At 68.0% G+C, this 221,191-nt stretch carries 221 protein-coding genes, 1 tRNA gene, 1 other RNA gene, 1 pseudogene and 1 other annotated feature (2 of these 225 only partly in view); of the genes and pseudogenes, 109 read left to right on the top strand and 115 right to left on the bottom strand.

Annotation, left to right across the window (positions count from 1 at the left end):
* The 7 genes in view from trbJ to JL11_RS00275 are tightly spaced (each overlapping or abutting the next) and all read left to right on the top strand, a layout consistent with a single transcriptional unit that may run on beyond the window.
* On the top strand, positions 1-275 hold the 3' portion of the coding sequence (trbJ, locus tag JL11_RS00245; RefSeq protein ID WP_054763908.1) for a P-type conjugative transfer protein TrbJ. The gene continues 475 nt to the left of window position 1, outside the view; 275 of the gene's 750 nt are visible here — the last part of the coding sequence; the start codon falls outside the window, past its left edge; its stop codon occupies positions 273-275.
* Positions 272-547, top strand: coding sequence for a putative entry exclusion protein TrbK-alt (gene trbK-alt, locus JL11_RS00250; RefSeq protein WP_054763909.1), 276 nt, complete (start codon positions 272-274; stop codon positions 545-547). The genes trbJ and trbK-alt overlap by 4 nt, the downstream gene beginning before the upstream one ends.
* A complete protein-coding gene (trbL, locus tag JL11_RS00255; RefSeq protein ID WP_054763910.1) occupies positions 544-1,845 on the top strand; it encodes a P-type conjugative transfer protein TrbL in 1,302 nt (433 codons plus the stop codon). The genes trbK-alt and trbL overlap by 4 nt, the downstream gene beginning before the upstream one ends.
* Entirely contained in the window at positions 1,845-2,528 is a 684-nt protein-coding gene (trbF, locus tag JL11_RS00260) for a conjugal transfer protein TrbF (protein ID WP_054763911.1), read from the top strand. Before trbL ends, trbF begins: the two co-directional genes overlap by 1 nt.
* On the top strand, positions 2,525-3,544 hold the full coding sequence (gene trbG, locus JL11_RS00265) for a P-type conjugative transfer protein TrbG (RefSeq protein ID WP_054763912.1): 1,020 nt from the start codon (positions 2,525-2,527) through the stop codon (positions 3,542-3,544). The genes trbF and trbG overlap by 4 nt, the downstream gene beginning before the upstream one ends.
* Positions 3,537-4,781, top strand: coding sequence for a TrbI/VirB10 family protein (locus JL11_RS00270; RefSeq protein ID WP_442853662.1), 1,245 nt, complete (start codon positions 3,537-3,539; stop codon positions 4,779-4,781). The genes trbG and JL11_RS00270 overlap by 8 nt, the downstream gene beginning before the upstream one ends.
* Positions 4,778-5,002, top strand: a complete 225-nt coding sequence (locus tag JL11_RS00275; protein ID WP_054763914.1) for a DUF2274 domain-containing protein — start codon at positions 4,778-4,780, stop codon at positions 5,000-5,002. The genes JL11_RS00270 and JL11_RS00275 overlap by 4 nt, the downstream gene beginning before the upstream one ends.
* Here JL11_RS00275 and JL11_RS00280 read toward each other — a convergent pair.
* Positions 4,989-5,882, bottom strand: a complete 894-nt coding sequence (locus JL11_RS00280; protein WP_066572100.1) for a LysR family transcriptional regulator — start codon at positions 5,880-5,882, stop codon at positions 4,989-4,991. The two genes, JL11_RS00275 and JL11_RS00280, sit on opposite strands and share 14 nt — an antisense overlap.
* Positions 5,883-5,929: 47 nt before the next feature.
* Positions 5,930-6,625, bottom strand: a complete 696-nt coding sequence (locus JL11_RS00285; RefSeq protein ID WP_054763916.1) for a CerR family C-terminal domain-containing protein — start codon at positions 6,623-6,625, stop codon at positions 5,930-5,932.
* A 126-nt stretch (positions 6,626-6,751) separates the two neighbouring features.
* Between JL11_RS00285 and JL11_RS00290 the strand changes: the two genes are divergently transcribed.
* The 11 genes from JL11_RS00290 to JL11_RS00340 all read left to right on the top strand — a co-directional run bounded on the left by JL11_RS00290 (position 6,752) and on the right by JL11_RS00340 (position 18,790).
* Positions 6,752-7,435, top strand: a complete 684-nt coding sequence (locus JL11_RS00290; protein WP_054763917.1) for a CerR family C-terminal domain-containing protein — start codon at positions 6,752-6,754, stop codon at positions 7,433-7,435.
* Entirely contained in the window at positions 7,432-7,812 is a 381-nt protein-coding gene (locus JL11_RS00295; RefSeq protein ID WP_054763918.1) for a DoxX family protein, read from the top strand. The genes JL11_RS00290 and JL11_RS00295 overlap by 4 nt, the downstream gene beginning before the upstream one ends.
* Position 7,813: 1 nt before the next feature.
* The gene (locus JL11_RS00300; RefSeq protein WP_082382539.1) at positions 7,814-8,839 is read left to right on the top strand and encodes an efflux RND transporter periplasmic adaptor subunit; all 1,026 of its coding nucleotides are present in this window, start codon (positions 7,814-7,816) and stop codon (positions 8,837-8,839) included.
* Entirely contained in the window at positions 8,836-10,599 is a 1,764-nt protein-coding gene (locus tag JL11_RS00305; protein ID WP_054763919.1) for an ATP-binding cassette domain-containing protein, read from the top strand. Before JL11_RS00300 ends, JL11_RS00305 begins: the two co-directional genes overlap by 4 nt.
* Positions 10,596-11,753 carry an ABC transporter permease gene (locus JL11_RS00310; protein ID WP_054763920.1) on the top strand — a complete coding sequence of 386 codons (1,158 nt, stop codon included), beginning with the start codon at positions 10,596-10,598 and terminating at the stop codon, positions 11,751-11,753. Before JL11_RS00305 ends, JL11_RS00310 begins: the two co-directional genes overlap by 4 nt.
* The gene (locus JL11_RS00315; protein ID WP_054763921.1) at positions 11,753-12,868 is read left to right on the top strand and encodes an ABC transporter permease; all 1,116 of its coding nucleotides are present in this window, start codon (positions 11,753-11,755) and stop codon (positions 12,866-12,868) included. Before JL11_RS00310 ends, JL11_RS00315 begins: the two co-directional genes overlap by 1 nt.
* Positions 12,865-14,328, top strand: a complete 1,464-nt coding sequence (locus JL11_RS00320) for an efflux transporter outer membrane subunit (RefSeq protein ID WP_082382540.1) — start codon at positions 12,865-12,867, stop codon at positions 14,326-14,328. The genes JL11_RS00315 and JL11_RS00320 overlap by 4 nt, the downstream gene beginning before the upstream one ends.
* Positions 14,315-15,238, top strand: coding sequence for a bifunctional enoyl-CoA hydratase/phosphate acetyltransferase (locus JL11_RS00325; RefSeq protein WP_054763923.1), 924 nt, complete (start codon positions 14,315-14,317; stop codon positions 15,236-15,238). Before JL11_RS00320 ends, JL11_RS00325 begins: the two co-directional genes overlap by 14 nt.
* A complete protein-coding gene (locus JL11_RS00330) occupies positions 15,235-16,332 on the top strand; it encodes an acetate/propionate family kinase (RefSeq protein WP_054763924.1) in 1,098 nt (365 codons plus the stop codon). The genes JL11_RS00325 and JL11_RS00330 overlap by 4 nt, the downstream gene beginning before the upstream one ends.
* Before the next feature lie 11 nt (positions 16,333-16,343).
* Positions 16,344-17,627: a polyhydroxyalkanoate depolymerase gene (phaZ, locus tag JL11_RS00335; protein WP_054763925.1), complete on the top strand. Its 1,284-nt coding sequence runs from the start codon at positions 16,344-16,346 to the stop codon at positions 17,625-17,627.
* 89 nt (positions 17,628-17,716) lie between these two features.
* Positions 17,717-18,790: a patatin-like phospholipase family protein gene (locus tag JL11_RS00340; protein ID WP_054763926.1), complete on the top strand. Its 1,074-nt coding sequence runs from the start codon at positions 17,717-17,719 to the stop codon at positions 18,788-18,790.
* 173 nt (positions 18,791-18,963) lie between these two features.
* Here JL11_RS00340 and JL11_RS00345 read toward each other — a convergent pair whose 3' ends face one another.
* The 6 genes from JL11_RS00345 to JL11_RS00370 are packed head-to-tail and all read right to left on the bottom strand — an operon-like array spanning position 18,964 to position 24,887.
* Complete coding sequence (locus tag JL11_RS00345; RefSeq protein ID WP_082382542.1) at positions 18,964-19,854, bottom strand: SphA family protein; 891 nt, start codon at positions 19,852-19,854, stop codon at positions 18,964-18,966.
* A gap of 41 nt (positions 19,855-19,895) precedes the next feature.
* The gene (locus JL11_RS00350; RefSeq protein ID WP_054763928.1) at positions 19,896-20,594 is read right to left on the bottom strand and encodes a fumarylacetoacetate hydrolase family protein; all 699 of its coding nucleotides are present in this window, start codon (positions 20,592-20,594) and stop codon (positions 19,896-19,898) included.
* Complete coding sequence (locus tag JL11_RS00355) at positions 20,594-21,952, bottom strand: MFS transporter (RefSeq protein ID WP_054763929.1); 1,359 nt, start codon at positions 21,950-21,952, stop codon at positions 20,594-20,596. Before JL11_RS00355 ends, JL11_RS00350 begins: the two co-directional genes overlap by 1 nt.
* A 60-nt stretch (positions 21,953-22,012) precedes the next feature.
* Positions 22,013-23,068 (bottom strand): maleylacetate reductase, encoded by a 1,056-nt coding sequence (locus JL11_RS00360; protein ID WP_054763930.1) that lies wholly within the window; start codon positions 23,066-23,068, stop codon positions 22,013-22,015.
* Complete coding sequence (locus JL11_RS00365; protein WP_054763931.1) at positions 23,065-23,799, bottom strand: dienelactone hydrolase family protein; 735 nt, start codon at positions 23,797-23,799, stop codon at positions 23,065-23,067. The genes JL11_RS00360 and JL11_RS00365 overlap by 4 nt, the downstream gene beginning before the upstream one ends.
* Positions 23,799-24,887, bottom strand: coding sequence for a cupin domain-containing protein (locus JL11_RS00370; RefSeq protein WP_054763932.1), 1,089 nt, complete (start codon positions 24,885-24,887; stop codon positions 23,799-23,801). Before JL11_RS00370 ends, JL11_RS00365 begins: the two co-directional genes overlap by 1 nt.
* Positions 24,888-24,994: 107 nt before the next feature.
* On the opposite strand from JL11_RS00370, the gene JL11_RS00375 reads away from it, so the two are divergent.
* The 10 genes from JL11_RS00375 to JL11_RS00420 all read left to right on the top strand — a co-directional run bounded on the left by JL11_RS00375 (position 24,995) and on the right by JL11_RS00420 (position 31,712).
* Entirely contained in the window at positions 24,995-25,771 is a 777-nt protein-coding gene (locus tag JL11_RS00375) for an IclR family transcriptional regulator (RefSeq protein ID WP_054763933.1), read from the top strand.
* 100 nt (positions 25,772-25,871) lie between these two features.
* A protein-coding gene (locus JL11_RS00385; protein ID WP_165906610.1) for an IS3 family transposase occupies positions 25,872-27,061 on the top strand; the annotation gives its coding sequence in 2 pieces (ribosomal slippage) (positions 25,872-26,124 and positions 26,124-27,061; 1,191 coding nt in all).
* Positions 27,062-27,540: 479 nt separating this feature from the next.
* On the top strand, positions 27,541-27,771 hold the full coding sequence (locus tag JL11_RS00390; RefSeq protein WP_054763935.1) for a helix-turn-helix transcriptional regulator: 231 nt from the start codon (positions 27,541-27,543) through the stop codon (positions 27,769-27,771).
* Positions 27,772-27,804: 33 nt separating this feature from the next.
* Complete coding sequence (locus JL11_RS17075; RefSeq protein ID WP_082382543.1) at positions 27,805-28,041, top strand: JAB domain-containing protein; 237 nt, start codon at positions 27,805-27,807, stop codon at positions 28,039-28,041.
* A complete protein-coding gene (locus JL11_RS00395; protein WP_054763936.1) occupies positions 28,041-29,039 on the top strand; it encodes a N(4)-(beta-N-acetylglucosaminyl)-L-asparaginase in 999 nt (332 codons plus the stop codon). Before JL11_RS17075 ends, JL11_RS00395 begins: the two co-directional genes overlap by 1 nt.
* Positions 29,036-29,596, top strand: a complete 561-nt coding sequence (locus JL11_RS00400) for a GNAT family N-acetyltransferase (protein WP_054763937.1) — start codon at positions 29,036-29,038, stop codon at positions 29,594-29,596. Before JL11_RS00395 ends, JL11_RS00400 begins: the two co-directional genes overlap by 4 nt.
* A gap of 74 nt (positions 29,597-29,670) precedes the next feature.
* Complete coding sequence (locus JL11_RS00405; protein WP_054763938.1) at positions 29,671-29,913, top strand: BolA/IbaG family iron-sulfur metabolism protein; 243 nt, start codon at positions 29,671-29,673, stop codon at positions 29,911-29,913.
* A 4-nt stretch (positions 29,914-29,917) separates the two neighbouring features.
* Positions 29,918-30,805 (top strand): oxidoreductase, encoded by an 888-nt coding sequence (locus JL11_RS00410; RefSeq protein WP_054763939.1) that lies wholly within the window; start codon positions 29,918-29,920, stop codon positions 30,803-30,805.
* 89 nt (positions 30,806-30,894) lie between these two features.
* Positions 30,895-31,257 carry a Grx4 family monothiol glutaredoxin gene (gene grxD, locus JL11_RS00415; RefSeq protein WP_054763940.1) on the top strand — a complete coding sequence of 121 codons (363 nt, stop codon included), beginning with the start codon at positions 30,895-30,897 and terminating at the stop codon, positions 31,255-31,257.
* Positions 31,257-31,712, top strand: a complete 456-nt coding sequence (locus JL11_RS00420) for an acyl-CoA thioesterase (protein WP_054763941.1) — start codon at positions 31,257-31,259, stop codon at positions 31,710-31,712. Before grxD ends, JL11_RS00420 begins: the two co-directional genes overlap by 1 nt.
* Here the strand turns inward: JL11_RS00420 and JL11_RS00425 are convergent.
* Positions 31,696-32,076 carry a hypothetical protein gene (locus JL11_RS00425; protein WP_054763942.1) on the bottom strand — a complete coding sequence of 127 codons (381 nt, stop codon included), beginning with the start codon at positions 32,074-32,076 and terminating at the stop codon, positions 31,696-31,698. The genes JL11_RS00420 and JL11_RS00425 overlap by 17 nt on opposite strands.
* A 269-nt stretch (positions 32,077-32,345) precedes the next feature.
* Between JL11_RS00425 and JL11_RS00430 the strand changes: the two genes are divergently transcribed.
* Positions 32,346-33,443 carry an NADH:flavin oxidoreductase/NADH oxidase gene (locus JL11_RS00430; protein WP_054763943.1) on the top strand — a complete coding sequence of 366 codons (1,098 nt, stop codon included), beginning with the start codon at positions 32,346-32,348 and terminating at the stop codon, positions 33,441-33,443.
* A gap of 7 nt (positions 33,444-33,450) precedes the next feature.
* Here JL11_RS00430 and JL11_RS00435 read toward each other — a convergent pair whose 3' ends face one another.
* Positions 33,451-33,819, bottom strand: a complete 369-nt coding sequence (locus JL11_RS00435; protein WP_054766727.1) for a hypothetical protein — start codon at positions 33,817-33,819, stop codon at positions 33,451-33,453.
* A gap of 207 nt (positions 33,820-34,026) precedes the next feature.
* Positions 34,027-34,644, bottom strand: a complete 618-nt coding sequence (rpsD, locus tag JL11_RS00440; RefSeq protein ID WP_054763944.1) for a 30S ribosomal protein S4 — start codon at positions 34,642-34,644, stop codon at positions 34,027-34,029.
* A gap of 247 nt (positions 34,645-34,891) precedes the next feature.
* Here rpsD and JL11_RS00445 point away from each other — a divergent pair, with 247 nt between their 5' ends.
* On the top strand, positions 34,892-35,107 hold the full coding sequence (locus JL11_RS00445; protein WP_054763945.1) for a hypothetical protein: 216 nt from the start codon (positions 34,892-34,894) through the stop codon (positions 35,105-35,107).
* Positions 35,108-35,167: 60 nt separating this feature from the next.
* Here the strand turns inward: JL11_RS00445 and JL11_RS00450 are convergent, their stop codons facing one another.
* The 8 genes from JL11_RS00450 to JL11_RS00480 all read right to left on the bottom strand — a co-directional run bounded on the left by JL11_RS00450 (position 35,168) and on the right by JL11_RS00480 (position 40,239).
* Positions 35,168-35,785 (bottom strand): superoxide dismutase, encoded by a 618-nt coding sequence (locus JL11_RS00450; RefSeq protein WP_054763946.1) that lies wholly within the window; start codon positions 35,783-35,785, stop codon positions 35,168-35,170.
* A 108-nt stretch (positions 35,786-35,893) separates the two neighbouring features.
* Positions 35,894-36,118 carry a hypothetical protein gene (locus JL11_RS00455; RefSeq protein ID WP_054763947.1) on the bottom strand — a complete coding sequence of 75 codons (225 nt, stop codon included), beginning with the start codon at positions 36,116-36,118 and terminating at the stop codon, positions 35,894-35,896.
* Positions 36,119-36,133: 15 nt separating this feature from the next.
* A complete protein-coding gene (locus tag JL11_RS00460; protein WP_082382545.1) occupies positions 36,134-37,099 on the bottom strand; it encodes a DUF4350 domain-containing protein in 966 nt (321 codons plus the stop codon).
* A gap of 4 nt (positions 37,100-37,103) precedes the next feature.
* The gene (gene fghA / locus JL11_RS00465) at positions 37,104-37,943 is read right to left on the bottom strand and encodes an S-formylglutathione hydrolase (RefSeq protein WP_054763949.1); all 840 of its coding nucleotides are present in this window, start codon (positions 37,941-37,943) and stop codon (positions 37,104-37,106) included.
* Positions 37,940-38,101, bottom strand: coding sequence for a hypothetical protein (locus JL11_RS17335; protein WP_156314131.1), 162 nt, complete (start codon positions 38,099-38,101; stop codon positions 37,940-37,942). Before JL11_RS17335 ends, fghA begins: the two co-directional genes overlap by 4 nt.
* Positions 38,102-38,104: 3 nt before the next feature.
* On the bottom strand, positions 38,105-38,488 hold the full coding sequence (locus tag JL11_RS00470; protein WP_054763950.1) for a VOC family protein: 384 nt from the start codon (positions 38,486-38,488) through the stop codon (positions 38,105-38,107).
* 3 nt (positions 38,489-38,491) lie between these two features.
* Positions 38,492-39,133: an immunity protein Imm33 domain-containing protein gene (locus JL11_RS00475; protein WP_054763951.1), complete on the bottom strand. Its 642-nt coding sequence runs from the start codon at positions 39,131-39,133 to the stop codon at positions 38,492-38,494.
* Positions 39,133-40,239: an S-(hydroxymethyl)glutathione dehydrogenase/class III alcohol dehydrogenase gene (locus JL11_RS00480; RefSeq protein ID WP_054763952.1), complete on the bottom strand. Its 1,107-nt coding sequence runs from the start codon at positions 40,237-40,239 to the stop codon at positions 39,133-39,135. Before JL11_RS00480 ends, JL11_RS00475 begins: the two co-directional genes overlap by 1 nt.
* Before the next feature lie 212 nt (positions 40,240-40,451).
* Between JL11_RS00480 and cobB the strand changes: the two genes are divergently transcribed.
* The gene (gene cobB / locus JL11_RS00485; protein WP_054763953.1) at positions 40,452-41,168 is read left to right on the top strand and encodes a Sir2 family NAD+-dependent deacetylase; all 717 of its coding nucleotides are present in this window, start codon (positions 40,452-40,454) and stop codon (positions 41,166-41,168) included.
* Positions 41,169-41,216: 48 nt separating this feature from the next.
* On the opposite strand, the gene JL11_RS00490 is transcribed toward cobB, so the two are convergent.
* Complete coding sequence (locus JL11_RS00490) at positions 41,217-41,774, bottom strand: OmpA family protein (protein ID WP_194166985.1); 558 nt, start codon at positions 41,772-41,774, stop codon at positions 41,217-41,219.
* 372 nt (positions 41,775-42,146) lie between these two features.
* Between JL11_RS00490 and JL11_RS00495 the strand changes: the two genes are divergently transcribed.
* The gene (locus tag JL11_RS00495) at positions 42,147-42,983 is read left to right on the top strand and encodes a hypothetical protein (RefSeq protein WP_054763954.1); all 837 of its coding nucleotides are present in this window, start codon (positions 42,147-42,149) and stop codon (positions 42,981-42,983) included.
* 75 nt (positions 42,984-43,058) lie between these two features.
* Here JL11_RS00495 and JL11_RS00500 read toward each other — a convergent pair whose 3' ends face one another.
* The 3 genes from JL11_RS00500 to JL11_RS00510 all read right to left on the bottom strand — a co-directional run bounded on the left by JL11_RS00500 (position 43,059) and on the right by JL11_RS00510 (position 45,361).
* Positions 43,059-43,382, bottom strand: a complete 324-nt coding sequence (locus JL11_RS00500) for a YnfA family protein (protein WP_054763955.1) — start codon at positions 43,380-43,382, stop codon at positions 43,059-43,061.
* Positions 43,379-44,173, bottom strand: a complete 795-nt coding sequence (locus JL11_RS00505) for an RNA methyltransferase (RefSeq protein WP_054763956.1) — start codon at positions 44,171-44,173, stop codon at positions 43,379-43,381. The genes JL11_RS00500 and JL11_RS00505 overlap by 4 nt, the downstream gene beginning before the upstream one ends.
* 168 nt (positions 44,174-44,341) lie before the next feature.
* Entirely contained in the window at positions 44,342-45,361 is a 1,020-nt protein-coding gene (locus JL11_RS00510; RefSeq protein ID WP_054763957.1) for a hypothetical protein, read from the bottom strand.
* A gap of 214 nt (positions 45,362-45,575) precedes the next feature.
* On the opposite strand from JL11_RS00510, the gene JL11_RS00515 reads away from it, so the two are divergent.
* Entirely contained in the window at positions 45,576-46,214 is a 639-nt protein-coding gene (locus JL11_RS00515) for a DUF4168 domain-containing protein (protein WP_231681356.1), read from the top strand.
* A 3-nt stretch (positions 46,215-46,217) separates the two neighbouring features.
* Here JL11_RS00515 and JL11_RS00520 read toward each other — a convergent pair whose 3' ends face one another.
* The gene (locus tag JL11_RS00520) at positions 46,218-48,080 is read right to left on the bottom strand and encodes a monovalent cation:proton antiporter-2 (CPA2) family protein (protein WP_054763958.1); all 1,863 of its coding nucleotides are present in this window, start codon (positions 48,078-48,080) and stop codon (positions 46,218-46,220) included.
* A 167-nt stretch (positions 48,081-48,247) separates the two neighbouring features.
* Between JL11_RS00520 and JL11_RS00525 the strand changes: the two genes are divergently transcribed.
* The 5 genes from JL11_RS00525 (at position 48,248) to JL11_RS00545 (ending at position 55,287) form a co-directional block, all read left to right on the top strand.
* On the top strand, positions 48,248-50,053 hold the full coding sequence (locus tag JL11_RS00525) for a vWA domain-containing protein (protein WP_054763959.1): 1,806 nt from the start codon (positions 48,248-48,250) through the stop codon (positions 50,051-50,053).
* A 62-nt stretch (positions 50,054-50,115) separates the two neighbouring features.
* A complete protein-coding gene (locus JL11_RS00530) occupies positions 50,116-50,523 on the top strand; it encodes a CBS domain-containing protein (RefSeq protein WP_054763960.1) in 408 nt (135 codons plus the stop codon).
* A 70-nt stretch (positions 50,524-50,593) separates the two neighbouring features.
* Positions 50,594-51,160, top strand: coding sequence for a hypothetical protein (locus JL11_RS00535; RefSeq protein ID WP_054763961.1), 567 nt, complete (start codon positions 50,594-50,596; stop codon positions 51,158-51,160).
* Positions 51,161-51,258: 98 nt separating this feature from the next.
* Positions 51,259-53,640 carry a PAS domain-containing sensor histidine kinase gene (locus tag JL11_RS00540; RefSeq protein WP_231681506.1) on the top strand — a complete coding sequence of 794 codons (2,382 nt, stop codon included), beginning with the start codon at positions 51,259-51,261 and terminating at the stop codon, positions 53,638-53,640.
* A gap of 66 nt (positions 53,641-53,706) precedes the next feature.
* Positions 53,707-53,770 (top strand) — a sequence feature (sul1 is cis-regulatory element that is thought to sense ions involved in sulfur or methionine metabolism; They are found in Alphaproteobacteria).
* 53 nt (positions 53,771-53,823) lie between these two features.
* On the top strand, positions 53,824-55,287 hold the full coding sequence (locus JL11_RS00545; RefSeq protein ID WP_442853663.1) for a SulP family inorganic anion transporter: 1,464 nt from the start codon (positions 53,824-53,826) through the stop codon (positions 55,285-55,287).
* A 46-nt stretch (positions 55,288-55,333) separates the two neighbouring features.
* On the opposite strand, the gene JL11_RS00550 is transcribed toward JL11_RS00545, so the two are convergent.
* The 15 genes from JL11_RS00550 to JL11_RS00620 all read right to left on the bottom strand — a co-directional run bounded on the left by JL11_RS00550 (position 55,334) and on the right by JL11_RS00620 (position 73,419).
* Complete coding sequence (locus JL11_RS00550) at positions 55,334-56,530, bottom strand: acetyl-CoA C-acyltransferase (RefSeq protein ID WP_054763964.1); 1,197 nt, start codon at positions 56,528-56,530, stop codon at positions 55,334-55,336.
* 84 nt (positions 56,531-56,614) lie between these two features.
* Complete coding sequence (locus JL11_RS17805; protein WP_228185258.1) at positions 56,615-57,562, bottom strand: flavin reductase family protein; 948 nt, start codon at positions 57,560-57,562, stop codon at positions 56,615-56,617.
* 250 nt (positions 57,563-57,812) lie between these two features.
* The gene (locus JL11_RS00560) at positions 57,813-59,189 is read right to left on the bottom strand and encodes a sulfite reductase subunit alpha (protein ID WP_054763965.1); all 1,377 of its coding nucleotides are present in this window, start codon (positions 59,187-59,189) and stop codon (positions 57,813-57,815) included.
* Entirely contained in the window at positions 59,186-60,295 is a 1,110-nt protein-coding gene (locus JL11_RS00565; protein WP_082382546.1) for an FAD:protein FMN transferase, read from the bottom strand. The genes JL11_RS00560 and JL11_RS00565 overlap by 4 nt, the downstream gene beginning before the upstream one ends.
* A 9-nt stretch (positions 60,296-60,304) precedes the next feature.
* The gene (locus JL11_RS00570; RefSeq protein ID WP_054763966.1) at positions 60,305-61,105 is read right to left on the bottom strand and encodes a DUF4198 domain-containing protein; all 801 of its coding nucleotides are present in this window, start codon (positions 61,103-61,105) and stop codon (positions 60,305-60,307) included.
* A gap of 11 nt (positions 61,106-61,116) precedes the next feature.
* Entirely contained in the window at positions 61,117-61,629 is a 513-nt protein-coding gene (locus JL11_RS00575; protein ID WP_054763967.1) for a DUF2271 domain-containing protein, read from the bottom strand.
* 11 nt (positions 61,630-61,640) lie between these two features.
* Positions 61,641-62,321 (bottom strand): PepSY-associated TM helix domain-containing protein, encoded by a 681-nt coding sequence (locus JL11_RS00580; protein WP_082382547.1) that lies wholly within the window; start codon positions 62,319-62,321, stop codon positions 61,641-61,643.
* A gap of 72 nt (positions 62,322-62,393) precedes the next feature.
* Entirely contained in the window at positions 62,394-64,451 is a 2,058-nt protein-coding gene (locus tag JL11_RS00585; protein WP_054763968.1) for a TonB-dependent receptor, read from the bottom strand.
* A gap of 94 nt (positions 64,452-64,545) precedes the next feature.
* Entirely contained in the window at positions 64,546-65,232 is a 687-nt protein-coding gene (locus JL11_RS00590) for a Fe2+-dependent dioxygenase (protein ID WP_054763969.1), read from the bottom strand.
* A gap of 76 nt (positions 65,233-65,308) precedes the next feature.
* Positions 65,309-67,672, bottom strand: a complete 2,364-nt coding sequence (locus tag JL11_RS00595) for a TonB-dependent receptor (RefSeq protein WP_054763970.1) — start codon at positions 67,670-67,672, stop codon at positions 65,309-65,311.
* Between the two features lie 91 nt (positions 67,673-67,763).
* The gene (locus JL11_RS00600) at positions 67,764-68,513 is read right to left on the bottom strand and encodes a peptidase (RefSeq protein ID WP_231681358.1); all 750 of its coding nucleotides are present in this window, start codon (positions 68,511-68,513) and stop codon (positions 67,764-67,766) included.
* 106 nt (positions 68,514-68,619) lie between these two features.
* Positions 68,620-69,459 carry a transglutaminase family protein gene (locus tag JL11_RS00605; protein ID WP_054763972.1) on the bottom strand — a complete coding sequence of 280 codons (840 nt, stop codon included), beginning with the start codon at positions 69,457-69,459 and terminating at the stop codon, positions 68,620-68,622.
* A gap of 2 nt (positions 69,460-69,461) precedes the next feature.
* Positions 69,462-70,400 carry an alpha-E domain-containing protein gene (locus JL11_RS00610; protein WP_054763973.1) on the bottom strand — a complete coding sequence of 313 codons (939 nt, stop codon included), beginning with the start codon at positions 70,398-70,400 and terminating at the stop codon, positions 69,462-69,464.
* 136 nt (positions 70,401-70,536) lie between these two features.
* Positions 70,537-71,958: a circularly permuted type 2 ATP-grasp protein gene (locus JL11_RS00615; protein ID WP_054763974.1), complete on the bottom strand. Its 1,422-nt coding sequence runs from the start codon at positions 71,956-71,958 to the stop codon at positions 70,537-70,539.
* A 255-nt stretch (positions 71,959-72,213) separates the two neighbouring features.
* Positions 72,214-73,419 (bottom strand): NAD(P)/FAD-dependent oxidoreductase, encoded by a 1,206-nt coding sequence (locus JL11_RS00620; protein ID WP_054763975.1) that lies wholly within the window; start codon positions 73,417-73,419, stop codon positions 72,214-72,216.
* A 208-nt stretch (positions 73,420-73,627) separates the two neighbouring features.
* On the opposite strand from JL11_RS00620, the gene JL11_RS00625 reads away from it, so the two are divergent.
* From JL11_RS00625 to JL11_RS00685, 13 genes are all read left to right on the top strand, one after another.
* Positions 73,628-73,918: a YerC/YecD family TrpR-related protein gene (locus tag JL11_RS00625; RefSeq protein WP_054763976.1), complete on the top strand. Its 291-nt coding sequence runs from the start codon at positions 73,628-73,630 to the stop codon at positions 73,916-73,918.
* Between the two features lie 10 nt (positions 73,919-73,928).
* Positions 73,929-74,810, top strand: coding sequence for an ATP phosphoribosyltransferase (gene hisG, locus JL11_RS00630; RefSeq protein ID WP_054763977.1), 882 nt, complete (start codon positions 73,929-73,931; stop codon positions 74,808-74,810).
* On the top strand, positions 74,810-76,129 hold the full coding sequence (gene hisD, locus JL11_RS00635; RefSeq protein WP_054763978.1) for a histidinol dehydrogenase: 1,320 nt from the start codon (positions 74,810-74,812) through the stop codon (positions 76,127-76,129). The genes hisG and hisD overlap by 1 nt, the downstream gene beginning before the upstream one ends.
* 184 nt (positions 76,130-76,313) lie before the next feature.
* Positions 76,314-77,738 (top strand): imidazoleglycerol-phosphate dehydratase HisB, encoded by a 1,425-nt coding sequence (gene hisB, locus JL11_RS00640; protein ID WP_054763979.1) that lies wholly within the window; start codon positions 76,314-76,316, stop codon positions 77,736-77,738.
* Positions 77,739-77,886: 148 nt separating this feature from the next.
* Complete coding sequence (gene hisH, locus JL11_RS00645; RefSeq protein ID WP_054763980.1) at positions 77,887-78,489, top strand: imidazole glycerol phosphate synthase subunit HisH; 603 nt, start codon at positions 77,887-77,889, stop codon at positions 78,487-78,489.
* Between the two features lie 145 nt (positions 78,490-78,634).
* Complete coding sequence (gene hisA / locus JL11_RS00650; RefSeq protein WP_054763981.1) at positions 78,635-79,369, top strand: 1-(5-phosphoribosyl)-5-[(5-phosphoribosylamino)methylideneamino]imidazole-4-carboxamide isomerase; 735 nt, start codon at positions 78,635-78,637, stop codon at positions 79,367-79,369.
* The gene (gene hisF, locus JL11_RS00655) at positions 79,366-80,133 is read left to right on the top strand and encodes an imidazole glycerol phosphate synthase subunit HisF (protein ID WP_054763982.1); all 768 of its coding nucleotides are present in this window, start codon (positions 79,366-79,368) and stop codon (positions 80,131-80,133) included. The genes hisA and hisF overlap by 4 nt, the downstream gene beginning before the upstream one ends.
* Positions 80,134-80,305: 172 nt before the next feature.
* Positions 80,306-80,938, top strand: coding sequence for a bifunctional phosphoribosyl-AMP cyclohydrolase/phosphoribosyl-ATP diphosphatase HisIE (hisIE, locus tag JL11_RS00660; protein WP_054763983.1), 633 nt, complete (start codon positions 80,306-80,308; stop codon positions 80,936-80,938).
* Between the two features lie 176 nt (positions 80,939-81,114).
* A complete protein-coding gene (gene zwf, locus JL11_RS00665; protein ID WP_054763984.1) occupies positions 81,115-82,572 on the top strand; it encodes a glucose-6-phosphate dehydrogenase in 1,458 nt (485 codons plus the stop codon).
* A 140-nt stretch (positions 82,573-82,712) separates the two neighbouring features.
* The gene (gene pgl / locus JL11_RS00670) at positions 82,713-83,423 is read left to right on the top strand and encodes a 6-phosphogluconolactonase (RefSeq protein ID WP_054763985.1); all 711 of its coding nucleotides are present in this window, start codon (positions 82,713-82,715) and stop codon (positions 83,421-83,423) included.
* Position 83,424: 1 nt separating this feature from the next.
* The gene (gene edd / locus JL11_RS00675) at positions 83,425-85,314 is read left to right on the top strand and encodes a phosphogluconate dehydratase (protein WP_054763986.1); all 1,890 of its coding nucleotides are present in this window, start codon (positions 83,425-83,427) and stop codon (positions 85,312-85,314) included.
* 30 nt (positions 85,315-85,344) lie between these two features.
* Complete coding sequence (gene glk / locus JL11_RS00680) at positions 85,345-86,316, top strand: glucokinase (protein WP_054763987.1); 972 nt, start codon at positions 85,345-85,347, stop codon at positions 86,314-86,316.
* A 78-nt stretch (positions 86,317-86,394) separates the two neighbouring features.
* The gene (locus JL11_RS00685; RefSeq protein ID WP_054763988.1) at positions 86,395-86,700 is read left to right on the top strand and encodes a hypothetical protein; all 306 of its coding nucleotides are present in this window, start codon (positions 86,395-86,397) and stop codon (positions 86,698-86,700) included.
* 136 nt (positions 86,701-86,836) lie between these two features.
* On the opposite strand, the gene JL11_RS00690 is transcribed toward JL11_RS00685, so the two are convergent.
* From JL11_RS00690 to JL11_RS00730, 9 genes are all read right to left on the bottom strand, one after another.
* Positions 86,837-87,640 (bottom strand): DUF1295 domain-containing protein, encoded by an 804-nt coding sequence (locus JL11_RS00690; RefSeq protein WP_054763989.1) that lies wholly within the window; start codon positions 87,638-87,640, stop codon positions 86,837-86,839.
* A 39-nt stretch (positions 87,641-87,679) separates the two neighbouring features.
* Positions 87,680-88,261, bottom strand: a complete 582-nt coding sequence (locus tag JL11_RS00695) for a nucleotidyltransferase family protein (protein ID WP_054763990.1) — start codon at positions 88,259-88,261, stop codon at positions 87,680-87,682.
* Between the two features lie 632 nt (positions 88,262-88,893).
* Positions 88,894-89,679, bottom strand: a complete 786-nt coding sequence (gene thiD / locus JL11_RS00700; RefSeq protein WP_156314132.1) for a bifunctional hydroxymethylpyrimidine kinase/phosphomethylpyrimidine kinase — start codon at positions 89,677-89,679, stop codon at positions 88,894-88,896.
* Between the two features lie 50 nt (positions 89,680-89,729).
* Positions 89,730-90,074 (bottom strand): DMT family transporter, encoded by a 345-nt coding sequence (locus tag JL11_RS00705; RefSeq protein WP_054763992.1) that lies wholly within the window; start codon positions 90,072-90,074, stop codon positions 89,730-89,732.
* 40 nt (positions 90,075-90,114) lie between these two features.
* Positions 90,115-90,903, bottom strand: coding sequence for a dihydropteroate synthase (gene folP, locus JL11_RS00710; RefSeq protein WP_054766733.1), 789 nt, complete (start codon positions 90,901-90,903; stop codon positions 90,115-90,117).
* 11 nt (positions 90,904-90,914) lie between these two features.
* Positions 90,915-91,217 carry a winged helix-turn-helix domain-containing protein gene (locus JL11_RS00715; RefSeq protein WP_054763993.1) on the bottom strand — a complete coding sequence of 101 codons (303 nt, stop codon included), beginning with the start codon at positions 91,215-91,217 and terminating at the stop codon, positions 90,915-90,917.
* A gap of 3 nt (positions 91,218-91,220) precedes the next feature.
* Complete coding sequence (locus JL11_RS00720) at positions 91,221-91,871, bottom strand: hypothetical protein (protein WP_054763994.1); 651 nt, start codon at positions 91,869-91,871, stop codon at positions 91,221-91,223.
* Positions 91,872-91,931: 60 nt separating this feature from the next.
* Complete coding sequence (locus JL11_RS00725; protein ID WP_054763995.1) at positions 91,932-93,152, bottom strand: acyltransferase family protein; 1,221 nt, start codon at positions 93,150-93,152, stop codon at positions 91,932-91,934.
* A gap of 214 nt (positions 93,153-93,366) precedes the next feature.
* Positions 93,367-94,086: a c-type cytochrome gene (locus JL11_RS00730; protein WP_054763996.1), complete on the bottom strand. Its 720-nt coding sequence runs from the start codon at positions 94,084-94,086 to the stop codon at positions 93,367-93,369.
* A 156-nt stretch (positions 94,087-94,242) separates the two neighbouring features.
* Between JL11_RS00730 and JL11_RS00735 the strand changes: the two genes are divergently transcribed.
* On the top strand, positions 94,243-94,980 hold the full coding sequence (locus JL11_RS00735) for a 3-deoxy-manno-octulosonate cytidylyltransferase (protein WP_082382548.1): 738 nt from the start codon (positions 94,243-94,245) through the stop codon (positions 94,978-94,980).
* A 48-nt stretch (positions 94,981-95,028) separates the two neighbouring features.
* Here the strand turns inward: JL11_RS00735 and nudC are convergent, their stop codons facing one another.
* Positions 95,029-95,949, bottom strand: coding sequence for an NAD(+) diphosphatase (gene nudC, locus JL11_RS00740; protein ID WP_054763998.1), 921 nt, complete (start codon positions 95,947-95,949; stop codon positions 95,029-95,031).
* 47 nt (positions 95,950-95,996) lie between these two features.
* Here nudC and ffs point away from each other — a divergent pair.
* Both ffs and JL11_RS00745 read left to right on the top strand, forming a co-directional pair.
* Positions 95,997-96,092, top strand: an RNA gene (ffs, locus tag JL11_RS17080) — signal recognition particle sRNA small type.
* Positions 96,093-96,401: 309 nt separating this feature from the next.
* A complete protein-coding gene (locus tag JL11_RS00745) occupies positions 96,402-98,246 on the top strand; it encodes a DNA polymerase III subunit gamma/tau (RefSeq protein ID WP_054763999.1) in 1,845 nt (614 codons plus the stop codon).
* An 8-nt stretch (positions 98,247-98,254) separates the two neighbouring features.
* Here JL11_RS00745 and JL11_RS00750 read toward each other — a convergent pair whose 3' ends face one another.
* The 3 genes from JL11_RS00750 to dinD all read right to left on the bottom strand — a co-directional run bounded on the left by JL11_RS00750 (position 98,255) and on the right by dinD (position 101,130).
* Positions 98,255-99,412: an acyltransferase family protein gene (locus JL11_RS00750; RefSeq protein ID WP_054764000.1), complete on the bottom strand. Its 1,158-nt coding sequence runs from the start codon at positions 99,410-99,412 to the stop codon at positions 98,255-98,257.
* Between the two features lie 46 nt (positions 99,413-99,458).
* On the bottom strand, positions 99,459-100,058 hold the full coding sequence (gene folE / locus JL11_RS00755; protein WP_054764001.1) for a GTP cyclohydrolase I FolE: 600 nt from the start codon (positions 100,056-100,058) through the stop codon (positions 99,459-99,461).
* 229 nt (positions 100,059-100,287) lie between these two features.
* Entirely contained in the window at positions 100,288-101,130 is an 843-nt protein-coding gene (gene dinD / locus JL11_RS00760) for a DNA damage-inducible protein D (RefSeq protein WP_054764002.1), read from the bottom strand.
* 152 nt (positions 101,131-101,282) lie between these two features.
* On the opposite strand from dinD, the gene fliQ reads away from it, so the two are divergent.
* From fliQ to cckA, 4 genes are all read left to right on the top strand, one after another.
* Positions 101,283-101,546, top strand: a complete 264-nt coding sequence (fliQ, locus tag JL11_RS00765) for a flagellar biosynthesis protein FliQ (RefSeq protein WP_054764003.1) — start codon at positions 101,283-101,285, stop codon at positions 101,544-101,546.
* A gap of 30 nt (positions 101,547-101,576) precedes the next feature.
* Positions 101,577-102,359 carry a flagellar biosynthetic protein FliR gene (gene fliR / locus JL11_RS00770; RefSeq protein ID WP_054764004.1) on the top strand — a complete coding sequence of 261 codons (783 nt, stop codon included), beginning with the start codon at positions 101,577-101,579 and terminating at the stop codon, positions 102,357-102,359.
* Positions 102,352-103,428 carry a flagellar biosynthesis protein FlhB gene (gene flhB, locus JL11_RS00775; protein WP_054764005.1) on the top strand — a complete coding sequence of 359 codons (1,077 nt, stop codon included), beginning with the start codon at positions 102,352-102,354 and terminating at the stop codon, positions 103,426-103,428. Before fliR ends, flhB begins: the two co-directional genes overlap by 8 nt.
* A 63-nt stretch (positions 103,429-103,491) precedes the next feature.
* Positions 103,492-105,537 (top strand): cell cycle histidine kinase CckA, encoded by a 2,046-nt coding sequence (cckA, locus tag JL11_RS00780; protein ID WP_054764006.1) that lies wholly within the window; start codon positions 103,492-103,494, stop codon positions 105,535-105,537.
* 35 nt (positions 105,538-105,572) lie between these two features.
* Here cckA and JL11_RS00785 read toward each other — a convergent pair whose 3' ends face one another.
* From JL11_RS00785 to chpT, 3 genes are all read right to left on the bottom strand, one after another.
* On the bottom strand, positions 105,573-106,388 hold the full coding sequence (locus JL11_RS00785; protein ID WP_054764007.1) for a CheR family methyltransferase: 816 nt from the start codon (positions 106,386-106,388) through the stop codon (positions 105,573-105,575).
* Positions 106,385-106,762 (bottom strand): response regulator, encoded by a 378-nt coding sequence (locus JL11_RS00790; RefSeq protein ID WP_054764008.1) that lies wholly within the window; start codon positions 106,760-106,762, stop codon positions 106,385-106,387. The genes JL11_RS00785 and JL11_RS00790 overlap by 4 nt, the downstream gene beginning before the upstream one ends.
* 95 nt (positions 106,763-106,857) lie before the next feature.
* Positions 106,858-107,535, bottom strand: coding sequence for a histidine phosphotransferase ChpT (gene chpT, locus JL11_RS00795; protein WP_054764009.1), 678 nt, complete (start codon positions 107,533-107,535; stop codon positions 106,858-106,860).
* 108 nt (positions 107,536-107,643) lie between these two features.
* Here chpT and cysQ point away from each other — a divergent pair, with 108 nt between their 5' ends.
* Positions 107,644-108,486: a 3'(2'),5'-bisphosphate nucleotidase CysQ gene (cysQ, locus tag JL11_RS00800; protein WP_054764010.1), complete on the top strand. Its 843-nt coding sequence runs from the start codon at positions 107,644-107,646 to the stop codon at positions 108,484-108,486.
* 4 nt (positions 108,487-108,490) lie between these two features.
* Here the strand turns inward: cysQ and JL11_RS00805 are convergent, their stop codons facing one another.
* Together JL11_RS00805 and JL11_RS00810 are read right to left on the bottom strand one after the other, a co-directional pair.
* Positions 108,491-109,714 (bottom strand): hypothetical protein, encoded by a 1,224-nt coding sequence (locus tag JL11_RS00805; RefSeq protein ID WP_054764011.1) that lies wholly within the window; start codon positions 109,712-109,714, stop codon positions 108,491-108,493.
* 116 nt (positions 109,715-109,830) lie between these two features.
* The gene (locus JL11_RS00810) at positions 109,831-110,169 is read right to left on the bottom strand and encodes a hypothetical protein (RefSeq protein WP_054764012.1); all 339 of its coding nucleotides are present in this window, start codon (positions 110,167-110,169) and stop codon (positions 109,831-109,833) included.
* 212 nt (positions 110,170-110,381) lie between these two features.
* On the opposite strand from JL11_RS00810, the gene JL11_RS00815 reads away from it, so the two are divergent.
* The gene (locus JL11_RS00815; RefSeq protein ID WP_054766734.1) at positions 110,382-111,662 is read left to right on the top strand and encodes a polyhydroxyalkanoate depolymerase; all 1,281 of its coding nucleotides are present in this window, start codon (positions 110,382-110,384) and stop codon (positions 111,660-111,662) included.
* Complete coding sequence (locus JL11_RS00820) at positions 111,628-112,356, top strand: M48 family metallopeptidase (protein WP_054764013.1); 729 nt, start codon at positions 111,628-111,630, stop codon at positions 112,354-112,356. Before JL11_RS00815 ends, JL11_RS00820 begins: the two co-directional genes overlap by 35 nt.
* Positions 112,357-112,485: 129 nt before the next feature.
* On the opposite strand, the gene JL11_RS00825 is transcribed toward JL11_RS00820, so the two are convergent.
* From JL11_RS00825 to JL11_RS00835, 3 genes are all read right to left on the bottom strand, one after another.
* Entirely contained in the window at positions 112,486-114,579 is a 2,094-nt protein-coding gene (locus JL11_RS00825) for a transglycosylase domain-containing protein (RefSeq protein ID WP_054764014.1), read from the bottom strand.
* Positions 114,580-114,662: 83 nt separating this feature from the next.
* Positions 114,663-115,310 carry a class I SAM-dependent methyltransferase gene (locus JL11_RS00830; protein WP_197273332.1) on the bottom strand — a complete coding sequence of 216 codons (648 nt, stop codon included), beginning with the start codon at positions 115,308-115,310 and terminating at the stop codon, positions 114,663-114,665.
* Positions 115,307-116,278: an alpha/beta fold hydrolase gene (locus JL11_RS00835; RefSeq protein ID WP_054764015.1), complete on the bottom strand. Its 972-nt coding sequence runs from the start codon at positions 116,276-116,278 to the stop codon at positions 115,307-115,309. Before JL11_RS00835 ends, JL11_RS00830 begins: the two co-directional genes overlap by 4 nt.
* Before the next feature lie 109 nt (positions 116,279-116,387).
* Between JL11_RS00835 and JL11_RS00840 the strand changes: the two genes are divergently transcribed.
* Positions 116,388-117,518: an aromatic ring-hydroxylating oxygenase subunit alpha gene (locus JL11_RS00840; protein WP_054764016.1), complete on the top strand. Its 1,131-nt coding sequence runs from the start codon at positions 116,388-116,390 to the stop codon at positions 117,516-117,518.
* 167 nt (positions 117,519-117,685) lie between these two features.
* Here the strand turns inward: JL11_RS00840 and JL11_RS00845 are convergent, their stop codons facing one another.
* Complete coding sequence (locus JL11_RS00845) at positions 117,686-118,702, bottom strand: adenosine kinase (protein ID WP_054764017.1); 1,017 nt, start codon at positions 118,700-118,702, stop codon at positions 117,686-117,688.
* Positions 118,703-118,794: 92 nt separating this feature from the next.
* On the opposite strand from JL11_RS00845, the gene JL11_RS00850 reads away from it, so the two are divergent.
* The gene (locus tag JL11_RS00850; RefSeq protein WP_054764018.1) at positions 118,795-119,661 is read left to right on the top strand and encodes an ATP-grasp domain-containing protein; all 867 of its coding nucleotides are present in this window, start codon (positions 118,795-118,797) and stop codon (positions 119,659-119,661) included.
* Here JL11_RS00850 and JL11_RS00855 read toward each other — a convergent pair.
* On the bottom strand, positions 119,658-121,136 hold the full coding sequence (locus JL11_RS00855; RefSeq protein ID WP_054764019.1) for a methyl-accepting chemotaxis protein: 1,479 nt from the start codon (positions 121,134-121,136) through the stop codon (positions 119,658-119,660). The two genes, JL11_RS00850 and JL11_RS00855, sit on opposite strands and share 4 nt — an antisense overlap.
* Before the next feature lie 154 nt (positions 121,137-121,290).
* On the opposite strand from JL11_RS00855, the gene JL11_RS00860 reads away from it, so the two are divergent.
* The gene (locus tag JL11_RS00860) at positions 121,291-121,770 is read left to right on the top strand and encodes a MarR family winged helix-turn-helix transcriptional regulator (RefSeq protein ID WP_054764020.1); all 480 of its coding nucleotides are present in this window, start codon (positions 121,291-121,293) and stop codon (positions 121,768-121,770) included.
* Between the two features lie 6 nt (positions 121,771-121,776).
* On the opposite strand, the gene nth is transcribed toward JL11_RS00860, so the two are convergent.
* Both nth and JL11_RS00870 read right to left on the bottom strand, forming a co-directional pair.
* The gene (nth, locus tag JL11_RS00865) at positions 121,777-122,535 is read right to left on the bottom strand and encodes an endonuclease III (RefSeq protein ID WP_054764021.1); all 759 of its coding nucleotides are present in this window, start codon (positions 122,533-122,535) and stop codon (positions 121,777-121,779) included.
* A complete protein-coding gene (locus tag JL11_RS00870; protein WP_054764022.1) occupies positions 122,532-123,833 on the bottom strand; it encodes a flavin monoamine oxidase family protein in 1,302 nt (433 codons plus the stop codon). The genes nth and JL11_RS00870 overlap by 4 nt, the downstream gene beginning before the upstream one ends.
* Before the next feature lie 123 nt (positions 123,834-123,956).
* Here JL11_RS00870 and JL11_RS00875 point away from each other — a divergent pair, with 123 nt between their 5' ends.
* From JL11_RS00875 to JL11_RS00895, 5 genes are read left to right on the top strand one after another with little or no spacing between them, the layout of a single operon-like run.
* A complete protein-coding gene (locus JL11_RS00875; protein ID WP_054764023.1) occupies positions 123,957-125,036 on the top strand; it encodes an HlyD family secretion protein in 1,080 nt (359 codons plus the stop codon).
* Positions 125,033-126,643 (top strand): DHA2 family efflux MFS transporter permease subunit, encoded by a 1,611-nt coding sequence (locus JL11_RS00880; RefSeq protein ID WP_054764024.1) that lies wholly within the window; start codon positions 125,033-125,035, stop codon positions 126,641-126,643. Before JL11_RS00875 ends, JL11_RS00880 begins: the two co-directional genes overlap by 4 nt.
* Positions 126,643-127,257, top strand: coding sequence for a TetR/AcrR family transcriptional regulator (locus JL11_RS00885; protein WP_054764025.1), 615 nt, complete (start codon positions 126,643-126,645; stop codon positions 127,255-127,257). The genes JL11_RS00880 and JL11_RS00885 overlap by 1 nt, the downstream gene beginning before the upstream one ends.
* A 25-nt stretch (positions 127,258-127,282) precedes the next feature.
* Positions 127,283-128,068 (top strand): creatininase family protein, encoded by a 786-nt coding sequence (locus JL11_RS00890; RefSeq protein WP_054764026.1) that lies wholly within the window; start codon positions 127,283-127,285, stop codon positions 128,066-128,068.
* 38 nt (positions 128,069-128,106) lie between these two features.
* On the top strand, positions 128,107-128,538 hold the full coding sequence (locus JL11_RS00895) for a phasin (RefSeq protein ID WP_224762259.1): 432 nt from the start codon (positions 128,107-128,109) through the stop codon (positions 128,536-128,538).
* 574 nt (positions 128,539-129,112) lie between these two features.
* On the opposite strand, the gene JL11_RS00900 is transcribed toward JL11_RS00895, so the two are convergent.
* The 3 genes from JL11_RS00900 to ftsY all read right to left on the bottom strand — a co-directional run bounded on the left by JL11_RS00900 (position 129,113) and on the right by ftsY (position 131,432).
* A complete protein-coding gene (locus JL11_RS00900) occupies positions 129,113-129,727 on the bottom strand; it encodes a MarR family winged helix-turn-helix transcriptional regulator (protein WP_054764027.1) in 615 nt (204 codons plus the stop codon).
* Positions 129,728-129,844: 117 nt separating this feature from the next.
* The gene (locus JL11_RS00905) at positions 129,845-130,495 is read right to left on the bottom strand and encodes an inner membrane-spanning protein YciB (RefSeq protein ID WP_054764028.1); all 651 of its coding nucleotides are present in this window, start codon (positions 130,493-130,495) and stop codon (positions 129,845-129,847) included.
* A gap of 1 nt (position 130,496) precedes the next feature.
* Positions 130,497-131,432 (bottom strand): signal recognition particle-docking protein FtsY, encoded by a 936-nt coding sequence (gene ftsY, locus JL11_RS00910; RefSeq protein WP_054764029.1) that lies wholly within the window; start codon positions 131,430-131,432, stop codon positions 130,497-130,499.
* A 317-nt stretch (positions 131,433-131,749) separates the two neighbouring features.
* On the opposite strand from ftsY, the gene JL11_RS00915 reads away from it, so the two are divergent.
* The 7 genes and pseudogenes from JL11_RS00915 (at position 131,750) to JL11_RS00945 (ending at position 139,950) form a co-directional block, all read left to right on the top strand.
* On the top strand, positions 131,750-131,962 hold the full coding sequence (locus tag JL11_RS00915) for a ParD-like family protein (RefSeq protein WP_054764030.1): 213 nt from the start codon (positions 131,750-131,752) through the stop codon (positions 131,960-131,962).
* Entirely contained in the window at positions 131,959-132,720 is a 762-nt protein-coding gene (map, locus tag JL11_RS00920; protein WP_054764031.1) for a type I methionyl aminopeptidase, read from the top strand. Before JL11_RS00915 ends, map begins: the two co-directional genes overlap by 4 nt.
* 231 nt (positions 132,721-132,951) lie before the next feature.
* A pseudogene (locus JL11_RS18165) lies at positions 132,952-135,098 on the top strand (NAD(+) synthase).
* Positions 135,099-135,191: 93 nt separating this feature from the next.
* Positions 135,192-135,416 (top strand): alkylphosphonate utilization protein, encoded by a 225-nt coding sequence (locus tag JL11_RS00930; protein ID WP_054764032.1) that lies wholly within the window; start codon positions 135,192-135,194, stop codon positions 135,414-135,416.
* 43 nt (positions 135,417-135,459) lie between these two features.
* Positions 135,460-136,590, top strand: a complete 1,131-nt coding sequence (locus tag JL11_RS18120) for a CobW family GTP-binding protein (protein ID WP_054764033.1) — start codon at positions 135,460-135,462, stop codon at positions 136,588-136,590.
* 67 nt (positions 136,591-136,657) lie between these two features.
* On the top strand, positions 136,658-137,548 hold the full coding sequence (locus tag JL11_RS00940; protein ID WP_054764034.1) for a hypothetical protein: 891 nt from the start codon (positions 136,658-136,660) through the stop codon (positions 137,546-137,548).
* A complete protein-coding gene (locus JL11_RS00945) occupies positions 137,545-139,950 on the top strand; it encodes a hypothetical protein (protein ID WP_054764035.1) in 2,406 nt (801 codons plus the stop codon). The genes JL11_RS00940 and JL11_RS00945 overlap by 4 nt, the downstream gene beginning before the upstream one ends.
* An 80-nt stretch (positions 139,951-140,030) precedes the next feature.
* Here JL11_RS00945 and JL11_RS00950 read toward each other — a convergent pair whose 3' ends face one another.
* A complete protein-coding gene (locus JL11_RS00950; protein WP_054764036.1) occupies positions 140,031-141,296 on the bottom strand; it encodes a type III PLP-dependent enzyme in 1,266 nt (421 codons plus the stop codon).
* Positions 141,297-141,538: 242 nt separating this feature from the next.
* Here JL11_RS00950 and JL11_RS00955 point away from each other — a divergent pair, with 242 nt between their 5' ends.
* From JL11_RS00955 to JL11_RS00990, 8 genes are all read left to right on the top strand, one after another.
* On the top strand, positions 141,539-142,771 hold the full coding sequence (locus JL11_RS00955) for a DUF2254 domain-containing protein (protein ID WP_054764037.1): 1,233 nt from the start codon (positions 141,539-141,541) through the stop codon (positions 142,769-142,771).
* Between the two features lie 143 nt (positions 142,772-142,914).
* Entirely contained in the window at positions 142,915-143,721 is an 807-nt protein-coding gene (phnC, locus tag JL11_RS00960) for a phosphonate ABC transporter ATP-binding protein (protein ID WP_054764038.1), read from the top strand.
* Positions 143,718-144,734 carry a phosphate/phosphite/phosphonate ABC transporter substrate-binding protein gene (phnD, locus tag JL11_RS00965; RefSeq protein WP_054764039.1) on the top strand — a complete coding sequence of 339 codons (1,017 nt, stop codon included), beginning with the start codon at positions 143,718-143,720 and terminating at the stop codon, positions 144,732-144,734. The genes phnC and phnD overlap by 4 nt, the downstream gene beginning before the upstream one ends.
* Entirely contained in the window at positions 144,731-145,636 is a 906-nt protein-coding gene (gene phnE / locus JL11_RS00970; protein WP_370513365.1) for a phosphonate ABC transporter, permease protein PhnE, read from the top strand. The genes phnD and phnE overlap by 4 nt, the downstream gene beginning before the upstream one ends.
* A gap of 87 nt (positions 145,637-145,723) precedes the next feature.
* Entirely contained in the window at positions 145,724-146,794 is a 1,071-nt protein-coding gene (locus JL11_RS00975) for a substrate-binding domain-containing protein (protein WP_082382549.1), read from the top strand.
* An 82-nt stretch (positions 146,795-146,876) separates the two neighbouring features.
* Positions 146,877-147,755, top strand: a complete 879-nt coding sequence (gene galU / locus JL11_RS00980) for a UTP--glucose-1-phosphate uridylyltransferase GalU (protein WP_054764040.1) — start codon at positions 146,877-146,879, stop codon at positions 147,753-147,755.
* A 101-nt stretch (positions 147,756-147,856) separates the two neighbouring features.
* Positions 147,857-148,654: an enoyl-ACP reductase FabI gene (locus JL11_RS00985; protein ID WP_166622031.1), complete on the top strand. Its 798-nt coding sequence runs from the start codon at positions 147,857-147,859 to the stop codon at positions 148,652-148,654.
* 62 nt (positions 148,655-148,716) lie between these two features.
* Entirely contained in the window at positions 148,717-149,877 is a 1,161-nt protein-coding gene (locus JL11_RS00990) for a benzoate/H(+) symporter BenE family transporter (RefSeq protein ID WP_054766738.1), read from the top strand.
* On the opposite strand, the gene JL11_RS00995 is transcribed toward JL11_RS00990, so the two are convergent.
* The 11 genes from JL11_RS00995 to JL11_RS01045 form a co-directional block, all read right to left on the bottom strand.
* Positions 149,874-150,575: a glutathione binding-like protein gene (locus JL11_RS00995; RefSeq protein ID WP_054764042.1), complete on the bottom strand. Its 702-nt coding sequence runs from the start codon at positions 150,573-150,575 to the stop codon at positions 149,874-149,876. The genes JL11_RS00990 and JL11_RS00995 overlap by 4 nt on opposite strands.
* Before the next feature lie 76 nt (positions 150,576-150,651).
* Positions 150,652-151,179: a ribosome maturation factor RimM gene (gene rimM / locus JL11_RS01000; protein WP_054764043.1), complete on the bottom strand. Its 528-nt coding sequence runs from the start codon at positions 151,177-151,179 to the stop codon at positions 150,652-150,654.
* A gap of 240 nt (positions 151,180-151,419) precedes the next feature.
* Complete coding sequence (gene rpsP, locus JL11_RS01005; RefSeq protein ID WP_054764044.1) at positions 151,420-151,935, bottom strand: 30S ribosomal protein S16; 516 nt, start codon at positions 151,933-151,935, stop codon at positions 151,420-151,422.
* Positions 151,936-151,959: 24 nt separating this feature from the next.
* On the bottom strand, positions 151,960-153,495 hold the full coding sequence (gene ffh, locus JL11_RS01010) for a signal recognition particle protein (protein WP_054764045.1): 1,536 nt from the start codon (positions 153,493-153,495) through the stop codon (positions 151,960-151,962).
* Positions 153,496-153,828: 333 nt separating this feature from the next.
* Positions 153,829-155,199, bottom strand: coding sequence for a S41 family peptidase (locus JL11_RS01015; protein WP_054764046.1), 1,371 nt, complete (start codon positions 155,197-155,199; stop codon positions 153,829-153,831).
* Between the two features lie 157 nt (positions 155,200-155,356).
* Positions 155,357-156,445, bottom strand: a complete 1,089-nt coding sequence (locus JL11_RS01020) for a murein hydrolase activator EnvC family protein (protein ID WP_054764047.1) — start codon at positions 156,443-156,445, stop codon at positions 155,357-155,359.
* Position 156,446: 1 nt separating this feature from the next.
* Positions 156,447-156,911 (bottom strand): 23S rRNA (pseudouridine(1915)-N(3))-methyltransferase RlmH, encoded by a 465-nt coding sequence (gene rlmH / locus JL11_RS01025; RefSeq protein ID WP_054764048.1) that lies wholly within the window; start codon positions 156,909-156,911, stop codon positions 156,447-156,449.
* Between the two features lie 3 nt (positions 156,912-156,914).
* Positions 156,915-157,340, bottom strand: a complete 426-nt coding sequence (gene rsfS / locus JL11_RS01030; RefSeq protein ID WP_082382550.1) for a ribosome silencing factor — start codon at positions 157,338-157,340, stop codon at positions 156,915-156,917.
* 133 nt (positions 157,341-157,473) lie between these two features.
* Positions 157,474-158,172 (bottom strand): nicotinate-nucleotide adenylyltransferase, encoded by a 699-nt coding sequence (locus tag JL11_RS01035; protein ID WP_257720136.1) that lies wholly within the window; start codon positions 158,170-158,172, stop codon positions 157,474-157,476.
* Between the two features lie 52 nt (positions 158,173-158,224).
* Entirely contained in the window at positions 158,225-159,115 is an 891-nt protein-coding gene (locus JL11_RS01040) for an alpha/beta fold hydrolase (RefSeq protein WP_054766740.1), read from the bottom strand.
* 2 nt (positions 159,116-159,117) lie between these two features.
* On the bottom strand, positions 159,118-159,609 hold the full coding sequence (locus JL11_RS01045; RefSeq protein WP_054764050.1) for a Fur family transcriptional regulator: 492 nt from the start codon (positions 159,607-159,609) through the stop codon (positions 159,118-159,120).
* Between the two features lie 108 nt (positions 159,610-159,717).
* Here JL11_RS01045 and JL11_RS01050 point away from each other — a divergent pair, with 108 nt between their 5' ends.
* Together JL11_RS01050 and JL11_RS01055 are read left to right on the top strand one after the other, a co-directional pair.
* Positions 159,718-161,754, top strand: a complete 2,037-nt coding sequence (locus tag JL11_RS01050; protein ID WP_054764051.1) for a TonB-dependent receptor — start codon at positions 159,718-159,720, stop codon at positions 161,752-161,754.
* Between the two features lie 86 nt (positions 161,755-161,840).
* Complete coding sequence (locus JL11_RS01055; protein ID WP_054764052.1) at positions 161,841-162,617, top strand: SapC family protein; 777 nt, start codon at positions 161,841-161,843, stop codon at positions 162,615-162,617.
* A 58-nt stretch (positions 162,618-162,675) separates the two neighbouring features.
* On the opposite strand, the gene JL11_RS01060 is transcribed toward JL11_RS01055, so the two are convergent.
* Both JL11_RS01060 and JL11_RS01065 read right to left on the bottom strand, forming a co-directional pair.
* Positions 162,676-163,083 (bottom strand): hypothetical protein, encoded by a 408-nt coding sequence (locus tag JL11_RS01060; protein ID WP_054764053.1) that lies wholly within the window; start codon positions 163,081-163,083, stop codon positions 162,676-162,678.
* Between the two features lie 9 nt (positions 163,084-163,092).
* Positions 163,093-164,121, bottom strand: coding sequence for an NADP-dependent oxidoreductase (locus tag JL11_RS01065; protein ID WP_054764054.1), 1,029 nt, complete (start codon positions 164,119-164,121; stop codon positions 163,093-163,095).
* Between the two features lie 330 nt (positions 164,122-164,451).
* Here JL11_RS01065 and JL11_RS01070 point away from each other — a divergent pair, with 330 nt between their 5' ends.
* Positions 164,452-164,799, top strand: a complete 348-nt coding sequence (locus JL11_RS01070; protein WP_054764055.1) for a hypothetical protein — start codon at positions 164,452-164,454, stop codon at positions 164,797-164,799.
* A gap of 71 nt (positions 164,800-164,870) precedes the next feature.
* On the opposite strand, the gene phyR is transcribed toward JL11_RS01070, so the two are convergent.
* Positions 164,871-165,677: an anti-anti sigma factor/receiver protein PhyR gene (gene phyR / locus JL11_RS01075; RefSeq protein WP_054764056.1), complete on the bottom strand. Its 807-nt coding sequence runs from the start codon at positions 165,675-165,677 to the stop codon at positions 164,871-164,873.
* Between the two features lie 201 nt (positions 165,678-165,878).
* Here phyR and nepR point away from each other — a divergent pair, with 201 nt between their 5' ends.
* The 5 genes from nepR to JL11_RS01100 all read left to right on the top strand — a co-directional run bounded on the left by nepR (position 165,879) and on the right by JL11_RS01100 (position 170,248).
* Positions 165,879-166,082 carry an anti-sigma T factor NepR gene (gene nepR / locus JL11_RS01080; protein WP_054764057.1) on the top strand — a complete coding sequence of 68 codons (204 nt, stop codon included), beginning with the start codon at positions 165,879-165,881 and terminating at the stop codon, positions 166,080-166,082.
* Entirely contained in the window at positions 166,079-166,690 is a 612-nt protein-coding gene (locus JL11_RS01085) for a sigma-70 family RNA polymerase sigma factor (protein ID WP_054764058.1), read from the top strand. The genes nepR and JL11_RS01085 overlap by 4 nt, the downstream gene beginning before the upstream one ends.
* Before the next feature lie 6 nt (positions 166,691-166,696).
* Entirely contained in the window at positions 166,697-168,469 is a 1,773-nt protein-coding gene (phyK, locus tag JL11_RS01090; RefSeq protein ID WP_335337463.1) for a sensor histidine kinase PhyK, read from the top strand.
* Between the two features lie 83 nt (positions 168,470-168,552).
* Positions 168,553-168,690 carry an entericidin A/B family lipoprotein gene (locus JL11_RS01095; protein ID WP_017505506.1) on the top strand — a complete coding sequence of 46 codons (138 nt, stop codon included), beginning with the start codon at positions 168,553-168,555 and terminating at the stop codon, positions 168,688-168,690.
* A gap of 103 nt (positions 168,691-168,793) precedes the next feature.
* The gene (locus tag JL11_RS01100; RefSeq protein WP_082382750.1) at positions 168,794-170,248 is read left to right on the top strand and encodes an NAD-dependent succinate-semialdehyde dehydrogenase; all 1,455 of its coding nucleotides are present in this window, start codon (positions 168,794-168,796) and stop codon (positions 170,246-170,248) included.
* Positions 170,249-170,251: 3 nt separating this feature from the next.
* On the opposite strand, the gene JL11_RS01105 is transcribed toward JL11_RS01100, so the two are convergent.
* Genes JL11_RS01105 through JL11_RS01115 form a run of 3 tightly spaced genes read right to left on the bottom strand, consistent with a single transcriptional unit; the run spans position 170,252 to position 171,411 of the window.
* Entirely contained in the window at positions 170,252-170,632 is a 381-nt protein-coding gene (locus JL11_RS01105) for a helix-turn-helix domain-containing protein (RefSeq protein ID WP_054764059.1), read from the bottom strand.
* Positions 170,607-170,900: a BrnT family toxin gene (locus JL11_RS01110; protein WP_054764060.1), complete on the bottom strand. Its 294-nt coding sequence runs from the start codon at positions 170,898-170,900 to the stop codon at positions 170,607-170,609. The genes JL11_RS01105 and JL11_RS01110 overlap by 26 nt, the downstream gene beginning before the upstream one ends.
* A 34-nt stretch (positions 170,901-170,934) precedes the next feature.
* Positions 170,935-171,411, bottom strand: coding sequence for an Lrp/AsnC family transcriptional regulator (locus tag JL11_RS01115; protein WP_054764061.1), 477 nt, complete (start codon positions 171,409-171,411; stop codon positions 170,935-170,937).
* 144 nt (positions 171,412-171,555) lie between these two features.
* Between JL11_RS01115 and ald the strand changes: the two genes are divergently transcribed.
* On the top strand, positions 171,556-172,674 hold the full coding sequence (ald, locus tag JL11_RS01120) for an alanine dehydrogenase (protein WP_054764062.1): 1,119 nt from the start codon (positions 171,556-171,558) through the stop codon (positions 172,672-172,674).
* A 1-nt stretch (position 172,675) separates the two neighbouring features.
* Here the strand turns inward: ald and JL11_RS01125 are convergent, their stop codons facing one another.
* Positions 172,676-173,458 carry a hypothetical protein gene (locus JL11_RS01125; protein ID WP_156314134.1) on the bottom strand — a complete coding sequence of 261 codons (783 nt, stop codon included), beginning with the start codon at positions 173,456-173,458 and terminating at the stop codon, positions 172,676-172,678.
* Between the two features lie 111 nt (positions 173,459-173,569).
* Between JL11_RS01125 and obgE the strand changes: the two genes are divergently transcribed.
* Positions 173,570-174,616: a GTPase ObgE gene (obgE, locus tag JL11_RS01130; RefSeq protein ID WP_054764064.1), complete on the top strand. Its 1,047-nt coding sequence runs from the start codon at positions 173,570-173,572 to the stop codon at positions 174,614-174,616.
* Between the two features lie 146 nt (positions 174,617-174,762).
* Positions 174,763-175,680, top strand: a complete 918-nt coding sequence (locus JL11_RS01135; RefSeq protein ID WP_054764065.1) for a hypothetical protein — start codon at positions 174,763-174,765, stop codon at positions 175,678-175,680.
* A 27-nt stretch (positions 175,681-175,707) separates the two neighbouring features.
* On the opposite strand, the gene JL11_RS01140 is transcribed toward JL11_RS01135, so the two are convergent.
* Together JL11_RS01140 and JL11_RS01145 are read right to left on the bottom strand one after the other, a co-directional pair.
* Positions 175,708-176,868 carry a kynureninase/PvdN C-terminal domain-containing protein gene (locus JL11_RS01140; RefSeq protein ID WP_054764066.1) on the bottom strand — a complete coding sequence of 387 codons (1,161 nt, stop codon included), beginning with the start codon at positions 176,866-176,868 and terminating at the stop codon, positions 175,708-175,710.
* Positions 176,869-176,905: 37 nt separating this feature from the next.
* Positions 176,906-178,564: a GNAT family N-acetyltransferase gene (locus JL11_RS01145; RefSeq protein WP_054764067.1), complete on the bottom strand. Its 1,659-nt coding sequence runs from the start codon at positions 178,562-178,564 to the stop codon at positions 176,906-176,908.
* 155 nt (positions 178,565-178,719) lie between these two features.
* Between JL11_RS01145 and JL11_RS01150 the strand changes: the two genes are divergently transcribed.
* A complete protein-coding gene (locus JL11_RS01150; RefSeq protein ID WP_054764068.1) occupies positions 178,720-179,274 on the top strand; it encodes a TonB-dependent receptor plug domain-containing protein in 555 nt (184 codons plus the stop codon).
* A 144-nt stretch (positions 179,275-179,418) separates the two neighbouring features.
* On the opposite strand, the gene JL11_RS01155 is transcribed toward JL11_RS01150, so the two are convergent.
* Positions 179,419-179,661: a GlsB/YeaQ/YmgE family stress response membrane protein gene (locus JL11_RS01155; protein WP_007442559.1), complete on the bottom strand. Its 243-nt coding sequence runs from the start codon at positions 179,659-179,661 to the stop codon at positions 179,419-179,421.
* Between the two features lie 188 nt (positions 179,662-179,849).
* Between JL11_RS01155 and JL11_RS01160 the strand changes: the two genes are divergently transcribed.
* Positions 179,850-180,230 (top strand): helix-turn-helix domain-containing protein, encoded by a 381-nt coding sequence (locus JL11_RS01160; protein WP_054764069.1) that lies wholly within the window; start codon positions 179,850-179,852, stop codon positions 180,228-180,230.
* A gap of 63 nt (positions 180,231-180,293) precedes the next feature.
* A complete protein-coding gene (hisN, locus tag JL11_RS01165; protein ID WP_054764070.1) occupies positions 180,294-181,079 on the top strand; it encodes a histidinol-phosphatase in 786 nt (261 codons plus the stop codon).
* An 814-nt stretch (positions 181,080-181,893) separates the two neighbouring features.
* Here hisN and JL11_RS01170 read toward each other — a convergent pair.
* The 3 genes from JL11_RS01170 to JL11_RS01180 form a co-directional block, all read right to left on the bottom strand.
* Complete coding sequence (locus JL11_RS01170; protein WP_054764071.1) at positions 181,894-182,943, bottom strand: alpha/beta fold hydrolase; 1,050 nt, start codon at positions 182,941-182,943, stop codon at positions 181,894-181,896.
* Positions 182,940-183,851, bottom strand: coding sequence for a class I SAM-dependent methyltransferase (locus JL11_RS01175; protein ID WP_054764072.1), 912 nt, complete (start codon positions 183,849-183,851; stop codon positions 182,940-182,942). Before JL11_RS01175 ends, JL11_RS01170 begins: the two co-directional genes overlap by 4 nt.
* 88 nt (positions 183,852-183,939) lie before the next feature.
* A complete protein-coding gene (locus JL11_RS01180; protein WP_054764073.1) occupies positions 183,940-184,740 on the bottom strand; it encodes a class I SAM-dependent methyltransferase in 801 nt (266 codons plus the stop codon).
* 259 nt (positions 184,741-184,999) lie between these two features.
* Here JL11_RS01180 and JL11_RS01185 point away from each other — a divergent pair, with 259 nt between their 5' ends.
* The gene (locus JL11_RS01185; RefSeq protein ID WP_054766743.1) at positions 185,000-185,473 is read left to right on the top strand and encodes an Hsp20 family protein; all 474 of its coding nucleotides are present in this window, start codon (positions 185,000-185,002) and stop codon (positions 185,471-185,473) included.
* A gap of 46 nt (positions 185,474-185,519) precedes the next feature.
* Here JL11_RS01185 and JL11_RS01190 read toward each other — a convergent pair whose 3' ends face one another.
* Together JL11_RS01190 and JL11_RS01195 are read right to left on the bottom strand one after the other, a co-directional pair.
* Entirely contained in the window at positions 185,520-185,996 is a 477-nt protein-coding gene (locus JL11_RS01190; protein ID WP_054764074.1) for an RNA pyrophosphohydrolase, read from the bottom strand.
* Between the two features lie 146 nt (positions 185,997-186,142).
* Positions 186,143-187,336, bottom strand: a complete 1,194-nt coding sequence (locus tag JL11_RS01195; protein ID WP_082382551.1) for a divergent polysaccharide deacetylase family protein — start codon at positions 187,334-187,336, stop codon at positions 186,143-186,145.
* Positions 187,337-187,508: 172 nt separating this feature from the next.
* Between JL11_RS01195 and ppc the strand changes: the two genes are divergently transcribed.
* Positions 187,509-190,208, top strand: coding sequence for a phosphoenolpyruvate carboxylase (gene ppc, locus JL11_RS01200; protein WP_082382552.1), 2,700 nt, complete (start codon positions 187,509-187,511; stop codon positions 190,206-190,208).
* Positions 190,209-190,346: 138 nt separating this feature from the next.
* Complete coding sequence (locus JL11_RS01205) at positions 190,347-190,679, top strand: UrcA family protein (RefSeq protein WP_054764076.1); 333 nt, start codon at positions 190,347-190,349, stop codon at positions 190,677-190,679.
* A 46-nt stretch (positions 190,680-190,725) separates the two neighbouring features.
* Here JL11_RS01205 and JL11_RS01210 read toward each other — a convergent pair whose 3' ends face one another.
* Together JL11_RS01210 and JL11_RS01215 are read right to left on the bottom strand one after the other, a co-directional pair.
* Positions 190,726-191,691, bottom strand: coding sequence for a magnesium and cobalt transport protein CorA (locus JL11_RS01210; RefSeq protein WP_054764077.1), 966 nt, complete (start codon positions 191,689-191,691; stop codon positions 190,726-190,728).
* Positions 191,692-191,818: 127 nt separating this feature from the next.
* Complete coding sequence (locus JL11_RS01215; protein WP_054764078.1) at positions 191,819-193,993, bottom strand: M3 family metallopeptidase; 2,175 nt, start codon at positions 193,991-193,993, stop codon at positions 191,819-191,821.
* Positions 193,994-194,122: 129 nt separating this feature from the next.
* Here JL11_RS01215 and JL11_RS01220 point away from each other — a divergent pair, with 129 nt between their 5' ends.
* A complete protein-coding gene (locus JL11_RS01220) occupies positions 194,123-194,980 on the top strand; it encodes a glutamate racemase (RefSeq protein WP_054764079.1) in 858 nt (285 codons plus the stop codon).
* Between the two features lie 10 nt (positions 194,981-194,990).
* Here JL11_RS01220 and JL11_RS01225 read toward each other — a convergent pair whose 3' ends face one another.
* From JL11_RS01225 to argH, 5 genes are all read right to left on the bottom strand, one after another.
* Positions 194,991-195,989 (bottom strand): cation diffusion facilitator family transporter, encoded by a 999-nt coding sequence (locus JL11_RS01225; protein ID WP_054764080.1) that lies wholly within the window; start codon positions 195,987-195,989, stop codon positions 194,991-194,993.
* An 80-nt stretch (positions 195,990-196,069) separates the two neighbouring features.
* A complete protein-coding gene (locus JL11_RS01230) occupies positions 196,070-196,726 on the bottom strand; it encodes a hypothetical protein (protein WP_054764081.1) in 657 nt (218 codons plus the stop codon).
* A gap of 49 nt (positions 196,727-196,775) precedes the next feature.
* Positions 196,776-198,050 (bottom strand): diaminopimelate decarboxylase, encoded by a 1,275-nt coding sequence (gene lysA, locus JL11_RS01235; protein ID WP_054764082.1) that lies wholly within the window; start codon positions 198,048-198,050, stop codon positions 196,776-196,778.
* 6 nt (positions 198,051-198,056) lie between these two features.
* A complete protein-coding gene (locus JL11_RS01240) occupies positions 198,057-198,299 on the bottom strand; it encodes a hypothetical protein (protein ID WP_054764083.1) in 243 nt (80 codons plus the stop codon).
* Positions 198,296-199,732, bottom strand: coding sequence for an argininosuccinate lyase (gene argH, locus JL11_RS01245; RefSeq protein WP_191554623.1), 1,437 nt, complete (start codon positions 199,730-199,732; stop codon positions 198,296-198,298). The genes JL11_RS01240 and argH overlap by 4 nt, the downstream gene beginning before the upstream one ends.
* Here argH and JL11_RS01250 point away from each other — a divergent pair.
* Complete coding sequence (locus tag JL11_RS01250; RefSeq protein WP_054764085.1) at positions 199,731-200,378, top strand: TlpA family protein disulfide reductase; 648 nt, start codon at positions 199,731-199,733, stop codon at positions 200,376-200,378. The two genes, argH and JL11_RS01250, sit on opposite strands and share 2 nt — an antisense overlap.
* Positions 200,379-200,391: 13 nt before the next feature.
* Here JL11_RS01250 and JL11_RS01255 read toward each other — a convergent pair whose 3' ends face one another.
* Positions 200,392-200,700 (bottom strand): hypothetical protein, encoded by a 309-nt coding sequence (locus JL11_RS01255; RefSeq protein WP_054764086.1) that lies wholly within the window; start codon positions 200,698-200,700, stop codon positions 200,392-200,394.
* Between the two features lie 98 nt (positions 200,701-200,798).
* Positions 200,799-200,875: transfer RNA gene (locus tag JL11_RS01260), tRNA-Met, on the bottom strand.
* Positions 200,876-201,066: 191 nt separating this feature from the next.
* Here JL11_RS01260 and JL11_RS01265 point away from each other — a divergent pair.
* From JL11_RS01265 to JL11_RS01280, 4 genes are all read left to right on the top strand, one after another.
* Entirely contained in the window at positions 201,067-202,302 is a 1,236-nt protein-coding gene (locus tag JL11_RS01265) for a PQQ-dependent sugar dehydrogenase (protein WP_054764087.1), read from the top strand.
* Positions 202,303-202,356: 54 nt separating this feature from the next.
* On the top strand, positions 202,357-202,590 hold the full coding sequence (locus tag JL11_RS01270; RefSeq protein WP_054764088.1) for a hypothetical protein: 234 nt from the start codon (positions 202,357-202,359) through the stop codon (positions 202,588-202,590).
* Positions 202,591-202,750: 160 nt separating this feature from the next.
* A complete protein-coding gene (locus JL11_RS01275) occupies positions 202,751-203,956 on the top strand; it encodes an acetyl-CoA C-acetyltransferase (RefSeq protein WP_054764089.1) in 1,206 nt (401 codons plus the stop codon).
* Between the two features lie 138 nt (positions 203,957-204,094).
* A complete protein-coding gene (locus JL11_RS01280) occupies positions 204,095-206,287 on the top strand; it encodes a 3-hydroxyacyl-CoA dehydrogenase NAD-binding domain-containing protein (protein ID WP_054764090.1) in 2,193 nt (730 codons plus the stop codon).
* 354 nt (positions 206,288-206,641) lie between these two features.
* Here JL11_RS01280 and recA read toward each other — a convergent pair whose 3' ends face one another.
* The 6 genes from recA to JL11_RS01310 form a co-directional block, all read right to left on the bottom strand.
* The gene (recA, locus tag JL11_RS01285) at positions 206,642-207,721 is read right to left on the bottom strand and encodes a recombinase RecA (RefSeq protein WP_054764091.1); all 1,080 of its coding nucleotides are present in this window, start codon (positions 207,719-207,721) and stop codon (positions 206,642-206,644) included.
* 167 nt (positions 207,722-207,888) lie between these two features.
* Positions 207,889-209,793, bottom strand: a complete 1,905-nt coding sequence (locus tag JL11_RS01290; protein WP_054766745.1) for a M20/M25/M40 family metallo-hydrolase — start codon at positions 209,791-209,793, stop codon at positions 207,889-207,891.
* Positions 209,794-209,873: 80 nt separating this feature from the next.
* Positions 209,874-210,842 (bottom strand): right-handed parallel beta-helix repeat-containing protein, encoded by a 969-nt coding sequence (locus tag JL11_RS01295; protein WP_197273333.1) that lies wholly within the window; start codon positions 210,840-210,842, stop codon positions 209,874-209,876.
* A gap of 1 nt (position 210,843) precedes the next feature.
* On the bottom strand, positions 210,844-211,665 hold the full coding sequence (locus JL11_RS01300) for a PA-phosphatase (protein ID WP_054764092.1): 822 nt from the start codon (positions 211,663-211,665) through the stop codon (positions 210,844-210,846).
* Complete coding sequence (locus JL11_RS01305; protein ID WP_054764093.1) at positions 211,662-212,180, bottom strand: hypothetical protein; 519 nt, start codon at positions 212,178-212,180, stop codon at positions 211,662-211,664. Before JL11_RS01305 ends, JL11_RS01300 begins: the two co-directional genes overlap by 4 nt.
* Positions 212,181-212,250: 70 nt before the next feature.
* On the bottom strand, positions 212,251-212,622 hold the full coding sequence (locus tag JL11_RS01310; protein ID WP_054764094.1) for a hypothetical protein: 372 nt from the start codon (positions 212,620-212,622) through the stop codon (positions 212,251-212,253).
* Between the two features lie 121 nt (positions 212,623-212,743).
* On the opposite strand from JL11_RS01310, the gene JL11_RS01315 reads away from it, so the two are divergent.
* Positions 212,744-213,736 (top strand): LLM class flavin-dependent oxidoreductase, encoded by a 993-nt coding sequence (locus JL11_RS01315; RefSeq protein ID WP_054764095.1) that lies wholly within the window; start codon positions 212,744-212,746, stop codon positions 213,734-213,736.
* Positions 213,737-213,754: 18 nt separating this feature from the next.
* Here JL11_RS01315 and pheT read toward each other — a convergent pair whose 3' ends face one another.
* The 4 genes from pheT to JL11_RS01335 form a co-directional block, all read right to left on the bottom strand.
* Positions 213,755-216,208, bottom strand: a complete 2,454-nt coding sequence (gene pheT / locus JL11_RS01320) for a phenylalanine--tRNA ligase subunit beta (RefSeq protein WP_054764096.1) — start codon at positions 216,206-216,208, stop codon at positions 213,755-213,757.
* Positions 216,205-216,597, bottom strand: a complete 393-nt coding sequence (locus JL11_RS01325) for a hypothetical protein (RefSeq protein ID WP_224761097.1) — start codon at positions 216,595-216,597, stop codon at positions 216,205-216,207. Before JL11_RS01325 ends, pheT begins: the two co-directional genes overlap by 4 nt.
* Before the next feature lie 3 nt (positions 216,598-216,600).
* On the bottom strand, positions 216,601-217,677 hold the full coding sequence (gene pheS / locus JL11_RS01330) for a phenylalanine--tRNA ligase subunit alpha (RefSeq protein ID WP_054764097.1): 1,077 nt from the start codon (positions 217,675-217,677) through the stop codon (positions 216,601-216,603).
* Between the two features lie 176 nt (positions 217,678-217,853).
* The gene (locus JL11_RS01335) at positions 217,854-218,840 is read right to left on the bottom strand and encodes a polysaccharide deacetylase family protein (protein WP_054764098.1); all 987 of its coding nucleotides are present in this window, start codon (positions 218,838-218,840) and stop codon (positions 217,854-217,856) included.
* Between the two features lie 158 nt (positions 218,841-218,998).
* On the opposite strand from JL11_RS01335, the gene JL11_RS01340 reads away from it, so the two are divergent.
* The gene (locus JL11_RS01340; protein ID WP_054764099.1) at positions 218,999-220,618 is read left to right on the top strand and encodes a response regulator; all 1,620 of its coding nucleotides are present in this window, start codon (positions 218,999-219,001) and stop codon (positions 220,616-220,618) included.
* Between the two features lie 69 nt (positions 220,619-220,687).
* Here JL11_RS01340 and rplT read toward each other — a convergent pair whose 3' ends face one another.
* Both rplT and rpmI read right to left on the bottom strand, forming a co-directional pair.
* Positions 220,688-221,041 (bottom strand): 50S ribosomal protein L20, encoded by a 354-nt coding sequence (gene rplT / locus JL11_RS01345; protein WP_054764100.1) that lies wholly within the window; start codon positions 221,039-221,041, stop codon positions 220,688-220,690.
* Between the two features lie 54 nt (positions 221,042-221,095).
* A protein-coding gene (gene rpmI / locus JL11_RS01350) for a 50S ribosomal protein L35 (RefSeq protein WP_054766748.1) crosses the window boundary here: on the bottom strand, positions 221,096-221,191 show its 3' end. The gene runs 102 nt beyond the window's last position; only the last 96 of its 198 coding nucleotides appear in the window; its start codon lies beyond the right edge, outside the window — the gene reads right to left on this strand; its stop codon occupies positions 221,096-221,098.

Consider the following 221,191-nt stretch of genomic DNA (forward strand, 5'->3'; position numbering starts at 1 on the left):
TCGACGACACCCGCGCCGAGATGTCGACGCTGGTGACCGCCAGCCAGTCCGCGACCGGCGCGCTCCAGGCGGCGCAAGCCGGTAATCAGATCCTGGCGCTGCAATCGCAGCAGATCGCAGACCTCACCGCTGTCGTGGCGGCGCAGGGTCGGGCTCAAACGTTGGAAGACGCCCGCGGGGCGGCGTCGTCCGAACAGGCGCGCGAACAGCTCCGCCGTTTCCTCGCACCCGGCCGGGGCTATCAGCCCGGCGACGTGCGGATGTTCCCCCAGTGACCGTTTCCCGCGACAAGCAGCTGTGGGTGCGGCTCGGCGTGGCGGCGTTCGTGACGATCGCCTCTGCCGTCGCCGTGATCGATGCGCGGCGGGCCCCGCCGGAGTCGGCTGCTGTCGCCAAGGCGATCGAGCCGACAGACCCGGTCGCCTCCGAGCTCGTGCGCTGTGCTGCGATCACCGATCCCGCCGCCGTCGATGCCGCGTGCCGCCTAGCGTGGGCCGCTCACCGCGCCCGGTTCTTCGGGGACGGCGAGCAGGGGCAACGCCCGTGAACGACATCGGCGTCATCGACCGGTTCCTCGCGGTCTTCACCCGATACATCGACTCCGGGTTCGGGCTGCTGTCCGGCGAGGTCGCCTTCCTCGCCACCACTCTGATCGTCATCGACGTGACGCTCGCGGCCCTGTTCTGGACCTGGGCGGCCGATGACGATGTGCTCGCGCGTCTGGTCAAAAAGACGCTGTTCGTCGGTATCTTCGCCTACATCATCGGCAACTGGAACGGTCTGGCCCAGATCATCTTCGAGAGCTTCGCCGGGCTCGGCCTGCAAGCCTCCGGCGGCAGCGTCAGCGCCGCCGACTTCGTGCGGCCGGGCCGTATCGCTCAGGTCGGCATCGACGCCGGTCGTCCGATCCTGGACTCCATCTCGGAGTTGATGGGGTTCGTCAGCTTCTTTGAGAATTTCATCCAGATCGCGGTGCTGCTGTTCGCCTGGGTGCTGGTGATCCTCAGCTTCTTCATCCTCGCGATCCAGCTGTTCGTCACCCTGATCGAGTTCAAGCTGACGACGCTCGCAGGGTTCGTGCTCATCCCGTTCGGGCTGTTCGGGAAGACTGCCTTCCTCGCCGAACGGGTGCTCGGCAACGTCATCTCGTCGGGCGTCAAGGTGCTGGTGCTGGCGGTCATCGTGGGCATCGGCTCGACGCTATTCTCCGAGTTCACCGCCGGGTTCGCCGGCGGCCAGCCGACCATCGAGGACGCGCTCGCCATCGTGCTCGCCGCGACTTCGCTCTTGGGTCTGGGCATCTTCGGCCCCGGTATCGCCAACGGCATCGTGTCGGGCGGACCGCAGCTGTCGGCAGGAGCAGCGGTCGGCACGGGCCTCGCGGCCGGTGGCGTGGTCGCCGCAGGCTACGGCGCGGCGCGGCTGGCAGCAGGTGGACTTGCCGGAGCGGCCGGAGCCGTGGGCAGCCGGACGGCTGCAGCCACGACGGTTCCCGCGACCCGCGGTCCGACCGGGACGGGTGGAGGATCGTCGGGTGGAAGCCCGACGCCAGGCGGTCCCGCGCCCGGCGGCGGCGCTTCCGGCGGCGGCGGTGCGGCTGGCGGAGGATCTACGGTACGGCCCGAGCCGTCCGGTGCCGGATCGGCTCCGACTTCGAGCCCGTCATCCGAGCCTTCCAGCGACGCACCGTCCGGCGGGGCAGCGAGCGACGACACTCCCGCCTGGGCCAAGCAGATGCAGCGCGCGCGGATGGTGAACGAAGGCGTCTCGACGCTGACCCACACCGTGCGCTCCGGCGATCGCGGCGGCTCCGGCTCTTCCATCTCAGTTAGTGAGGATCGCTGATGTTCAAACGACCTTCCGTCCGCTACGGGCGCACGCCCGACCCCGTCACTCCCTATCAGCGCGCCCAGCAGGCCTGGGACGACCGCATCGGTTCCGCCCGCGTCCAGGCCCGCAACTGGCGGCTCATGGCATTCGGCGAGCTCTTCCTCGTCGCCGGCCTGTCGGCGGCGCTCGTCTGGCAGGGCGCGCGGGGCTCCATCGTCCCCTGGGTCGTGCAGGTAGACCGCATCGGCCAGGCCCAGGCGGTCGAGCCCGCGGTCGCCGCCTATCAGCCGACCGATCCGCAAATCGCCTGGCATCTGGCGCGCTTCCTCGAACAGGTGCGGTCGGTCCCGGCCGACCCGATCGTGCTGCGTCAGTCGTGGCTGCGCGCCTATGACTATACGACCGATCGCGGCGCGGCGGCGCTCAACGACTATGCCCGGATCAACGATCCGTTTGCCCGCGTCGGCCAGACCCAGATCGCGGTCGAGGTCTCGAGCGTCATCCGCGCTTCCGCCGACAGCTTCCGCATCGCCTGGGTCGAGCGCCGCTACGAGCAGGGCCAGCTCGCCGCCACCGAACGGTGGAGCGCGATCGTCACGCTCGTGATCCAGCCGCCACGCGATGCCGAGCGGCTGCGCAAGAACCCGCTCGGCATCTTCGTCCACGCCATCAACTGGTCCCGGGAGTCCGCGTCATGATCCTCTTCGCCCCAAGGCGCGCATCGCTGGTCGCGCTGCTACTTTCCACCGTTGCGCTCTCGGCCTGCGCCACCCGCGACAGGCCGCCGGTCATCGCGCTGGACACGCCGCCGCCGGAAATGGTGGCCGCAACGCTCGCGCCCGAACCAACGACACCGGTGCAGATCCTGGCCATCCCAGAGCCGTTGCCGCTTCCCGGCCAGCTCCAGCCGGTCGAGGCTGATCGTCGTCCCGCAGAATCCAGCGATCCGGGGGCCCGCGTGACCGCCGCCAATGCGGCGGCTCGGATCGAGCCGGTCCGCGACGCCTTCCTCAATGCCGTTCAACTCTACCCCTTCACGGACGGAGCGCTCTATCAGGTCTACGCCTCGCCCGGCCACGTTACCGACATCGCACTGCAGGAAGGCGAGCAACTCGCCGGGACCGGCCCGGTCGCCGCCGGCGACACCGCGCGCTGGATCATCGGCGACACCACGAGCGGCGCGGGTCCGACGACCCGCGTCCATATCCTCGTCAAGCCGACCCGGCCGGATCTGACGACCAATCTGGTCATCAACACTGATCGTCGGACCTACCTGATCGAGCTGCGTGCGCGGCCAACCACCTATATGGCCTCGGTCTCCTGGACCTATCCAGCCGACCAGCTGATCGCGCTCCGCCGGGGCAATGTCACAGCGGCAGAGGCAGCGCCCGTTGCAACCGGCGTCGATCTCGAGCGGCTGCAGTTCCGCTATCGGATCGAGGGTGACGAGGCCTCGTGGCGGCCCGTTCGCGCCTATGACGACGGCGTGCGCGTCTACATCGAGTTCCCGTCCGGCATCGCCCAGGGCGACATGCCGCCGCTGTTCGTGGTCGCGGCGGACGGGCGGTCCTCGGAGTTGGTCAACTACCGCGTTCGTGGTCGGCACATGATCGTCGACCGGCTGTTCGGCGCGGCCGAGTTGCGGCTCGGTGCCGACCGTCGTCAGCAGCGCGTTCGGATCGAGCGCACCGATGGGAACCGGTCCCGTGACTGACCGCCCGGTAGCCGAACGACCGAACGGCGGTGCGGTCGACCAGGACGCCGACTCCGCGCCCGCCCGTTTCGAGCGCGAGATTGCCGACCAGCTAAGACTCCGCCCGGAGTTGCCTGGCGTCACTCGGTTGTCCCGCAAGGTGCTGATCGGCCTCGGCGCGGTCGCCAGCATCGGCATCGGGGGCGCGCTCGTCGTCGCCTTGCAAGGCTCTGAGGAAGACGAGCGCCCGGCCGAGCTCTATAACACCGACCGGGTCGCCCAAGCCGATGGTTTGGGCACTTTGCCACGTGACTACTCCGGGGTGCCGCAGCTTGGACCGCCGTTGCCGGGCGATCTGGGCCGGCCGATGCTGAGCGCGCAGCAGCGAGGCGAGGCCGTGCCTACTGTGCCTCTGCCCGGAGCGCCGGGTACGCCCACGCCCGCGCCGGTCGATCCCGCCGTCCAACGCGCCGAACAAGAACGCGAGGCCGCCCGGACCAGCCGGCTGTTTAACGCGACGGAAACCGGCGCAGCCGATGCGCCCGGTTCGATCGTGCCTGTGCCGGTTCCGCCACCTGCATTGCCCGCGCCTGTGCCGACGACGTCGTCGGCTCCCGGTCGGGGCGAGGCGTTTCTGGCGCGTGATGCCGATCGGCAGACGCAGAGCAGTGAGCGGCTGCGCGCGCCTCTGAGCCCCTATGTCCTTCAAGCCGGATCGATCATACCGGCGGCACTGCTTACCGGCCTTCGCTCGGACCTGCCGGGCCAGGTGACGGCGCAAGTGACCGCGCCGGTTTACGACAGCCCGACCGGCAGCTTGCTGCTGATCCCGCAGGGGTCGCGGCTGATCGGTCAGTATGATGCCGAGGTCGGCTATGGGCAGGAGCGGGTGCTGCTCGTCTGGAACCGTCTGATCATGTCCGATGGTCGCTCGATCGTGCTGGAGCGCCAGCCAGGGGCCGATGCGCAGGGGCATGCGGGTCTACAGGATCGCGTTGACAACCATTGGGGTCGTCTCATCGGCGCGGGACTGATCTCCACCCTGCTCGGTGTGGGAGCGGAACTCGGGACAGACAGCGACAGCGACATCGCGCGAGCCATCCGCGACGGCGTGCAGGAAAGCGTCGGCGATGCGGGCCAGGAGATCGTCCGCCGCCAACTCGATATCCGACCGACGCTGACCATCCGGCCCGGCTATCCGGTGCGCGTGATCGTCACCCGCGACCTGATCCTAGAACCACAGGGAAACGGCCGATGACCAAGCTGAAGCTGGGACCGCTCGCGGACGACAAGCCGGTAAAACTTACCATTGATCTTCCAGCGGACACGCACCGCGATCTCCGCGCTTACGCAGACGCGTTGGCCCGCGAGACGAAACAGGCGGTGGAGCCTACGAAGTTGATAGCACCGATGTTGGCTCGTTTCATGGCCACAGACCGTGCGTTCGCGAGAGTTCGACGGAGTGTCAGGCCTGATTAGTCTTCGTGAACATCTGACGGGCGAGTGCCAAAAGTCGGGTAAGCGCGGGGTTATCGACTTCAGGACGCCAAAAAGCTTCGACCTGCAAAGTCGCGCCTTCCGAAATGATTGGTAAGATTTTGGTGTTGGCGACGTCGTCTCGTGCCGAGCTTGCCGGCAGAATGCACCAACCGGTTCCGGCTGCAACTAGACCTAGGAGACTATCGAGCGCGACGTTCTGTTCCGAAAAGTCGAGGGTCGGGCCGCCCAACTCCCGAACGTGGTTCACAAAACGGCGCCAGTCGTCCCCTGATCGACAAAGAACGATCCGCCCGGCCAAGTCTTCCCAGGTCACGTACCCAACAGGGAAACTCTCGGGTGTGACCGCCACTAGCTGCTCCAACCACAGTTTCTGTCGCAGAAGCCGATCGATCGCTTTCCATCTCGGATGAAGCGGATCGACAATCGCCGTCATGATGATGTCGAACTCGGACGTCTCCAGCCCGACCATCAGATCGTCGTCACAGCGCTCAAAAGATCGCACTGAAACGCTTGGGTTGGCGCTTTGAAACTGCCGCATGAGGTCTACGATCGGTCCGCTGGCAAATGACCAAACGAAGCCGATGTTCAAGCGGCCGTTGATCCCGGCAGCAGCCAGTCGTGCGTCCATATCGGCGCGCTCCATGCGGTCGAGAATGTCGCGAACCGACGCGACATAGGAGCGTCCCGCATCCGTGAGCCGCACGCCGCGAGCCAGCCTGTCAAACAAAGACACACCGATCCGGTCTTCGAGATACCGAATTCGTCGGCTGACTGCCGAGACTTCGACACCCAGACGATCAGCAGCTGCGCTGAAGCTGCCGGCCTCGGCAGCGGCTACGATGATACGGAGATGCGTCAAGTCACCACGCACAGGGGCAAACCCTGCCGCGCCGCCAGCAGGCGTCGTTAGGTTGACGTGGCCGCTCTGGTGGGACCATCGCCGTCGCCGATCAGGGCGCGTCTCGCGCTGCCCTCGAGAATGGGACCAATGACGGAGAGATCTTCAATCCCCAGCTGCGCGCGCCCTAGCCGACGCGCCAGGGTGTCACGCGCCACGCCAAAGGCGAGCGCTTGGCCGAACATCGCATGGGCTTGGATGATGGCCTCCGGGTCATCCGCCTCCAGCCCTCGTGCTCGGGCGCAGAGAGCAGAAATTGCCCGGTGCACGGCCTCGACATAGCCTTCGTAGATCAGATCGAAGGCGCGACCCGGCTGCATTTGCTCGCGCAACATGAATGCACCGCGTGTTGACGCGTCCGGTGTGCCGAAGATCACCCCGACGACCGAACTCAATATCTTACCGACGCGCCAAGCCGCTTCGTCGGGCTTCAGATTGTCTGCGTCTGCAGCGATTGCCTCGGCGGCCGCCCGGATGGCGGCACCCGTCGACTCGACGATATGACTGGCGACAGCCAGATAGACTTCTTCCTTGCCGCCGAAATGATATTGAATGGCGTTGAGATTGACACCGGCGGCGTCGGCAAGTTGACGCGTCGATACGGCATCGAGCCCTCCACGTCCGAACAGGTCCAGACCCGCTTCCACCAAACGCCTCCGCGTCTCATCGGGGTTGTGCCCCTTGGTCGTCTCAGTTTTGCCCATAGTGCTACTCACTCGAATGAATGGCGCCAGGTTCGGTTCCGAATGGCTCTCACTCGGTCTTGGCGGGGTTCACCGCCATCGTCGAGGGGAGTTGACTCACTCGTTCGAATGAATGAATAGAGGTTCATGGCTGACGCTGAGACCCGGTTCGCCCTGTTGACTGTCGCGATTGATCGATTCGGCATGTGCGGCGTCGACTCAGTCAGCACCCGGGAGATAGCGGCGCTAGCCCAGACGCCGATGTCGTCGATCACCTATCACTTCGGAAGCAAGGAACGGCTGTATCTCGCCGCGGCCCAGCATATCGCAGACATTCTTGGACCGCAGGTGCGCTTCGCCATCCGAGGTGATCAAGAGAGTCTGCTGACAACTTCCGACGACGCGCGCCTAGAGCTTCGTCGTCTCATGTCCACCTTGCTGCGCGTGATGCTCGACGAGCGCTACGCTTCCTTCTCGCGGTTTGTCGCGCGCGAGCAAGCGGGGCCGACCGAAGCGTTCGAGATATTGTTCAGCAATATCATGAATCCAGTGCTCGGAAGGTTGCAAGACCTGCTCATGATCGTCTCGGATCATGGTCTCTCCGCCCAAGAAGCGAGGGTGCGGTCGGTCGCGCTGTTGGGACAAGTCCTGATTTTCCGAATGGGACACGCCGCTGCACTTAGAGCTGCCGCATGGCAGCGGCTCGACGACGGCGCGCTGGGGGTGATCGAACATGTCGCGCTCGCCCACCTCGACGCGATCACCGAGAGTTTAGGGAAAGATCGACGCCCCGCGACCGATAGGCCCTTTGGACGGCAGGCGGCACGATGACCGGAGCCGCTCGAGTTCATCGGACCGGCTGGCGCATCGCGCGCGCTGCGGCGGCCTTGCTGTTCGGCACCGCCGGTGTGCTCAAGCTGGTCGGTATCGAAAGTATGGTCGGTCTCTTCGAGACAATCGGGTGGGGCCAGTGGTTCCGCTATTTCACTGCCGGCGTCGAACTGTTCGGCGCCGCCATGCTGATCAGCCGCCGCACAGCCGTTCCCGGAGCAGTAATGCTCGCTTGCGTGTCTTTGGGGGCGACCATCGTAAATCTTTGGGTCATCGGCAGGACCCCGCTTCCCGCTCTGTTTCTCCTTGCACTGACAGTTGGGATCGCGGGCATGCCGATACGGGCTTCACACCGCTACCTATTGAAGAAGGACTGACATGCCGCGTCCCAGCCGTCGCACCCTCGCAATCGCCGTCATTGCCGCAGTCCTGCTCGTCGTCGGCGCGACACTCTTGATCGTGCGCCCCTGGGGCGACGGCGACGAGCCTTTGGAGCTCTACGGCAATATCGACATCCGCGAGGTCGATCTGTCGTTCCGCGTCGACGGCCGGGTCATCGAGGTACTGGTGGACGAAGGCGATACGGTGCGCGCCGGCCAAGTGGTCGCCAAGCTCGACGCCGAGCCGCTTCAGGCCGATCTGGCCGAAGCAGAAGCCAATACCGCCGCACAGCGCGCGCAACTCGATCTCCTCCGCGAGGGCAGTCGCCGGGAGGACATCGCCCAGGCTGAAGCGACGGTTGCGGAGCGGCGCGCTTCGCTCACGAATGCGCAAGGTGACGTCGACCGCTTGACGACGCTGCGGGGCACCGGCGCAATCGCGGAGAGAAGCTGGCTAGATGCCGTCAGCCGCCGCGATGAGGCGGCGGCGCAGCTGCGCGGCGCCCAACAAGCGCTTTCCGAACAGCGAGCCGGCACCCGACGCCAGGAGATCCAGCAAGCCGCGAGCAACGTCGACCGGGCGCAGGCGGCTGCCGAGCGCATTCGTATTCGGGTTCAGGACACGGTGCTTCTGGCGCCGTCGGATGGAACGATCCTCACCCGTGCGATTGAAAACGGTGCGAATGTTTCGGCGGGTACGACCGCCTTCACCCAAGCCATCGCCCAGCCGGTCTGGGCCCGCATCTTCGTCGATGCCGCCAACCTGGGGCTCGTCGCGCCGGGGGCCATGGTCAACATCACCACCGACGCCGCGCCCGACAAGATCTACAGAGGCCGTGTCGGCTATGTGTCCCCGACCGCGGAATTCACGCCCAAGTCCGTCGAAACCCCGGAACTGCGGACCGATCTCGTCTATCGCGCGCGCGTCATTGTACTGAACCCGGATTCGCGCCTGCGCCAGGGCATGCCCATCACCGTCCAGTTCGCCGACGACGGCGGTCCGGTCAGAGACCAGGCCCGATGACCGATCTCCAGAACGCCATCGTCTTCGAAAATCTCTTCCGCTGCTTCGGCAAGAACGACGAGGTGGTGGCCATCGATGACCTTTCGGCCAGCATCAAGACCGGCATCATCACCGGGCTGGTCGGCCCCGATGGCGCGGGCAAGACCACGCTGATCAGGATGATCGCGGGCCTGCTCACCCCTACGAGGGGCAAGCTCACTGTCAACGACCTCGAACCGGCCTCCCAGGGCGACGCGCTGCGCCAACAACTTGGATACATGCCCCAGCGTTTCGGCCTCTACGAGGACCTCACCGTCCTGGAGAATTTGACGCTCTACTCGGATCTCCGCGGCGTCGACCCGGCCAAGCGCGCCGACATGTTCGAGCGGATGCTGGAGTTCACCGACCTGAAGCGTTTCACCGAGCGCCGTGCGGGCAAGCTTTCGGGCGGCATGAAGCAGAAACTCGGCCTCGCCTGCACGTTGCTGGGCGATCCGCAGGTGCTGCTCCTGGACGAACCGTCCGTCGGCGTCGACCCGATCTCGCGACGCGAGCTGTGGAAGATGGTCGGCGACCTGGCCGGGGAAGGCAAGACCATCATCTGGTCGACCGCCTATCTCGACGAGGCCGAACGTTGTCCCGAAGTTATCCTGCTCGACCACGGCAAGCCGCTCTACTGCGGCAGTCCCGACGAATTGGCCGAGCGCATGCAGGGACGCAGCCGGCTGATCCGCAACATCACAGGCAATCGGCGCCAGGTGCTCAAACATGCGCTCAAGTCCGACAAGGTCCAGGACGGGGTCATCCAGGGCCGCGCGGTCCGGGTGGTCCTCAAGGACAGGAACGACCTCCTCGATCTGGCTGAGGCCGAGGCGGGCGACGGCGCGACGCTGGAAGAGGTCAAGCCCCGGCTCGAGGACGCGGTGATCGATCTTCTGGGTGGCGGTCCCGGCGGCGAGTCCGTCGTGGCGAAGCTGCTGCAGGATGCCGGTCAAAGGGAAGAAGCCGCCGGCGAAGTCGTGATCGAGGCCAAACACCTTACGAAGCGCTTCGGCGACTTTGCGGCCACCGACGACGTCAGCTTCGATGTCAAACGTGGCGAGATCTACGGCCTGCTCGGCCCAAACGGTGCGGGGAAATCGACGACGTTCAAGATGCTCTGCGGGCTTCTCGTGCCCAGCAGCGGGGACGCCAATGTCCTTGGCTACAGCCTCAAGCGGTCGCCGGGCGATGCGCGCCAGCGGTTGGGTTATATGGCGCAGAAGTTCTCGCTCTACGGCACGCTCTCGGTCCGCCAGAACATGGAGTTCTTCGCGGGCATTTACGGGCTCGACGGCGGCGACCGACGCGAACGGATCGACGCGATGATCGACGCCTTCGCGCTCAAACCCTATCTCGCCATGTCGCCCGACGCGCTGCCGCTCGGCTTCAAGCAGCGCCTCGCGCTCGCCTGCGCGATCATGCATGACCCAGCCATATTGTTCCTCGACGAGCCGACCTCGGGCGTCGATCCGCTCACCCGCCGCGAGTTCTGGACCCACATCAACGGGGTCGTCGAGAAGGGGGTGACCGTGATGGTCACGACCCATTTCATGGACGAGGCCGAGTATTGCGATCGTATCGGCCTGATCTACCGCGGCAAGCTGATCGCGAGCGGCGCGCCGGACGACCTTCGCGCCGAGGCTGCCACCGAAGACGATGACGACCCTTCGATGGAGGACGCCTTCATCGAACTCGTCGAGCGCGCCGATCGCGCCGACGACGAGAGACAAGCGGCATGACCGGCGAGACCCAGAGCCCTCGTCCAAAAACGGGCCAGCTGTCCGGCCGACGGCTGTGGGCGCTGGTGCGCAAGGAGACCATCCAAACGCTGCGTGATCCGTCGAGCATCCTGATCGCGGGACTCATGCCGCTCATCATGCTGTTCCTGTTCGGCTACGGGCTGAACCTCGACACAGGCACGACGCGGGTCGCCGTCGTCATCGAGGACTCTGGCTCGCCGGCGCAGGACGTCGCCGCTGCGATCGCGGGATCGCCCTATCTCAGCGTGACCTATAACGGCGACCGCGAAACCGCTGCCCGCTTGCTCGACCGGGGCGAGGTCGGGGGCTTCATCGTCGTGCCGGATGGCTTCTCGCGGGCCGTCGAACGCGGTGGGCGGGGCGAGGTGCAGGCGATCACCGATGGGACCGATCCGAACACCGCCGCCTTCGTCAGCGCCTATGTGTCGGGCGCGGTTTCGGTATGGCGCGCGCAGCGGGGAAGCCGCGAGGCCACATCTCAGGAGGCGGGCGTTTCGACCGTCGCCCGCTACTGGTTCAATCCGTCGACGATCAGCCGCGACTCGCTCGTCCCAGGCTCGATCGCGGTCGTGATGACCGTGGTCGGGGCGCTGCTGACCTCGCTCGTCGTCGCCCGGGAATGGGAGCGCGGCACGATGGAGGCGCTGCTGTCCACCCCGATCACCCGCACCGAACTGCTTCTGACGAAGATCATTCCCTATTTCGGGCTGGGCATGGTCTCCATGGCGATCTGCGTCGTCCTCGCCACCGTCGTCATGGACGTGCCCTTCCGGGGCTCGCTTCTGTTGCTGTTCCTGGCGACCGCGCTGTTTTTGGGCACGGCATTGGGGCTTGGGCTGTTGCTGTCGACGGCGATCCGCACCCAGTTCAACGCTGCTCAGGCCGCGCTCAACGCCGCCTTCCTGCCGGTCATGATGCTCTCGGGCTTCGTCTATGAGATCGGCAGCATGCCCCAGCCGGTGCAGATCATCGCGTCGATCCTCCCGGGCCGCTATTTCGTGACCATTCTCCAGACCTTGTTCCAGTCGGATTACGCCGGCCAACTCTATTGGCTGAATGCGATGGCTCTGGCGCTGATCGCCGCAATCTTTCTGGGCCTCACTGCACTTAAGACAAAGCGGACCCTCGACTGATGTGGAACCGGCTTCGCACCCTCATCGTCAAGGAGCTTCAGGCGCTCGCGCGAGACCCGGCGGCTCTTCGGCTGTTGATCATGCCGGTCATGCTGCAGGTCATGCTTTTTCCGTTCGCCGCAACGCTCGACGTTCGGGACGCGTCGATCGGGATCCTCAACCAAGACGGCGGCAAGGCCTCGACCGAGATCGTGCAGCGCATCGCCGCTGCGGAGGCGTTCGGCGAGGTGCGCATTCTGACCAGCGACGGCGAACTCCGCGACGCCGTCAACCGGCAGCAAGTGCTGCTCGCGGTCCGCTTCCTTCCGTCCTTCTCACGCGACCTCGCGCGGGGCGATGCGGCGTCGGTCCAGGTCATCGGAGACGGGCGCCGGTCGAACAGCGCGCAGCTCGCCCAAGGTTACGTCGACCAGATCGTCCGCGGCTACGGTGCTGAGCTGTCGGGCTCATCTCGCCCCAGCGGAACACTGGGGTCTGCCGAGGTGGTGACCCGCAACTGGTACAATCCCAATCTCGAGGGCAAATGGTCGGTCGTCACCAGCCTGGTGGCGGTGATGACGACCATCGGTGCCCTGATCACGACGGCGCTCTCCGTCGCGCGCGAACGCGAACAGGGCACGCTCGACCAAGTCCTCGTCTCGCCGCTCTCGCCGGCGCTCATCATGCTGGGCAAGACGGTCCCGGCAGTGATGATCGGCCTCCTGCAGGCGACGATCATCGTCGTCGTCGCGGTCGTCGTGTTCAAAGTGCCGTTCACCGGGTCCTTGATCGTCCTCTACACCGGGATGTTGCTCTACGCCCTAGCGCTCTGCGGCTTCGGGCTGTTCATCTCCGCGATCTCGGAGACGCAGCAGCAGGCCTTTCTCGGCGTCTTCACCTTCATGATGCCCGCGATCCTCCTGTCGGGGTTCATCGCCCCGGTCGCGAACATGCCGCTGTGGTTGCAGTGGGTCAGCTGGATAGATCCGCTTCGGCATTTCATCGTGATCGTGAAGGGCGTGTTCCTGAAGGGGAGCGGGTTCGTCGAGATCTGGCCCAGCCTCTGGCCGATCGCGGTGATCGCCGTCGGAACGCTCGGGACCGCATACGTCATCTTTCGGAGAAGGACCGCATGACCAGGAGGTTCGTAACCGCCGCTTTGCCGGCGCTCATGCTCGGGGCCTGCACGGTCGGACCTGATTTCCGCGCGCCGACGCCCGCGATCCCGGCCGCCTTTCGCGAAGCCCCGACCGGGCAGGGTGAGGCGCTCGACCGCTGGTGGACCGGCTATGGCGACCCGACCTTGGTGACCTTGGTCGACCGCGCGCTGGCGGCCAATCCCGATGTCGCGGTGGCCGAAGCGCGTATCCGCCAGGCGCGGGCCCGCACCGACGAAGCGCGGGGCGGGCGATCGCCGCAGCTCGACGCACAGGGCACGACGACGCTCCGCCGGTTGAGCGAGAACGGTGAGCAGTTGGCCAATATCCCGACCGATCTGGTCACACCGGATTTGGACTACACGGTCTATCGAAGCGGATTCGACGCCAGTTGGGAGTTGGATCTGTTCGGCCGAAACCGCCGACAGGTCGAGGCGGCCGAGGCGAGATTGGGCTCTGAAGCCGAAGCCCGCAACGACACCCTGGTCCGGGTCGCGGGCGACGTCGCCCGCGCCTATGCGGATTTCCGCGCGGCCGAGCGCCGCATCACTGTGGCCAACGAAACGCTTTCGGCATCGCGGCAGACGGCGGACCTCACCCAACGTCTGGTCACGGCGGGTGAAGAGGCTCAATCGGAAGTCGATCGGACCGAAAGTCAGGTGGCCGAGAGCGAAGCTGCGATCCCACCGCTTCTGGCCGATCGCAAAGCTGCGCTTTATCGGATCGACGTGCTCTTGGGCGCGCAACCTGGGACGGCCGAGGCGATCGTGTCCGATGCCCCGCAAGCGACCCTTCGGGCGCCGGACCTGCCTGCAGCCCTACCTTCCGACCTGCTGCGGCGGCGGCCCGATATTCGTCGCGCCGAGCGCGAACTGGCGGCTGCGACCGCCGATGTCGGCGTTGCGACTGCCGACCTCTATCCCAGCTTCTCGATCACCGGCGGTCTGGGTTTGGAAGCACTCAGCCTCGGCGACCTGGTCGACAGCGCCAGTCGGTACGGGTCGCTGGCCCCGGGTTTTTCTCTCCCCATCCTGGACGGCGGGCGTCGGCGTGCGGTGGTGCGTCGCCAGCAGGCGGTGTTGGATGAGAAACTGGCGACCTACAACGCCACGATCATGCGCGCCCTCTCCGACGTGGAAACCGCGCTCTTGCGATACAGGGAGGACCGCAACCGGGCCGAGCGCCTCCGCGCCGCCCTGGATCGACTGACGCGCACCCTCGAACTTGCCAGGCTTCGCTATCAGGCCGGCGAAACCGGGCTCACCGACGTCCTGGACGTACAGCGTCAGGTCTCGGCGATCGAAGACCGGCTGGCACAGGCGGAGGCGACCGTGATCGCCGACGCCGTCAGCGTGGACAAGGCCCTCGGCGGGGGGTGGCAGACGGCGACCGACCTCGCTGCCTATACAGCCTCGGATCGACCCAATGCCGGCCGGTGAGCGTTTCGATACGCTGCTGGAGCGCGCGCGCGGTCGCGGCGCGATCAGGATGGCGATCGTCCACCCCACCACGGAAGTCGTCCTGCGTGCCGCGGCGGAGGCACGCGACGCGGGTCTGATCGAGCCGGTTCTCGTTGGACCCGAGAGGAAGATCAATGTCGCCGCAGAGGAAGCTGGCATCGATCTGAACGGCTGGGCGACAGTCCCGACCGAGCATAGCCACGAAGCCGCCGAACGCGCCTGCTTATTGGCGGCAGAGGGCCAGGTGCAAGCCCTGATGAAGGGGGCCCTCCATACCGACGAGTTGCTGCATGCCGTCCTCGCCAATCCGAAGGTTCGCAGCGCTCGGCGCCTCAGCCACGTCTTCATCTTCGACGATCCCGACTATCACAAGCTGTTCATGGTGACGGACGGCGCCATCAACATCGCGCCGACCCTCGCGCAGAAAGCCGATATCGCTCGCAACGCGATCGACTTGTTCGGCTCCCTCGAACTCGGTGGCGATCCTCCCAAGCTCGCGGCCCTGGCCGCCGTCGAAACGGTTTCCCCCGATATGGTGGCGACCGTCGACGCTGCCGCCCTCGCCAAGATGGCCGAGCGCGGACAACTCGGTCGCTGCCTCGTCGACGGCCCACTCGCATTCGATAACGCGATCTCTGCGGCGGCGGCGCAAGAGAAGGGCATCCTCTCGGCCGTGGCCGGGGACCCCGACATCTTGCTCGTCCCTAATCTGGAGGCCGGCAACATGCTGGCCAAGCAGCTGACCTTCCTCGGTGACGCTCAGTCCGCCGGAATCGTTGTCGGGGCTCGCCTGCCCATCGCGCTCACCAGCCGTGCGGACGGAGCGCGGTCGCGCCTTATGTCCTGCGCCCTGGCCGTGCTCGCGAGCAGAACAGGAGGGGCAATGTGACGCCCGCCATCCTGACCCTCAACGCAGGCTCCACCAGCCTCAAAGCCAGCCTTCGCCTGCTGGACGCGCCGACGCAAGTGCTCTGGAGCAGCCAGGCGACCGCCGAGCGCGACGGCTGGCGATTGGACATCGGAGGGCCTGGTGAAACAGTCAATGGTGGGCTGGAGGAAGTGGCCTCGAGGATCCTCGATCAGGCCGCGATCGACATTCCGAGCGTCGAGATTGCTGTCGTCGCCCACAGGATCGTTCACGGCGGTGCCGACTTCAGCGAGCCCACAATACTCGACGACGTGAAGATCTGCCGTCTGCGCGATCTCACCCGGTACGCTCCCCAGCATCAAGGACCGGCGCTCGATATCGCGCAGTCGCTTGGCATCGCACAGCCAGACACCCCCCAAATTGGCTGCTTCGACACCGCATTTCACGCGTCCATATCACCTCTCAACTATGAGCTGCCGCTCTACGAGGGCTTGCGAAAGCTTGGTTACCGCCGATACGGCTTCCACGGCCTCTCGTACCAGTCGATCGCGGCTCGTTTGTCCGCCGAACGGCCGGAGCTCCAACGCGTCGTCGTTGCCCATCTCGGCGGCGGTTCGAGCCTGTGCGCGCTTGACCATGGACGGAGCGTCGCCACAACGATGGGGATGACCGCACTGGATGGCGTACCGATGAAGACCCGGAGCGGCGCGATCGATCCCGGTGTCATCCTCGACCTCGTCAAGGACGCCGGCGTCGAAGTGGTGGAAGACCTTCTTTACCATAAAAGCGGTCTCGCCTCGCTATCCGGCACCGACGGAGACCTCAGGACGATCCGCGCGACCGATACCGAGGCGGCGGCATTCGCCGTCGACTATTGGGTGCTGCGGATCGCCGAGGCGGCGGCAGCGCTCGGCGTCTCGCTCGGCGGAATGCAGGCCTTGGTATTTACGGGTGGCGTCGGCAGCAACGACATCGCGATCGGCGATGCAGTCGCCGCACGGCTCCATCACCTTCCGTCATTCGAGCTGATCCGTCTGCGAACGGACGAGGAATTGGTGCTCGCGCAGGCCGCCCAGACGCTGATCGGACGTCAAGCGAGAGAACCTCAAAAATAGGGATTGCGGATATGGCCTACCCTAACTTCATGAACAGCTATGACTGGGTCGATGGATGGCGGCAGGCCTGGCGTCTTCCGTCCACACAACTCGGTGCAATGGCGCGTGCGCTCGACGATCGCAACGTGAAGCCGCCCTGGATTGCCGCAGCGCAGGCGCTGGGGTTTGAACCGCCTGCTCTGACACTTCGACGCACACAGTCAGCCTCTTTGTCGCTCCTCCGCCGTCTGACCGAGCCCTACAGCAAACCCGTTTTCGGCATCGACAACGTTCAAATCGACGGCGTCGAACACACGGTGAACGAGGAGGTCATTGTCCAGCGTCCTTTCTGTCGACTGCTGCGCTTCGACGTCGCAAACCGCCAGGAGGCCCCACATGTGCTGCTCGTCGCACCGATGGCAGGGCATTATGCGACGCTGCTCAGGGAGACCGTTCGAGATCTCCTACCCGCCTACACCGTGTTCATCACCGATTGGGCGGATGCTCGCGAGGTGCCTATGCACGAGGGTGGCTTCGACCTCGACGACTACATCAATTATCTTGTCGCCTTCGTCCGACAGCTTGGTCCCACCACCCATCTCGTGGCTGTCTGCCAAGCGGGCGTGCCGGCTGCCGCAACGGTGGCGCTCCTCGAAGGCGGATCGATCGGCGATGGCGTGCCGCCGGCGAGCCTCACCGTCATGGGCTCGCCCATCGACGTGTCGCGCTCGCCGACCCAGGTGAATCAGCTCGCTGCAGGCCATGACGACGGCTGGTTCGCCGACACGCTCATCACCACCGTCCCGGCGCGGTTTCCGGGAGCACACCGTGCTGTGTATCCAGGGTATCTGCAGTTGACGGCGTTCGTCGCCATGAACCCGGAACGCCATCAAAAGTCCGCGCGCGCCGCTATCGATCATTTCGCCGACGGCGACTACGAGGCTGCCGATAAGATCGACAGCTTCTACTGGGAGTTCCTCAGCACGATGGATCTCACTGCCGAGTTCTACCTCCAGACGGTCCATCGAGTTTTCAAGCAAAACGCGCTCGCAAACGGGACGTTCGCATTTCGGGGCACGCCTGTCTCTTTGGACTCTATCGAGAAGACCCCGATTTTGGCGATCGAGGGCGGTCGGGATGACATCACCGGCCTGGGCCAAACGCGCGCCCTGCTCGAGCTGACGACCAAGCTTCCGGAGTCGAGCAAACGCCATCTGGTCCTGGAAGAGACGGGTCATTATGGTCTGTTCAGCGGCTCGAAGTTCCGCAGCCAGATCGTGCCGGAGCTCTGTGCCTTCCACGAGAAGATGGATTGAGGGCCGCGCAAGCCTCAGTCGCGGTCGCATTGGTCGCGGCAACGCTCGGCGGCTGTGCGACACCCTCGCGGCTGCCGGCAACCGCAGGCATGCAGGCAGTCGCCGTAGTGCCTGGCTATACCGAGACGATCCGCTTTTGGGCAGATGCTTCGCCGGCCGCGTGGTTGAACTGGCGACAGCGCTGGCTGGCAGATAGGCCGGCAGAAGGGGACCAGTCGTTCGAGATGCTCGCGATATCGAGCGGCTCGGATAAAGGCGCTTTCGCCGCAGGCTATCTCAATGGCTGGAGCGCACGCGGCTCACGACCAACCTTCGCGCTCGTGACGGGGGTCAGCACCGGAGCTTTGATTGCGCCATTTGCGTTTCTTGGCTCGGATGAAGACGCGACCCTTCGTGCGCTCTACACCGGCATCGACGCGAACGACATCTTTCGTCGAACCCCCGTCCGGGGCGCCTTGGGAGGCCCGAGCTTTGCCAGCACCCAGCCGCTTCGTCGGCTGATCGCTCGCCATGTGACTGCGGACATCGTGGACCGTATCGCTGTTCAGCACCGCGCGGGCCGTCGTCTGCTGGTCCTGACAACCAACCTCGATGCTCAGCGCGGCGTCGTCTGGGACGTTGGCGAAATCGCCGCCAGTCGCGCTGCTGACAAGGTCGAGCTCATCCGGAGTATATTGCTCGCGTCCGCCAGCATCCCGGGCGTGTTTCCTCCGGTCGAGTTGGCGGTGCATAGCGGCGCTGAGCCATTCACGGAAATGCACGTCGATGGGGGAACCACCAGCAGCGTTTTCGTCCTACCGGATGCGCTCCTATCCGCAGGTACCGGTACAGATGTCCTGGTAGTTCACCGCGCAAGGATGACCCTGCTCTATAACGGCGTTCTGGCGCCGCGTTATGTGACGGTAGCGCCAAGTGCGTTCACGATTATAGAACGGGCGCTTGAAACGGTGATCGGGGCAAGCGATCGGCGCGCGATAGGAGGCTATCGGGCGTTCGCCGAAGGTTCAAACGTAAACCTATGCATCGAAGCCATTGATCCAGCCTTCGACAGTGCGCCGCACGAGCTGTTTGATCGCCAGTACATGATGCGACTTTTTGACTTGGGCCAAGCTGCTGGTCGAGCCCACACTTGCCAATCGGGGCTACACGAGCCGGATGAATGAATTTTCGGGTGTGAGAAAAACTACCCAGGTAAAAAACGTGCTCAGGTCGTAGACGCTAATCCCGCGCGGTACACTAACTATGTACCCCGCCGGCATGGAGGCGCTAACTTCGAGTGTGCGATATTGATTGTATAGATAGGCCGATCGCGACTGGACTCGTTATCACCTAGTTATCAAAATGGGACAAAGGCCTGAAACCAGAGACGACCGCCTTGAGCACGGTTTTCGGCAAAGGTTTCACCCTGATATTTGATGACGCCCGTGAACCGTCCTCGATTGTACTGAACCATCGGACCGACCGCGAACGTCCGGCCCTGATTGCCGCCCGGAACGGCTTGCCCATCGATCTTGTCGTCCGTAAACTGATCATAGTAGTAGCCATTGATGCCGACCCGCCAGGTCGGATTGATGCGATAGGCGGCGGAATACTCGAGGACCGCAGCAGCACCGGACGTGTAGTTGGTGTCGGGGTTCTCTGCATTGACCCCAATATAGCCCTTGACCCCCACGTCGATCTTGTCGGTCACGAAATGACTGACCCCGCCTTGGAGGGACGCCGCGACATAGTTCCTGCCAACATTGGCCGCGCGGTCCGCATCATAGGCCCCCGTCGGAAAATAGATGTTGGGCCCAACCCACGCGTGCCATTTCGGTGAATGCCAAGCCACGAAGGCACCCACACTGACATCGCCCAAGGTCGTTCTCTCATCGGCGACAGGCCCCGCCGTTACATCGACGGTCGCCCACGGCACGATGACCTGTGTCACCAGCGATCCCCCTGCGATCTTCTGATCCCAGACTCTTAACCAGCGCTCCGCATTACCCGTGATGCTGAGATCGTAGTTGGGAATGGCTCTCGGGTCGCCATTTCGGTCATTGGTCTGATCGGCGTTATAGAGCGCCGTATAGTGGAAGAAATAGTTGCCTGCTCGCGGCGGCAGGATGCCCGGCGCGACCGTGTCCGCACCAATCGGATAAATAAAGCCACCGTTTTCTTCGGCCAAGGCCGAGACCGGATAACCCGCGGCCAACAGAATAGCTCCGCTGATGACACTACGCATCATTTTAACGTCCCCTCTGATTGCGGCATTGGCCGCGGATACGGTCAAGGCCTCGGCGGCAGGATGGTGGTGGACACCAAAGGCAGATCGGCGATGCGGCCCTCAAGCTGGTCCCCAGGGACCACCGCGCCGACGCCTTCCGGGGTTCCCGTGAAGATGAGATCGCCAGCCTGCAGGCTGTAATAGCGACTGAGTTCTGCGATGATTTCTGGAACTGACCAGATCAGTTGATCGAGATCCGAGGACTGACGGGTGTCGTCGTTTACACTGAGCGTGATGGGGCCCGATCGAAGAACCTCGCCTTTCATAGCCCGAATTGGGGCCAGGACAGTCGATTGTTCGAAGGATTTTCCCGTGTCCCAGGGTCGACCCTCGGCGCGGGCCTTCAACTGTAGATCGCGACGGGTCATATCCAGCCCACAGGCAAACCCGAAGATCGCGCTTGTCGCCTCGCTCTCGTCGGCGCGAAAAACGTCCCGGCCCAAGGCGACAACCAGCTCCATCTCGTAATGAAAGTTAGCCGTTTCCGGCGGATAGGTGATCGGCTCGCCCGAAGGTACTAGGGTGTCGATGCTCTTGGTGAAGAAGAAGGGCGGCTCGCGGTCCGGATCCCGGCCCATCTCCCGGGCATGAGCGGCATAGTTCCGCCCAACGCAGAAGATCCTGTGAACAGGGTAGAGCTGGTCCGACGCCTCGACCCGGGTAAGTACAGGAGGGTCTAGGGGATGGGTGAAGGTGACCATCAGGAGGGGGCTTTCTCGAGGTTGGCGATCGTGTTTGTTTTGGTGCGCGAGCGGATGAGGCCGAGCAGCATCATCCCCAGAAGGCAGGCGAGGGTGGGAAGGGCCGCGGTCGTCAGAACGGCCCGGGCATCCGCGCCGAGGGCGATTGCCGCACCACCGACGACCGGGCCGACGATCGATCCAACCCGTCCGATCCCAAGAGCCCAGCCGACCCCTGTGGAGCGGATTTCCGTCGGATAATAGGCGGCCGCCAAGGCGTTCATTCCGAACTGCGCTCCGATAAGGCACGCTCCCGTGAGGAAGATCAGCGCCATGAGAAGCCGGACATCAAAAACGGCGTAGCCGACGGCGACGACGAAGACGGCGGCACCGACATAGGCTGCGAGAAAGACCCGGGTCCCGCCCCATCGATCCATGGTTCTGGCGATGACGAAACCGCCGACTGCCCCTCCAAGATTCAGCAGGACCGTACCCAGGATGGCCCGCTCGATCGGCAGTCCGGCCTGGCTAAGCACAACGGGGAGCCAGTTGATCAGCAGATACATGACCAGCAGATTGCAGAAGAAAATTCCCCACAGCGTCAGGGTGGTCAAGGCGCGATCCGGCGTGAAGAGCTGACCAATCGAGCCGCGCGCGGTACCTTGTCCGGGTGTGGTGAACGTCGTGCCCTCGCCGATCCGAATGTCCGGTGCGATACGGTTAAGGACCGCCGCAATCCGGTCTCTGTGGCGACCGGCCGCCGCCAAGAAGCCGATCGATTCCGGCAGGGCCGCCAGAACGACGGGGATCAATATCAGGGGCAGGATGCCGCCCGCCCAGAACACCGATGTCCAACCGAACTCGGCGATCAATCGCGCAGAGACCAATCCGCCCAGGACCGCTCCGAGGGGAAAGCCTATAAACATGGAGGTAACGAGGGTGGACCTGAGACGAAGCGGTGAATATTCAGCCGTCAGGGCGATCACGCTGGGAATGGCCCCCCCGAGACCAAGGCCGACGCAAAAACGTGCCAGAGTGAGTTCTTCCATGGATCGGGCATAGGCGGCCCAAATGGAAAAGACGCCCATGGCCAGGAGGGACAGGATGATGATGCGCTTTCGCCCAATGCGGTCGCCCAGCGCCCCGAGACTGAGGGCCGCGACGGTCAGACCCAGCAAGCCCGAGGCGAAGACGAGACCAAAATCAGAGACCGGCACCCCCCAGTCGGACGCGATGCTTGGAGCCGCGAAGGCAATGGATAAGGTGTCGAAGCCGTCGCATAGAGCGACAAGCCCGCAAAGTATGAAGACCCGCCATTGCAGGCCGCTGATCTTTCGGGCGTCGATCTCTCGAGCGACGTCGATAATTTGAGTGGTCATCGCTTGTCCTCCCTACGGACATCCACCGGGGGCTTTGCCCTCTCGGCCTTGAGTGAAATGCTAGAGTGGGTCTCCTTGCCAGGCGCGTTCCAGCAGGCTGAGAAGGGCGGCACCGTCGATCGGCCTGGGGTTGAACAAGGGTGCCTTCAGAGTTTCTTCCGCGATCGCCGGAAGTGCTTCGAAGGCGATTCCTTGGGACCGAAGATCGGTCGGGGCGCCGATGGACATGGCCAGCTCGCGCAGGGCGTGCCCGGGACCGCCCCTAAGGCGTTGCGCGAGCTCGGGTGCGGCATCCAGGATCGGACTTGCATTGTAGTCGGCGACGTACGGCAGGATCACGCTGTTGGAGACGCCATGCGCCAAGTCGTGACGCCCGCCGAGAATGTGGCAGATGCGATGATGCAGCCGGATACCGACCCATTGAACCATCAACCCCCCGATGAAACCGCCGTAGAGAGCACGGGATCGACCTGATAGGTCGGATGGTCGGGCACAGCTTGCCGGTAGGCCGTCGAAGAAGGCCTCGACGCCCTGGATCGCGAGGAGGCGAGACACCGGATCTGCGCTTTCGGGATAGAGGGCCTCGATACAGTGGGCGAGCCCGTTCATGCCCGTTTGAGCGGTTTCGACAGCTCCGAGCGTCAAGGTCAGATTGGGATCGTAGATGACCGTTTGCGGTTTTGCCGCCGGATCGCGGCTGGTCTTTTTTTCATGCCCGACCTTGGCCCCATAGATGGGCGTCATCTCGGCCCCTGAGTAGGTCGTGGGAGCAACGACGCTGACCAGTCCGGCGCGCACCCTCAAGTTCTTGGCCACTCCGATCGCGGACCCGCCGCCCAGGGTAAAAATTCCGTCGGCCTGGACCTCACGCGCCGCAGCCAAGGCGGCATCGACGGTCTCGATGGGGCAGTGGGCCACGATGTCCGTGAACTGACCGACCACCTGGTCGCCCATTGCCTCGATCAGCTCCGGAATACGCGCTAGCATTCTCGGGGACGCCACGACCAGACAGCGACGGGCACCCAGGGCCGCCAGCTCGCTTGATGCTCGTTCGATCTGGCCCTGGCCGAACAGGACCCGGTTCGCGAGGCTGTCGAAGGTCCAGGCCGATGTCATGCGCCGGGCTCGGGCAGAACGCTCAAGACCCGCTGAAACGCCTCTTCGGCAGCGCGGTCGTCAAAGACCCCCTCTCTCAGCGGATTGAAGAAACCGTGTCCGGCTCCCGGATAGAGAAAGACCTCGGCGTCGGGTTTGGATGTAACAGCCTCCTGCAGCAGTCGCGTGGTCGCGACCGGTACATGCTCATCCTGATCGCCGACATGGATCTGAAGTGGACAGTCAATCGTCGCGAAAAGATCGAGATCTTGTTCCAGTCGGACGCCGTAGAAGGAAATGATCGCTGCAGCCTCGATCCGAGAACCGAGATGGACGGCGACCTTTCCGCCCAGACAGAAGCCGATGACGGACGCAGGCCCGGTGCTACCGGTAATCGCCTTCAGCGGCTCGACCATGTTGACCAGATCGCTGACCCCCTGGTTGAGATCAAAGGCCTGCATCATCCCAAACGCCCTGGTTCGGTCCTCCGGCGAATAGCCGAGGTCGAGGCGAGCGGTCTGGCGCCAGAACAGGTCGGGAAGGGCGACGCGGTAGCCGGCTTGCGCGAACCGGCGGGCCTTGACCTTCATCGCCTTGTTCACACCGAAGATTTCTTGGAGCATGATGATGAGCGGACGAGGGCCTTGGCCTGTGGGTCCGACGAGGTAGACGCCCAGATTGCCTTCGGGCACCGCTCTGTCGCGCCAGCCTTCGTCTAGCCCGCCGCTCATCGCGATTGGATCGGGCCCCATCAGGATTCCACCCCCTCTTGACGGTAGAGGCCGAGAGCGCGCATCGCGGGCTCGTCCGTCACCGAATAGAGAACCGCATCCTGCGTTCTGGCCGAATGGCTGTGGGTGACCCAATTCGGCACCACAAAAACATCGTTGGGACCCCAGTCGAAGGTTTGGCCGCCGATCTCGGAGCGACCTTGCCCCTCGAGAACGCAATAGACGGTGCTGGCCATCCGACGCTGTGGTCGCGTGGTTTCGCCAGCGCGCAGAAGTTGGCTCCGGAACGACATGGCCGGCATCACCGGGCCTCCCGTGACCGGATCGACATATTCGACGATCACACCGTCATATGGGCTGCCCTCGTAGTCCCGCATGCGATCCAGGGCCCGTCGCGTGTCGGCCCAACGATAGACGAACTGGGGAGAGTGCTGGGTGACGCCGCGATTGTGGTCGACGAACAGGGGTTTTACTCCGCCCGTCGCATAAAGATTGCTTGAGTGGTTCGCAGGTGCCGTAACCGACTGGACCGCCTTGGCCGTCGCGACATCTCCCTCGTCTTCCGTATAGTCGAACTCGAAGACCGTGGCGTCCAGGCTCTCGATGAGCGGGACGTTGAGGACATCGACCCAGATGACGGCGTCCTGACCTTCGTTGCCGTGATCGTGCCACAGCCCTGACGGCGTCAAGATCAGATCCCCGCGCCCCATGGTGAGCTTCTCGCCGCCCACAACCGTATAACCGCCGTCACCCTCCAAGACGAACCGGCTGGCGGAAGGGGTGTGCCGGTGGACGGGAGCAACCTCGCCTGGATTGTAGAGGGAATAGGCCGCGAACAGCGTGTGGCTGATGTAGGGTTTCCCCTCCAGGCCTGGGTTCGCAAAAACCAAGGCGCGCCGTTCGGCTTCCTCGATCGGCACGATGTCTGCAGCCACACGCAGGCGCGGTTCGATATCCGCCCAAGACCATTTGCAGGGCTTCACGCGATTTCTCGGGGCCTTCAGCTCGATATCGCCGCGCTGGGCCCAGAACTCCACGAGGTTGAGCGCGCTGGCGTCGGTGGCGAGCAGCTCCCGCTCTGACGGTCGCGATTTATCCAAAGCCAACATGATCGTTATCTCCTAAACGCGTACCAAGTTACGCATGTCGTAACATGGTACGCAATACGTAATTTATAGGGACTTGGGTTGATCATGAGCGCGACGTACACACGCGCATGACAAACGACTCGAAATCACCGCGGGCCGGCCGCGAGCCCGCAGGGGTCCAATCCGTTGAAATCGCAGGGCAGGTTCTCAAGGCCATCGCGACGGGATCCGCGTCCTTGGCCGATATCGCCCGCCAGGCCGACATACATCCGAGTAAGGTGCATCGGTACCTGGCCAGCCTGATCCGGGCCGAGCTTGTTGAGCCTGATCTGCATCGCGGACGTTATCGCGCGGGACCGTTGGCGCTCAGCCTGGGTCTGGGTCGCCTGCGAGACAATGATTTCGTTTCAATTGCCACGCCGTATCTCTCCGTATTGAGAGACGACACCGAAGAGACCGCCCTTTTGAGCCTCTGGGCGGATAGAGGACCGATCGTCCTGAAACTCGAAGAGAGCGCGCGGCCCGTCTTTCTGAACGTGAGGGTGGGCTCGGTACTACCGCTCCTCAGAACCGCCAGCGGCAGGGTATTCCTCTCATATCTTCCAGATAGCCTCACGCAAGCACTGGTCGACTCTGAGATCGCAATGGGATCGCATTTCGGAATGCAGGACGTCGCTGACATCAAGGCCTCCGTTCGTTCAAACGGGGTGGCGTGCGTGAATGGCAGCCTGGTGTCCGGAGTGAATGCAGTTGCGGCACCTGTCTTCGACTTTAACCGTTCGATCGTCGGCGTGATCGGATTGCTAGGACGAGACATTGATTTAGATGCGACACCGGAAAGCACGGCTAGCCGGCGCGTTATGAGTATCTCGTCAGAGATATCTCAGAAGTTAGGAGCGCTGTGACGTTTCGCTCCCTTCTGCAAAATCCAGCGCCGCCGCATGACGTGACCCCCTGAAACTCCTCCAGGAATAGCTAGAGTCCGCCCAACGAAGGACGGACAGAATGAAGCGATCGAGGTTCACGGAAGAGCAGATCATCGGGATCCTGCGGGAGCAGGAGGCCGGTGTAGCGACGGCGGAGGTGTGCCGACGCCACGGGGTCAGCTCGGCGACCTTTTACAAATGGAAGGCCAAGTTTGGCGGGCTCGACGTGTCGGAGGCTCGGCGGCTCAAGGCGCTCGAGGATGAGAACGCCCGGCTGAAGCGGATGCTGGCGGACGCGATGCTGGACAACGTGGCCCTGAAGGACCTGCTGGGAAAAAAGTGGTGACGCCCGCCGGCTATCGCGAGGCGGCTGGCCATCTGCAGGCCGCCTACGAGATGAGCGAAAGGCGGGCGTGCCGTGTTCTGGGCGTCGATCGGACGAGCGTGCGCTATCAGGCGACGCGCCCGGACGACGGCGCTCTGCGCGACCGGCTGAAGGCCCTGGCCCAGGAACGTCGACGGTTCGGCTATCGTCGCCTGCACGTGCTGCTGCGGCGCGAGGGCCATGCGGTCAACAGGAAACGGGTCCAGCGGATCTATCGCGACGAGCAACTGACGGTGCGCCGGCGCGGCGGCCGGAAGCGAGCGATGGGCACGCGGCGACCGCTGGACCTGCCGCTGGCGCCCAACCAGCGCTGGTCGCTGGACTTCGTCGCAGACCAGCTGACGGACGGGCGGCGCTTCCGCATCCTGACGGTGATCGATAACTGTACGCGCGAGTGCCTGGCGCTGGTGGCCGACACCTCGCTGTCGGGCGCGCGGGTCGTGCGGGAGTTGGACGCCGTCATCCGGCAGCGAGGGCGGCCCGACACCATCGTCAGCGACAACGGCACGGAGTACACCTCGAACGCGGTCCTGGCCTGGGCCGACGACACCGGCGTCGGCTGGCACTACATCGCGCCGGGCAAGCCCCAGCAGAACGGCTTCAACGAAAGCTTCAACGGGCGGCTGCGTGACGAGCTGCTGAACGAGACGCTGTTCCGCTCGCTGCCGCACGCTCGCGCCGTGCTGGAGGCGTGGCGACGCGATTACAACGAGCAGCGTCCGCACTCGAAGCTCGGGTGGCTGACGCCGCAGGCTTATGCAGAAGCGCTCACCGGACACATCGGCCGGCCTGCTGCGCTGGTTGATGGCTGCGCAGACCGGCCTCTTGCCAACCCAGCCGATCACAGCTCAGATCAACCTAGGACTCTCGTTATGGCTGGATGAGAAACGGGGGTCACGTCACGCACATTCGATCGGCGAGCGTAAGGCTGGGCACAGATGGGCCCGAAAACCAACGCGCTGACGTGACGCGCCTTATGGTGCGGGTGGCCGGGGTCGAACCGGCACTCCTCTCGGAACTGGATTTTGAATCAGACGCGTCTACGCCAATCTATCCGGCGGAAGCGGTGGAACTCCCTAATGGTAGGTGGGGGCATAATGGCTGCACACCTAAGAAGCACCTGAACCGCGGGCAATAAATACCGATCATCAATATCTTAGCGTTGGCGAAATACAGGCTTGCTGCACCTATACGGCACCTAGGCGAATCGCTCATGCCGGAAAGGTCTGCAACATCCGAGAACACGCCCGCCTTTTTGCCGCCGCCGCCCTGTCGCTCCGCTCCCCACGGCCCACTACTCTTTCCATGATCGATCGGGACGCCAATGCTCCGTCCACGACCTTACGTGATCGGGAGTGCTACCATGCAGGAGCAAACGTTTCTGACCGCCGACGAGGTGTCGAGGCGCTATCGAGGGGAGATCAGCGTCGGCACGCTGCGGAACTGGAGATCGATGAGGGTCGGTCCAGCGTTCGTGAAGATCGGCAAGGCGGTCTTGTACCCGATTGACCAACTCGAGGCATGGGACCACAAGAACCTCGTGGCCTGTCGTGCCTCACCCAGCGCGATCCAGATGGACCGGGATCAGGCGTGATTGACACGTAGGCGCACGATGTTCAGACCTCAAATGCCGCTCTCAGCACTCAACACGAGCGCTATAAACGACAGCTTTTACAGTATCTTAGCTGAGACCATCTGCATGCTGCACAACCACCCTTCCGGCGACCCGACGCCCAGCCGCGCCGACATCGAGATCACCAAACAGGTTGTGCAGGCCGGCCGCGCCCTTAATGTCGAGGTTCACGACCATCTGGTCGTCGGTCGCGACGGGGTGGCCAGCTTCAAACAATTGGGTCTGATGTGATGATCAATCTGTCGCGCCGCAGCCTGATCGCCGCGTCTGGCCTGGCGGCGGCGTCGGCGGCCAGAGCGAGTTCGGCGGACACGACGTCTGTCGTCATGGCCTCGACCTGGGACTTCGGCGCGGCAGCCAACGCCGAAGGCTGGAGGGTGCGCCAGAGCGGCGGCTCGGCCCTGGACATGGTCGAGGCGGCGGCCCGCGTGCCCGAGGCGGACCCGACCAACGCCTCGGTCGGCCTGGGCGGCTATCCGGACAGGGACGGCCATGTGACCCTGGACGCCGTGATCATGGACGACGCCGGCGGTCTGGGCGCCGTCTGCGCCCTTGAGGACGTGGTTCACGCCGTCTCGGTCGCGCGCCGTGTGATGGAGAAGACCCCGCACGTCATCCTGGTCGGGGCCGGCGCGCGGGATTTCGCCCTGTCAGAAGGGTTTGAGACGACGAATTTGCTGACGCCCCAGGCCGAGGCCGCCTGGCGCGAATGGCTGAAGACCGCCCGCTACGCCCCGCGCGCCAACAGCGAGAACGACGACTGGCGCCGGGCCGGCGCCGGCGGGGTTCTGGATCATGACACGATCGGCGTCCTGGGCCGCGACGCGACCGGCCGCATGGCCGGGGCCTGCACCACCTCCGGCATGGCGTTCAAGATGCGGGGCCGCGTGGGCGACAGTCCGATCGTGGGCGCCGGTCTGTTCGTCGACGGCGAGGTCGGCGCCGCCACGGCGACCGGGGTGGGTGAAGAGGTGCTGCGGGTCTGCGGCGCCCACGCCGTGGTCGAGGCCATGCGTCACGGAATGGACCCGGCGACCGCCTGTCGGCAGACGATCGAACGGATCGCCCGGCTGCGGGGGCGGGCCGTCGCCGAGGCCCAGGTCGGGCTTCTGGCCCTGACCAAGGCGGGGCGCGTCGGGGCCTTCGCCCTTCAGCCCGGCTTCACCTACGCCGTCACACGCGCCGACGGGGCGACCGAAATCTTGAACGCCGAAAGCCTGTTCGGATGAACCGGCCGACCCTGACCACCCAACGTCTGGTGCTGACGCCGGTCGATCTGGCCGACCTTGAGGACCTGCAAGCCCTCTGGGCCGATGCGGACTTTACGCGCCACATCACCGGCCGTCCCATGACCACCGAGGAGGTCTGGTTCCGCCTGCTGCGCGACCTGGGCCAATGGGGCGTAAGGGGCTACGGCAGTTGGACGATCCGCCTGATCGAAGGCGGCGCCTATGTGGGCAATGTCTCGATCCTGGATCATCGACGGCTGATCGATCCGCCGATCGACGATCCGGAACTGGGCTGGGGCCTGGCGCCCGCCTTCCAGGGACGGGGCTTTGCGAAAGAGGCCCTGGAGGCGGCCCTGGCCTGGGCCGACGCCCATCTGAGGGCGGCGCGGACCCTGTGCATGATTTCGCCCGACAATCCGGCCTCCGTTCGCCTGGCCGAGCGGGTCGGCTACCGCCCCTATCGGCGCACCACCTATAGGGACGAGCCGGTTCAGCTGTTCGAACGACCCGGGGGTGCGAACTGGGCGCGAACTGAGCGCGAACCGGGTGCAGGCTGACCGAACCGGCCCCGCCGTAGTCCGTCGTTAAGGTTTATGGGGCAGTCTGACGCGACCAGATCGAAGGCCCGCCCATGCCCATGTCCGTCGAAACCTTGCGTCGGCATCTGATCGACGCCTTTCCCGACGCGGAAATCGCCATCGAAGACCTCGCCGGGGACGGCGATCATTATCGCGCCCGCATCGTTTCCAACGCCTTTGCGGGCCTGGCGCGCGTGCGCCAGCATCAGTTGGTCTACGCCGCCCTGAAGGGACAGATGGGCGGCGCCCTGCACGCCCTGGCCCTGGAAACCTCAGCCCCGTCCGACAAGGGGTGATCGGATGCGCTATCGTCCCTTCGGCGCCTCGGGCGCGGCGATTTCCAATCTGACGCTCAGCTTCGGCCCCGGCTGCCTGGCGCGGGGACGCGAAGCGGCGCTGGACCTGCTCTACTCGGCGCTTGAGGCGGGCATCAACGCCTATCGGCTGGAGACCGCCGATTCCGTTCTGGCCGAGATTCTGGGTGAAGCCCTGTCCCACGTGGACCGCAAACTGGTGTGCGTGGCCCTGACCCTGGGCGCCGACCGCGACTTTTCGGCCGAAGCCATGACCGCCGCCCTGGATCGCGTGCTGCACTTCTCGCGCCTGGGGTGGATCGACATCGCCATCCTGCAGGAACCGGGGGAACACGAACTGTCGCAACAGGCGCTGAACGCTCTGAAGGCGGCGCGGGCGGCCGACCGCGTCAAACTGCTGGGCGTGGCGGGTTCGGGCGACGTCATGGACGCCTATATCTCCACCGGCGCCTTCGACGTCCTGGCGACGCCGTTCGACATCAATGCTGACTGGAAGCGGCGCAACCGCCTGCGCGCCGCACGCGAACAGGACATGGCCGTCATCGCCTATGACTTCTACACCGACCGTCGCGCCAGGCCGCGCGGCCCAGAGACCGTCGCCAAAAAGGGCCTGTTCGGTCTGGGCGCGCCCAAGCCGCCGCAACGTTCTGGCGGACCGGACGCCTTCGGCTTTCTGTATCGCACCCCCGGCTGGTCGGCCGAGTCCATCTGCCTGGGCTATGTGCTGACCGAGACGACGATCTCCAGCGTCATCGTGCGCGCCACCGACCCCGACCATCTGCGGATCTTGGCCGAGACGCCCGAGCGCGATCTGCCGCCGTCCCTGGCCGCCCAGATCGAAATGGGTCGCGTCGCCGCCTCGGCCGCGGCCTGACGGGCCGCGTCAGAACCGCGTCGGTTCGCCGCGCCTTGACCCGGCGGCCCCCTCTCCCTAGCTGACGGTCTTCGCGAAAGGCTTCTCCCGTGACCGACACCGTTTCCGCCGACCCCGTCCACGCCTTCATCAGCGACACCGTGAGCCAGCACGACGTCGTCCTGTTCATGAAGGGCACGCCGGACCAGCCGCGCTGCGGCTTCTCGTCCCTGGCGGTGCAGATTCTCGACCATGTGGGCGCGCCCTTCGTCGGCGTCGACGTCTTGCAGGACGAGGCCCTGCGCGAAGGCGTCAAGACCTTCACCGACTGGCCCACCATTCCGCAGCTTTATGTGAAGGGCGAATTCGTCGGCGGCTCGGACATCGTGCGCGAGATGTTCCAGGCCGGCGAGCTTCAGGCCCTGATGGCCGAAAAGGGCGTGGCCCTGGACGGGGGCGCGGGCGAGGCCTGATGGCGCGTCCCGCCCTGACGCCGCGCGAGGACCGGGAGGTCTTCGTCGTCCCGCTGCAGGTCCGGCCCGACCATATCGACGCCAACGGCCATGTGAACAATGTGGTCTATGTCGGCTGGCTTCAGGACGTCGGCACGGCCCATTGGAACGCCCGGTTCGACGAAGCGACGCGGGCCCGCTGGTCCTGGGTCGCCCTGCGGCACGAGATCGACTATCTGCGCGCCATAGAGCCGAACGCGACCGGCGTCATGGCCCGTACCTGGGTCGGCGATCCCCAGGGGCCGCGGTTCAACCGCTATGTCCGGATCGAGGACGGCCAGGGCCGGCTGTGCGCTCAGGGCGTGTCCGAATGGTGCCTGGTGGACGCCGCCACCTTGAGGCCGCACCGCATCCCCCCGCCGATGGTCGCCGTCTTTTCGACGACGACCGAGGCGACGGCTATTTCAGCGGATTGACGATGCGGGCCGGGGTTCCCGGCTCCAGACCCAGTTCGGCATAGGTCCAGCGCAGTTCGACCCCGTCGGGAACCAGGGCCTTGCACAGGTCCTGTTTGGTCCGGCGCAGGGTGATTTCGGTCGGATCATTGTCGGCGATCGACACTTCGAAATCCGACGCCTGGGTGCAGCCGTTGGAATCGACCCGCGCCACCAGGGCGCCGTCGGCGAAGCGGGCCTCGCGGATGGCCTCCGCCGGAGGCCCGTCCTTGCGCGAGACGTTGACCGAGACATTCTCGCCGGCTTCGCTGTCATAGATGACGCAGCCGGCCAGCAGCGGTGCGGCCAGGGCGCCGACCGCCAGGATGCGCAGCCCCCGCATCATTGGTCGGACGCCGGGGTGGTGATGACCCGGGTGGTCGGCTTTTCGGTCGAAACGATGATGCAGCCCGACAGCAGCGGGGCGGCGATGGCGATGGCGAGAGCGAGGCGAAGCATTGGTGTTCCCCAGTTGAAGCTTGAGCCTTTTGTGACGCGCTCACCGCCGCCACACACGTGAATTTTCGGCAAGCCAGGTGAACAATCGGAAAGGTCGGGCTTGATCCGCTTCGAAACAGACATAGTTGCAGTCGCCGCCCACCGGACCTGCCCGCCATGAGCCGCCTCTTCTCGCCCCACGCCCTCGGCCCCCTGACCCTGCGCAATCGCATCGTCGTGGCGCCCATGTGCCAGTATTCCGCGATCGACGGCGCGCCCCAGCCCTGGCACCACCAGCACATCGGCCGGCTGGCCCTGTCCGGCGCCGGCCTAGTCATCATCGAGGCGACGGGCGTCACGCCCGAGGGCCGCATCACCCCGGACGACGTCGGCCTGTGGAACGACGAACAGGCCCAGGCCTTCGCCGACATCCTTCGCGGCGTGCGGACCTATTGCGACACTCCGATCGGGATTCAGCTGGGCCATGCGGGACGCAAGGCCTCGACCGCCGCGCCGTGGAAGGGGGGCGGCCCTCTGGCGGCCGAGGACGGAGCCTGGACCACCTACGGCCCCTCGGCCCTGCCCTTCCGCGAGGATTGGCATACCCCGTTGGAGATGACCGAGGCCGACATGAACCATGTGGTCGCCGCCTTCGAGGCGGCGGCGCGCCGGGCGGACCAGGCAGGCTTCGACCTGGTCGAACTGCACGCCGCCCATGGCTATCTGCTGAGCGAATTCCTGTCACCCCTGTCGAACCGCCGCACCGACGCCTACGGCGGCTCGGCCGAGAACCGGGCGCGCTTTCCCCTGCGCGTCGCAAAGGCCTTGCGCGAGGCCTGGCCTCGGACCAAGGCCCTGGGCGCGCGCTTCAACGGTTCGGACTGGGTCGAGGGCGGCGTGGCGCTGGAGGAGGCCGTCGCCTTCGGCCAGGCGCTGCACGGCTTGGGTTACGACTATCTGCACCTGTCCTCGGGCGGCAACGTCCCCCGCGCCCCGATCCCCGGCGACCAGCCCGGCTATCAGGTCCGCTTCGCCGAGGCGGTCAAACAGGCGGCGCCCCAGGCCAGCGTCATGGCCGTGGGCATGATCTTCGATCCCCACCAGGCCGAGGCGATCGTCGCCTCAGGACAGGCCGATCTGATCGCGGTGGCCCGCGCCGTGCTCGACGATCCCAACTGGGCCCATCACGCCGCCGTCGCCCTGGGTCAGGACGAAGGTCTGCCGCCCCAGTACGAACGCGCCGGCAAGGCCCACTGGCCCGGATACGGCCGCTGAGGGCCGATCAGGTCTGGGGCAGCTGATAGGGATTGTTGACGCTGACGGGCGAGCCGGGCGCCAGCCCCAACTCTTCGAACGACCATTTCAGCTCGACGCCGCGGATCGAGGGCTTGTCGCACCTGTCTTCGTCGATCCGGCGCAGGGTGATGATCGCGTCCCCGCCCTTGATGCTGACGATGGGGATCAGATCCTCCTTGCGGGTGCAGCCGTTGGAGCTGACCCAGAAGACCGCCTGGTCCTTGGTGAAGGCCGCTGCATGGATCGGCTCCAGGGCGCCGGGCATGCCGACGGTCGAGACGGTCGGCCCGTCCAGACCGCCCGCACAGGCGGCCAAGCTCGCCGATGCGGCGGCGATCAAAGCCAAGCGTTTCATGATGGAGTCGTGCAACGGACGACCTCCCCTGCCTCAAAGCCTGAACCGGCCGAGAATGCGCCTGTTCGCTCCTTGAGGGAACAGCATAAAGACGAAGGGCCCCGGACGAATCCGAGGCCCTCAACTGAACACTTCAAAGGGACGACCAAGGGGCTCAAGTAGCCCGAAGGGCGATAGCCCCCTTGAAGAAAGCTTCGTAAGCTCCGCTTACGAAGCGTAGTATTCGACGACCAGGTTCGGTTCCATCTTGACGGCGTAGGGCACGTCCGACAGTTCCGGCACGCGGACGTAGCGGACGGCGAACGAACGGTCCGACAGTTCCAGATAGTCCGGCACGTCGCGTTCCGACGACTGCTGGGCTTCCAGCACCAGGGCCATGTTGCGCGACTTTTCCTTCACCGAGACGACGTCGTCGGGCTTCACGCGATAGGAGCCGATGTCGACCTTCTTGCCGTTGACCAGGACGTGGCCGTGGCTGACGAACTGGCGGGCGGCCCAGACGGTGGGCACGAACTTGGCGCGATAGACGATGGCGTCCAGGCGCGATTCCAGCAGGCCGATCAGGTTTTCCGAGGTGTTGCCCTTGCGGCGAGCAGCCTCGTCATAGGTCTTGGCGAACTGCTTCTCGGTGATGTTGCCGTAGTAGCCCTTCAGCTTCTGCTTGGCCTTCAGTTGCAGGCCGAAGTCAGAGACCTTGGACTTGCGGCGTTGGCCGTGCTGACCGGGACCGTAGGAACGCTTGTTGACCGGAGACTTGGCGCGACCCCACAGGTTTTCACCCATGGCGCGGTCGATCTTGTATTTGGCGCTGTGGCGCTTGGACATTCTATTCTCTTTTCGACGATGCGGCCCGGCGTCCCCTGAATTGGGGATGCGATCTCAACGGCGGTCCACGCATCTTCCGTCATGAATCCCGCCTGCGGCGAACCGAGGCGTGGAAGGCGGCGCTTATGGCCATGCAGGCTGTCGGAGTCAAGTCAGACAGGCCGTTAAGCACGATGGCGGGGAACCAAGCCGGGCCTCGCTTCTTTCCTGTTCCGACGCAGACCGCCGAGGAGAAGGGAGGATTGAAATGCGAACCGACGCCCCGCGCTTTCAGGCCGGCCTGTCCGACCGCGGGTTCGAGACGCTGAAGCGCCGACTGGTTGATCTGGTCGAGCCGCTCAGCGACCACCAGCTGCTGGATCTGGCCGACGGCATCCACGACCTGCTGCGCCAGCGCCGCACCGTGCGCCGCCATCACGCCGAGCGGATGAACGACCGGCTGCGCGACGGCCTGCCCATCTGACGAAAACACCCGCCGGAGGTCTCTCCGGCGGGTGTTCGTTCGGCTTGCCTAAGCCCGCCGTTATTGGGCGACCGCGGCGGCGTACAGTTCGTTGACCTTGTTCCAGTTCACCACCGTCCAGAACGACTTCAGATAGTCGGCGCGGCGGTTCTGGTACTTCAGATAATAGGCGTGCTCCCAGACGTCGGCGCCCAGGACGACCTCGCCCCGCTCCTCGACCACATCCATCAGCGGATTGTCCTGGTTCGGGGTGGAGGTGATCTTCAGCTTGCCGTTCTGCACGATCAGCCAGGCCCAGCCCGAGCCGAACTGGGCGGCGCCGGCGGCGTTGAAGTCTTCCTTGAACTTGTCCATGCCGCCCAGGTCGCGGTCGATGGCGGCGGCCAGCTCGGCCGAGGGTTCACCCGCCTGACCCGCCGGGGCCAGCAGTTCCCAGAACAGGCTGTGGTTCCAGTGACCGCCGCCGTTGTTGCGCACGGCCTTGGGCGCGGTCGAGATGCTGGTGAAGATCTCTTCCAGAGTCTTGTTCTGAAGCGAGGCGTCGGCGTCGACCGCCTTGTTCAGATTGTCGACATAGGTCTGATGGTGCTTGTCATGGTGGAAGGTCATCGTCTCCTTGTCGATGGCCGGCTCCAGCGCGTCATAGGCATAGGGCAGCGGGGGCAGGGTGAAGGCCATGGGGAGTTTCCTCTCGCGACAGATTTCCGATACGCCTCATCTAGGCGCCCGTTCGTGAAACCCAAGCGACGACGCCCGGATTCGTTCCGACTTATCGACCGGGAACGGTCAAGCTGGCAAGTTGGACTTCAGACAGTCGCGCACGGCCCGTTTCAGATCGCCCGACGCATTGGGCTCGTCCACCCCTTCCGCAGCGAGGACCGCCCGCACGGCGGCGTCCAGCCCGCCCGGCAGGGCCGCGATCACGCGCTTTTGCCCCTTCTCATGCAGGCAAAAGCCCACCTCGCGGCACAGGGCGGAAAACATCGGCTCATAGGGATCGGGGGCGTTCATGCCGTCCCCTTAACATCAGGGGATCAGACGGGACAGCCAGTGCGCCAGGTTCAGCGCAAACTGCTGATCGTCGTGCCCTTCAGTGTTGAGACCGAACCGAACCGGCGCGCGGTCCGGCTGGTCGGGAAAACGAATGATCTGGGCGGTCAACATCGCCGCCTCGCCCAGCACCACCACCCGCCCCCGTCCAAAGGAGAAGGCCAGACCCTGGGCGGGTAACGCCGGTCGCGTGTGCCCGCTGAATAGGGTTTCGGCCCGCTCGCCTCGGGCCAGGCCCTCCCGAACGGCTTGCAAGGCCTCTCTGTCGGTCGCCTCCAGAGCGTCCGCGCTCATCGCCATCAAGATGGTGGAGCCGGCGGGGCCCTCCAGCGACTGGCCCGTAAAGGTCTTCACGACGCGGACGCGCTCGGCTTCATTTCGCCCGGCGATGATGGGATGATCGCCCAGGGCCTGAGACGGAAAGGTCAGGTTGGCGGTCAGATCGTCGCCTATCCGCTGAAAGGCGTAGCCCTTGCCCATTTTGACGCCGAACCGCTCCGCCAGGGCCTCCGCCGCCGAACCGTGGGGCGCATGATCGGCGACCAGCAGCAGCGAGCCGCCCTGGCTGACCCAGTTGGCCGCCGCTTCGATTTCGCCGGGATCGAAGGCTGAAATGCGAGATCCGTCTTCGGGAGCGGCGGGATTGACGACCACCAGCACCGCGACGTCCCGCAGCGCGCCGGCCTCGTCCAGACGCCCGCGCCCCGCCTCCACCCGATAGCCGTCGGCGCGCAGCAGGGCGGCGAAACCCGCATAGCGTCCCTCGATCGTCTGAAGGCTGCCGTGCCCCTGATCAATGCGGATCAACGGCCCCGCCTCGGCATAGGCGGGAACGACGCCCTGGGGCCTCCAATCCAGATCGCCGGACTGCTCTTGCGCCGCCGACGCCCCGGCCGAAAGGCACAAGGCCAAGCCGGCAAACAGCGTCAGCCGAAGGCTCATGATTCTAGCCCCTCAACCGCGCGGCGTGGAAGGCGACGTGGTCGGCGATGAAGCTGGTCATGAAGAAGTAGGAGTGGTCATAGCCGGGCTGCAGCCGCAGGGTCAGGCCCTGGCCTGAGGCCTCGGCGGCCGCGCGCAGCAGTTCGGGCTTCAGCTGGTCGGTCAGGAAGCTGTCGGCGTCGCCCTGGTCCACCAATATGTCGTCATACGCGCCGCGCGCGGCGCCGGCCTCGATCAGCCTGGCGGCGTCGTGACGCGCCCATTCGGCCCGGTCCTCGCCCAGATAGGCGGTGAAGGCCTTTTCGCCCCAGGGGCAGCGCGTCGGCGAACAGATGGGGGCGAAGGCGGAGACCGAACGGAACAGGTCCGGATGGCGCAGCGCCAGGGTCAGGGCGCCGTGGCCGCCCATGGAATGGCCGCTGATCGACCGGACGCCGGTGGTCGGGAACTCCGCGTCGATCAGGGCGATCAGTTCGTCCGTGACATAGGTTTCCATGCGGAAATGCGGCGCCCAGGGGTCCTGGGTCGCATCGACGTAGAAGCCCGCCCCCTGGCCCAGGTCATAGGCCGGATCATCGGCGACGCCGTCTCCGCGCGGGCTGGTGTCGGGCGCGACGATGATGAGGCCGTGCTCGGCGGCGGCGCGGTAGGCTCCGGCCTTGGTGGTGAAATTATCCTCGGTGCAGGTCAGGCCCGACAGCCAGATCAGCACGGGGAACGGCCCCTCCCCGCCCGGAACGAAGACCGACAGGGTCATGGGCGTGCCCGTGGCCGCGCTGTCGTGTTTCAGATAGCGAAGGGTTCCGCCGTGGACGGCGTGGGTCTTGGTGGTTTGGAGGGTCATTCGGCCTTGGCCTTGCTCGCGATCTCTTCATCGCCCAAGCGGCCTTCGGCGATAATGAGATCGCGCAGGTAGTCTTCCAACGTCTGATCCCGCGATCTTGCGATCAAGCGCAGCCGACCAATCAGCCCGTCGTCCAGTTCGAACTCAAGATCCGCCATAGCTCAGCCGACCCGGTGCACGGCGCAGATCTTGTTGCCCGACGGATCGCGCAGATAGGCCAGATACAGTTTGCCGAACGTCCCCTGGCGCAGGCCGGGCGGGTCTTCGATCGCGGTTCCGCCGGCCTCCACGCCCGCGGCGTGGAAGGCGTCGACCGCCGCCGTGTCCTTGGCCGCAAAGCCGATGGTGCCGCCGTTGGCGTGGCAGGCCGGTTCGCCGTCGATCGGCTTGCCCACGGCGAAGGCGCCGTGGGCCGTGCGCCACCAGTAGCGGCCCTTCGGATCAGGCCCCTGAGCGGCGTCGACGCCCAGCGCGCCGAGCGCGGCGTCATAGAAGCGGCGCGAAGCCTCGATGTCGTTCGCGCCGACGGTGACGTGGGTGAACATGGGCTATTCCTTTTCCTCAACCCAGATGTTGTTTTCGAAATCTCGGAGAAACGCCGATCCAGCAGGGGCGTCTATCAGGTGCAGCCAACTATCATCCTTGTTCAAGACAGCACCCAAGGCCACACATTCTACAGTCGCCTGCTCTGCTTCGAGCGCCGAAAGGCCGGAGGTGGTAGCTCGAATACGCCAGCCGCTGTCGTGAAAGGCGCTGTCTGAAGTGTTGTCCGCATCCTCTCGATAGATGAACTCGATACGGCGCGCCCCATTCAAGACCGCCCCGTCGACCAGACATCTCTCCCAATATTCGCGTGGCCCGACCGTTTGCGCCCTGTCATCTGAGAAAATGAGGTCGATGACCGCTGGTCGCGGAATTTGGATGACCCTGCCTTTTTCAAAATTCGGCATATCGCGCGGATCGGCCTCCAACCGCGCTTCGAAGGCTTCATCCGATACGCTCGTGATCACGAACCAAAGACGCTCCGCGTCCCATTGGGCGCTTTCGGGAATCGACTTGACCGTCGCCTTAATGAAGTCACCGTCCTTAAGCGCAGCAACATCCAAAGGATTGGGCAGGAAAAACGTATAAGGCGCGGATGCAGCGATCGGCCTGGGATCTACGATCCGATAGTCCGCGCCCTCCCACATCAGAACACCACCACCGACCGGATGCTCTCTCCGGCGTGCATCAGGTCGAAAGCCTCGTTGATGCGCTCCAGCGGCAGGGTGTGGGTGATCATCGGGTCGATCTCGATTTTGCCGTCCATGTACCAGTCGACGATCTTGGGCGTATCGGTGCGGCCGCGCGCCCCGCCGAAGGCGGAGCCGCGCCAGACCCGGCCGGTGACCAGCTGGAACGGGCGGGTGGCGATCTCCTTGCCCGCCTCGGCCACGCCGATGATGATGCTCTCGCCCCAGCCGCGGTGGCAGGCCTCAAGCGCCTGGCGCATGACCACAGTGTTGCCGGTGCAGTCGAAGGTGTAGTCGGCGCCGCCGCCGGTCAGTTCGACCAGATGGGCGACCACGTCGGAGACCTCTTTCGGATTGACGAAATGGGTCATGCCGAAGCGGCGGCCCCACTCCGCCTTGTCGGGGTTGATGTCCACGCCCACGATCATGTCGGCGCCGACCATCTTCAGCCCCTGGATGACGTTCAGGCCGATGCCGCCCAGGCCGAAGACCACGGCGTTGGCGCCCGGCTCGACCTTGGCCGTATTGACCACGGCGCCCACGCCGGTGGTCACGCCGCAGCCGACGTAGCAGGCCTTGTCGAAGGGTGCGTCCTTGCGGATCTTCGCCACCGCGATCTCGGGCAGGACGGTGTAGTTGGAGAAGGTCGAACAGCCCATATAGTGGGCGATGGCCTGACCCTTGTAGCTGAAGCGGCTGGTGCCGTCGGGCATCAGACCCTTGCCCTGGGTGGCGCGGATCGAGGTGCAGAGATTGGTCTTGCGCGACAGGCACGACTTACACTGGCGGCACTCGGGCGTGTAGAGCGGGATCACGTGGTCGCCGACGGCGACCGAGGTCACGCCCGGCCCCACCTCGACCACCACGCCCGCGCCCTCATGTCCCAGGATCGAGGGGAAGATGCCCTCGGAGTCCAGGCCGTCCAGCGTATAGGCGTCGGTGTGGCAGATCCCCGTCGCCTTGATCTCGATCAGCACCTCGCCGGCGCGCGGCCCCTCCAGATCGACCTCGACGATCTCGAGCGGCTTCTTGGCTTCGAAGGCGACGGCGGCGCGGGTTTTCATGGCGGGGACTCCTCGGTTTGCGCCTGTGTGTCACGAGGGGCGTCGCCGACGCTAGCCCCGCGCCGAAAACGCCACTCAGAATTTTTTAGTGCACTTTCGTGCAGATTTTTGCGATTCGTTCGCAAGTATGCGCCACATTCGATGTCTATCGCGCAACCACGCCAAGATCGGACGCAGGCTGACCGTCGGCGTCGAACGCGCTAATCAGGGTCATGACCCATCGCAACCTCGTCGTCCTGACCGGCGCCGGCATATCGGCCGAGAGCGGCGTGCCCACGTTTCGGGCGTCAGACGGCCTGTGGTGCGGGCACAGGGTGGAAGAGGTGGCGACGCCGGAGGGATATGCGGCGAACCCCGCCCTGGTGCAGGACTTCTACAACCAGCGGCGGCGGCAGTTGGCGGAGGTCCGGCCCAATGCGGCCCATGTCGCCCTGGCGGAGCTGGCCGCGCGGTGGGAGGGGGATTTCCTGCTGGTGACGCAAAACGTCGATGATCTGCACGACCGGGCCCATGCCGAGATCCCGCCGGGGGCGGGGTTCGAGCTGATCCATATGCACGGCGAACTGCTGAAGGCGCGCTGCACCCGCTCGGGCGTGGTGATGGACTGGGCGGGGGACATGGCGGCGGACGAGCCTTCCCGGCACCATCCGCAAGGGCGGATGCGGCCCCATATCGTCTGGTTCGGGGAGATGCCGCTACAGATGGAGCGGATCGAGGCGGCGCTGGCGGCCTGCGACCTGTTCGTTTCGATCGGCACCTCGGGCGCCGTCTATCCGGCGGCGGGGTTCGTGCAGTTGGCCCGATACGCCGGGGCGCGGACCGTCGAGATCAATCTGGAGCCGACGCAAGGGGCGCGCCTGTTCGACGAGGGGGTCTATGGTCCTGCGACCGAGGCCGTGCCGGCCTTCTTCCGCGACCTGCAGACCTGAAAACGACGGCCGCATCGCTGCGGCCGTCGATCTCTGGATCAAGCCTGATCAGGCCAGAACGACGATGGTCACGCGCCGGTTCTGCGCCCGGCCCTCGGGGGTGTCGTTCGAGGCGACCGGTTCTTCCTGGCCGTAGGAGATGGTCGACATCCGGTTCAGGGCCACGCCCTGGCGGTTCAGGAAGCGACGCACGGCCTCGGCCCGCTGCTCGCCCAGCTGGTCGTTATGCTCGGGCGTGCCGGTGGAGTCGGTATAGCCCTGGATCTCCAGATAGACGTTGCGGTTCTCGCTTTGCAGACGCTGGGCGAACTGGGCCAGCCGCTGTTCCGCCTCGGGCGACAGGGCGGCGGCGTCGGTCGGGAACTTCACGGAATCGTCGGACAGGACGACCTGATAGAGGAACTTGCCTTCCGCCAGCTTGTGGGCGTCATTGGCCCGTTGCAGGGCCTGGCCCGCCGTGCCCTCGACCTGGGTCACCCGGTTGTCCACCACCTCGACCTGATCACGCACGAAACGATGGCTGGCGCAGCCGCTGGCCGCAAAGCCCATTGCGATGAGGGCGCCGCCGAGGACCGCCGTCCTGAGTTTCGATCTGCTCAAGTTCATGTCTCCTTCTTGCTGGGGGCGCCACGCCCAGTTCATGCGCCCGATGAAACTGCGGTAGGCGACAAGGCGGAGTAATGACGCGCTTTAGGCGGCAAAATGTCAGCTTAGCCGTTCGGTCTTCGACGAAACCCGCCATTTTCGATGAACAAGTGGAACCAGAAGGCGCGCCGTTACGTTGCGCCGCCAGCAGGCTTCGCCGTATGGCGGACAATCTGGACTATTGCTGATCTTAGACAGCGACCAGTTGTATTCGCGCCTTCGCCACCTTCCTGACGCGACTGAATGTTTTCAACAGACAGTCGTGATTTTTTACAGGGGTTCGTCGCGAATGACCATGCGAACGACGTCTCACATCGCATCACGGATCGGCGATTGAGCCCGGCAGCGATCCGGCGACGGGCCCTGGCGGTCGCGCCGGTGGTCTTCGGCCATGCGGCCCTGGTGCTGATGATGACGGCCGTGCGGCCCGAGCCGCCGGCCCGGCCGACGCCGGAGCCGGCGATCCTGGTCGAACTGGTCGCTCCGCCGCCACAGCCGCCGCCGCCCGCGCGCATCCCCGCGCCCGATCCTTCGCCGACGCCTGACGCCCCGGCTGCGGCGGCCGAGACGCCCGCCCCGGCCAAGCCCGCCCCCCGACGCGCCCCGCCCGCCATCGCGGCGGCGCGGCCGCGCAAGATCGTCGACCGGCTTCCGCCCGATATCGAACCCCTGCCCGCCGCCCCCGCCCCGCCGGGTCCGCCCCTGCCCCTGCTCGGCGCGGCGCAGCTGGCGGGCGCCGCGACGGTCGGCGCCGGTCCGGGCGGCGGGGGCGGGAGTGGAGTCGGCGGCGCGGGCGGGAACGGCGGGACGGGATCAGGCCCAGGCTCCGGCGGCGGGTCCTGCGACATGGTGCGCTGGGTCCAGGACGCCGTGCGCGACGACGCCGCCGTGCGCCGCGCCGTCATCGCCGCCAGCCGGGACATGAACGCGGCCGGTCGGGCCATGCTGGTCTGGAACGGCGACTGGCTGCAAAGCCGCAACCAGGCCGGCAAGGGTCTGGCCGGAGTGCGCCAGGCCATTGCGCTGGAGGTCGCCTTCGCCCCGGCCGAGTGCCGAAACCAGCGGATGACGGGCCTGGCCGTGCTGACCCTGGAGGACGGCGCAGACGGGGCCCGGATCGCCCTGGGCAAGGGCAGCTGGCGCTGGTCGGACCTGCTGGGGGTGGGGTAACGATTTTTCTTTCGTCATCCTCCGGCAAGCCTCGCCTTCGCGGCGCAGACCGGGAGATGACGAAAGAAGAACAGGTTAGCCGCGCGGTCCGAACAGGATGATCCCCGCCCCGACCAGACAGACCGCCGCGCCGATCATATCCCAGCGGTCGGGCGTCGTCTTTTCGACCATCGCCATCCAGACCAGAGAGGCGCAGATATAGACCCCTCCATAGGCGGCGAAGGCCCGGCCCGCCGCATCGCTGGGAACCAGGGTCAGCAGCCAGGCGAAGGCAATCAGACAGACCAGACCCGGCGCCAGCCACAGCGGCGAGCGATCCAGCTTCAGCCAGGCCCAGAAGGCGAAACAGCCGCCGATCTCCGCCAGCGCCGCGAGCGGGTAGATCAGCAACGCCTTCACTCGGGCGCGTCCGGCTTCTCAGCCTTCGCCGCCCGCTCGGCCGCCAGCTTGGCCAGGACCCGGCCCCGGCCCCGGGCCAGGGCGTGGATGGCGCCGCGCATGGTGGCGACCTCCTGTTCGGAGAAGGCGGCGCGGCCCAGCATGACGCGCAGGTTCTGGCTCATCGAGCGCTTCTTCTCGGGCGGATAGAAGAAGCCGCCGTTTTCCAGTTCCTCCTCCAGATGTTCGTACATGCCGATCAACAGGTCGTTCGACGCCGGCGGCTCAGCCTCGCGGAAGCGCGGCGGCGGGGCGTCCAGGATCAGGGTGCGCCACTCATAGGCGTTGATCGCCACCGCCTGGGCCAGGTTCAGCGAATGGTGCTTGGGGTCGATCGGAATGGTGACGATGCCGGCGCACAGGGCGATGTCGGTCGTCTCCAGACCGGCGCGCTCGCCGCCGAACAGCAGACCGGTCTTCAGGCCCGAGGCCGTGTCGTCATAGAGGACGCGGCCGGCCTCGCGCGGGGTGCGGACCGGCTGTCGCGTCTCGCGCGGGCGGGCGGTGGTGGCGAAGACGGTGTTCAGATCGGCGATGGCCTCGGCGACCGTGTCGAACACCCGCACCCCCTCCAACACCCAGTCGGCGCCCGAGGCCGTGGCCCAGGCCCGCTCCTGCGGCCAGCCGTCGCGGGGAGCGACCAGGCGCAGATCGACCAGGCCGAAGTTCGCCATCACCCGCGCCACGGCGCCGATGTTCTCGGCCATCTGAGGCTTGTCGAGGATGACGGCGGGGGGAGTCAGATCGGGCATTCGATGCACATACTCTTTCCGCTCATCCCGGCGAAAGCCGGGACCCAGTGCTTTCGCATCGCCAACGGCGCCTTAATGCGTCGGACGAAAGGTCGAGCGCCGCTTTCAAGATCGAAGCGCCCAAAGGTCTGGATCCCGGCTTTCGCCGGGATGAGCGGATAACCAGGTTCAGTCCTCGCCGACCAGGGCCAGCCAGGGATCGGCGGTTCCGGCCTCGACCTCGGCGACCTTGACGGCGGGCCAGCCGATGGAGGCGTCGGCCGAGGCGGTCCAGGCGGCGGCGATGAAGTCGCGCAGCTCGGCCGCGCCCGCCGCCAGCCGTTCGTTGACGAAGGCCGCGCCGCGCGGATCGCTGTCGCGGAAGGCCCCCGCCTTCTCCAGTCGATAGAAGGGGACGACCGTGCCGAGCGTCGTCGTCAGATAGGCGACGGTGCGCCCCTTGACGTCGAAGCCATTCAGATCGGCGGCGGGCATGGCGGCCTCGACAGCGTCCAGGCGGGCGACGCGGCTGGTGAAGGCGCCTTCGAACAGGGCGTGGGTCTGGCGCGAATTGGTGAAGCCTTCCGGGTTCGGAAAATCGCCCCAGCCGTTGTAGTGGATGCTCGTATGGTGCGGCTGGGAGCCGTCGCCGACATAGTGGCCCATCACCCCGATGTCGCGCAGGATCAGGGCCTCGCGGCGGATACGGTCGGCGCGGTACCAGGCCTGACGCTCCATATTGGTCTCGCGCTTTTCGGCGGCGTTCAGCACGCGCCAATAGGCGAAGTCGCGGCCCAGGTTCTGCCAGGCGTCCATCATGGCGTAGGGCAGATAGCCGGCGTCATCGACGTCCAGACCGGCCTGGGTCAGGGCGGCGTCATACTCTGACTTCAGACGCGGCAGGGCGTTCAGGCTCATGCCGCGCTGGTCGAAGACCCGCCCCTGGTCGTCCAGGTCGATGAAGTGGGCCGTATCCCGTTCGCGGTCGTGCGGCTGGCCCGCGCCCTTCCAGCGGTCGGGCTCGCGCGCCAGTTCGCCGACGTCGGCGACGGCGCCGGGGGTCTTCAGAAAGGCGGGCAGGTCGTCCGGCAGGGCCCGCATCGCCGCCACCCCGATCAGCCGGTGCCCCGTATTGCCCCAGGCGTCGACCTGGACGGCGGGGACGGCGACGGCGAGGACCGCCAGGGCGGCGATGGCGAGACGTTTCATACAGGTGATCCTTGCGCAGATCACGACCGTCTAACGCATCCTTGATCGGCTCTCCAGCCCGACGAGGTGGCGATCGTGGCGCGAACGCCTAGGTTAGGCGGGCTCCCCGCCTTCTTGTCCCCTTCAGGCTCCACAGTCGCGGGCGAGCGACGACGTGATTGCGTCGTCGTCGTCGATGACGGCTTTCGTGGACGCCAGATCGAAAGGACCACGCATGTTGCGCGCGCCCCGCCTCGCCCTTCTCGTCTCCGCCGCCGCCCTTCTGACGGCCGCAGGCGCCCAGGCCCAAACCGCCACGCCCTATCAACCCGCCGGCCAGACGACGCCGACCCAGGCGGCCCCGGCCGATCCGAACGATCCTTCGACCTTCACCGATGAAGAACTGCGCAAATACGACGCCGCCATCACCCGCGTCCGCGCCGTCAGCGACACCCTGAACGGCGCCCAGCCGACGCCGGAACAGCAGGCGGAAATGGCCGCTGCGGTCCAGGATTCTGGGCTTGAGGTCGTGCGCTTCAACGCCATTTCGCGCGCCGCTGCGGACAATCCGGTGATCGACGCCCGGATCAGGGCCATGAAGGCGCCGCCGCCCGTCCCCGGCTCCGTCGCCGCCGGCGTCAGCGAGGCCGAACTGACCCAGTTCGTCCAGGCCATGGAGAAGATTCGCGCCGTGACCGCCACTGTGCAGAACGGCCAGGCCACGCCGGAACAGAGCGCCCAGCTGACCGCCGCCGTCCAGGGCTCGGGCCTGGCCGTGGATCGCTTCAACGCCATCGCCGCCGCCGTGTCCCAGGACCCGGGTCTTCGCGCCCGGGCCGAACTGATCGGCGCCCGCTATCAGGTCGCTCAATAGGGCTCAGGATGCGACGGGTTCGTCCTCGGCCGCCGGGACGGACGGACCCGCCTCCTCCTCGTTCAGCAGCCGGCCCTCGCGGCGCGGCTTGATATAGGGGGCCGGCTGCGGCGTCGGCATGTTTCCGCGCATCAGCTGGCGGCCCGCCGTAATGCCGCCGGTCAGTTGCAGGTCCAGCCGTGCTTCGTCGCGGCGGCGGACATCGCCGATGGTCTCGGCCGCCTCATGCTCGTCCATACCCAGTTCGACCAGGGCGCGTTCGCCGAACTTCAGGGCGGATTCGAAGGTCTCGCGGATCTGATAGTCCACTCCGGCCTGGATCAGCCGCATCGAATGGCCCCGGTCGAAGGCGCGGGCCATGATCTTGGTCGTCGGAAACTCGGACTTGACCAGTTCGACGATGCGGTCGGCGACCTCGGGCTTGTCCACGCAGACCAGGACGATCTCGGCCTCATCGGCGCCGGACGCCCGCAGCGTATGCAGCTGGGCGCCGTCGCCGTAATAGACCTTGAAGCCGAACTGGGAGGCGGCCTGGATCATCTCGACGTCGTTCTCGATGATCGAGACGTCCACGTCGCGGGCCAGAAGGGGCTGGGACACGACCTGGGCGAAACGGCCGAAGCCGATGATCAGCACCTGCCCGCGCAGATCCTTGGCGAATTCCACGCCGTCCGCATCTTCGGCCGACAAGGTCGGCTTGGGCAGGAGACGCTGGGTCAGCAGACTGGTCAGCGGCGTCAGGGCCATAGACAGGATGACGATGGCCGACATCATGGCCCCGACCTGGGCGTCGAACAAACCGGCCGTCACCGCCGCGCCATATAGGACGAAGGCGAACTCGCCGCCCTGGGCGAACAGGGCCGCGCGTTCCACCGCCTCATGGTGCGAAGCCTTGAACAGGCGGGCGACGGCATAGATGCCCAGAGCCTTCACCGCCATGAAGGCGACCACGCCGCCGACGACCAGACGCCAGTCGGCGACCACCACCGACAGGTCCAGCGACATGCCGACGCTGAGGAAGAACAGGCCCAGCAGAATGGCCCGGAACGGCTCCACATCCGCTTCCAGCTGATGGCGGAAGCTGGATTCCGACAGCAGGACCCCCGCCAGGAAGGCGCCCATGGCCATCGACAGACCGCCCAGGGACATGGCCCAGGCGGCGCCGACGACGACCAGCAGGGCCGCAGCCGTCATCACCTCGCGCCCGCCGTAGCGCGCCAGAAGACGGAAGATCGGATTGACCAGATATTTGCCGGCCAGCAGCACCCCGCCGACCGCCGCCACCGCAAAGCCGACGGTCTGCCACAGGGGCGGCGCCTGTTCGTTCGCCACGCCCAGGACCGAGGCCAGGACGGCGACGACGGCCAGAAGCGGCACGATGGCGAGGTCTTCGAGCAGCAGGATGGAGACCGCGCGCTGGCCTGGTCCGCCCGCGATCGCGCCGCGCTCTTCCAGCATCTGCATGATGATGGCGGTGGAGGACAGGACGAACCCCATGGCCCCGACGAAGGCGACGGGGGCGGAGAAGCCCGCCAGCATGGCAGTCAGAGTCAGAATGAAGCCGCAGAACAGCACCTGGGCCGCGCCCAGGCCGAATATCTCTTTCCGCAGCCCCCAAAGACGTTTGGGCCGCATCTCCAGGCCGATGATGAACAGGAAGATGACCACGCCGAACTCGGCGACGTGGAGAATGGTCTCGGGCTCGCGGAACAGCTTCAGGCCGAACGGACCGATGGCCAGGCCCGCCGCCAGATAGCCCAGCACCGAGCCCAGGCCGACCCGTTTGAACACGGGCACGGCGATCACCCCCGCCGCCAGCAGCGCCGCCGCCGCCCCCAAATCCAATCCCGACGCCGGCTCGGCCATGCTGCACCCCTGAAGCTAGGCTCCCATTGTGGGGAGGCTCGGCGCAGATTGCGAGAGGACGCGAAAGACACGCTGGAAGAGGATCGTGCGGCGAGCGGCGTCCGCGGCCACAGTTTCGCCTCAGACCAACCCGCGACTGACATCAAGGAGAACAACCGGAGGAAGCCATGTCACGCATCATCAGGATGGCGGCGCTGTCCGTTCTGAGCCTGTCCTTCGCCACACCGCCGGTCGCCGTGCCGAGCGTCGCCCTGGCCAAGCCGCTGGATGGCGAACCGACGCCGGCGGCGTGCCGACCGCTGGGGTTTGAGCTGCAAGCAGAACCAGACATGGAGGACGTCGTCGTCACGGCGTCGCGTGTTCAGGGCCGGACCCAAATGAATGCACCGCCCGCGCCGCCCGCGCCCCCTCCTCCGCCGCCTCCCCCACCGCCGCCGCCTCCCCCACCGCCGCCGCCTCCCCCCGCGATGGCGGGGAACGTGGTCGTCACCGGATATCGTGTCTCGCCGATCACGCCTGCGCCCACGCCCGCGCGGGCCGACACCGAACGCTATCCCGACGCGACGCCGAATCCGGTGAAGCGGACCAGCGATCAGCCGGTCTCGACCTTCTCCATCGACGTGGACACGGCGTCCTATTCGAACGTGAAGCGCTTCATCGACGAGGGTCGCGCGCCGCCCAAGGACGCGGTGCGGGTCGAGGAGCTGATCAACGCCTTCGACTATGACTACGCCCGGCCGACCAGCCGGAGCCGGCCGTTCGCGATCACCACGGCGGTCGCCGCCTCGCCCTGGGCGGAGGGGCGTCAGATCGTGCATGTCGGCCTGCAAGGCTATGAGCTGCCGGCGGGCGAGCAGCGGCCGCTGAACCTGACCTTCCTGGTTGACGTCTCCGGTTCGATGAACAGCCCCGACAAGCTGGACCTGGCCAAGAAGGCGATGAACCTGGCCATCGACCGACTGCGGCCGCAGGACACTCTGGCCGTCACCTATTACGCGGAAGGCGCCGGCACGACCCTGCAGCCCACCAAGGGCGACGAAAAGCTGAAGATGCGCTGTGCGGTCGCCAGCCTGAAGGCCTCGGGCGGCACGGCGGGGGCGACGGGCATGACCAACGCCTATGATCAGGCCCAGGCGAACTTCGCCCGTGACAAGGTCAACCGCATCCTGATGTTCACCGACGGCGACTTCAACGTGGGCGTCACCGACGACAAGCGGCTGGAGGACTATGTCGCCAACAAGCGCCAGACGGGAATCTATCTGTCGGTCTACGGCTTCGGGCGGGGCAACTATCAGGACGCGCGGATGCAGGCCATCGCCCAGGCGGGCAACGGCGTCGCGGCCTATGTCGACAGTCTGCGCGAGGCCCGGCGTCTGTTCGGGCCCGCCTTCGACAAGGGCGCCTTCCCCATCGCCGACGACGTCAAGATTCAGGTCGAGTTCAACCCCGCCCGCGTCGCCGAATGGCGGCTGATCGGATATGAAACCCGGCTGCTGAACGAGGAAGACTTCGCCAACGACCGGATCGACGCGGGCGAGGTCGGCTCCGGCGCCAGCGTCACCGCCCTCTATGAAATCACACCCGTCGGCGGCGCGACCCAGGTCCCTGAGCGGCGCTATCCCGACAATCGGATCGGGATCGGCGGCGGCGATCCGAACGGCGAGATCGGCTTCATCCAGATCCGCTACAAACAGCCGGGCCAGAGCCGGTCCGAACTGATCCAGCAGCCCCTGACCAACCGGGCGACCGGCCCCGTCGGCGCCCAGGCGCCGGAGTCGACGCGCTGGGCCATGGCCGTCGCGGCCTTCGGTCAGAAACTGAGGGACGATCCCTGGATGGCGGCCGACTACGGCTGGGATCAGATCGTCGAACAGGCCCAGGGCGCGCGGGGCGACGACCCCTACGGCGACCGGGCCGAGTTCGTGCAGCTGGTCCGTGCGGCGAAAGACCTGCCCCCTGCACGGACGCCGTAAGGCCGGAACCGCCGCCCTCGCGACGGGTTTTCAGCGCGACAGTCAGACAAGGAAGACCCGCGATGAAGATCCGCGACGTGATGACCCGCGACGTCCATCTGGCGCGCCCCGGCGATACGATCCAGGCGGTGGCCGAACGGATGGCCCGCGGCGACTTCGGCTTCATACCGGTCGCCGACGGGGACCGTCTGATCGGCGCCGTGACCGACCGCGATCTGGTGGTGCGCGCCTTAGCCGCCGGGGCCGCCCCCACCGCCCCGATCGTCGAATACATCACCCGCGACCCGCACACCGTGCTGGACACCGATGATCTGAAGTCTGTGCTGGACCTGATGGCCTCGCGTCAGATCCGGCGCGCCCCGGTGGTGGACAAGCACGGCCGCATCGTCGGCGTGATCTCCCTGGGCGACCTATCGACGCGGGTGAAGGAGCGGTACGCCGGCGAGGCCCTGGAGAGCATTTCGCGTTAACGCTGTCCGCTCACGCGACGCTAAGGCGAACCGTTCATCCTTACCCGGCTGAAACGGCCGGAGGACAGCCATGGCGCGCGCGCAGTTCCAGAAGGGGCAGAGGGTCTGGGTCGAATGCGTCGGCGCCTGGGCCACGGTCGAAAAGGTCCAGCCGGTCTGGGCCAAGGGGTTCGAAGAGCCCGTCCGCGTCACCTATGACGTCGGCCTGGGGCGGGAGTTCGCCGCCTCCGAACTGATGACTGCGGCCGAGGACGCCGCGAGCCGCGACCTGGGCGTCTGGCGCGTGCTGCGCGCCCGCAACAAGTGGCAGGCCGAGGAAGACTGTCTGCACCACCCTCAGCCCGGCACCTATCCCGTGGTCGTCACCGACACCGCCGACTGGGGCGGCTGGCGCGTGCCCGGCGCCGAATACGACCGCGATCCGCAACGGATCGAGTTTCAGGCGCGCCTGATCACGGCGGCGCCCCAGCTGATGCGGCTGGCCGAAAGCCTGATCGCCCTGGCGGCGGAAGCGCCCGAAGACGCCCCGCCCGCCGTGCTGGACCTGGCGCGACAGGCCCGCAGCGCCCTTCATCCGGTCGTGACCGTGGCGCAGGAGGCGCAGACGTCGCCGCAATCCCCAGCCGTCGCCGCCTGACGGGTCAGAAACCGTTAACCAAGTCTCGACAGGAATCCGCGACGCAGCCTAGATTCGCCTGATCAGCGGCATTTTGGCGGGAGAGCGACTTGCGGGGCATGGAGCGGCGGCAGCAAGGACGGGGACGGCGCGCCTCCGACCACGCCCCCGTCGGCGCCCCGGCCTGGATCCGCATCGGCGTCCTGGTCCTGGCCCTGGGCGCGACCGGCTGTGTGCTGGTGATGTCGCGCCATCTGAGCCAGCCCGGCCGCGAGGCCCATCGCCTGCGTGACGAAAACCTGGCCTTGAACGCCCAACTGGCCGCCAGCCGGATCGCCGTCCAGATCCAGGCCGCCCAGACCGGCTTCGACGCCGCCGCCCCCGTCCTGGGACAGGACGCCGCCCCTCTCGCTGCGGTCGAGGCGGCGCGACGCGCGGCGCCCGATGTCAGCTTTTCCGTCATCGACGCCACAGGCGCCCTGGTGGCGGCGCAAGGGCCGCGCAAGCCCGGCGCCCTGACCCTGGCCGGACCCCAGGCGGGCGGGCGGCGGCTGGAGGCCCATGTGGCCCAGGACCTGCCGGCTGCGCCCCCCTATCGGATCGTCTCGGCCGCCGGCCGTGTCCTGGCCTCGTCCCAGCCGGGCGAGGCGGGGCAATCGGCTGAAGCCCTGATCGGGGTGGAGCCCAAGGACCTGCCGTCCCTGACCGCGCCCCGCGCCGCACCGGAGGGCGGGGCGGTCGCGGCCGCGCCGATCGCGCCGGGCGGCCCCTATGTGACGGTGCTGGATCCCAAGGCCGAGGGCGGCGGGCTGATGGACGAAGCCTGGGTGCTGATCGCCCCCGTGCTGCTGGGTCTGGGCGTGCTGATCCTCTATCTGATCCAGGGCCTGCGACGCGCCAGGGCCAGCCGGGAATGGGCCTCGTCCGAGCGGCGGTTCCGGGTCGCGGTCGAGGCGGCTCGGTGCGGCGTCTGGGAATGGGACCTGGCGGGCGAGGAAGTCACCCTGTCCGACTATATGGCGACCCTGCTCGGCTTCGAACGCGGCGGGGTCGTGCGGGCCGAGGACGTCATGGCCCGCATCCATCCCCGTTTCCGCGACGAAGTCCGCCACGCCCTCGATCAGGCGGCAGCCTACGGCGCCTTCGAAGTCACCTTTCCCGTGGCGGCCGAGGACGGGCGCACCCGCTGGATCGACGCGCGGGGCCAGGCCCGCGGCGCGCGCGGCGAGGTCGGCTTTTCCGCCATATTGGGCGTGGCCCTGGACATCACCGAGGCCCGCCGCGCCAAGGCGGCCGCCCAGGCCGCCGAAAGCCGCCTGCGCGACGGGGTCGAGAGCATTTCCGACGCCTTCGTCCTGTTCGACCGCCACGGCCGCCTGATCCTGTGGAACCAGGGCTTCGAGGACGCCTTCGCCTTCACCCCCGGCGTGGTCCGGCGCGGTGCGCTGAAGGACGAGCTGAACCGGATCGCCGCCCTGGCGATCAAGGCCGAACACGCCCCCTCCGACGGGCGGGCGGGCCTGCGCGAGGTCGAACTGCACGACGGCCGCTGGCTGCAGCTGGCCGAACGCTTCACCTCAGAAGGCGGCTCGGTCGTCACCGCCGCCGACATCACCGCCATCAAGCGCGAAGAGGCCGAACGCCGCCGCGCCGTCGAAGACCTGAGCCGCACCGTCGCCCAGCTGGAATCCAGCCAGCAAATGCTGTCCCAGCTGGCGCGCCAATATGAGATCGCCATGACCCGGGCCGAGGCCGCCAACCAGGCCAAGTCCGAATTCCTGGCCAATATGAGCCATGAGCTGCGCACGCCGCTGAACGCCATCAACGGCTTTTCGGAGATCATGGCCGCCGAGCTGTTCGGTCCCATCGGCGATAAATACAAGGGTTACGCCGCCGACATACTGAAGTCGGGCCAGCATCTGCTCAGCCTGATCAACGACATCCTGGACATGGCCAAGATCGAGGCCGGCAAGATGACCCTGCACTATGAGCCGGTGTCGCTGAAGGGGGTGTGCGAGGACGCGGTTCGGCTGATGCGCGGCAAGGTTCAGGAGGCGGACCTGACCCTGAGCGTCGTGGGCGAGGATTTGCCCGACATCGAGGCGGATCAGCGCGGACTGAAACAGGTGATGCTGAACCTGATCTCCAACGCCGTGAAATTCACCCCCGCCGGCGGACGGATCACCCTGACCCTGGCGGCGACGCAAGGCGAAGACGGTCAGGCGCGGGTCAAGGTCTCCTGCGCCGACACCGGCATCGGCATCGCCCCCGAAGACCTGGCCCGCCTGGCCCGGCCGTTCGAACAGGTGGAAGGCCAGCACTCCAAGACCACCCAGGGCACCGGCCTGGGCCTGGCCCTGACCAAGTCCCTGATCGAAATGCATGGCGGCCGCCTGATGCTGGAAAGCGAACCGGGCGTCGGAACAGTGGTCAGCTTCGACCTGCCGGTGAAACGGCCCGAGGGCACGGTGACGCCGATGAAACAGGCGTTCGCGGCGTAGGGCTCAAGGACGGTCAGCCTTCGCCCTTGCTTCACGCGCGGCTTGAAGGCATGAGGGAGGCCTCACCTTGGACCTGCCCCTAAAACTAGGAGGCGGGTGGCTATCCTGACCGCCGATCCGTCAGGAAACCGACCCGAGCCTTGGGTCATCCCCACTGAAATCTCAATGACAATAGTTGCGTCCGTGCGCCAGCAATGGCTCGCCAACCCACGCCGTGATCTGCTGGCGGGGACCGTCGTCGCCCTGGCTCTGATCCCCGAGGCCATCGCCTTTTCGATCATCGCCGGGGTCGATCCGGCGGTCGGACTGTACGCCAGCTTCGTGATCGCGGTGACCATCGCCTTCGTCGGCGGTCGCCCGGCCATGATCTCGGCGGCGACCGGCGCCATGGCACTCCTGATGGTCGGGCTCGTGCGCGATCACGGGCTTGAATATCTGTTCGCGGCGTCGCTGCTGACCGGCGTGTTTCAGATCCTCATCGGCCTGATGAAGCTGGGCCGCTACATAAGGTTCGTCTCGCGCAGCGTGATGACCGGCTTCGTCAACGCCCTGGCGATCCTGATCTTCCTGGCCCAGATGCCTGAGCTGATCGGCGCCGACTGGCAGACCTTCGCCCTCGTCGGCGCGGCCCTGGCGATCATCTACGGCTTGCCCAGGATCACAAGGGCGGTCCCGTCTCCGCTGGTCGCCATCGTCGCCGTCAGCGCCTTCGTGATCCTGACGGGGCTCGATGTCCGCACTGTCGGCGACATGGGCCAGATGCCCTCGGCCCTGCCGATGTTCCATATTCCAAACGTGCCGCTGACCTGGGAGACGCTGACCGTCATCGGTCCGGCGGCGGCGACCCTGGCCTTTGTGGGCCTGTTGGAAAGCCTGCTGACCGCCAATCTGTTGGACGACATCACCGACACGCCGTCGGACAAGGACCGAGAGACGCGCGGACAGGGCATGGCCAATATCGCCTCGTCCCTGTTCGGCGGCATGGCGGGCTGCGCCATGATCGGCCAGTCGATCATCAATGTGACCAGCGGAGCCCGCGGCCGCCTGTCCACCCTGTGGGCCGGCCTGTTCCTGCTGTTTCTGATCCTGGTGCTTCAGGACTGGGTCGCCCAAATCCCCATGGCGGCCCTGGTGGCGGTGATGATCATGGTCTCGATCGGCGCCTTCGACTGGGGTTCAGTGTTGAAACTGCGCTCCACGCCGTTTCAGTCGTCTGTGGTGATGATCGCCACGACAGCGACGGTGGTCGTCACCCACGACCTGTCGAAGGGGGTGGTCCTGGGCGTGATCCTGTCCGCCGTCTTCTTCATGCGCAAGATCGGCAAGACCGTTCGCGTGGAGGAGATCGAGACGTCGCGAGAGGGCGTGTTGCGATACCGGGTGACCGGCAATCTCTTTTTCGCCTCGGCCGACGTGTTCGCCGCCGCCTTCGAACATCACGGCCGACCGACCCGCGTCGAGATCGACATGACCGACGCCCATCTCTGGGATCTGACCGGCGTGGCCGCCGTGGACAAGGTCGTGTTCCGCTATCGCCGTCAGGGGGCGCAGGTCGACCTCATCGGAATGAATGAGGCCGGGCGAACCCTGATCGACAAGCTGGGCCGGCATGACAAGAGCCACCTGCCCGTCGGCGCCGCCCACTGAGCCTCTTCTCTCCGTCGGCGGGCCATCGGTCGGTCCGCCCCGCCCCTTAAACCAGCTCTACCCCCATCGCCGTCGCCTCGCCGCCGCCGATGCACAGGGCGGCCATGCCCCGGGTCTTGCCGCGGGCCTTCAGGGCCGACAGCAGGGTGGTCAGGACGCGGGCGCCGGATGCGCCCAGCGGATGGCCCAGGGCGCAGGCGCCGCCGTTGACGTTGATCTTGTCGTGGGGGACGCCCAGCTCCTGCATGGCGATCATCGGCACGATGGCGAAGGCCTCGTTGACCTCCCACAGATCGACGTCCTCAGGCGTCCAGCCGGCCTTCTTCAGCGCCTTTTGCAGGGCGAAGACCGGGGCGGTGGTGAACAGGCTGGGCTCATGGGCGTGGGCGGCCTGGGCCACGACGCGGGCGATGGGGGTCAGACCCAGGGCCTGGGCCGTGGATTGGCGCATCATCACCAGGGCGGCCGCGCCGTCCGAGATGGAGGCGGCCGAGGCGGCGGTGATGGTCCCGTCCTTGCCGAAGGCGGGCTTCAGATTGGGGATCTTGGACGGGTCGGACTTGGTCGGCTGTTCGTCGCGGTCCACGACCACCACCCCCTTGCGCGTCTTGACCTCCACCGGGGTGATCTCGGCGTCGAAGTCGCCGTTGTCCTGGGCGCGCTTGGCCCGGCCGGCGCTTTCCACCGCATAGGCGTCCTGCTGTTCGCGGGTGAACTGATAGGCCTTGGCCGTGTCCTCGGCGAACTGGCCCATCAGCTTGCCGGGCTCATAGGCGTCTTCCAGACCGTCCAGATACATGCTGTCGGAGATGACGTCATGGCCGATGCGGGCGCCGCCGCGGTGCTTGTGCATCAGATAGGGGGCGTTGGTCATGGACTCCATGCCGCCCGCCACGATCACCTCGGCCGAGCCGGCCAGCAGGGCGTCATGGGCCATCATGGCCGCCTGCATGCCCGAGCCGCACATCTTGTTGATCGTGGTCGCCTCGGCCGAGATCGGCAGGCCCGCGCCGAGACCCGCCTGACGCGCCGGCGCCTGGCCCAGGCCGGCGGGCAGGACGCAGCCCATGATGATCTGTTCGACCTTGTCCGGCGCCAGGCCCGCCCGCTCCAGCGCCGCCTTCACCGCCGCCGCGCCCAGGTCGGTGGACTTGGCGTCCGACAGCACGCCCTGGAATCCGCCCATCGGGGTTCTGGCGTAGGAGACGATGACGACGGGATCTTGGGCGGGATCGGGGGACATGGCGGGCTTCCTCTTGATTTGGCGCCTGAGATAGCGATCCGACCGCCCGTTGTGAACCGGGATGCGAACCGGGTCGGGCGCGGCTCAGGCGAAATGGAGCCGCCGGTAACGGCCCCGGAAGTAGAGCAGGGGATCGCGGCGCGGCTCGAACCGGGCGCGCGTGACCCGGCCGATGAAGACCAGATGATCCCCCGCCTCCACCACCTGATGGGTGGCGCATTCGAAACTGGCCAGGGAGCCGGACAGTATGGGGGCGCCGGTGTCCCAGCTCTCCCAGGCGACGCCGTCGAACCGTTCGGCCGACGACCGGGCGAAAACGCCCGACATCGGCTGCTGGCCGATGTGCAGGACGTTGATGGCGAAATGCTCGGCCCGCCGGAACCGCTCCAGGTTCGACGAACTGCGCGCCAGGCAGAACAGGATCAGGGGCGGGTCCAGCGACACCGAGGAGAAGGAGTTGGCGGTCAGCCCCACCGGCTGGCCCTGTTCATCCAGGGTGGTGACCACCGTGACCCCGGTGGCGAAACAGCCCAGGGCGTCGCGCAGGGTCCGGGCGTCCGACCCGGCCTGATAATGCAGGGCCTGGCGCGGCGCATGGCGTTCCAGAAAGCCCAGCAGCGCCGCCTCGGTCGCCTCGCCCGCCGGTTCGGCTTCCAGATCGAGCCGCGGCAGGTCTGCGGGCGTCGCCGCATCCGGCGCCGCCCCGACGACGATCAGACAGCTGACCAGGGCCGGACCGGTCACGACCAGGGCCGGATGGACCGCCGCCAGGGTCTGGGCCGAACACAGTACGGCGGGTCGGGACGACAGTTCGGTCAAAAGGGCGCGCAGGGCGACCGCCGCCCCCTCCCCGTCCGCCTCGTCCAGCGGGGCCAGCAACACGTGACGCCCGGCCTCCACCAGGGCCCGCACCCACCGTCGCCCGTCCGCCGACAGCCGCTCGGGCGAACCGATCAGCAGGACGACCGGGTCCTCGGGATCGCCCAAACCTTGGACGTCCAGACCTTGGGCATCCAGACCTTGGACGTCCATGCCTCCGATCCGGGGCGGCGATTCAGTCATGAGGCTAGGCGGTCCAATCGGAAACGAAAGGCGTCTTTTAGGGGAAGTCCGCCCTCGGACGCCACGATTTACGACGCCGTCCCCGATTCGGATCATCCGGCATCCAGCGAGACCGTGGCGAAGGCGAACAGCCGGTCGACGGCCTGGCGGCGGGTGTTCGACGGCGCCGCTTCCGGTTCGGTCGGGCAGACGCAGCAGTCGGGCGGCGCTGATCTCCTTTTCAGTAGACGTCCCGGCGATAGCGGCCGTCTTCCAGCAGGGTCAGCAGGGCCTCCGCGCCCAGCGCCGCCTCCAGGGCTGCATGGACCCCCTGGGACATCCCCTCCAGACTGCCGCAGACATAGAGGGCCGCGCCCCGGTCCACCCAGGCGCGGACGTCCGACGCCGCCGCCGCGACCAGATCCTGCACATAGCGGCCGTCGCCCGGATCGCGCGAGAAACACCGGTCCAGCCGGGTCAGAACGCCGGACGCCAGCCAGGCCTGAAGCTCGGCGGCGAAGAAGGCGTCGTGCGCCTGGGTCCGCTCGCCGAACATCAGCCAGGCGCCGCTCCCCTGGCCCCCGTCTTGGGCCGCGCGGGCCTTCAGATGGGCCCTCAGCCCCGCGATCCCCGTGCCGTTGCCGATCAGGATCATCGGCGTCTGATCCTCCGGGCCGTGGAAGCTGCGGTTGGTCCGCACCCGCATGTCGATGGTTGCGCCCAGAGCCAGGTCCTGGGTCAGCCGCCCCGAGGCCAGGCCGGGCGTCCCGTCCGGCCGGCGCATCAGCCGCACCACCAGTTCGACCCGTCCGTCCGCCTGAATGGAGGCGATCGAATATTCGCGCGCGCCCGGCGTCACGCCGTCGCGTTCGGGCAGCCCCACCTCGGCGATGTCCCCGGCGGACCAGGGCGGCGCCGTCCCGACCGGCTCCAAGACCAGATGATAGGCTTCGCCGCCCGGACTGCCGGGATTGATCAGGGTCCGCTGCGTCAGCCGCCAGGGCTCATAGGCGGGCGGGGTCCAGTCGGGGGCCGTGGCCCGACCGGTGATCTGGTTCAACTGATGCTGCCAGTGGCGCACGGCGCCCGCGTCCCCGGCGTCCACCTCCACCAGATCGAACAGGGGCTCGGCGCCCGAGCGCCTCAGCCAGCCGTCCACCGCATGGCCGAAGCCGCAGAACTGATCATAGCTGCGGTCGCCCAGGGCCATCAGGCCGAACCGAAGCCCGCCCAGGTCGGCCGGCGCCCCCATGGCCTTTCGCACCAGCCGCGCGGCGCTGTCGGGCGGATCGCCTTCACCCGTCGTCGAGACGATCAGCAGGGCCCGGCCCGCCGCCTTCAGCGTCGCCAGGTCCAGGTCCGCAAACGACAGGACCCGCGCCCCCAAGCCGCCGTCCTGCAAGGCTCGGGCGGTCATCCAGGCCAGTTCCTCGGCCAGTCCCGTCTGGCTGGCGAAGGCCACAAGCACCGTCTCCTCCCCGTCTCCGGCCAGGGCCTCGGAGCGGGCGCGCGCCGCCGCCTTCGCCCGGCGCTCGCGCCAGACGATCAGGCCGATCAGGACCAGCCAGAGGCCGACGGCCGCCAGGGCCAGAAGCCAGCGGGACGGATCGTTCGTCACCCCGGCGCCGCCTCCGCCCCATCCTCCATCATGGCCTTGAAGGCCGGGCTCATCCGCTCGACCAGGCCGCGCGGCGTGCGTTCGACGAACAGGGCGGCCAAACCGACCGCTTCGGCGTACTCCGGCCCCTCGAACGGCCCCATGACCGTGAGGGCGCTGGCGTAGGCGTCGGCCTTCATGGCCGAGGCGTGCAGCACGGTGACCGAGGCCAGATTGTTGCTGACCGGCCGCCCCGTCGATCCGTCGATCGTATGGGGATAGAGCCGCCCCTCATGGCGGAAGGCGCGGCGATAGTCGCCGCTGGTCGCCATGGCCAGGTCGAACAGGGCCGCCACCGTGCGGGGCGAGGCGTCGCCCTCCGCCCGCTCGATCTCCACCCACCAGGGCTGGGCGTCAGGCTTGACCCCGCGCCCCTTCAGCTCTCCGCCGATCTCGACCAGGTGCGAGGTCGCGCCCAGGGCCGTCAGGGCGTCCGACACCCGGTCCACCGCATGGCCCTTGGCGATGCCGGACAGGTCCAGCTTCATCCCGCCCGGCTGCATCAGGCCGCGCGCCTCGCGGTTCATCCGCAGCCGTCCCCAGCCGCTGACCTTCAGGGCCGCCTCGACCTCTTCGTCGCTGGGCAGGGGCAGAAGGGCGCCGCGCGGTCCCGGCGGGCCGAAACCCCACAGATCGACCAGGGCGCCCAGGGTCGGATCGACCGCCCCATTGGTCTCGTCGCCCAGGTCCATGGCCGCATCGACCAGGTCCCAGAACGGCTGGGACACCGCCCACATGCCGGGCGGGGCGGCGTTGAACCGGCTGATCTCGCTGGACGGCTCCCACGGGCTGAACAGGGCCACGACCGTCGCCAGCTCCCGCTCGATCGCCTCGCGCAGGGCCGCCTCGGTCAGGCCGCGCGGCCCGATGGCGCGCACGCTCCAGGTCGTGCCCATGGTCCGGCCGTCCAGCGCCTGGATCTCGTCGCTGGGCGGCCGGGGCGGCGGCCCCTCGACCGGCGGGATCAGGACGCGGTTGTCGACCCGGTCCGCAAGCGGAACCGGGTCTCCCAGGGTGAGGACGGGCGGGGCGGCGCGCGAACCGCGCGAAAAGGGCGTGTCGGACATGCCCAGGGTCTAGGGCAGGACTTCCATCACCGCCACATAGTTGGCGTTCGATCCCAGGGTTTCTCCCTGGGCCGGGGTGCGGACCGAGGCGTTCAGCCAGTACAGGCCGGCCTCGGGCCAGGTGACGGTGAAGACGCCGTCGGCGCCGGTCTTGACCATCATCTCCTCGGGATTGTCGCGATAGCGCAGGCCGCCGCGCGCAACGACGACGTCCAGGTCGGCGGCGGGCTGGCCGTCCTTCAACAGTTTGAAGCTGGCGGCCTCGCCGGCGACCAGATCGTTCGGATGGGTCACGGGGACCAGCTCCAGCCCTTCGCCCGTGGTCTTGAACACGGTGTCGGTCGGATTGTTCAGGGTGACGAAGGTTTCGATCCGGCTGGCGGTGCGGGTCGCCTGGACGTCGGTCGCGCCTTCGGGCAGGGCGGCCGGATATTCGGCTGCGGTTCCACGCCAACGCTTCTGTTCGCCGTTCAGGGTGTAGCTGGCCATGACGCCGCCCATGACGTTGGCGACCTTATAGGTGCCGTTCTGCGTCAGATGGACGTCGAAGGTGGTGCGGTACTGGGCCTGCATCAGATGTTCGGGCTGGACGGTCGAGCCGTCGGGCGCCGTCACCACCAGGCCCGTCATCCGCATGGCGGCGTGGTCGGGGATGAAGACCCCGTTGGACATGCCCGCATCGAAACCGACCCAGGCGTCGGCGCCCGACAGGCTGGTCGAGGTCGGCGCCATCCAGGCGCGGTGCGCCTGGGCGGCCAGGGGCGCAGCCAGGGCGGCGGCGAAAGCCAGAAGCGCGACGGTCTTTTTCATGGGTCTGTTCCTCAGCGAGAGACGGTGACGCGCACGGCGCCCAGTTCGGTGGAGCCGGAGGCGTCGGCGGTATTGGCCCCGCCCCAGCGGAAGGGCACGCGCACCACCTCGCGCCCGCCCAGTTCGCGCGCCGCCTCGACCACCAGATTGTACTGGCCGGGCTGAAGGCCGCGCAGGCGGGCGGCGGGGACGTTGACGGTCTGGCGGCCCGGCGCGCGGGTGGCGCCCGAAATCCCGTCGGCGGGCAGGCTCATGGCCCGGCCGCCCTTGCGCCACCAGGTCCGCAGGTCCTTCAGCCAGTCCTTGCCGTCGCCCTCATTGTTGCGGGTCTGCTGGTACCAGACCGCCAGGGTCTGAACCGCCGTCTGATCCGGCTTCTCGATCCAGACCGCCACATAGGGCCGGTGATAGGAGGCGGTGTTCAGCCGCGGCACTTCGACCGTGACCGACAGATCCGCCGCCAGGGCCGGGGCGGCGGCCAGGGTCAGGCCGGCGGTGGTGACGACGATGGGGAGAAGACGCATCCGTTACACTCTCAATGGATGAAGATCAGGGCGATGACGACGGGGATCAGCAGGCCCAGCGCCGCCAGGGGCCAGGTGGAGGGACGGCCGCGCGCATGCAGCCACATCAGCCCCAGCCCCGTCACCGCAAAGATGACGCAGGCGACGGCGAAGACGTCGATGAACCAGAACCAGACCGTCCCCGCATTCCGCCCCTTATGCAGGTCGTTCAGATAGGCGATCCAGCCGCGCGTGGTCTTTTCATGGACCGCCTCGCCCGTCGCCCGGTCGATGGTCAGCCAGCCGTCGCCGCCGGGGATCGGCAGGGCGACGTAGATCTCCTCGGGCGTCGTCTCGGTCGGCCGCCCGGCGATCTGAACCTTCAGGGCCTCGGCCGACCAGCGGGCGACGGCGTCGGGAACCGGTTCGGTCGTCTCCTGCGGATAGGCCGAAAGCCGTTGCAGCAGGGGCGCCGGCAGGGTGGCGGTCTGTTCGACCGTCACCGGCTGGGCCGGAATGGAGGCCGCATGGTTCAGGGTGATGCCCGTGACCGCGAACAGGATCATGCCGACCAGGCTGACAGCCGCCGAAATCCAGTGCCAGGAATGCAGCTGCTTCAGCCAGAAGGACCGCGCGCCGTTCAGCGCCGCCTTCGGCTTTTTCGCGCCCCTTGAGGTCGGCTCGATCTGGTTTTGTGCGGCGAGTTCAGTCACGGAACGGCTGTGCCACTGTTGCGAACCGTTTGCAATAGAAAGCCATGCGGCGAATTCGTCGCGCAGAGACCGTCAGTAGCTGAACCTGACCCCGGCCCGCACCGTGCGCGGGGGGCCGTAGCCCGCGACGTCGGACCCGGTCATAGACACCTCCACATCCGCGTCGAAAGCGTTGTCGACGGCGGCCCAGATCATCACCCCGTCTCCGGCCGCCCATTCCGCGCGGGCGTCCAGGGTGACGGCGGGGTCCAGGGTGCGGCTGTTCAGATCATCGTCGAACCGAGCGGATTCATAGCGCGCAGCCAGGCCCAGGCTCAGCCGATCCGTCGCCCGCCAGTCGACGCCCGCCGTCGCGCTCCATTCCGGCGCCTGGGCCGGACGCAGGCCCGTCAGCTGCGGCGCCGCCGTCCCGCCGTCCACCTCGGCGTCGGTCCAGGACAGGGCGGCGTTCAGCGCCAGGGCCTCGCTCGCCCGGACCGAACCGTTCAGCTCCAGGCCCCAGGCTTTGATCGTGCCGGCGTTCTGGCGTTGGCGCAGCACGCCGCCCGCCGGCACGAAACCTGCGCGCGGGAAGGTTCCCGGTCCTTCGCCGATCGTCACATTGACGATGGCGTCCTCGATCTCGTTCCAGAAGACGGTCGCCCCCCAGGCGACGCCGCTCCGGTCGAAGGCCAGGCCCGTCTCGATCCCGCGCAGGGTCTCGGGCTCCAGCCCCGAATTGGCCTCGGTGATGTCGTTGCCAACCCGGAAAGGCCGGTGCAGTTCGTTCAGGGTCGCGGGCCGAAAGCCGGAATAGGCCGCCGCCCGCCAGGCGTAACCCTCGCCCAGCCAGGCGGCCAGATCGCGCCGCGCCGCCAGTCGCGCGCTGACCACCTCGCCCGACCGGTCCTCGTCGGTCTCGTCCAGGATCGGCGCCCCGGTCGCCAGCGTGTATTCGTAGCGGAAGCCCGCCTCGTTCTTCCACCGGTCGTAGCGGAGACCGCCCGCGACCAGCCAGTCCCCGCCGGTCCACGACCCGTCCACATAGGCCCCGGCCACCGAGGTCTCGCCGCCCGCGCGCCGTCCCCGCGCGAAGCCCGCGCCGGTGGGATTGCTGAAGAACTCATTGGTCTCACCCTCGTTGAAGCGGGCGTCGGCGCCGACCTCCCACTCCAGCCGGCCGCCCGCGATCTCGGCCACGCGACGGCGCAGGGCCGCGTTCAGCCCCCAGCCGGTCGCCGGGGTCTTGTACTGATCATTGGCCGGGGTTGTGGTTGATCGATCCGCCGCCACCGAGGCCGAGCTGTTGGCGAAGTCGCTCTCGATCCGCCAGGCCTGCAGCCGCCAGCCGTAGCCGTCGACGGTAGGCGCCTTGGCGGCCGTGGCGCTGAGGCTGTGGCCGCTGGCGTTTGACCGGGCGTTCAGCAGACCGGAGCCCCGATCCTCCTCCCAGGTCGCCGCGCGCAGGGACAGGTTCGCCCCTTGCAGATTCACCCCGTCCAGCGGCGCATCGACCCGCAGGGCGGCGCTGCGGCTGTCCAGGTCCAGCGGCCTGTCCGCCGCTCCCGCCGCCGCTCCGCGCACGGGCGTATAGCCGTCGCTGATCTCGTACAGGCCCGACAGGGTCACCCCGACGGGGCCCAACATCGTCGATCCCGATCCCGCCGCCCGCGCCCCGCCGCGTTCGGCCACCGAAAGGTCCAGCACCCCGCCGTCGGCCCGCTCCGTCAGGCCGATGACGCCAGTCAAGGCCCCGGCGCCATAGGGCCCCGCGCCCGCGCCGCGCACGACGTCCACCCGCTCCAGCGATTCCGGCGCGACCTGGGACCAGATCACCCAGCCGCCGAACGGATCGTTCAGCGGAACACCGTCCAGGGTCACCAGGGTCCGGCCCGCGCCCGAGGGCGCGATAGCCCGCAGAGAAATCCCCTGGGTCGTCGGATTGGCGGCCAGGCTGGAGGTGCGGCGGAACAGGGACACGGCCGGCACGGTCCGCAGCGCCTCGTCCAGACGGACGGACCGATCCAGCACGGTTTGGTCCAACCGCACCACCGAAAAGGCGGCGTCGGCGGCGGCGGGCGGCAGACGGGCCGCCGTCACCGTGATTTCAGACAGTTGGGCGGGCGGAGCAGGGGGCGCGTCTTGGAACATCCCGGTCACAATAGACCAGCCCCGCCTTGGTTCAGTCCTGCGACCTTATAAAGCGGACTGCGACCCTGGGGTCACAGACGGGGCGGTCGGGACGTCACACCTCGGACCAGCGCCGCAGAAGATTGTGATAGACGCCGGTCAGCTCGATCACCGCCTGATCCTTCGGCCCCTTCTCCAGGGCCACGCGCTGGGTCGCCACGTCCAGGCGGAACAGCATCTCGCGGTCGCCGTCGTCCCGGATCAGGCTCTGCATCCACATGAAGGACGAGACCCGCGCCCCGCGCGTCACCGGCATGACCTTGTGCAGGCTCTTGGACGGATAAAGCACCAGATCCCCGGCCGGCAGCTTGACCGACTGCGGCCCGTACATCTCCTCGATGATCAGTTCGCCGCCGTCATAGTCTTCAGGTTCGGACAGGAACAGGGTCGCCGACAGGTCGCTCCGTATACGGATTGACCCGCCGCCGCGCTGCTGGCGGATGGCGTTGTCCACGTGCAGGCCGAACTCGCCCCCGCCCTCATAGCGGTTGAACAAGGGCGGAAAGATCGTGTGCGGCAGGGCGGCGGCGACGAACATCGGATTGGCGTTCAGGGTCTGGACGATCAGGGCCGAGACCTCTCGGGCCACGTCCGAATCCTCTGGCAGTTGCTGGTTCCGCTTGGCCGTCGCCGACTGGTGGCCGGAGGTCATGTTTCCGTCGGCCCACGGTCCGGCGTCCAGCCGCTCGCGCAGCGCCTTCACTTCGGCCTTGGAGAAGACTTCGGGGATTTGCAGCAGCACGTCGCTCTCGCTGAAAAAGAAAGGCGGCCCCGCCGGAAGGACGGAGCCGCCAGTTATAGGCCGGGGATAGAGGCCTTTAGAAGCGCAGGTTCAAGGCCAGGATGGCCTGACGCGCCGGAGCGGGGTCGGCATGGTGAACCCCGTTGGTCCGCATGATGTATTCCTCGTCCGTGGCGTTCTTGACGTTCAGCTGCAGGCTGGCGCGGTCCGAAAGGTCATAGGTGGCGAAGGCGTCAACGCGGGTCCATTCGGGCGCATAGACGCGGTTGTTCCCGCCGCCGGCCCCGCCCTGGTTTCCGCCCCAGGACTTGGAGGTGTAATAGACGCCGCCGCCGATCGTCAGTTTGGGCAGCAGGCGATAGGTGGTGAACAGGCTCGCGCTGTTCTTGGGCGTATTGGCTAGGGGCAGGCCTTGCAGCGGATTGACGCTTGCGACCGGCGGCGTCCCCGACACGACCACGGCCGCCTTGGTCAGTTCGGAATCCATATAGGTATAGCCGCCGAACACGGTCCATTTCGGCGTGATGCTGCCTGACACGCCCAGTTCGAAGCCGTTGACCTCGACCTCGCCTTCCTGACGGAAGATGTTCGGCTCGACCAGGATCAGGGCGTTCTTGCGGGTCAGATGGAAGGCGGCCGCCGACAGGGCGAGACGGTCGTTCAAGACATTTGCCTTGGCGCCGATCTCGAAGCTCTCGGTGTCTTCCGGATCCAGAACGGTGTTGGCGACGCCATCGACCGTGCCCGTGCCGCCCGAGGCGTTCTGGTCGCCCGCCGAAATGGTCGGCGGCGTCGAGGAGATGGACCAGGACGCATAGACGCTGCTGTTCTGCGTCGGCTTGAACACCAGACCAACCTGATAGTTGGTGAACTCCCAGGTCCGCTCGGGCACGACCGTATAGCCTGCCGTGGTCCAGACGCCGGCCGTCTGGCTCGATGTCGCATTCAGGCCGCGCACCGAATACTGATCCCACCGCACGCCCAGGTTCAGGATCAGCCGCTCGGTCAGGGTGATGCTGTCGTTGGCGTAAAGGCCGATGGTCTCGGTGGTGTTGGAGCTGGTCGGGCCACGGTTGATCACGCCGGTCCAGGCGTCGTCCGGCGTGGGATCATAGACGCGGGTGCAGTCGTCGGCGCCCAGGGCGCTGGCCGCCGTCGGCCGCGATCCGGAGACTGTGGTCAGACCCGTCGGGCAGGCGGCGCCGGAGGTGGTGTAGGTCGAATAGGCCGCATTGCGGTTCCGCTCGCGCGTCAGCTCCAGACCCACGTCATAGCTGTGTTTGAACGCCCCCGTCTCGAACCGGCCGTACAGGTCGGTGACATTGGCCAGGGTGGTGACCGGGTTCCAGCGGGTCTTGGTCCCCCGCTTCATCCAATAGGTCCCGTCGGCTGCGCGGCCGACATAGCCGCCGTCGCCGGGGTTGGTGACGATGTAGTCGTTCAGCGTCTCCGCATAGCGGCTGACGTTGCGGATCGTCAGAAGGTCGCTGAAGCGGTGCTCGGCCTTGAAGGTGAAGCTGTCGACCTCATTGGTCAGATAGTCGCGCGCCGTCAGCCCGTAGAAACTGTCATAGGGCACGTCCAGCACGCCGCTGTCGGTCGTGCGCGACTGGATCTTGGTGAACAGCGGAATGCCGTAGTCGGGCATCTGGTCGCTGGTCAGATGGTAGTAGCTGAAGACCATGGACGAGCCGGTTCCCAAGCCCGCGCCCAGACTGATCCCCAGGCCCCATTTGTCGTAATCGACGCTGTCGCGGCCGGGCACGTCGCCCTGGGCGCCCATCAGATTGATCCGCAGGGCGGCGGTTTCACCCAGCGGCATATTGGCGTCGATCGTGCCGCGGACATAGCCGTCCGTCCCGACGCCGGCGCTGAAGTTGTTGAAGGCGTTCAGTTTAGGCGATTTGGAGCTCAGATTGACGCTGCCCCCGCCCGAGCCCCGGCCGGAATAGACGGCGTCCGGCCCCTTGATCACCTCGACCTGTTCCAGGTTGAACACTTCGCGCTGCTGGCCCCCCGTATCCCGCAGACCGTCGACGAAGATGTTGTTGCCGGACGACTGGCCGCGGATGAAGGGACGGTCCGCCAGGGGCTGACCGCCCTCGCCGGCGCCGAAGGTGATGCCGGGCGAATTCTGCAACAGGTCCTGCAGCGACGAGGCCGCCGTCTGTTCGATGATCGCCTGGGGAATGACGGTCACGGCGCGGGGCGTATCGACCAGGGGAGCGACGAATTCGGGACTGACCGGCGCAGGCTTCTTCAGCTGGCCGTTGACGTCGATCGTGCCCAGGTTGGCGGGCTGTTGCTGGGGATCGGCGGTGACGACCACGCCGTCTTCGGCGGTCGCGTCAGCGGCGATGGCGGGGGCGGCGACCAGCATGCCGGCGGCGCTGGAGGCGAAGAGAAGCGCGCGAAGCGAGGCGGCGCGAGAGTCGGACATGTTTTGGCGACCTTTTGGTCTGATTTTGCGATGCGGTCGCAATAACCAGCTTCATTGGGCCGCACAAGAGCGATTGCGAGTAGGTCGCAACTTAATTCGAGACGACGCTGATCGTGCGAGACGGCGCCGTCTGCGCGCCCAGATCAAGCCAGGTGGGCGCCGGCATGGCCTGATGCGCCGCAGCCAATGCTTCCGACCATCGCCGGCCCAGGTCGCGGAAATAGGGATCGTCCGCCTCCAGCCGACGCTCCATCCCCGACAGACCGTCGCGGCGGATCACGATCAGATCCAGCGGCGGCCCCACGGCGATGTTGGAGCGGATGGTCGAGTCGAACGAGATCAGCCCCAGCTTCACCGCCTCCGACAGGGGGGTGTCCACATGAAGGGCCCGGTCCAGAATGGGCTTGCCGTATTTCAGCTCGCCGATCTGCAGATACGGCGTGTCGGCCCCGCATTCGATGAAATTGCCCTGGCCGTAGATCAGATACAGCCCCATCTTGCCGCCCGCGATCTGGCCGCCCAGCAGCATGGAGGCGTTGACGTTCAAGGCGTCGGCGGCCGGCGAGGCGGGCGTATTGATCGTGGCCCGGACCGTGGCCATCGCATGGCCCAGGATCTGGGCCGCTCGAAACAGGGTCGGCGCGGTCTCCAGCGTCTCCGGCCCGCTAGAATCCGGCAGCTTGACCCCTTCGGCCACCATGGCCAGGGCCGTCTGGGTCACCGACAGATTGCCCGCCGTCGCCACGGCCAGCACCCGCTCGCCCGGCTTTTCGAAGACGTGCAGCTTTCGATAGGACGAGATGTTGTCCACGCCCGCATTGGTGCGGGTGTCGGCGATCATCGCCAACCCCTCCTTCACCAACATGCCTACGCAATAGGTCACTGGCCTCTATCCGCTCCCCGTTCCGCGAATCCGCAGACGCTAACAGATTCCCGCGACATGGCGATCAGGACCATCCCCGGCTCTGATGTTGTTGCCGGCCCTGTTGCACAGGCCGCACATGAAGGGCCACCGTCAGACTGCCGACCCCGCCGCCATAGCTGGTTCCCCGGATCGGCGTCGCCCCCAGCGAATCCAGGCCCACGGCGATGCGGACATAGTTCTCGGTCGGGCAGACGCCGTTGGCCGCATCGAACCCGACCCAGCCCAGGTCCTCGATCCAGGCCTCGGCCCAGGCGTGGGCGGCGTCCTGGTCGTGCTGACCGTCCGACCGGTTCAGATGGCCCGAGACATAACGGGCCGGCACGCCCAGGGTCCGGGCGCAGGCGATGAAGATCTGGGCGTGATCCTGACAGACGCCGCGGCCGATGGCGAAGGCCTCGGACGCCGTATGGGTGGCGGAGGTCGCCCCGACCTCGAAAGCCACGCCGGCGTGGATCGCCCCCATCAGACGGTGCATCCGCTCCAGGGCCGCGCCCTCGGGCACGGACCGGGCGAAGTCGATCAGGGCCGCATCGGCCTGGGTCAGCCGGGTGTCGCGCAGATAGACGCCCGGCTGCAGCCGCTCGTTCTGCCCCCGGATCACCCCGCCGGTGTCCACGGTCGACACCTCGCCCGTCACCCGGATGGTCAGGGCGTCGGTCGGCCGCTCGGTATAGAGGCTGTGCACGATATTGCCGAAGGCGTCGTCGCTGCGGCGCAGCCGGGCGTCGACGTCGGTCTCGATTCGCCATTCCCGCACCTGCTGGGCCTCGCAGGACCGGGGCGTCAGCCGCAGCACCTGGACGATGAACCGCGCCGGTCGGGCGTAGGCGTAGCGGGTGGAGTGGTCGATCCGGATCCGCATGGTCAGACCAGATACTGTTCGTGGATGGCGGCGCCCAGGGCGTTGTTCTCGTTCAGGAAACCCTGGATGTATTCATGCAGGCCCGACTGGAAGATGTCCTCGATCCGGGCCTCGTTGAACTGGGTCAGCCGGTTCGAGGCCAGCCGCTGGGCCGGGCCGCGCCGGCCATAGTCGGCCGCCAGCTTCTCCAGATAGCTGACGATCATCCCCTGACAGCTGGCCAGGGACCGCGGCATCTGCCGGTTCAGCACCAGAAGGTCCGCCACCAGCCAGGGCCGCACCGACTCCCGGTACACCCAGCGATAGGCGGTCAGGGCCGAGACCTCGCGCAGCAGGGTCGTCCACTGGAAATAGTCCAGCTGCCCGCCCACCCGTTCGCCGGGCGGCAGCAGCAGGTGATATTTGACGTCCAGCAGGCGGGCGGTGTTGTCGGCCCGCTCGATCGCCATGCCCAGCCGCAGGAACCAGTAGGCGTCGTTCCTGAGCATCGTCCGCGACGAGGCCCCTTCGACCGCCAGGGAGGTCGACTTCACGAAGTCGAGGAAGTTGGTGAAGTCGTCCCGCTTGGTCGGCTCGCCCAGCTCGTTCAGCCCGTTCCAGGCGCCGTTTATCGCCTCCCACAGCTCGATCGTCAGGGCGGTCCGCACCGAGCGGGCGTTGGTCCGCGCCCGGGTGATGCAGGCCTTGATCGAGGTGGAGTTGTCGGCGCCGAAGGCCAGGAACTCGCGGACCGACTTCTCCGACACGGTGCGGCCGGTGGCGTCGAACGCCGACTTCACTCCCGACGAGGCGATGGCCCCGGCCCAGGCGGTGACGGTCGCCTGATCCTTGGCCGGCAGGGCCGCCAGGCGGATCGCCGCCTCCAGAATGCGCGCCAGAAAATCGGCCCGCTCCATATAGCGGCCGGTCCAGTAGAGACTGTCTGCGGTGCGAGAGAGCATCTATTCCTCCCCCATCGGGGGAGGGGGACCGCCCGAAGGAGGGTGGAGGGGGCCAAACGCAAACAGGGTGTCTGGGGCGAGACCCCTCCACCGCTTCGCGGTCCCCCTCCCCCGACGGGGGAGGATTTTCGTCCGATCAAACATCCAGCACCCAGGTGTCCTTGGTTCCGCCGCCCTGGCTGGAGTTGACCACCAGCGACCCCTCCTTCAGCGCCACCCGCGTCAGCCCGCCCGGCGCGACCCGCACCCCGGCCGGACTGGACAGGACGAAGGGCCGAAGATCGACGTGGCGCGGCGACAGGGCTCCGCCCGCCAGGGTCGGGGCCGTCGACAGGCTCAGCGTCGGCTGGGCGATGAAGTCGTCGGGATCGGCGATCAGCTTGGCGCGGAAGGCCTCGATCTCGGCCTGGGTCGAGGTGGGCCCCACCAGCATGCCGTAGCCGCCCGACCCGCCGACCTCCTTGACCACCAGCTCCGGCAGCCGGTCCAGCACCGCCTTCAGCGCCTCCGGCTCGCGGCAGCGCCAGGTCGGCACATTCTTCAATATGGCGTCCTCGCCGGTGAAGAAGCGGATGATCTCGGGCATGTAGGTATAGACGGCCTTGTCGTCGGCCACCCCGGTCCCGACCGCATTGGCCAGGGTCACACGCCCGGCGAAATAGGCCGACATCAGCCCCGGCGCCCCGACCGCCGAATCCGGCATGAAGGTCAGGGGGTCGATGAAGTCGTCGTCGATGCGGCGATAGATGACGTCGACCCGCTTGGGCCCCTCGGTCGTGCGCATATAGACGGTGTCGTCATTGACGAAGAGATCCCCGCCCTCGACCAGTTCGACCCCCAGCTTGTCGGCCAGGAAGCTGTGCTCGTAATAGGCCGAGTTGAACGGCCCCGGCGTCAGGACCACGATGGTCGGGTCTTCGCCCGCCCCCGACGGCGCCGAGGCCTGGAGCGACCGCAGCAGCATGTCGGTATAGATTTCGACCGGCCGCACCGCATGTTCGGCGAACAGGTCGGGGAACAGCCGCATCATCATCTCGCGGTTCTCCAGCATATAGGAGACCCCGGACGGGGTGCGGACATTGTCCTCCAGCACGTAAAAACCGTCCTCGCCCGTGCGGACCAGATCGACCCCGGCGATATGGCACCAGACGTCGCCGGGCGGACGCCGCCCCTGCATCTCGGGCCGATAATGCGGATTGGTCAGGATCAGGTCGGCGGGCACGATCCCGGCGCGGATACAGTCCTGCGGCCCGTAGATGTCCTTCAGGAAGGCGTTGATGGCGGTGACCCGCTGCTTCAGCCCCTTCTCCAGCCCGCCCCATTCATCAGCGCCGATGATGCGCGGCACGACGTCGAACGGGATCAGCCGCTCGTTGGATTCCTCGTCGCCATAGACGGCGAAGGTCACCCCCATGCGGCGGAAGAACAGCTCCGCCTGGCGCGAGCGCGCCTGCAACAGGTCCGGCGGGGCGTTTTCCAGCCAGGCCGCCAGGGTCTTGTAGCTGTCGCGGATCGCGCCGGATCCGCCGCCGTTCATTTCGTCGAAAGCTCTCGTCATCCGCCCCCGCCGCGTTGAGATCACAGCTTGATCGCGACCCAACGAAAAGCGCAACAGTTTTGTTGCACTGCGGCGAAGCTTCAACAACCAGACCCTCCCCCGCCTGCGGGAGAGGTGGCCCGTCGATCGCGCAGCGATCCAGGGTCGGAGAGTGAATTTCTGCTCAAAGCAAGAAGACTTCCCCCATCGCCAGGCGTCTCGCTTCGCGCCACGGCCTGACACTTCCCCCGCAAGCGGTGGAAGGTCGGGTGAAAATCACACCCCCACCGCCTTCATCGAAACCGAGACGTCCGCCAGCTTGGCCGGATCCACCGGCGTCGCCTTTCCGATCAGCTGTTTGCCCGCCATGAACTCCGGCGGGGCGTTGACCGCCTCGACGCAGACCACCCGGTCGCCGCTCAGGTGGAAGACCGCAAATCCCCCCGCCGACGGATCGCCCCGCACCACCTGACGGTCGGCGTCAAACGGCAGGCCCGCGATCTGAAGCTTGAAGTCGTACTGATCGGACCAGAACCACGGCACCTCCGGCGCCGGCCCCGGCCGCCCGACGATGGCCGCCGCCGCCTGTTTGGCCTGTTCCAGCGCGTTGGGCACGCTCTCCAGCCGGTGCGAGACCCCGCCGTGCACGGGAATCGGCCGCCGCGTCATGTCGCCGACGGCGAAGATGGCCGGATCGCTGGTCCGCGCCTGATCGTCCACCACCACCCCGTCGTCGCAACGCAGGCCCGCCGACCGCGCCAGGCTGTCGCAGGCCAGGGCGCCCACCCCGACCAGAACCGCATCCGCCTGCACCGCCGATCCGTCCGCCAGGGTCACGCCGTCATGGGCGACCGCGACCACCTCGGCGCCCGTGATGATCTCCACCCCCCGCGCCCGGTGCTGGGCGGTGAAGAAGGCTGACAGGGTCTCGGACGCCACCCGCGCCAGGACGCGCAGCGCCCGTTCGATCACCACCGCCTCGGCGCCCAAGGCGCGGGCCGAGGCCGCCGCCTCCAGACCCACATAGCCGCCGCCGACCACCGCCAGCCGTTTGCCCGGCCCCAGCACGGCCTTCAGCCGCTCGGCGTCCTTCAGCGTCCGCAGCTCCAGCAGGTCGGGATGGTCCCCGCCCGGAACCGGCAGTTTGCGCGCCGTCGATCCCGTCGCCAGCACCAGGACGTCATAGGGTTCGCTCGAGCCGTCGTGGAAGGCGACCGTCTTCGCCTCCGGGTCCACCGACACGGCGATAGTCGAGGGTCGAAACGCGATCCCCTGCTCCTGATAGAAGCTCAGCGGCCGCAGCAGCAGCGCCTCCAGATCCGCCTCCCCCTTCAGCCAGGCCTTGGACAGGGGCGGCCGCTGATAGGGCGGCGCATCCTCCTCGCCCACCAGCACGATGGGGCCTTCATGCCCGTACTGCCGCAGAAAGGCCGCGACGGAGCCGCCGGCGTGGCCGGCGCCGATGATCAGGATCTTGGTCATGGGGGTGGTTTAGAGTGGCGAGTGGCGAGTGGCGAGTGGCGAGATAAACGCCCCCGCTTTCAACCATCATCCTTGGGACTGACGAAACCTGGCTGGACCGCACAAGGCGCCGTCTTCAAACTCGCCACTCGCCACTCGCCACTCGCCACTCGCCACTCGCCACTAATCGCCCTTGACCGTTCCACTGTTACAGCATAGTGGAACGCGCATGACGACCCCGCCCGCCCGCGACGCCCTCTACGACGCCCTGCTGTCGATGCAGACGCGCGCCGAGATGGACGCCTTTCTGGCCGACCTGTGCACCCCGGCGGAACTGCGCGCCTTCGCCGAGCGCTGGCAGGTGGCGCGCCTCTTGGACGCCGGCGGCAAATCCTATCGCGAGATCGCGGTCGAGGCCCACGCCAGCCCCACCACCGTCGTCCGCGTCGCCCGTTACCTCAAAGACATGCCGCACCAGGGCTACCGCCTCGCCCTGGATCGCCTGAAGACCCCGAACTGAGTATCCGAACATGAGCACCGTCCAGGGCCGGCTTCGCATCGCCGTCCAGAAATCCGGCCGCCTGGCCGACCGCAGCCTCGACCTGATCCGCGACGCGGGTCTGAAATGGGTCAAGGGCCACAATGATCTGCTCTACCGGGTCGAGAACTATCCGATCGACCTGCTGCGCGTCCGCGACGACGACATTCCCACCTTCGTCGCCGACGGCGTCTGCGACCTGGGGATCGTCGGCGAGAACGTGCTGGAGGAAGGCCGCAACGGCGGTCCCAATGCGTCGGTCGTCATGCCCCTGGGCTTCGGCCGCTGCACCCTGAAGATCGCTGCGCCCCCGACCCTGGCCTATGAAGGCCCGGCCTCGCTGGAGGGCCTGCGGATCGCCACCTCCTATCCCAAGATCCTGCGCCGCTTCCTGGACGAGCGGGGGGTCAAGGCCGACATCGTCGTCATGCGCGGCGCCGTCGAGGTCGCGCCCCGGCTGAAACTGGCCGCCGCCATCTGCGACCTGGTCTCGACCGGCGCGACGCTGGAGGCCAACGGCCTGGGCGCCAAGGATACGGTGCTGGAAAGCCAGGCCGTGCTGATCCAGTCGCCGACCGCGCCCGAGCCCAGCCTCAAGCCCCTGCTGGACAGCATCATCGAGCGCATGGCCGGCGTCGTGTCGTCCCAGGGCGCCAAATACGTCATGCTGAACGCCCCGCGCGCGGCGCTGGACGAAATCACCGCCATCCTGCCCGGCGCCGGCTCGCCCACCGTCATGCCCCTGTCGGGCCGCGACGACGCGGTCGCCGTCCACGCCGTCTGCCAGGAGGCCGTCTTCTGGGAGACGCTGGAGAAGCTGAAGGCGGCCGGCGCCTCGGCCATACTGGTCCTGCCCATCGAGAAGATGATGTGATGACCCCGGCCTTCAAACGTATCGACTGGTCTTCCCTCGACGCCGCCGGCAAGACGGCGGCCCTCGCCCGCCCGGCCCAGCGCACCGCCGGCGACGTCACCGAGGTGGTCCGCACCATTCTGGACGACGTGCGCGCGCGCGGCGGCGCGGCCGTCACCGACTGGTGCCTGAAGCTGGACAAGGCCCCGCCCCGCCGGATCGCCATCACGCCCGAGGCCGTCGCCGAAGCCCGCAACGCCCTGCCCCCCGCCGACGTCCGCGCCCTGCGGATGGCGGCCGACAATATCCGCGTCTTCCACCAGGCGACCCGGCCGGAGGACACCGACTTTATCGAGACCACGCCCGGCGTCCGCTCCAAACTGGCCTGGCGTCCGATCGCCTCGGCCGGTCTCTACATCCCCGGCGGCACCGCCCCCCTCTTCTCGTCGCTTCTGATGCTGGCCATTCCGGCGGGGGTCGCGGGCGTGGGCCGGCGCGTCGCCGTCACCCCGCCGGACAAGTCGGGCGGCGTCCACCCCGCCATGATCCTGGCCGCCGCAGAGGCGGAGCTGGACGCCCTCTGGCTGATGGGCGGCGCCCAGGCCATCGCCGCCCTGACCTTCGGCGTGGAGCTGGAGGACGGGGTCATCCCCGCCTGCGACAAGCTGTTCGGCCCCGGCAACGCCTATGTGGCCGAGGCCAAGAAACAGGCGTCGGCCCTGCCCGGCGGCCCCGCCGTCGACATGCCCGCCGGCCCGTCCGAGCTGATGGTCGTCGTCGACCGCGACGCCGCGCCCGAGATCGCCGCCGCCGATCTGCTCAGCCAGGCCGAGCACGATGCCGACGCGCAAGTTCTCCTGGTCTCCACCAGCCGCGCCACCATCGACTATATTCTGACCGAGGTTGAGGCCCAGGTCGCTGCGCTGCCGCGCGAAGCCGTCGCCCGCGCCTCGCTGAACGAGGCCCGCGCCGTCCTGGTCCGCGACCTGGACGCCGCCTGCGAGGTGATCAACCTCTACGGCCCCGAACACCTGGCGCTTCAGGTCGATGATCCGGAAGCCATGCTTCCCGCCATCAAGGCCGCCGGCGCCGTCTTCGTCGGCCGGTTCGCGGCCGAGACCCTGGGCGACTACGCCGCCGGCCCCAGCCACGTCCTGCCGACCGACGGCGGCGCCCGCACCCTGGGCGGCGTCACCACGTCCAGCTTCATGACCACCATGTCGGTCCAACTGGTCTCCGAGGCCGGCGCCCGCCAGCTGGCCCCCATCGCCGCCCGCCTGGCCCGGATGGAGGGCTTGGAAGCCCACGCCCGCGCGGCGGATCTGAGGAGCGAGGGATGAGGGCCGCCTTTAAAGACCCTCTCCCGCTTGCGGGAGAGGTGGCCCGTCGTTCGCGCAGCGAACCAGGGTCGGAGAGGGGCGTTTCGCCAAGTCGCAGAACTCCCCCCATCGTCAGGCGTGTCGCTTCGCGCCACGACCTGACACTTCCCCCGCAAGCGGGGGAAGATCATAGCGGAGCCGCCCTATGACCCTGCCCGCCCCCTATCCCCCGCTGGTCTCCGGCGGCGAGGGCCTGGACCGCTATCCGGGCGAGGCCGCCGCCCTCCCCGCCCGCATGGCGGCGATCTACGCCGTGCCAGCCGACCAGGTCCTGCCGGTGCGCGGCCTGACCCATGGGCTGGAGCTGGTCTGGCGTCTCGCCGCTCGCGACGGCGGTTCGGTCGAGGCGCCGAAGGCCGAACCCTATGAGCGTCTCGCCGCCATCTATCCGGCCAAAGGAGCCCCCGCTGCGGTCGTCATCCGCGCCCTGGGCTCGCCCGAGGCGGTCGCCGAAATGGCCGCCCGCCTCGCCCCCGCCCTGCTGGTGGTGGACGAGGGCCTGATCGAGTTCTCCGACAGCGTCTCCGCCGCCACCGTCGTCGCCGACCAGCCCAATCTGGTCGTGCTGCGCAGCCTGTCCCTGGCCTATGGCCTGGCCGGCGCCCGCGTCGGCGCCGCCATCGCCCAGGCCCCGACCCTGGCCCGCCTCGCCTCGGTGCTGGAGCCCTACGCCCTGCCGGAGCCCCTGGTGCGGCTGGCGCTTCAGGCCCTGGACCCGTCGCGGATGATCGAGACGACCGAGCGCATCGCCTCGGTCCGGCGCGAGCGCGAGCGATTGGCCCGCGAACTGGGCCGCGACCTGACGGTCGAGCCCGGCGTCGGCCCCATCATCATGGCCCGCCCCGAAGACCCGGCCGCCGCCTTGGCGCGCTTGAAGACCTATGGGATCGAGGCCGACCGGTCCGGCGACCGGTTGCGGCTGCCCGTCTCGATCAAGCCCGAGGTCAACGACCGGCTGCTGGCCGCCTTCGGCCTGACGCCCGCCAAGCGCCGTCCGGCCCGCCTCGGCCAGGCCGTGCGCGATACGAAAGAGACCCGCATCGTCTGCGCCGTCGATCTGGACGCCCCCGGTCCCGTCCGGATCGAGACCGGCGTCGGCTTCTTCGACCATATGCTGGAGCAGATCGCGGCCCACGGCGGCTTCTCCCTGCGCCTCCAGTGCGAGGGCGACCTGCACACCGACCCCCACCACACGATCGAGGACAGCGCCATCGCCCTGGGGCAGGCGCTGAAACAGGCGCTGGGCGAGCGCAAGGGCATCGCCCGCTACGGCTTCGTCCTGCCGATGGACGAGGCCAACGCTGCGGTCTCCATCGACCTGTCCGGCCGACCCTATCCGCTGTTCGAAGGCACGTTCGACACCCCCTTCATCGGCGACTACCGCACCGACCTGACGGCCCACGTCTTCCGCTCCCTGGCCGAGGCCATGGGCGCCGCCGTCCACATCAAGGTCACGGGCCAGGACGACCACCACAAGACCGAGGCCGTCTATAAAGCCTTCGGCCGCGCCCTGCGCCAAGCCATCCGGATCGAGGGCGATGCGGTGCCGTCGACGAAGGGGGTGTTGTGATGAAATCCTCCCCCCATGGGGGAGGGGGACCGCGAAGCGGTGGAGGGGGCCGGCCCGCGCGCCGGCGCCTGACGCTCCACACCTCGTGCGTCCTCTCCCCCTCCACCACGCTACGCGCGGTCCCCCTCCCCCGACGGGGGAGGATCGCATGACCGAGGTCGCCGTCATCGCCTACGGCGCCGGCAACGTCGCCTCGGTCCAGTTCGCCCTGGAACGTCTCGGCGCCACCGTGCGCCTGACCGACGATCCCGCCGTGATCACAGACGCCGAACGGGTCATCCTGCCCGGCGTCGGGGCGGCCGGTTACGCCATGAGCCGCCTGTCGGAGCTGGGCCTGGTCGAACCGATCCGCGCCTTCCCCCGTCCCCTGCTGGGCGTCTGCCTGGGCCAGCAGCTTCTGTTCGAAACCAGCCAGGAGGGCGAGGGCGTCGATCTGCTGGGTTTCATCCCCGGCGCCGTGTCCCGGCTGGAGCCGGCCGGCGGCCTGCCCGTGCCGCATATGGGCTGGAGCCGGCTGACGCGCGACCGTGAGGATCCGCTGCTGGAGGGGGTCGCCGACGGCGCCTACGCCTATTTCGTCCACGGCTATGTCTGTCCCGACGGCCCCGCCACCCTGGCCCGCGCCGACTACGGCGGCCCCGTGCCCGCCATAGTCCGCACCGCCAACCGCTGGGGCTGCCAGTTCCACCCCGAACGCTCGGCCGAGGCCGGGGCGACGATTCTCAGGAACTTCCTGCAGGTCGCCGCATGACCCGCGCCGCCTCCCCCTCCCCGTCATCCTCGGGCTTGACCCGAGGATCGGACCATCCGCCGCTCGTGCGAACGAGGCCCCGCACAAGCCGATCCACGCCCGATCCTCGGGTCAAGCCCGAGGATGACGAACGGAAGCCGACCCCATGCTGATCTACCCCGCCATCGACCTGAAGGACGGCGTCTGCGTGCGCCTGATGCACGGCAAGTTCGACCAGGTGACGCAGTACGACGAACAGCCCGCCGCCCGCCTCAGCGCCTTCGCGGCCGAGGGCGCCGAGTGGATTCACATCGTCGATCTGGACGGGGCTGAGGCGGGCGAGGCGCGCCAGCACGCCCTGATCGGCGAACTGGCCCAGGCCCTCGAGATCAAGATCCAGTCCGGCGGCGGCGTCCGCAGCGCCAATGATGTGGCCAAGCTGCTGGAGGCCGGGGTCTCCCGCGTCGTCGTCGGCTCCCTGGCGGTGACCCGACCCAATGACGTCGCCGCCTGGCTCAAGGGTTTCGGCCCCGAACGCATCACCCTGGCCCTGGACGTCAAGATCGAGGACGGCGTGCCCGTTCCTGCCCTGAAGGGCTGGACCCAGTCGTCCGGCGTCACCCTGTGGGAGGCGCTGGATCGCTATCCCAAGGGCACGGCCAAACACCTGCTGGTCACAGACGTCGGCCGCGACGGGGCCCTGACCGGCCCCAATCTGGAGCTGCTGGCCGAAATCCGCCGCCGTCGCCCCGATGTCGTCCTTCAGGCGTCCGGCGGCATCTCGTCTCTGGACGATCTCGTCGCGGTCAAGGCCCTGGGCTGCAACGGCGCCATCGTCGGCCGCGCCCTGTACGAGAACCGCTTCACCCTGCCGCAAGCCATAGCGGCGGCCACGGCATGACCGCGCGCCGTATCGTCCCCTGTCTGGACGTCAAGGACGGCCGGGTGGTCAAGGGCGTCAAGTTCGTCGGCCACACCGACATGGGCGACGCCGCTGAACTGGCCGCCCGCTACCGCGACGCCGGCGCCGACGAACTGGTCTTCTACGACATCACCGCCAGCCCCGAGGGCCGGACCCTCGACTATGGCTGGATCAAGGACATCGCCCGGCTGCTGGACATCCCCTTCTGCGTCGCCGGCGGCATCCGCAGCGTCGATCAGGCCGCCCGCTGCCTGGATCACGGGGCGGACAAGGTGTCGATCAACTCCCCCGCCCTGGAGCGTCCCGAACTGATCGCCGAAATGGCCGAACGGCTGGGCGGGCAATGCGTCGTCGTCGGCGTCGACAGCCGGTTCGAGGACGGCGACTGGGTGGTCCACAAATACACCGGCGATCCGGACGCCCGCCGCCGCGCCGGCAAACGCACCCTTGACTGGCTGGACGAGGCCCAGAGCCTGGGCGCCGGCGAGATCGTGCTGAACTGCATCGACCAGGACGGGGTTCGCAAAGGCTACGACATCGAACAGCTGTCCGCCGCCCGGGCGCGCCTGACCATCCCCCTGATCGCCTCGGGCGGCGCGGGCGCCCCGGAGCATTTCAAGGCCGTGTTCGAACAGTCGGACGTCTCCGGCGCCCTGGCCGCCAGCGTCTTCCACACCGGCGCCATCGCCATCCCGGACCTGAAGGCCTATCTGGCGGGCGAAGGGCTGGAGATGAGATTGTGACCCGATCCCCGCAATCCTCCCCCTTTGGGGGAGGGGGACCGCGAAGCGGTGGAGGGGGCCCGCCCGCGCGCCGCCGCCCGATGTTCAACACCCCGCAAGCCCTTACCCCCTCCACCACCCTTCGGGCGGTCCCCCTCCCCCAGAGGGGGAGGATTTTTGAGGAGATCACCCCATGATCGACCCCGCTGCCATCGACTTCGAAAAAGGAAACGGCCTGGTCCCCGTGGTGGTCCAGGACGCCGCCACGCTCCAGGTCCTGACCCTGGCCTATATGGACCGCGCCGCCCTGGACGAGACGATCCAGTCGGGCGAGGCCACCTTCTTCTCGCGTTCGCGCGGCGGGCGCTGGCGAAAGGGCGAGACCTCGGGCGACCGTCTGCACGTCGTCTCGATCACCCCCGACTGCGACGGCGACGCCCTGGTCCTGGCGGTGAATCCGGTCGGAAACGCCTGCCACCTGCACCGCACCAGCTGTTTCGGCGCGGCCGACGCGCCGGGCCTGGGCCGCATCGCCCGGCTGGAGCGGACCATCGCCGAACGGGCCGCCGCCGATCCGTCAGAAAGCTGGACCGCCAAACTGGTCGCCCAGGGCGCCAAACGCATCGCCCAGAAGGTCGGCGAAGAGGGCGTCGAGACCGCCCTGGCGGGCGTCGCCGGCCCGGATGAGGAACTCGCCGGCGAGGCGGCGGATTTGATCTATCACCTCTTGGTGCTTCTCCATGTCCGTAACATGGTGTTTCAGGACGTGCTGGACGTGTTGGCCTCGCGGGCGGAAGCGGGCAAAGGCCCAAAGACTAGAGCCTGATCGGTTGAAGTGGAATCGCTTCGCGATTCCGCTGAAGCCGTGAATCAGGCTCCAGATCAAACCGAGAGCATGATTCACGCTTCTGTCGGAACCGCGAAGCGGTTCCGTCCGAAACGATCATGCTCTAGGCCGTAAAGGCGTTCGTCCCGACAAATGGGATATTCGAGGGAATTTCGATGGCGGCTCTCATTCTGTTCGGCGGCGGCGGCGATCTGGCGATGCGGATGCTGTTGCCTTCGCTCTACTTCCTGGAACACGACGGACTCCTGCCCGACGGCCTGAAGATCATCGGCGCCGCCCGCTCCGAGGAGACGGCTGAGGACTATGTCACCAAGGTCCATGAGGCGGTGAAGGCTCGCGCCGAACAGGATCAGGCCTGGGACGACCATTCCTGGACCCGGATGAAGGCCCGGCTCGACTATCTGGCGGTGGACGCCACCTCGGCCGACAGCCTGAAGCCGCTGAAGGACAAGGTCGGGGACGGCGAGGTCACCTCCTTCCTGGCCGTTTCCCCCTCGCTGTACGGCCGCATCGTCACGGCGATGAAGGCGGCGGGTCTGGCCGAGCGCAACTGCCGCATCGTGCTGGAGAAGCCGGTCGGCCGGGACCTCAAGTCCTTCCTCGAGATCGACGACGCCGTGGCCCACGCCTTCCGCGAGGACCAGGTGTTCCGCATCGACCACTATCTGGGCAAGGAGACGGTCCAGAACCTGACGGCCCTGCGCTTCGGCAACACCATCTTCGAGCCCCTGTGGAACAATCTGACGATCGACCACGTCCAGATCACCATCGGCGAAACGGTGGGGGTCGGCGACCGCTGGCCCTACTATGACGAGTACGGCGCATTGCGCGACATGCTCCAGAACCACATGCTCCAGCTGCTGTGCCTGGTCGCCATGGAGCCGCCCAGCGATCTGGACCCGGAGTCCCTCCGCAACGAAAAGGTCAAGGTGCTGCGGTCCCTCCGACCCATCACCCACGAGGAGGCCGAGCGCGTCACCGTGCGCGGCCAGTATGTGGCGGGCGTGTCCGAGGGCAGGCCGGCCAAGGGCTATATCGAGGAGCGCGGCGCCCCGTCCGACACCGAGACCTTCGTCGCCATCCGGGCCGACATCGACAACTGGCGCTGGGCGGGCGTGCCCTTCTTCATGCGCACCGGCAAGCGCCTGCCCGAGAAGCGCACCGAAATCGTCATCCAGTTCAAGCCCGTGCCCCACTCCATCTTCGACGATGAAGAGGGCGAGGCGCTGGCCAACCGCATGATCATCGAGCTTCAGCCCGAGGAGGACATCTCCCTGACGGTGATGAACAAGCGGCCCGGCCTGGACAAGCGGATGCAGCTCCAGCCCATCACCATGAGCCTGTCCTGGGGCGTGGACGGCAAGTCCGCCGCCCCCCCGCGCCGCCGCATCGCCTATGAGCGGCTGCTGCTGGACGCCATGGCGGGCGACTCCACCCTGTTCGTCCGCCGCGACGAGGCCGAACAGGCGTGGAAATGGGTCGATGAGGTCGCCGAGGCCTGGGCTGAATCCGGCCATAAGCCCGACGAATACGTCGCCGGAACCTGGGGCCCCGACAGCGCCGACATGCTGATGATCCGCACCGGCCGCGACTGGAACACGACCGATGTGTGAGTTTTTTGCACCCTCATCCTCGGGCTTGACCCGAGGACCGGACGTTCAGCCCGCTGGTGCGATGACGCGAGACATCTTCCTCGCCGCCACCTCCGATCCTCGGGTCAAGCCCGAGGATGACGGAAGGAAGGACTGTTAGAATGCCCCACCCCATCGAAACCTTCCCCACCGTCGACGCCTGGGCCGAGGCCATCGCCGCCCGCCTGGCCGAGACCCTGGGCGCCGCCGTCCGCGACAAGGACTCCGCCGTCTTCGCCGGCCCCGGCGGAACCACCCCCGCCCCCGTCTATCGCCGCCTCGCTGCGACCGACCTGGACTGGGCCAGGATCGCCGTGACCCTGGTGGACGAACGCTACGTCCCCGAGACCTCGCCTGAGTCCAACGCCCGGCTGATCCGCGACGTCCTGTTGCAGGACAAGGCGGCCGCCGCCCGCTTCATTCCCCTCTATACGCCCGAGGTCACAGTGGACCGGGCCGCCATCGTCGCCGCCCACGCCCTGGTCGATGCGGGCGGGCGTTTCGACGCGGTCCTTCTCGGCATGGGGGAGGACGGCCATATCTGCTCCATGTTCCCTGACAGCCCCACCCTGAAGACGCTTCTGACCCCGACGCTGAAGCCGACGGTGCTGGGCGTGCCCCACGGCCGCGACGGCGCCGCGCCGACGATCGAGCGCCTGTCGATCAACCTGCCCTATCTGATGTCCGCCGGCCGGGTGATCCTGGGCCTGAAGGGCGCCGCCAAACGCCGGGTTTTTGAAGAGCAGGCCAAGGGCGATCCCAAGATCCAGCCCATCGCCGCCCTGATCGCGGCGAACGTTCCCCTTGAAGTTCTGTGGACGGAGGAAGGCTGATATGGCGCTTCATCCCACTGTCGCCGCGGTCACCAACCGCATCATCGAGAAGAGCCGCGCGACCCGCGCCGACTATCTGCGCCGCATTGACGCCGCCCGCGATTCCGGCGCCGGCCGCGCCAAGCTCTCCTGCGCCAACTGGGCCCACGCCTTCGCCGGTCAGACCATAGCCGACAAGTTGACGGCGATGGACGGGTCCAAGCCCAACCTGGGCATCGTCACCGCCTATAACGACATGCTGTCGGCCCACCAGCCGTTCGAGCGCTTCCCCGGCGTGGTCCGCGAAGCGGTGCGTCAGGTCGGCGCCACGGCCCAGGTCGCCGGCGGCACCCCCGCCATGTGCGACGGCGTCACCCAGGGTCGCCCCGGCATGGAGCTGTCCCTGTTCAGCCGCGACGTCATCGCCATGTCGGCGGGCGTGGCCCTGACGCACGACGCCTTCGACGCGGCCCTGATGCTGGGGGTCTGCGACAAGATCGTGCCCGGCCTGTTCATGGGCGCCCTGGCCTTCGGCCATCTGCCCGTCGTCTTCGCCCCCGCCGGCCCCATGCCCTCGGGCATTCCGAACGCGGAGAAATCCCGCGTCCGCGCCGAGTACGCCCAGAACAAGGTGGATCGCCAGACCCTGCTGGAAAGCGAGATCGGCTCCTATCACTCGCCCGGCACCTGCACCTTCTACGGCACGGCCAATTCGAACCAGATGATGATGGAGCTGGCGGGCCTGCACATGCCCTCGACCGCCTTCGTCCATCCGGACACCGGCCTGCGCGACGCCCTGACCGCCGCCGCCGCCCAGCGCGCGGTCGAACTGGCCCGGACCGGCGAGAGCCGCATGGCCGACGTGATCGACGAGAAGTCCATCGTCAACGCCATCGTCGCCCTTCTGGCCACCGGCGGCTCGACCAACCACGCCATCCACCTGGTCGCCATGGCGCGGGCGGCGGGCGTGCTGATCGACTGGACCGACATGGACGAGCTGTCGTCCGTCACCCCCCTGCTGGCCCGCGTCTATCCCAACGGCTCGGCCGATGTGAACGCCTTCCAGGCCGCCGGCGGCGTCGCCTTCGTCGCCCGCGAACTGGCCGAGCACGGCCATATCCACACCGACGTCACGACCATCATGGGTCGCGGCATCGAGGCCTATTTCCAGGAACCGTCGATGGTGGACGGCCAGCTGGTCTGGCGCGACGGGGTCAAGGAAAGCCTCGATCGCGACATCCTGCGCCCCGCCTCCGATCCCTTCGACAAGGAGGGGGGCCTGCGCCTGGTCCAGGGCGACCTCGGCCGCGCCGTCATCAAGGTCTCGGCGGTCAAGCCCGAGAACCGCATCGTCGAGGCCCCCGCCGCCGTCTTCGAAACCCAGGAAGACGCGCTCCAGGCCTTCAAGGACGGCAAGCTGTTCCGCGACGTGGTCGTGGTCCTGCGCTTTCAGGGCCCCAAGGCCAACGGCATGCCCGAGCTGCACAGCCTGTCGCCGGCCCTGTCGGTCATCCAGGACAAGGGGTTCAAGGTCGCCTTCGTCACCGACGGCCGCATGTCGGGCGCCAGCGGCAAGACCCCGGCCGCCATCCACGTCAGCCCTGAGGCCCTCGCCGGCGGCCCCCTGGCCCATGTGAAGGACGGCGACGTCATCCGTCTGGACGCCGAGGCCGGGGTTCTGACCACGGTCGGCGTCGACGGCCTGACCGCCCGGCCCGCCGCGATCCGTTCCAGCGTCCACGCCGAGGGCTCGGCCTGGGGCTACGGCCGTGAGCTGTTCGGCGCCTTCCGCCATGTGGTCACGACGGCCGAAGAGGGCGCCACCGTCTGTTTCGCCTTCCCCTCCGGCGCCCAGGCCCATACGGACACCCCGCCCGACCCCAATCTCGTCGACCGGACCGTCGACGCCTGATCCGACGCACCGACTGCAGGAAACGACCCTATGACTGACAAGACCCTCCTCGTCGGAGACGTCGGCGGCACCAACGCCCGTTTCGCCGTCGCTCGCATGATCGACGGCAAGCCCGTGCTGGACCACCACGAGAGCTTCCCGGCCGAAACCTATCCGACCTTCCTGGAAGGGGTCGCCGCCTTCATCGAGGGCTGCGAGGTCAAGCCGACCGGCGGCGTCATCGCCGTGGCCGGCCCCGTCACCGACGGCGCCATCGACCTGACCAACTCCCCCTGGCAGGTGTCGGAAAGCGAGCTTTCGACCCTGGGTCTTTCGCCGGTCAAGCTGATCAACGACTTCGAGGCCCTGGCCTGGGGCGCCCCCATCGTGCCGCAAGACCAGCTGGAAAGCCTGGGCGGCCCCGTCGACGGCGATCCCCATTCGACCGTCGCCGTCCTGGGCCCCGGCACCGGCTTCGGCGTCTCGGCCCTGGTGCGCGACGCGCACGGCAAGGAGATGGCCATGCCGTCCGAAGGCGGCCACGCCTGTTTCCCCCCCGGCGATCCGGTCGAGGACGAGATCCTGCGCATCCTGCGCCGCCGCTATGACCGCGTCTCGATCGAGCGTCTGATCTGCGGCCCCGGCCTGTTGAACATGCACCGGGCCCTGGCCGAGATCGACGGGCGCGAGACCCATATCGACGACCCCGCCCAGATCACCCAGACCGCCCTGGCCGATCCGAACAGCCCCTGCGGCGCCACCCTGGCCCGCTTCTGCGCCATACTGGGCGCGGTCGCCGGCGACATCGCCCTGACCACGGGCGCGCGCGGCGGCGTCTATATCGCCGGGGGCATCGTCCCGCGCATCCTGCCCTTCATCAAGGCCAGCCCCTTCCGCCAGAGGTTCGAGCGCAAGGGCCGGTTCAAGGAATACATGCAGGAGATCCCGACCAAGGTGATCATGCACAAACACGCCGCCCTCCTGGGCGCCGCGCGGGTCGCCTTCGCCGAGGCCGAGGGCTGAGATCACGAAAAGCTCACGGCGGCGTGAACTGAACCGCCGCCGTGACGTTTCCCTGCCTCCACAACGGAAGGAAACGTCATGAAAAAGATCGCTGTCGCCGCCGCCTCCCTGTTCGTCCTGTCGGGCGTCGCCGCCTGCGGTGAAAGCGCCGCCGACAAGGCCGCCGAGAACCGCGCCGACGCCGTCGAGGCCCAGGGCGAAGCCCGCGCCGACCAGCTGGAAGCCCAGGCCGACGCCGCCCCGACCGACGCTCAGAAGGACGCCCTGAACCGCCAGGCCGACCAGGTCGAGGAAAACGCCGACCGCCGCGCCGACCAGATCGAGCAACAGGGCGGCAACGCCGACGGCGGCATGACCACCCACAACACCCCGACCACCAACTAAGACGCCGTCACGTCTCGGTTCAAAGCCCCCGTCGTTCGCGACGGGGGCTTTTTCGCGCCTCGTCCCGACACGTCCGTCATCCATGCCTTGTCGTCATCCTCGGGCTTGACCCGAGGATGACGGGGAGAAGCGGACCTCACCCCTTCTTCGGCGGCCACGGCACGAAGGCGCTGGTCCGCTTCACATAGTCCGCATAGCCCGGCCGCGACCGGTTGATCGCCTTCTCCGTAATCCCGATCCCCGACCACCGCGTCAGGGTGAAGGTCAGGAAGATCGGTCCGGCGATGGACCACAGGCCCACGCCCGTCTCCGCCGCGATCAGCCACAGCCCCCACCAGACGCAGGCGTCGCCGAAATAGTTCGGATGGCGCGTATAGCGCCACAGGCCGGTGTCCAGCACCCGCCCCTTGTTGGCCGGGTCGCTTCTGAAGGCCGCCAGCTGGGCGTCGCCCGTGCTTTCGATGACGATCCCCGCCAGGGCCAGCCCCGCCCCGATCAGGGCGAGCCCCCCCGCCGCCGGCGCGTCGGCGACCTGGCCCAGCTGCACCGGCAGGGCCGTCAGCCAGGCCAGAACGGCCTGGGGCAGGAAGACGAACAGCAGGGCCGTCTTGGCGAAGGACCAGCCCTTGTTCCGTTCCTGATCCTCGACGATCTGCACATAGCGGCCGTCCGCCCCGCTGGCCCGCCACCGCCCGAACAGATGCAGCCCCAGCCGCAGCGCCCAGACTGCGCAGATCACGACCAGCAGGGTCTTGCGCGTCGGATCGCCGTCGGTCCGCGGCAGGGTGACCAGGGCCAGCAGCAACATGCCCAAGGGCCAAACCGCATCGACGAAACTGACGTCCTTCAGCCTCAGCGCCACGCCCCACAGCCCCAGCATCACGGCGACGATCAGGGCCAGGTTCAGGGCCAGGAGGATGAGGATGTCGATCAGGGTCATACGGCCGATACGTGTCGCCGCGCGCCCTGGATGCGCGCCCTAGACGGATTCAACCACCGTCAACTCCGGCCACCGCCCCCGCGCATTCTCGACAGTCCTGGCCCAGCCCTTGGCCACCGGCCGGTTCGGATTGGGCCGCACGACCATGGCGAACACATCCTCCAGTCCGAACGGCGCCGCCATGGTGATCGCGTCGTCCGCCTCCAGCCGCACCCCGACGGCGAAGGCGGGGGCCACGAACCGGCTCAGGGCCTCGTCGGTCGAATGCAGAGCCTCATAGGGCTCGCCGAACCGGTTTTCGAACCACAGATGCACCCGCGCCTGGTTGCGCACCTCGACCTGGCTGCGGAAGGGTTCGTCAAAGGCGGCGGCGACCTGTTTGATCACCCCGTCCTCGGCCTCATAGGACAGGTCCGATCCGTCGAAATAGGCCAGGTCGTAATCCTTGATCCCATACCCCGCCGGCCGCCCCGTCCTGGCGTTCCACACCGCCTGATAGACGGCGCCCGACACCAGCCGCCAGTCGGGCAGGCCCAGCCCCCGCACCGTCCGCAAAACGTGCATCAGGCCGGGATCGGCGCGGACGATGTCGATCAGCTTCTGGCTCAGGGGGGCGTTCATCCGCCTCCCTTACCCTTCCCATCCGTCCTGCGGGAGAGGCCGTCCGCCTTCATCCCCAGATGCGCGCCCCCGCACGTCCCGTCATCCTGGGGCTTGTCCCCAGGATCCAGACTCCGGGCGCCAAAGACGGCGCGCCTTGCGGAAACACCGGGCGTCTGGATCCTCGCCACAAGGGCGAGGATGACGAACGCAACGGAGGCCCGCCTCGCAACGGCGGACCATGCCCGCCGCCCGTTACGCGCGCGATTGTCGAGGCGAGCCCGAAAAGGTTCAAAGGCTTAGGGCTTCACCCGTCAAAACAGCCGGCGCCCTTCCGCGCGGCCCTATACTGGCGTTCCGGTCTTTGACATCGCAACGCGCGCAGAACGTGGCCCCGCCGGACAGTCCGATCGGAGTTCGCCCATTTTCTTTGTGAAAACAATGGCCGTCGGACAGATCGGACACATCGGACACCTTTTTTCCTGTCCGATCTCGGCCGCTCGCCGATCCGACGCCCCGCTCGCAGGCCGTCGTGGGACTCGATTCTCGGACAGTCCGATCGGCGTCGGACGAATTCCGCTTCAAAAACAAAGGCCGTCGGACAGATCGGACAGATCGGACACCCTTTTTTCCGTGTCCGATGGACCGCCGCCTCAGCCCCGCACCGGCCAGCCGTGATCCAGCGGCCCGTGTCCGCCGCCGAGACCCGGCGCCCGCCGGATCGCCTCGCCGACATAGGCCCAGGCTTCGGCGACCGCGACCTCCAGCGGCCGCCCCAGGGCCAGACCCGCCGCGCACGCGCTGGCCAGGGTGCAGCCGGTGCCGTGGGTGTGGCGGGTGTCGATCCGCTCGGCCTCCAGCACCGTCTCTCCGTCGGCCGTCATCAAGAGGTCGATCACCGTCGGCCCGTCCACATGGCCGCCCTTCATCAGCACGGCCCGGGCGCCCAGGTTCAGCAGGGCCTCGCCCGCCCGTCTCTGACCGTCGATGTCGCGCACCGTCAGCCCGGTCAGGGCCTCGGCCTCGGGCGCATTGGGGGTCAGAAGGGCCGCGCGCGGGATCATCAGGCGCCGCACCGCCTCCACCGCCGCATCGGGCAAAAGAGGATGGCCGCCCTTGGCCACCATGACCGGATCGACCACGGCCGGGGCCTTGGCCTCGTCCAGCAGGGCCGCCACCGTCTCGACCACCTCGACCGAGCCCAGCATGCCGGTCTTGACCGCGTCCGTCCCGATGTCCTCCAGCACCGCCCGCGCCTGGGCCGCGATCAGCTCCAGCGGCAGGGGATGGACGCCGTGAACCCCCAGGGTGTTCTGCACCGTGATGGCTGTGATCGCCGTGGCGGCGAACCCGCCCATCATCGTCACCGCCTTGATGTCGGCCTGGACCCCCGCGCCGCCGCCGCTGTCCGACCCCGCCAGGATCAGGACCCGTCCCATTCTTCTTTCGCTACCGCCGCCCGCGCGGCGGGCGTCTGCTTGAGCGAGGCTCATGCGTGGGCTCCCGAAAACAGCTTTAAGCCCACGATCCCCGCCACGATCAGCAGGATGCACACCGCCCGCACCGCCGTCGCCGGCTCGCCGTATACGACGATCCCCACCAGGGCCGCGCCCACCGCCCCGATCCCGGTCCAGACCGCATAGGCCGTGCCGATCGGCAGCCTCTGGGTCGCCACCCACAGCAGGATCATGCTGGCCGCCAGGGCGATCAGCACCCCCAGCGAGGTCAGCGGCCTTTGCAGGCTGACGGACTTCAGGCCGGACGCCCACAGCACTTCCAGCAGACCGGCGACGACCAGCGTCGCCCACGGATTGATCGACATCACCCAGGACATGGGGACCAGATGGCCCAGGCCGTCGCCGGGGGCAAGCGTGTCACTCCGCCGCCGCCACCGCCGCCTGAAGCTTCAGCGCCTGAACCGTCTCGCGCACGTCATGGACCCGCACCATCCGCGCCCCGCGCCGCGCCCCCTCCAGGGCCAGGGCCAGCGAGCCGCCCAGCCGGTCGGTCGCCTCCACCGCCGTCGGATCGACGGCCTGGATCGTCCGCTTGCGGCTGGCGGCGTAAAGCACCGGAAAGCCCAGGGCGACCAGCTCGCCCAGCCGCGCCGTCAGGGCCATATTGTGCGCCGGGGTCTTGCCGAAGCCGATGCCCGGGTCCAGCCAGATCCGCGCGCGCGCCACCCCCGCCGCCGTCGCCGCCTCGGCCCGGCCCAGCAGATAGGCCCGCACCTCGGCGACCACGTCCTCATAGTGGGGATCGGCCTGCATGGTCCGGGGTTCGCCCCTCATGTGCATCAGCACCACCTCGCACCCCAGCTCGGCCGCGACGGCTGCGCTGTCCGGCGCATGGCCCAGGGCGGTCACGTCGTTCCACATCGTCGCCCCGGCGGCGACGGCGGCCCGAGCCACGGCCGGCTTCATCGTATCGACGCTGATCGGGCCGCCCCAGCGGGCGCGAACGGCCTCGATCACCGGAACGACCCGGTCGATCTCCTCGGCCTCGCTGACCGGCTCGGCGCCCGGCCGGGTGCTCTCGCCCCCGACGTCCAGCACCTCGGCCCCCTGCTCGACCAGCCGCATCGCCTGGCCCGCCGCCGCCTCGGTCGACGCCCAGCGCCCCCCGTCCGAGAAGCTGTCGGGCGTGACGTTGACGATGCCCATGACCTTGACCGTCACGCCTTCCTCCCGATCAGTCCGCCCAGAGCCTCCAGATAGGCGTCGAAGGCCTTGCGCCCTTCAAGCGTGATCGCCGCCCGCGTCAGGGGCTTGTTGTTCACGAAGCTCTTGGAGATGGCGACATAGCCCGCCTCCTCCAGCTTCTTCAGATGCACCGACAGATTGCCCTGGGTCGCCTCCAGCACCGTCTTTAGCTCGGTGAAGTCGGCGGCCTCGACGTCGGCCAGATAGACCATGATCCCCAGCCGCATCCGGCCGTGGATGACCTCGTCGATTCGCCCCAGGTCGTTCAGCCCCATGGGTCAGACGGCGTCCGCAGCGGGGCGGGCCTTCAAGGCTTCGCGGGTGATGATCCAGCCCGGCCCGGCGAACAGCAGGAACAGAGCCGCCGTCGCGACGAGCAGATAGGCCAGGGGCTCGCGGACCAACAGCCCCAGGGCCACCGCCGTCGCCCATCCCCCGATCGACGCCGCCAGCATCCAGCCCTTCTTCTTCAGCGTCCAGGCCACATACCAGGCGGCCGACTGGAGCGCGAAGATCATCGCCGGATAATAGAGCCAGACGGCGAAGTCCTGGTCTCGCGCCGAGCCGAAGCCGAAGACGATGACGATGGCCAGATTGGCCATGCCCGCCCCGCTGAAGGCGGCGTTCAGGGTGCGGGTGACGACGGGGCTGGCCTTGGGCCGCTTGCGGTCCTCCCGGATGGCCCAGGCCATCACCAGCAGGAAGGCGACGGTCACGCCTGTGACGAAGGCCAGGCTGATCGGCCCGGGCCAGCGGATCACCCCCGCCGCCTGTCCGAGGTGAAACAGGCACTGCAGCCCGTACAGCAGGCCGCCGGCCAAATAGAGGACGCCCATGGTCAGTGTGGCTCTCGGATCGCCCCCGCCCTGGACGATCGATCGAAGGAAGGCCAGGTCGGCCTCGGGCGAGCTGCGGGACGTGTCGTTCATCGATGATTCCTCTGCGGCTTGCGCGTCCTTCGGATGGACGCGGCGACGGGGGTTGGCAAGCTATTCGGCGGGCGACGGGGCTGAGGCGGCCGGGCGACGCCGCCACGGAACCCGGCGGCCGTTCAGCCAGCGCCCCATGAAGCTGTGGCGGATCAGCAGCTCATAGCCGGCGATCGACGCCGCCAGCGCTCCGCCGGCGATCAAGGCCAGTTTGACCGGCCAGGCTAGGCTCCAGTCCTGCACCAGCACCTGACCGACCATCACCAGCGGCAGATGGACAATGTAGATCCAATAGGCCGCATCGGCGAGATAGCGCCGCACCGCGCTGTGGCCCGAGCAGAACCGAACGGCCACGGCGACCGCCGCCAGGCTGGAGGCGTAGACGGCGACCCCGAAGGCGCCCGCCGTCGCCGCCTTGATCGCCGGATCGGTGATAGGCTCCAACCTGGGATTGGGACCGCCCGCCAGAGCCAGGGCCGTCGCGCCTGCCGCCAGGGCGAGGCCGAGATGAAGCGGCCACCGCGCCGCGATCCGCTCGAGCAGGTCGCGGCGCCGGTCCAGCAGGGCGCCCAGGCCGAAGGCCAGTCCGAACCCGACCAGGGCCGGGGTGTTGGGGATCAGGCCCGCGTCGGGCGTCGGCACGCCGAAGAAGGCGACCCAGTTCGGATGCAGCCACAGGGCCAGGGCCAGGGGCGCGCCCAGGACGACGGCGCCGCCCGGCTGAACCAGCAACGCCGTCGCGCGATCCACCACCGCCCGCCCCCAGCCGCCCTGCCGGTCCAGGGCCGCGAACGGCGCCCGCACGAAGATCAGGCCGACATAGAAGATCAGCAGGACCCACAGGAACCACAGATGGGTCAACGGCAGATTGGTCCAGTCATAGGTCGGAGGCGGCGGCGCATCGGCCGCCGTCAGGCCATGTAGGCCCGCATTCCAGATCAGGACCGCGACAATGGCCGCCAGCGACGGCCCCCAGAAGACCGCCAGCGGTCCCGCAATCCGCGCCAGCCGGTTGATCCCGAACCGCACCAGCCCCCGCCGCGCCAGCATCATATGGGCGAACAGACCCGCAATCAGAAAGAAGGTCGCCATCCGAAACAGGTGAATGGCGAAGAAAAGGCCGCTGGCCCAGACCGACCGCTGATCGTCGGCCACCACCCAGATCGGCGTCGGAAAGAAGGCCATGGCGCCGTGGAGCACCAAACCCAGGAGCAGGGCGGCGCCCCGTAGGGCGTCCAGGCCGTGAAGGCGCTCGCCCGTCTTGATGTCGTCTGCGGCCATGATCCTCGTCTCCCTGTTCGAGAGACATATTGCACAGACTTGTTTGTTTTTCAAACTTGTTCGCCAAAGGCCACCTCGTGGCGTTTCGACTGGGCGTTCGGGGCGACCGCCCGACCGGCGCCCTTAAGGTCGACCGCTTCGTTAGAAACGAAAAACGCCCGGGATCCTAAGACGCCGGGCGAAGATCGATGAGGGCGGCCCGTCGGGCGCGCGATCAGCTGTTCGGCGGCGCCGGGCTGGTGGCGGCGGGCGGCGCGGCCGGGGTCGCCTGGGTGGTCGCCGGTTCGCCGACGGCGGGGGCCTCGCCCGTCGCCTCGGTGGCGGGGGCGCCCTCGGCGGGGGCGGCTTCACCCTCGGCGGGGGCGGCGGCGCCAGGCTGGCGGGCCGGATCGGGCGCGGGGATGGCGAAGCCGCTCGAGCCCTGGCTGCGCAGCCAGGCGATCAGATTGATCCGGGTCTGGGTGTCGCGGATGCCGGCGAAGGACATCTTGGTGCCGGGCACATAGCGGGCGGGGGCGGTGATGAAGCTGTTCAGCTGGTCATAGCCCCAGGTCGGCGCCTCGGCCTTGTGCTTGGCCATGGCGTCCGAATAGGCGAAGCCGGCGCGGTGCATGACCGGGCCGCCCACCACCCCGTACAGATTCGGGCCGATGCCGTCCGCCCCGCCCTGCGTCGCGTTATGGCAGGCCTGGCAACGGGCGAAGGCGGCCTCGCCGGCGGCCAGGTCGGCGGTCGGCAGGACCGTGCCCCAGTCCGGCGGCAGCTCGGCCTGTTCGGCGCCGGCGACCTCATCCGGCGCATCGACGAAATAGCCCATCTTTTCCGGCGGTTCGGAATGATAGATCAGGCCCGACGCCTGTTGAACGACCAGGATGACGAAGGCCGTCCCCAGAGCCGCGCCGAAAATCTTGTTCCACTTTAGATCGCCGCTCATGCGCGTCGTCTCGCCCGTCCCTAGGTTTCCCAACTTCCCCGTCTTGCGCAGAGAAGCCTTCCTTGCCGGATCACGTCTTGCACGGTAGCGCAGGGTTCGCAACCGGCGCGACGAACGCGACGGCGCCGCTCGACCAGGACAGGCCCCGCCAGACCCATGAATCCTCTGATAATGATACCGGCTCGCATGGCCGCCACCCGCCTGCCGAACAAGCCCCTGGCCGACATCGGCGGCCGGCCGATGATCGTGCGGGCCTATGAACAGGCCGCCGCCTCGGGCCTGCCCGTCGTGGTCGCCGCCGGCGATCCCGAGATCGTGGCCGTGGTCGAGGCGGCGGGCGGCCGGGCGATCCTGACCGACCCCGACCTGCCGTCCGGCTCTGACCGCATCCGGGCCGCCGTGGACGCCATAGACCCCGAGGGCGATTTCGACGCCGTGATCAACGTCCAGGGCGACATGCCCTTCGCCGATCCGGGCCTGGCGACCGCCTGCGCGGCCGTGCTGCACGGCGAGCCGGCCTGCGACATCGCCACCCTGGTCGCCGCAGAGGCCGATCCGTCGGACCGGGCCAATCCCGATGTGGTCAAGGCGGTCCTGGCCCTGAAAAGCAACGAATGGGGCGAGACCGAGCGTCAGGGCCGCGCCCTCTATTTCACCCGTTCGACCCTGTATGGCGATGCGCCGATCTGGCGTCACATCGGCGTCTACGGCTATCGCCGCGCGGCCCTGAACCGCTTCTGCGCCGCGCCCCAGTCGCCGCTGGAGAAGCGCGAGAAGCTGGAACAGCTGCGGGCCCTGGAGATGGGGATGCAGATCTGGGCCGCCGTGATCGACGAAGCGCCCCTGTCGGTCGACAATCCCGCCGACCTGGAGGCGGCGCGGGCGCTGGTCTGAACGCCGACGAACGTCTCTCCCTCCCCTCGGGGGAGGGAGAAGCGTTCCCTACCCCGCCTCCGCCCAGGCCTTGATCAGGCTGTGGGCGATGGCGAAGGGCGGCGGCGCCTGAATGGTTGGGTGGGCGCCGGCCAGAACCGCCCTCGCCTCGGCCCGCGTCAGCCAGGCCACGCTCTCCAGCTCGGTCTGATCCGGCCGGGCCTGGTCGTCCGAGACCTCGGCGATCAGGCCGATCATCAGCTGTGACGGGAAGGGCCAGGGCTGGCTGGAGTGATAGACGGCGTCGATCACCGTCAGGCCCGCCTCTTCCTTGACCTCGCGGGCGCAGGCCTCCTCGATCGACTCGCCGGGCTCCAGGAAGCCCGCCAGGGCCGACATCCGCCCCGCCGGCCAGGCCGCCTGGCGGCCCAGCAGACAGACCGGCTCGGCCCCGCCCTTGTAGACCGGCAGCATGATGGTGACCGGATCGACGCGCGGAAAATGCTCGGTCCCGCAGGCCGGGCAGCGCCGCTTCCACCCGCCCGAGGCCGTCTCGCTCAGCGTGCCGCAATTGGCGCAGAAACCGTGTTTGCGGCGCCAGTCGAACAGGCTCTTGGCCCCGCCCGCCATGGCCGCGTCCTGGGCCGGAAGAATGGCCGCGGCGGCGCGCATCTCGTGAAAGGCGCCCAGCCCCCGAACCGGCCCCTCGGCCGGATCGAGCGAACCTTCGAACTCGACCGCAAAGACCGGCGCTTCCTTCCAGAGCCCGAGAAAGACGTCGCGATCCGGAACCATGTCGCGGGCGTGTTTCGGCGACAGCCAGGCCAGGCGCGGCCCCTCCGCCGTCTCCTCGACCAGGGGCCGCCCTTCCCACAGCACCATGCACAGGGCCTCGGGATTGGCCTCTTGCTCCGCCAGCCAGTCGGGGTCGTTGCGAAGATCGCCCGCGCGGTCGAGCGGATTGCCGGAGAAGACGTTCTGATGAGCCATGCGGCCTTGTAACCCTTGATTCCGTCCGCCGCACCCGTCATATCTCCCCTCGGAGATCGCGGGCGAAGGCTTCGCCAACCTGGTCAGGGCCGGAAGGCAGCAGCCACAACGAATTCCCCTTCGGGTCGCGGTCTCTACTTCCTTTGTTTGTGCGCTAACACTCGCCGCGCGGCGGCTCGCTGCTTGAGCGCGTTTGGTGCGCTAACGCTTGCGACGCGGTCGCTCGCGGCTTGAGCGCGTGTGTTCGCGTCCCTCTCCCGCTTGCGGGAGAGGTGGCCCGGCGTCCGCAGAGCGGACCAGGGTCGGAGAGGGAAGTTTTCTCTCAAGAAACATGACTTCCCCCATCGTCAGGCGTGTCGCGGCGCGCCACGACCTGACACTTCCCCCGCAAGCGGGGGAAGGTCCGAAGGAAGCCCTTCGCCCCGCCGCTCACCCGCTGTAAGACTTCGCCCATGAGCGACAACGACCCGAATCTCGACGGCCCGCCCTGGGAAGAGGACGACGTCGTCGAGCGCGACGAGAACACCGACGACATGTTCGGCGCCCCCGCCCCGGCGGCCGGGCCCGTCCCTGCGCCTGCGCCGGCCGCGCCGCCGCCTGTCGCCGCCGTCAGCGAGGATCAGGCCGACGACGGCGCCGCCTATCAGGTGCTGGCGCGCAAATACCGGCCGCGCACCTTCGAGGATCTGATCGGTCAGGAGGCGATGGTGAGGACGCTCACCAACGCCTTCGCCACCGGGCGGATCGCCCACGCCTTCATGCTGACCGGGGTGCGGGGCGTCGGCAAGACGACCACCGCCCGTCTCTTGGCCCGCGCCCTGAACAATGAGACGGAGACGATCGACCGTCCGTCCCTGACCCTGACCGCCCACGGCCGGCACGACGCCGCCATCATGGCCGGCCAGCATATGGACGTGATGGAGATGGACGCCGCCTCCCACACCGGGGTCAACGACATCCGCGACATCCTGGAGAGCGTGCGGTATGCGCCGGTCGAGGCCCGCTACAAGGTCTATGTGCTGGACGAGGTCCATATGCTGTCGACGCAGGCCTTCAACGCCCTGCTGAAGACGCTGGAGGAGCCGCCGCCCCACGCCAAATTCATCTTCGCCACCACCGAGATCCGCAAGGTGCCGGTGACCATCCTGAGCCGCTGTCAGCGCTTCGACCTGCGCCGGGTCGAGCCCGAGATTCTGGTCGATCACCTGGGCCGGATCGCCGAGCGGGAGGGGATGAAGATCGAGCAGGACGCCCTGGCCCTGATCTCGCGCGCAGCCGAGGGTTCGGTGCGCGACGGCCTGTCCCTGCTGGACCAGGCCCTGGTTCAGGCCGAACGGGGACAGGTGGTCAAGACCGAGACAGTGCGCGACATGCTGGGGTTGGCCGACCGCAGCCAGACCATCGCCCTGTTCGAAAGCGTCATGGCCGGCCGCACGCCCGAAGCCCTGGAAAACTTCCGCACCCTTTACGGCTACGGCGCCGACCCGGTGCAGGTGACCAACGACCTCTTGGAACACTGCCACGCCGCCTCGGTGGCCAAGATGCTGGGGCCGAACGCGACCCGACTGCCCAATGACCAGGCGCAGAAACTGGCCGCCCTGGGCGCCGCCATCCCGGCCGCCACCCTGTCGCGCACCTGGCAGATGCTGCTGAAGGCCCTGGACGAGGTGCGGCGCGCGCCCAATCCCGCCGATGCGGTCGAGATGGCCATCGTCCGCCTGGCCTACGCCGCCGACCTGCCGGGACCGGAGGAGGCGTTAAAGCGGCTTCAGTCGGGCGAGCCCTTCGGGGGCGGATCGGCCCCGCGTGGCGGCGGCTCCGGCGGCGGGGGCGGGACCTCGGCCCAGCTGGCCGCGCGGCCGGTCATGGCCCCCGCCCTGCCCGATCCCCAGACCTTCGAACAGGTCGTGGCCCTGATCGGCGAGAAGCGCGAAGTCGGCCTGCAGATGGACGTGGAGCGGTTCGTCAAACCCGTCTCGTTCAAGCCCGGCGCCATCGTCTATGAGAGCGTTGAGGGCGCGCCGGTCGAACTGGCCCGGCGGCTGGCCGGCCGGCTGAAGGAATGGACCGGCCGCACCTGGCTGATCGCCGCCAACGGCCAGGGCGGCGGCGACACCCTGATCGAACGCCAGAGGAAGGAACGGGCCGCCGAGCGCCAGAAGATCGAGGCCGATCCCTTCATCAAGGCCGTGCTGCTGGCCTTCCCCGGCGCCCAGCTGGGCGAGATCAAGACCATCGCCCCGACGGTGGTCACGCCCGAAATCCCCGACGCCGCCGAGGACGACGACGAGGACTGAGCGAGGGTTCAGCCTTCCAGGGAGATGACCGGCCCGGCCTCGACCGGGGCGGACCGGCGTCCGCCGCGGCGGCGCTTCAGCCAGGCGCGGACGCGCGACTGGATCCGGTCGTCGACGGCGAAGTGGAAGGCGAAGGCGAAGGCCACGGCCGCCAGGACGCCGCAGCCCCACAGAACCCACTGGACCGGCTCGGACAGGGCGAAGCGCGTGTTCGCCGCATTGACCACGCCGAACCAGGCGATGCGAACCACCTCGTTGGAGATGAACATGGAGAAGGAGACCAGGGCCGCGGTCTCCACCAGCCTGGACGGGCGGCGCACGGGCACGGCGCCGGCGGCCAGGATGATCAGCGAGATCATCGCCAGCGAGACCAGGGCGGTCTTGCCGAAGGCCTGGGCCGCGACCAGGCCGCAGAAGGCGGCGACCCCGACCCAGCCGGCGAAGCGCGGATGGATCCACACCGACTGGGCGAACCAGGCCAGGCTCATGCCCAGGACGAACAGGGGCAGGGCCCGGATGAAGCCGTAGCCCATCGGCATCTGATAGACGGGATAGGCCAGAAGGCTCCAGCACAGCTGGTTGGCGACCAGATAGCCGCCGATCCCCAGGGCCAGGGCGCTCCACGGCCCCAGCCGCGTCAGGCCGCGCAGGATCCAGGGGAAGCACAGATAGCAGCCGATCAGGGCCGAGATCGACCAGGTCGGCGCATTCCAGCCCAGGCCGCCGTGCACCCCGTAAGACTGGACCAGCAGCAGTTGGGCCGGCAGCTGGTCCCAGCGGAACCATTCGGGATTGCGGGGCGCGATCCCGACCGAGGCGCTGAGCAGCACCAGGGCGACCAGAGACAGGCCCATGATCAGATGGGCCGGGACGACCCGCAACACCCGCTTCAGGACGAAGTCGCCGTGCGACATCCGCCCCTGGCCGACCGCCGCCCCATAGACCCGCATCAGCACATAGCCGGAATCGATCAGGAAGAAGTTGGTCAGCAGGAAGCCGCCGCGTTCGAACACCGGATGAACCGCCTCAGCCAGCGGGACCGGGCCGGCCGCCTGGAAGTGGTGCAGAATGATCAGGAAGGCCACAATGAAACGCAGGGCGTCCAGCCAGCCGCCCCGAGCGATCGGGGTTGTTTCATTCCGGGTCGAAATCAGGGTCCAGGGCACGGGGAAGGCCTCCTTGGCCCCCTCCCCCGCAAGAGACGGGCCGGGTTCAGCCCCGGACCAGCCTCAGGAACTCTTCGCGGGTGCGCGGATCGTCGCGGACCACGCCGATCAGATGGCTTGTCGACAGGCTGGCGCCCGGCGCATTGACCCCGCGCAGGGTCATGCAGCTGTGCTCGGCCTCGATCACCACCCCGACGCCGTGCGGCTTCAGCACCGTATTGATGGCCTCGGCGATCTCGGCGGTCATCTTCTCCTGGATCTGCAGGCGCCGGGCGAAGCCGCGCACCACCCGCGCCAGTTTGGAGATGCCCACCACCCGGTCGGTCGGCAGATAGGCCACATGGGCCCGGCCCACGACCGGCAGCATATGGTGTTCGCAGAAGCTGACGAAGCGGATGTCCTTCAGCACCACCAGCTGATCATAGCCGCCCGTCTCCTCGAAGGTCTTCTTCAGATAGGACAACGGGTCGGTCTCATAGCCCGAGAACAGCTCGCGATAGCTGCGCGCCACCCGCGCCGGGGTCTCCAGGAGACCCTCGCGGTCGGGATCGTCCCCCGCCCATTCGATCAGGGTGCGCACCGCCGCCTCGGCGTCGGCCTGGGTCAGACGGGAGGCGCGGGCGGTCTTGGGGGGGACGTCGGTCATGACAGGGCCTATAGCGAGCCGAACACGAAAAGCAAAAATCCTACCCCTTACGCTGCGGCGACGCGGTCAGACGCCGGACCGGGAAAAACAGTGTCCGATGTGTCCGATGTGTCCGGAAATCGGCGGCGGGCGCGAAAAAATGTGTCCGATCTGTCCGATGTATCCAAGTTGCGCGCCGCATCTGGTCCATAGGAGCGCCTTCCGCAGAAGGTCAGGAACAGCCGTCCATCTACTCGTCGATTCGATCTGGATTCTGGAGCGACTTGCGATCGTGCGACGCCACTCTGCGCTCAACCTTCTTTATGTCTTCCGCAGCAGGCAGGGCTTCCGGCCGAATGCCGCGGTCCAAAAGGGTTTTTCGGACTGCCTTGTTGTTGGTGACATGTTCGGAAGAAATGGCGCCTTCCGTTCTCATGGTGTGGGCGCGGGCGTTGAAGATGGTGATTTCTGTCGCGAAATCCTTGGCCTTCAAGATGATGGTGGGCGCAAAATCCGCGAGGGGACGGCTGTCCGGCACCTTCCATGTCGCCTTCATCGCCTGCGTTGATCGGCCGAACAACGCGCCGTCGCCCTTGCTACGGATTAGAGCGAAGTTCTGGTTCTCGCCGGTTTGTTCATAGATAATTCCGGACAGCTCTTTCTCCGTCTGCGTCAACTTGCGGCGAGCAAGCAAACGCTCCACTTCGAGCATGCGCTGTTCCACCAACTCGGCTCGACGAGTTTGAATGGCGAAGTAGCTTTGCGCAAAAGCGATCTCAGGTTTCGCAGAATCGCCGTTCTGAGCCACCAGATAACATGCGAACCGTGTGAGCATCACGTCATCGATCTGGCGTCGCCCGCCCGACCCCAGGTCGACCATTTTGTTGACGTCAACAAAATGGTGCCCGATCTCGTGTCCCGAGAGCTCACAGGCCGTCTTGGCCTTTGACAGGACGTTCTGGAAATTCCGCCACTCGGCGTATCCGAGCAGATGTTGAACGTCTCGCCCAAGCCAATAGTCCACGCCCGCGTCCGTCTGTTGTGCGTGACCTTCGAAGGTCTCGGTCAGATGAGCGATCACCTCCCTCTTCATATCGCCCCTCCTCGATGACAGCGCGCCCCAATATCGCAACCCATGATAGAACAGACAAGAGAGGCTGGGGTTCAGGAGATCCGCCACCGTTATCTCCCCGTTAACCATCCTCCCGGCATTTTCTGCCCAGTGTTTTGCGGGAGTCTCGGCCGATGAACGGCGCGGAAGTTCTGGATGTGGGGCGTGACGCCATCTGGCTGACGATCCAGCTGTGCCTGCCGGTGCTGATCGTGGGCCTGGTGGTGGGCGTGGTGATCGGTCTGTTTCAGGCCCTGACGCAGATTCAGGAACAGACCCTGATCTATGCGCCCAAGATCATCGCCATCTTCGTCTCCCTGCTGCTGTTCCTGCCGCTGATGGGCGCCCTGTTGGGCGGCTTCATGCGCCAGATCGCCGCCCGCATCGCGGGCATGTAGGGTGGGCGGGTCCGAGACGCGGGGCGTCTGATGGACAGCTGGGCCACCGCCGACCAAGTCTGGGCCGGCGGGCTGATCTTCGCCCGGATCGGGGCGATCCTGATGGTCATGCCCGGCTTCGGCGAGGCCTATGTGCCGCCGCGCATCCGCCTGTCCCTGGCCCTGCTGATCAGCCTGGTGCTGTGGCCCGTGGTGCGGGCCGACCTGCCCGGTCTGCCCGACGGCCTGGGCGGCATGGTGGGCTGGATCATCCGCGAGGTCGTGACCGGGCTGATGATCGGCCTTTTGCTGCGGCTGTTGATGACGGCCCTGACCACGGCGGGCGAAATCGTCTCCCTGCAGACCACCCTCAGCTTCGCCCAGACGGCCAATCCGCTTCAAGCCCAGCCGGGATCGACCATCGCCTCATTTCTGATGCTGTTCGGGGTGACGCTGATCTTCGCCACCGATACCCACCATCTGTTCATCGCCGGCATGGTCGGCTCCTACAAGCTGATCGCCCCGGCCCAGCCGCTGATGATGAACGACTTCACCGCCATGGCGGTGCGGACCGTGGGGGACAGCTTCCTGTTGGGGGTGCAGCTGTCGGCGCCGGTTCTGGTCTTCGCCCTGATCTTCAACCTGGCCTCGGGCCTGGTGGCGCGGGTCATGCCGTCGTTCCAGGTCTATTTCGCCGCCGCGCCCCTGAGCGTGATCCTGGGTCTTTCGATCTTCGCCCTCAGCCTGGGGGCGCTGGGGACCGTCTTCATCGACCGCTATCGACGCCTGGGCGAGCTGTTCGCGGCCGGGGTGATGGGAGGCGCCGGTGGCTGAAGGCGCCGATCCCGAGTCGAAAACCGAAGAGGCGACACCCCGAAAACTTGAGGAGGCCCGCAAGAAGGGCGACGTCGCCAAGTCCCAGGACGTGGGTCAGGTGCTGGCGCTCGCCGGGGCGGCCTCGGTGATCCTGGGGGCCGGGGGCTGGTTCGCCGGGTCCATGGCCGAACAGCTCCTGCCCTTCATCGCCGCCCCGCACCAGATGCTGGGCATGCTGGATTCCGGAGCGGGGACGCAAGTGTTGGCCCGCGCCCTGTGGGCCATGACCCCGTTTCTGGGGGCCGTCATGCTGGCCACCATCATCGGCGGGGCGGGCGGGCATCTGGCCCAGTCCGGCCTGATCTTCACCGGCGAGAAGCTGAAGCCGCAGTGGTCGGCGGTGAACCCCCTGTCGGGGTTCAAACGCATCTTCGGGCCTGACGGCCTGATGCAGTTCGTCAAGACCCTGATCAAGCTGATCGCCGTATGCGTGGTGTGCTGGATGGTGCTGAAGCCCCACACGCGCGAGTTCGAGAACCTCGTGACGGTGAGCCCCCTGGCCCTGTTGCCCCTGGCGCGGGACATGGCCCTGGCCCTGTTCGTGGCGGCCATCATCCTGTTGGGAGCCACCGCCGGCGCCGACTTCATCTGGCAGAAGATGCGCTTCGCCAAACGGATGCGGATGACCAAGGAAGAGCTGAAGGAAGACTATAAGCAGACCGAGGGCGACCCGCACGTCAAGGCCAAGCTGAAGCAGATCCGCATGCAGCGCAGCCGCCAGCGGATGATGGCCAATGTGCCCAAGGCCACGGTGATCGTGACCAACCCGACCCACTATTCGGTGGCCCTGCGCTATGAGCCGGATCAGGGGGACGGGGCGCCGGTCTGCGTCGCCAAGGGGGTGGACGCCCTGGCCCTGCGCATCCGCGAGGTGGCCAAGGAACACGACGTGCCCATCGTCGAGAACGTGCCTCTGGCGCGCGCGCTCTACGCCACGGTCGAGGTGGACGAGGTGATCCCGAAGGAGCATTTCGAGGCCGCCGCCAAGATCATCGGCTTCGTCTTCCAATCGCGAAAACGTCGGTAACGCCGCCGTAAGGCTTGCCGCCCGATTTCAGCGTATGATCAGCCTACTGATTCGCGAGGCCGCATGACGCCCAAACGCCGTCTTCCGTTCGACCTGCTCTCGGCCGTGATGGCTTTCGGGGCGGTGGCGACGGTCGCCGCCCTGGCCTATCCGGCCTTTCGGGCCAATCCGACCTCGGCCCCGGGCCTGATCCTGATCGTCACCGTGGGGCTGATCGCCCTGATCGCCCTGTTCGGTTTCCGCCGGGCCGAGACGGTCCAGCCGTCCAGCGACGTGGCGGTTGAACTGCTGGACGCCATGGCCGAGCCGGCCGCCCTGGTGTGGGAGACGGGCCAGGTCCTGGCCTTCAACGGCGCCTGGGCCGAGGCCAACGGCGCCACCACCGCCCTGCCCCGCGGCAAGTCGGCCCAGGCCCTCTATATGGCCTTCGCCCAGGCGCGGCGGGGCGAGCCGGGCCACGCCATCGTCCAGATCGGGGCGCGCGAGTTCGAGGTGGTGATCGGCCGGGCCGGCCCCGACCGGTTTCTGATGCGGGCCGCGCCCGAGGCGGTCCTGCCGCTGGCCGCCGTTCCGGCCCAGGCCCAGGGGACGAACGGCGAGGCCCGCGCCATGGCCGCCGGCGCCCCGTTCGGCTCGGCCGTCATCGCGGGTTCGGACCTGTTCGCCGGCCGGGCGGAAGAGGCCAATGCGGCCCTGGCGATCCTGACCGGACCCAACGCCGCGCGCGACGCCGCCTTCGGCCATCTGTTCGATCCGACGGGCGTGGTCGAGGCGCGGGCCAAGCTGGCGGCCGGGTCGTCCGGCCCGATCGAACTGGTGGCGCGGGCCTATCCCGACAAGATGCTGCATCTGTATGTGGCGCCCGAGGGCGAGCGCCAACGCATCTGGCTGTTCGACGTCTCGGCCCAGAAGTCGATGGAGCTGCAGCTCAGCCAGGCCCAGAAGATGCAGGCCGTGGGCCAGCTGGCGGGCGGGGTGGCGCACGACTTCAACAATCTGCTGACGGCCATCCAGCTGCAGCTGTCGGGCCTGCTGGAACGGCACCCGGTCGGCGATCCCTCCTATGAGGGGCTGAACGAGATCCGCCAGACGGCCATCCGGGCGGCGGACCTGGTGAGGAAGCTGCTGGCCTTTTCGCGCAAGTCGACGGTGCGGCGCGAACGGCTGGACCTGGGCGAGCTGGTGGGCGAGTTCGCCATACTGCTGCGCCGGCTGCTGCGCGAGGACGTGCGGCTGGAGACCGACTACGGTCGGGACCTGCCGATCGTTCTGGCCGACAAGAGCCAGCTGGAGACGGCGGTGATGAACCTGGCGGTCAACGCCCGCGACGCCATGCGCGGCGTGGTCGAACCCGGCGACGCCGTCGTGACCATCACCACCCGCCGCCTGACCGCCCAGCAGGCGCGCGAAATGGGCTGGGCCGCCGCCCCGACCGACGAGGTGGCCCTGATCGAGGTGTCCGACACCGGCCCCGGCGTGCCGCCCGAACTGGTGGACAAGATCTTCGAGCCCTTCTTCACCACCAAGGCGGTGAACGAGGGCACCGGCATGGGCCTGGCCACCGTCTACGGCATCGCCCAGCAGGCCGGGGGCCATATCTCGGTCAGCAATATCGAAGGCCCCCACGGCATGAGCATGGGCGCCGCCTTCCGCATCTTCCTGCCCGCCGCGGGCGAGGCGGAACTGGCCGAGGTCCAGCCGGTCGAGGTCAAGGTCAAGGCGCCGCGCGACCTGTCGGGCGCCGGGCGCATCCTGTTCGTCGAGGACGAGGACGCGGTGCGCGGCATCGCCGCCCGCCTGCTGCGCCAGCGCGGCTATGAGGTCATCGAGGCCGCCGACGGCGAGGAGGCCCTGATGCTGGCCGAGGAGCACGCCGGACAGATCGACATGATGATCTCCGACGTCATCATGCCCGGCCTGGACGGCCCGTCCCTGCTGAAGAAGGCGCGCAAATATCTGGGCGACGCCCCGGTCATGTTCATCTCGGGCTATGCCGAGAGCGATTTTTCGGACCTGTTGCAGGACGAGGCGGGGGTCTCCTTCCTGCCCAAGCCGCTGGACATCAAGACCCTGGCGGAGCGGGTCAAGCAGGAGCTGCACGCGGGCTGAGCCTTATCGGCTCGGAATCAGTTCAGGCGATCCGATCAGGCGGCGCGGCGGACGGCGGCGGGGGTCTTCACATAGAGACCCTGACGGCCGCTGACGGGGCGGAAGGCGACCGTCTCGCCTTCCAGCCGCTCATCCAGGCCCAGGAACAGACAGCCGTCGTCGACCAGGCGGCGCTCCAGCCCGTCCAGCAGCCGGGCGCGGCGCGACGGCTCCATATGGGTCAGGACGTTGCGGCAGAAGATGACGTCGAACCGCATCTCGTCCGTCGGCTCGTCCAGCAGATTGGCCCGGCCGAACCGGACGATCTCCGCCAGTTCGGGACGCACCCGCCAGTTCTCCTCGTCCGGTTCGAACCAGCGCAGCATGGCCCGCGCGTTCAGGCCGCGCTGAATCTCGAAACCGGTGTAGAGGCCCGCGCGGGCCTTATCGATCGCACGCTGCGACAGGTCGGTGGCGACGATCTCGGCCGCAGCGCCGGACGCCTTGGCCGCCATGGCGATGGACCAGGCCTCCTGCCCGGTGGAGCAGCCCGCCGACCAGAGGCTGACCCGCCCGCCGGGCCGCGCCTTGGCCAGGGCGGGCAGAAGCTCCTGTTCCAGGACGTCGAAGGGGGCGCGGTCGCGGCGGAACCAGGTCTCGGGGTTCAGCAGGGACTCGATCACCGCCCAGCCCAGGGAGGCGACCGGATGGGCCCACAGATTGGCCAGCAGGGCCTCGACATTGGCGTAGCCTTCGCGCCGCGCGATCGGCCCCAGCCGATGCTCGGCCAAATTCATGCGATCCCGCGTCAGCCTGTAGCCGGCGCGGGTGGCCAAGAGTCCCTGGAGCTTGTCGAAGTCCTCGGGAGTCATGCCGCGATCGCGCCGACCTCCGTCAGCTTGGATTGAAGGATCTCGCCGTCGAACGGCTTCATCACATAGTCATCGGCGCCGGCCGCAAGAGCCTCCGCGATGCGTTCGGGCCGGGTTTCGATGGTGCAGAACAGCACCTTGGGCCGTCCGCCCTCGGGCAGGGCGCGCAGACGCCGCAGAAAGGTCAGCCCGTCCATCACCGGCATGTTCCAATCGACCAGGATCATGTCGGGCGTGACGCCGGTGCAGTAGGACAGGGCCTCGGCCCCGTCCGCCGCCTCATCCACCTCATAGCCGAAGCCTTCGACGATCCGACGCGCCACCTTGCGGATGATGCGGCTGTCGTCGACGATCAGGCAGGTTTTGAAGTTCAAGGCGGGCTCCCAGGCGGAGACGATCGGCCGATGTGCGTCGCTTAATATGGCAGATCGCCAGTTAACGAGTCGTTGGGAAACGCCTGTCGGGCGACCTAAAGGGGCATCCGTGCGACCAGGGCGATCCGCTCTTCCTGCACCGCCACTCGCAGGGTTCCGCCCGCCTCCTTGACCGTCAGCCACAGCCAATAGGGCTGAATCCATTGGCCCGCCAGACCCTCGGTCAGGCGCCGGCCGGTCAGGCCGACGACGGCCTCGGGCTTCAGCCGGGCCCGGGCGCCCTCGGCGAACCCTTCAAGGAAGAGGGCGCCCTGTGCGACCCGCGACTGGATCACCGCATTGCCGCCCAGGGGCAGAGCCCCGACCGTCAGATAGGCCAGGTTGGTGAGAGCCCGCGCCTGGGGCTTGGAGAACTCCTGCTCCTCGATCCGCCAGTCCAGAGAGGCGCGACCGCCCGCCGTCATGCCGACCACCAGATCGCGCAGCTCGCGCGCGGTGAACCGCTCGCTGCTGGTCGCCGCGCCGAAGGCCACCCGCGCGAAATGGACCAGGGCCACCATCTTGTTGGCGCTCTGTTCGATGAGGGCCAGGGCGTCGTCGCGCATGTCCTGGGCCGAAGGGTCCTTCATCAGATCCAGGCCCGAGACGATCGCGCCCGAGGGGCTGATGAAGTCGTGGCACAGTTTGGCGGCCACATAGGTCGCCAGCTCCGTCCCCTCGAACGGCAGGTCCAGGGCGGGCGGGGCGGCGTTTTCGGCGTCGGTCGGGATCATTGAGCCTGCATACTCTCGTCGGCGTTCAGGTCACAGTCAGGAGGCGCAAGAGAAGCTGACGTGATTTGCCGGTTCATGGAACCGGCTCAATGGTCTATCGAGCCCGCAATGACGACCTCCCCCTCCCCCGCGACACCCGACAAGACCCTTTCGCGCGATCTGGCCTCCGGCGCCCTGGCCCTGGCGATCGCCGAGATCGCCGAAGACGCCGCCCGCCTGATCCTGCCCTATTGGCGCAGCGACACCGCCGTCGAGACCAAGTCCGACGACAGCCCCGTGACCCAGGCCGACCGCGCCGCCGAGGCCCTGATCCTGGAACGGCTGGCCGCCCTCTATCCCGGCGTCCAGACGGTGGCGGAAGAGGCCGTCGCCGAAAGCGGCGCCCCGGACCAAGCCGAGGACTGGTTCTGGCTGATCGATCCGCTGGACGGCACCAAGGGGTTCGTGCGCGGCGGCGAAGCCTTCACCGTCAACATCGCCCTGATCCACGCCGGCCGTCCGGTGGCGGGGGTGGTCACGGCGCCCGCGACGGCGACCACCTGGCGCACCGATGCGTCGGGCCAGGGCGCCTTTCGCCGTCAGTTCGGCGAACAGCAGGAGGGCGAGGCCCATTCCGGCGCCGAATGGCGGCCGATCAAGGTGCGCGACCGGCCGGCCGAGGGGATGGCCCTGTTGAGCCACAGCGTCACCGATGAGGAGGCGGCGCGTCTCGCCGCCCGGCACGGCTGCACCCGCTGGCAGGGCACGGACTCCTCGCTGAAGTTCTGCCTGATCGCCGAGGGCCGGTTCGACGCCTATCCGCGCTCGGGTCCGACCTCGGAATGGGACACCGCAGCCGGTCAGGCCGTGCTGGAGGCCGCCGGAGGGCGCGTCCTGGCCGACGACGGCCAGCCTCTGTCCTACGGCAAGCCCCGCTTCCTGAACGGCCCCTTCGTCGCGATGGGCGGCTGAGGCTTCAAAGGCCCGACTGCAACAGCAGCAGGCCCGCGCGTTCGGCCAGGGCGGGGACGCCCATTTCGCGGGCCGTCAGGACGGCCTCGTTCAGGATCAGGTTCAGGCGGCGCGGTTCTGGGCCGCCAAGGCGCCGACGCGCCAGGGCCACACCGGCCAGGCTGATCTGGTCGGCCGCCCAATCGAGCGGGGCGGCGGCGGCCAGACGACGGCGCAGCCGATCCTCCAGCACGTCCAGGCCGGCGCGGTCTTCCATGGCTTCGACCAGGGCGATCTCGCGCGCCAGCCGGCGCTCGCGGACCAGGGCGCCGATGATCAGCCCCTGGCCCTGGGTCAGGACTTCGGCCTGGTTCAGCACCATCAGCGGCAGGGCGTCGCCGCCGGAGCGCAGAACCTGGATCGCCGCCCAGTCCAGAGGGCTGTGATCGGGGGTGAACTGGTCGGCGGCGGCTTCAAACATGGAGCGGCCCTGGTCCTGGGCCTCGGCGTGGTCGGCCAGGGTCGCCAGGGCGGACAGGCCGGCGCCGCACATGGCCAGGGCGCGGGCCCGGGTCAGGGGACGGTGATCGGGCGAGGCGCCTTCGACCAATATGCCCAGGTCGCGCCCGGCGTGGTCCAGCAGGCGGGGGTCGCGCTGAATCACCCCGGCCTCGAGCGCGAAGGCGGCCTGATCCAGACGAAGGTCCACATCCTCGCCGGACAGGTCGTGCTGGGCCGCATCCATCAGGGCGGCGGCGTCCATCAGCGCCTTCGCATCGCCGGACAGGCGGGCCTTGCGGGCCTTCAGCCGGGCGTGGGTCGCCGCCAGGTCGGCGGCGGTCTTGGATCGGCGCGGACGCCCCGCCCCCGCCACAAGGGCCAGGGCGCGGTCCAGATGAGCCGGATCGCCGCACAGGTCGAAGCGCAGCATCAACCCTTGCGCCTTGGCGCCGGCGGCGCGGGCGGCCTGGTCGTCGCCCTGGGCGTTGCGGACCAGACTGTCGGCGCAACGGTCGGCGCGGGTCAGGCTGTCGGCCGCCCCGCTGCGGCGGGCGTGCTCGCGCCACAGGGCGGCGGCGCGGAATTCGGTGTCGAAGGGGCGGGCGCAGGAGACGCGGCCCGCGTCGGTGGCCTCGCGCCGGGCCTCGGCGGCCAGGAGATCGACCCCGATCAGTTCGACCCAGCCCAGATCCTCGCTCTCACGAGCCTGGGCGAAGAGTTTGCGAAGATCACGACCGAACTCGAACATAGGGTTGAACGCCTTAAAATCCCGGATCGGGACGAAGGACGCCCCTTGCCGTCGGTCTCCTGCAAACGCAGCGCCGCCACGAACGTTCAGCCCCGCCCCAAGCCGACATTGCGGCGTCAGTTCAGGTTCGGCGTCTTGCGCCGGCACCGTTGCAGGGCGGCGCGGGCGGCGGGGGCGTCGGCGCTGAGCTGGCGCACCGCCTCGATACGGGCGCGGGTCTGATCCGCCTCGGCCGCGCGGGCGGGCTTGCCGGCCGCCGTCGCCGCCTGCATGGCCGCCAGGGACCAGAACAGGGCCGCGTCATAGAGGCTGCGGCCCTCGGCGCTTTCTCCGCCCTCCAGCTCGGACGCCGCCTGGGTCAGGCCGGCGCAACGCACCGATTCCTCATAGGACACCAGACCCGCGGCGGGGGCCTGTTGCAGCATGAGGCCGGCGATGGTCAGCGAGACCCACATCGAATGCTCCAAGACCTTTCCGATAGACGGTTCCGAAGGGACGGCCCCGAACGTCGGCCCTATCAGATCATGTTCATGCGGCGGCGAGAAGGTCGAACTGCGCCCCATTCACACCCCTTTGCGATTAACTGACGCGAAGGGCGAAACCCTGTATGCTGCCGTGCAGCAAGAGGCCCGCCGACGCCGGTCGCGGCGCGGCCCAACGGATGGTCATGCTCTACGCCCTTCATGAACTCGCCTATCAGTCGGCCCTGCCCTGGCGCTTCGGCGCCCAGATGGCGCGCCGGTTCTGGAGCTCGCCGTTGAATCCGGCGGCGGACACGGCCCTGGCCCGCACCGCCTACGCCTCGGCCGAACTGTTCGAGAGCGTCACCCGCCGCTACGGCAAGCCCGACTGGCGGCTGGAGACACTCGAGATCGGCGGCAAGCCGGTCCGAACGGTCGAACAGGTCATCTGGCAGAGCCCCTGGTGCCGCCTGGTCCGCTTCGCCCGCAACATCGGCGATCTGAAGCGCGCCAAAAAACCCGCGTCCGGTCCCGCCGTCCTGATCGTCGCCCCCCTGTCCGGCCATTACGCCACCCTGCTGCGCGGCACGGTCGAGGCCTTCCTTCAGGACCACGACGTCTATGTGACCGACTGGATCAACGCCCGCCAGGTTCCGGTGCTGGAGGGGCGGTTCGACTTCTTCGACTATATCGACCATGTCCGGCGGATGCTGGCCGAGATCGGCGGCCGGCCCCACGTCGTCGGGGTCTGCCAGCCCGGCCCGCCCGTCATGGCGGCCTGTGCGATCATGGCCGAGGACGGCGACGAGAACCGCCCCGCCTCGATGACCTTCATGGGTTCGCCCATCGACGCCCGCCTGTCGCCGACCGTGACCAACCAGCTGGCGGAGGAGAAGCCCTTCACCTGGTTCAAGTCGAACATGATCCACACCGTGCCCCTGCCCTATCCGGGGTTCGGACGGCGGGTCTATCCGGGCTTCGTCCAGCTCTACAGCTTCATGTCGATGAACCAGGAGCGTCACCGCGACGCCCACTGGGACTATTTCACCAGCCTGATCGCCGGCGACGGCGACGGGGTGGAGAAGCACGAGGAATTCTACGACGAATATCTGTCGGTCCTGGACCTGACCGAGGAGTTCTACCTCCAGACCATCGACATCGTCTTCCAGCAGCATCTGCTGGCGCGCGGCCTCTTGGAGCATCGCGGCCGCAGGGTCGATCTGAGCAAGATCGCCGACATCGGCCTGATGACGGTCGAGGGGGAGAAGGACGACATTTCCGGCGTCGGCCAGACCCAGGCGGCGCACGGCCTGTGCCCGAACATCCCCGAGGATCAGAGGGTGCTGTACGTCCAGCCCGGCGTGGGCCATTACGGGGTCTTCAACGGTCGTCGTTTCCGCGAGGAGATCTATCCCCGCGTTCGCGACTTCATCGCCCGGAACGAGGCCCGACTTGGCGTATCGCAACGGTCAGCGGCTGCCGCTTGACGAAGACCGGCCCGAACCCGGTTCGGGTCCGACGCTGAGACTGTCGGTCAATCCGCGCGCGCGGCGGCTGTCGGTGCGGATCGACGCCCGGGCCGGCGAGGCGGTGGTGATCGCCCCGACCGAGCGCGGCCTGGTCCAGGCCGTGGCCTTCGCCCGTTCGAAAAGCGTCTGGATCGCCGAACGCCTGGCCGTGCGCCCCCGGAGCCGGCCGTTGCAGCCGGGCCAGGTCATCGCCCTGCGCGGCCGGCCCGTGCGGCTGGAGGCGACGCCCGGCGCCGGCGCGGCGCGGCTGGTCGAGGAGGGAACCGTCATCCGCTCGGGCGGCGAGGGCGAGGCCTATGCCCGCCGGGTCGAGAATCTGCTGAAGCGCGAGGCGCGCGCCACCCTGGTCGAACGCACCGAACACCATCTGCGGACCCTGGGTCAGAAGCCGGTCCAGGTGTCGATCGCCGACACCCGCTCGCGCTGGGGCTCATGCAGCCCGCACAACCGCACCATCCGCTATTCCTGGCGGGTCATCATGGCCCCGCCCCCGGTCATCGACTACCTCGCCGCCCACGAGGTCGCCCACCTGGTCCACGCCGACCACAGCCCGGCCTACTGGTCGGTGGTCGAGCGGCTGGTGGGGGATCACCGGCCCTGGCGCAAATGGCTGAAGGACCATGGCGCGGCGCTTCATGCGGTGGGGCGGTAGGCCCCCTCCACCACCGCGCAAAGAGGCGCGGCGGTCCCCCTCCCCCAGCGGGGGAGGAATGCGAACGGTGATGACTGCGATCCTCCCCCTCTGGGGGAGGTGTCGGCGCAGCCGACGGAGGGGGAGGGATCAGAAGAACAGCGGATCGCTGCGGTTTTCGGCCGGTTGGCGGCCTTCCGGCTGCTGGTCTGGCGGATCGCGCGGCGCCGGCTGGGCCTTGGGCCGGTCCAGCGGCTGTTTCGGGTCCGACGGCGCGGCGGCCTCCGGCGGTTCGGCATAGGGGTCGCCTTCGGCCGCCGGGTCGGTCGGCTGGATCGGCAGACCGTCCTCGCCACTGCCCGACATCAGGTCGCCGATCGGGTCCGGCGCGACCCAGCCCTCGGGCATGGCGGGGCCGTCGGGGATGCGGGGCGCATTCAGGCGCGGCAGGGCCGCCTCCATGAAGCCCTTCCAGATGGCGGCGGGCGAGGAGCCGCCGGTCACGCCGCGCATGGCGGTGTTGTCGTCCTTGCCCACCCAGACGGCGGTGACGAAGCCGCCGGTGTAGCCGACGAACCAGGCGTCCTTATAGTCGGAGGTGGTGCCGGTCTTGCCCGCCAGGTCGCGCCCGGCGATGGCCGCGCTGCGCCCGGTGCCCGAGGTCATGACCCCGCGCAGCATCTGGTTCATGTAATAGAGGGGCGGATTGTTGATGGCCTGACCGCTCTGGCCGCTTGCGCGCTGATAGATGACGCGGCCCTGGGGCGTGCGGATGCGGCTGATGCCGTAGGCCTCGACCCGGCGGCCGCCGTTGGCGAAGGCGTCATAGGCGGTGGCCATCTCCAGCGGCGAGACCTCGACGGCGCCCAGAGCCATGGCCGGCTCCAGACCGATCCGGCTTTCGATGCCCAGGCGCCGCGCGGCGCGGGCGACGCTGTCGCGGCCGATCTGGTCGGCGACGGAGGCCGCCACAGTATTGATCGATTGGGCCACCGCCTGAGACAGGGGCATGGGGCCGGCGAAGGTGTTGGAATAGTTCTTCGGCGACCAGTTGCCGATGGTGACCGGCTGATCGACCACCGGGGTCTGGGGCGTATAGCCGGCCTCGACCGCCGCCAGATAGACGAAGGGTTTGAAGGCCGAACCCGCCTGACGCCGCGCCTCGACGGCGCGGTTGAACTGGCTGTCGGCATAGGAGCCGCCGCCGATCATGGCCCGCACCCGGCCGTCGCCGTCCAGGGCCACCAGGGCCGCCTGCTGCACCCCCTTGCCCTCGTCGCGGTCCAGAATGCGGCGCACAGAGCGTTCGGCCGCCGTCTGCAGGGTCAGGTCCAGGGTGGTTTCGACCACCAGATCCTCGGTCGGTTCGCCGACCAGACCCCGGATCGACTGGTCCAGCCAGTCGATGAAATACTGGGCGTGCTGGGTGGCCAGGGTGCGCGACACGATGATGGGCTGGGTCACGGCCTGTTCGCGCTGGGCGGCGGTGATGACCCCGGCCTCCTCCATCTCGTTCAGCACGACGGTGGCGCGGTTGGCGGCCCGCTCGCTCTCTGACACCGGCGAATAGCGCGAGGGCGCCTTCAGCAGGCCGGCCAGAAGCGCGGCCTCGCCGACCGTCAGATCCTTGGCCGACTTGTCGAAATAGCGTTGCGACGCCGCCTCGATCCCATAGGCGCCGGCGCCGAAATAGACCCGGTTCAGATAGAGGGCCAGGATCTCCTTCTTGGAGAATTTCATCTCCAGCCAGACCGCCAGCATCAGTTCCTGCACCTTGCGGCGCAGGTTCTGGTCCGGCGTCAGGAACAGGTTCTTGGCCAGCTGCTGGGTCAGGGTGGAGCCGCCCTGGACCACCCGGCCGGCGCGCATATTGGTGGCCATGGCCCGCATCATGCCGATGGGGTCGAAGCCGGGGTGGTGATAGAAGCGCCGGTCCTCGATGGCGATGAAGGCGGCCGGCACATAGTCGGGCAGGGCGTCCAGATCCGCAGGCGGCGCCATCTGGGTGCCGCGCGTCGCGATCAGGGCGCCGTTGCGGTCCAGATAGGTGATCGAGGGCTGACGATCGACATTATACAGGGTCGAGGTGTCGGGCAGGCCGCGCGCAAACACCGCGAAGAAGACCACCAGGAAGATCAGCCCCCAGACCGCCAGCACGGCGCCCCAGTAGAGCGCCTTCTGCAACGGCGTGCGGGCCGGCTTGTCGCCCCCCTGCTGTCCGCCCCCGAACCCTGGACCCGCCATGACTTTCCTTCAGATGCCGCACTCAGGCGGATTAGCTCATACCGACGTGTACCGCGTATGAACCGCCGCCGAAACGGCTCCGCTCACTTCACGCCAGCGTGAGCGGCTATTTCGCCGAAAGAATGGCGCGGCGAGCCAGCCAGACGCCGGTCTCGGCCCCGTCGCCCTCCACCGACAGCCCCGCCCCCCACCAGCAGGGCGCGATAGGCGGCGGGGTCCAGACTGCCGTGATACAGGGGTTCGCCGCGCCATTCGCCGATGGTCTCGCCATGGGCGGGACCGCTGGTGAACATCAGCCGCCCGCCGGGCCCCACCTGGTTCGCCAGGCCGGGCAGGACGCGCATCTGAGCCTCGGGCGTCAGGTGAAACAGGCTGTGCCAGGCCAGGACGCCGTCGAACATCCCGACAGGCGGCGGATTCCGCATGTCGGCGATCTCCCAGACGCCGGTCGGCAGGGTCTCGCGCGCATGGGCGATCAGGGCCGGCGAGGAATCCCGCCCCACGACCCTGAACCCCCGCTCCAGCAGGGCCGCGCCCATCGGCCAGCCCGAGCCGCATCCGACGTCGAGAATGGATGCGCCGGGCGGCAGGCCGGCGACGAACCGGTCCAGCCATTCGGGTTCGTTCGGACCGTTCGGTCCCGCATAGAGGGACGGGCCGCGGTCGGCGATCCAGCCCTCGGCGCCATCCTGATAGAGACCGACCACTCGGTCCGCCGCCGGATGGCTCATCGCGCCAGGAAGGCGTCCAGTTCGCCGTAGAAGGCCTGGGGCTGGTCGAACATGATGAAGTGGGCGCTGTCGTCGATCCGCTTCAGGGTCACGCCCGGCAGGCCGGCGTAAGACATCTGGTAGACGGCGTCGGTGATCTGGGGCGTCATGCGCGGGTCGTTGAACTTGACGTACAGCACCTCGGTCGGGGCGGTGATCTTCGCCAGTTCGGGCCGCAGATCGGTCGCCACCAGTTCGCGGAAGGCGGCGGCCGAGACCTTCTGATCGCTGGTCCGCATGTCTTCCAGCGCCTCTTCGCGGCGGCTTTCGGTATTGATCATGCCGTTGATGGAGGCGGTCGCCTGGGCGACATAGGCCTCGCGCGGGCTGTTCGCCTGGGCGGCCCAGATTTGGTCCGCCACTGGTTTGACGCTGTCGGCCGTGGTTCCGGGCGGGCCGAACATGGCGCCCATGAAGGGGATCATGTCGACCACCATCAGACGGCCGACGCTGTCGGGATGGCGCGCGGCCAGCATCAGGCCGATGGTTCCGCCCATCGAATGGCCGACGACGGCGGGCTTGGGCAGATTGTTCTCGCGGATATAGCGGGCGATTTCGTCGGCGACCGGTGCGGCGACGGGGGTCGGGGCGCCCCCGGTCTGGGCGTTGCCTTCGGCCGGGGCGCCGGCGAAGCCCTGGACATGGATGCGGTGAACGCGCCAGCCGACCCCGTCCTGGGCCGTCAGATGATCCACCGTCCCCTGCCAGATTTCCGGCGAAGAGCTGAGGCCGGGGATCAGGATGATGTCGCGCCCGTCCATGTCGCCGTCGATGCGGACGTGGATGCGGTCGGAGGCGAAGTCCGCATGGTGGTGACCGTGCGCCGAGCCGTGCTCGGAATGGGTCCCGTGCCTGTTCTGGGCCTCGGCCTGGGCCTGAACCGTGGTGGCGGCGAAGAGGGCCGCAGCGAAACTCAAGGCGCGAAACATGGCGAAACTCCCCTGTGAAGCCACCCTTATGACGTCTTTACTTTGTATTGTAAAGTTCTCTGAGGACTTCGTGAGGACAGACCCCGCGTCCCTCTGTTATGAGGCGCGCATGAAGCCCGCAGACGCCGCTCCCGTCCAGCCCCCTCAAGCCGAAGCCGCCCCGTCCAAGAGCGGCGCCCAGCCGTTCGGCAAGGGATTCGTCGCCGACGCCTGGTATTTCGTCGCCCTGTCGCGCGACGTCGCCCCGGCCGGGCTGAAACGCTATGAGATCATGAGCGAACCCGTCCTGATCGGCCGCACCCGCGCGGGGGCCGTCTATGGGATGCGCGACATCTGCCCCCACCGCGCCGCCCCCCTGTCGGCCGGGAAGCTGGTGGAGAAGCCCGGCGAGGGCGAGACGATCGAATGCCCCTATCACGGCTGGCGCTTCCGGCCCGACGGGGTCTGCGCCGCCATTCCGTCCCTGGTCGAGGATCAGGCGTTCGAGGCGAACCGCATCAAGGTGCGGTCCTATCCGGTGCGCGAGAGCCAGGGCATGGTCTTCGTCTGGATGGCCTCGGACGCCCGCAATCCGTCAGAACCGGACCATGAGCCCCCCGTCTTCCCCGGCGTCGTCGGATCCGGCCCGAAACTGGTCGAATGGATGGAGTTCGACAGCCATATCGACCATGCCGTCGTCGGCCTGATGGACCCGGCCCACGGCCCCTATGTCCACCAGCAATGGTGGTGGCGGTCCGAACATTCGATGCACGAAAAGGCCAAGGCCTTCGCACCCGTAGACTTCGGCTGGGCCATGGTGCGCCATGCCCCCTCGTCCAACAGCCGCCTCTACAAGATCCTGGGCGGCGCCCCGGCGACCGAGATCACCTTCCGCCTGCCCGGCTATCGCTGGGAGCATATCCAGGTGGGCGAGAAACAGGTCCTGGCCCTGACCTGCCTGACCCCGATCAGCGACACCAAGACCCGCATCACCCAGATCTTCTGGTCCGACCACTGGGTCTTCGACCTGGCCAAGCCCTTCCTGCGCCTGGGGGTGGTCGCCTTCCTGAAACAGGACGGCGGCATGGTGAACCTGCAGAACGAGGGCCTGCGCTACGACCCCGCCCTGATCTGGATCGACGACGCCGACAAACAGGCCAAATGGTACCAGCAGCTCAAGCGCGAATGGACCAGGAGCCGCGCCGAAGGGCGGCCGTTCGTCAATCCGATCCAGCCCACGACCCTGAGGTGGAAGAGCTGACACAAACGACCCTCTCCCGCTTGCGGGAGAGGTGGCCCGGCGTCCGCGCAGCGGACCAGGGTCGGAGAGGGAAGTCTTGCTTAAAGCAAGAGGACTTCCCCCATCGTCAGCCGTCTCGCTGCGCTCGACGAGCTGACACTTCCCCCGCGAGCGGGGGAAGGTCCGGATTACACCCTCAGCCCATACTCCCCGGCCAGGTCCGCCAGTTTCACCATCGGGCGCGGGCCCCAGTGGGCGATGACTTCGGACGCGGCCAGGGAGCCCAGTTTCCCGGCCTCCTCCAGCGACAGACCGCGCGCCAGACCCAAGAGAAAGCCGGCGGCGTACTGGTCGCCGGCGCCCGTGGTGTCGATCACCTTGGCGACCGGATAGGCGGCGACCGCGACGCGCTCCTCGCCCTTGATCACGACCGAGCCGTGTTCGCCGCGCGTCACGGCGGCGACCTCGACGAGGGCGGCCAGTTTCGCCGCAGCGGCGTCAAAATCATCTGTCTCGAACAGGGCGCCCAGTTCGGCCTCATTGGCCAGGACGATGTCGGCCGACTGTTCGATGAAGCTCAGCAGTTCGGCGCGCCAGCGGGCGACGACGAAGGTGTCCGACAGGGTGATGGCCACCTTGCGACCGGCCTTGTGCGCGGCGGCGGCGGCCCGTTCGAAGGCGGCCCGCGCCGGGGCCGGGTCGAACAGATAGCCTTCCAGATAGACGATCTGGCTGGCGCCGATCAGGGCCTCGTCGATGTCGTCGGCGAACAGCTGATTGGCGGCGCCCAGGAAGGTCGCCATGGTCCGCGCCCCATCGGGCAGGACGTTGATCAGGCAGCGGCCGGTGCCGAAACCCTGGTCGGCCCCGCCGGTCAGGACCGGGGTGTCGAAATGGACGCCGGCGGCGCGGATGTCGTGGGTGAAGACCTGACCCAGGACGTCGTCGGCCACCTTGCCGATATAGGCCGCCCGGCCGCCGAAGGAGCCGACGCCCGCCACGGTGTTGCCGGCCGATCCGCCAGAGGCCTCGACGCCCGGCGCCATGGCGTCATACAGGGCGGCGCTGCGTTCGGCGTCGACCAGCTGCATCGAGTTGGGGGCCAGGTCCTGGGCCGTCAGAAAGGCGGCGTCGCAGGGGCTGAGCACGTCGACGATGGCGTTGCCGACGGCGCAGACGTCATATTGGGCGGTGTTCTGGGTCATGGGCGCGCCTTAGCGGTTGAAGACCGGCACGTCACCCGAAAACCTATAAGGAAGCCCTTATATGTATCGGCCGGTTGCGATAGGCAGGGCGCATGACCCGGATCGCCGTCCTGACCCCCGACCCCGCCGACAAATCCTACATCGGCCGCTGGCCCGAGGTGTTGGCGCGTCTGAAGGCCACGCTGGAGACGACCGGCGCAGAGATCACGCCCACGCCCTGGACCGACCATGTCGAGGACGCCTCGGGGCTGGAGGGCCATGACCTGATCCTGCCGGTCATCGCCTGGGGCTATCACCGCGACCACGCCCGCTGGCTGAAGGCCTGCGCGACCTGGGCGACGGCCGGCCTGCCGATCGCCAATCCGGCCTCGGTCCTGGGTTGGAATTCGGACAAGACCTATCTGGCCCGGTTGGCGGACAAGGGCGTGCCCATTCCCCCGACCCGCTGGAGCGAGGCGATCACCCAGGACCAGGTGGACGCCGCCTTCGCCGAAACCGGCGCCCCGACCCTCATCATAAAACCGACGGTGTCCGCTGGCGCCTTCCGCACCCTGCGCCTGACGCCGGGACAGCCCCTGACCGAGGCGCCGGAAGGTCCGGCCATGATCCAGCCCTATCTGAAGTCGATCGAGACCGAGGGAGAGACCTCCCTGCTCTTCTTCGGCGGCCGGTTCAGCCATGCAGTCAACAAGCGGCCGGTCCCCGGCGACTTCCGCATCCAGATCCAGTTCGGCGGCCTCTACACGACCGTGACGCCCGACGCGGCCGCATTCGCCCTGGCCGAACAGGTGCTGGCGGCGGTCGAGGAGCCCCTGCTCTACGCCCGCATCGACCTGGCGCGCGACGACGCCGGCGCCTGGGTGCTGATGGAGGCCGAGCTGATCGAGCCCGACTTCTATCTGGACCATGACTCGGCGAACGGCGCCGGATTCGCCGAAGCGGTTCGAAACCGCCTTTAGAAGGCTTGCCACTCGCCTGCCGCAGCGACCAGACGCGGGCGAGGGCGCAGGGTCTCGGCGGCGAAGGCTTCGATCCGGGCCTGGGCTTGGCGGATCGGCGCGGGTGCCGCCTCGCCTTGCCCCTCGGACAGTCGGAACCGGCCGACCAGTTCGGCCAGGTCGGTCGCCTCGCGGTCGAGGCTCAGGCTGGCGGCCGTCGATTCCTCGACCATCGCAGCATTTTGCTGAGTGACCTGGTCCATGTCATTGACGGCGTTGTTGACCTCGGCCAGGGCCACGGCCTGTTCCTGGGTCGAGGCGCGGATTTCGGCCATCAGGTGCGTGACGTCGTGGATGCGCGTGGCGATGCCCGAAAGCGCCTCGCCCGATTCCCGCACCAGTTTGACGCCGGACTCGACCTGAGCGCTGGAGGTGGAGATCAAGGCCTTGATCTCGCGGGCCGAGTCGGCGGACCGCTGGGCCAGGGCGCGGACCTCGGAGGCCACGACCGCAAAGCCGCGACCAGCCTCGCCCGCCCGGGCCGCCTCGACCCCGGCATTGAGCGCCAAAAGATTGGTCTGGAAGGCGATCTCGTCGATGACGCCGATGATCTGGCCGATCTGGGCGGAGGAGGCCTCGATCTGCTCCATGGCGGAAACGGCGCGCTGAACCACTGCTCCGCCGGTCTCGGCCTGGGTGCGGGTCTGGCCCACGACCGCATCGGCGGACTGGGCGTTCTCGGCTGTCCGGCGCACGGTGGCGGTGATCTGGTCCAGGGCGGCGGCGGTCTCTTCCAGTCCGGCGGCCTGACGCTCGGTGCGGCGCGACAGGTCTTCGGCGGCGCTGCTGATCTCATTGGCGCCGGACTGCATGGAGGCCGCATTGACGCGAATGACCGCCACCGCCTGATCCAGGGCGGCGATCGCTCGATTGAAGTCTTCGCGCAGAACCGCATAGTCGCCGGGGAAGGCGTCGGTGATCCTGTAGGACAGATCGCCGGCCGCCAGGGCGGACAGGGCGCGCCCGGTCGATTGGACCACCGAGGCCTGAACCTGGGCGGCGAGACGGTCCGCCTCCAGACGCCGCTCGCGCTCGGCCTCGACGGCGGTGATGTCGGTGGCGAACTTGACCACCTTGCACGGCTTTCCGTCGATGTCGAAGATCGGATTGTAGCTGGCCTCGATGACCACGCGCGCGCCGTTCTTGGCGTAGCGGACGAACTTGTCGGCGATGAATTCGCCCGCATTCAGCCGGCGCCACAGGTCGGCGTAGGCGGGCGTATTGGCGTCTTGCGGATCGACGAAGATGCGGTGGTGGGCGCCCTGCACCTCATCCAGGCGGTAGCCCATCACGGATAAGAAGTTCTCGTTCGCCTCCAGGATCGTCCCGTCCAGGGCGAATTCGATGACCGCCTGCGACCGCTTCAGCGCCGCGACCATGCCGGTCAGTTCCTGAAGCTCTTGTTGCTGGCGACGCTTCTGCGCTGTGCCGAACATTCCACACTCCTGTGTCTTCGTCGGAGGGTTATCGGCGAGATTGCCTAATGATTGATTATATCACGTTTGATATTTTTGATTTTTTCAGGTTTTGTGCTTAACAACCTGTGTTTGGGTGCAAACTCGCGCCCCCTGGCGGCTCGAGGAGGGCGAAATGGCGAAGGCGCAGATTGGTTCCGACGGGTTCCGCGATCTGGAGATCGACGCCCAGCTGTGCCTGGCGCTTCAGACCGGAGCCAGTCTGGTGACGCGCATCTATCGACGTCTGCTCGACCCCCTGGGTCTGACCCACCCCCAGTATCTGATCCTGCTGGCCCTGTGGGAGAGCGGGCGTCCCCTGACCATGGGCGAGATTGGTCGGCGCACGCACATGGAGACCGGCGCCCTGACGCCTCAGGTCAAGCGGATGGAGGCGTCCGGCCTTCTGACCCGGCGACGCGACGCCGAGGACGAGCGTCGGGTCTGGGTCGAGCCCACCGAAGCGGGCTGGTCCCTGCGTGAGAAGGTGCTGGGCGTGCGTTGCCAGGTGGTGGAGCGCCTCCCCTTGTCCGGCGCCCAGATCGCCGAACTGCGCGCCATCCTGCAGACGATGAATGCGGATATGGAAGCCGCAGAGGCGGCGAACGCCGCCTGAAGCCCCTCAGGGCGCCGCCTCGCCCAGAGCCGCCAGCCCCGCCCGCGACGGACACAGGTCGGCGATGACGCAGGCCAGGCATTTGGGCCTGCGCGCCGTGCAGGTGTAGCGGCCGTGCAGGATCAGCCAGTGGTGGGCCTTGGGCAGCCACGGCTCCGGCACGACCTGGAACAGCTGGGCCTCCACCTTGTCCGGCGTATTGGCGTTGGCCAGCCCCAGCCGGTGCGAGACGCGGAAGACATGGGTGTCCACGGCGATGGCGGCCTCGATCCCCAGTTCGTTCAGCACCACCGAGGCGGTCTTTCGCCCCACGCCCGGCAGGGCCTGGAGATCGGTTCGGTTCAGCGGAACCTCGCCGCCATGTTTCTCCAGCACGATCCGGCTTAGGGCGATGACGTTCCGCGCCTTGCCGCGATAGAGGCCGATGGAGGCGATGTAGGGAACCAGTCCCTCCTCCCCGAGAGCCAGCATCTTTTCCGGCGTGTCCGCGACCTGGAACAGCCGGTCGGTGGCCTTGTTGACCGCGACGTCCGTGGTCTGGGCCGACAGGGCGACGGCGACGACCAGGGTGAAGGGGTTGGAGAAGTTCAGCTCGGTCTTCGGCTCGGGCATGACGCCGGACAGGCGTTCGAATACGGCCTGGACCCGGTCCTCGTCAGGCGGCCAGCGCAGCACGGGAACCGAGGCGCCGGTCATAACCGCCGGGCGTTTCGGGCCGGGCTTCAGCGGCTTGGCGACAGATTTTCGGGCCTTGGGCGGCGTCATGCCTCGCTGTCGCCGTCGTCGCGGCGCGGGTCAAGACCCAGGCCGGCCAGGGCGGCCTCCGCCGCCCGCTCGCCTTCCATCCAGGCGCCGTGGGCCGTGCCGTAATAGACCGGCGCCGTCGCTTCGCCCGCCAGGAAGATTCGGTCCTCGACCGCCGTTCGCAGCCTGGCCCGATCCCCCGCATGACCCGGCAGGGCGTGGGAATAGGCGCCGCGCGACCAGGGATCGGCGCCCCAGTTCGACACGGCTGCGACCTGCAGCCGCCGCCGCATGTCCGAGCCCAGGGCCGCGACCAGTTCGGACACGGCGAAGTCGACCAGGGCGGCGGGCCCCTGCGCCTCCAGTCCCCAGGCCAGGTCGGCGCCGAAATAGGCCTCGATCATCGGCCGCCCGAACGGCCGCAGATGATAGCCGCCGGTCTCGGCCGTGTCGGTGCGGGTCCAAAGCTGGGTGTCGGGCTGGAAGTCGCCTGCGCCCCGCACCGTCATATGCACCTTGGACGCCAGGCCCAGGGGCACGCCCGCCGTCGCCTCCAGCCAGGCGGGAACCGGCGGATCGATCCGCACAGCCTCGCTGGCGATCAGGCTGTTGGGGACCGTCAGGATCACGGCCCGCGCCGTCAGCTCGCCCCGGCTGGTCTCCAGCCGCAAAAGGGGGCCGGAGCGGTCGATGCGCCGCACGGCGCAGTCGCGCACCACGGCGTCCGACACGGCCTCGCCCAGACGGGCGATCAGCCGGCCATAGCCCTCGCGCACCCGCCAGTTCACCCCGGTGTCGCCATAGGCGTCGTAGTCCAGGCTGGACACCTCGGCGAACCGCGCCCCGTTCAGGGCGCCCGAGATGGCGTCCATCCGGGCGTTCCAGCGGCAGTCGGGATCGAAGAAGTCAGAGGCTGGCCGGTCTTCACCCCGCGCCGCCGCTTCGCTCAGGCGCTGATCGAAGGCGGCGAAGGCCTCGCCGAACTCGGCCAGGTCGGCGCGCGTGATCTCGTGATCGAAGGCCTGGGTCCGCCACGGCGGCGGGGTCCGGTCCAGGGTCAGGCCCTCGGCCTCCACCCGCCGGGCCAGGACATTGTCGTCGGCCGAGTGCAGCCAGCCGCAGCCCATGTCCAGGCCCTCGCCTTCGACCTGGGCCGTCCAGGCGCGCCCGCCGATCCGGTCGCGCGCCTCCAGCACCAGAACCGACAGGCCGGGCCGCACCAGCCGCCGCGCGGCGGCGATCCCCGCCGCCCCTGCCCCGACGACCGCCACATCGACTTCGGACGGCAGGGGATTCGAAGCTCGGGCGCGGTCGGTCATGAGGCGAGGACATACACGAAAACCAGGCGTGATCGGGCTTCTGGCGATTGGAGATTGATTTTTGGACGGCGACGTCCATTTTAGCGCCGCTTCAAAACGCCGCACCCTCCCCCGGATGTCCCCATGTCCCCTGAACTGAAGAAACGCCTGCCGCTGTTCGCCGCGATCCTCGTCGGTCTCGCCCTGATCGCGGGCGGGATCGTCTGGTGGCTGAACGGCCAGAGGTGGGAGAGCACCGACAACGCCTTCGTCCAGGCCGACACCACCCTGGTCAGCCCCCAGCTGGCCGGCCGGGTGACCGAGGTCCTGGTCGGCGACAACCAGCGGGTCGAGGCCGGTCAGGTCCTGGTCAAGCTGGACGACAGCGACCAGCGCGCCGAACTGATCCGCGCCGAAGCCAATCTTCAGGCGGCCATCGCCGCCGTCGGCAATGTCGACGCCCAGGCCGAGCAGGAGAAGGCGACCGTCGCCGCCCGCGCCGCCGCCGTAGCCCAGGCCCGCGCCCAGGCCGGCCTGGCCCGCGCCGAGGTCGACCGCTACGGCAAGCTGGCCCAGCAGGGCTGGGTCTCGCAGCAGCGGATCCAGACCGAACGCGCCACCGCCGTCACCGCCGACGCCGCCGTGGCCCAGGCCCAGGCCGCCCTGGTCGCCGAACAGCGCACCGCCGGGGTGCTGGGCTCGACCCGCGAACAGAGCGTCGCCGCCGTCGAACAGGCCCGCGCCCAGGTCGAAAAGGCCCGCATCGCCCTGGAACGCACGGTGATCCGCGCGCCCATCGCCGGCGTCGTCGGGGCCCGCAGCGTCCGCCCCGGCCAGTTCGTCAACGCCGGAACCCAGCTGCTGTCGATCGTGCCCCTGACCCGGACCTATATCGTCGCCAACTTCAAGGAGACCCAGTTGGACCGGATGCGGCTGGGCCAGACGGTCGAGATTTCCGCCGACGCCTTCCCCGGCCGCAAGATCGAAGGCCGGATCGACAGCTTCGCCCCCGCCACCGGTTCCGAATTCGCCCTGATCCCGGTCGAGAACGCCACCGGCAACTTCACCAAGATCACCCAGCGCGTTCCCGTTCGGATCGTCGTCAGCGGCGCCGACCGGAACCTGGCCCTGCGCCCCGGCCTGTCGGTGGACGTCAAGGTGGATCTGAAGAGCCAGGGCGGCGCGAGCTTCGCCGAAGCCTCCATCGCGGCCCCCCGCCCGTGACCGCCGCCGCCCCCGCCGCCGCCGGCGGGGCCCCGTCCGACGCCAGGGCCCCCGTCGCCGGCCATCCCGAGATCAACTGGACCATGCTGCTGCTGGGCTTCGCCGGCATGGTGGTGGGCCAGTTCATGGCCATCCTCGACATCCAGATCGTCGCCGCCTCCCTGCCCCAGATCCAGGCGGGCGTCGGCGCCTCGGCCGACGAGATCAGCTGGATCCAGACCGCCTATCTGATCCCCGAGGTCGTCATGATCCCCCTGTCCGGCTTCCTGTCGCGGCTGTGGGGCACCCAGCGGCTGTTCCTGGCCTCCTGCGCCGGCTTCGTCCTGATGAGCGTGGCCACCGGCCTGTCGACGTCCATCGACATGATGATCCTGTTCCGGGCCATCCAGGGCTTCGTCGGCGGGGCCATGATCCCGACCGTCTTCGCCGTGGCCTTCACCGCCTTTCCGCCGGACAAGCGGGTCACGGCCAGCGTGGTCATGGGCCTGATCGTCACCCTGGCCCCCACCGTCGGCCCGACGCTCGGCGGCCACCTGACCGAGTGGCTCAGCTGGCGCTGGCTGTTCTTCATCAATGTGGGGCCGGGCCTGCTGGTCCTCTTCCTGGTCGGACGGTACGGGAACTTCGACAAGGGCGACCCGTCCCTGGCCAAGGGGTTCGACTGGTGGGGCCTGGGCCTGATGGCCGCCTTCCTGATGTCGATGCAATATGTGCTCGAGGAGGGCGCCAAGAACGACTGGTTCGACGACACCCATATCCTGATGCTGACGGTCGTCGCCGCCGTGGCCGGGCCGATCTTCGTCTGGCGCTCCCTGACCTATCGCCAGCCGATCGTCGAGCTGCGCGCCTTCGGCAACCGCAACTTCCTGGTCGGCTTCGTCATGACCTTCACGGTCGGCTTCGCCCTGTTCGGCGGCACCTTCCTGTTGCCCCTCTTCCTGGGGCGGGTGCGGGAGTATTCGTCGTCGGAAGTGGGCACGACCATGGTCGTCTCGGGTCTTGCGATGTTCGCCACCGCCCCCTTCGCCGGGCGCCTGGTGCGCCGGATGGACGCGCGGATCCTGATGTTCGGCGGCTTCATGCTGTGCGCCTGGGGCATGTGGGAGGCGCGGATCGTCACCGACGACTGGGGCTTTTGGGAATTCGCCTCGGTCCAGGCCTTCCGCGGGGTCGGCGTCATGCTGGCCATGATCGCCTCGCAGCAGGTGACCATGGCCACCCTGCCGCCGCACATGGTCAAGAACGCCTCGGGCCTGGTCAACCTGTCGCGCAATGTCGGCGGCGCCTTCGGCCTGGCGATCCTGAACACCGGCCTGACCACCAATACGGCCATCCATATGGGCGAACTGACCAGCGGCATCACCCAGGGCGACCAGGCCATGCGCAACATGATGGCCGGCATGGCCCAGCGCTTCGCCGGCACCATCGACCCGGCCGCTTCGGCGATGAAGGCCGTCTATGGCATCCTGCAGAAACAGGCCACGACCATGGCCTTCGGCGACGCCTTCGCCTTGCTGGGCATCATGTGCGCCGGCGCCGCCTTCGTCACCCTGCTGGCCCAGCCGGTCAAGGCCCAGCCGGGCGCGCCCCCTTCGGACGCCCACTGATGGCGCGCCGCCGGGGCCAGGTCGACGAGAAGAAGAGCGAGGCCATACTGGAGGCGGCCGCCGCCCTGTTCGCCGAGAAGGGCCTGTCGGCTTCGATGGAGGAGATCGCCCGTCTCGCCGGGGTGTCGAAACAGACGGTCTACAACCGGTTCGCCTCCAAGCTGGAGATCGCCCGGGCCATGGCGAACCAGAAGGCCGAGGCGATCGTGGCCCCGCTGCGATCCAGCGGCTCGCCCCTGGTCGTGCTCGAAGCCTTCGCCCAGGGCCTGCTGACGCTGGTCTGCCACCCGGACAAGGTCAGTTCGATGCGCGGCGTGGTGCTGCTGTCGGCCGATGCGCCCGAACTGGCCCAGACGGTCTATGAGGCCGGGCCGCGCCGCAGCCTGAGCCTGCTGTCGGCCTGGCTGGCCGAACAGACCCGCGCCGGTCGGCTGAACACGCCTAACCCCGACGAGGCGGCCGAGATGTTCACCGGCCTGGTCCTGGGTCACGCCCATCTGCGGTCTATGCTGAACGTGCCCCAGATCGACGATGAGCGCCGCGCCCATCGCGCCCGAGAAGCCGCGAGGATCTTCGTCACGGCCTATGCGCCGACGCTGGATCAAGCTAGGTGAGACGGTCGCGTAAAGGAGTTCGCCCATGCTGATCCACCTGTCGTCCTGGCCCGAGATCGACGCCCGCATCGCCTCGGACCAGCCCCTGTCGAAGACGGTCGTGGTTCCCATCGGCTCCAACGAGCAGCACGGCCCGACGGGTCTGCTCGGCACCGACTGGCTGTGCCCCGAGATCATCGCCCATGAGGCCGAGCGCGCCGACGCCGCCCTGACGGTGGCTCCGACCTTCAACATCGGCATGGCCCAGCATCACCTGGCCTTCGCCGGGACCATCTCCCTGCGGCCTTCCACCTTCATGGCCGCCATCACCGACTGGGTCTCGTCGCTGAGCCGCCACGGGTTCGAGCGGATCTATTTCCTCAACGGCCACGGCGGGAACGTCGCCACCATCGAGGCGACCTTCTCGGAAATCTACGCCGAATGGAGCTTCATGGAGGAGGAGCCTCCGTTTGTTCTGAAGCTGAAGAACTGGTGGGACCTTCCGGGCGTCCAGGGCCTGTGCAACCAGATCTTCCCCACCGGCCACGGCATGCACGCCACCCCGTCCGAGATCGCCGTGACCCAGGCCGCCTATCCCGACCGGATCAAGACGGCCGACTACAGCCCCCAGATCGCGCCCAGCGGCCCGATCCGCGACGCCCTGGATTACCGCGCCCGCTTCCCCGACGGCCGCATCGGCTCCGACCCGGCCCAGGCCAGCCCCGAAAAGGGCCGCCGCATCATCGACCTGGCCGTCCCCGCCCTCTTGTCCGACGTCGCGGCCTTCGCCGCCGAGACGCGGCCCCAGGCCGTGTCGGGAGCCGGGTTCTGAGCCGCAGGGCCCGCGTCCCCGCCGCCGTCGCGCCGGCGGTGCTGGGCGCCGAACTGCTGAACGCCTCGGCCCAGGTGATCGCCGCCCGCACCGGGCGAATGGTTCAGGGGCTGACCGATCCGGCCGGCCAGGACCTGGCCGAGCTGTCGCTGATGACGACCGAGAAGACCGAGGCCCTGGCCGCCTCCGCCGCCGCCCTGTCGGTTCGCGCGGGCGCCGTGGGCGAACGCCTGGGCCAGGCGGCCCTGGACGAAGGGGCGCGGGCGATGCAGGCCGCGACCGAGATCGCCTGCGCCCTGACCCCCGCTGCGGCCGCCCAGGCCCAGTTCCGCTACGCCCTGGGCTGGTGGAGCCGCGCCGCCGGCCAGGCCCAGGCCCTGAGCGCCGAACTGACCCAGGCCCAGACCGCCGCCCTGACCCCCATCCACAAGACCGCCGTCGCCAACGCCAAACGGCTGAGGAAGCGGTAGGACCGCCGCACCGGCTCCTCCCCCTGCAGTGGGGAGGGGAAGCGCGCGCAGCGGGGTGGAGGGGCTCTCAACGCCTCACCGACGCCGGCCCGAGCCCCATCCCCGTCATCCAGGACCGGGCGCTGATCGGGCGCCGCGCCAGAACCTCACACTCGCAGCGGCCCGCGCGATCCCAAGTTAAAGCGCGATAATATCGGCGTGGTCGGCCGACAAAGCACTGTATATTGGCGCGCTCGAGCTATCCGTATTATTTGGCGGACTTTTCACGCGCCTCGACAAGGAGGCCGACTACATAGTCGATTATAAAAATGACTATAAAACCGATACTAAGCTGACCCGAATCCACAGGGATCAACTTAAATAAACTTAGCAGCACGGCGCCCGCGTACACGAAACATGCGATGCTGAACGTTTTTCTGAAAGCGCTCACTTCCCACCCCCGATCACCCGGCGGAGAGTCGACCCCTCCGCCCACTGACGCCAAGACCACCTCCCACCCCCGTCATGCTCGGGCCTGACCCGAAGACCGGGCGTCGGTCGGGCGGATGACGGGAGGAATGACGAGCGGCCGCCGTCAGGCGACCTCGACCACCTTCAGCCTGGGCTTTTTGGCCTTGCCGGGCTTGGCGGGGCGGACGGCCTTCTTGGCGGCCTTTTCGGCCTTCTTGGCTTCCTTCTCGGCCAGTTTCGCGGCCTTCTTGGCGGCCTTGGCCTCAGCCTTGGCGGCGTCGGGGGCGGCGTCGGCGGCGGCGGCCAGTTCGGCCAACTGGGTCAGGAAGGCGTCGCGCTGGCCCTTGGGCAGCAGGGCCATGATCCGTTTGTCGGCGGTCTCGACCAGGGGACGGGCGGCCTCCAGTCGGGCGGCGCCCTCCGGCGACAGACGAACCGCCTTGGCGCGGGCGTCCAGGGTCGAGCGTTCGCGCTCCAGGAGGCCCTTGGCGGTCATCCGCGTGACCAGATCGGCCAGGGTGGAGCGGTCGATGCCGGTCATCCGCACCAGCTCGGTCTGGGTCAGGCCCGCCTTCAGCGAGGCGGCCTCCAGGACCGCGAACTGACGCTGGGTCAGGCCGTCGGGGCCCATTTCCTCGGAATAGATGTCCAGCGCCAGCTGCAGCGCCCGGTGCATCAGATGGCTGGGCGAGGTTCCCAGCGGCCCGACCTTCCGCGCCGCCTTGCCAGACTTGACCATATCGACCGTCCCCCGAGTGTCTTTCGTCCGCATGCGTATCAGCGGGGCTTTACGATTTGACGCGAGAAGTATGTCGGTTACGCGACATTTTGTCTGTGAGCTCCCGTCATTCAGCCATCAGAGGCCCGTGTCCGGCGAGATCGGACCCGGCTCTTCGTCCTTGATCATATTCTTCATGATCAGCGGCACCTGGGACAGGCCGAACAGGGAGGCGGCGATCCACAGAACGCCCCGGAAACTGGTCCAGACGTCGTTGGGATTGGGCGTCTCACGCCCCAGGGCATGCCAGACGGCCGTGACGGCCTCAGGGCTGCGGAACACCTCGTTCAACAGGGCGACGGCCAGGAAATAGAGGCCGTAGCGCAGGGTCAAGGTGCGCCAGGCGGCGTCATTGACCCGGATGGCCGAGCCCAGCAGGGCCTTGAACGGATATTTCTTCAGCGGGATGGAGCCCAGCAGCACCACGGCCAGAAGCCCGTTCTGAACCGTCAGCTTCAGCTTCACGAACAGGTCGTCGTGGGTGAAGACGGTCAGGAGGCCGAACACCAGGGCGAAGAGGCCGGTGATCAGCGGCAGGGGGGCGAAGCGCCGCTCGACCGCATAGCCGACCCCCAGGGCCAGGGCCGAGGCGCCGACCAGGACCCAGGTCGCGAAGATCATGTCCCGCGTGGCGAAATAGCTGATCATGAAGGCGGCGAGCGCCCCGAAATCGACCAGCTGGCGTATCCACTGGCGGTTCTTCGTCTCGGGGGCGGGAGCGTCGGTCATTTCAGTCCTCCAGCCCCACCAGGGAGCGGGCGAAGGCGCGGGCGTCGAAGGGCTGTAGATCCTCCACCCCCTCCCCCACGCCGATCAGCATCAGGGGGGCGTCGGACGCCTGGGCCACGGGCACCAGCACCCCGCCGCGCGCCGTTCCGTCCAGCTTGGTCATCACCACCCCGGTGACGAAGGCGGTGCGGCCGAAGATCTGTTCCTGGGCCAGGGCGTTGCGGCCCACGGTGGCGTCCAGCACCAGAAGGGTGTCATGCGGGGCGTCCGGATCGACCTTCTTCAGCACCCGCACGATCTTCAGCAGTTCGTCCATCAGGGCCGACTTGTTCTGCAGCCGCCCGGCCGTGTCGATCAGGACCACGTCGAACCCCTCGGCCCGCGCCCTGGCATAGGCGTCGAAGGCCAGGCCCGCCGCATCGGCCCCGTCGCGGCGGCTTTCGAAATGGGCGCCGGCCCGTTCGGCCCAGACCTTCAGCTGTTCGCGGGCCGCGGCGCGGAAGGTGTCGCCGGCGACGATCATCACCTTGGCGCCCTTGGCCGTCAGATCGGCGGCGATCTTGCCCAGGGTCGTGGTCTTGCCCGAGCCGTTCACCCCGACGAACAGGACCACATAGGGTTTGGGGCCGGACAGGGGATCGAAGGTCGCCTGACGCGGCGCCAGTTCGGCGGCGACCGCCTCGGCCAGGGCCTCCTTGACCTCGCGTTCGGGGGCGTCCTTGCCGAACTTCAGGGAACGGAACCGCTCGACGATGCGGGCGGCGGCGGCGGGGCCCAGGTCGCTTTCCAGCAGATGCTCTTCCAGCTGCTCCAGCGAAGCCTCGGACAGGGGCTCCTTGACGAAGGCGGAGACGACCTGGTCGGTCATCTGTTTGGAGGAGCGGGAGAGCCCTTGCGACAGGCGCTGGAACCAGCCCTTTTTCGGCGTATCGGTCATGACAGGGCTTTAGCTCCCGCAAGCCCCGGCGTCACCCGCATTCGCGACGTCGGACGATCCGCCGCCTTGCCGAAGGGGCGGACGTCGGAAAAACAGTGTCCGATGTGTCCGATGTGTCCGATTGCCTCTCCCCTCCGTCGCTATTCGCATTATGCGCCGGTGGGGCGGGGCGAACGGTCGATTGGCTCCAGCAGCTGCAACCGATTGATATTGCAGAGGCGACGTCGCATCGGACCTGGGGATCTCCCGCGCCGGCTTGCGCCGCGCCGAGAGGGAGAGATATACGAAACATATTCGAATCATATCAGGGCCATCCCATGGGCATCGTCAATATCGAGGATGAGCTGCACGAACAGCTGCGGCGGGCCAGCAAGGCCTCCTATCGGTCGATCAACGCCCAGGCCGCCTTCTGGATCAGGCTGGGCATGTTGTGCGAAACCCATCCGGGGATGAGCTTTCAGGAACTGATGGCGCGCGAGCTGCGGGCGGCGGGGGTGGAGACGCCGGACCTGACGGACGCGGCGGCGTGACCAAGACCCCGGCCGAGATCGCCCTGATGGCCGAGGCGGGGCGGCGGCTGGCCCAGGTCTTCACCCATCTGGACGGCCTGCCCCTGGAGGGGATGAGCACCCTGGAGATCAACGACCGGGTCGAGGCCTTCATCGTCGATGAGCTGAAGGCGCGACCGGCCAGCAAGGGTCAGTACGGCTACGGCTTCGTGCTGAACAGTTCGCGAAACGCCGTGGTCTGCCACGGCGTGCCCTCGGCGGACGAGGTGCTGAAGGACGGGGACATCGTCAATCTGGACATAACGCTTGAGAAGGACGGCTTCATCGCCGATTCGTCTAAGACCTATCTGATCGGCTCGGTCGGGCCCCAGGCGCGCAGGCTGGTGCGCACCACCTATGAGGCCCTGTGGAAGGGGATCAGGGCCGTGCGGCCAGGCGCCCGGCTGGGCGACATCGGCTTCGCCATCGAACGCCACGCCAAGGCGGCCGGCTATTCGGTCGTGCGCGACTACTGCGGCCACGGCATCGGGCGCGAGATGCATGAAGAGCCCCAGGTGCTGCATTTCGGCCGGGCCGGGACCGGCCTGCCCCTGAAGGAAGGCATGGTCTTCACCATAGAGCCGATGCTGAACCAGGGCGTGCGCACGGTGCGGACCGAGGACGACGGCTGGACGGTGACGACGGCCGACGGCAAGCTGTCGGCCCAGTTCGAACATACGGTGGCGGTGACGGCGGACGGGGTGCGGGTGCTGACCCTGAGGCCGGACGAGGCGCGGTGAAGCCGTCTGAAATCCTCCCCCTCTGGGGGGAGGTGGATCGACGCGAAGCGGCGAGACGGAGGGGGCGTGAAGCGTCTGGCAGCGGTGCGGCGTCGCCCCCTCCACCGCCTACGGCGGTCCCCCTCCCCCAAGGGGGGGGGGGGGGAATGGGGCCGCCGAACCATTCCCGCCGTACGTCATTCCCCGCTATAGAGGTTCGGCCGGCGCGGGCCGGGTGATGCGGACGATGCGATGACCGAGAGCCACCCCTTTTTCTCGCCCAAGACCCACGGCTTCGTGCGGGTGGCGGCGGCGACGCCGGTCAGCCATGTGGGCGATCCGGTCGCGAACGCTCAGGCGCATCTGGCGCTGATCCGGCAGGCGGCGGACCAGGGCGTGGACCTGATGGTGTTTCCGGAGCTGTCGCTGTCGGCCTATGCGATCGACGACCTGCATATGCAGGCGGCCCTGCTGGACGAGGTGGAGCGGCAGGTCGCCGTCCTGGCCCAGGCGACCGGGGGGGCGACGGCCGAGCATGAGCTGATCGCCGTGGTCGGGGCGCCGCTGCGCCACGGGGACGCCCTGTTCAACTGCGCCGTGGTGATGGGCGGGGGCGAGGTGCTGGCCGTGGTCCCCAAGACCTATCTGCCCAACTATCGCGAATATTATGAGAAGCGCTGGTTCGCCCCGGCGACGGCGCGGACCGAGGATGTGATCCGGCTGAACGGCGAGACGGTGGATTTCGCGCCGGGCCTGGTCTTCGAGGCGACGAACCGGCCGGGCTTCGTCTTTGCGGTCGAGATCTGCGAGGACTATTGGGCGCCCCTGCCCCCCTCGACCCGGGCGGCCCTGGCGGGGGCGCGCATCCTGCTGAACCTGTCAGCCTCCAACATCGTCATCGGCAAGGCGGACGAGCGGGCCATGCTGAGCGCCAGCCATTCGGCCCGGACCCTGTCGGCCTATGTCTTCGCCGCCTCGGGCTGGGGCGAATCGACCACCGACCTGGCCTGGGACGGTCAGGCGACCATCCACGAGCTGGGGTCCAAACTGGCCGAGGGCGAACGGTTCGCCCTGGAGAACCATCTGACGATCGCCGATATCGACGTGGACCGGATCGGCCTGGACCGGCTGAGAAACGGCACCTTCGCCGACTGCGCCCGCAACGAGGGGGAGGCCGCGACCGTCGTCCCCTTCATGGCGCGCAATTCTCCCCCCTTGGGGGAGGGGGACCGCGAAGCGGTGGAGGGGGTTGGGGCGCCCCCCTCCGTCACGGCGCTGCGCGCCGCGCCACCTCCCCCAGGGGGGGAGGATTCGCGTTGATCCGGCCGCTGGACCGTTTCCCCTTCGTGCCGGACGATGCGGGGCGGCTGGATCAGGACTGCTACGAAGCCTTCAACATCCAGGTTCAGGGCCTGATGCGCCGAATGGCGGCGACCAAGGGCGAACGTCTGGTGATCGGCGTCTCGGGCGGGCTGGATTCGACCCAGGCCCTGCTGGTCGCCTGCCGCGCCTTCGACCGGCTGAACCTGCCGCGGTCGAACATACTGGGCTTCACCATGCCGGGTTTCGCGACCTCGGACGGGACCAAGTCCAATGCCTGGGCCCTGATGAAGGCGCTTGGGGTCACGGGGGCCGAGATCGACATCCGCCCGGCGGCCGAACAGATGTTCCGTGACATCGGCCACCCCTATGCGGCGGGCGAGCCGGTGCACGACATCACCTTCGAGAATGTTCAGGCGGGCTTGAGGACCGACTATCTGTTCCGCCTGGCCAACCAGAACCGGGCCTTTGTGCTGGGGACCGGCGACCTGTCGGAACTGGCCCTGGGCTGGGCCACCTATGGCGTCGGCGACCATATGAGCCACTATAACGTCAACGGCGGGGTGGCGAAGACCCTGATCCGCCATCTGATCCGCTGGGTCGCGGACCGCGAACTGGTCGGCGCCGAGGCGAGCCCGACGCTGCACGCCATTCTGAACACCGAGATCTCGCCCGAACTGGTTCCGGCCAAGGACGGGGCGATCCAGTCCACCGAGGGGACGGTCGGCCCCTATGCGCTGAACGACTTCTTCCTGTTCTACATCAGCCGCTTCGGCATGGCGCCGTCCAAGGTCGCCTTCCTGGCGCATCAGGCCTGGGGCGAGGCCGGCGCCGGACAGTGGCCCGCCAATACGCCCGACGATGAAAAGGTCGAGTACGACCTGGCCGCCATCAAGGCCTGGCTGCGGAAGTTCCTGATCCGTTTCTTCCAGACCGCCCAGTTCAAACGCTCGGCCCTGCCGAACGGGCCCAAGGTGGTGACGGGCGGCTCCTTGTCCCCGCGCGGCGACTGGCGCGCCCCGTCGGACGGCAATGCGCGGGTCTGGCTGGACGAGCTGGAGGCCAATGTGCCGGACTAACTGTTTCCTCCCCTCGATGTGGGGAGGAGGCATTGTGCAATAGCCATATCTTTAGCGTGGATATTTGGCGATCCCCTCGCTAGAAGCTTCGCCATGACCGAAGACGTGACCAAAGACTCCAACGGCAACATCCTGGCCGACGGCGACAACGTGACCCTGATCAAGGATTTGAAGGTCAAGGGCTCGGGCGGGGTGACGCTGAAGCGCGGCGCCCTGGTCAAGAACATCCGCCTGACCGGCGACCCCGACGAGATCGAGGCCAATGTCGAGAAGGTGCGCGGCCTGGTCCTGCGCACCGAGTTCGTGAAGAAGGCTTAAGGCCCCTCTTCCCAAACGGAACCTCAGCCGCCATCTAGCGGCCATGACCGACACCCTCGACGCCCCCGTCTCGACCGCCGCCCCCCAGGGTTCGGGCGGCAAGATTCCCGTCACCGTCCTGACCGGCTATCTCGGCGCGGGCAAGACCACCCTCTTGAACCGAATCCTGACCGAGGATCACGGCAAGCGTTACGCCGTCATCGTCAATGAATTCGGCGAGATCGGCATCGACAATGATCTGGTGGTCGGCGCTGACGAGGACGTGTTCGAGATGAACAACGGCTGCGTCTGCTGCACGGTGCGCGGCGACCTGATCCGGGTGGTCTCGGGCCTGATGAAGCGCCAGCGTCCCGGCAAGCCGGCCTTCGACGCCATCATCGTCGAGACCACGGGCCTGGCCGACCCCGGCCCGGTGGCCCAGACCTTCTTCGTCGACGAGGACGTCAAGGCCAAGACCCAGCTGGACAGCGTCACCACCCTGGTCGACGCCAAGCACGTGATGGCGCGGCTGGACGACTCCAAGGAGGCGCGCGAACAGGTGGCCTTCGCCGACCGGATCATCCTGAACAAGGTCGATCTGGCGACCCCGGAAGAGATGGAGGCGGTCGAGGCCCGTCTGCGGGCGCTGAACCCCCTGGCGCCCATCGTCCGGGCCGAACGGTCGAACGTGCCGCTGGATCAGGTGCTGGGCCTGGGCGCCTTCGACCTGGACCGGATCCTGGAGGTCAAGCCGGACTTCGTGAACCCGCCGCACGGCGCCGATGGCCATGTGCATGACGAACACTGCGGCCATGACCACCATCATCATGACCATGACCATGACCATGATCATCATGATCATGACCACAGCCACGGGGCGCGCGGTCACGCCCACCAGGACGACATCAAGGGGATTTCCCTGTCGCTGGACCGGCCGCTGGACGGCGCGAAGTTCACCGCCTGGCTGGACCGTCTGCTGGGCGAACAGGGCCAGAACATCCTGCGCGCCAAGGGCATCATCGACCTGAAGGGCGAAGACCGCCGCCTGGTCTTCCAGGCCGTCCACATGATCCTGGAGGGCGACCTGCAGCGCGAATGGGGCGAGGGCGAACGCCGCTGGAGCCGCGCCGTCTTCATCGGCCGCGATCTGGACGAGGCGGAGCTGAAGGCCGGGTTCGAGGCCTGCGCGGCCTGAACCGTCCGGCGGGCTTGCGTCGCCCGCGCGCCCCATGCCAACTGGCCGTTGTTTGGGGGCGGGACCGTTGGAACAGCACAGTCAGCCGAATCTGGCGATCGACCTGGGTTCGGGCGTGCGCGCCCTCGCCTCGGCCGATCCGGAGTCGTCGATCCTGACCCGCTTCTTCGAAGGCTATGACCGGGCCTTCGTCCTGCCGGACGAGCGCGAGGATTTGGCGGGTTTTCGCAAATGCCTGGCCCTGAACCGGACGCATCGCCGGGCGTTCGGCCGCACCCACTGCGAACTGGTTGCGGTGCTGGAGGACGAAGGCGGCGCGCGTCTGGGCGGGATCAACTTCCTGGCCACCGCCGTAAACCGGCCCTCGGCGCCGGACATCGCGGTCGCATTGAACTATGTCTATGTCGAGGAGGCGGCGCGGGGGCGCGGCCTGCTGCGCCTGGCGCTTTCGGCGGTTCGCCGACTGGCGACCCAGGCCCTGGACGCCGGTGCGAACGCCCAGACCGCCGTCTTCATCGAACAGAACGATCCCTTGCGCCTGACGCCGCAGGAGGCCGCCGCCGACACCCTGCGTTCGGGCCTGGATCAGGTGGATCGACTGGCGATCTGGGCGCGGATGGGAGCCGAGGTGGTGGACTTTCCCTATGTCCAGCCGGCCCTGTCGCCGGATCAGGACGATGAGGACGGGCTGATCTACGCCGCCGTCGACTATCCGGGCGAGGCGGTGGATGCGGGTCTGCTGCACGACCATCTGGAGAGCTTCTTCCGGATTTCGGTGCTGAAGGGCGAGGCCCCACCGCCGGGCGGAGCGGCCGAGCGCCAGATCGCCGACCTGGCCGCGCGCCGGGAGCCGGCGGCCCTGTTGCCGATGACCCCGGCCCTGGCGCGGCTGCGGTCCGGCCGGGGGACGGGGTTCGACAGTTTCCGGGACTTGGCGAGGGAGGCCGCAGGTCAATGACGGTGCGAGGCGGGCGGCCGGAGACGGACGACTATGAAGAGGCGCGCTCGGGCGCCCTGTATTGGACCCTGTCGCTCTATATCGGGCCGGATCGGGTGGCCGAGGCCCTGAATCTGGCGCCCGGAGAGCGGATCGAGCCGCCCGTCTTTCGCCGGACCCAGAGGAACCATCTGCCGTCCCTCGCCCTGGGCCACGCCATCGACCCCCTGATGAACGACATCGCCGATCGCGAAATCCGGGGCGAGTTGCAGGAGTTCCTGCTGTCCACGGCGGACGATGCGGGAATCAAGAACCTGGACGAGGCTGCGCTGGCCATCCGAAGCCATGAAGACCTGATCTTCAGCCTGCCCAAGTCCGTCTCCTGGACCACCGAGGGGGTGCGGTTTCACGCCCATCCGCCCGGAATGGACGATGACCGGCTGGTGCGGCTGCGCCGGTTCTGGCTGTCCCACAACGACGGCTCCCTGAGCTACCACCTCAGCTTCAGCCACTATTACGGCGGCGGCTATGTGGATGCGGAGGGTCGCCGGCGCTCGGGCTACGACCCCTCGACCTATTATTTCCTGTCCCTGCTGCAGAAGCTGGCCGCGCCCAAGGAATATGTGCTGGACCCGCAGCGCCTGAAGCCTGCCGAGGCCGATCCCCACCCCTTCCTGGACGTCTTCAGCGAGACCAAGCTGGACATCGGTCCTTTGGACGACATCAGGGTAAGGCGAGCGACCGGCCCTGAGGGCCAGGCCCCGACCCAGGCTGAGCCCCAGCGGTTCTGGCCGTTCGTCAGGACGGTGTTCGAGCGCGACGCCGTCCGCCTGTTCCCCCGTCTGGCGGCGGAACTCGATCCCTCCAAGCCGCCCAGGCCCGGTTTCGAAACCCGTCTGCTGGAACTGGCGCCCGTCATGGAGACGCCGGGGCTGAAGGCGCCCAAGTCGCGCTTCATGTTCATGCTGCACGACGAACGCTTCTTCGACCGGCTGATGCCGGTGGACGAGGCGACGAAGATCCCGGCACCGCGCAAGCGGATGGTGCAGCCGCTCTGTTACGACCCGTATCAGGACCGCATCCGCGCCCTGACCAAGCCCGTGAACGGCCGACCGCCCAAGGCGGTGCATCTGGGCGCCCCGCCCGCAGGGACCAAGGCCGGCGAAAGGGCTGATCCTGAGTTCTGGAACTGGGTCGAGCGCCGGGCGGACTATGAGGCCGCCTTGGAAGACGGGGTCTTCGTGCGTCGCAATCCGACGCCGGACCCGGCGCGCGGCGACGAAGGCCGGTGGCTGCCGATCTCGGACAGGGCGACGCCGCAGGCGCGGATGGCGGATTTCGTCGAGGCGATGCGGACCGGCCAGGCCGTCCAGATCAAGGCTTTTCGCAAGCCGGACGAAGCCGAGGCGCGCCCCCGGCTGGAGACGCCGATCGAGCATCACCTTCCCGCTTTCGAAATCGCGCGGGCGGACTGTCTGGACTATCTGTTCCTGGCGGGATTCAACCAGAACATCATAGACTTCATGAACCAGGACACCTCGGAGATCCTGGACAGCATCGACCCCATCTATCCCGACAGTTCCGAACAGAGCGACGAGCGGTTCTTCGTCCGCTACGCCAACCACCGGGCCATGATCACCTATGTGCCCAAGAGCCGCAGCCTGGAGATCGGCAACGACTATATCGGCGCCTGCCCCTACGCCTTCCTGATCCACGCCCTGGCCCTGCACAACGAGTTCCTGGCGCGGGAGCATGAGCAGAAGACCATGGCACGGATCGATCGGATCGAGGCCCTGGTGGACGAGCGCGCGCCCGCCGACGATCCCCGCATCCGCGCCCTGGCGGATCGGGAGCCGCTGGACGGCGAGGACCGGCTGAGCCAGGCGGAGTTCGCCATCAACCAGGCCAAGCTGGCCGAGTTCGCCCAGTACGAAAGGTTCAGACACGCCAATCCCTTCCGCTACGACACCGAGCGGGACGTGTTCAAAAAGCTGGAGGAGCTGCGGGGCGTCAGCCGCAAGAACAAGGCCCTGTCCCTGGCGATCCAGAGCCTGGAGGACCACGCCAGCGACCTGGCCCGCCGCCAGCAGAAGCGGGCGGATGCAGCCCAGGCGGCGGCCGAGCGCAAGCAGAAGGATGCGGAAGAGGCGGCGGCCAAACGCGGCCGTCATCTGAACTTCCTGCTCAGCATGACCGGCGTGTTCGGCGCGGGGCAGATGTTCTACTGGATCGGCGAGAAGGCGGCCGGCGGAGAAGGCAAGGACTCGGAGCCGGCGCGTCAGTTGTTCGGGCTTCTGCCCTCGGCCCCCTGGGCGGGAAACTTGATCCTGTCTTTAACAGAAGGGCTGATGACCGTCGCGCTCATCCTGTTCTTCGTTCACCTGGGACGATGGGGCTACGCCGTTTTCGCCAAAAAGGGCTGATCCCGGCAGCCTGAAACCCCCAGGCCTTGCGGAGCCGCCGATCCATCGACCGGTTCAGCGCCGCAAGGCTGTTGGAAGGCTCAGCGCCGGGCCTTCTTGCGCTGGCCCGCCTTGCCCTTGGGTCGCGACAGGCGCACGACCTTGCGCGCGTTCTCTTCCGCCGTGGTGCGCACGGTGGGGATGGAACGCGGGGCCAGGCCGTAGAGGGAGGCCATGGGGGCGTCCTCGACCGCGGCGATCTCATGCTCGCCATAGCCGTTGAAGCCGGTGGTCATGGCCACCCCATAGGCGCCCAGCATGCCGATCTCGATGAAGTCGCCTTCGCGGATGTCGGCCGGCAGCCAGAAGGGGCCGGGCATATGGTCGATCGAATCGCAGGTCGGGCCGTAGAACTGGAAGGCCTTCAGCTCGCCCGAGGCTTCGCCGTCCCGGACCAGCTTGGTCGGGAAGGGCCAGCGCGAGTGGGTGGCGTCGAACAGGGAGCCGTAGGAGCCGTCGTTCAGATACAGGGCGTCGCCCTTGCGCAGATCGACGCGGGCCAGGATCGATGAGGATTCGGCGACCAGGGCCCGGCCGGGCTCGCACCACAGTTCGGTGGTTTCCGACACCGGCATTTCGTTGAAGCCGCGATGGATGGCGTCGGCGTATTCGCTCATGTCCGGCGGGACCATGCCCGGATAAACCGAGGGGAAGCCGCCGCCGACATCGACGATGTCCACGATCACGCCCGCGCGGCTGATCGACCGGCCGACCTGGGCCATGGCGGCCTGATAGGCGGTCGGGCGCATGCATTGGCTGCCGACATGGAAGCTGACGCCCATCAGCCCGTTCTTGACCGCCTGGCGCGTGGCCAGGAGCAGGGCCGGGGCCTGATCGACCGGCACGCCGAACTTGCCCGACAGGGTGTAGGCGGCCCCGTCGGCCGAGACGGCCATGCGCACGATCAGATTCAGGTCGTCGGCGCCGCCGGTGGCGTCGAGGATCTTGTTCAACTCGTCCACGCAGTCGAGCGAGAAGGTCCGCACGCCGTGGTCGAAATAGGCCTTGGTGATGGCCGAGCGGCTCTTGACCGGGTGCATGAAGGCCAGGCGCGCGTCGGGGCTGACCGAACGGACCAGTTCGATCTCGGCGAGAGAGGCGACGTCGAAGCTGCGAACGCCGGATTCAACCAGGGTCTGGATGACCCAGGCGGACGGGTTCGCCTTCACCGCATAGAAGACGTCGGCTTTCAGATTATCCTGGAACCAGAGCGCCGCTACGGAAACCGAGCGCGGCCGCACGAGGGCGACGGGACGCTCAGGGGACCGCTCACGGACCAGGTCCAGGGGAAGTTGGTACGTGCGCAATTCACGTAACCCCCTGCTAATTGTTAAACCCAGACCGGCGTTAGCGGCGCAGCATCAGACCTACGGGGTCCGCCGGAAGGCGCGATATGGGGGCATTGGACTGTCATGTAAAGGGGTTTTTTCGTGACAGGACCTGGGTTCGAGGCCGAATTGACTGTCACAATTCCCTTTGACGGCGGTCAGCTGAACGGCGGTCAGGCAACCGCAGCGGTTCTGCGCCGTTGCCTCGGCTGGAGGGCGCAATGAATCGGTGGCTGTTCCTGTGGCGCAAATGGACGCGCCAACTGTGGGTCAAGGCGACCGTCTACGCCGGGGTGGGGGTGGCCGCCGCCCTGCTGGCCGCCGCCCTGGCCCCCTGGGTGCCCGACGACATGGCCGAACGGCTGGGCGGCGAGTCGGTCGAATCCATCCTGACCATCTTGGCCTCCAGCCTGCTGGGCGTGGCGACCTTCTCCGTCGGCGCCATGGTGACGGCCTATACGTCGGTCTCCACAGCCGCCAGCCCCCGGGTCGCCGCCCTGGTGACCTCCGACGACGAGACCCAGAAGGCTCTGGCCACCTTCGTCGGCGCCTTCCTCTACGCCATCGTCTCGGTGACGGCGATCAACGCCCATTATTACGGCCAGAACGGGCGGGCCATTCTGTTCCTGGTCAGCCTGGCCATGGTCGGGCTGGTGGCCTTTCGGCTGCTGGCCTGGATCAACCGTCTGTCCAGCCTGGCGCGGGTCGGCCATACGATCGACCTGGTGGAGGCGCGCGCGCTGAAGGCCCTGGAAACGCGGCGCGACGCCCCCTTCTTCGGCGGCCGGGAGGGCCGGCTAACCACGGGCGCCGAGATCGTCGCCCCCTGCACCGGCTACGTCCAGAACGTCGATCCCTCTCGGCTTCAGGCCATGGCCGAGGCGCGCGACTGTCAGGTGGAGATCGTCGCCCCTCCCGGCGCCTTCGTACGACGCGGCGCGGTGCTGGCGCGCATCAGCCTGGCGGCCTGCGACGAAGAGGCCCAGGCCGATTTCCGTTCGGCCTTCGCCCTGGGAGATTCGCGCTCCTTCGACCAGGATCCGCGGTTCGGACTGATCGTCCTGGGCGAGATCGCCGCCAAGGCCCTGTCGCCCGGCGTCAACGACCCCGGCACGGCCATTCAGGTGATCGGGACGGGGGTGCGGCTGCTGGACGTCTGGGTTCAGACGCCCGAAGACGACGGGCCCAGGCCGCCGCGCTGCGACCGACTGCTGGGGCCGGGGGTCGCGGCCGAAGAGCTGCTGGAAGACCTGTTCGGTCCGATCGCCCGTTATGGGGCGGGCGATCTGGCCGTGGCCGTGCGGCTGCAGAAAGGGCTGGCCGCGCTGGCGGCCACGCCGCGACTGGCCGGGCCGGTCGCCGTCCTGGCCCAGACGGCCGTGGAGCGATCGCGCGCCGCCCTGCCGATCGAGGCGGACATCCGACGGCTGGAGGCGGTCGCCCTGGCGCGCTGACAGGGCCGCTGCGACACCAGGTTGCAAGGCGGCGCGGACGACGGGGTCTGGACGAGATTGCGCCGGACGTGCGATTAAGACTTGCCCAAACGCCCCGGTCGCGTCATGCGGCGCCCGTTCGCCACAGCCTTCCCAGCGAGTTCATGAGTTCATCCGCAGCCGCCGCCCCAGGCCTGGTCCTGGCGCGTGACGTGTCGAAGACCTTCGGATCGCGAAAGGCGCTGGACGGCGTCTCGATCTCCGTCGCCTCGGGCGAGATGGTGGCCCTGATCGGTCCGTCGGGATCGGGCAAGTCCACGCTTCTGCGCTCCATCACCGGCCTTCAGTCCATCGACCCCGGCAAGGGGACGATCAGCGTCTTCGGCGAGACGGTGCAGAAGGACGGCCGCGTCACCGGCGCCGTGCGCCAGGCGCGCGCGCGGCTGGGCATGATCTTCCAGCAATTCAACCTGGTCGGCCGACTGACCCTGTTCTCCAACGTCATGCTGGGGGCGCTGGGCCGCCTGCCGACCTGGCAGGGCCTCTTGGGCCTGTGGCCCCAGGCCGACAAGGACCGGGCCATGGCCGCCCTGCACCGGGTCGGGGTCAGCGACTACGCCGGCCAGCGCGCCAACACGCTGTCGGGCGGTCAGCAGCAGCGCGGCGCCATCGCCCGCGCCATCGTCCAGGGCGCCAAGGCCATCCTGGCCGACGAGCCGGTCGCCTCGCTGGACCCGGTGTCGGCCCGCAAGGTGATGGAGCTGCTGGTCGAGCTGAATCGGCGCGACGGCATGGGGGTGATCGTCACCCTGCACCAGGTCGACTACGCCATCCGCTACTGCGACCGCGTCATCGCGTTGCAGGGCGGCAAGATCGTCTATGACGGTCCCGCCACGGGCCTGGACCACCAGCGCCTCATCGACATCTACGGTCCCGAATTCGAGGACGCGTTCTGGGAGACCAAGGCATGAGCCTGTCCCGCACATCTCTTTCCCGTCGTCTGTTCGCAGCGGCCGGCGCCGCGGTCCTGCTGCTGGGCGTCGCCTCGTGCGGCGGCGGCGAGGACAAGAAGGCGTCCGGCGCCATGCCGTCGGAACTGACCTTCTCCATCCTGTCGGCCGAAGGCCAGGCCTCGTCCGGCCCGCTGTGGCAGCCCCTGCTGGACGACATGTCCAAGGCGATCGGCGTTCCGGTGAAGCCCTTCTTCGCCGGCAACTACAATGTCCTGATCGAGGCCATGCGCTTCAACCAGACCCAGGTGGCCTGGTTCTCGGCCAAGCCGGCCCTGGAGGCCGTGGACCGCGCCCAGGGCGAGGTCATCGCCCGGATCGTCGATCCGGAAGGCCGCGACAGCTACACCTCGACCCTGATCGTGCGTAAGGGTTCGGGCATTACGCTGGACAAGGTTCTGGCCTGCGGCAAGCAGTACGACTTCGGCATCGGCGACGCCCAGTCGACCTCGGGCACCCTGGCCCCCCTGACCTTCCTGTTCAATCCGCGCGGCATCGTGCCGAACCAGTGTTTCAAGACCGTGCGCTCGGCCAGCCACCAGGCCAACGCCTTCGCCGTGGCCACGGGCGTGGTCGATGTCGCCACCTCCAACTCGGTCAACACCGTCTTCATGCGCCGCGAGAACCCGCAGCTGGCGTCGCAGATCGAGGACATCTGGGTCTCTCCGCCGATCCCGGAATCGGGCATCGTCATCCGCGAAGACCTGGACCCGGTGCTGAAGGAGAAGCTGCGCAGCTTCTTCCTGACCTACGGCCAGGGCCAGGGGCCTGAAGCCGACCGTCAACGTCAGGTGCTGGCGGGGCTGAACTATTCGATGTTCCGCGCCGCAGACGATTCCTATCTGGACCCGGTGCGGGAAATGGTCGCCGACCAGAAGCTGGCCGAGGCCAAGGCCAAGAACGACCAGGCCGCCGTAGCCGCCGCCGAACGCGAACTGGCCGCCCTGCGCGCCAAGCGCGAGGTCCAGCCTTGACCGACGCCGCCGCCGAGATTGCCGCCGCCGACAAGGCCGCCCGCGGCGGCCTGGCCCCGGACGCCGTTCCCGCCGCGCCGAAGAAGCCCCTGTCCTCAACCCTGTTCGACCTGATGCTGTGGGGCGGTCTGGCGATCATCCTGATCGCCAGCTTCGGCAAGGTGGACATGCAGAACATCGGCCGGCTCTTCTCGGGCTCGTCGAACATCTCGACCTATGGGGCGGATCTGCTGCGGCCCGACTGGGGCGCCATTTTTCCGCCCGGGGACTTCTGGACCGCCTTCACCCATGTCTTCACCCAGCCGACCGCCAGCCTGGCGGGTCAGATGTGGCTGACGGTGCAGATCGCCCTGTGGGGCACCTTCCTGGCCGTCTTCCTGGCCCTGCCGCTCAGCCTGATGGCGTCGCGCAACATAGCGCCCGGCTGGATGGTCTTCATCGTGCGCCGGGTCATGGACCTGCTGCGCTCGATCCCCGACCTGGTGATCGCCACCCTGTTCATCGTCGCCGTCGGCCTGGGCCCGCTGGCGGGGGTGCTGGCGCTTGCGCTGAACACCGGCGGCGTCCTGGCCAAGCTGTTTTCCGAAGCGGTCGAGTCGATCGACAAGGGGCCCGTCGAGGGGGTGCGCGCCACCGGCGCCGGCAAGCTGCATGAGATCGTCTGGGGCGTCTTCCCCCAGGTGGCGCCCCTGTGGACCTCCTTCGCCCTGTACCGGTTCGAATCCAACAGCCGGGCGGCCACGGTGCTGGGCCTGATCGGCGCGGGCGGCATCGGCCAGACCCTGTTCGAAAGCATCCAGGCCTTCGACTACAGCCGCGTCGCCGCCATCGCCATCGTCATCGTGGTCGCCGTGACCCTGATCGACACCCTGTCCCAGGTGATGCGCAAGCGCCTGCTGTAAGGCCCCGACCTCACGCTCATTGCCGGAAAAACCTTCACAATCCTCTGGTCTAACCGTCGCCAAACCGATGCTCAGGGAGAGCGCACGATGATCCGCACACTGAAACTGACGACGGCGGCCGCCGCCCTTCTGGCCCTGGCGGCCTGCGGCGACGGCGGAACCGGCGGCGGCGCCTCCAGCGCCCGCTCCGGCATCTGGGCGGCCGGTTCCTCGACCGTCTTCCCCTTCGCCACCCGCGTGGCTGAGAACTTCGCCCGCACCTCCGGCGGCGCCGCGCCCCGCGTTGAATCCCTGGGCACCGGCGGCGGCATTCAGGCCTTCTGCCAGGGCGTCGGCCCGACCACGCCCGACATCGCCAACGCCTCGCGCCCGATGAAGGCGTCCGAGTTCGACCTGTGCCAGAAGAACGGCGTGACCGACATCATCGAGCTGAAGATCGGCTTCGACGGCATCGTCATCGCCACCGCCCGCAACGGAAACAGCTTCAACTTCGAACTGAACGACCTGTATGAAGGCCTGGCCAAGGAAGTGCCGGGCGCCGACGGTCAGTTCGTCGCCAACCCGGCCAAGACCTGGAACGAGGTCAACAAGGGCCTGCCGAACCAGCGCATCCAGGTCTATGGCCCGCCGCCCACCTCGGGCACGCGCGACGCCTTCCTGGAGCTGGGCATGACCCCCGGCGCCAAGCTGGTTCCTGCGACCGCCGCCGTGGAAAAGGCCGACAAGAACCGGTTCGAAGCCCTGGCCCACACCCTGCGTGAAGACGGCGCCTGGATCGACTCGGGCGAGAACGACAACGCCATCGTCCAGACCCTGAGCCGCACCCCCGGATCGCTGGGCGTTTTCGGCTATTCCTTCCTGGAACAGAACCTGGACACGGTGAAGCCCGAGACCATCGACGGCGTCACGCCCAATGCCGAAACCATCGCCAGCGGCGAATATCCGCTGTCGCGCAGCCTCTACATCTATGTGAAGAAGGCCCACATCGGCGTCATCCCCGGCCTGCAGCAGTTCATTCAGGAGTTCCTGTCGGAAGGCGCGGCGGGCAAGGGCGGCTATCTGGCCGACCGCGGCCTGATCCCGCTGCCGGAAGACCAGCTCCAGGCCCAGCGCGCTGCGGCTAAGGCCCTGACCCCGATGCAGCGTCCCGCCGGCTGAGGCGGAACCGACCGCCGTCCCGCCCCTTCTTTCGCCGGCCCGCACCGGCTAAGAGGGGCGGGATAGCTGTCAGGATTCATTGATGACCACCACGCCCGCGCGTCTGCGCAAGGCCGTTCTGCCCGTCGCGGGCCTCGGCACCCGGGTTCTGCCCGGCACCAAGACGACCCCCAAGGAACTGCTGAACGTCGTCGATCGGCCGATCCTCTCCTACATCGTCGAAGAGGCGCGAGAGGCGGGGATCGAACACATCGTCTTCGTCACCGGCCGCTCCAAGGGCGCCATCGAGGACTACTTCGATCACCAGATCGAGCTTGAGGCCCAACTGCTGGCCAAGGGCAAGACCGACATCCTGGAAATGATGAACGCCGAACTGGCCTCGGCGGGCGAGATGAGCTTCACCCGCCAGATGCAGCCCAAGGGGCTGGGCCACGCGGTCTGGTGCGCCCGCGACATCATCGGACATGAGCCTTTCGCCGTCATCCTGCCCGACGTGATCGTGGATTCGCAGCCCGGCGCCCTGAAGCAGTTGGCCGAGGTCTATGCCGAGACCGGCGGCAACATCATCGGCGTGGAATCGGTCCCGGAGGACCAGACCCACAAATACGGCATCGTCGATCCGGTCAGCCGCGACGGGTCGCGCATCGTCATGAAGGGCATGGTCGAAAAGCCCGCCAAGGGCACGGCGCCGTCGAACCTGTCGATCTCGGGCCGCTACATCTTGCAGCCGGAAATCTTCGACCTGTTGGCGACGCAGGAAAAGGGCGCGGGCGGCGAGATCCAGCTGACCGACGCCATGGCGCGGCTGATGGCGACCCAGAGCTTCACCGCCGTCGAATATGCGGGCGTGACCCACGACTGCGGCGACAAGATCGGCCTGTTGCGCGCAAACGTCGCCCTGGCCTTGAAGCGCCCGGACCTGGGCGAGGCCGCCCGCGCGGCGGTTTCGGCCCTGCTGTGACGCCAGGGAAGGCGGCGGGGGTTCCGGTTCGCGCCGACCCCTGCTAACCCTCCCGGCAAATCATCAGGAGACGAACCATGGCCACATCCGAAGGCTGGGACATGCCGACCGGCGACCTCATGAAGGGCAAGAAGGGCCTGATCATGGGGGTGGCCAATTCGAGTTCGATCGCCTGGGGCATCGCCTCGCAGCTGGCGGCCCAGGGCGCCGAACTGGCCTTCACCTATCTGGGCGAGAGCCTGGAGCGGCGTGTGCGCCCTCTGGCCGAGAGCGTCGGCGCCAAGCTGCTGATCCCGGCCGACGTCACCGACGACGCCTCGATGGACGCCGCCTTCGCCGAGCTGGAAAAGACCTTCGGCACGATCGACTTCGTCGTCCATTCGGTGGCCTTCGCCAACAAGGACGAGTTGAAGGGCAGTTTCGTCGACAACACCACCCGCGACAGCTTCCTGCTGGCCCTGAACATCTCGGCCTTCAGCTTCGTGGACGTGTCGCGTCGCGCCGCCAAGCTGATGCCGAACGGCGGCAGCCTGATCACCCTGACCTATCTGGGGTCCGAACGGGTCATTCCGAACTACAACACCATGGGCGTGGCCAAGGCGGCGCTGGAGGCGGCGACCCGCTATATCGCGCGCGACCTGGGGCCCAAGAACATCCGCGTCAACGCCATCTCGGCCGGGGCCATGCGCACCCTGTCGCTGGCCGGAATCTCGGGCGGGCGCGGCCTGCACTCCAAGAGCGCCCAGTTCTCGCTGATCAAGGAAGAGACCTCGATGGAGGGCGTCGCCGGCGCCGCCCTGTGGCTGTGCTCGGACCTGGGGCGTTCGACCACGGGCGAGGTCGTCCACGTCGACGCCGGCTTCCACGCCGTGGGCCTGCCGGAAGACATCGAGGGCTGAACCCGCTTCCGCCATCTGCGGTGAAGGTTTAAGGCCGGGGCATGACTGCTCCGGCCTTTTCCATGCGCCCTCCGCCCGCCTCAGCCTTTTCGTCGGCCGCCGTGGCCACGGTGATCGGCTTCGGCGGGACCGTGGCCTTGGTGGTGCAGGCGGGACAGGCCCTGGGCGCGGACGCCGGCCAGATCGGCTCCATGGTCACGGCGCTGTGCCTGGCCATCGGCGTTCCCGGCGCCCTCTTGAGCTGGCGGCTGAGGATTCCCGTCGTCCTGGCCTGGTCGACGCCGGGCGCAGCCCTGCTGGCCGCTTCGACGCTGGGGCTGTCGTGGGGGACGGCGGTCGGCGCCTTCGTCATTTCCGCCGCCCTGATGATCCTGACCGGCCTGATCCCGGCCCTGGGACGGCTGGCGGGGCGGATCCCGTCAGCGATCGCCTCGGCCATGCTGGCGGGGGTTCTGCTGCCCTTTGTGCTGCGGCTGTTCAAGATCGTGCCCGACGAGACGGCGTTGACGGTGGGTCTGATTGCGATCTTTCTGGTCTTGCGGCGGCTTTGGCCGACCTGGGCCCTGCCCGCCGTTCTGGGCGCGGCCTTTGCGGTTCTGGCGATGCGGGGACAGTTGGGCCTGCCCGCTGGAACCGGCCTGTTCGGACATCTGGAGCCCGTCGCCCCCGCCTTTGACTGGAAGGCGGCGGTCAGTCTGGGCTTTCCGCTGTTTCTGGTGACCCTGGCGGCGCAGAATCTGCCGGGGCTGGTCGTGTTGCAGAGCGCGGGCTATCCGCCGCCGGCCAATCGGCTGATCCTGTCGACCGGGATCGCCAGCCTGATCGCGGCGCCCTTTGGAGCCCATGGGGTCAATCTGGCGGCCATCACGGCGGCGATCTGCACCGGGCCGGACGCCCATCCGGATGCGGGTCGGCGCTGGATCGTCGGGGTGATCTACGGCGGCTTCTACCTCATCGTGGCCCTGTTCGCCGCGCCGCTGGCGGGCCTGTTCATCGCCATGCCCCCGGCAGTGCTGGCGGCTGTGACGGGCCTGGCCCTGATCGCCCCCCTGACCGGCGCCTTGCAGAGCCTGACGGCCGAGGCGCCCTCGCGCGAGGCCGCCGTCCTGACCTTTGCGGCGACGGCCTCGGGCCTGGCCCTGTTCGGGGTGGGATCGGCCTTCTGGGGGCTGGTCGTCGGATTTGCGGCCCTGGGCGCGGGCCGCCTGCTCCGTCGCGCCTAGTTCCGCGCTGGGATGTTCAGACCGCGCTGCACCGCAGGACGGGCCAGGCCGCGCTCCAGCCAGGCTGCGACGCGGGGGAAGTCCGCAAAGCCCACGATCTCGCCCGCCTCATAGAAGCCGATCAGATTGCGAACCCAGCCGAGGGTGGCGACATCGGCGATGGAATAGTCGCCCACCAGCCAGTCCCGACCTTCCAGCCGCGTCTCCAGCACGCCCAGCAGGCGGCGGCTCTCGGCGACGTAGCGGTCGCGCGGACGCTTGTCCTCATAGTCCTTGCCCGCGAACTTGTGGAAGAAGCCCAGCTGGCCGAACATGGGGCCGATCGCCCCCATCTGGAACATGATCCCCTGGATCGTCTCGTACCGTGTGGCGGGATCGCTCGAGAGCAGTTTGCCTGTCTTTTCCGCCAGATAGATCAGGATGGCGCCGGATTCGAACAGGGCCAAGGGCTGACCGTTCGGGCCGTTCGGATCAAGGATGGCCGGGATCTTGCCGTTGGGGTTCAGCGACAGATACTCCGGCCCCCAGGTCTCATTGGCCATGATGTCGATCAGGTGCGGCTCATAGGCCAGGCCGATCTCCTCCAGCATGATGGAGACCTTCACCCCATTGGGCGTGGGCAGGGAATAGAGCTGCAGCCGATCGGGATGCTGGGCCGGCCAGCGGGTGGTGATCGGGAAGGCGGACAGGTCGGTCATGGCGAGGCCTCGGCTTTGCGATAGGCCTATGTCGGCGCCCGCCGCGCCATTCGCAACACCCTTGGGCGCGAATACCTCAGTCCGGCTCGCGCTCGCCGACTTCGGTCGGGGGCACGGCGGTCAGCCAGCCTTCGGAAAGCCGCAGCTCGGGCGTCGCTTCCTTGGTGAAGGGCAGATACCAGGTCGGGCCGCCGGTCGCGGGGGCGATCTCCAGCATGTCGTCGGCGCCGAAATTCTGAACCGACTTGACCGAGCCCATGACGGCGCCGGCGATGTCGCGGACCTCCAGGCCGATCAGGTCGGCGAGATAGAATTCGTCCTCCTCCGGCTCGGGGAAGCGGTCGCGGGGGACGTAGAGTTTCAGGCCGCGCAGGGCGTCGGCCTGTTCCTTGGTGGCGACCTCCTTGGCCCGGCCGACGACGCCGTTCTTGTCGGGCCGGGTCGAGGTCAGGGTCAGGGCCACCGTGCCGTCTGCGCGCAGCAGCGGACCATAGGCGGTCAGGGCCAGGGGATCGGCGGTGAAGGCGGTCACCCGCACCTCGCCCCGCACCCCGAAACCGCCGCCGATCTGGCCGACGAGGATCAATCTGCTTTCCGTGGTCATGGTCTGGGTCCGTCGTCCTAGATCTTCCCCCGCTTGCGGGGGAAGTGTCAGGTCGTGACGCGAAGCGGCACGCCTGACGATGGGGGAAGTCCTCTTCCTTGGAAGAACACTCCCCTCTCCGACCCTGGATCGGCTGCGCCGATCGCCGGCCACCTCTCCCGCAAGCGGGAGAGGGTTTGATAGCGCATGAAAAAGGCGGCGTCGCAGGACGCCGCCTTGATCGTGTCGAGACCGAAGGCCTTAGGCCTCGGTGGTCTCTTCGGCAGCCGGGGCTTCTTCAGCGGCGGCTTCGGCGGCCGGAGCCTCTTCAGCAGCCGGAGCGTTCTTGGCGGCTTCGGCCTCTTCCTTGGCGCGGGCGGCGGCTTCGGCGGCCTCGGCCTTGGCGGCGGCTTCGGCTTCCAGGCGGTCGGCTTCGCGCTGGGCGCGTTCGGCGGCGCGCTCCTGCGCCTTCTTGCCGGGGGCGCCCTTGTTCGGGTTGTTGCCCTGCGACCACTTCACCTTGGCGCCCAGGGTCTCGTCCTGCGACAGGAAGCGGGCGACGCGGTCGGTCGGCTGGGCGCCCTTGCCGAGCCATTCGGCGATCCGCTCGACCTTCAGGGCGACGCGCGGCTGGGCGCCGTCCTTGGGCAGCATCGGGTTGTAGGAGCCGACCTTCTCGATGAACTTGCCGTCGCGCGGGGCGTGCGAATCGGCGACGACGATGTGGTAGTAGGGGCGCTTCTTGGCGCCGCCGCGGGCCAGACGAATCTTCAGCATTTCAAGTCTCTTTCTAGGAAGTCGTTATTTCTTGGGAAGGCCAGGCAGGCCCGGAAGCCCCCCCGGCAGTTGTCCGCCGCCCAGACCCGCCAGGCGGTCCTGAATGGCTTTCAATTCGTCGGCCGAGGGCTCGGCCATCTTGCCGCCGCCCAGGGCCTTCAGTCGGTTCAGATCGGGGCCGCCGCCCATGCCGGGGATGCCCCCGCCGCCGCCGAGACCGCCCAGCATGGCGGCCATCTGCTGCATCTTCTTGGGACCGCCGCGCGCCATCTGTTTGACCATGTCGGCCATCTGGCGGTGCTGTTTCAGGACGCGGTTGACGTCCTGGACCTCGACCCCGGCGCCGGCGGCGATGCGTTTCTTGCGGCTGGCGTTCAGGAGGTCCGGCTTCTTGCGCTCGGCCTTGGTCATCGAGGAGATGATGGCTTCCTGGCGCAGGATCATTTTGTCGTCGACGCCGCTGTCGGCCATCTGGGCCTTCATCTTGGCCACGCCGGGCAGCATGCCCATGATGCCCTGAAGCCCGCCCATCCGCTTCATCTGCTGAAGCTGACCGGCGAGATCATCCAGGTCGAACTGGCCCTTGGCCAGCTTCCTGGCCATCTTTTCGGCCTTGGCCTGGTCCAGGTCCTGGGCGGCCTTTTCGACCAGGGCGACGATGTCCCCCTGGCCCAGGATGCGGCCGGCGACGCGGCGGGCGTCGAAGACGTCCAGCGCATCGACCTTTTCGCCGGCGCCCAGATATTTGATCGGCAGGCCGGTGACGGCGCGCATCGACAGCATGGCGCCGCCGCGGCCGTCGCCGTCGGCCCGGGTCAGGACCAGGCCGGTCAGGGGCAGACGTTCATGGAAGGCCTTGGCGGTGCGGACGGCGTCCTGGCCGGTCAGGCTGTCGGCGACCAGCAGGGTCTCGACCGGCTTGGCGATGTCGGCGACCTCGGCCACCTCGTTCATCAGCCCCTCGTCCAGGGTGATGCGGCCGGCGGTGTCGAGGATCAGGACGTCGAAGCCCTGAAGCTTGGCGGATTGCAGGGCGCGCCGGGTGATCTGGACCGCGCTCTCGCCCGCCACGATGGGCAGGGTCGCGACCTCGATCTGTTTGCCCAGCTGGGCCAGCTGTTCCATCGCGGCCGGACGGCGGGTGTCCAGCGAGGCCATCATGACCTTCTTGCGATCGAACTTGGTCAGGCGCAGCGCCAGCTTGGCCGAGGTCGTGGTCTTGCCCGAGCCCTGAAGGCCGGCCATCAGCACGACGGCGGGCGGGTTGGCGTTGGTGTTCAGCGGGACCGGCTCTTCGCCGCCCAGCATTTCGATCAGACCGTCATAGACGATCTTGACCACCTGATCGGCCGGCTTGACCGAACGGATCACCTCTTCGCCCGTCGCGCGCTCGGTGGCGAAGGCGATGAATTCCTTGACGACCGGCAGGGCGACGTCGGCCTCGAGCAGGGCCACGCGCACTTCGCGCATCGCCTCGGCGACATCCTTTTCGGACAGGGCGCCGCGGCCGGTGATCCGGTCGAAAACGCCTGTCAGCCGCTCGTTCAGAGCCTCGAACATTCACTACCTCATGTGGCGCAGGTGAAACGGCTCCATACGACAACGACCCCCGGCGACGATCACGTCGGCGGAGGGTTCTCGCCCACCTCGTCCCGACGGAGCGGGGGTCGTGTGGGTGGAGACGCGAGGTTCACTTGCGTCGGAAGCGGCGGCTTATGAAGGAAAACGGGGGGAAAGGCAACCGATGCGAGTCACGTCCCCGCCCGCTTTGCGTCATCCTCGGGCTTGACCCGAGGATCGAATGCGCCGCCGCTCTGCGCGGACGTCAGGCGCACGTCTCGCTCCTCGCCCGATCCTCGGGTCAAGCCCGAGGATGACGGAGAAGACTAGACATCAGTCCTCAGGCGTCTCTTCCGACCCCTCGTCCGCCTTCGGTTCCGAACCCGGCTCGGTCACGACAATCCCCTCCGGCGGGGGGGATAGTTTCGACAGATCGCCGCCGGCGCGCAGGACGTCCAGGGCGCGTTGCAGCTGGTAGTCTTTTTCCTTGTCATAGGCCTCGCCCGGCGCTTCGCGGGGCGTGTGCGGCCCCTTGCGCTCGGCGCCGATGGAGGAGTCCAGGGCCGTCGCATAGGCGGCCTCGGAATAGATGAAGCTGGAGCGCGAGACGATCCGGGCCTCGGCCTCGGACCGGGCGACCTCCAGGTCCGGCTCGATGCCGATCTTCTGGATCGAGGCGCCGGACGGGGTGTAGTAGCGGGCCGTGGTGATCGACAGGGCGCCGTCGCGGCCCTGGCGCAGCGGGATGACCGTCTGGACCGATCCCTTGCCGAAGCTGGTCAGGCCGACGATGGTCGCCCGCTCGTGATCCTTGAGGGCGCCGGCGACGATCTCGGAGGCGGAGGCCGAGCCGTAGTTGACCAGGACCACCAGGGGCAGGCCGCCGGTCAGGTCGCCGGGCTTAGCTGAATAGCGCTGGATCTGCTCGGGCTTCCTGCCGCGCTGGCTGACGATCTCGCCGCGCTCCAGGAAGGCGTCGGACACGTCGATGGCGGCGTTCAGCAGGCCGCCGCCGTTGTTGCGCAGGTCCAGGACATAGCCCTTCACGCCGGGCTTCTGAGCCTTGATCTTGGCGATGGCCTCGGACAGTTCGCGGCCGGTGTTCTCATTGAAGGTCGAGACGCGCAGATAGCCGAAATCGCCCTCGACCCGACCCGTGACCGACTGGACCTTGATGATCTCGCGGGTCAGGGTCACCTCGCGCGGCTCTTCGCCGTCGCGCAGGAAGGTGACGCGCACGCTGGTGCCGGCCGCGCCGCGCAGCTTCTCCGACACCTGGCTGACGGTCAGGCCCGCCGCGTTCTGGCCCTCGATGGCGCTGATGACGTCCCCGGCCTGGACCCCGGCCCGGGCGGCGGGGCTTTCGTCCATCGGAGAAATGACCTTCACCAGGCCGCCTTCGGAGGTGATGGTCAGGCCGACGCCCGAATACTGGCCCTCGGTCCGCTCGCGCAGTTCGTCATAGTTGGACGGCGGCAGATAGTTGGAGTGGGGGTCCAGCGCCGTCATCATGCCGGCGAGGGCGGCCTCGATCAGCTTCTTGTTGTCGACCGGGACCACATAGGCCTGCTCGACGATGCCGACCACGTCGCCGAACAGCTCCAGCATGCGGAAGGTTTCGTTGCGGGGCGTCTGGCTGGTGGCGACGGCGGCCGAGCCGCCGAGAACCAGGGCGGCGCAGCCGACGAGGAGCAGTTTACGCATTCGGTCTCTTTCGGTCGGGCCGATCATGGAAGGCGCCCGTTGGGAGGGTAGGGCCGCACAGACACGACGAAATCGTGGCTGGGCGGCGTCGGCCCGATAAAATCAGCGTCAGGCGGGAAAGCAAGGCCAATCGTCGTCCGAAGGCGCATCCGGCCGCTCATCTCAGCCAGGGACCGGGGTCGATCGGGCGCTCGTCCCGGCGCAGTTCGAAATAGACGTCGCCGTCCGGCCCGCTGCGGCCCAGGGTCTGGCCGTCGGAGACCCGGGCGTCCGCCTGGACGTCCAACTGCTCCAGCCCGGCGATCACCGCCCGCCAGCCGGGGCCGAGATCAAGAATCACCACCTGGCCCCAGCCCGTCAGGGGACCGGCGTAGGCCACCTTGGCGTCAGCCGGGGCGGCGACGGGGGCGCGGTCGGCGCGCCAGCGCCAGCCCGAGGTTCCCGCCCCCCAGGTCTGGGTCGGCGCGCCGCGCACGGGCGGACTGAGCCGGTTGCGGCCGGCCGGCAGGCGCGCGGTCTCGGCCTCGGCGGCCTCGGCCTCCTGGGCGGAGGGGACGGCGCCGCCCAGGTCGCGGATTCGGGCCTCCAGCGCCCGCGCCGCCCGTTCGGCGCTACGCGCCTCGGCGTTCAGCACGGCGGTGAGGGCGGTCTTGCGCGCGGTCAATCCCTCGATCCGGGCGCGGCGATCGCCCTGGGCGCTTTCGGTGGTCAAGAGCCGTTCCGAGGACAGGACCGCCAGGCGGCGAATGCGCATGATCTCGGCCTGACGCTCGGCCAGCGCCTTGGCGCGGCGCTCCAGCTCGGGCGTCATGGCCTTCAACAGGATGGAGGCGCGCACCGTGTCGATCGCCTTGTCGGCGGGAACCAGAAGCGGCGGCGGCGGGCGGCGGCTCATCATCTGAAGCGCGCTGAGCAGACGCCCTTGGGCGCCGCGCTCGCGGGCCAGGTCCGTGACCAGGTCCGCCTCCCGTTCGCTCAGCTGCTTCAGCCGGGCCCTCTGGTCCTCGATCTGGCGGTCGTCGGTCCGTTCGTCGGCGCGCAGGGCGGCGAGCCGACGCTCCAGCTGGGCCAGTTCGGCCTTGGCGGCCTCGGCGTCGGCGCGCAGGCGCCGCGCCCGCACCGCCTCGTCGCGATACTCAGCCTGGATCCGCGCCAGTTCGCTCTCAGACGCTTGCCGCCCCGCCGCAGGGGCGGCGAGGACCAGCCCCGTCATCAAGGCGAGAGAAAGTGCTGAGGCGCGGCCCATGTCAGTCGCGATGATAAGGCGATCCGGCCAGAATGGTCACGGCCCGATAGAGCTGTTCGGCCAACATGGCGCGGGCCAGGGCGTGGGGCCAGGTCTGGGGACCGAAGGCCAGGGTCGAGGCGGCGGCGGCGCGCACGCTTTCGTCCAGCCCGTCCGCCCCGCCGATGGCGAAGACCAGCCGCCGCTCGCCCTGATCGCGCAGCTTGGCGACATGGTCGGCGAAGGCGCGCGACGAATAGGTCTTGCCCCGTTCGTCGCAGGCGATCAGGTGCGCCCCTTCCGCGGCCGCAAGGATCAGCTCGGCCTCCGGCGCCTTGCCGGGTTTACGGGCTTCCAGATCGATCAATTCGAGGGGACCGAGGCCCAGCGCGCGTCCCGCAAGGGTGGCGCGCCGGGCGTAGTCGTCGGCGAGCATCGCCTCAGGCCCCCGGCCCGGTCGGCCGATGGCGACGATGCTCAGCTTCATCCTCTAGTCGCGGACCATGCGGTGGGCCGAGTCCACGGCCCAGATCTTCTCGATATTGTAGAAGGTCCGCACTTCCGGGCGGAACAGGTGGACGATCACATCGCCCGCGTCGATCAGGACCCAGTCGCAGTGCGGCAGGCCCTCGACCTTGGCCTTGCCCAGGCCCTGGTCCTTCAGGGTGCGCAGCAGGTGGTCGGCGATGGCGCCGACGTGGCGGTGCGAGCGGCCGGAGGCGACGATCATGGTGTCGGCCATGGCGCTTTTGCCCTTCAGGTCGATCAGGACCATGTCCTGAGCCTTGTCCTCGTCGAGGCGGCTCAGCAGGGCTTCTTCAAGCGGAGTCGATCCGACCGGGCGGGGGACGGAATCCCCGAATGCGGCGGTCGTTTCAGATCCGTCTTCGGAATGGAGAGGTTCGATAGGGTCCATCTCGTGCGCCGTGTTCGAAACGGCGGCGTCTTGCGCGTCATACGCGGGCGAGGGGGTCAGCGGAGGGCTCCAGGAGCATTGACTAAAGCAGCCCCTTAGCACGGATGGGGGCGAACGTGAACCGGCGCCGGGATCACGAGCCCGCGTCCGGCCTCTTCGAGGCCCGGATGGCGGTCGAGGACAGGGGATTCAGGGGCGCCGTCAGATAGGTCCAGGCCGGGGCCGCCAGGGTCGGCAGAAGGCCCGCCTGCTCCGCCGGGATGCGGAAGGCGGCGAAGCGGGCGGCCGCCGGCGCCGTGCGGCTGTCCAGTTGCGATCCCGGCCGGGCGATCACCGCCACGGGCATCAGCCGCATGATGTCGGTCCAGCCCCGCCAGCGATGGAAGCCGGCCAGATTGTCCGATCCCATGACCCAGACGAAATGGACGCCCGGATGGCGGGCGACCAGCAGGCGCAGGGTCTCGACCGTCCAGACCACCCCGGCCCGGCTTTCGAAATCCGAGACGATCATGGACGGGCCCCCAACCCTGGCCTGGGCCTGGGCCGAGGCCATCCGTTCGGCCAGGGGGGCGCTGTCGCGCGCGTCCTTCAAAGGGTTCTGGGGGGAGACCAGCCAGACCACCCGATCCAGGCCCAGCCGCCGCATGGCCGTCTCGGCCACATGGGCGTGGCCTTCATGGGCCGGATTGAACGATCCGCCGAACAGGCCGACCTTCATCCCCGGCGTCAGGATCAGCCCGTCGCGAAGGGCCCCCGGTCGGGGGCCGGCGCCTTGGGGCGCGGGACCGGCGTGAAAGAAGGGCAAGCGAGGCGTCTCGGGGGTTATGCTCAAGGCGGCCTTATCATGGGGGCGACCGCCCTGTCCCCCGATTATTCGTCCGACCTCAGACGGCGGCTTCGAACAGGGCCTCGCGCGTCACGTCGGCGTGGGTCATGGGGAACATGTGACCGCCGCCGCGCACCACCTCGACCGAGACGTGCGGCAGGCCGCGCGGCGACGAGGGCACGTGGGTCAAGGCGCCGTGTTCCGCCTTTAGAATGCGGATTGGACCGCGATAGAGGCGAAGCGCCCGCCAGGGATCGTGCGCCTGGGCGGCGTAGTTGGCCGCCTCCCAGGCCGGGGTGGCGGCCAGGGTGAAGCCGTCGGGGCCTTCCACCAGACCTTCGGCCAGATAGTCGGCCAGCACCATGTCGGGCCAGCCCTTGAACGCCCCCCGACCGCGGTAGGCGGCCATGGCCTCCTCGCGGCTGGCGAACAGGGCGCGGCGGCGAAGCGTGGCGCGTGCGATCGGAATGCGGGACAGAAACCGGTGGGCGAAGGGCAGGTTGAACACCAGCATGGCGGACCGCCGCCAGATCACTGCGTCCAGCAGAACCAGGCTGGCGACCCGGTCCGGCCGCTCCGCCGCCGCCAGCAGGGAGGCGGTCCCGCCCATGGAATGGCCCGCCAGGACCGGCGGCGGACCGTCGATCGTCTCCATCAGGGCCAGAAGATCGTCGCGGTGATCCCGCCAGCTGGTCTTGGGCCGGGCGAACACCGGCAGGTCAGAGGCCCCATGGCCGCGAAGGTCCGGGGCCCAGATCCGCAGCGACGTCGACAGGGGCGATAACAGCCTGCGATAGGCGCCGGCGTTGAAACCGTTGGCGTGGGAGAAGATCAGATCGACCGGACGCTTCGGATCCCCGAAGTCCAAGACCGACATCCGCCCCCCGCCCCATCGATTGTCGATCGGGACGCTGAGCCGGCGCGGCGGCGACATCAGGGCCGCATCCATGATCAGGCCGCATCCCGGCAGGCGGCGCACAGGCCGTGCGCCTCGATCGTGGTGCGGGCGATCGCATAGCCGGCGGCGGCGCCGGCGGCGGCGATGACGTCCTGGCCCGGCCCGTCGATCTCGCGCGTCACCCCGCAGCAGTCGCAGATCAGAAAGGCGGCCGCATGGCTGCCCCCGACCTCCTGGCCGGCGCAGGCGACATAGGCGCTGATCGAAGCGATCCGATGGGCCATGCCGTGGCGTTCCAGGAATTCGAGCGCGCGATAGACGGTGGGCGGCTTGGCGGCCTGTCCGTCCTCGCCGAACCGGGCGATCAGATCATAGGCCTTCACCGGCTCGCCGCTCTCGAGCAGCAGCGACAGCACCCGGCGGCGCGGCGGGGTCATGCGCTCGCCGGCCGAGACCACCCGCGCCTCCGCCTCGGACAGGGCGCGGTCCAGGCGTGCGCCGTCCAGGCCGGAATGAAGATGATCATGGTCGCAGACGGCGTTCATGAGCCACAGCTAATCCTTGATAAGCCCGGCCGCAACAGAACACGGCTTGCAGTCCGTGATGTTATCTCATAACAGAAACGCTTCCTCTCCTGAACCCCAGTTACGTCCATGCGTCAGACCGTCACCCGCTCGCTTCTGCTTTCCGCCGTCGCCTGGAGCGCCCTGGGCGGCGCCGCCCTCGCCCAGACCCTGGCCCAGACCGGCCCCGGCCATCCGGCCCAGGTGGATGACGTCATCGTCACCGCCACCCCCTACGGCGTCACCCAGCGCGCCACCACCATCGCCACCGACGTGCTGGACGACCAGGCCCTGGCCATCGCCCCGGCGACGTCTCTGGGCGATCTGGTCAACGGCCTGCCGGGCGTGCGCTCGACCGACTTCGCCCCCGGCGCCAGCCGCCCGGTGATCCGGGGCCTGTCCGGCCCCCGCGTCCAGGTGCTGACCAACGGCCTGGGCCAGATCGACGCCTCCTCCGTCTCGCCCGACCACGCCGTGGCCACCGATCCCGGCGAAGCCCATCGGATCGAGGTCGTGCGCGGCCCGGCCACCCTGGTCTATGGCGGCTCGGCCATCGGCGGGGTGGTCAACATCATCGACGACCGCATCCCTGAAGCCCTGCCTGACGGCGGGGTCGAGGGTCGGGTCTCGACCCAATATTCCAGCGTGGATGACGGCCGCGGCGCCTCGGGCCATGTCACCGTCGGCGCCGGCCGGTTCGCCTTCAACCTGAGCGGCGTGACCCGCAAGACGGACGATTATGACATCCCCTCCCCCGCCCGGTCCCAGGTTCTGGCCGACAGCGACGGCGAGCCGCGCGGCGCGGGCGACAAGCAACCGAATTCCTGGTCCGAGCTGAACGCCTGGGGCGTCGGCGGCTCCTACATCGCCGACAAGGGCTTCGTCGGCCTGTCCTACAAAAAGACCGAAAACGAATACGGCACGGTCGCCGAGCCGGAGGTCTTCATCAATCTGGAGCAGGAGCGCTGGGACGGCCGCGGCGAATACCGGTTCGACGCCGGTCCGTTCGCCAAGGTCCGCGCCTCCTACGGCCATGCCGACTACACCCACACCGAGTTCGAAGGCCCCGGCGAGCCCGGCACCGTCTTCAACTCCGACGGCTGGGAGACGCGGGGCGAGCTGGTCCAGCGCGAGCGGAACGGCTGGAACGGCGCGGTCGGCGTCCAGGCCCTGGAACGCAATTTCGAGGCGATCGGCGAGGAGGCCTTTGTCCCGACCGTCAAGATCGAGGAACAGGGCCTGTACACCGTCCAGCGCTACGACCTGGGCCGCTACGGCTTCGAGGGCGGGCTGCGCTATGACCGCCGCACCCTGAGCGCCACGCCCCTAGGCGAGACGGCCGAGGTGGAGCGTCAGTTCGACAACTGGTCCGCCAGCGGCGCCGCCTTCCTGCGCCCCCAGGCCGGCCTGTTCCTGGGGCTGAGCCTGTCGCGGACGGAACGCGCCCCCAGCGAGGTCGAACTGTTCGCCGACGGCGTCCACGTCGCCACCGCCGCCTATGAGACCGGCGACCTGGGCCTGGACACCGAGAAGGTGACGACGCTGGAGGGCACGGTCCATTTCGACCGTGACCGGTTCTCCGGGGATCTGCACCTCTACAAGGCCTGGTACGACGGCTTCATCGACGAACGCCGCACCGGCGCAGACTTCACCACCGACGAGGGCGAGACCTTCCCCGTCTATCGCTTCGTCCAGACCGACGCGGACTTCTACGGCTTCGAAGCCGAGGCCGCCTACGCCCTGTGGCAGGACGGGGATCGCAAACTGTCGCTGGAGGGGGCGGCCGACTATGTCCGCGCCGACACCGACCTGGGGCCGGCCGCGCGCATTCCGCCCTGGTCGGCGACCGCCCGCCTGGCCTGGACCTCGACGCTTTGGGACCTGACCGGCGAAGTGCGCCACGTCGGCGAACAGGACCGGCTGGCGGAAGGCGAACTGCGCACGGACGCCTATACGCTGGTCAATCTGCGCGGGGCGGTTCGGCCGTTCGCCGACAAGGACGTCACCGTCTTCGCCGAGGCGCACAATCTGACGGACGAGGAGGCGCGCGAGCATACCTCCTTCCTGAAGGACATCGCGCCCCTGCCCGGGCGCAACCTGCGGATCGGCGTCAGCTACGCCTTCTGACCGGTTCCTGATCGGGCGGTTTGCCGCTGAGGCGGGCTTGGGCTAGAAGGCCCGCCTCATTCCACTCCAAGAGCGCCTGGCTCCTCATGACCGATACGAACAACTCGCCGCTCGAAGGCAACGTCCTCTTCTATACGAAGCCGGAACCGCTGGACCCGACCCTGCACGGCGCGCTGGGCGTCAACGCCGCCGACAAGCCCTACGCCTTCGTCGGCCAGACCAACATCGTGCCGCTGACGGTGACCGAGTTCGCCGCCGCCGCCCTGTCCTATCCGGTGATCTTCACCGGTGAGAACCGCCAGCCGGTCGTGGTCATGGGGCTGCGCCAGGGCGAGAACCTGTTCGTGGCGGACGACGGCGACTTCCGCCCCGACGCCTACATCCCCGCCTATGTGCGCCGCTATCCGTTCGTCTTCGCCGACGACAAGCAGAATCAGCGCCTGATCCTGTGCATCGACCGCGGCGCCTCGATCGTGGCCGAGGGCGGCCAGAACCCGCTGTTCGTCGAGGGCAAGCCCAGCGACTACACCAATATGGCGATGGAGTTCTGCAACAACTTCGAACAGGAGCGTCAGCGCACCGAAGCCTTCGTCAAGCTGATCCAGGACCTGGACCTGCTGGACGTGCGTGAAGCCGTCTTCACCCCGCGCAACCCGGACGGCACGCCCGGCGCGCCCCAGAAGCTGGCCGAATATTACGCCGTGTCGGAAGACAAGCTGAGGGCCCTGCCGGCCGAGAAGCTGGCCGAGCTGCGCGACAACGGCGCCCTGGGCCAGATCTACGCCCATCTGGTGTCGCTGCTGGGCTGGGACCGCCTGATCGCCCTGGCCTTCCTTCGCCAGGCCCCGGCCAGCGTCAACTGAGCCTCGGCCTGACGTCAAGGAGAACGCCCGCCGGTCGCACCGGCGGGCGTTTTCAATTTCAGCGGCGGGAGAACAGGGCGCGGGTCAGGCAGGAGAAGACCAGCCGCCCGGCCTCGTCCAGCAGATCGTGCTGGGCGATGACGATGCCCTTTCCGTCCCCGACCGGATCCTTGCCCATGACGGTCATCCGGCCCCGCAGCAGCTCGCCCGGCGGCGGATTGCGCAGATAACGCAGCCCGTCGACGGCCAGGATCTTGGTCTGGGCCCAGGCGCCCGACTTCTCGGCCGCCAATCGGCTCCACAGGGCGTAGATCATCGCATCGGGCGCCCCATAGGCGGCGTCCCAGCCGGGCGCGAACCGCTCGACGAAGAGGTCGAGCGCTCCCGGATCGACCGCACAGGCCCCCAGGGGCACGACCTGCCCCGTCTCCAGATCCTCGAAATGGACGAGCAGGGGGTCGCTCATGGAAATCCTTCAGCCTGGTTCTTCGGAAACACGGACCAGCAGCTTGCCGTCGTGGTCGCCGGTGAACAAGCGGTTCAACGAGTCCACCGCGCCTTCCAGGCCGTCATCGACGTGGACCTTCCACTTCACCTTGCCCTCGGCCAGCCACGGACCCATCTCCGCGACCATTTCGCGGGCGCGAGGCGCATAGTCCAGAACCAGGAAGCCCTGGACATGGAGCCGATGGGTGATGATCCGGGCGAAGTTCGGCGACGGCGGCGCCTTGGTGGCGTTGTAGGATGAGACGAGGCCGCACACCGCCATCCGGCCGTGGACCTTGAGCCGGTTGAAGACGGCGATCATGATGTCGCCGCCGACGTTTTCGAAGTTGAGATCGATTCCGTCGGGCGCCAGCCGGTCCAGCGCGTCGCCGACGTCCTCGTTCTTATAGTCGATCGCCGCGTCGAACCCGAGTTCGTCGGTCAGCCAGGCGCATTTCTCAGGGCCGCCGGCGACGCCGATGACGCGACAGCCGCGCTGTTTGGCGATCTGGCCGGCGATCGAACCCACCGCCCCCGCCGCCGCAGAGATCACCATCGTCTCGCCAGCCTTGGCTTTCAGCACGTCGGTGACGCCGAAATAGGCCGTCAGCCCGGTCATGCCCAGGACCGACATATTGGCCGTCAGCGGCAGGCCGGGCGCCCGGTGCACGGGCCGAAGCCCGGCTTCGGGCACGACGGCGTAGTCCGCCCACCCACCGGCGGCGGGCATGACGACGTCGCCGACCTTGAACCGGTCCGACCGGCTGTGCTCCACCACCCCCAGGGTCAGGCCGCGCATGACCTCTCCCAGCCCCACAGGCGGCAGATAGCCTTCGGAATCGTTCATCCAGGTCCTGTTGGTGGGGTCCAGCGACAGATAGACGGTGCGGACCAGCACCTCGGATTCCTTCACCTCCGGCACGGGCGTCTCGACCAGTTCCAGGTCGCCCGGCTGAACCAGGCCCTTGGGGCGCTGGCGCAGCACCCACTGACGATTGATTTTGGCGTTGGCGACCATGCGTCTCTCTCCGTGCGTTTTCTTTGAGGATGATCTTGGCCCTGCGCGCGGCGCGGGTCGAGGGCCGGGTTGAAAAGAAAAAGGCGGTCCAAGCGGACCGCCTTTGAAGTGGCATCATCGAGAATGAGGTGCGGAGGCGGCAGATTGGCTGTCGCCAATCTCAAGTCGGGGGGGCGTCGCCGCCTCCGCAGTCTCCTAACGGCGTGGGTGAACCCCGGTTCCCGACGACGGGCGGCTTTTTTTCGTGCCTGGCGCGAAAGATCGCGGATCGGAACGCCGTTACCGAGGCGGCGTTGTGTCTGGTCATAAGCAACAGCCGGGACGCCGACCATGACGCACCAAGAACCGCAATCGAACAACGATCGTCTGGTCGATCGCCAGGGCGTAGATGCGCGCTCGGCTCGCCAGGGCCGATCCGGCAGCCGAATCCTGCTGATCCTTATCGCCTCCCTGGGCGGCGCGGCGCTTTTGCTGGGTCTGCTTTGGATGTTCAGCCAGGGCGGCCTGTCCCAGACCAACGCCAACGACGGGGACCAGGCGGTCGATGCGCGCGCCTTCAGCGGCGATGCTGCGACGCCGCCGGCCGCCGACGCGCCGACCGGCCCGAACGGCGAGCCGCAGCCCGTGCCGACCGGAGAGGCGGCGAACGTCAACGCCCCGACCCAGCCGTCCAGCTGATGTGAAAAAGCCCCGGCGCCGAGGCGGCCGGGGCTTCATCCGCGCCCTGGGCGGGCGCAGGGCGTCCGAGATTAAGCCGCTTCCTTGTGGCGCGACGGATGGAAGAACAGGGCTTGGCTGATCGCCGCCTTCACCGTCTCGGGCTGGAAGGGCTTGGTGACCAGGAAGGTCGGCTCAGGCCGTTCGCCGGTCAGAAGGCGTTCGGGGAAGGCGGTGATGAAGATCACCGGCACGTCGATGTCCTTCAGGATGTCCTTGACCGCATCAATGCCGGAAGAGCCGTCGGCCAGCTGGATGTCGGCAAGAACCAGGCCGGGCTTGTGGCGAGCCACCGCCTCGACGGCCTCGTCATGGGTGGTCGCAGCCCCGGTGACGCGGTGGCCCAGTTCCTTCACCAGGCTCTGAATGTCGGCGGAGATGATGGCCTCGTCCTCGATCACCAGGACGTCGGTGGCCAGTTCGGCGTCGATGTCCGACTGGGCGTCGGCGATCAGCCGCTCGACGTCGCGGGGATCGGCCGAAAGGATCTGGGCCGCTTCCGAAGGCGTGAAGCCTTCCAGGGCCGTCAGCAGAAAGGCCTGGCGCGAGCGCGGCGCGATCCGCATCAGGCGACGCGAAGCCTCGTCGCGGCCGTCGCCCAAGGCGCCGATCTGAGAGCCGCTTTCCAACTGGGCGCCGGTCGAGGACCAGATGGCGTGGAAGACGTGATAGAGGGCGACGCGCGGCGTCATGTCCGGCGAGAGCTGCTGCTCTCCCGCAGCCAGCGCTTCGAGTGCGACCCGCACATAGTTGTCGCCGGTCGATTGATCGCCGGTGAGGGCCCGCGCATAGCGGCGGACATAGGGCAGATGCGGCGCAAGTCTGGCCAGAAGGCTCATGCTGGATAGTCCCCGACAGAGGCTGCGCGCCCGAGGATGGACGACAGCGATACAGAGGCTGAAAACGCCAAAGCCCCGATGCGGTTCCGCAGCGCTTGCGCTCTGTCGATTTTTATTACCGCATCTGAGGAACCCGGAGCCAGAGGGACCGTTAATGGACCTGCATTTCTGCACTGCAGTTGGGTGGGCGGTGTTCTGTCTATGATTGACTCTTCCGATTCCTCGCGGCGCAAGGGCGCCGGCAACACGGGGGAGGCGGGGCTCGAAGAAGCTCGCCTTCGTCAACAGGCCATCGGCGTCAAGCTGCGGCACATGTTCGACGAGGTGGTCAACGAGCCCGTGCCTGACGAATTCCTGGATATTCTGAAGCGCGCCGACGCCAAGGCGTCGGACGGTGGCGCATGAGCACGTCCCGATTGGGCGCCGCGCCCAAACCCGCCTCTGCGGATGATGAGGGCTTCAAGCGGGAACTGGTCCTGCTGATTCCGCATCTGCGCGCCTTCGCCCGCACCTTGACGGGCGATGCGACGGCCGCTGACGATCTGGCCCAGGATGCGATGATGAAGGCCTGGGACGCGCGCGCCAGCTACCAGATGGGCACCAATATGAAGGCCTGGACCTTCATGATCCTGCGCAACCAGTTCTATTCCGAGAAACGCCGGTCCTGGCGTCAGTCGCAGCTGGACCAGGAGGCCGCCGAGCGGACCCTGGTGGCGGTGGACGACCCCGAGGCCCCGGTGGCCCTGGACGAACTGCGTCAGGCGCTGAAGACCCTGCCCGAAGAGCAGCGCGAGGCCCTGATCCTGGTCGGCGCCGGAGGCTTCGCCTATGAGGAGGCGGCCGAAATCTGCGGCTGCGCCGTCGGCACGGTCAAGAGCCGCGTCAGCCGGGCGCGCCGCGCGCTTCTGACCACCTTGGAAAAGGGCGGATACAGCCGCGACGGCAAGGCCGCCGGGGACGCCATGCGCACCATTCTCGGCGAGGCCGACAGGCTGGCCGGCGCGCGGTCCTGAGCCTCGGTGAACCAGGCCGCCCAATCCGACGCCCCCGCGCCGAGGCCTCGCCTGGGACGACGCTGGAATTCGGCCCGGTTCCAAGGCATTCGCTTCCGGCTGGGCACGGCCATGGCCTTGGCCCTGCTGCCCATCCTGATCCTGATCATCATCCAGACCCAGGCGGACTTCCGCCGGCAGGCGGATGATCGCCGCACCGATCTGCAACTCGCCGCCGAACGCAGCGCCGGCAGCGCCAAGGCGCGGCTGGACAGCGCCCAGGTTCTGCTGCGCGCGCTCAGCCCCGACGCCCTGGGCCCCTATTGCGCGCCACGCCTGACCGCCCTGGTCGATCGGCTGGAGGGTTATGAGGGCCTTTATCGCCTGAGCCCGACGGGCGAGGCGGTCTGTTCCTCCGGACGTCCCGAGGGATTGCGGTCGGGCGTGACGCCGGCGGCGGGCTCGACCTGGTTCCAACGGCTTCGCCGCGGCGAGGATCTGGTGGTGGTTCGCGCCCCCGTCTACGCCGGCTATCCCGCCGCCCTGATCGTCGCCATCCGGGCCGAACGGCCGATGGGCCGGTTCGACGGCGCCATGGCGGCCGTCATCCCCCTGTCGGCGCTTCAGCCGGACACTCGCGATCCGGCCCTGCCCGACCAGTCCGAAGCGGCCCTGACGGACGCCGCAGGGCGGGTGCTGCTCGCCAGCGACCCCGCCGCCTTCCGCCTGTCGGACGGGGGGGACGTCACCGGCTGGGTGGAGCGGGCGCGAGACCAGGGCTCGGCCGTCTTTGCGGGCAAGGACAGCCAGGGCCAGCGCCGCGACTACGCCGGAGCGGTTCTGGCCGGGGGCGATCTCTACGCCCTGCTCTCGGCGCCGGCGCCGGGACTGTTGTCCTGGGCGCGGCTCAACCCGATCGGCACGCTTCTGCTGCCCCTGGGCGCCTGGCTGACGGCCTTCGCCGCCGTCATGCTGCTGTCCGAGCGGATCTTCATCCGCTGGCTGGACTATCTGGAACGGATCGCCGCCCTCTATGCGCGCGGTCGCTTTTCGGTGCGGCCGCTCCAGGCCATGAACGCCCCGTCGGAAATCCGCGTCATGGCTCGGACCCTGGACGAAATGGCCGAGGCCATCACCCAGCGCGACCGGGAGCTGAACGCCTCCCTGGCCGAAAAGGACGCGCTGATGCGCGAAATCCACCACAGGGTGAAGAACAATCTGCAGATCATCTCCTCGCTTCTGTCGATGCAGCAGCGGGCCCTGACCGACGCCCCGGCCAAGGCGGCGCTGGGCGACACGCGCCAGCGGATTTCGGCCCTGGCCCTGATCTATCGCACCCTGTACCAGAGCGAGGACATCCGCCACGCCGACGCCCGCGACTTCCTGAACGAGCTGGTGGGCCAGCTCATCGCCGGCGAGGCGGTGCGCGGCCATGTGGTGGTCAGTTCGGTGGACGCCGATTCCCTCTATGTCGATCCTGACAAGCTGGCGCCCCTGGCCCTGTGGCTGGTCGAGGCCGTCAACAATGCGCAGAAGCACGCCTTCGCCGGTCGCGGCGGCGCGCTGAAGGTCCGCTTCCGGGTCTATGGCGAGACGTCCATTCTGGAAGTCGAGGACGACGGTCCGGGGGGCTCCGCCGCCGCCGAGGCTGGCGTGGGTCAGACCCTGATGGGCGCCTTCGCCAAACAGCTGCGGGGCGAGACCGAGTTCGTGGAGGCGCCGGGCGGCGGCTCCATCGCCCGCATGACCTTCGCCACGCCCGAAGCCCTGTCGCCCGCCGACCCGGCCGACAAGGCCTGAAGCCGGAGGGAACCGCCGCCGTGGCGTCGCGTTCCTAGGGCAAGACCGACAGACTCCCATGTCGGCTGAACCGGAGCCTTCTCATGCGTAAGATCTTTGTCCTGGTCGCCGCCGCCGCCGCCCTGACCACCGCCGCCTGCAACACCGTCGAAGGCGTGGGCCGCGACACCCAGGCCGCCGGCCAAGCCGTGACCGGCGCCGCCCAAGACGCCAAGAACTAAGCCGCCGCCGCCTCGCCTTCCCGACAGGCGAGCCGCATCGGACTTGCAAGGCCCCGCTTCGTCGGGGCCTTGTTCGTTTCGGGACAGCCTCAGGAGATTGATCGTGAACCAGACCGCCAAGAACGCCGGCCTCGCCCTGATGCGCCAGCACGCCCTGATCGCCGGCAAGCCGATCCCGGCGAACGGGTCAGGCATTGCGGTGGACGACCCCGCGACCGGCGAGGTGATCGGCCATGTCCCCGAGCTGGGCGCCGCAGAGACGGACGCCGCGATCCAGGCTGCCGCCGAGGCCTTTCCCGACTGGTCGCGCGGCGATCCGCACAGGCGTGCGGCCTTTCTGCGCCAGTGGGCCGCCTTGATTGATCAGAACCTCGAAGGCCTGGGCGCCCTGATGGCCTTAGAGAACGGCAAGCCGTTCGAGGAGGCCAAGGGCGAAGTGACCTACGCCAACGGCTTCATCAAATGGTTCGCCGGCGAGGCCGAGCGGCTGATCGGCGAGACCCAGGACAGCCCGCTGGGCCATCTGCTGCTGACCTATCGCGAGGCGGTGGGGCCCTGCGCCCTGATCACCCCGTGGAACTTCCCGGCGGCCATGCTGACGCGCAAACTGGGACCGGCTTTCGCAGCGGGGTGCACCGCCGTGGTCAAGCCGGCCAGCCAGACCCCGTTCACGGCCATCGCCCTGGCCGAGCTCGCCTATCAGGCCGGCCTGCCGGTCGGCGCCCTGTCGATCGTGACGGGCGAGGCCTCCGTGATCGGCAAGGTGCTGACGGACAGCCCCCTGATCCGCAAACTGTCCTTCACCGGCTCGACCGGCGTGGGCCGCAAGCTGGCCGAACAGTGCGCCCCGACCTTGAAACGGGTGTCGATGGAACTGGGCGGGGCCGCCCCCCTGATCGTCTTCGCCGACGCCGATCTGGACCTGGCCGTCGCCGAGACCATCAAGGGCAAGTTCAGGAACTCGGGCCAGACCTGCGTCTGCCCCAACCGGGTCTATGTCGAGCGGTCCGTCGCCGAGGCCTATGCCGAGAAGCTGGCGGCCGAGGTGGCGAAGATCAAGGTGGGCGCAGCCTTCGAAGAGGGGGTCAAGGTCGGTCCCCTGATCGAGGACAAGGCGATCGAGAAGGTCGAGAAACATGTGACGGCGGTGAGGGCCGACGGCGGGCGGGTTCTGACAGGCGGATCGCGCCATGCGCTGGGCGGCCGCTTCTTCGAGCCGACCGTGACCCTGGGCGGCGACGACGCCCTGTTCCGCGAGGAAGAGACGTTCGGTCCGATGATCCCGGTCTTCGCCTTCGACACCGAGACCGAGGCGCTGGACAAGGCCAACGCCAGCGAATTCGGCCTGGCCTCCTATCTGTTCACCCGCGACCTGGATCGGGCCATGCGGTTCAGCCGCCGCATCGAGGCGGGCATGTGCGGGGTCAACACCGGCCTGATCTCCACCGCCGTCGCCCCGTTCGGCGGGGTCAAACAGTCCGGCTACGGCCGCGAGGGCTCGATCCACGGCATAGACGAATATGTGGATGTGAAGACCGTGACCCTGGCGCTGAGATAGAGGTCAAGCCGCGTCGAAGGTCGTTTCCACCTCGGCGACCGTCCGAGCGATCCTCTGGGGTTCTTGATCGATCATCCGCAGAAACGCCAAGAGCGGCAAATCCGGCGATGACCGCGCCTGCTCCCAATCCCGCAGACGCGCCAGGCCGATCCGATAGGTGGCGGCGAACTGAGGCTGGCTCAGGCCGAGCCCCTCTCTGACCCGGCGCACCTCGCGCGCCACCGCCATCCGCATCAGGCGATCTGAATCCACCGGCGGGTTGTCCGCGTCGGAGACGGCGCCGACGGCTAGGACCTCATCCGACCGCCGGCCTGCGTCACGCAGCGCGCCTTCGTCCAGCGCGGGCGTCTGTCCCCGATTACGGGTGAAGGAAACTTGCTTCATAGGCCTTTCTTTCATGGGCGGTCGCCGCTCGGGCGGAGATGATGCGGATCACGGCCTCTTCAGGTTCGGCGTAGACCACGACCAGCACCGTTTCTCCGACACGGCCGATGCACAGGCTCCTGTATTCGCCGTTGGAGAACTGATCGAAGTCCTCGAGCCTCCAGGGATCATCGAACACATAGGTCGCATCCTCGAAACGGACGCCGTGTTTGACGAAGTTGGATCGAGCCTTCCCGTCATCCCACTGGAAATGTAGTTCGTCCTCCACTCTTGCATCATACGGGTTTTCCGCACGGCCGCAACTAAATGGGCAGAACCCCGCGCTTGACCACCGATCGCATGGCCACGCTGGACGAGACCCGGTGGACGCCGGGCAGGCGCGTCAGGGTCTTGGCGTGGACCCGTTCCAGATCATCGACGTCGCGCACCACCAGACGCAGCAGATAGTCGGCGCCCCCGGTCATCAGATAGCATTCCATCACCTCGGGCGCGGCCGCCACCGCCTGTTCGAAGGCGCTCAGCGCCGCCTCGGACTGGGACGACAGGGTGACGGTGACGAAGACGCTGATGGGCAGGCCCACGGCCCGTTCGCTGATCACGGCCGCATAATGATCGACCACGCCGGCCGCTTCCAGCGCTCGCAGCCGGCGCAGGCAGGCGCTTTCGGACAGGGCCACCTGACGGGCCAGGTCGGCGTTGGTCATGCGGCCGTCCTGCTGAAGCAGACGGAGCATCTTCCTGTCGGTTCCGTCCAGTTCGACGGCGGAAACGGTCTTCATGGGTCAACCTCTTCGCAGAAACTTCGCATGTATGGCGATCAGGTCCTGAAATGAACAGGATTCTGCGTTCGGCTCGGCGCTATATGTGCGGTCTGCGATCCGTCCAGGAGAGGCGGAGGTTTGAACCATTCACGGAGAGGCCCCATGCGAGTCGGCGTTCCCAGCGAGATCAAGAAGAACGAACACCGGGTCGGCCTGACGCCGACGGCGGTGCGCGAATATGTGGCCCACCGCCATTCGGTGTCGGTCCAGACCGGCGCCGGCCTGGGCGCCGGCTTCACCGATGCGGATTACGAGAAGGCCGGCGCGACCCTGGTCCCCGACGCGGCGACCGTCTTTGCCAACAACGACATGATCGTGAAGGTCAAGGAGCCGCAGAAGGTCGAGTGGGAGATGCTGCGCGAGGACCAGATCCTCTACACCTATCTGCACCTGGCGCCGGATCCGGAACAGACCAAGGGGCTGCTGGCGTCAAAATGCGCCGCCGTCGCCTATGAGACCGTGACCGATGCGCGCGGCGGCCTGCCCCTGCTGGCGCCCATGTCCGAAGTCGCCGGTCGGATCGCCGTCTTCTCGGCGGCAGAGACCCTGTTGAAGCACAACGGCGGCATGGGCCTGCTGTTCTGCGGCGTGCCGGGCGTGGCCCCGGCCCGGGTGCTGGTGCTGGGCGGCGGCGTCGTGGGCCTGAATGCGGCGCGGATGGCCATGGGCCTGGGCGCCGAGGTGGTGGTGCTGGAGCGGTCGATCCCGCGCATGGCCTATATCGACGAAGTGACCAACGGCCGGGTCATCACCCGCTATTCCTCGATCGGCGCGATCGAAGAGGAAATCGTCAAGGCCGATGTGGTGATCGGCGCCGTCCTGGTGCCCGGCGCCTCGGCGCCGAAACTGGTCAAGCGCGAACATCTGGCCAAGATGAAGCCCGGCTCCGTGCTGGTCGACGTGGCCATCGACCAGGGCGGCTGTTTCGAGACCTCGCACGCGACCACCCACGAAGACCCGACCTATGTGATCGACGGCGTGGTCCACTATTGCGTCGCCAACATGCCGGGCGCCGCGCCCCGCACCAGCTCCGAAGCCCTGAACAACGCCACCCTGCCCTTCGGCCTGGCCCTGGCGGATCACGGTCTGGAGGCGCTGAAGAAGGACCCGCACCTGGCGCGCGGCCTGAACGTGCTGAAGGGCGAGATCACCTACCCGGCCGTGGCCCAGGCGCTGGGCATGGACTGGAGCGATCCGTTCGGCGTCTGGGCCAAGGGCTGATCTAGACGCTCAGCGAGACGCCGGCCGTCCCCAGGTCGCGGCCGGCGGACTCGATCGCGCGCAGCGCCTCGGCGGCGGCCTGATCGGCCTCGTCCGCCTGTCGGGCCTGGGCGGGGTTTGAGCTCGCCTGCTGCTGAGCGCGCTTGGCCAGGGCCTTGATCTGATTGGCGAGGTCGCGAACCTCTTTCAGGAAGTCGCGGTCCTCCTGCTGGGCTGCGCCGCGACGCGCCTGGTCCGCGATCCGCGCCTGGGCCTCCTCGGCCATGCGGCGATAGGGATTGTCCTGCCCCGTCTCGGAGGCGGGCGTTTCCTCCTTTTGGTCCGTCGAGGCGTCATCGCCGGCGTCGTCGGGTGTCTCGGCCGAAGTCGAAACCGATTCTTCCGCCTCAACCGCCGTATCGGCCTGAGCGCCCTCGACGCCTGCCGCGTCTGACGACGACGCGCTCTCCACGCTCGTCGGCTTAGCCTCACCGGCGCCGGCGCCCGTCGCTGCTCCGTCGGCGGACCCGCCGTACATCCGAACCGCCGCCTTCAGCTCGCGCGCCAGCTGGGCCAGCACCTTGGGATCGGCGCCGCTCATTTGCATCATGCGGATGCGCGCCTTGATCTGTTCGATCTTCTGCTTGGCGGCGGCTTTTCGTCTCTCTCTCGCCTCGTTGGCGGCGGCGCTGTTGCGCTGCTTCAGCGTCTCCACGGCGGAACGGGCGTCGCGCAGCTTGGCCTCGGCGCGCGCCCGGGCCTGTTCTTCGCGCTCGGTCCGACCTTGGGCGAGAACACCGACCATGGATGTCGAAAGCGACACATTCATGAGTAAAACCGATGCGCCGCTCCGGTTAAATATCTCTCAACTGCGCGGCGCCTCGCCCTCGCCGTCGTCTTTTGGCATAAGCCCGCGATGAAGTTCCTCGACCAGGCCAAGATCTATATCCGCTCCGGCAACGGCGGCGCGGGCTCCGTGTCTTTCAGACGCGAGAAATTCATTCCCAACGGCGGCCCCGACGGCGGCGACGGCGGCAAGGGCGGCGACGTCTGGATCGAGGCGGTCGAGGGGCTGAACACCCTGATCGACTATCGCTACCAGCAGCATTTCAAGGCCCAGACCGGCCACCACGGCCAAGGTCGCCAGATGCACGGCGGCAAGGGCGAGGACGTGGTGCTGAAGGTTCCGGTCGGCACCCAGGTGCTGGACGAGGACAAGGAGACAGTGCTGCTGGACATGGATACGCCCGGCAAGGTCGAGCTGCTGCTGAAGGGGGGCAATGGCGGCTGGGGCAATGTCCGCTTCAAGGGACCGACCAACCAGGCGCCCGCCTACGCCAACCCCGGCCAGGAGGGCCAGGAGCGTTGGGTCTGGCTGAGGCTGAAACTGATCGCCGACATCGGCCTGGCGGGCCTGCCCAACGCGGGCAAGTCCACCTTCCTTTCGGCGGCCAGCGCGGCCAAGCCCAAGATCGCCGACTATCCCTTCACCACCCTGGCGCCTAATCTGGGCATGGTGGACCTGTCGCCGACCGAACGGTTCGTCATCGCCGACATCCCCGGCCTGATCGAGGGCGCCAGCGAAGGCGCGGGCCTGGGCACCCGCTTCCTGGGCCATGTCGAACGCTCGGCCAGCCTGATCCATCTGATCGACGGCACACAGGAGGACGTGGTCCACGCCTATCACATCATCCGGGGCGAACTTGAAGCCTATGGCGAAGGGCTGGCGGACAAGGCCGAGATCCTGGCCTTGAACAAGATCGACGCCCTGACGCCCGAAGAGCGCGAGGAAAAGGCGGCGGCCCTGGAGGCGGTCGCGGGCCGTCGGCCCATGCTGGTGTCGGGCGTGTCCGGCGAGGGCGTGCCCGCCCTGCTGCGCGCCGCCTGGGCCGAGGTGAAGAAGACCCGGGGCGCCCTGGCCGGGGACAGCGAGGCGGATCAGGTCTCGGGCTGGCAGCCCTGATTGACGGCGGCCGCGCGCCCGACAGATGTGGCGCGCGCACGTCACCCTGAGATTTCGGCGATCTGGGTCTGCGTGAATGAAGCGGACAACGGTTTTCAATGCTATGCGTTAACCGTGCCAACGGTGAAGCTGGAGCACCCCGCCTGATGCGTCGTTTCTTGATATGGTCGGTTCTGGCCGCCGTGGTCGGTCTGGTTTTGGCCGGGACGGGCTATTGGGCCTATTGGAACTTCTATTCGCGCTTCCAGCCCGTCACCATCACGCGCAATCAGGCCCAGATTCAGCAGCTGCTGGACGAGGCTTCCTGGGTCTCTGGCGGCGGCGGGGGCGAACCCCTCTATGTCATCGGCTATCGCGACAGCGCCTCGACCCAGCGTTACGTCCGCGAAGAGATCGACAAGCTGAAGGCGGCCGGGGTGGAGCCCCGCATCATCCTGTTCGCCCGGGCCGACCGGGAAGGCGCAGCCCAGTCCACGGCGGCCGAACGGGCCACCGTCGCCGAACTGTGGCTGACCCGCGACTGGTCGCTGTACCAGCGCTGGATCCAGACACCCGCGCGAGAATGGACGGCGGCCGGCATTCCGGCGGCCGACGGCAATCTGGCCCGCGCCGCCGTGGTCGAGGCCAGTCGTCAGTTCGACGCCCGCCTGACCGAACTGCTGAAGGACGCAGGCGTGCAGATCACCTATCCGCTGGTGCTGTGGCGGGATCGGGACGGATTCCTGAAGGCCTGCGGCTGCGCCGACAACCGCGCCTGGCCGTTCATCCGCGACGACCTGAACGCGCCGGATCGGGTCGGGACGGCCACGCCCGATGCGGACGCCGCCTCGGCGCCTTACGGCGGTGAAACGCCCGCTCCGGGCTCCGATCCCTCCGCCCTGCCCTATCCGAACCTGCCGGCCGTTCCGCCGGCCGCCACCCCGCCCGGAGCCGCTCCACAGGCTCCAGGCGCGCCGACGCCGGGCGCCCAGGGTTCGGCCCCCAATGGGCAGGCCACAAACCGAACGCCGCCGCCCCGCGCCGCGCCGACGCCCAAGACCCAGGACGACAGCACCTTTTTCTGATCGGGCTCCCGCCCCTTCAAGCCGCCTTCACACCGCCCGGCAGGCCGCGATCAGCCGATCCACGTCCGCAGCGTCCTGATAAAGGCCGAAGCCGAAGCGGATCACGTCGTCGCGGACGTCCGTCACCACCCCCGCCGCCAGCAGGGTCGCGCGCCACGCCTGGGCGTTGGGATGACGCAGGGCCAGGAACCGGGCGCGCGTCCCGTCGCCGACGACGGGGTTCAAAATCTCGGCCTCGCCGAAAACACCCGCCTCGCCCGCACCGACCGCCGCCTGGAACTGCAACGCCAGCGCCCGGCCGTGTTCGGCGACGTCCTCCGTCGTCAGCCCCGCCTGGCTCAGCATCCCGCGGGCGGCGTTGAACCGGTACAGGGCCGAACTGTCGAAGGTGGCCCCCCAGAAACGGCCGCCGTCCGAGCGATACTGAACCCCGCCGGGCGGCCCCGACAGATCCCCGAACTCGGCGAACCAGCCGGTGATGACGGGCCTGGGGCCGAAACCGTCGGGCGCGTGCAGGAAACAGGCGCCCTCGCCCGCCATGGCGTACTTATAGCCGCCGGCGACATAGAAGACCCGGTCCGCGACGCCCGACAGGTCGGTCGGCGTGGCCATGAAGCCGTGATAGCCGTCGATCAGCACCCAGGGGCCCTCCGGCCGGGCCAGCGCCGCCAGGGCCTCGATCCGGTCGAACAGCCCCCCGGTGCGGAAGAAGACATGGCTGACGACGATCCAGTCGTAGCCGCCGCCCTGGGCCGCCGCAGCGAACCGCTCTGCAAAGGTCTCGAACGGGGCCAGGGCCACGCGGGTGACGACGGCCTGGCCCGCCTCCTCCCACCGGTCGGCCTGGCGACGGAACGAGTGGAACTCTCCGTCCGTCGACAGAATCCGCACGGGCCGGCGCTCGATCGCCGAAAAGACCCGCAGCAGCAGATCGTGAGTGTTGGGGGCGAAGACCAGGCTGTTCGGGTCGGGAAGCCCCAGTTCGGCCGCGACCTCCGCCTGGGCCCGGGGAATGACCTCGCCGAAGATCAGATCCCATTTGCGATCGGCGTGCAGATTGGCGTCGAGCCAGGCCTGCTGCTGCGCCTCGAATGAGGCGTCAGGCCACAGATGGTGGCTGTGGGCGGCGAAATGCAGGCGCTCAGGCGCCAGGGACAGGGCGCGTGAAAAGAGGGCTTTGAACGACATGGGCGCACCATGACGGCTTCGACCGCGAACGTCGAGATCAGCGCGCCCGCCGGAGCCCCAACATCCCCAGCCAGCCGCCGCTGGTCAGCAGGGCCACGTCCAGCAGGGCCAGGGGCAGGGGCGTGGGGACCGGCGCGGCGATGAAACGGGCCTTCCATTCGGGGCCAAACTTGCCCTTGTAGCTGCGCAGACCCTGGAAGCCGTAAAGGGCGCCGCCCTCTTCGAACACCAGGGCGCCCACCCGCGCGAAGACAGGGGCGATGCGGCGATCCTCCAGCCCCGCCAGGGGCGCCATGCCCAGGTCGAACTCGGCGATCCCCTCGGCCTTGGCCCATTGGACGCAGCGGGTGAACAGATAGTCCATGACCCCGTGCGGGGCGTCGGGCGTATAGCGCATCAGATCCACCGCCGCCTCGCCCGGCGTGACCAGAAGATTGGCGAAGGCCACGATCCGGTCGCCCTCGCGCATCACCGCCAGCGGCGTCAGGTCCAGATAGTCGATGTCGAACCGGCCCAGAGAGAAGGCCTTTTCGGCCCCGTTGTGCATGGCCAGCCAGGCGTCCGAAATGGCGCGCAGTTCGGCCTCCAGAGGCCGGGCTGACCCGGGCGGCAGGACTTCGAACCGCGCCCCTTCCCGCTCGGCCCGGTTCAGGGCCGTGCGGAGGTTCTGCTTGCCCTTGCCCTCGGTGGTGAAGGTTTCCGTGCGGATCACCGCCGTCTCCCCGACCTTGCGAAGGGCCAGGCCCATGGTCGCCAGTTCGCCCAATATGTCGTCGCCGACGGAATAGAAGACCGCCGAACCGCCGTAGCTGTCGGCCATTTCGGCGAAGGCCCAGAGCAGCTCCTGCCGCTCCGCCATCAGGCCGGCGGGTTCGCCCATGGCGATCCAGCGCCGCCCGCGCACGCGATAGGCCAGGAAGCTGCGGCCCGACGGGCTGAACAGCAGGGCCTTGTCGCCCAGCATGGCCAGCCAGGCTTCCGGGGCGGCGGCGTCGGCCGCCTCCAGCGCCTGACGCGCGCGTTCGATCTCCTCGCGCGACGCCGGGCCGTGGCTGTCGGCGCCGGGCGAACTGAGCAGAGACCGGCCTGCGACCAGCAGAGTCAGCAGGGACAGGATCAGGCCGGCCCGCAGGAAGCCGGAAGCCTGGCGATCGACCAGGAAACGCCACCACAGTTCGTCCGAATAGGCCACGTCCCGATAGGCGAAAAACCCCAGCCACAGCATGGAGATCACCACGGCGATCAACAGCAGCAGCCAGCCCGGCCGCAGAGGCTCGCTGAGACGCGAACGCCGGTTGAAGGCCGAGCGGCACGGCGCCAGCAGGACAGCCACGAGGATCAGATCGATCGATTCCCGCCAGTCCAGCCCCTTCAACAGAGAAAAGACCGCCCCCGCCGCCAGGGCCGCCATCGCCGCCCAATAGGCGCCGCGCCTGCGCCGCCACAGGCCCGCCGACAGCAACAGCAGGATAAAGCCGGCGATGCTGGCCATGAAATGCGACAGGTCGATCAGTATGGGCGAGACGACGCCCGTCAGGAGCCGTAACCGCTCGTCGAACTCGGGCGTCACCGCCGAGATCAGCATCAGCGCCCCCGCGCCGAAGGCGAGGACGGCGAAAACCTGGGGCGTCAGCTCATAGGCCAGCCCGAGCAGCCGCCGCACGAGCCGAGGCCCATAGATGTTCTTCTGGCTCACAGAGCCCCCCGATTCGCCTTTTCCGCCCCATCATAGACCAAGACTCGTCCAACCGGGGCGGGTCCAAGGTCATTTAGAGGCGCGTGAAACAATCCGTAACACGGCGGGTTTGGTCGATGCGGGCGCCGGGCCCGCTTGTACGAGGGTATAGTCCCATGAACATCAAGACCGCTTTTCTGACCAGCGCCGCCGCCGCCTTTCTGATCGCCGCGCCGGCCCTGGCCCAAGACGCCGCCTCGACCCCGCCGGCCTCTCCAGACGCCGCGGCCGCAGCTTCGAGCCAACAGAGCCTGCAACTGACGCCGGGCGTCTCGGTGCAAGGCCCTGACGGCGAGCTGGGCAAGCTGGAAGGCGTTCAGACCAACGCCTCGGGCGCTCAGGAGCTGACTGTCCGCGGCGCCGATGGCCAGGTTCGCGCCGTGCCGCTGAACGGCATTCGCCAGGAGGGCGAAGCCGTCAAGGTGGATTACACCAAGGCTGAGTTCGACGCCGCCGCCGCCATCGCGGGCGAGGCTTCCGCCACCCCCGACGCCGCGACGCCGCCCGCTGACGACGCCATGACGTCTCCGACGGCGCCTGAGCCGACGACTGCGCCTGACGCGGCGGAACCGACGCCGCCGACCCTGCCCGCCGAGCCGGCGCCGACTGAACCGACGGACCCCGCGACCTCGAGCGATCCGACGACCCCGCCGGCCAGCCCCCAGGGTTGATCGCGGCAAGCCTCTGAAGGCTTGATCCTGGAAGGCGGTCGGCTCAGCCGGCCGCCTTTCCTGTGTCGGTGATCCGAGCCGGACAAAAAGAAGGGGCGGTTCCTGCGAACCGCCCCTTCGTCTTATATTGCCTTAAGTCGGGGGTCAGGCGCGACGCTTGACCAGGCCCAACAGGAACAGAAGGATCACGGCGCCGATGGTGGCGACGATGGTCGAACCGATCCAGCCGCCCCAGCTGATGCCCAGGGCGCCGGCGATGAAGCCGCCGATCAGGGCGCCGATGACGCCAACGATCAGATTGGTGATCAGGCCGTGATTACGACCCATGATCTGTTCCGCGAGCCAGCCCGCGACGATGCCGATGATGATCCAGGCGATAATGCCCATAAGTTTGGTCCCTTCCTTCAAAAGCCAAGCTGCCGACTAAATGCGCCCCGCCGGATCGGGTTGCGACGGCGTCTCGATTCCTGACGGGGGTCGCCGGCGCCTCACGGCGCCGTCCCGGCATGGGGATTGCGTGATTTGGGGCGAGCCGTACCAGTTCGGGACGGGTTGCACATGAGGACCTGGGGGCCATGGCCACCGACATCGATCTCCACCTGGGCCGCCGTCTGCGGCGTCGCCGTCGCCTGCTGGGGCTGACGCAACAGCAGTTGGCCGTGCAGGTGGGCATCCGCTTCCAGCAGATTCAGAAATACGAATGCGGCGCCAACCGCATCTCGGCCGCCCGCCTGTGGCAGCTGGCCCAGGCGCTGGAGACGCCGGTCAGCTATTTCTATGACGGCGTGGCCGAAGCCCTGGAGAATAAGGGCGGCCTGCCCACGGCCCAGGAGGTCTTCTCGCGCAAGGAGACCCTGGACCTGATCCAGGCCTATTATCAGCTGGAGGAGCGCCCGCGCCGCCGCCTGCTGGACCTGGCCAAGTCGCTGCACGACTCCAAGGACGTCGCCGCCTGATCTGACGCCTCAGCCGGGCCCCTTTCGGTTCCGTCCCGATCGATCATGCTCTAAGAGCCGCGCATGACCGAGTTCGAATCCTTTGCCGTGGAACTGGCGCACGCAGCCGCGCGCGTCACCCTGCCCTTCTTCCGTTCCGATATCGGCCATGAGGACAAGGGCGGCGCCAAGGGCTTCGACCCCGTGACCGAGGCCGATAAACAGGCCGAGGCGGCCATTCGCCGCCTGATCGCCGAACGCTATCCCGACCATGGCGTCATCGGCGAGGAATACGGCGAGGACCGGCCGGACGCCGAACATGTGTGGATTCTGGACCCGATAGACGGGACGCGGGCCTTCATCTCGGGCCTGCCGCTGTGGACCACCCTGATCGCCCTGCGCGTCGGCGGCAAGCCGACCGTGGGCTTGATCGCCCAGCCCTATCTGGACGAAATCTTCATCGGCGGCCCGTCCGGCGCCCGGCTGCTGCGCGGCGAAACCGAGACGCCTTTGGCCGTGCGGGCGTGCGAGCATCTGACCGAGGCCGTCATCTCGACCACCGATCCGAACATCTTCAACGGCGCCGAACTGGGCGCCTGGACCCAGGTCCGCGCCGCCGCCCGCCTAGCCCGCCTGGGCTGCGACGCCTATGCCTACGCCATGGTGGCGGCGGGCAGGATGGATCTGGTCGCCGAAACCAGCCTGAAACCCTGGGACTGGTCGGCCCTGGTCCCGGTCATCGAGGCCGCCGGCGGCCGGGTGGTCAACTGGCGCGGGGAGGCGCCGGACGGGAGCGGGCAGATTTTGGCCGTCGGGGATGAGCGGCTGATCGAGCAGGCGCTGGTGACGTTGAAGCGGGCGGCGGCCTGAAAGCAGACGTCGGGATTGGCTGCAAAGGGTGGTTACCGGACAAAATCTGTCAGCATCAAAGTAGACGGTCTCGCCGACGCGAGCGTCTTCCTTTGCGCGTTCAATCTGCTGGACGACGTATGATCTCCAATCCGGGGAGTTGAGCTCTGCGGGAAGAAGCGAGAACTCCATGGAAGTCTGGTCGATTTCGCTGCGATGAACAGGCACTCGTAGCCATAGCGAAACACTGGATGGGCGACCCTTCGCTTCCCGATCTCATCGACGATTTCATCGGCAGGGATCGCGTCAGGATAGTGCTCTTTAGTCATGGAACCATCATTCCCAGAACCGCAGGTTTGCCACAAGCGGAGGAAGCCGAACATCATCTTCGCGTCGGTCTCATACCTTCAAGATGCGGTCGGCTTCCTGTCGAGTAATCGGCTCGAAACGGGCCTCTCCCCCGCCGTGACTGTCACCGTTTGGAAAGTGCCTCTTCCACAGCCTGCCTGTGATCCAGTGACGATGGACGGTGACCCAACCGGATGGATCAGATCCAATCCTTCGGAGAAAAAATGCCGGCGGTTCGGTGTTTACCATTCGTCCGTTGTAACCCAGTCGCGTCAACAGCCGCTACGGGTCGATTTGCGAAATAGACCTCGGCGCCGAAATCCGACCTTGCCCTAACCTCAGCGGCACAAATCTCTCCTGCCGTCATCCTCGGGCTTGACCCGAGGACCGGGCGCGGATCGAGCTCTGCGCTTGCCCCCTTCGCACAAGCGGCGGATCGTTCGATCCTCGGGGCAAGCCCGAGGATGACGACAGGGGAGTAGGCCCCTCACGCCACCGACGGCGTCTCCTCCGTCACGTCCTCGACCCGCGCCGACGGATCGGCCACGGCCCCCTTCGGCGGGGAGACATATTCCGCCATGGCGTCGAACTCGTCGAGGAAGACGGCGCGCATGGGGTCGGCTTCCATGATGACTTCGTGCTTGGCGCCGGGGACCTCGACATAGCGGCCGCGGCCCAGGCGTTTGGCGGCCCAGCGGGCGGTCTGTTTCCAGACCACGTCGTCGGCGTCGGCCTGGACGATGGCGACCGGGATCTTGACCGTCTTGAGGGCCTTGGGCTTGAGCGCGCGCTCGCCGGCGTCCAAGGCGAAGGCCAGCCAGCCGTAGGTGGGGCCGCCGATGGCCAGGTGGGGGCAGGCGTAGAGCTGCTGGCGCCACATCTCATAGCGGGTCTCGTCCGAGGTCAGGGCGTCCTCGGCGAAGGTGTGGTCGAACGGATCGTCCGGGTCGCCCAGCAGATAGTCGCCCGCATGGCCGTGGCGGATGCTCCAGCGCACCGCCAGCTTGACCGACCACATCGACCGTTTGCCGGTCTTGATCCGCAGCATGGGGCTGGACAGGACGGCGCCCGAGAAGCGGGTCTCGCCCGCCTCAAGCGTCAGCAGGTTCAGACAGGCGCCCATCGAATGGCCGACCATGATCCAGGGCTTGGGGCACTGGTCCTCGAAGGCGTCCAGCAGCCGGCCGTAGTCGTCCAGAAACTCCTCCACCGCCCGGGCATGACCCTTCAGCCGGTCGGGCAGCAGCCGGGCCGACAGGCCCTGGCCGCGCCAGTCATGGGTCAGGACGCACCAGCCGCGGGCCAGGAAGTTGCCGATAACCTCGAAATATTTCTCGATCGGCTCGGTGCGGCCGGGGCTGAGCACCACGGTGCCGCGCGGCTGTTCCGCAGTCAGGTGCGACGGCTTCCAAATGGCCGCGCGCAACCGCATGCCGCCGGCGCCCCGATACCATTCGCCCTTGCCGCCGGGCGGCGAGGACGCGCCGGGAACCCCCATAAGAGGTGCGTTGGCGGCGAAGGCTTGGGCGCGGTTCACTCGGGCTTCCTGAACTTCAAGGTCATACGGTCGCTTTCGCCGATCGCTTCAAACTTGGATCGGTCGAAGGTCGGGTCGGCGGGCTGGCCCTGGGGAGCGGTCAGACGCATCGGCGGCAGGGTGTCGACACCGAACGGATGGTCCTTGGTGTCCTTCTCATTGGCGTTGATCTCGGAGGCCGCGACGAAGACGAAGCCGGCCTCGGCCGCCAGCTGTTTGACGAAGGCTTCCTGGACATAGCCGTTGGCGGCCACCGGATCCTGGTCCTCCTCCGGGGCCAGCCGGTGCTGCACCACCCCCAGAACCCCGCCGGGCTTGAGCGCCGCAAAGGCGTCGGCGAAGGCCTTTTCGGCGATGCCCGCCGCCATCCAGCCGTGCAGGGTGCGCATGAACAGGCACAGGTCCACCGTCCCGGCCGGCGCCACGGGGCCGGATGCGGCGCCGAAGGTGGTGAACTGGGGCTCGCCGTACAGCTTCTTGTCCGCACTGAACCGGGTCTGGAAGGCGGCGTTCAGCGCGGTCTGGGCCGGATCGGCGGCGGGTCCTTCAGGGAAGAGGGCGGCGATATAGGCGCCCTTGCCGCGCGCCAGATAGGGAGCCAGGATTTCGGTGTACCAGCCGCTGCCCGGCCAGAATTCGACCACCGTCATACGGGGCTGAAGGCCGAAGAAGCGCAGGGTCTCCATAGGGTGGCGGAAGGCGTCGCGCGGCCGGTCCTGGGCGCGCCAGGGGCCGGCGACGGCCCATTCCAGCGAACCTTCCGGCGGACCGGTCGGGGCCGGCGGCGCCTCGGGAGCGGCCTCCTTCTTGCGGCCGCAGGCGGCCAGGCCGGTCAGGGCCAGACCGGTCGCGCCGGTCAGCAGGAAGCGGCGGGACAGGCCGTGGGACGTCGCAGAAAGATCAACCATCAAAACACCCCCTCGGAAGCCGGCCCCCGCGTCCGGCTAACCTTGGTCGAACGGGCTTACCCACGTTCGCGACGCGGGTCAAAAGGGACTATTCGGGTTTGCGGAAACGCAGGGTCATACGGTCGCTTTCGCCGATCGCGTCGAAGGCCGCGCGCTGGTCCGGGGTGAGCGCCCCCGAGCCGTCGCGGGCCTGGGACTGGCGCACCGGCGGCAGGGTCCAGACGCCGAACGGATGGTCGTGATCGTCCTTGGGGTTGGCGTTCAGCTCGCTGCGCGCCTCCAGCACGAAGCCGGCGTCCTGGGCCTCATGGATCACATAGCTTTCCGGGACATAGCCGGTGGAGGCGACGTCGGCGACGTTCAGGCCTTCGGCGCTGCGATGTTGCTCGACCGCCAATACGCCGCCGGGCTTCAGGGCGGCGTAGAAGGCCTTCAGATAGGGTTCGGTGCGGCCGTCGCGCGACCAGTTGTGGAAGGCGCGGGCCACCAGGATGAAGTCGGCAGAACCGGGGGCGACCTCCATCGTCTCCAGCGGGCGGTTGACGGCGACGTATCGACCGCCGGTCGCCGCGGCGTAGGGTTCGAGGATATGGCGCCACCAGCTGGCGCGGCCGGGCTCGATCTCCACCACCGTCATGCCGGGCTGCAGCCCCCAGAAGGTCAGGGATTCGTAAGGATGGCGGGCGGCGTCGCGGGCGCGGTCTTCGGGCGGGCGAGTCGGGGCGGCGACGGCGGCCTGAAGCGCCTTATCTTCCTCCAGGATCGGCAGGGTGCTGGACAGGGCCGAGCGCGGCGGGGTCCAGGCGCCTTCCGTCTGGGCTGGGACGGTTTGGGCGGCGGCGGGAAGGGCGACGAGGACGGCGGCGAGGCCGAGCAGATGAAGGCGCATGGGGGACGGGCTCCTGGTGCGGGTCACCTTCCTTAAGAGACCTGAGGACAGGCGCAAATGACGATCCCGAGACACCGACATTCGGTCGCAGCCTCGGCGCCCCTTGACGGCCGATCTGCGCCTCCCATCTTTGTTTCCGAGAGCGCCGATGTCGGGCTCTCCGGACGGACGAGGCCGGTTTCGGGTCGTCGGTCTGAACTCCCACCGTCCGGGCAAATCGCCGGGCGGCTCAACCTTGCTGATCCTCAGGAGGATGCTGATGCGTACCTATGATTTCACCCCGCTGTACCGTTCGGCCGTCGGTTTCGACCGCCTGGCCAACCTGCTGGAAACCGCCGCGCGGACCAGCCAGGACAGCGGCTATCCGCCCTATAATATCGAGACCACGGGCGAGAACGCCTATCGCATCGAGATCGCCGTCGCCGGATTTTCTCCCGACGAGCTGAACATCGAGGTGAAGGAGAATCTCCTGACCGTGACCGGGCGCAAGACCGCCAATGACGACGCCGCCGCGCAGAAGACCTATCTGCACCGCGGCCTGGCCGAGCGCGACTTCGAACGCCGCTTCCAGCTGGCCGACTATGTGGTCGTGACCGAGGCCAATCTGGTCAACGGCCTGCTGTCGATCTCGCTGAAGCGCGAACTGCCCGAGGCGCTGAAGCCCCGCCGGATCGAGATCGGCGGCGCCCAGCCCCTGATCGAGGGCAAGACCGAGAAGCCCAAGGCGGCCTGATCGGTCCCACAGAACTGGAGAAGGGCGGCGTTCGCGCCGCCCTTTTTTATGTCGCCAGGTGCGCGAAGGCGGCGACCACCTGTTCATAGGCCGGGCGTTTGAACGGCACGATCAGGTCGCAGGCCTCGGACAGATCGCCCCAGCGCCAGGCGTCGAACTCGACCTCCTCGTCGGCCTGCAGGTCGATCTCGCTGTCCTGGCCGGTGAAGCGGAAGGCGAACCACTGCTGGCGCTGCCCCTTGAAGCCGCGCCAGGCCTTGGGATTGTCCATCGCCTCGGGCGGGAAGTCGTACAGGATCCAGTCGTCGGTCCGGGCGAGGAACTCCACCGAGGTCACGCCGGTCTCTTCCTTCAACTCGCGCAGTGCGGCGGCCAGCAGATCCTCGCCCTCATCCACGCCGCCTTGCGGAAACTGCCAGTTATAAGGGCCGGGGGTGGCGTGACGGCGACCGTACCAGACCTGGCCTGCGCCGTTGAACAGCACGACCCCGACATTGGGGCGGTAGAGGGTGAGGTCGGTCATGGAGCGTCGATGAGTGCGGGCTTGGTGAATAGTGCTAGTGCTAGTGAGGGAGGACGCGAGCGATGGCGCGCTGGACAGGTCTCAGCTCACACCTTGCTCTCTAGCACTAGCACTATTCACCAGCCCCCCAAGCCCGGCGACCGCGATCAGCGCCCCGGCCGAAGCGTCATCGCAGACGCCGGCGCCAGCTGCAGGCCGCGCTGGTCCAGGCCGGCGGTCCAGCGGGCGGCGGCCTCGACGGTGACGGGATAGGCGAAGCCGGTCCCCATCGCCGAGCCGCGCAGCTTGGCCTGGGCTTCCAGACTGTTCAGGGCGCCGATGATGGCGGCGGGCGACTGGGTCTGGTCGATGACCTTGTCGGCGCTGGCCCGAGCCCAGGCGCCGGGACGGCGCTGGAAAGAACCGTCGTCCAGGAAGGCGACGCCGCGCTGGCGCAGGATCAGCAGGAAGGCGTTCATGCCCGTGTCGGAGGTCGCGAACCGGTCGCCCAGATAGTTGGTCACGCCGAAATAGCCTGTGGCGCGACCCAGCAGCCAGTCCAGCTTGGCCTCGACATCGTCGGGCGTGCCGTTGGCCAAAAGCGTATAGGGGCCGGGGTCGTTGTCGGGATAGCCGCTGGGCTCCATCGGCATTTCCAGCATGACCTCATGGCCCTGGGCCCGGGCCTGGTCGATCCAGGACTGGAGATTGTCGGCATAGGGGACGAAGCTGAGGGTCACCTCGGCCGGCAGGCGTTCGATGGCGGCGCGGGTGGTGACGGCGTTCAGCCCCAGGCCGCCGACGATCAGGGCCACGCGCGGCTTGCCGTTCGAGCGGAAGGGCCGGGCGTAGGCCTGGGCCGGGACGCGGCCGTCGGGCGCGATCATCGGCAGGGGGCCGCTGGGGCCGGGCTGGGACAGGCCGGCGATCGGCGCCTTGGGCAGGGGCGAGGCCGGCTGGACCGGGGCGCTGTAGCTGGCGCCGCCCGCGACGGAAGCGCCGTCCGGCAGGGTGATCAAGGCCTCGCCGCCCGCCGCGCCCGACGGATCGCCGCTTCCCGTCAAATCCTGATAAAGGCCCATGGCTCCCATGGAGAAGGCTTCGAATCCGGTCGGGGCTGGGGCGTCCGGCGCGGCCGGCGCCCGGTCCAGGGCGATGCGGGCCGAAGGCGTGCCGGCGCGCGGGTCGCCCAGGACGGTCAAGAAGAGGGCGGTCGAGGTCAGCAGGAAGACGCCGGCCAGGGCCGCGACCACCGGCGGCTTCTTCAGCACGGCGACGACGGGTTTCAGACTCGGCTTGGCGCGCGGCGCCGGCGGGGCGCCGGCGGCGGCGGCGAGGGCGGACTGGCGTTTGGCGAACATGGACACGGGGCGGAATCCTTCACCCCCATGCTGCCATGCGCTCAGTTAAGAAATCCTAACGGGCGTTCACCACGATTGGAGCTGAGGGCGGCTGTCACGGATCGTGCGTTGACGGGCGTGTTTGCGGCCCCTCAGATGGGCTTCTCCCCACGCCGACCGAGGATATTCGCCGATGATGAGCCCTGCCGCCGACGACGCCCTGCGCGAAGAAGTCCGACTGCTGGGCGGGCTTCTGGGCGAGGTCATTCGCGCCGAAGGCGGAGAGGCCCTGTTCGAACACGTCGAGGCCGTGCGCCAGGCCTCCGTCGCCTATCACCGCGACCCCGCCTCCCATCCGGCCAAGCGGCTGGAGAAGCTGCTGACCGCCATGAGCGTGGATCAGGCGGCGGGTCTGGCGCACGGTTTCGCCCTCTTTTCCCTGCTCGCCAACATCGCCGAGGACCGGGCCACCCGCCGACGCGCCCAGCACCAGGCCGAGGCCGGCGCGCGTCCCGACACGCCCGAGGGCGCCTTGCTGCGGCTGGCCGATCAGAAGATCGACAAGGCGGCGGTGCGCGCCCTGCTGGACGAGGCCCTGATCTCGCCGGTCCTGACCGCCCACCCGTCCGAGGTGCGGCGCAAGAGCGTCATCGACCGGATCACCGCCATCTCCGATCTGCTGGATTCCTGCGACAAGGCCGGCGACGCCTGTTCGACGGCCCAGATCAACGAACCCCTGCGCCGCCAGATCGTCATCCTGTGGGCCACCCGCCTGGTGCGCACCCAGGGTCTGGTGGTGCAGGACGAGATCGACACCGTCGTCTCCTTCCTGGACCGCATCTTCCTGCGGGTCGCGCCGAAACAGCTGTCGGCCTGGCGTCGTCTGCTGGACGCGCCCCAGCTTCAGCCCTTCCTGCGGGTGGGCACCTGGGTCGGGGGCGACCGGGACGGCAATCCGAACGTGGACGGCGCGGTGCTGAGCGCCGCCTTCCGCACCCAGGCGCGGGCGGTCCTAGGCTTCTATCTGGAAGAGGTCCACGCCCTCGGCGCCGAGCTCAGCCTGGCGGCGGAACTGGCCGAGGTCTCGCCGGAACTGGCGGCCCTGGCCGACGCCGCCCAGGACCCGTCGCCGCACCGGGCGGACGAGCCCTATCGCCGCGCCCTGACCGGGGTCTATGCGCGTCTGGCCGCCACCTATGAGGCGCGGGGCGGCGCCCTGCCCCCGCGCCGCGCGGCCGTCGCGGCCGAAGCCTATGCCGGCCCCGACGCCTTCGAGGCCGATCTGCGAATCCTGCGCGACAGCCTGGTCTCGCACCACGGCGAGGTGTTCGCCGACGACCGGCTGAACGATCTGATCACGGCGGTCGAAATCTTCGGCTTCCACATGGCGACCCTGGACCTGCGCCAGAACTCGGACGTCCATGAGCGGGTCGTCGCCGACCTGCTGAAGACGGCCGGGGTCTGCGACGACTATTCCGCCCTGGACGAAGAGGGGCGGCTCGCCGTCCTGGCGGCCGAACTGACCTCGCCCCGCCTGCTGTTCAGCCCCTATGCCGACTACGCCGCCGAGACCCTGAAGGAGCGGGCCATCCTCCAGGCCGCCGCCGACGCCCTGGCCGCCTTCGGCCCCCAGGCGATCCGCACCCATATCGTCTCCAAGACCGACGCGGCCTCGGACCTCTTGGAGGTCTATCTGCTGCTGAAGGAGGTCGGGCTTTACCGCCCCGAAGACCCCGCCGCCTGCCCGATCCAGGCGGCGCCCCTGTTCGAGACCATCGAGGACCTGCGCGCCTCCCGCCCCACCCTGGAGCGGCTGCTGAAGGAACCCTCCGCCCTGGCCGTGGCCAAGGCGCGCGGGGTGCAGGAGGTGATGATCGGCTATTCCGACTCCAACAAGGACGGCTCCTATCTGACTTCGGGCTGGGAGCTGCACGAGGCCTCGCGCGCCCTTGTCGAGGTCACCCAGGCCGCCGGTCTGAAGCTGCAGCTGTTCCACGGGCGCGGCGGCACGGTCGGACGCGGCGGCGGCTCGGCCTTCGCTGGGGTCCTGGCCCAGCCGGAGGGCACGGTCCAGGGCCGGATCCGCACGACCGAACAGGGCGAAGTCATCGCCAACAAATACGGCGAGCCGGAGATCGCCCTGCGCAATCTGGACGCCCTGACCTGCGGCGCCGTGCTGGCCTCCCTGGGCCAGGGACGGGACCAGGCCTTCACCGCCGAACACGGCGCCACCCTGTCGGACCTGTCGGCCCGGTCGATGGCCGCCTATCGCAAGCTGGTCTATGAGACCGACGGCTTCGTCGACTATTACCGCGCCGCCACCCCCATCGCCGAGATCGCCGACCTGAAGATCGGTTCGCGCCCGTCGTCGCGGACCGCCTCGACCCGGATCGAGGATCTGCGCGCCATTCCGTGGGTGTTCAGCTGGTCCCAGAGCCGGGTCATGCTGCCCGGCTGGTTCGGCTTCGGCTCGGCGGTGCAGGGCTGCGACATGGGCGAGTTGAAGGCGATGGCCGAGGCCTGGCCCTTCTTCCGCACCCTGGTGCAGAATATGGAGATGGTCATGGCCAAGTCGGACATGACCGTCGCCCGCCGCTACGCCACCCTGGTCAGCGACGCCTCGCTGGCCGCCCGCATCTATGGCGAGATCCGCGACGAATGGCAGAGGACGCACGACGCCATCCTGGCCATCACCGGCCATGACAAGCTGCTGGGCGGCCAGCCGGAACTGGACCGTCTGATCCGCCTGCGGATGCCCTATGTCGAGCCGCTGAACCACGTCCAGATCGAGCTGATCCGTCGCCGTCGCGCCGGGGACGAAGACCCCCGCGTCCGCGAAGGCATATTGCTGGCCATCAACGGCGTGGCTGCGGGTCTGAGGAACAGCGGCTGATTTCCGCCGCCACCCTAAATCCGATTTAATTCAACCGTCACAGATCGGCGCCGCAAGTCTCATTACGGCGTTACAGAAGAAAGGTATTGCGCCTTCATCGCCGCTTTGGGCGATTATCGTTCCCTAGGAGCTAAAACGATGAAGGTTCTTTCCCCCGTTCTCTTCGCCGTCGCCGTCCTGTCCGCCTCCTCCGCCCTGGCTCAGGAAGCCCGTATCCCCGTTGGCGATCTGGACCTGGCCTCGACCGCCGGCGCCGCCGCCTTCGACGCCCGCCTCGATCAGGCGGCCGAGCGTCTGTGCCGCGACCTCGTCTTCACCTCGACCCGAATCACCAATCGGGGCGTCTGCCGCGCGGCTGTGCGGGCCGAGGCTCTGCGCCAGCTGCCGCGCGTCCGCCGCGTCGAATATGTCCGCGCCTCGCGGGACGCCCGTCCCGTCGTTCGCGCCGCGACCGCGTCCAACGAAGGCTGAACGGCGAACCGGCGAGGGGCGCTGCGTCCCTCGCCGGTTCGCCGCTTCACAGCCATCGGGTCCGCTTGAAGGCGACGTAGAGGCCGAGGCAGACTGCGGCGATCACCGCCATGACGGCCGGATAGCCGTAGCGCCAGTGCAGTTCCGGCATGTGTTCGAAATTCATGCCGTAGATGCCGGCGATGGCGGTGGGCACTGCCAGCAGCGCCGCCCAGGAGGCGAGCTTGCGGGTGATGACCCCCTGCCTCTGCTGTTCCAGCAGATTGGCGACTTCAAAGACGGACGACAGGATTTCGGTCAGGCCGTTCAGGCGGCTGTTGACCCGTCGCACATGGTCGCCGACGTCGCGGAAATAGGGTCGGACGTCGGGGTCGATACAGGGCAGGTCCAGCGACTGGAGCTTGCCCGCCACCTCCTCCATCGGCCCCAGGATGCGGCGAAACTTCAGCAGTTCGCGGCGAAGGGTGAACAGGCGGCGGATTTCGTTGCGCGACAGAAACGCCTCTAGCGCCCTCTGCTCGATCTCCAGCACGGCGTCCTCGGAATGATCGACGATGGGCACATAGGCGTCGACGATGAAGTCGAGCACGCCGTGCAGCACAAAGTCCGGCCCGGCCCGCAGCTGGGCCGGCGAGGCCTCCAACTGGGTCCGCAGGGCCGTGTGGGCGCGGTTTGAGCCGTGACGGATGCTGATGACGTGGTCATCCCCCACGAAGACGTGGGTTTCGCCGTACTGGATATGGTCCTCGATCTTTTCCGCCGTCCGAGCGACCACGAACAGTTCGCGCCCATAGACCTCGACCTTGGGCATCTGATGGGCCGACAGGGCGTCCTCGACCGCCAGGGGGTGCAGGTTGAAGCGCCGGACCAGAACCTCGAACTCGGCGTCGGTCGGGTCGTGCAGGCCGATCCAGACGAACTCGCCGGGCTGCAGGGTCAGTCCTTCGCGGGTCAGAGGCGCGGCGCGCTCCCTCTGACCGTCGCGATAGACGTAGGAGGCGACGACGGGCATGGGCGCTTCTTCTTTCTTCGGCAGTCCTCCCGACTTAGGCCAGACCGCGCGCAAACGAAACGGCCGGCGGATCGCTCCGCCGGCCGCAAACGTCATTCAGCCCGTTCGGGCTTCAACAGGCCCCAGATCAGGAGACCGGGAAGCCCCGGACCTTCAGCAGAGCCGCCACGTCGGGGTCGCGGCCGCGGAAGGCGCGGTAGGCCTCGGCCCGGTCGGTGGTGTTGCCCGGCGCCAGCATGATCGACTTGAAGCGACCGGCGATGTCCGGATTGAAGACGTCGCCCGACTCCTCGAAATAGGCCCAGGTGTCGGCGTCCATCGTCTCGGACCACAGATAGCTGTAATAGCCGGCCGAATAGGCGTCCGACGTGAACAGGTGATTGAACTGCGGCAGGCGGTGCCGCATCACGATCTCCTTGGGCATGCCGATCCGCGTCAGGCTGGCCTTTTCGAAGGCGTCGATATCGGTCGGAGGCGTCGCCTGGGTGTGCAGATCCATGTCGACGATGGCCGAAGACAGGTAGCTGACGGTCGCATAGCCCTGGTTGAAGGTGGACGAGGCCTGGATCTTGTCCACCAGGGCCTGGGGCATGGCTTCGCCGGTCTGATAGTGTTTCAGATAGCCGTCCAGGATCGGCCGGCTCAGCACCCAGTGCTCGTGCACCTGCGACGGATATTCGACGAAGTCGCGCGGCGTATTGCCGAACGACGGATAGGTCACGTTCGACGAGAAATAGTGCAGGGTGTGGCCGAACTCGTGGAACAGGGTCTCGGCGTCATCCAGCGAGATCAGCACCGGCTCGCCCGGCTCGGGCTTGGTGAAGTTGTTGTTGTTGGAGCCCAGGATCACCTTGGAGCCGTCCAGGGTCGAGAAGGACCGGTAGGTGGTCATCCAGGCGCCCGAACGCTTGCCCGGACGGGCGTAGTCGTCAGTGTAATACAGGCCGATCAGCTTGCCGGTGGCCTTGTCGTGCAGCTCATAGACCTCGACGTCCGGTTCGAAGGTCGGCACCGAACCCTTGGGCAGTTTGGTGAACTTGAAGCCGTACAGACGCTCGGCCATGGCGAAGGAGCCGGCGCGGACCGCGTTCAGTTCGAAATAGGGCTTCAGCTGGTTCTGATCCAGGTCGTACTTGGCCTTACGCACCTTCTCGGCGAAGTAGAGGTAGTCCCAGGGCTCGATGTCGAAACCGGCGATCGCCTTCATGTCGGCGACCTCTTCGGCGACGCGGGCCTTGGCCGGGGCCCAGACGCGGTCCATCAGGCTTTGCGCATTGGCCGGGGTCTTGGCCATGGTGTCCTGCATCCGCAGTTCGGCATGGTTGCGATAGCCCAAGAGCTTGGCCCGCTGGTCGCGCAGTTTCACGATCTCGGCGATGGTGGCGTTGGTGTCGTTGGCGTCGCCGTTGTCGCCGCGGTTGACGAACTTCTTCCAGACCTGCTCGCGCAGGGCCCGGTCGTCGGCGAAGGTCAGGAAGGGATCGACCGCCGAACGGGTGTTCAGAATGGCCCAGCCCTGCAGATTGCGGCTGCGCGCGGCCGCGGCGGCGGCGGCCTTGTTCGAGGCGGGCAGGCCGGCGACGCCGGCTTCATTCGGGATCAGGGTCCAGCTGTTCTCATCGGCCACCACCTTCTGGCCGAAGCGGGTGAAGGCGTTGGACAGGGCGGTGTTGATCCGGCCCAGCTCGGCCTTGCCGGCCGCGTCCAGATTGGCGCCCGAGCGGATGAAGGCGTCGCGGCGACGTTCGGCCAGACGCTTCTGCTGGGGGCTGAGGCCCATGGCGTCGGCGTTGTCGGCGACGGTCTTGATGCGCTGGAACAGTTTTTCGTTGAAGGTGATCTCGTCCGAGGCGGCCGACAGGATGGGCGACAGTTCGGTGTCGACGGCGTCATAGGCCTCGCCGCCGATGTTGGAGGTCATGACGCCATAGATGTTCGACGCCCGGTCCAGCGGCTCGCCGGCCAGCTCCATCGCCGCCAGGGTGTTGGCGAAGGTGGGCGGTTCGGGATTATTCGCAATGGCCGCGATGTCGGCCCGCTGCAGCTCGATTCCCTCCAGCATGGCTTCGCGCAGCTTGGCCGGCGTCACCTTGTCGAACGGCGGCACGCCGTCATAGGGGCCGGTCCAGGGCTGGAGCAGTTCGGCCTTCGGCGTCGCGCTCGGCAGGACGGCGCGGGCGATGCGCGCCTCTTCCGCGACCGAGACCGGCGAGACCCCGCCCCCGCCGGCGCCACCCGTCGTTCCGCAGGCCGAAAGGGCCATCAGGCTGCCGCCCGCGATGAGAAGCTGGCGTCTGTGCATCGAATGCTCCGTAGGAAAACCATTTCGACCGTACACTTAGGCGCACATGGATCGCGCGTCACCTGACAGAGACGCAATCTTCTCGCCGATCGGGTTGGATACGTCGTCGCACTGTTCTAAAGCGCGCCTATGGCTATTGGCGTTTTCGACTCCGGCGTGGGCGGCCTGACCGTCCATCGTGAACTGACGCGGCGGTTCCCGCAGCGCGACTTCGTCTATCTGGCGGACCAGGCCCACGCCCCCTACGGCGGGCGCGGCGGCGAGGAGATCGTCGATCTGACCAAGGCCGGGTGCGAGCGGCTGTTCGAGGCCGGCGCCTCGGTCGTGGTCCTGGCCTGCAACACCGCCAGCGCCATCGCCCTGCGTCGCCTGCAACAGACCTGGATCCCCGGCCTGCGCGAACGGCTGGGCCGACCTGTGAACGTGCTGGGCATCATCGTGCCCACCATCGAGGCCGCGACGGGCCTGCCCTGGAGTTTCGAGGCCGAACGCCCCCAGGAGGGCGAAAAGATCCAGGCGGTGGACATCACCGGCGTCTTCTGCACCGCCGCCACCGCCATCAGCCGCGTGTTCGAGATCGAGATCGACAAACGGCGCGAGGACATCGCCGTCTTCTGCGAACCCTGCCCCGGCCTGGCCGGCCTGATCGAACTGGGCGCCCCGGTCGAAGAACTGACGGTCGTGGTCAATGATCACGTGGACGCGCTGCGCCGCCGCATCGGCCGCCACCCGGACAAGGCCATATTGGGCTGCACCCACTATGAGATCATCGCCGAACTGTTCGCCGCCGCCCTGCCGCCTGGGACGGCCCTGATCGAACAGCCGACGGCGGTGGCCGACGCCCTGGATCGCTATTTCGCCCGCCATCCCGAATACGCCCTGGGCGACGGCGGCCGCCGCGACTTCCTGACCACCGGCCAGGCCGGGCCTCAGTCGGACCTGATCGCCCGCTTCTGGGGCGCCCCGCTGACCTTCGATCAGGCTTAAGCTTAGCGGCTCAACACCCCGGACAATCCGGCAAGGGCTCGCTCTCCAGCTGGAGCGTGGTGTGGCGGATCGCATGGCGTCGCGCCACCGCCTGAGCCTCTCGCAGAAGCATGTCGCCGTCCGTCCGGTCGTGGACCAGGTGGGCCGTCAGGGCGGTCTCGGTCGTGGACAGGGCCCAGACGTGCAGGTCGTGCACCGCGCGCACGCCCGGCAGGGCGCACAGTCCCTGTTCCAGCGCCGTCATGTCGACGTCGTCCGGCGCCCCGTCCATCGCCAGATGGACCGAATCCTTCAGCAGGCCCCAGGTCGACCACAGGATGACGGCGACGATGACCAGGCTGACGATCGGATCGACCACGGACCAGCCGGTCAGCAGAATCATGCCCCCCGCCAGGACGACGCCCAAGGATACCCCCGCGTCGGCCATCATGTGCAGATAGGCGCCGCGCGCGTTCAGATCGTGCTGGGACTTCATGAACAGCAGGGCCGTGCCCAGATTGATGATGAAGCCGACGGCGGCCACCGTCATGATGACGCCCGAGCCGACCGGCGCCGGTTCCGCAAACCGCCGCACGGCCTCGAAGGCGATGGCGCCGCAGGCGAAGATCAGCAGCACGGCGTTGGCCAGGGCCGCCAGGACCGTCGCCTTGCCGAAACCGTAGGTGCTCCGTCCGCCCGCCGCCCCGTGCGCCCCGCGCCGCGCCAGCCAGGCCGCCCCGCCGGCCATGGCCAGGCCCAGGACATCCGACAGATTATGGCCGGCGTCGGCCAGAAGCGCCGTGGAATCCGCGATCAGCCCGGCCGCGAATTCGCAGACCACAAAGGCCAGATTGACCGCCAGGCCGACGGCGTAGCGCCAGTCTCCTGTGTCCACGGGGCCATGGGCGTGCCCGTGGCCGTGATGGTGATGATGACGTACCCCGTGCGCGTGGTGATGGCCGTCGTGCGCATGATCATGGTCGTGATCATGGTCGTGGTGGGCGGAGGGGCTTTCGGGCTGGGCTGTCATGGCTCTCGCCTATACGCCAATTCCGCAAACAGCGAAGCTGCTACATGATAACGCTTTGAATGTTATCATGTAATATCTCCTCAATGCTGGTGCAGCGCGACCAGCAGCCCCAGGCCGATCAGGGCCAGGCCCAGCACCGCGCCTTCATAGCGCGCCCATCGCTCCAGCCGCAGGATCGAGGCGCCCGCACTGGCCAGGGCCGTGAAGACGGCCATGCCGGCGATGGTGCCCAGGGCGAAGATCAGGGTCAGCAGGGCCAGGGCCGTCATCCCCTCCGAGGCCGAAGACAGATAGATGGGCAGCAGAACCTCGCCCGGGGACACGGCCATCATCGCCACCAGCCCCAGGAAGGCCGCCTTGTCCGACACGGCGGGGGCGGCGATCTCCAACGCGGGGCCGCCCGCCACGGCCGGGCGTTTCAGCGTGGCCCGCGCCAGATAGAAGGCGCCGAACAGGAACAGCAGGACGGCGGCAAGATGCGGCAGCAGACCCTCCACCCAGCGCTCGAGCGCCAGGCCCGCCGCCACGATCAGCCCGCCGACCAGGGCGGTGGTGGCGATATGGGCCAGGCCGGCGACGGCCACCACCGCCAGCACCCGCGACGCGCGCCAGCCCTGCGCCCGCCCCACCAGGGTGAAGGGCAGCCAGTGGGTCGGAAGGGCCGCATGCAGGAAGGCCGCGACGAAGCCGCCTCCCAGGAGAGACAGCAGGACAGGCGGGTCGGAGGGCGGGGACATGACCGGCCCTATAGCTTGTTACTTTATAACAGTCGAGACCAAATCGCCCTTACAGCCAGTCTGCGAAAGGCTCGCGGTCCAGCATCTCCTCATAGGTGGGGCGGGGGCGGATCACCGCCCACTGCTCGCCGTCCACCAGAACCTCGGGGACCAGGGGTCGGCTGTTGTACTCGCTGGCCATGACGGCCCCATAGGCGCCGGCGCCGGTGAAGACCACCAGATCCTCGGGCTCCAGCGGCGGCAGGAGCCGCTCGCGGGCGAAGGTGTCGCCGGTCTCGCACACGGGGCCGACCACATCATAGGGTCGGGCCGCGCCGGGCCGGGGATTGACCGGGCGGATGTCGTGATAGGCGTCATACAGGGCCGGACGCATCAGATCGTTCATCGCCGCGTCCAGCACCAGGAAGCGGCGGCCGTCCGAGCGTTCATTGACCTGGATCACCTGGCTCAGCAGCACCCCGGCGTTGGCGGCCAGAAGACGGCCGGGCTCGAAGGCCGCCTCGACCTCCAGCCCCGCCAGGACGCGGGCCGCCATGGCGACATAGTCGGCCGGAGACGGCGGTTCCGTTCCCCCGGCGTAGGGCACGCCCAGGCCGCCGCCCAGGTCGAGCCGGGTCACGGCGTGGCCCTGGCGTCTCAGCTCGCGGGTCATGTCGGCCAGGATCGTGAAGGCCGCCTCCAGCGGCGCCAGGTCGGTGATCTGGCTGCCGATATGACAGGCCAGGCCCACGGGCGTGGCGTGGGGCGAGGCCGAGGCGCGGGCGTAGAGCGCCATCGCCTCCTCGACCGGAACGCCGAACTTGTCGCCCTTGCCGCCCGTCGTGATCTTGGCGTGGCCGCCGGCCCCGACATTCGGATTGACCCGCACGGCGACGGCCGGGGCGGCCTGCATCAAGGCGGCGACCGCGATCAGCCGGTCCAGCTCGGCCCCGGACTCGATATTGATCTGGCGCACCCCGACGCTGATGGCGAAGGCGATCTCCATGTCGGTCTTGCCGACGCCGGAGAAGATGATCTTGTCGGCCGGCACCCCCGCAGCCAAGGCCCGCCGGATCTCCCCTTCTGAAACCGTATCGGCGCCCGACCCCAGCCGGGCCAGGGTCGCCAGGACCGAAAGGTTGGAGTTGGCCTTGACCGCAAAGGCGATCAGGGCCTCGCCCAGGGCGTCGCGGTGCGCGTCGGCGGCGGCGCGCAGCAGGCCGTAGTGCCGCTTCAGCGTCGCGGTCGAATAGACATAGACGGGCGTGCCCACCTCGTCGGCGATCAGGTCCAGCGGCGCGCCTTCGGCGTGCAGGGCGCCGTTCTTGAGATCGAAATGGTGCAAGGCGGCCTAGCGGGGGTCGTTGGCGGCGGGATTGGCGCCGAAGGGATTGGAGGGGCCGCCGTCGATCGGCACGCTGCTGGACGGCCGGTTGATCGTCGCCGGCTCGGGCAGGCTGGGGGCGCGGCTGCTGCGGGGGGCCCGCTCGGTCTCGCGCCTGGGCGATTCCAGATCGGCCATACGACCGCAGCCGGCGACCGACAGGGCGAGCAGGCCCGCGAGGATCAGGGTCTTTTTCCCAAAGACGTTCATAGGCGGGCTCTCCAGTCGGCGATGCGCGCGCGGACCTGTTCCGGCGCGGTGCCGCCATAGCTCTGACGGCTCCGGCACGAAGCCTCGGCGGTCAGCACCTTGTAAACCGCTTCCGTGATCCCCGGCTCGAGTTTCTGCATTTCTTCCAGCGGCAGTTGCGACAGGTCCACGCCCAGGGCCTCGGCCTGTTTCACCGCCGCGCCCGTGACGTGGTGCGCCTTGCGGAAGGGCAGGTTCAGTTCGCGCACCAGCCAGTCGGCGAGGTCCGTCGCGGTCGAAAAGCCGGCGCCGGCTGCGGCCGCCATCCGTTCGGTATTGGGCCGCAAGGCCGAGACCATGGCCGTCATGGCGACCAGGGCCAGGTCCAGGGCGTCGAACGCCTCGAACACCGGCGGCTTGTCCTCCTGCATGTCCTTGGAATAGGCCAGCGGCAGGCCCTTCATTACGGTGGACAGGGCGACCAGCGACCCCATGATCCGACCGGTCTTGGCGCGCACCAGTTCGGCGGCGTCGGGATTGCGCTTCTGCGGCATGATCGACGAACCGGTGGTCAGGTCGTCGGGCAGGGTGGCGAAGCCGAACATCGGCGTCATCCAGACCACGATCTCTTCCGCCAGGCGCGACAGGTGGCCCGCCGTGATCGAGGCGGCGGCCAGGCTTTCCAGGGCGAAGTCGCGGTCCGAGACGGCGTCCAGCGAATTGGCCATCGGCCGGTCGAAGCCGAGTTCCGCCGCCGTCATATGGCGGTCGATCGGGAAGGGCGAACCGGCGAGCGCCGCGGCGCCCAGGGGGCTTTCGTTCATCCGCGTCCGGGCGTCGGCGAAGCGGCCGGCGTCACGGCCGAACATTTCGACATAGGCCATCAGATGGTGGCCCAGGGTCACCGGCTGGGCGGTCTGCAGATGGGTGAAGCCGGGCATCAGGTCGGCCGCATGCTGTTCGGCCCGGTCCAGAAGCGCGGCCTGCAAGGCCTTCAGCTGGGCGATGGAGCGGTCGCAGGCGTCGCGGACCCACAGGCGGAAGTCCAGGGCGACCTGATCGTTGCGGCTGCGGGCGGTGTGAAGGCGGCCCGACGGCTCGCCGATCAGCTCGGACAGTCGGGCCTCCACATTCATGTGGATGTCCTCGAACTGGTCGCGGAAGGGGAAGGTCCCGTTCAGGATCTCGGTCTCGACGGCGTCCAGCCCGCCCAGAATGGCCTCGGCGTCCGCCGTCTGGATCACGCCCTGCTGGGCCAGCATGCGGCAATGGGCGCGCGAACCGGCTAAATCCTGACGCCACAGACGCTGGTCCACGCCGATGGAGACGTTGATCGCCTGCATGATCTCGGCGGGCCGCGACGAAAAGCGGCCGCCCCACATGTCTTGACCTGCGGGCTTCGCCGGGGCCTTAGAAGCATCGGCTTGGGCGGTATCGGAGGCGGCGTCGGTCATGAGTGGCTCGAGAAAGGCGATCTGGGCGGTTGTCGGCGCTCTGGTGCTGATCAGCACGCTCGCCGGCGCCGGCGGCTTGGCGATGTCGCTATACGCCAATCATAGGCAGAAGGCGCAACCCCAGACGACGCCCGTCGCAAAAAGCGATCTGGCCCGGTTCGCCGTCGGGCCGCTGGCGGCGCTCGAAACGCCGTCCGAACTGAAGCCCGCGCCCGAATATATGTTCCGCGACCGCAACGGCACGGCCGTGCGGTTCTCCGCCTTCAAGGGCAAGGTGGTGGTGGTCAATCTGTGGGCCATGTGGTGCGCCCCCTGCCGCACCGAAATGCCGACCCTGGCGGCCCTGGCCCGGTCTTATCAGACCAATGAGGATCTGATCGTCCTGCCGATCAATGTCGACGCCACCGCCGACGCCCTGGCCGACGCCAGGAGCTTCATCGACGTGCACGAGCCTCTGCCGCTGTACAGCGACATCCGCTTCCAGCTGCCGTTCGAGTTTCCGGGCAAGGGCAAGATGCCCCAGACCGTCTTCCTGGATCGCGAAGGCCGCATCCGCGCGATCTTTGCGGGCGAGGCCGACTGGAACAGTCCCGAGGCCCACGCCCTGATCGACGCCCTGCTGGCGGAAGGCGCGCCCGCCGCCTGATCCGGGCGGAGCCTCAGTTTTCGTCAGGCACGCGCCGGTCGGTCGCGGGGTCCACGGCGCCCGGCCGACCTTCGGCGGCGGCCTCGGCCTGGTTTTCCTCCAGCTTGTCGGCGACCTTGCCGGCCCCGCTCTCGACCGCCTGAGCCGCCTTCATGGCGCCGGATTCGATCACTTCTCCGGCCTGGGACGCCGCCTCGGCGGTGTTGTCGGCGGCCGCCTCGGCATGGGCCTCGGTCTTTTCCTGCTCCGCCTGGGTGCAGGCGGCGGCCCCCAGGGCGAAGGCGGCGGCGACGGTCAGCAGCATCGACTTGCGGATGGTCATACGAATTCTCCGGTCAAGGTTGTCCGCCGGTGAACGCCGCAGGGGCGTACCGGTTGCGCCTGTGGCCGAACCTTCGATGTCGGAGAAGAAGGGGAAGGTGGTGACTGGAGGCGGGATCGAACCGCCGACCTGTGGGTTATGAATCCACCGCTCTAACCATCTGAGCTACCCAGTCGTATCCCGCATCCGGGCCTTCGCGAGGCCTGGGCCAGCGCGAAAGAGGCGTGCCTATATCGCCGTCGCGCGCGCGGTTCAAGTCGTGTCGATGCAGATCGTGCGGCGATAGGGCGCAAGACGGGGCAGGAGCGGACAGATAACGCTGGGGTTTCTTCGTTACCGACGCCCCCAACCCGCCCGGAGCCGCCTATGCGCCCCATCGCCCTCGCCGCCTCGACCGCCCTGCTCGTCCTCGCCGCCGCCTGCGGCGCGAACGGAGAGACCGCCTCCGCATCCGGCCAGTCGGGCGCCCCGCTGGAGACCCGGCCCGCCAACAATCCCGACCAGCAGCCCGCCTTCCCCGGCCAGACCCGGGCGCCGGGGGTGAAGACCGAACAGGCGATGCGCCACAGCGTGGTCGCCTCGGGCCTGTCGCATCCCTGGGGCCTGGCCCTGATGCCCGACGGGCGCTGGCTGGTGACGGAAAAGCCCGGCCGGCTGAGGATCATCACGGCCGACGGCCAGATCAGCGAACCGGTCCAGGGTCTGCCGGCTGTCGATGCGCGCGGCCAAGGCGGCCTGCTGGACGTCGCCGTCAGCCCCGGCTTCGCCCAGGACCGGCTGATCTACTGGAGCTATGCGGAGCCTCGTGAGGGCGACAACGCCACCTCGGTCGCACGGGGGCGGCTGTCCGACGACGGCGCGCGGGTGGACAATGTCCAGGTCGTCTTCCGCGCCCTGCCCGCCTATGACGGCGACAAACATTTCGGCTCGTCCCTGGCCTTTGCGCCGGACGGCAAGCTGTTCATCACCCTGGGTGAACGCTCCGACCGGCCGATGCGGCCCCAGGCCCAGGACCTGGGCTCGCACATGGGCAAGACCATCCGCATCAACGCCGACGGCACGGTTCCCCAGGACAATCCCTTCGTCGGCCGCGCCGGCGCCCTGCCCGAGATCTGGAGCCTGGGCCACCGCAACGTCCAGGGGATCGCCGTCCAGCCCGGCACGGGCGCGATCTGGACCATCGAGCACGGGACGCGCGGCGGCGACGAGGTCAATCTGGACAGGGCGGGCCTGAACTACGGCTGGCCCGACGCGGCTTACGGCGTCGAATATGCGGGCGGCGCGATCAACAGCGGCGCGACCCAGAAGGCCGGCACGGAACAGCCCGTCTATTATTGGGATCCGGTCATCGCGCCGGGTGGGGCGGTCTTCTACCAGGGCGCCATGTTCCCGGCCTGGGACGGCGATCTGCTGGTCACCGCGCTGAAGGAGAAGCATATCGCCCGGCTGGTGATCGAAAATGATCGCGTCGTCGGGGAAGAGCGGCTGCTGACCGACCTGGGCGAGCGTGTGCGCGACGTGGCGATCGGCCCAGACGGCGCCGTCTGGGCGATCACCGACGAGAGCGACGGAAAATTGGTCCGACTGGCTGCGGCCGAGTAGTCTTTAGCGAAGCGCGGGCCCCGCCCCTGCGGGCCTCGCCCATAGGAGAATACCATGCGCCACGCTACATCCTGCATATGGGCGGCGACCCTGGTCGCCCTGCCGTTTATCGCCGCCTGCACCTCGACCGGCGTCGAAAACCGCTACCAGACCGAGCTGGACGCCCTGGAGGCGCGCTGTACGGCGCGGCAGGGGATATTGGTCACCACGGGTCTGCAGACCGGCCGTCCAGAGACCGACTACGCCTGCCGGATCAGCGGCGTCGCCAGCCGAATCCCCGGCGACTGACGGCTGGGGCGCCGCGCCTCGACCGCCTCACGCGCCTTGTTACTTGACGTTGACGTAAACGTAGGGTTCTTGGCGACCAAGCTTTGATCCGACCCGGCCATAAGCCGCGCCGCCCTTTCCGGGCGACGTCGCTCCGGCCCAAAGATGGAGACTCCCTGTCATGGCTGACGCCTATATCTACGACGCCGTCCGCACCCCCCGCGGCAAGGGCAAGAAGGACGGCTCGTTGCACGAGATCACCGGCCTCAGCCTGGCGACCCAGGTCCTGGAGGCCCTGCGCGACCGCAACGACCTGGACACCTCCAAGGTGGATGACGTCATCCTGGGCTGCGTCACGCCCGTGGGCGAACTGGGCGCCGACATCGCCCGCACCGCCGTTCTGTCCGCCGGCTGGTCGCAATATACGGCCGGGGTTCAAGTGAACCGCTTCTGCGCCTCGGGCCTGGAAGCCGTGAACATGGCCGCCGCCAAGGTGAAGTCGGGCGAGTCCGACTTCGCCGTCGGCGGCGGGGTCGAGGTCATGAGCCGCGTGCCCATGGGTTCGGACATGGGCGCCTGGCCGACCGATCCGTCGTCCGCCTTCCCGACCTATTTCGTGCCCCAGGGCGTGTCGGCCGACATGATCGCGACCAAGTACGGCTTCAGCCGCGACGACGTGGACGCCTATTCGGTCGAAAGCCACAAGCGCGCCGCCCGCTCCTGGGCCGAGGGCCGGTTCAACAAGTCGGTCATCGCCGTGAAGGATCAGCTGGGCCTGACCATTCTGGACCGCGACGAGACCATTCGTCCGAACACGGACATGCAGACCCTGGGCGGACTGAACCCCTCCTTCACCATGATGGGCGAAATGGCCTTCGACAGCGTGATCAACCAGCGCTATCCCGAGGTTGAGCGGGTCAACCACGTCCACACCCCCGGCAACTCCTCCGGCATCGTCGATGGTTCGGCGGGCGTGCTGATCGGTTCGCTTGAGGCCGGCCGGGCCCTGGGGCTGAAGCCGCGCGCCAAGATCCTGGGCGGCGCCTCGATCGGCTCGGAGCCGTCGATCATGCTGACCGGACCCGAATATGTGTCCAAGAAGCTGCTCGGCAAGCTTGGCATGACGACCGACGACATCGACCTGTGGGAGTTGAACGAGGCCTTCGCCGCCGTGGTGCTGCGCTACATGCAGGCCATGAACATCCCGCACGACAAGATGAACGTCTGCGGCGGCGCCATCGCCATGGGCCACCCCCTGGGGGCCACCGGCGCCATCATCACGGGCACGGTGCTGGACGAGCTGGAGCGCTCGAACAAATCGACGGCCCTGATCACCCTGTGCATCGGCGGGGGCATGGGCACCGCCACCGTCATCGAACGCGTCTGATCCATTGCTCCCCCGTCGGGGGAGCTGTCAGCGAAGCTGACTGAGGGGGGCGAACCCATCGCCGGCGTCGGCGGCGGCCCCCTCCACCGCTTCGCGGTCCCCCTCCCCCGCTGGGGGAGGATCTGAGGAAGAGAGATTATGGAAAACTTCAAGATCGACATCGACGCCGACGGCATCGCCGTCATCGCCTTCGACGTGCCGGGCCGTTCGATGAACACCCTGACCAGCGCGGTGATGAAGGAGATCCCGGAACTGGTCGAACGGATCAAGACCGACGAAACCATCAAGGGCGCCGTCATCACCTCGGGCAAGGCCTCGGGCTTCTGCGCCGGCGCGGACCTGGGCGACATGGCGGGCGGCGTGCTTTCCGGCGGCGGCGACCTGCAGAAGGCCTTCGACGCCGGCTGGGCGCTGAACGGCGCCTTCCGCGCGCTCGAGACCTGCGGCAAGCCGGTGGCGGCGGCGATCAACGGCCTGGCCCTGGGCGGCGGGCTGGAGTTCACCCTCGCCTGCCACTACCGCGTGGTCGAGAACGACAACAAGATCCAGCTGGGCCTGCCCGAGATCAAGGTCGGCCTCTTCCCCGGCGGCGGCGGCACCCAGCGTCTGACCCGTCTGGTCGGGGTCCAGAACGCCATGATGGCGATGAGCGAGGGCAAGTCCTTCCGCCCGAACGACGCCAAGGGCGCCGGCATCGTCCATGAGGTGGTCGAAAAGGGCCAAGCGGTCGAGGCGGCCAAGGCCTGGATCAAGAACGGCGGCAAGGCCGTCCAGCCCTGGGACGACAAGTCCTTCAAACTGCCCGGCGGCGGCCCCTATCACCCGGCCGGCATCCAGAACTTCATGGTCGGCAACGCCATGCTGCGCAAACAGTCCTACGGCAACTATCCGGCCGTGGTGAACCTGATGAAGGCCGTCTACGAAGGGACCCAGGTGCCGATGGACGCGGCCCTGCGGATCGAGACCCGCTATTTCATCAAGACCCTGATGACGCCCCAGGCCCAGGCCATGATCCGGTCCCTGTTCCTGTCCAAGCAGGAGCTGGACAAGGGCGCCGTGCGGCCCGCCGGCGTGCCGAAATCCGATCCCAAGAAGGTCTCGGTCCTGGGCGCGGGCATGATGGGCGCCGGCATCGCCTATGTGCAGGTCATGGCCGGCATCGAGACCGTGCTGATCGACCAGACCCAGGAAGCCGCCGACAAGGGCAAGGCCCATGTCGAGGAGCTGCTGAAGAAGCGTCTGTCGCGCGGTCAGATGACCCAGGAGAAGTATGACGCCACCCTGGCCCTGGTCACGGCGACGACCGACTATGACCACATCAAGGGGTCGGACCTTGTGATCGAGGCGGTGTTCGAAAACCGCGAGATCAAGGCCGATGTGACCAAGCGGGCCGAGGCCCAGCTGGTCGAAGGCGCCGTCTTCGGCTCCAACACCTCGACCCTGCCGATCACCGGCCTGGCCGAGGCCAGCGTGCGGCCTGAGGACTTCATCGGCATCCACTTCTTCTCGCCGGTCGACAAGATGATGCTGGTCGAGATCATCCTGGGCGAGAAGACGGGTCAGGCCGCCATCGCCAAGGCGCTGGACTATGTGCTGAAGATCAAGAAGACGCCGATCGTGGTCAACGATTCGCGCGGCTTCTACACCTCGCGCTGCTTCTCCACCTTCCTGATGGAAGGCATGGCCATGCTGGAGGAGGGTTACGGCCCGGCCCTGATCGACAATGTCGGCCGCATGACCGGCATGCCGCGCGGCCCGCTGGAGATGCACGACGACGTCGCCCTGGACCTGTCCTACAAGATCGCCAAACAGACGGCGCTGGACCTGGGCGACAAATACGTCCCGACCGAAGGCGCCGACATTGTCGCCAAGATGGTCGAGGGCGGACGCTACGGCCGCAAGAACGGCAAGGGCTTCTATGACTATGACACCAAGCCCAAGACGATCTGGAAGGGGCTGAGCGAACTGGCGCCGACCACCAAGGGCATCGACAAGCCCGAGGAGCCGACCGCCTTCGCCCAGATCGACGAGCTGAAGACCCGCCTGCTGTATCGCCAGGCCGTCGAGGTGGCTCGCTGCTGGGCCGAGGGCGTCATCGACGACCCGCGCGAGGCCGACCTGGGCGCCATCCTGGGCTGGGGCTTCGCGCCCTGGACCGGCGGCCCGATCAGCATGATCGACGGCATCGGCCTGGCCAAGTTCGTCGAAACGGCGGACCGCCTGGCCGCGACCTATGGCGACCGGTTCAAGGTCCCGGACCTGCTGCGCGACATGGCCGCCAAGAACGAGACCTTCTACGGCAGGTTCGCCCCGGAGAAAGCCGCCGCCTGATCGGCTGCGGACAGGTTTGAACGACGGAACGGGCGGCCTTCGGGTCGCCCGTTTTGGTTTGGTGCTGCCCCTTCTCCGCTCATCCCGGCGAACGCCGGGACCCAGTGCTTTGGGTGATCCAGCGTGTCTGCAAGTCACCGCTTTTGGTCCAACGCATTGCGGAGCGACAGAACTGGGTCCCGGCTTTCGCCGGGATGAGCGGAAAGGTGAATTCCTGGCCTCAGATCACGCGAGTGCGCGGCAGGCCAAAAAAGACCCGCCCGACACGAGGTCGGACGGGTCGCTCCGCCGCCCCTCGCGGGGTCGGTGGCGGGTCGCTTGGGGCGACGGAGTGTCCTTAAGGTCCGGAGAGGCTCAGCCTTCCAGATCCTGGCCTTCGTCCGGCTCGGGCGTGCCCAGCAGTTCGTCGGCGATCTTGTTGGTCGAGGCGCGCACCGCCTTTTCGATCGAGGCGGCGATGTCGGGGTTCTGTTTCAGGAATTCGCGGACGTTCTCGCGGCCTTGACCGATCCGGGTCGAGTCATAGCTGAACCAGCTGCCCGACTTCTCGATCACCCCGGCCTTGACGCCCAGGTCGATCACCTCGCCCAGTTTGGAGATGCCCTCGCCGTACATGATGTCGAAAATGACCTCGCGGAACGGCGGGGCGACCTTGTTCTTAACCACCTTGACCCGGGTGGTGTTGCCGACCACCTCGTCACGGTTCTTGATCGCGCCGGTGCGGCGGATGTCCAGGCGCACCGAGGCGTAGAATTTCAGCGCATTGCCGCCCGTCGTCGTCTCGGGGCTGCCGTACATGACCCCGATCTTGTGGCGGATCTGGTTGATGAACAGGACGATGCATTTGGACTTGGAGATGGAGGCCGTCAGCTTGCGAAGCGCCTGGCTCATCAGACGGGCCTGAAGGCCGGGCAGGCTGTCGCCCATCTCGCCCTCGATTTCGGCGCGCGGCGTCAGGGCCGCGACCGAGTCGACCACCACGATGTCCACCGCGCCGGAGCGCACCAGGGTGTCCACGATCTCCAGCGCCTGTTCCCCGGCGTCGGGCTGGGACACCAAGAGATCGTCCAGGTTCACGCCCAGCTTCTGAGCGTAGACCGGATCCAGGGCGTGTTCGGCGTCGACGAAGGCGGCGACGCCGCCCTTCTTCTGCACCTCGGCCACCGTATGCAGGGCCAGGGTGGTCTTGCCCGAGGATTCCGGGCCGAACACCTCGATCACCCGCCCGACCGGCAGGCCGCCGATGCCGAGCGCCATATCCAGACCCAGCGAGCCGGTCGAGACGCTTTCGATCTCGGCCACAACCCCGGCCTTGCCCAGTTTCATCACCGAGCCCTTGCCGAAGGCGCGATCGATCTGGGCGATCGCCGCCTCGAGAGCCCGTTGTTTTTCGCCGTCTTCCTTACCCACCAGTTTCAAAGCCGCCTGTGCCATTGCCTTCGTCTCCCTTGCCATGATTCCCGTCAGAAGCTTGGGAGAGACCCGCCATGGACCCGCCCCCGTTTGGTGAGGCCGACTATGTGCATGGTTTGTTCCAGTTCACAAGATGTTCTCATCAGAGACCGACGAATCTCTTCGAGTCTACGTCCGTTTCTGACGCATCACTCGGCGACGACGTCCACAGCCGAAGCCGGTTCGGCATGGCGCGCAGCGAGGGACAGGCCGCAGCCCAGGATCAGCACGGCCGTCGACAGGCCCGCGAGGGTGTGACTCCAAGAGCTGGGCGTTCCGGAGGCTTCCCCCCGCATCGGCGCCAGGGGCCGGACCAGGACGAGGATCAGCAGGGCGATCAGGGCCAGGGCCCAGGCCTGGCTCATGCCCACGCCCAGGAAGATGAAATGGCCCAGGCCGAACAGCCAGCCGCCGACCAGGACCGTGGCCACGGCCGCCGGCGCCAGGGCCGCCCACCGCTCCAGCCGGGCGCCGATCAGGGCGGCCAGAGCCGCCGCGAAGGCCGCCGCCAGGCCGGTCCAGACGAACAGCAGGGCTGCCTCGGGCGCGATCGCCTGGACCAGGCCGCCCAGAACCAGCACCAGGACGATCGCGCCCAGCCAGCCGCCCCAGACCGTCTCGTCCTCGCCGTCCGGCCAGAGGCTTAGGGCGACGCCGACCACGGCGGCGCCGAGCACCAGATAATCGACCCCGCCCAGGACCGTCGCCAGAACGGCGGCCGCCGCGACCACCCCGGCCAGCAACCGCCGCCCGATCAGGGCCCGCCCGGCCGTCAGGGCCAGCAGGACCGCCAGGACGGCCAGACCCGCGCCGGCCTCCATCCACGGCAGGCGGCGCAGCATCATGTAGTAGGTCTCGGCGGAGTCGATCCGCTCGCCGATCGGCCCCGCCAGAACCCGCGCCGCCTGGGCCGCCACCATGCCGACGCTCAACAGCCACAGGCCGCCGGTGAAGCCCTTCACCCCCTGTCTCCAGGTCAGGCCGGTCGCATGGCGCGCGCCCCAGGCGGCGAAGGCCGTGAGCCCAAGGGCCAGACCCAGCAGGCCCCAGCCCGTCTCAGGCCCATGGCGCAGAACCGCCAGGCCGAAGACGTCGGAATAGACGAGGTTGCGCGTCGCCTGGGGCAGGGTCGGCGCGCGCAACAGGGCGTCGGCCGTCTCCAGCGCCTGGGCGCCGATATGCTGGACGCTGCCCTGGTCCAGAGCCTCCGGCGTCGAACTGGGCGAATGATACTGAGCCGGGCGGCCGATGAAGGCCAGATTGACCCCCGCCAATCCCCGGTCGGCGGCGATGGTGAAGTCGGTGCCGTTGGGCATCAGCCGATAGACGAAGACGGCGAGCGCATTGCTGGACGGCCCGCCCTCGGCTCGCCGCGCCGCCCGGGCGTACAGATCGACCGTCTGGGCGTTTCCGGGGCCGGTCTCGAACATCAGGGCCCGACCGCCGCCGCCCCGCGCCTCCAGGTTCACCACCGCCCCGACCCGGTCGCGCAGCGGATGTTCGCTGAAGAAGGCGCGCGCCCCGTCCAGGTTCAGCTCCTCGGCGTCGGTCAGGAGGACGATCAGGCCCCGCTCGGCCGGGCCCCGCGCCTTGATCGCCCGCACCGCCTCCAGAACGGCGGCCACGCCGCCGGCGTCGTCGGCCGCGCCCGGCGACCCCGGCACGCTGTCGTAATGGGCCATCAGCACCACCAGAGGCAGGCGCGGGTTCCGGCCGGGCAGGACGCCGACCAGATTGACGGCCGAGACCCCTTCCGTGGAAAGGCCGTTCCGCTCCATCCGCCGCACGGCCGCCGGAGACAGGGCGCCGGCCTGAAACCTCGGCGACAGACCCAGCTCAGCCATCCGGCCGTAGAGATAGGCCTGGACCAGGGCGTGGTCGGTCGAACCGACCGGCCGGGGCGCCCGCGCCATCAGCCGCACGTCCTGCATCGCCCTTTCGGCCGAAAAAGCGGCGGCCGGCGCGCTCGCCGGCTGGGGTCGAGGGGTCTGGGTGGTGAGCACGGCCAGACCCAGGGCCGCCGTCAGAGCCGCCAAAAACAAGACCAGCCGCATGCGATCCATCCCCCGAAGTCTCTAGCGGCACTAAGGACCGAGGCCGTGGCGTTTCGCAAGAGCGAGACGTCAGCGCCCCGTCAGCGTCCTGTCCGGTTCCGCTCGACCCGGTTGCCGACCGCCCCATCGCCGTCGTCGGCGCTGGAACCGAAGGGATAGCCCGCGTCATCGGCGCAATAGCGCCGGTTTCCCTCGCGCGCGCCGACCACCACCGTGCGAGGCCGCAGCCAGCCGGCGCCCGAGAAGCTATTGTCCGTGATCTGATTATAGGACGGCGTCTGGTGTCGGATCACCCCGTCCTCGCCGCAGTTGCGGTACAGAAAGATCCCGCCCCGACCGCCCAGGGCGAACCGGTTGCCGATGATGCGATTGGCGCCTGACCCGTCCACGGCGATCATTTCGCGTCCGGTGCGCAGCACGAAGTCGTTGTCCTGGATCAGGGCGCCCGCGCTTTCGGCGTCCAGATAGACGGCGGTGGAGACCGAACGACCGGTGAAGCGCGATTCCCGGACGGTCGTCCGCGTCACCCCTGGTCCGACATAGAGGGGAATGGTCCCTGTCGCCTGAACCCGCACCTGCTCCAGCACGGTCTCGGACGGAGCCGCCGCCTGGGCTGCGGTCGTATGGTCCGGGCGGCGGGACGAGGCCAGAAGATCCCGCATCGACCCGCCCGCCCCCATGCCCCAGATGCGGATATTGCCGACGACGGTGCAGTGGCGCACCACGGCGCCGATCGGCCGGCTCCACCCCTGCGGCGTCTGGCGCGACCAGACGGCGACGGTGGGGGATTGGGCGGTCGCCTGACCCGGCCGGCGGACCGTCCCGCCGCCGCAGTCCAGACCGGCGCCTGAGGCTTCCGCCCCCTCGATCAGGACCGGACGGGACACGTTCGCCCCCGCCAGGACGGCGCGACACAGCAGCCGATAGGGGCGGTCGGAGGGGGTGATCAGGTCGCGCACCTCCTGCGGCGTGCACGGCCTGGCGGCGGGCCGGGCGGCGGGGCGGTCGTCCATCGGCGCCAGCAAGGACAGCAGCAGGAGGCCGACCATTTCAGTCAGCGGCCGTCGCCGCCAGGGCGGCCCGTTCGGCGGCGCATCCCGGATTGGTCAGGCCGGTGGCGCGGCGCGCCTCCAGCTCTCGCCGCGCCGCCTCCGCCTCGGCCTGGAAGGCCGGCGCGGCGATGATCTGTAAGGCGACGGCCCGCCCGAGGGCCGCGCCCGCCGCGACGTCGCTGGGAGAGTTCATCGCGCAAACCATTCGGCTGACGCCGATCTGACGTCCGATGCGGCGCACCGCGCTCGCATGATCCGGCTCCAGCGCGGCCAAGACCTCGGCATAGGCCGCGCCTGCCGCCGCGCCCAGGGACGGATAGGCGGCGCTGTCGCGCATCGCCGGCGTCAGCCGTTCGCAGGCCGGGCGGTCAGGATCGTTCGACACAGGCCGGGCGCGACGCGCGCGGGCCGCGACCTGTTCGGACACGGCCCGCACATCGTGAAACGCCTTGGCCGCCATCCGATCCAGCGTCGGCGTCTCTCCGTCGCCGCCCAGCCGCAGCCCCAGGGCGCAGTCGAAATGTTGCAAGGCCAGGGGCGGACGAAGCTCGGCGTGGGCGGTGGCCAGCAGCCACCGATCCGACTGTTCCAAGGCCCGGAACCGGTCCGACTGATCGCGGTCTTGGCGGTCGGCGGCCGAGTTCGCATCGGGAGCGGACGGCGCGGCCTCAGCCAATCGCGCCAAGGCCTCGGGCGCCAGATAGCCGCTGTCGGCCAGGACGAAGACCGGCGCGGGGGACGGCCGCCCCGCGCCCGCACAGGCCGACAGGACGAAGGCTGTCGTCAGAACCGCCGCGAATGAGGCGGCGAACGGCTTCACCGCCCTTCGCTCCAGCTCAGCTGCACGGAGGTCTCTCCGCCTTCGCCGGGTGCGGCGACGACGTGGATATTGGTCGCACCCGCCGGGCCGCCGGCGGCGCCATAGGCGCGGGCGTCGCCCTGGTTCATCCCCATGACGGACGAAAGGCCGGCCTGTTCGGCCCGTTCACGATAAAAGGCCACCACCTCATCGGGGCTGGCGGAGGTTCGGAAGGTGACCAGGCCGCCGTCTCCGTGCGGTCCGGTCGCCGTCGTCCCCGGCTGATCCATGACCGCGCCGGGATAGAGGGCGGCGTAGTCGGGCGCCCCCGGCGCGGCGGGCTCAACGCCGCCGCTCGAGGCGGGAGCGGGGGCTTCGGCTGGGGGCGGAATCGCCGCGTCGCGCGCCTCAGCCGGTCCCGCCTCAGCCGGCGCAGCAGCGGCGCGCCCTTGAGCCGGGCGGGCTTCATCCTCTCGGCTGCAAGCGGCGAGCGTCAGTATGAAGAAGGCGGCCGAGGCCGCCGAAAGGCGTATCATCGGGGAATCGTCCCTTGGACCCTTAGTCGAGGCGGCACCGTGGCCTAAGGATGCGGCGCCAGCAAGGCGTTCAGTCGCCGCCGCGCCCGCCCTCGACCGGATCGCCCGCCTCGCCGGTGAAGCGCCGCCCGGACTCTGCGACGGCGTCGGGCTCGGCGTTCGACGGCGACTGCGGGTCCGCCTCCGCCCGCCCTTCGGCCGCCAGGGCCTCATTGATGACCGCCGAGTCGGGATCGTCGTCCGACCCGCTCGCCGAGCCGCCGCGTAACGAGCCCGCCCTCAGGTCCGAACCGGAGTCCGAACCGTCCAGCGCCTCGATCAGGGCGTCGCCCCTGCGCCCCAGGTCGGGCTTCTCGCCCATGTCCTGAGCTTCACGGGAGTCCCGGCCTTCGAGTTCCGATTCTGCGCCCTTGTCTTCCGCGTCCTTGTCGATGTCGGTCATGGCGCCGTCTCCTGTTCTGTCTCACTGCGTCAAAGGTCTGTGACCGTCTTCAGGTTCCCGTCCGCCGCGCCTTCCGCCCCGCGCCCCTTGAACCCCCGACGCCGCTTCCGATCTAAGCGTCATGATCCCCTTTTCCGTTCTCGACCTGTCTCCCATCGTCGAAGGGGGCGACGCCCGTCGCGCCTTCGACGAGACCCTGGCCCTGGCCCAGGCGGCCGATCGGCTGGGCTATCAGCGGTTCTGGCTGGCCGAGCATCACAACATGCCGGGCATAGCCTCCGCCGCGACCGCGATCGTCATCGGTCACGTCGCGGCGGGCACCGAGCGGATCCGGGTCGGTTCGGGCGGGGTCATGTTGCCCAATCACGCGCCCCTGGTGGTCGCCGAACAGTTCGGCACCCTGGAGACCCTCTATCCCGGCCGCATCGACCTGGGCCTGGGCCGGGCGCCCGGAACCGACGGGGCCACGGCGCGCGCCCTGCGCCGCTATTTCGAGGGGGCGGACCATTTTCCGCGCGACGTGGTCGAACTGATTCAGTGGTTCGAGCCGGCCGCCGAGAACCAGCCGGTCCGGGCCGTGCCGGGCGCGGGGCTGCGCGTGCCGATCTGGCTCCTGGGCTCCAGCCTGTTCAGCGCCCAGTTGGCGGGGCAGCTTGGCCTGCCCTACGCCTTCGCCAGCCATTTTGCGCCGGAACTTCTGTTGGAGGCCCTGGCCCTCTATCGCCGCAACTTCACTCCGTCCGACCGGCTGGCGGCCCCTCACGCCATGGCCGTGCTGAACGTCTTCGCCGCCGAGACGGACGACGAGGGGGTCCGCCTGGCCACCTCGATGCAGCAGAGTTTCGCCCGGCTTTCGACCGGCAAGCCCGGACGCCTGCCGCCTCCGGTCGATGACATCGCCGCCGTTCTGACCCCCCAGCAGATCGAGAGCGCGCGCAGCCGCCTGACCTATTCCGCCGTCGGCGGGCCAGAGACCGTCAAAAAGCAGCTGTCGGACTTCATCGCCCTGACCCAGGTGGACGAGCTGATGATCACCGGCATGATGTTCGACAAGGCCGCGCGCATCCGCAGCCTGGAGATCGTAGCCGAGGCGCGTGAACGCCTGGCGGCCTGATCTTCGGACCGCAGGACGTCAGGCGCGCAGCTTGCCGCCCTGTTTCTCGACCGCCGCCACCACCTTGGCGCTCAGGGCCTCGATCTCGGCCTCGGCCAGGGTCGCCTCGCGCGGCTGGATCACGACTTCCAGGGCGACGGACTTGAAGCCCTCGTCCACCCCCTTGCCGCGATAGACGTCGAACACCCGGACGTCGGCGATCAGCGCCTTGTCGGCGCCGGCTGCGGCCCGGACCAGATCGCCGACCGGCTTGGCCTCCTCGACCACGAAGGCGAAGTCGCGGGTCAGGGGCATGAAGGCCGACAGGTCGGCGGTTCCCCGCGCCTTGCCCGACCCATTCTTGCCTTTCTGGCCGCGCGGCTCGGGCACGGCATCCAGCACGATTTCGAAGGCCAGCATCGGACCGTCGGCGTCCAGCGCCTTCAGCACCCGCGGATGCAGCTCGCCGAACTCGACCATCACATTCTTCGGGCCCAGCTGCAGGCGGGCTGAACGGCCGGGGTGCCACCAGTCGCGGTTCTGACCCTGGACCAGTTGCAGCGAGGCGACCGGGGCGCCGATCTCCTCCAGCACGGCGGTCAGATCGGCCTTCAGGGCGAACAGGGCGTCGTCACCGGCGCCGGCCCAGTGGCGGGCGGCGTGGGGCGCGACCAGGCCGGCGATGACCGTGCGCTGATCCGCCGGTCCGTCGCCCAGATAGATCGGGCCGATCTCGAACAGGGCGGCGTCGGCGAAGCCGCGCGCGGCGTTCCTCGCCGCCGCCTGGATCAGGTTCGGCAGGGCCGAGGGCCGCATGCAGTCCAGATCGGCCGCGATCGGGTTCTCCAGCACCAGCCGATCGTCCCCGCCGCCGAACAGGGCTGCGGTCGATTGTTTGGTGAAGGACCAGGTGACGGCCTCGGCGTATCCCAGGGCGGCCAGGGCGCGGCGCGCCGTGCGGACGCGGGCCTGGCGGGGGTTCAGCACCCCGCCGGCGGGAGGGGCGACCTCGGGCAGGGGCGTGTCGGGCAGGCTGTCGAAGCCCTCGATCCGCGCCACCTCTTCCACCAGATCCGCCCGGCCCTCGACGTCGCGCCGCCACGACGGCGGGGTGACGATCCAGGGTTCGGCCTGACCGGCCGGGGCGGCCTGCACCAGGAAGCCGAGCTGGCCCAGGATGGTCCCGATCCGATCCGTCGGCAGGTCCATGCCGCTGAGCCGCTTCACATAGGCGGGGTCGAAGGCGAAGGGCGCCGGCCCAGCCGGGGGTTCGCCGACGAAGACGATCTCGGACGGCTCGCCGCCGCACAGGTCCAGGATCAGGCGGGTGGCCAGTTCCAAGCCGGGCGTGACGGAAACGGGGTCTACGCCGCGCGCGAACCGATACTGGGCGTCGGAATGGATGCCGAGCGCACGGCCCGTCTGGGCGATGACCAGGGGGTCGAACCAGGCGCTTTCCAGGAAGACGTCGGTGGTGTCGTCGTCGCAACCGGTGCTTTCGCCGCCCATGACCCCGCCCAGGCCGATGGGGCGCTCGCTCCCGGCGTCGGCGATGACGCAGTCGGCGGCGGAGACCGCATAGGTCTTACCGTCCAGGGCGATGAGATGCTCGGGCTCGCCGCCCTCGATATGGGCTGTCCCGGCCGAAACCTGTCCGCCCCGCACCACGATCTCGGTCCCCGACAGCTTGGCCAGGTCATAGACGTGCAGCGGCCGGGCGCGGTCGTAGGCGATCAGATTGGTGACATCGACCAGGCGGTTGATCGAGCGCAGGCCGATGGCGGTCAGGCGCTTCTGCAGCCAGGCCGGCGACGGGCCGTTCTTGACGCCCCGGATCACCCGACCGGCGAAGACCGGGCACATCCCGGGCGCGTCCAGCCGGACGCTGATCGGCGACGGGAAGCCCCCGCGCACTACGGCGATGTCGAAATGCTTCAGCTTGCCGACGCCGGCGGCGGCCAGATCGCGCGCGATCCCGGCGACGCCCAGCCAGTCGGGCCGGTTCGGCGTGACCTCGAAGTCGATCACGGGCTCGGCGCCGAACAGGCCGGCGACCGGGGTTCCCACCGGGATTTCCGGCGGCAGTTCCTGGATGCCGTCGCTCTCATCCGCCAGCTCCAGCTCGGAGGCCGAGCACAGCATGCCGTTGGACACCACGCCGCGCACCGGCTTCTCGACCAGGGTGACGCCAAGACCCGGCACATAGGCGCCGATGGGGGCGTAGATGGTGGTCAGGCCCGCCCGCGCGTTCGGGGCGCCGCAGACGATCTCCTTCATCCCGTCCACCGTCTCGACCTGACAGACCTGCAGCCGGTCGGCGTTGGGGTGGCGTTCGGCCGAAATGATCCGGGCCACGGTGAAGGGCGCCAGCTTGGCGGCGGGGTCGAGCACCTCCTCGACCTCCAGCCCGGCCATGGTCATGGCCTCGGCGATCTGATGGACATCGGCCTCGGTTTCGAGGTGATCCTTGAGCCAGGACAGGGTGAACTTCATGCCGGAACCCCGCCCAGAACCTGCTGGATATTGGTCAGAAACTCCGGCGCCCCGGTGAAGCCGACGCGGAGGAAGCGGCAGTTGACGAAGCTGCAGTCCTGGAAGGCGACCGTGCCGGTGACCTTTTCAGGGCCGACCGGCTGAAGCAGCAGATTACGCGGGTCGCCCATGGCGTCGCCCATGTTGCAGCCGTCGAAGCTGCACCCGCCCACGGCCAGCAGCACAGCCGGCCCTTCCAGAAAGCAGTCGCGGAAGGTCTTGCCTGCGATCATCGCCTCGCCGCGCTGCGCGGCCTCAATGACCAGCTGCGGCAGCCAGATATGGACGCCCTCATAGGCGGGACCGGCCCCGATCAGGGGCAGTTTCAGCGTGTCGTCTTCGATCTTCATGATTCAGCTCAGGCCCGAAGCCGGATTGGGGGCCGCAAAGGCCGAGAAGCCGTAGTGCGCCAGCCAGCGCGTATCGGCCTCGAACATGGGGCGCAGGTCGGGCACGCCGTATTTCAGCATGGCCAGCCGATCCACCCCCATGCCGAAGGCGAAGCCCTGATATTCGTCCGGGTCGATGCCGCAGTTCTTCAGCACATTAGGATGCACCATGCCGCAGCCCAGGATCTCCAGCCAGTCGTCGCCGGTGTTGAACACCAGCTTCCCGCCGGATCGGTCGCAGCGGATGTCCATCTCCGCCGACGGTTCGGTGAAGGGGAAGTGGTGCGGACGGAAGCGCGCCTGAACCGCGTCCAGCTCGAAGAAGCGGGCGATGAAGGTCTGAAGCGTGGTCTTCAGATGGCCCATATGGATGTCGCGGTCGATCACCAGACCTTCGATCTGGTGGAACATCGGCGTGTGGGTGGCGTCGGAGTCCTTACGGAAGGTGCGCCCCGGCGCGACGATGCGGATCGGCGGCTTCTGGGACATCATGGTGCGGACCTGCACCGGGCTGGTGTGGGTCCGCAGCACCTTGCGCTCCCCCGTCTCGGGGTCCGGCTTCAGGAAGAAGGTGTCGTGCATCTCCCGCGCCGGATGTTTCGGCGGGAAGTTCAGGGCGGTGAAGTTGTGGAAGTCGTCCTCGATGTCCGGGCCTTCCGCCACGGCGAAGCCCATCTCGGCGAACAGGGCGATCATCTCGTCCATCACCTGCATGGTGGGGTGCACCCCGCCCTTGCGACGCGGACGGGCCGGCAGGGTCAGGTCGACCCGCTCGGCCTGAAGCCGGGCGTCCAGTTCGGCCGCCTCCAGCTCGGTCTTCTTGGCCGTGATGGCGGCGGCGACGCGGTCGCGCAGGCCGTTGATCATCGGCCCCTGTTCGCGGCGTTCGTCGGGGCTCAGGGCGCCCATCCCCTTCAGCAGGCCGGAAACGGAGCCGGACTTGCCCAGGGCGGCGACGCGCACCTCCTCCAGGGCGGCGACGCTCTCTGCGCCGCCGATGGCGTTGATCAGGTCGAGTTCGAGTGTGGCGAGATCGGTCATTTGGCCCGTGCCTTAGAGCATGATCGTTTCGGACGGAACCGCTTCGCGGTTCCGGCTGAAGCGTAAATCATGCTCTCGGTTTGATCTGGAGCCTGATTCACGGCTTCAGCGGGATCGCGAAGCGATCCCTCCTCAGCCGATCAGGCTCTAGCGGGCCGCAGCCGTTTCGTCACCCTTCAAGGCGCGGTTTGCGCCCCGGCGATGGCCTCAAGCTCGGCGGCCGGCGCCTTGTTCGCCGCGACGATCCAGGCCGGTGGCTCCGGCTCCCAGCGGATGGGCTTGCCCTCGGTGCTGGTCCAGCGGTGCAGCCACGAGATTCCATTGGCGCGGACATAGGTGTCAGCGTGCTGATAGATCGGGTCCGACAGGGCCTCCTCCAGGGGCACGAACCGATAGCCGCGCGCCAGATAGAGGGCGTGGATCTGCGGATAATAGGTCTGGTTCAGGCTGTTGGCGTGCAGCAGCAGGACCTGGGCCGGCTCGCGCCCGCCGGTCAGTTCGGCGCTGTAGGGTTCGTAGAAGTCGAGCACCCGGGTCATATGGGCCACATAGGCCTCGCCGATCCGCCGCTTCAGCGCCGCGTCGCCCCGCTGCTCGGCCTTGCGATAGACGTCGGCGAACATCCAGTCGTTGTTGTCGATCGTGACCGGCGCGACCGTATAGCCGCGCTCGGCCAGGCCGGCGGCGATGGCGTCATGCTTTTCCTGGGTCTCGCCGGTGAACAGATAGGGGTGGCGGAACCAGCGCAGGGTCCGCCCGCGCGCCTGAAGCGCGGCCCGTGTCGTCGCAGCACCGGCGTCCACATCGGCCAGATAGGCTTCCGCCGTCGTCTGGTGGATGTTGATATGGCTGAAGCTGTGATTGCCCAGGTCGAGCCCGGCGTCCAGCCACAGGTTCAGAACCTTCGGCAGGGTCGAGGCCCGCGTCGCTTCGCACACCCGGCCGTCATTGACGAAGGCCGTCCCATGGGTATCCAGCGGCTTGAGCATGGCCAGGAAATCCGTCGTCAACCGCATCAGCTGCGCCGGGTCGCACAGGGCCGCCGCCGGCCCCTGATAGGGCAGGTCGTCAAAGGTCACGGCCACCTTCCGATCCTGGGCGAGGGCCGGGCTGCCGAGACCGGCGACCAGGGCGAGGATCAGGCTGAAGAGGCGGCGCGTCATACCCAAAGCCTAACGCCTGTCGCCGCACGCGCAACCCCGGCTTATTTCATCAGTTTACGGAATAAATGTCGGAAAGACGCCGCGAAAGGTTCATCCACGGCAAAGCTGATATTAAAGATCGACCGCTAAGCCCGCTGATGTGGACATTGGGGGGCCGAATGCCGCTGATTGGTGACTTTGTCGAATTGATCGCGCCGGTCGCCCCGTCCACCCTGGGCGCCGAGGTGTTCGACCGTTTCCAGCGGGAACCCAACACCCTGGCGATCGCGGTGGTGGGCCAGGACGGACGGCCCTTGGGGCTGATTGAGCGAAACGCCTTCACCCTGCGGATGGCGGCGGAGTACGGCCGCGCCCTCTACGCCCGCAAGCCGGCGGCGAGTTTGATGGACCGCAACGCCCCGGTGGCCGAGGCTTCGACCAGTGCGGAGTTCTTTTTCCAGGCCTATGGGGCGGCCGAACTGGGCGCCCTGCTGGGCGGCTTCATCGTTGTGGCCGATGGCCGCTACCTGGGGGTCGGCACCGCCCTGCAGATCGTCCAGGCCGGCGCCGCCCTGCACCGCCAAAGGGCCGAGGAGATGGGCGCCCTGGCCCGCGATCTGGCCGCCGCCGAGGCCGAGGCCGTCGCCTCCAGCCGCGCCAAATCGGAATTCCTGGCCGTGATGAGCCATGAAATCCGCACCCCTCTGAACGGCGTCCTGGGTGTCGCGGCCCTGATGGAGAAGAAGCTCGAGCAGGAAGAGCTGCGGCCTTACGTCCGTACCGTCATCGATTCCGGCCAGAGCCTGCTGCGGCTGTTGACCGACGCCCTGGACATGTCTCGCGCCTCGGCCGGGATGCTGACCCTGGAGGAGGAGCCGCTGAACCTGTCGGCCGTGGCCTTCGACATCGACGCCCTGTGGCGCGCGCGCGCCGAGGAGAAGGCGCTGAGCCTGACGGTCCGCACCGAGTTCGAGGCCGGCCACTGGGTCAGAGCGGACGGCATGCGCATCAAACAATTGCTGAACAATCTGGTCGGCAACGCCCTGAAGTTCACCCAGAGCGGCGGTGTGATCGTCACCCTGTCCAGCCACTTGACCCCTGACGGGGTCAGAGTCGAGCTGACGGTGGACGACAGCGGTCCCGGCGTGCCTGAAGCGGCGGCGGCGACCATTTTCGAACCCTTCAACATCGGCAAGGCGGGGCGCGAAGGCGCGGGCGCCGGCCTGGGCCTGGCCATCTGCCGCCAGATCGCCGAGCGGATGGACGGCAGCATCGGCCTCAGCGTCTCGCCCCAGGGCGGGGCGCGCTTCCATGTCGTCCTGCCCCTGACCGCCTGCGCGGCCGAAGAGGCCGCCGCCGCCGTTCCGATGGCCGAGCCCACCGCGCACGAGACCCTGCATGTCCTCGTGGTCGACGACAACGCCGCCAACCGTTTCGTCGCCGCCAAGCTGCTGGAGATGTTCAACTGCACGGTCGAACTGGCCGAGAACGGACAGGAGGCGCTGGACGCCGTCAGCAACCGCCCCTTCGACCTAGCTTTGATGGACATCAAGATGCCGGTCATGGATGGGATCGCGGCGACCCGCGCCATCCGCGCCCTGCCCGGACCGGCCGCCCGCCTGCCCATCCTGGCCCTGACGGCCAACGCCGACGAGCGCGACGAGCTGGACTATGTCGCCGCCGGCATGAACGGGGTGGCGCAAAAGCCGATTCAACCCGACGCCCTGTTGAACGCCATTCGCCTGGTCCTGGCCGAAGCCGAAGCAGAGACCCCGGCGGCCGAGAGGGCCGCAGCCTGATCCCTGAAACGAAGAACGCCCGCCCCGGCGAACCGGAGCGGGCGTTGATCCTTGTCGCGAAGACCCGGCTTAGGCCAGGGCGGCGCGGACCTTGTCGGCGATCGCCTTGAAGCCGGTCGGATCGGCGGCGATGGCGGCCAGAACCTTGCGGTCCAGCTCGACGCCGGCCTTGTTCAGGCCGTTGATGAACTGGCTGTAGGTGAAGCCTTCGATACGGGCGGCGGCGTTGATGCGCTGGATCCACAGGGCGCGGAAGTTGCGCTTCTTGGCGCGGCGGTCGCGATAGGCGTATTGCCCGGCGCGGTCGACGGCGGCCTTGGCCGTGCGGATCGTATTCTTGCGGCGGCCGGAGAAGCCCTTGGCCTGCTCCAGAACCTTCTTGTGCTTGGCGTGCGAAGTTACGCCACGTTTCACGCGAGCCATGTCGCTATTCCTTCAAATTCTTTGGGTTGGATCAGTTCGTACAGCGCGCGCCGATCAGGCGTACGGCATGTAGGACTTGATCTTCTTGGCGTCGGCGTCGGACATGGTCTCGGTGCCGCGGTTCTGGCGGATGTATTTCGAATTGTGGCT

This window comes from Brevundimonas sp. DS20, from assembly GCF_001310255.1.
Classification (GTDB): domain Bacteria; phylum Pseudomonadota; class Alphaproteobacteria; order Caulobacterales; family Caulobacteraceae; genus Brevundimonas; species Brevundimonas aurantiaca.

Excerpts from the sequence above, each read along its gene's own strand:
- trbF (WP_054763911.1), top strand. The coding sequence starts at position 1,845 with ATGTTCAAACGACCTTCCGTCCGCTACGGGCGCACGCCCGACCCCGTC.
- trbG (WP_054763912.1), top strand. The coding sequence starts at position 2,525 with ATGATCCTCTTCGCCCCAAGGCGCGCATCGCTGGTCGCGCTGCTACTT.
- JL11_RS00275 (WP_054763914.1), top strand. The coding sequence starts at position 4,778 with ATGACCAAGCTGAAGCTGGGACCGCTCGCGGACGACAAGCCGGTAAAA.
- JL11_RS00285 (WP_054763916.1), bottom strand. The coding sequence starts at position 6,625 with ATGGGCAAAACTGAGACGACCAAGGGGCACAACCCCGATGAGACGCGG.
- JL11_RS00290 (WP_054763917.1), top strand. The coding sequence starts at position 6,752 with ATGGCTGACGCTGAGACCCGGTTCGCCCTGTTGACTGTCGCGATTGAT.
- JL11_RS00295 (WP_054763918.1), top strand. The coding sequence starts at position 7,432 with ATGACCGGAGCCGCTCGAGTTCATCGGACCGGCTGGCGCATCGCGCGC.
- JL11_RS00300 (WP_082382539.1), top strand. The coding sequence starts at position 7,814 with ATGCCGCGTCCCAGCCGTCGCACCCTCGCAATCGCCGTCATTGCCGCA.
- JL11_RS00305 (WP_054763919.1), top strand. The coding sequence starts at position 8,836 with ATGACCGATCTCCAGAACGCCATCGTCTTCGAAAATCTCTTCCGCTGC.
- JL11_RS00310 (WP_054763920.1), top strand. The coding sequence starts at position 10,596 with ATGACCGGCGAGACCCAGAGCCCTCGTCCAAAAACGGGCCAGCTGTCC.
- JL11_RS00315 (WP_054763921.1), top strand. The coding sequence starts at position 11,753 with ATGTGGAACCGGCTTCGCACCCTCATCGTCAAGGAGCTTCAGGCGCTC.
- JL11_RS00320 (WP_082382540.1), top strand. The coding sequence starts at position 12,865 with ATGACCAGGAGGTTCGTAACCGCCGCTTTGCCGGCGCTCATGCTCGGG.
- JL11_RS00325 (WP_054763923.1), top strand. The coding sequence starts at position 14,315 with ATGCCGGCCGGTGAGCGTTTCGATACGCTGCTGGAGCGCGCGCGCGGT.
- phaZ (WP_054763925.1), top strand. The coding sequence starts at position 16,344 with ATGGCCTACCCTAACTTCATGAACAGCTATGACTGGGTCGATGGATGG.
- JL11_RS00340 (WP_054763926.1), top strand. The coding sequence starts at position 17,717 with ATGCAGGCAGTCGCCGTAGTGCCTGGCTATACCGAGACGATCCGCTTT.
- JL11_RS00345 (WP_082382542.1), bottom strand. The coding sequence starts at position 19,854 with ATGATGCGTAGTGTCATCAGCGGAGCTATTCTGTTGGCCGCGGGTTAT.
- JL11_RS00350 (WP_054763928.1), bottom strand. The coding sequence starts at position 20,594 with ATGGTCACCTTCACCCATCCCCTAGACCCTCCTGTACTTACCCGGGTC.
- JL11_RS00355 (WP_054763929.1), bottom strand. The coding sequence starts at position 21,952 with ATGACCACTCAAATTATCGACGTCGCTCGAGAGATCGACGCCCGAAAG.
- JL11_RS00360 (WP_054763930.1), bottom strand. The coding sequence starts at position 23,068 with ATGACATCGGCCTGGACCTTCGACAGCCTCGCGAACCGGGTCCTGTTC.
- JL11_RS00365 (WP_054763931.1), bottom strand. The coding sequence starts at position 23,799 with ATGGGGCCCGATCCAATCGCGATGAGCGGCGGGCTAGACGAAGGCTGG.
- JL11_RS00370 (WP_054763932.1), bottom strand. The coding sequence starts at position 24,887 with ATGTTGGCTTTGGATAAATCGCGACCGTCAGAGCGGGAGCTGCTCGCC.
- JL11_RS00375 (WP_054763933.1), top strand. The coding sequence starts at position 24,995 with ATGACAAACGACTCGAAATCACCGCGGGCCGGCCGCGAGCCCGCAGGG.
- JL11_RS00390 (WP_054763935.1), top strand. The coding sequence starts at position 27,541 with ATGCAGGAGCAAACGTTTCTGACCGCCGACGAGGTGTCGAGGCGCTAT.
- JL11_RS17075 (WP_082382543.1), top strand. The coding sequence starts at position 27,805 with ATGCCGCTCTCAGCACTCAACACGAGCGCTATAAACGACAGCTTTTAC.
- JL11_RS00395 (WP_054763936.1), top strand. The coding sequence starts at position 28,041 with ATGATCAATCTGTCGCGCCGCAGCCTGATCGCCGCGTCTGGCCTGGCG.
- JL11_RS00400 (WP_054763937.1), top strand. The coding sequence starts at position 29,036 with ATGAACCGGCCGACCCTGACCACCCAACGTCTGGTGCTGACGCCGGTC.
- JL11_RS00405 (WP_054763938.1), top strand. The coding sequence starts at position 29,671 with ATGCCCATGTCCGTCGAAACCTTGCGTCGGCATCTGATCGACGCCTTT.
- JL11_RS00410 (WP_054763939.1), top strand. The coding sequence starts at position 29,918 with ATGCGCTATCGTCCCTTCGGCGCCTCGGGCGCGGCGATTTCCAATCTG.
- JL11_RS00420 (WP_054763941.1), top strand. The coding sequence starts at position 31,257 with ATGGCGCGTCCCGCCCTGACGCCGCGCGAGGACCGGGAGGTCTTCGTC.
- JL11_RS00425 (WP_054763942.1), bottom strand. The coding sequence starts at position 32,076 with ATGATGCGGGGGCTGCGCATCCTGGCGGTCGGCGCCCTGGCCGCACCG.
- JL11_RS00430 (WP_054763943.1), top strand. The coding sequence starts at position 32,346 with ATGAGCCGCCTCTTCTCGCCCCACGCCCTCGGCCCCCTGACCCTGCGC.
- JL11_RS00435 (WP_054766727.1), bottom strand. The coding sequence starts at position 33,819 with ATGAAACGCTTGGCTTTGATCGCCGCCGCATCGGCGAGCTTGGCCGCC.
- rpsD (WP_054763944.1), bottom strand. The coding sequence starts at position 34,644 with ATGTCCAAGCGCCACAGCGCCAAATACAAGATCGACCGCGCCATGGGT.
- JL11_RS00445 (WP_054763945.1), top strand. The coding sequence starts at position 34,892 with ATGCGAACCGACGCCCCGCGCTTTCAGGCCGGCCTGTCCGACCGCGGG.
- JL11_RS00450 (WP_054763946.1), bottom strand. The coding sequence starts at position 35,785 with ATGGCCTTCACCCTGCCCCCGCTGCCCTATGCCTATGACGCGCTGGAG.
- JL11_RS00455 (WP_054763947.1), bottom strand. The coding sequence starts at position 36,118 with ATGAACGCCCCCGATCCCTATGAGCCGATGTTTTCCGCCCTGTGCCGC.
- JL11_RS00460 (WP_082382545.1), bottom strand. The coding sequence starts at position 37,099 with ATGAGCCTTCGGCTGACGCTGTTTGCCGGCTTGGCCTTGTGCCTTTCG.
- fghA (WP_054763949.1), bottom strand. The coding sequence starts at position 37,943 with ATGACCCTCCAAACCACCAAGACCCACGCCGTCCACGGCGGAACCCTT.
- JL11_RS17335 (WP_156314131.1), bottom strand. The coding sequence starts at position 38,101 with ATGGCGGATCTTGAGTTCGAACTGGACGACGGGCTGATTGGTCGGCTG.
- JL11_RS00470 (WP_054763950.1), bottom strand. The coding sequence starts at position 38,488 with ATGTTCACCCACGTCACCGTCGGCGCGAACGACATCGAGGCTTCGCGC.
- JL11_RS00475 (WP_054763951.1), bottom strand. The coding sequence starts at position 39,133 with ATGTGGGAGGGCGCGGACTATCGGATCGTAGATCCCAGGCCGATCGCT.
- JL11_RS00480 (WP_054763952.1), bottom strand. The coding sequence starts at position 40,239 with ATGAAAACCCGCGCCGCCGTCGCCTTCGAAGCCAAGAAGCCGCTCGAG.
- cobB (WP_054763953.1), top strand. The coding sequence starts at position 40,452 with ATGACCCATCGCAACCTCGTCGTCCTGACCGGCGCCGGCATATCGGCC.
- JL11_RS00490 (WP_194166985.1), bottom strand. The coding sequence starts at position 41,774 with ATGAACTTGAGCAGATCGAAACTCAGGACGGCGGTCCTCGGCGGCGCC.
- JL11_RS00505 (WP_054763956.1), bottom strand. The coding sequence starts at position 44,173 with ATGCCCGATCTGACTCCCCCCGCCGTCATCCTCGACAAGCCTCAGATG.
- JL11_RS00510 (WP_054763957.1), bottom strand. The coding sequence starts at position 45,361 with ATGAAACGTCTCGCCATCGCCGCCCTGGCGGTCCTCGCCGTCGCCGTC.
- JL11_RS00515 (WP_231681356.1), top strand. The coding sequence starts at position 45,576 with ATGTTGCGCGCGCCCCGCCTCGCCCTTCTCGTCTCCGCCGCCGCCCTT.
- JL11_RS00520 (WP_054763958.1), bottom strand. The coding sequence starts at position 48,080 with ATGGCCGAGCCGGCGTCGGGATTGGATTTGGGGGCGGCGGCGGCGCTG.
- JL11_RS00525 (WP_054763959.1), top strand. The coding sequence starts at position 48,248 with ATGTCACGCATCATCAGGATGGCGGCGCTGTCCGTTCTGAGCCTGTCC.
- JL11_RS00530 (WP_054763960.1), top strand. The coding sequence starts at position 50,116 with ATGAAGATCCGCGACGTGATGACCCGCGACGTCCATCTGGCGCGCCCC.
- JL11_RS00535 (WP_054763961.1), top strand. The coding sequence starts at position 50,594 with ATGGCGCGCGCGCAGTTCCAGAAGGGGCAGAGGGTCTGGGTCGAATGC.
- JL11_RS00540 (WP_231681506.1), top strand. The coding sequence starts at position 51,259 with ATGGAGCGGCGGCAGCAAGGACGGGGACGGCGCGCCTCCGACCACGCC.
- JL11_RS00550 (WP_054763964.1), bottom strand. The coding sequence starts at position 56,530 with ATGTCCCCCGATCCCGCCCAAGATCCCGTCGTCATCGTCTCCTACGCC.
- JL11_RS17805 (WP_228185258.1), bottom strand. The coding sequence starts at position 57,562 with ATGGACGTCCAAGGTCTGGATGCCCAAGGTCTGGACGTCCAAGGTTTG.
- JL11_RS00565 (WP_082382546.1), bottom strand. The coding sequence starts at position 60,295 with ATGTCCGACACGCCCTTTTCGCGCGGTTCGCGCGCCGCCCCGCCCGTC.
- JL11_RS00570 (WP_054763966.1), bottom strand. The coding sequence starts at position 61,105 with ATGAAAAAGACCGTCGCGCTTCTGGCTTTCGCCGCCGCCCTGGCTGCG.
- JL11_RS00575 (WP_054763967.1), bottom strand. The coding sequence starts at position 61,629 with ATGCGTCTTCTCCCCATCGTCGTCACCACCGCCGGCCTGACCCTGGCC.
- JL11_RS00585 (WP_054763968.1), bottom strand. The coding sequence starts at position 64,451 with ATGTTCCAAGACGCGCCCCCTGCTCCGCCCGCCCAACTGTCTGAAATC.
- JL11_RS00595 (WP_054763970.1), bottom strand. The coding sequence starts at position 67,672 with ATGTCCGACTCTCGCGCCGCCTCGCTTCGCGCGCTTCTCTTCGCCTCC.
- JL11_RS00600 (WP_231681358.1), bottom strand. The coding sequence starts at position 68,513 with ATGATCGCCGACACCCGCACCAATGCGGGCGTGGACAACATCTCGTCC.
- JL11_RS00605 (WP_054763972.1), bottom strand. The coding sequence starts at position 69,459 with ATGCGGATCCGGATCGACCACTCCACCCGCTACGCCTACGCCCGACCG.
- JL11_RS00610 (WP_054763973.1), bottom strand. The coding sequence starts at position 70,400 with ATGCTCTCTCGCACCGCAGACAGTCTCTACTGGACCGGCCGCTATATG.
- JL11_RS00615 (WP_054763974.1), bottom strand. The coding sequence starts at position 71,958 with ATGACGAGAGCTTTCGACGAAATGAACGGCGGCGGATCCGGCGCGATC.
- JL11_RS00620 (WP_054763975.1), bottom strand. The coding sequence starts at position 73,419 with ATGACCAAGATCCTGATCATCGGCGCCGGCCACGCCGGCGGCTCCGTC.
- JL11_RS00625 (WP_054763976.1), top strand. The coding sequence starts at position 73,628 with ATGACGACCCCGCCCGCCCGCGACGCCCTCTACGACGCCCTGCTGTCG.
- hisG (WP_054763977.1), top strand. The coding sequence starts at position 73,929 with ATGAGCACCGTCCAGGGCCGGCTTCGCATCGCCGTCCAGAAATCCGGC.
- hisD (WP_054763978.1), top strand. The coding sequence starts at position 74,810 with ATGACCCCGGCCTTCAAACGTATCGACTGGTCTTCCCTCGACGCCGCC.
- hisB (WP_054763979.1), top strand. The coding sequence starts at position 76,314 with ATGACCCTGCCCGCCCCCTATCCCCCGCTGGTCTCCGGCGGCGAGGGC.
- hisH (WP_054763980.1), top strand. The coding sequence starts at position 77,887 with ATGACCGAGGTCGCCGTCATCGCCTACGGCGCCGGCAACGTCGCCTCG.
- hisA (WP_054763981.1), top strand. The coding sequence starts at position 78,635 with ATGCTGATCTACCCCGCCATCGACCTGAAGGACGGCGTCTGCGTGCGC.
- hisF (WP_054763982.1), top strand. The coding sequence starts at position 79,366 with ATGACCGCGCGCCGTATCGTCCCCTGTCTGGACGTCAAGGACGGCCGG.
- hisIE (WP_054763983.1), top strand. The coding sequence starts at position 80,306 with ATGATCGACCCCGCTGCCATCGACTTCGAAAAAGGAAACGGCCTGGTC.
- zwf (WP_054763984.1), top strand. The coding sequence starts at position 81,115 with ATGGCGGCTCTCATTCTGTTCGGCGGCGGCGGCGATCTGGCGATGCGG.
- pgl (WP_054763985.1), top strand. The coding sequence starts at position 82,713 with ATGCCCCACCCCATCGAAACCTTCCCCACCGTCGACGCCTGGGCCGAG.
- edd (WP_054763986.1), top strand. The coding sequence starts at position 83,425 with ATGGCGCTTCATCCCACTGTCGCCGCGGTCACCAACCGCATCATCGAG.
- glk (WP_054763987.1), top strand. The coding sequence starts at position 85,345 with ATGACTGACAAGACCCTCCTCGTCGGAGACGTCGGCGGCACCAACGCC.
- JL11_RS00685 (WP_054763988.1), top strand. The coding sequence starts at position 86,395 with ATGAAAAAGATCGCTGTCGCCGCCGCCTCCCTGTTCGTCCTGTCGGGC.
- JL11_RS00690 (WP_054763989.1), bottom strand. The coding sequence starts at position 87,640 with ATGACCCTGATCGACATCCTCATCCTCCTGGCCCTGAACCTGGCCCTG.
- JL11_RS00695 (WP_054763990.1), bottom strand. The coding sequence starts at position 88,261 with ATGAACGCCCCCCTGAGCCAGAAGCTGATCGACATCGTCCGCGCCGAT.
- thiD (WP_156314132.1), bottom strand. The coding sequence starts at position 89,679 with ATGGGACGGGTCCTGATCCTGGCGGGGTCGGACAGCGGCGGCGGCGCG.
- JL11_RS00705 (WP_054763992.1), bottom strand. The coding sequence starts at position 90,074 with ATGTCCTGGGTGATGTCGATCAATCCGTGGGCGACGCTGGTCGTCGCC.
- folP (WP_054766733.1), bottom strand. The coding sequence starts at position 90,903 with ATGGGCATCGTCAACGTCACGCCCGACAGCTTCTCGGACGGGGGGCGC.
- JL11_RS00715 (WP_054763993.1), bottom strand. The coding sequence starts at position 91,217 with ATGGGGCTGAACGACCTGGGGCGAATCGACGAGGTCATCCACGGCCGG.
- JL11_RS00720 (WP_054763994.1), bottom strand. The coding sequence starts at position 91,871 with ATGAACGACACGTCCCGCAGCTCGCCCGAGGCCGACCTGGCCTTCCTT.
- JL11_RS00725 (WP_054763995.1), bottom strand. The coding sequence starts at position 93,152 with ATGGCCGCAGACGACATCAAGACGGGCGAGCGCCTTCACGGCCTGGAC.
- JL11_RS00730 (WP_054763996.1), bottom strand. The coding sequence starts at position 94,086 with ATGAGCGGCGATCTAAAGTGGAACAAGATTTTCGGCGCGGCTCTGGGG.
- JL11_RS00735 (WP_082382548.1), top strand. The coding sequence starts at position 94,243 with ATGAATCCTCTGATAATGATACCGGCTCGCATGGCCGCCACCCGCCTG.
- nudC (WP_054763998.1), bottom strand. The coding sequence starts at position 95,949 with ATGGCTCATCAGAACGTCTTCTCCGGCAATCCGCTCGACCGCGCGGGC.
- JL11_RS00745 (WP_054763999.1), top strand. The coding sequence starts at position 96,402 with ATGAGCGACAACGACCCGAATCTCGACGGCCCGCCCTGGGAAGAGGAC.
- folE (WP_054764001.1), bottom strand. The coding sequence starts at position 100,058 with ATGACCGACGTCCCCCCCAAGACCGCCCGCGCCTCCCGTCTGACCCAG.
- dinD (WP_054764002.1), bottom strand. The coding sequence starts at position 101,130 with ATGAAGAGGGAGGTGATCGCTCATCTGACCGAGACCTTCGAAGGTCAC.
- fliQ (WP_054764003.1), top strand. The coding sequence starts at position 101,283 with ATGAACGGCGCGGAAGTTCTGGATGTGGGGCGTGACGCCATCTGGCTG.
- fliR (WP_054764004.1), top strand. The coding sequence starts at position 101,577 with ATGGACAGCTGGGCCACCGCCGACCAAGTCTGGGCCGGCGGGCTGATC.
- cckA (WP_054764006.1), top strand. The coding sequence starts at position 103,492 with ATGACGCCCAAACGCCGTCTTCCGTTCGACCTGCTCTCGGCCGTGATG.
- JL11_RS00785 (WP_054764007.1), bottom strand. The coding sequence starts at position 106,388 with ATGACTCCCGAGGACTTCGACAAGCTCCAGGGACTCTTGGCCACCCGC.
- chpT (WP_054764009.1), bottom strand. The coding sequence starts at position 107,535 with ATGATCCCGACCGACGCCGAAAACGCCGCCCCGCCCGCCCTGGACCTG.
- cysQ (WP_054764010.1), top strand. The coding sequence starts at position 107,644 with ATGACGACCTCCCCCTCCCCCGCGACACCCGACAAGACCCTTTCGCGC.
- JL11_RS00805 (WP_054764011.1), bottom strand. The coding sequence starts at position 109,714 with ATGTTCGAGTTCGGTCGTGATCTTCGCAAACTCTTCGCCCAGGCTCGT.
- JL11_RS00810 (WP_054764012.1), bottom strand. The coding sequence starts at position 110,169 with ATGTGGGTCTCGCTGACCATCGCCGGCCTCATGCTGCAACAGGCCCCC.
- JL11_RS00815 (WP_054766734.1), top strand. The coding sequence starts at position 110,382 with ATGCTCTACGCCCTTCATGAACTCGCCTATCAGTCGGCCCTGCCCTGG.
- JL11_RS00825 (WP_054764014.1), bottom strand. The coding sequence starts at position 114,579 with ATGGCGGGTCCAGGGTTCGGGGGCGGACAGCAGGGGGGCGACAAGCCG.
- JL11_RS00830 (WP_197273332.1), bottom strand. The coding sequence starts at position 115,310 with ATGAGCCATCCGGCGGCGGACCGAGTGGTCGGTCTCTATCAGGATGGC.
- JL11_RS00835 (WP_054764015.1), bottom strand. The coding sequence starts at position 116,278 with ATGTTTCGCGCCTTGAGTTTCGCTGCGGCCCTCTTCGCCGCCACCACG.
- JL11_RS00840 (WP_054764016.1), top strand. The coding sequence starts at position 116,388 with ATGAAGCCCGCAGACGCCGCTCCCGTCCAGCCCCCTCAAGCCGAAGCC.
- JL11_RS00845 (WP_054764017.1), bottom strand. The coding sequence starts at position 118,702 with ATGACCCAGAACACCGCCCAATATGACGTCTGCGCCGTCGGCAACGCC.
- JL11_RS00850 (WP_054764018.1), top strand. The coding sequence starts at position 118,795 with ATGACCCGGATCGCCGTCCTGACCCCCGACCCCGCCGACAAATCCTAC.
- JL11_RS00855 (WP_054764019.1), bottom strand. The coding sequence starts at position 121,136 with ATGTTCGGCACAGCGCAGAAGCGTCGCCAGCAACAAGAGCTTCAGGAA.
- JL11_RS00860 (WP_054764020.1), top strand. The coding sequence starts at position 121,291 with ATGGCGAAGGCGCAGATTGGTTCCGACGGGTTCCGCGATCTGGAGATC.
- nth (WP_054764021.1), bottom strand. The coding sequence starts at position 122,535 with ATGACGCCGCCCAAGGCCCGAAAATCTGTCGCCAAGCCGCTGAAGCCC.
- JL11_RS00870 (WP_054764022.1), bottom strand. The coding sequence starts at position 123,833 with ATGACCGACCGCGCCCGAGCTTCGAATCCCCTGCCGTCCGAAGTCGAT.
- JL11_RS00875 (WP_054764023.1), top strand. The coding sequence starts at position 123,957 with ATGTCCCCTGAACTGAAGAAACGCCTGCCGCTGTTCGCCGCGATCCTC.
- JL11_RS00885 (WP_054764025.1), top strand. The coding sequence starts at position 126,643 with ATGGCGCGCCGCCGGGGCCAGGTCGACGAGAAGAAGAGCGAGGCCATA.
- JL11_RS00890 (WP_054764026.1), top strand. The coding sequence starts at position 127,283 with ATGCTGATCCACCTGTCGTCCTGGCCCGAGATCGACGCCCGCATCGCC.
- JL11_RS00900 (WP_054764027.1), bottom strand. The coding sequence starts at position 129,727 with ATGGTCAAGTCTGGCAAGGCGGCGCGGAAGGTCGGGCCGCTGGGAACC.
- JL11_RS00905 (WP_054764028.1), bottom strand. The coding sequence starts at position 130,495 with ATGACCGACGCTCCCGCCCCCGAGACGAAGAACCGCCAGTGGATACGC.
- ftsY (WP_054764029.1), bottom strand. The coding sequence starts at position 131,432 with ATGACCGATACGCCGAAAAAGGGCTGGTTCCAGCGCCTGTCGCAAGGG.
- JL11_RS00915 (WP_054764030.1), top strand. The coding sequence starts at position 131,750 with ATGGGCATCGTCAATATCGAGGATGAGCTGCACGAACAGCTGCGGCGG.
- JL11_RS00930 (WP_054764032.1), top strand. The coding sequence starts at position 135,192 with ATGACCGAAGACGTGACCAAAGACTCCAACGGCAACATCCTGGCCGAC.
- JL11_RS18120 (WP_054764033.1), top strand. The coding sequence starts at position 135,460 with ATGACCGACACCCTCGACGCCCCCGTCTCGACCGCCGCCCCCCAGGGT.
- JL11_RS00945 (WP_054764035.1), top strand. The coding sequence starts at position 137,545 with ATGACGGTGCGAGGCGGGCGGCCGGAGACGGACGACTATGAAGAGGCG.
- JL11_RS00955 (WP_054764037.1), top strand. The coding sequence starts at position 141,539 with ATGAATCGGTGGCTGTTCCTGTGGCGCAAATGGACGCGCCAACTGTGG.
- phnC (WP_054764038.1), top strand. The coding sequence starts at position 142,915 with ATGAGTTCATCCGCAGCCGCCGCCCCAGGCCTGGTCCTGGCGCGTGAC.
- phnD (WP_054764039.1), top strand. The coding sequence starts at position 143,718 with ATGAGCCTGTCCCGCACATCTCTTTCCCGTCGTCTGTTCGCAGCGGCC.
- JL11_RS00975 (WP_082382549.1), top strand. The coding sequence starts at position 145,724 with ATGATCCGCACACTGAAACTGACGACGGCGGCCGCCGCCCTTCTGGCC.
- galU (WP_054764040.1), top strand. The coding sequence starts at position 146,877 with ATGACCACCACGCCCGCGCGTCTGCGCAAGGCCGTTCTGCCCGTCGCG.
- JL11_RS00985 (WP_166622031.1), top strand. The coding sequence starts at position 147,857 with ATGCCGACCGGCGACCTCATGAAGGGCAAGAAGGGCCTGATCATGGGG.
- JL11_RS00990 (WP_054766738.1), top strand. The coding sequence starts at position 148,717 with ATGCGCCCTCCGCCCGCCTCAGCCTTTTCGTCGGCCGCCGTGGCCACG.
- JL11_RS00995 (WP_054764042.1), bottom strand. The coding sequence starts at position 150,575 with ATGACCGACCTGTCCGCCTTCCCGATCACCACCCGCTGGCCGGCCCAG.
- rimM (WP_054764043.1), bottom strand. The coding sequence starts at position 151,179 with ATGACCACGGAAAGCAGATTGATCCTCGTCGGCCAGATCGGCGGCGGT.
- rpsP (WP_054764044.1), bottom strand. The coding sequence starts at position 151,935 with ATGCTGAAGATTCGTCTGGCCCGCGGCGGCGCCAAGAAGCGCCCCTAC.
- ffh (WP_054764045.1), bottom strand. The coding sequence starts at position 153,495 with ATGTTCGAGGCTCTGAACGAGCGGCTGACAGGCGTTTTCGACCGGATC.
- JL11_RS01015 (WP_054764046.1), bottom strand. The coding sequence starts at position 155,199 with ATGCGTAAACTGCTCCTCGTCGGCTGCGCCGCCCTGGTTCTCGGCGGC.
- JL11_RS01020 (WP_054764047.1), bottom strand. The coding sequence starts at position 156,445 with ATGGGCCGCGCCTCAGCACTTTCTCTCGCCTTGATGACGGGGCTGGTC.
- rlmH (WP_054764048.1), bottom strand. The coding sequence starts at position 156,911 with ATGAAGCTGAGCATCGTCGCCATCGGCCGACCGGGCCGGGGGCCTGAG.
- rsfS (WP_082382550.1), bottom strand. The coding sequence starts at position 157,340 with ATGGACCCTATCGAACCTCTCCATTCCGAAGACGGATCTGAAACGACC.
- JL11_RS01040 (WP_054766740.1), bottom strand. The coding sequence starts at position 159,115 with ATGGATGCGGCCCTGATGTCGCCGCCGCGCCGGCTCAGCGTCCCGATC.
- JL11_RS01045 (WP_054764050.1), bottom strand. The coding sequence starts at position 159,609 with ATGAACGCCGTCTGCGACCATGATCATCTTCATTCCGGCCTGGACGGC.
- JL11_RS01050 (WP_054764051.1), top strand. The coding sequence starts at position 159,718 with ATGCGTCAGACCGTCACCCGCTCGCTTCTGCTTTCCGCCGTCGCCTGG.
- JL11_RS01055 (WP_054764052.1), top strand. The coding sequence starts at position 161,841 with ATGACCGATACGAACAACTCGCCGCTCGAAGGCAACGTCCTCTTCTAT.
- JL11_RS01060 (WP_054764053.1), bottom strand. The coding sequence starts at position 163,083 with ATGAGCGACCCCCTGCTCGTCCATTTCGAGGATCTGGAGACGGGGCAG.
- JL11_RS01065 (WP_054764054.1), bottom strand. The coding sequence starts at position 164,121 with ATGGTCGCCAACGCCAAAATCAATCGTCAGTGGGTGCTGCGCCAGCGC.
- JL11_RS01070 (WP_054764055.1), top strand. The coding sequence starts at position 164,452 with ATGACGCACCAAGAACCGCAATCGAACAACGATCGTCTGGTCGATCGC.
- phyR (WP_054764056.1), bottom strand. The coding sequence starts at position 165,677 with ATGAGCCTTCTGGCCAGACTTGCGCCGCATCTGCCCTATGTCCGCCGC.
- nepR (WP_054764057.1), top strand. The coding sequence starts at position 165,879 with ATGATTGACTCTTCCGATTCCTCGCGGCGCAAGGGCGCCGGCAACACG.
- JL11_RS01085 (WP_054764058.1), top strand. The coding sequence starts at position 166,079 with ATGAGCACGTCCCGATTGGGCGCCGCGCCCAAACCCGCCTCTGCGGAT.
- JL11_RS01095 (WP_017505506.1), top strand. The coding sequence starts at position 168,553 with ATGCGTAAGATCTTTGTCCTGGTCGCCGCCGCCGCCGCCCTGACCACC.
- JL11_RS01105 (WP_054764059.1), bottom strand. The coding sequence starts at position 170,632 with ATGAAGCAAGTTTCCTTCACCCGTAATCGGGGACAGACGCCCGCGCTG.
- JL11_RS01115 (WP_054764061.1), bottom strand. The coding sequence starts at position 171,411 with ATGAAGACCGTTTCCGCCGTCGAACTGGACGGAACCGACAGGAAGATG.
- ald (WP_054764062.1), top strand. The coding sequence starts at position 171,556 with ATGCGAGTCGGCGTTCCCAGCGAGATCAAGAAGAACGAACACCGGGTC.
- JL11_RS01125 (WP_156314134.1), bottom strand. The coding sequence starts at position 173,458 with ATGGTCGGTGTTCTCGCCCAAGGTCGGACCGAGCGCGAAGAACAGGCC.
- obgE (WP_054764064.1), top strand. The coding sequence starts at position 173,570 with ATGAAGTTCCTCGACCAGGCCAAGATCTATATCCGCTCCGGCAACGGC.
- JL11_RS01135 (WP_054764065.1), top strand. The coding sequence starts at position 174,763 with ATGCGTCGTTTCTTGATATGGTCGGTTCTGGCCGCCGTGGTCGGTCTG.
- JL11_RS01140 (WP_054764066.1), bottom strand. The coding sequence starts at position 176,868 with ATGTCGTTCAAAGCCCTCTTTTCACGCGCCCTGTCCCTGGCGCCTGAG.
- JL11_RS01150 (WP_054764068.1), top strand. The coding sequence starts at position 178,720 with ATGAACATCAAGACCGCTTTTCTGACCAGCGCCGCCGCCGCCTTTCTG.
- JL11_RS01155 (WP_007442559.1), bottom strand. The coding sequence starts at position 179,661 with ATGGGCATTATCGCCTGGATCATCATCGGCATCGTCGCGGGCTGGCTC.
- JL11_RS01160 (WP_054764069.1), top strand. The coding sequence starts at position 179,850 with ATGGCCACCGACATCGATCTCCACCTGGGCCGCCGTCTGCGGCGTCGC.
- hisN (WP_054764070.1), top strand. The coding sequence starts at position 180,294 with ATGACCGAGTTCGAATCCTTTGCCGTGGAACTGGCGCACGCAGCCGCG.
- JL11_RS01175 (WP_054764072.1), bottom strand. The coding sequence starts at position 183,851 with ATGGTTGATCTTTCTGCGACGTCCCACGGCCTGTCCCGCCGCTTCCTG.
- JL11_RS01180 (WP_054764073.1), bottom strand. The coding sequence starts at position 184,740 with ATGCGCCTTCATCTGCTCGGCCTCGCCGCCGTCCTCGTCGCCCTTCCC.
- JL11_RS01185 (WP_054766743.1), top strand. The coding sequence starts at position 185,000 with ATGCGTACCTATGATTTCACCCCGCTGTACCGTTCGGCCGTCGGTTTC.
- JL11_RS01190 (WP_054764074.1), bottom strand. The coding sequence starts at position 185,996 with ATGACCGACCTCACCCTCTACCGCCCCAATGTCGGGGTCGTGCTGTTC.
- JL11_RS01195 (WP_082382551.1), bottom strand. The coding sequence starts at position 187,336 with ATGTTCGCCAAACGCCAGTCCGCCCTCGCCGCCGCCGCCGGCGCCCCG.
- ppc (WP_082382552.1), top strand. The coding sequence starts at position 187,509 with ATGATGAGCCCTGCCGCCGACGACGCCCTGCGCGAAGAAGTCCGACTG.
- JL11_RS01205 (WP_054764076.1), top strand. The coding sequence starts at position 190,347 with ATGAAGGTTCTTTCCCCCGTTCTCTTCGCCGTCGCCGTCCTGTCCGCC.
- JL11_RS01210 (WP_054764077.1), bottom strand. The coding sequence starts at position 191,691 with ATGCCCGTCGTCGCCTCCTACGTCTATCGCGACGGTCAGAGGGAGCGC.
- JL11_RS01215 (WP_054764078.1), bottom strand. The coding sequence starts at position 193,993 with ATGCACAGACGCCAGCTTCTCATCGCGGGCGGCAGCCTGATGGCCCTT.
- JL11_RS01220 (WP_054764079.1), top strand. The coding sequence starts at position 194,123 with ATGGCTATTGGCGTTTTCGACTCCGGCGTGGGCGGCCTGACCGTCCAT.
- JL11_RS01225 (WP_054764080.1), bottom strand. The coding sequence starts at position 195,989 with ATGACAGCCCAGCCCGAAAGCCCCTCCGCCCACCACGACCATGATCAC.
- JL11_RS01230 (WP_054764081.1), bottom strand. The coding sequence starts at position 196,726 with ATGTCCCCGCCCTCCGACCCGCCTGTCCTGCTGTCTCTCCTGGGAGGC.
- JL11_RS01240 (WP_054764083.1), bottom strand. The coding sequence starts at position 198,299 with ATGAACGTCTTTGGGAAAAAGACCCTGATCCTCGCGGGCCTGCTCGCC.
- JL11_RS01250 (WP_054764085.1), top strand. The coding sequence starts at position 199,731 with ATGAGTGGCTCGAGAAAGGCGATCTGGGCGGTTGTCGGCGCTCTGGTG.
- argH (WP_191554623.1), bottom strand. The coding sequence starts at position 199,732 with ATGACCGACGCCGCCTCCGATACCGCCCAAGCCGATGCTTCTAAGGCC.
- JL11_RS01255 (WP_054764086.1), bottom strand. The coding sequence starts at position 200,700 with ATGACCATCCGCAAGTCGATGCTGCTGACCGTCGCCGCCGCCTTCGCC.
- JL11_RS01265 (WP_054764087.1), top strand. The coding sequence starts at position 201,067 with ATGCGCCCCATCGCCCTCGCCGCCTCGACCGCCCTGCTCGTCCTCGCC.
- JL11_RS01270 (WP_054764088.1), top strand. The coding sequence starts at position 202,357 with ATGCGCCACGCTACATCCTGCATATGGGCGGCGACCCTGGTCGCCCTG.
- JL11_RS01275 (WP_054764089.1), top strand. The coding sequence starts at position 202,751 with ATGGCTGACGCCTATATCTACGACGCCGTCCGCACCCCCCGCGGCAAG.
- JL11_RS01280 (WP_054764090.1), top strand. The coding sequence starts at position 204,095 with ATGGAAAACTTCAAGATCGACATCGACGCCGACGGCATCGCCGTCATC.
- recA (WP_054764091.1), bottom strand. The coding sequence starts at position 207,721 with ATGGCACAGGCGGCTTTGAAACTGGTGGGTAAGGAAGACGGCGAAAAA.
- JL11_RS01290 (WP_054766745.1), bottom strand. The coding sequence starts at position 209,793 with ATGCGGCTGGTCTTGTTTTTGGCGGCTCTGACGGCGGCCCTGGGTCTG.
- JL11_RS01295 (WP_197273333.1), bottom strand. The coding sequence starts at position 210,842 with ATGGTCGGCCTCCTGCTGCTGTCCTTGCTGGCGCCGATGGACGACCGC.
- JL11_RS01305 (WP_054764093.1), bottom strand. The coding sequence starts at position 212,180 with ATGATACGCCTTTCGGCGGCCTCGGCCGCCTTCTTCATACTGACGCTC.
- JL11_RS01310 (WP_054764094.1), bottom strand. The coding sequence starts at position 212,622 with ATGACCGACATCGACAAGGACGCGGAAGACAAGGGCGCAGAATCGGAA.
- JL11_RS01315 (WP_054764095.1), top strand. The coding sequence starts at position 212,744 with ATGATCCCCTTTTCCGTTCTCGACCTGTCTCCCATCGTCGAAGGGGGC.
- pheT (WP_054764096.1), bottom strand. The coding sequence starts at position 216,208 with ATGAAGTTCACCCTGTCCTGGCTCAAGGATCACCTCGAAACCGAGGCC.
- JL11_RS01325 (WP_224761097.1), bottom strand. The coding sequence starts at position 216,597 with ATGAAGATCGAAGACGACACGCTGAAACTGCCCCTGATCGGGGCCGGT.
- pheS (WP_054764097.1), bottom strand. The coding sequence starts at position 217,677 with ATGACCGATCTCGCCACACTCGAACTCGACCTGATCAACGCCATCGGC.
- JL11_RS01335 (WP_054764098.1), bottom strand. The coding sequence starts at position 218,840 with ATGACGCGCCGCCTCTTCAGCCTGATCCTCGCCCTGGTCGCCGGTCTC.
- JL11_RS01340 (WP_054764099.1), top strand. The coding sequence starts at position 218,999 with ATGCCGCTGATTGGTGACTTTGTCGAATTGATCGCGCCGGTCGCCCCG.
- rplT (WP_054764100.1), bottom strand. The coding sequence starts at position 221,041 with ATGGCTCGCGTGAAACGTGGCGTAACTTCGCACGCCAAGCACAAGAAG.